Here is a 230,686-nt window from a genome sequence, read left to right on the forward strand (position 1 = left end):
AATGATTTAGTGTTACCAGTTAGCGATATACCTAATTTAATACCAACAAATCAATTATTAAATTTGGTTAAAGTAGCTCTTGAAAATTGTCGAGATCCCCAAGGAGATCCTCAAGTCATAGCTGAAGCTCGTCGGATTGCTCGAAATGATTTTGGTTCTCCAGGAGGCTCGTCAAGTGGTACTGTAGTGATACCAACACCATTTATCGCTCCAACACCAAACCCAACACCTAATCCAACCCCGACCCCGACTACCACTCCCGATACGGATCCAACACCAAACCCAACACCTAATCCAACCCCGACCCCGACTACCACTCCCGATACGGATCCAACACCAAACCCAACACCTAATCCAACCCCGACCCCGACTACCACTCCCGATACGGATCCAACACCAAACCCAACACCTAATCCAACCCCGACCCCGACTACCACTCCCGATACGGATCCAACACCAAACCCAACACCTAATCCAACCCCGACCCCGACTACCACTCCCGATACGGATCCAACACCAAACCCAACACCAAACCCAACACCAAACCCAACACCATCACCAATACCTAATACCGGGAACATTCATTTCGCTATACAAAAAAATAATAATAACTTGGTAGTCAATGCGAACTGGAACAATGGAAACGTGCCTGGGAATGAACCAGGAACATTAAACAATAGTTATACGGTTAATTTGAATGGAAATAATGAAACATTTATAGCTTACATTGATAATTCAGGAAATGTTGTAGTTGATCCCGTAAGCACGATAACAACACTTCAAGTGAGCGTAAGCAACAATAATAATAAGGATAATTTACAACTCTGGTTCCAAGATATTCCAGGTGGAACCTATACTTATAATGTTGAAGTAAGTGATAATTCTAATGATAGCGGTAATGTAGTCGGGAATTCACCATGAATATAAAAGTGGTGATTATAAGTTAATAATAACTTACCACAAAAAGCCTTGAGATCATGATCTCAAGGCTTTTTGTGGTAAGGTTAAAATAATTAGAAATATTGTGATTACTCTTTAAAACATTCAATTTTTTAATGATAAATCCAGAATAATCAAAAGATTCTCTAATGAATAAGCAATAAATAAAATTTTAACGGGAAGAAGAATGAGTTATTAATGGTTAAAATAGTCAATACTAAAATGGCTATTTATTCAAAACTAGGAGGGCATATCATGGACGAAGACAAAAAATTTCCAGACTTTCTACTTAAAGGTTTTGTTTCAAGTTCTCAAACTGAAGAGACCTTTTCTTTAAGCAGTTTCCAAGGAAAATGGGTAATATTTTACTTTTATCCTCGAGATGCAACCCCAGGATGCACAAAGGAAGCAATTGCTTTTACTGAAAAGTTAGAAGAAATTCGTTCAAAAGGAGTAGAAGTAGTTGGTGTGAGCACTCAATCAGTGGAGAGTCATCAAAAATTTGCAAAAAAATATAATTTGAAGCATATCCTTTTAAGTGATGATGGGAGCTTATCAAAAAACCTTGGTATTCTTGGGGTAACTGGTACAGCAGCGCGGACGACCTTTTTAGTTGATCCTCAAGGATTTATTGTTAAAGATTGGAAAAAAGTAAAAGTTGCCCAACATGTTGAAGAGGTTCTGGAAGCGATCGATGAACAATGCAATTGTTAAATCACCTTTGATTCATAAGCCTCTTATTGATTTTCAAAATTGGTTTTATGTTTTTATTGAAAAAAGAATAAATAGGTTCGTAGTCCAGGTTGACTTTGGTGACGGAAAATCTCGGCAGGTTGCTACCAATAATCCCGGAAGGTTATTGGAATTGATGGTTCCGGGACGAAAGGCGGTTTGTATTTCCAATCCTCATGGAAAAACCCCGGGGAAGCTTATTGCAATACAAGATGATTTTGGATGGGCTTTTATCGATACCTATTTTCAAATGAGAGCATTTGAAATGGCAGTACAAAAAAAATATATCCCCTGGTTAGAGGGATATTCTCTTCTCAAGAGAAATCCCCGCTTGGGTGAAAGCGTTCTTGATTATTGGTTTCGGGACTCAGGTGGTGAAACTGTGTTGTTGGAATTAAAAAGTGCCGTCTATCGACAAGGTCGATTTGCCACCTATCCTGATTGTCCTTCGACGCGAGGGCAAAGACATATCAAAGAATTAACCAAATATGCTAAGAATGGGGGGAAAGGATTAATACTATTTATTGCATCATTAGCTGAAGTTGATGCTTTTCGCCCTGCTGAAGATGGTGACCCGGAAGTGGGGCGATTGCTCCGTTTAGCGGTTGATACTTCGCCATTAGAAATTCGAGCATTGTCATTACTGTATAACCCTGAAAGCGGATTAAAAATGGGGAATCATGATTTGCCGGTAATCATCCAATAATTTAGATGGTTTTAACGGCAATCAGAATAAAACGATGATAAAATTTTGCTGGAACCAGTAAGACTATTTTCCGACGCTTTGCTTCTTCCCTTCAAGATAGGCAATATTGATTACTCAATTCATAATTCGTTATTCAGAATCTAAATATGTAGTTCAAAATATTAATAGGATAGACTCTCATGCTGCTTTTGCGACACCAGATGAGGAAGGAAATGATGCCCCCTCACCCTGACCCTCTCCCACGAACGGGCGAGGGAATATTGGCGAAAGACACCGAGGAGGGAGGGAGCGAGGGGGCGCAAGATTTTGGTTCCTTCTCCCTTGATGGGAGAAGGTGAGGATGAGGGTGAAAAGCCTCTCTAAATCCGTCATTGCGAGGAGGTCAACCGTTTTTTGGTTGGACGACGTGGCAATCTCTGCCACTCACTCTGTCATTCTGAGGAGTCCGGAATTTTTACCGGACGAGGTGAGAATCTCATTCACTCACTCTGTCATTCTGAGGAGCGTATTGTGCGACGTGAGAATCCCATCATTTTCAGTTCCACAGTTCCACAAATAATAAAAAATGACTCATGAGATTACCACGTCACTTCGTTCCTCGCAATGACGGATTGGGGTGATGAGACCCTCACGGCTTCAAAAAACGAATCCTCAGGATGACGAATGAAAAGCACCCTCCCCGCCGTAAACGGCACCCCTCCAAGGAGAGGAATTGTTGAATATATTCCCCCATTGAGGGGGGATTTAAGGGGGGTGTGCCTTTTTCTTTTTTTGTTTATTCTTTTTTCACCAATATTGGTATTTTCAGGATAGTTCATAGGAATCTCAATCATATTAGATTTGATTTCCAAAAAAGAATAGAATCAGAATGAATATGATATGCTAAAATCATTTAGGTTGAGCCTCGGTATTTAATAAACAATCGCTGGAAGAAGGCCAGGTAATGGATCTATCAACAGTTATTTTTTATATTATTGTATTGATTCTTCTTGGGATTTCTTTTTTTAAAGATAGAAAAAAGACAATTGAAGCTCTCCTCAAAGCCTGGAAAAGCTTCATTGTTTTATTACCACCTTTTTTAACCATAATTTTTCTCTTAGGGTTTATGGTAGTTTTCATCCCCGAAAAAACCATCGCTTTATACATTGGTGAAAAAAGTGGATTTCTTGGATTTCTAATTTCATCAATCGTGGGGGCAATTACTTTAATACCAGGGTTTGTTGCCTTTCCTATGGCAAAAATGCTTCTTGAAAATGGAGCAGGGATTGCCCAGATGGCGGTATTCATTTCAACCTTAATGATGGTAGGCATTATAACTGCACCCTTGGAAGCCAGTTTTTTTGGGTGGAAAGCAACGATGGGAAGAAATCTTATGGCCTATTTTTTCTCCTTTGTTGTTGGATATGTGGTATGGATGGTGGTGAGGATTTGAAAAAATTATCTTGGAAAAGCTTTCGAGGACTATATATTATTGGAATTATCAGCGTATTGGTTTATTTTTGGCTTCCTCAAGAGGGATTACGGATTTATCGGGTGGTATTTGACAATATCCTGTTTATGCTTGGTATTATTCCGCCGGTGTTCATTTTAGTGGGTTTATTTGATGTTTGGATCCCTCGCGAAAAAGTGACTCGCCATCTGGGTGATCGTTCCGGGTTGAAAGGAACGGGCATATCGATAGCCTTAGGAGCATTGGCGGCCGGACCACTCTATGCAGCTTTCCCAATTGCAGAAGTTATGCTTCGAAAGGGAACCAGCCTAAGGAACATATTCATATTTATAGGTGCCTGGTCGACGATGAAAATTCCTATGCTCCTCTTTGAAATTCAAAGTTTAGGACCTCGCTTTGCTATAAGCCGTTATGCCATGTCATTTTTAGGAGTATTTTTGATTGCTTTCTTTCTTGATAAACTTTTGGTTGATGACGAGAAAAAAAATATTATTGAAAAATTTCAATAGAATTTAGGGGAAAATCACAAAACAATGAAAATAGACCCAGTTGTTTTTACCATTGGCCCATTGGAAGTTCGTTGGTATGGCATAGCGATGGCTGGCGCTTTACTATTTGGGATTTGGTATTTGGTTACCAGGGGAAAATCCAAAGGATTAAACCAGGATCATCTGGTGGTGATGAGCTTATTAGTGATGATATTTGGAATATTAGGAGCTCGTCTCATGTATATAGCGGCCAATCATCCTAACTGGTTTTGGGAAGAACCCGTTCGAATACTAAAAACCTATGAAGGTGGACTGGCTTGGCATGGTGGTTTGATTGGCGGTGTCTTGTCCGCCTATTTATATTTAAGGTATCGGGCAAAAATAAGCTTTAACCAAGTTGCCGATTTATGTGTCCCAGCGATTGCTTTAGGATACTTTTTGATTCGGTTGGCGAACATACCTAACGTAGAAAATATTGGAAGGATGACCAGTTTTTATTTTGGCCGCTGGCCTGCTCAGTTAATCGCTGCCGGCATTAATCTGGCCTTGCTCCTTCGTCACTTTGTAATCAGTAAAAAGAATTTGCCCGATGGGCATCTATTCTGGTCTTTTTTGTTTTATCATCAGGTATTACGTGCCGGAGTAGAAGAAACCATTCGGGAAATGCCCTTGGTTTATCAACTCTATGTTAATAATTCCCTCGGTATTGGCTTTTTAACCTTAGTCCAGGTTACGACGCTTCCCGTTCTCCTTTTTATCGGTTGGATTTTGTGGTATTACATCAGGAAAGAGAACCCAAATAAATAAGCCATGGAGGCAAAATTGTCATGAAAAGTAAAATGAAAGCTTTCATCTGTCGGGGACCAAAACAATTTTCTTTAGAAGACGTAGAGTTAGGCGAGCCAGAAATTGGGGAAGTCAAGCTAAGAGTTTTATATGCAGGGATTTGTGGTTCGGATTTATCCATTGTTCATGGTCGAAATCCTTTTGCCAGTTATCCACTCATTCCTGGTCATGAGTTTGTTGGAGAGGTTGTTGAATCAAAAGATGATTCTTTTCAAGCTGGTCAAATCGCTGCTGTCATGCCGGTGGTAGGATGTGGAGAGTGCGAATCCTGTCGATTGGGGAATGTCAATCGTTGTCGAAAAGTTAAATTATATGGTGTTCATATGAATGGAGGATTTGCCGAATACGTCTTGGTCAAAGCCAAAAATTTAATTCCTTTTGAAAAGCCGATCCAACCAAATCAAGCGGTATTTTCTGAGCCATTAGCAGTTGGGGTTCATGCCAATCGAATCAATGGAACAAGCCAAAAAGATTCTATTGCTATTATCGGTGGAGGAATAATCGGATCGGTCATTTTAAAAGTGGCCAAGGTTTTGGGAGCCAAATCAATAACTGTTATTGATGTGATTGCTGAAAGATTAGAACGGTCGCTACTCTTGGGTGCTCAAGATGTAATCAACAGCTCTCAAAATGATTTAAGAGAACTGAGTAAAAATCAGCACTACGCTGGGAGTTTTGATAGTGTTTTTGATATTGTAGGAAATGATGAGACTCTCGATATTGCTTTGGATTTATTAAAACCAGCCGGAAAATTGGTATTGGTGGCGGTTCCTTCAGGAGAGAAGCGAAATATTGATGTATTAAAGATTTTTTCTCAAGAAAAAGTACTCACTGCATCACGTACCTATTCCCGAGAAGATTTTATACGAGCGCTGGAACTGATCACAACCCATCAAGTGTATCCCTCCGACTTTATTACTCGTGAATATCCTTTTAGTTCAATTGATTTTGCTTTAGACCGGGCTGAAAACTCAAAAAATGAAGAGTTAAAAGTCATAGTGAAAATGTGATAAATGTTTAAAATGAGGAGGTTTAAACCTTGATCCAAATTGCTTCTGATCTGGTAAAAAAGATTGCTGAAGAGAGAAATGAAATTTTACAAATTATTCCTTTGGTTTGGGAATATCAACCTTATAATGCAAAATTGATACCGGTGATGGGTCCTGAAGAGAAGTACTTAGGTGTGTGGAGCGAGGAAAAGACTCCAATATTCAAGGATCCTTGGTTCGAAAGTCAAAAATTCTATAATAATTTCTCCTTTACCATTTATCCTTATAGCTTCGAGAATTATCAACTTTTGTCGCAAGAAATCCTTTCTCTTAAACCGGAAACATGCGGGGTTAAGCCTTCTTTTGGTACCGGAGACCGTTTGGGATTAGTATCCGCAGCTCATTTAAATGTTTTAAAAAAATACGAAGTCTTTCCAATTATTGCTCAGCAGTCTCCAAGGGAATTGAAAAAAACCGGCCGAACCTTTCAATCGGTGTTACTCGATGCTGCCTGGGGAGCTTTTGCCAGTGGATATCAGGGGAGGTTTGGTGCCGATGCCGACCATATCAAAGAAGAATTTTATTTACAACAGGCAATTCATAGTGGATATAGTTTTTATACCCTGGATGTGAGCGACTATATTGAAAAAGAGTTCTTATCCCAATCGGAAAGGGATTTAAATCAAGCCTATCAAAAGATGAATCCCGATCAATTGGTTTTACTAAAAAGATATCTGGATCGAAGTTATTCTTTGGGTGACGGTTTTCGACTCAGTTTCAATGAAGAAAATATACTCCGAATCGTTCTTTCCTTATATCCAGTTCTTGGTTTTATTGATCAAATGAATAGCATTCTTGATGAGCGATTAGCCAATTATGACCTCGAAATATCTTTAGATGAAGGCGAATTTCTTACTTCGAACCAAACACATTTTTTCTTGTCAGAAGAGCTTCATCGAAGAGGCATTGATTTTCAAAGTTTGGCTTTAAAGTTCCCTGGATCTTTTGAAAAAGGCATTGATTATCGAGGAGATCTAAGTCAATTTCAGGAAAATCTCCGGGGACAGGTTTTGATTGCTGAAAATATTGGTGGTTACCGTTTGAGCCTTCATTCAGGAAGCGACAAGATGACGATTTATCCCACCTTTTTTCAAGAAACTCATGGGCTCTTTCATATTAAAACTTCCGGAACATCTTGGCTTAAGGCTTTGGAAGTGGTTTCTGTTTTTAATCCGGAATTATTTCGAAAAATTTACACTTTGAGTTGGGAGAGTTATTCTGAAAATAGCCGAGACTATCAGGTTTCTTTCAAAATTGATGAGATTCCTGCTGAGATAGAATATCTACCGGATAAAAAGCTCCAGAATTTTTTGAAGAATGATTCGGTCCGACAGCTCCTTCATATTTCCTATGGTTCAATTCTAAAAGAATATCGAAAAGAACTTTATCAATTCCTTTTTGATTATCGAGAAGACCATTATCAAAGAGTAGAGAAGAATATAGAAAATCATCTTAAGGTGTTGACGGGTAAAAGCAAAAACTCAAAATCGTTTTCTTAAACTTCCAAACATTGATAAATATTATGGCTTTTGAAAGCCTATTTCATAATGCTACCTGATGCCATTTGGTGAAGTTCAGTAAATTGATGGACTCGGCCAAGAGCGATTATAACATCATGGGCTTCGATTTCGGTTTCAATACTTGGATTAAAAGAAAAAATTGGACTGCCATGGGGTTTTATAGCGACGACAATAAGACCTATTTTCTTAGGCAAGTCAAGTTCTTTTAGCTTTTTATTCACCATAGGAGAATTTGATTGTACTTCTACTTCATCGAGAGTTAAATTTAGTGTCTCACTTTTTAGAATAACATCTAAAAGGGAGGTTACTTGGGGGCGGAGAGCAGCAGAAGCCATCCGTAAGGCGCCAATTTTTTGAGGGCAGAGAACATAGTTGGCACCAGCACGTTTCATGATTTCGATGGCATCTGAAGCAATAGCTCGAGCAACGATACGGAGATGGGGGTTGATGTAACGAGCAGTTAGAATGATATAGACATTTTCTTCGTCGCTCTCAGCAACAGCCAACAAGGCTTTTGCTTTCTCGATTCCTGCTTCTCGAAGAATTTCTTCTCGAGTGGCATTCCCTTTAATAAAAAGAATATTTGGAAAAATCCGTAAAATTTCGTCTAAGACACTTTGGTCTTCTTCAATGAGTACAATTTTTTCATGAATTTTGTCGAATTCGGCTAAAACTTCTTCACCGATAACGCCGCAGCCACAAATAATATAATGATTTTCAACTTTTTTTAACTCCAATTTTATTTCTCTCCTTTTAAGATATTGACCAAGTTGCCCTTCAGCAAGGAGGGTAACAATATAACTAATGGTTAAAGTCACAATAAATACACCGGTAATAATAAGTGCGATAGTGAAGATTCGGCCATTAGAAGACAAGGGATACACTTCTTGAAAGCCAACAGTAGTAATGGTAATAATGGTCATATAGAGGCTATCAAGAAATCTCCATCCTTCAATAATGTGGTATCCGATAACACCGCCGAAAATCATTCCGATGGTTAAAAGTAGTATTGCAATTAGTCGTAGCTCCATGAAATAATTAAATCAAAATTGTGAAGAAAAAAAAAGAATAACCTGTTTTAATTTAAATCATGGTTCAGCCAGGATTTAAATCCTATTTAATAAATGAGGTATTTTAAGGGAGTTTGGTATGTTTATTGATGAGTTTGAACTATTTTTGTTTGATGCGGATGGAGTAATTTATGTTGGAGACCAACCTTGCTTGGGTTCAGCTGAAGTCATAAGTTGGTTACAAAAACGAGGGAAAGGTGTAAGAATTCTAACCAACGATTCACGTTTTTCTCGGGAAGAAATCCAAGAAAAATTATCAAGAATGACTATTTTTTTAGATAAGGAAGATATCATTACCGCTTCTTGGTGCGCAGCCTACTATTTACAGAAAATGAAAGCATCTAAAGTGTTGGTTGTGGGAACCGATGCCTTAAGAAGAGAAATCACTGAAATGGGAGTTACCCTTGTTGATGATTCTCCTGAAGCAATTGTCATAGGATTTAATGAAGACTTAAAATTAAAAGAGATCCAACAAGCCATTCACTATGTTGAACGGGGAGTTGCTTTTATTGCAACCAATGGTGATATCTCATATCCAACTCCAAAAGGAAGACAACCAGCAACTGGTTCAATAGTAAGATTAATCGAAAACGTTACTGGACAGAAAGCTTTTATTGTTGGGAAACCGTCATCGTTCATTTTTCAGATTGCCCAAAATGGTTATTCCTCTGAAACAAGAACGATTATGATTGGTGATAGCCCGGAAATTGATATTTTAGGAGCACACCAGGTGAATATACCAGCAGTTTTAGTTTCAGCTCAATCGATTCAGTATCCCAGCTTACGAGATTACCGTGTTCCTGACGGACAAGTCAATAATCTTTTTCAGCTTCTTGAGGAATCATTCCAGCTGGATTCCTGGAAGAAGCCGGATTTCCCTTGGCCAGAAAAGATCGAAGTAGCCGTTGCAGCATTAATTTTTAATAAGAATAAACAGGTATTATTGATTGAAAGAAAGGATAATTCTTACTGGGCGCTGCCGACCGGCAGAATGGAACGAGGCGAAACCCTTGAAGAAGCGGTTGTTCGTGAAATAATGGAAGAGCTAAATCTTAAAATTAGAGTAAAGAATTTGGTGGGTCTCTATTCTCACCCTTCGGACCAGGTATTAAGTTATAGTTCCGGAGAAACCATTCAGTTTGTTGCCGCTTGTTTTTTTTGTGAGATAGAGGAGGGGGATTTGAGAAACAATCAATTCGAAATTTTAAAATCCGGTTTCTATTCGGTTTCACAGTTACCTCATCCAATGGTAGAATCTCACCGGCGATGGATCGAAGATGGGTTAAGAAATGATGGATTGACTGTATTTCGTTAGAAGAATCTTAAAAACTGAAGAAGTGGCATAGCTAAAGGGGGAATGGCGATGAAATTGAAGATTTTTTTACTCGTGCTCTTATTGTTATGTTCTATAAATCTCGCTTTTAAAGGAAATCAATATATAGAGGCACAGGAAAAACCAATTCAAATAGTAGCTTCAATTTCTCCTTTAGCTGACTTGGTGACTCAGGTGGGGGGTGAGAGGGTCAATGTTCACCTCCTGGTGCCGAATGGCATGAGCCCACACACCTTTGATCCAAAACCATCAGATATAAAAAAACTTGAGCAAGCTGATTTATTTTTTATTATTGGTTTGGGTCTTGAAATGTTTGCCTATGATATGGCTCAAGCGATAGGAAATAGCCTTCAACTCATCGAAGCAGGGAAAGTGGTTGAAACCACAGACGACCACGAGGAAAATGGCCATGAACATCAATTTGGGAATCCCCATGTTTGGGTATCATTGCGGAACCTTTCGATTTTAGCAGAATCGATAGCCGAAGCACTAATAAAGATAGATCCCGAAAACAAAGCAATTTATTCAGAAAATGCTCAATCATATATAGACCAATGCCTGCAATTGGATCGGTGGTTTAGTGAAAAAATAAAAAATTCAAAAACCCGTCATTTCATTGCAGCCCACTCTGCTTGGGATTATTTATCGAGGGATTATAGCCTCGTCCAAATTGGTGTTATTGAGGAAAAACCCGGAGAAGAACCATCTCCTAAGAAAATCAAATACCTCATTGATAACTTAAAAATTACAGAGAATCCAGTAATTTTTGCCGAACCCCAATTAAGTCAAAAAGCAGCACAGGTTTTAGTACAAGAAACCGGAGTCAAGGTTATTATCCTTGATCCCCTTGGTTTCTATCCTGATGTCCCTTTTCTGGAAACCATGAAGGATAATTTAGAAAAAATTGTGGAAGCGATGAGATAGGTTTCAGATTGTATAAATATTCAGTTCGTTACCTTCTTTTCTCATCTGGTGTAACATCATAATTGACTCACTCCTTAGCATGTATTTCCCTTCGATCTTTTCATCCTATCAGAGGGATTATAGATTTAAGGGGTGGGTCATTTTTATTCCGGTTTTCCTGGGTAAATTATATACCTGCTGTGACATAAGGAGATCATTTTGCAAGTTTAAATATCATACCCCTCGCCGTCCGAGTGGAGACGGGGAAGAACTCGCTTTCTGAGAGTTCTTCAAGCGATGGAGATCATTTCTTTTCAACTATCCCTACATGTGTCCGGATCCACTCCAAGTAGCTCTATAGAGATCGCTGGGTTTTGATTAACTCCAATCGATTCGGAGGCGAATTGTCAAGGTACGCATTCCTGGTTTAAAGTGAATCAAATCAGGAACATATTATTTTATTACGTTTTATTGATACCAAGGTTATATCTATTGAACCGAGGTTGAATTTACACATAAAAAAGGAATTGATCGGTTAACAGGATTACGTTAAATGGATATTTTAAAATTAAATTAAATTTTTTGGTTATTGTAAATATTCCATATTTGTGTTATATAAATTTATAATATGGAATATTCCATTTTTATAATCATTAAATTCAATATTTGAAAAATAATTTATTCATTATTTTATTAAAATTTTCTAAAAGTAAATAATAAAAAAATAGGCAATATAGGAGAGGTAAGGGGGATGGGTATTAGTACTCGAACTTACAAAGTCCCAATATTATCAAAAAATATTCTACATTACTAAAAGTGAAAATGCGTTTACATTAACAACGGAAAGATATAAAAGAAAAAAAACACACTTCGAAAATTTTTAACAATCTAAACCTTCTAAATTTTGTAAGGATAAAATTAGATACGGAATACTTTTCTTAAAAGATGATAAATATTTCGCAAAAAAATCTTTATGTAAATATATAAATTTAATTATATGATAATGGTTGAAATATCTTTTTATAAAAGAACTTAGGCAAAGGAGGTCTTAGAAATTTATGGATTACATTAAGGAAACAGAGAAAAAAACTCCAGTAATTATGGAAACTGATGTAGTAATTGTTGGGGGAGGACCAGCTGGTGTTGGTGCTGCCATAAGAGCCGCAAGAAGTGGTTTTGAAACTGTAATTATCGAGAGGTTTGGAAGTATGGGCGGGACCATAACAAATGGTTACATGTTCATTGGTTATGGCCAAAACCATTTACCAGAGGAAATTTATTCAAAACTTAAGAACGGAGGTTATATTGTTAATTTATTAGAAAAGTATCCTGATTTAATATCAGACCCATTTATACATTATTCACCAGCGATGGATAAAGAAAATACTCAGGAAATACTTGCGTTTGACCCAGATATGTGTTCATGCATTATTAATGAAATGCTTGAAGAAGCAAGAGTAAAAATTATACTTGATACTTTATTTGTAGATACAATTGTTGAGAACGATGAAATCAAAGCTGTAATCATAGAAAATGCATCGGGAAGGCAAGCAATAAAGGGACGAGTTTATATTGATACAACAGGACGTGCTGATGTTGTTGCGCGAGCAGGAGTACCGTATATTCACCCAAAAAATGAGTTAGGAAAACCTATTCCAATGGGTTTAATGTGGAAGATGAGCAACGTAGATTATACAAAACTTTTACAATACCAAAAAGAAGATCCAAAATTAAAGAGACTCATTAAAAAGGCTATGGATAAAGGTGAATTACCTTATTATCGACCAAAATTGACTGAAAAAGATATGAAACACTATGATGCAATCTATACTGGGCATCCCCATCCTGAGATTAGCCCTTCTGTTTATGACGGGGATACGCTTATGTGGGAACCTGCTATATATGATTGGGGTCTTAATGGAGCAGAAAAAAATGAAGACTTAACTCGCGCAGAGTTGCATATTAGGAAGCAAATTGTATCAGAAATCGCTTTCCTTAAAAAGTACGTTCCTGGCTTTGAAAATGCTCGTTTAGCAGGGATAGCACCGCTTATGGGAATACGTGAAGGAAGACATCCAGTGGGAGAATACACGTTAAAATTTGATGATATTAAAAACTCAAGTAAATTTGAAGATACAGTAATTAAAGTGAAAATCAATGATTTTATTGATATGACCGATAAAAAAACGCACTCTTCTTATTTTGAAGTTCCATATCGATCGATATTGCCAAAAAAAATTAATAATTTATTGCTTGCTGGTGATGATATTGCCGTAGATCATGGAGCGTTTTTACATATTAGGGGCTTTGGGAAGGCAATGAATTTGGGAGAAGTTGCTGGAGTAGCAGCAGCTGTTTCCTTAAATAATAAGAAAAAAATTAAGGAAATTGAATATTTATCATTAAGAAAGGAGTTGGTAGCCAAGGAAGTCTTAACTTAGCATTTTAAATCATGAGGATGTTTATTTTGAAAAATTTTAGCATGATTTTTATACTAAGGAAGGTTTAGCTATCTTAAATTTTAAGAAATAGCGATGAGGAGGTAAATTATGAATAGAAAATATCAATTATGTATATTATCGGTATTAGTAATAAGTCTCATTTTTATTTTTACTGGAATGAATTTTGCTCAAGAGAAATCTTATGAGGGAGTTACAATCAGAGGAACATTTGGAAAATTCAATGAAACATATGCATTATTAGATCTTTGTGAAGAAGCAGCTAAACAACTAGGTATGAATGTTGAATTTGTATGGTATGAAAGAGATGATGTACATAAGAAATATATTCTAGATAGAAGGATGAATAATCCAGTATGGGATATTGTTATGGTAGACTCCTTTTGGATTGGGGAGTGGATTGCAGCAGATGTAGTTACTCCAATAAATGCCTTTGTTGAAGAAAGCCCAGAGTTAGTAGATGAAGATGTCCTTGATTTGGATGATTACTATGCACCACAAATTGAATCGTTTACATATAAAGGGGATTTAACTGGATTACCTTTATATGCTTTAGGCGTATGTATGTTTTATAGGACAGATTTATTTGAAAATCCAATAGAGAAAGAAAATTTCAAAGAACGATATGGGTACGACTTAAAGGTTCCAGAGACTTACAAAGAATTTTATGATGTTGTGGAATTTTTTACAAGAAAAAAAGGTGAAAAATTAATGGGAGAGGTTCTTGAACACGATTTTTATGGAACCGTTTTTTCAAACAAAGAGGGAGATTTCTTGTGGAATGACATCGACACAATTTTCATGGCTTTCGGAGCGGATAATATATTTGATGAAAAAACTTTATTACCAACATTTAATTCTCCACAGATGATTGAGGCTATAAAGTATTATGTTTCTTTAAATCCATTTCAGCCTTCTGGCCACATTAATATGACCAGTGGGGAAGCGACAAGTCTCACTGCCCAAGGATATGTCGCATTACAAATAGAGTATTTCATAAGAGGTATAGAAATATTATTAGGTCCTGATTCAAGTGTCGCTGATAAAATTAGTTTTACTGTAAATCCAAGCAAAGAGGGAGTAGTAGGGCGTGAACATGCTGCACACATGGGTGGAGTCGCAGTTGGGATATCTTCTATTTCAAAGAATAAAGAAGCGGCATATAAGCTTCTCGAGTTAGCTATGTCAAAGGAAATTATGAGGAAAGTTTTTTTAGAAAAAGGCTTATCATGGCATCCTGCTCGTAAATCGCTTCTATTTGATGAAGAAATAAGGGAAAAATATCCATTCCTCAAAGAGGCTGATAAATTACTTAGTGAAGATATTTATTATTTCCAACATCCAGCTTATTTGATTCCTATGTACCAAGAATGTGTTTACATATGTACAAAGGAGATGTCTAAAGCACTGATTGGAGAAAAGACACCTGAACAAGCATGCAATGATGCTCAAGCAAATTTATTAGAAGTTTTTAAGCGAGAAGGTTATATTTCGGAATGAAGTACTAAAAGAAGTTTTTAATCTGGAGGAGGATTCAATTAAATCAAAAAAAATAGTAAATGGTTGAATCCTCCTTTAGCTTAAAAATACTTTGTTGAAATTTTCAGCAGTAATATAACATTTGTCAAATAAAAATTGGAAATTATTAAAAAAACATACATAACATGGAGTTGTAATAAACATGTATGCAATAAAAAATAGAAAGTATTATATATATTACCTAATTTTTATGTTGCCACCTTTGATTTATTTATGTATATGGAAATTTGGCCCCTTTTTTTATACATTAGGGCTCAGCTTTTCTTCTTTCAATTTAGTATACGATAAATATCCTACATTTGTAGGGCTGAGAAATTATTTAGAGGTTATTAAAGACATTAATTTTGTCCAAGTTCTGATTAGAACCTTTCTTTTTATGATCGTAGCTGTTTTGTTGCAGTTAATATTGGGGCTAGGTTTAGCTATCTTTTTTGATGGCAAATTATTAATTAAAGAAAAACTAAAAACCTTGATTATCCTACCAATGATTACTGCTCCTGTTGTAGTAGGTTTAATTTGGTATATTCTTTATAGCGATAACATTGGACCTATAAATTATTTATTAAGTACTATTGGTTTACCAAGGATATCTTGGTTAAGCAATCCGTCAACAGCTCTTTACTCAATTATAATAGCTGATGTTTGGCAATGGACTCCTTTTACTTTTCTTCTTCTATTAACTGGTTTACAAAATATACCTCCAGAAGTAATCGAAGCAGCTAAAATTGACGGGTGCTCAAGTTTAAAAATGTTCAGATATATAACTCTACCAATGATTAGAATAACAATATTAACCACTGTTATTTTAAGGTCTTTGGATGCTTTTGTAGAACTTCCTAAAATTTATGTGATGACCGGAGGAGGACCGGGCGGTAATACAGAGATTATTAGTTTATTAGTTTACAAAACGGTTTTTAGATCTTATAGACTAGGATACGGAGCAACTATGGTAATTATAGCTTTAGCTATAACTTCTGGTTTATATGGTATTTACCTTTGGGTTAACAACCATTATGGGAGAACCGAATGAACAAAATAAATAAAATTATCACATATATATTACTTATTGTTATTTCTATCTGGACATTATTTCCGCTATATTATTTATTTTTAACATCAATAAAACCAAGAAATTTACTATTTGAAGCTAATCCAGCATTCTTTTTTACACCAAATTTAGAATCTTATAAAAATATATTTGTTGCAAGTACATATGGAAAATTTTATATAAACAGTATATTAGTGACAATACCAGTTACAATTCTTACTGTTTTACTCGGGTCTTTTGGATCATTCGCTTTTTCTAACTTTAAATTTAAAAAAAAGGAAATCTTATTCTTTTTAATTTTGTTTGTGAGAATGTTCCCTCCTGTGACAACTTTAATCCCGGTATACTTAATTATTGGTTCATTAAAACTACTAGATTCAAGACTAGCTTTAATATTAGTTTTAACTAGTTTTCAAATTCCACTAGTTATGTTAATTTTAAGGGGTTTTTTTGAAGGGATTCCTAGCAGTATCATGGAAAGTGCAGAATTAGATGGTTGTACACCGTGGAGGGTTTTTATTAGCATTGTACTACCACTTGCAAAGCCATCGCTTTTTGCTAGTGGAATATTAGTTTTTGTTATGAACTGGAATGAATTTTTATTCCCTTTAGTACTTACATCTGTAGACGCAGTTACTTTACCAGTAGCAGTTGCATCTTTTTTAGAATCAGAAGGTATGATTCAATGGGGAGCTGTTTCTGCTTTAGCAAGTACTGCAATCATACCCATTATAGTATTTGGTATTTTTATGAACAAATTTCTTGTAAAAGGATTAATGGCTGGTAGTTTTAAGTAAAAATAAATTTATTAATTAGAAATATAAACTTAGTAAATTAATATGAGGTGAAAATTATGTATGGTATTTATGAGGAAAAAGATGTTGTAGTTGTAGGTGGTGGAGTTGCTGGTTTATCGGCGGCTATTAGCGCAGCGAGAAATGGTGCAAAAACACTTTTAATTGAACGAAATGGAATCTTGGGCGGAACAGCGACTATGGGATTAATGGCAGTTTTTATGGGATTTGATCGACATACTATTGGTGGAGTAGCAGTAGAATTTTTAGAAAATATGAAAAAATTAGAAGGCGCAATAGAAGGTGAATATTATGCGGTTTTTGATCCTGAAGTATTTAAAGAAGTTGCATTTGAGATGGTAGACAGTGCTGGTGTTGATTTACATTTACATACAATAATGGATGATGTTATTGTTAAGAATGACAGAATTGAAGGTTTAATAACTAAAAGTAGGTTAAAACATCAAGTGGTTCTCGCAAATTCTATTATTGATACAACAGGAGATGCTGATATAGCTTTTAGTGCAGGGGTAGCTTTTGAAAAAGGAGAAGGAGCTGAAAAAATAACTCAACCTGTAACTTTGATATTTAAAATGGGAAATGTTCAAATAAAAGAACTTTTTCAATATATCCAAAATAATCCAGATGAATTTACTAAGGGAAAGTATCAAACTATCGCATCAATAGTAAAAGAAAAACCATTTTTTATTGCACCTGGTTTGTTTAGTTTAATTAAAGAAGCACGACAAAGGGGTGATTTACAACTTGATCACAATCTTATAGTACTATGTAGCACTCCAAGGCCCAATGAAGTTCTTATAAATGCAACTCGGTCACTGAAAGTGGATGGAACAAATCAAAATGATTTAACAAGAGCCGAAATTGAAACAAGAAAACAAATGACATCAGTAATAAAATTTTTAAAAAAGTATGTCGTTGGATTCAGTAATTCTTATTTGATAGAGAGCGCATGTTCAATTGGGGTTAGAGAGACAAGACGCATCATTGGAGAGTATATTTTAAATGAAAGTGATATTTTAAATGATAAATCTTTTAGTGATGCTATTGCGAGGAATTTTTTCCCAATGGATGTTCATGGACCTTCTTCAGATCCAGAAGGTCATTTTTGGGAATCTCCCAGCGAAACCTACCAAATTCCTTTTAGATGTTTAATTCCGAGAGAATTTAGTAATTTATTAATTGCCGGAAGATGCATCTCTACAACCCATTTTGCGCAGGGTTCAACAAGGTCGATGCCTTGTTGTATGGCTACTGGCCAAGCAGCAGGAACAGCTGCAGCATTAATAGTTAAAAAAAATATAAAAACAAAAGAGCTAGATATTAAATTATTACAAAAAACCTTGATAGATCAAGGAGTAATTATTTAGTCTACTTAAACATGATTTTATAAGTATAATTTTAAAATTTAACAAACTTTAAAAAATAAGGATGATTAGTATATATGATGTTTGATCAAAAGATCCAAAAACATTCAATTAAATCTTTAGAAAAAAGTTTTCTTGTTTTAGAAGAAATTGCTAGAGAACATGGAGAAGCGTCATTAACCACTTTGGCAAAGAACCTCCAGCTACCTCCAAGTACGATCCACCGTATTCTATCAAGTTTAATTCAGTTAGGTTATGTTGTACAGAACGTAAAAAATGGAAATTATTATTTAGGATTAAAAATATTGCATCTATCAAGAAGTGTCCTTGAGAATCTAAACATAAGAGATATAGCGAAAGAAATTTTAAAAGAACTCATGGAAAAAACAGGTGAAACAGCAAATCTGGTTGTCTTAGATGGTAACGAAGCTGTCTACATTGAGAAAGCTGAAAGCCATTCATCAGTGAGGTATTTTTCATTAATTGGTCAAAGAGCTCCACTGAGTGTAACAGGTGTCGGTAAAGTTCTTTTATCTGAAATGGCGAGACACGATGTAATTAAGATACTTAAGGAAAAAGGTATGCCAAAACTTACCCCAAATTCCATAACTGATTTAAACACATTTCTTGATGAGTTAGATCGAGTAAAAAAACAAGGCTATGCTTTCGACAAAGAAGAGTGCGAGTTGGGTGCAAGATGTGTTGCTGCACCAGTCCGTGATCATACGGGAAGAATTGTTGCAGCGATTAGTGTTTCTGGTCCAGCTAATAGAATTACTTTGGAAAAACTAAATGAATTAACAAATACTATAAAAAATTATGCTTTAAAGATTTCTTATGAGCTTGGTTATCTCGAGGAAAATTTCAATTAGTCTTCATATTTAATTAAAAGCAGGTATTAATTCAAAAAGTTTATATTAATGAAATTAAAGCACAAAACAGAAAAACATCTTAATAAAAAGGCAAACCGGAGGCATATAAAATGGAAACATCAAAAGTTAAATTTTTAGAACGGACTCTAATGGGACCAGGGCCTAGTAACATTGATCCTCGAGTGAACGCAGCAATGACGAGGCCAATTATGGGACACCTTGATCCAGAATTTCTAAAGTTAATGGATGAAAATATGATCCTTTTAAGAAAAGTATTTAAAACAGAAAACCCGCTTACCTTCCCAATTTCAGCAACAGGGAGTGGTGGTATGGAAGCAGCCTTAGCTAATATTATTGAACCCGGTGACCGAGTAGTAATTTTAGTGAATGGTGTTTTTGGTGAGCGGATGGCTGATATTGCCAAGAGATATGGTGCAGAAGTAAAGGTTTTAGAAATTGAATGGGGGAAAGTTTTCAGTCCTGATGAAGTAAAAAACTTCATTTCCAAACATGCGCCAATAAAAATGGTAGGAATTGTCCATGCGGAAACTTCTACTGGAGCCTTGCAACCATTAGAAGAAATCAGTTATATCGTTCATAATTATAACTCTCTCTTTTTAGTTGACACAGTAACTTCCTTAGGAGGGACTGAAGTCAATCTCGATCAATGGGGAATCGATATAACTTATAGTGGTACTCAAAAGTGTTTGAGTTGTCCACCAGGATTAGCACCTGTCTCCTTTAATGAAAAAGCAGTTGAAGCGGTAAATAATAGAAAAAATCCTATTATTAGCTGGTATTTTGATGTAAGTATGTTGAGAAAATACTGGGAAACCGGAGAACGTTTCTATCACCATACAGCACCAATTACGATGAACTATGCTTTGTGGGAAGCTTTGAAAATTGTTGAGGAAGAAGGATTAGAAGCCCGATTCGAGAGACACTCAAAGCTTAGCAATCTCCTTCAAAACGCTCTGGAAGCCCTTGGTTTGAAGTTGCTTGTTGAGAAAAATTATCGTGCTCCAATGCTTACTTCAGTTTTAATCCCAGAAGATATTTCTGATTTGGATATTCGTGGGAAATTGTTAACACAATACTCAATTGAAATAGGTGGGGGTCTTAGGAATCTTAAAGGTAAAATATGGCGAATTGGTTTAATGGGATACACTTGTCAAAAGAAGAACATTGCTTTATTAATAAGTGCTCTTGGTCAGTGTCTTAATGATTCTGGTTTTAAAGCTGATATTAACGCGGCATTATCAGTATTAAATGGAGAGTAGACTAATTTGAAATCGTGGAAAAGAGTTATTTCTAAATTAAACCCCAATGCAGAACTTATTTATTAGCCAATAAAGACTCAGTGGTTAGTTATGAACGCTATGAAAATATATAGAATAGGTAGCACGACTTTTTTGTGATTACTGCAATTCCATAAGTTTCTTGGAGAAGATTCAATCTATTAACTCCTCCTTTAAATCGTATATTGATTTAAAAATTTATAGATAAAATTCTACATAATGTAGTATTGGTTAAGGATGGAGGAATTATAATTGACAAAGCATACACCTTTGTATAATAACCATTTGGCACTAGGAGCCAAGATGGTTCCTTTTGCTGGATGGGAGATGCCTTTATTTTACAAAACAATCACCTATGAACATGAGGCAGTTCGTACTAAAGCTGGTATTTTTGACTTAACCCATATGGGGGAGCTACGGATTTTTGGGAAGAATTGTGAGTTAGAATTAGCTCAATTAACAACCAATGACCCAGCAAGATTATTGCCAGGTCGAATTCAATATTCACTGCTTTGCCGACCTAATGGCGGGATAATAGACGACATATTGGCATATAGATTAGAAGATGAATTTTTCTTAGTTGTAAATGCAGCCAATACAACGAAGGATTATGAATGGATAAAATCCCACCTAAAGGGAACTGCTCAAGTTGAAAATCTAACTGATTCAAAAGCTTTAATAGCCATTCAGGGTCCAGAATCAGAAAAAATTGTAGCGAAATTAGAACCAGCTGTTTTAAAGTTGAAATATTATAGCTTTTTGGAAACCAATGCTTTTGGTCCAGGGACCATTATTTCACGTACTGGATACACAGGAGAAGATGGTTTTGAACTATACATTCCCTGGGAACAGGCGATAAAAACCTGGAACTCTTTGGAGGAAACTGCCAGAGTAAAACAAGTTAAACTTATTCCAATTGGACTAGGAGCAAGAGATACCCTAAGGTTGGAAATGAGGTACCCGCTGTACGGGAATGATATAGATGACGAAACGACCCCTTTGGAGGCAAATTTAGAATGGGTTGTAAAATTTAATCACCAATTCATTGGGAAAGAATCGCTACTTGAACAAAAAAGAACCGGGATAAAGAAATGTCTCGTTGGTTTTATTGTCATCGATCGGGGAATTCCTCGCCAGGGATATCCAATTGTTTACCATGAAGAAAGTGTTGGTATGGTGACCAGTGGTACCTTTTCTCCGAGTTTAAAGAAGAATATTGGGATGGGTTATGTAAGTCCATCCTTAGCAAAACCAGGAACAATTGTTGAATTGTTGATTCGTGAAAAAAAAGTGAGAGCTGAAATTATCGAGGGACCTTTTGTTTCTCCAAAAATTAAAAAATAGAAAGAACACTTATGGAGGAAAAATGATGTATCCTGAAGACCGCTATTATACAAAAAGTCATGAATGGATTAAGGTGGAAGGAAATCATGCTATGGTGGGCGTGACATATTATGCTCAGGAGCAGCTGGTCGAAGTCGTTTTTGTTGAACTCCCTGAACCGGGAATGGAAGTTAAAGCTGGTGATGGAATTGCTGTTTTAGAGTCAGTGAAAGCGGTATCAGATATCTATGCACCAGTATCAGGAACAATATTAGAAGTGAATAAAAAACTTGAAGATCAGCCAGAATTGATCAATAAAGACCCGTATGGAGAAGGATGGATTTTTTCCCTCGAGATCATCCAAAAAGAGGAGATTGATAAGTTGATAAGGGCAACCGAATACCAATCCCTCATCGAAAATGAACCAAAATAATTTTATTTTAAGCAGGTGGTAGAGATTGCGATATATCCCAACAACCGAACAAGATCGGAAAGATATGTTAAAAAGGATAGGGTTACAATCCATAGAGGAACTTTTTGATGATATTCCAGCCAGAGTCCGCCTTCAAGGAGAATTAAACTTACCATTCGCTCAAACCGAATATGAGCTGTTCAAATCTCTTAAAAGTTTAGCTGAAAAGAATAATAATCTTGAACAGTATCCTTCTTTTTTGGGTGCCGGTGCTTATAACCATATAATTCCCAGTGCTGTCCAGCACATTCTCAGTCGTTCAGAATTTTATACTGCTTATACACCCTACCAACCGGAGATCAGCCAAGGGATTTTGCAAGCTATATATGAATATCAAAGTCTGATTTGTGGTTTAACTGGAATGGATGTAGCGAATGCCTCTCTGTATGATGGAGCCACAGCTCTGGCTGAAGCTGCTGTTTTGGCTTGTGAAGCTACCAAGCGGAAGAAAACACTCCTGTCAACGACAATTCATCCGGAATATCGAATGGTGACCCAGCTCTATCTTGAGAACCGTGGTATGGAAGCCATCCAAATCCCTCATGATAAAGGACAAACAGATTTAAATTATTTAAAGGACAATATAAACGAAGAAACTGCCTGTGTTTTAATACAGCAACCCAATTTTTTTGGTTTTTTGGAAGAAGTAAAAGAGGTAGCTTATTTAACCCAGAAAATTGGAGCCTTATTTATTGTTTGTGTAAATCCAATCTCTTTGGGTATCTTAGAAGCACCAGGTTATTATGGTGCGGATATAACTGTTGGAGAGGGTCAAGGGCTTGGAAACCCAGTGGCTTTTGGAGGTCCGTTTTTAGGTTTTTTCGCGTCACGGGAACGATTTATTCGTCAAATACCAGGACGGATTGTAGGAGCAACCAAGGATATTGAAGGAAAAAGAGGATTTGTTCTTACGTTACAAACCAGAGAACAGCACATCCGTCGCCAGCGAGCCAGTTCTAACATCTGTTCAAATCAAGCGCTTAATGCCTTGGCAACAACGGTTTTCCTTTGTTTGGTGGGGAAGAAGGGCTTGCAAGAAGTTGCCAATTTATGTTTACAAAAAGCGCATTATGCTTATCGAAAAATTACAAGTATTAAAGGGTATTCCCCTTTGTTTACCCAACCATTTTTTCATGAATTTCCAATTCAAACTCCAGATTCACCTGAAGAAATAAATAAAGTGCTTTTAGAGAAAGGCATTATTGGCGGATTAGATCTCAAAAGGCATTATCCAGAACTCGGTCCCAGTATGTTATTGTGTGTAACCGAAGCGCGTACAAAAAAAGAAATTGATACTTTGGTTCAAACATTGGAGAATTACCATGAATAATGTCAATGAAGTACCTTTGATATTTGAAATGAGCTCACCAAATCGTCGAGCTTATGAATATCCTCAGTGCGATGTTCCTTTAGAAAAAATTAATGAGCTTATTCCAGATCGATTTCTTCGGAAAAAACCGGCTGATCTTCCTGAGTTGACTGAGAATGAAGTCATTCGACATTTTACCCAGTTGTCACGACTTAATTATGGTGTAGATGTTGGCTTTTATCCTTTGGGTTCTTGTACCATGAAGTACAATCCTAAGATTAATGAAGATGTGGCGAAATTTTCTGGTTTTACCAGTATTCATCCTTACCAGATGGAAGAATCCGTCCAGGGCGCTTTACAGCTTATGTATGAATTGGAAAGGTATTTATGTGAAATTGCCGGTCTCTATCGTGCGACATTACAACCAGCCGCTGGAGCTCATGGAGAATTTACTGGAATGTTGATTATAAAGAATTTTCATACCGATCGAGGAGAAAATCAGGAAAGGCGAGAAATTATTATACCTGATTCATCTCATGGAACGAATCCAGCAAGCGCATCAATGTGCGGGTATAAAGTAGTAGAGGTAAAATCTAATTCAAGAGGTATGGTTGATATTGAGAGCTTACGGAAAGTTACAGGATCACAAACTGCCGGTTTGATATTAACCAACCCTAATACACTCGGACTTTTTGAGGGGGACATTTTAAAAATTGCCGAGATAGTCCATAATGTTGGTGGCTTATTGTACTATGATGGTGCCAACATGAACGCCAATCTTGGAATTACCCGTCCAGGTGATATGGGATTTGACATTGTTCATTTTAACCTTCACAAAACCTTTTCAACTCCTCACGGGGGTGGAGGACCTGGATCAGGTCCAATTGCAGTAACTAAAGAGCTAGCAGATTTTTTGCCTATACCCCTGGTTGACGTGAAAAACAATAATTATTACTTAAACTATGATTATCCCAAAAGCATTGGGAAAGTCAAATCGTTGTATGGAAATTTTTTGGTATTGGTGAAAGCCTATGCTTATATCAGATCCCTTGGAGCTCAGGGTCTTCGTGAAGTAAGCGAAACAGCGGTACTCAATGCAAATTACCTGATGCGTTTACTCGAAAAAAACTACCATCTCCCCTTTAACAAGACTTGTAAACACGAATTTGTCATATCTGGAAAAAGACAAAAATCGCACGGAGTAAGAGCCTTAGATATAGCTAAGAGATTATTAGATTATGGATATCACCCTCCAACAATTTATTTTCCTCTTATTGTTGAAGAGGCGATGATGATTGAACCAACCGAAACGGAGAACAAGGAAACACTTGATCAATTTGCTAAAGTGATGAATGAAATAGCAATAGAGGCTGTGAAAAATCCAGATATGCTAAAAAATGCTCCGTTTAATACTCCAATAAGGCGTTTGGATGAGGCGAGGGCGGTTAAGGAATTGGATGTTAATTGGTATAAGAATAAAGTGAAAAAGAATAGATAATATTATTAATTATTCAGTATCAAAAAAATCATATAGTCATTTTAAAAAGAATTTATAAATGGCAATTCCTTAGAATAATTTAAGGAAGTAAATTTTCTATTGACTTTTCAACTGCGTGTGCTATATTATCGGCAAAAGTAAATAGAGAAAATGGCAATGAAGGGGAGCAGTAAAGGGAAGGAGAAACATCAGAAAACCGGTGGTTGATGCAAACCGGTGTTTTTGTTCCTTGAATCCACCCTGGAGCCGTGGGAAGAATAGAAATTCTCACCGCAAAATGCGTTAAGGTATTGAGGGTGGTATTCCACTGAAAAGGGTGGCACCGCGAGTAGGCTCTCGCCCCTATGGGTGAGGGCTTTTTTTGTTTTTATTTATTGTCATATTACCTAATTCGAGCTGAATAAGGAGGTAAGATTATGAAATCGTCTTTTTTAATGACTCCAGGACCAACCCAAGTTCCATCACAAGTCTCTTTGGCAATGGCACAGGAGATCATTCACCACCGAGTTCCAGCTTTTGGAGCTCTTTTGAAGGATATTACCGAAAAACTGCAGTACGTATTCCAAACCCAGAATGACGTTTTAGTCTTCCCCGGAGCAGGAACCGGAGCCATGGAAGGAGCTATAGTAAATTTCTTTTCTCCTGGCGATAAAGTTGCTTTTGGGATTATTGGAGAATTTGGAAGTCGATGGGCAAAAATTGCTGAAATATTTGGATTGCAACCCATTCGCTTAGGAGGTGAGTGGGGGAAAGCAGTGACGGCTCAGGACATCGATCTCCTCCTTAGTAGTGAAGCCGGGAAGGGTGTAAAAGGTGTTTTTATTACCCACAACGAAACATCCACCGGAGTATACTCAGATCTAAAGTCAATTGGTGAAGTTTGTAAAAAACATAACGTTCTGTATTTAGTAGATGCGGTGAGTTCATTAGTGGCGATTGATTGTAAAACTGATTTATGGGGAATTGACGTCGTTATTACCGCATCACAAAAGGCTTTGATGACACCTCCTGGCTTATGTTTCTTTAGTGTTAGTAAAAAAGGATGGGAATACAATCAGGAAGCAAAGTGTCCAAGATACTACTGGGATTTAGCCAATGCATTAAAATCGCTTAAAAAGGCGAGCCCAGAAAATCCTTATACCCCGGCAGTAACTTTGCTATTTGGTTTGAATGAAGCTTTGAACATGATTAAGCAAGAAGGCTTGGAAAACGTTTTTAAGCGTCATCTGCAATTATCCAAAATGTTTCGTACCGGCGTAGAAGCGCTTGGTTTAGAGTTAATGGTTAAAGATGAGAAAATTGCTTCGCCAGCAGTCACTTCGATAATGCTACCCGAGGGAATAGAAGCAGGAAAAATTTCCGGATTTTTCCGTAACAATGGAATAGTCATTGCTGGTGGCCAAGGCCAGTTGAAAGGGAAAATCATTCGGGTTGGCCATTTAGGATACGTCGATGCCTTTGATATTTCAAATACCCTGATCACTTTGGGGCGAGCATTTAAGTCCCAAGGGAAAGCATTAAATACCGAAGCAGCTCTTAAAAAAGCGTGGGAGGTTTATGAGCATGAGTGAAGAAATTCGAGTTTTGTGTGCTGCTGGAGTACCGGAGGATATGGCAAAAAGGCTAAGTGAGGCGATCGGGCCAGTTACAATTCTAAAATCAGATGATGAAAATGAGATCATTCAAGAAATTCAAGATAAACAGGTTTTTGTGGTTCGTTCAAAGCCAAAAGTAACCGCAAATATTATTCATAACGCACCAGCCTTAAAAGTTGTTGCTCGACCTGGGGTTGGTACCGACAATATCGACAAGGAAGCCTGTAAAAATAAAGGAGTGAAAGTAATCAACACTCCTGAAGCTTCTGCTGCCAGTGTTTCCGAACTGACGATAGGTTTAGCAATTAGCTTGTTGAGGTATGCTTTTACCACCTGTAGTCTTTTGAAATCCGGAGACTGGGCAAAAAGTAAATATACCGGTCGGACTGTGGAAGGAAAGGTCTGGGGAATTATTGGATTTGGAGGCATAGGTCGGAGAGTTGCTGCTATAGTGAAAGCTATGAATGCCCAGGTTGTTGCTTATGATCCCTATATTCCTGAAGAACAATTTGCAAATTCTGAAGTAAAGCGGGCGGTTCGCCTTGAAGATTTACTATCGGTGAGTGATATTGTTTCGCTCCACGTTATCATGAGCGATGAAACTAAGGGAATGATATCAGCAGAAGCCATTCAAATAATGAAGAAAGGATCCTATTTGATTAACACTTCTCGAGGGAAAGTAATTGATCACAAGGCTCTGATGCAGGCATTGGCAAATGGTCATCTGGCCGGAGCAGCCTTGGACGTTTTTGAAACCGAGCCTCCAAGCGATAAAGAACTAATATGTCTGGATAATTTAATCTGTACCCCTCATATAGGAGGATCGACTGAAGAAGCTTTTATCAATGCGACTGATATCATGATTCGGAAACTTCGGCAAATGTTTAAACCAGAAGAAGGGGGTCCAATTGGTATTTAAATACCAGCCTATCCTGTAAGTATAGGAACAAATTATTGATAATTTGATGTCATCCTTAACGGTGCTTTTTCGTGTGAGAATCTCATCCGACGCCGGCGGCGTCACCCTGAGGCTTCGTTTTTCGAAGCCGTGAGGATCTCATCTGACACCGATGGTGTCATCCTGAGCCCTCGCTTTGTGAGGGCGTGAGGATCTCAAATACTTTAAAGGATGAGATTGCCACGTCGTCTAACCAAAAAACGGTAAGACTCCTCGCAATGACGGAGCGGGTTGATGAGATTGCCACGTCGCTAAGCTCCTCGCAATGACGGAGCGGGTTGATGAGATTGCCACGTCGCTAAGCTCCTCGCAATGACGGATTTAGATAACTATTATCATCCTTAACTGGTACTGCAAAGTGACATGAGGGTCTATATTGAAAATCCACGGGCTTGATGAATCTAGCCTCGATAATCAAATTTTTAATGTAGCGACATGCCATGGCATGTCGAATCAGGATTTTCATAATCATAGGATGCTACACAGTGGCATGGGAATCTATTATCAGTAGAATATCTACTGATTCAGAAATTTGAATTGTTTTACTTCTGAAAAAAAGGTTTTTAAAAGTAAAAAAGTCAAAGACGCAAGTCTAGTTTGATTAACAAATCTTAGTGTTAAGGTGTATATTTTTTTGAAAGTATAAAAAATTCGTGGGAAAGGGGTTTATTTTTCTTTAATGAAATCCTACGAGGTACTTAATCATACCGCTGATATTGGTATTGTTGCTTGGGGTAAAAGTCTGGAGGAAGTCTTTGCTCACTCTGCCCAGGGATTGTTTTATCTTATTGCAGAGAATCCATGTTATAAACTCACCTTTGAAACAACAGTATCGGTTGATGGAAATGATTATGAGGATTTGTTGGTTACTTGGCTCAACGAGCTCCTTTATTTATTTGATGTTGAACAGGTATTCTTATGTGAATTTCAGATAACAGAAATTGGACAATATTTTGTAAAAGCCAAGGTTAAGGGTGAAACGTATAATTCGGCAAAGTACCCTTTAAAGCATTCAGTAAAAGCCTGTACTTATTATGAAGCTAGAGTGGAAGAACAAAAACCAGATTTATGGCGGGCACAATTTTATCTTGATATTTAGCACATTTTTCCGAAATTTACCGTTTTATTAAAAAGTTGGACTATTTTATGCTTGCCAACCTGCAGAATCTTTCGCTATATCAGATAAGACGAACGACAGAGTAAGAATTCTAATAATTTGCTGCATTTTTACTAGGATAAAAATAGAATATTTAAGGTTAAGGGTATTACTATGTCAAATATTTGGAATGGTCCTTTAAAAAAGATAGATGATTGGCGCTGGTTGATCCCTCGAGAGTACAAAAAGGGGATGCTGACTGATGGTTTGATTTTTGCCAATGAACGAATGATTGGTGAAATTAGAAAAGATCAGGCTCCGGAGCAAGTAGCGAATGTGGCTTGCCTTCCCGGAATTGTGGGACATTCATTAGCCATGCCAGATATCCATTGGGGATATGGTTTTCCAATTGGTGGTGTCGGGGCGACTCACGTCGATGAAGGAGTGATTTCTCCCGGTGGCGTAGGATTTGATATTAATTGTGGTGTGAGAGTGATCAAGACTACGCTAAGTTCTGATGAATGTATCCCTAAAAAAAGGGATTTATTAAGCACCCTGTTTCATTCTGTTCCTTCAGGGGTAGGATCGGAAGGAAAAATTAAATTTACTCAGCCTGAACTTAAAAAAATACTTGGTGACGGAGCCAAAGCAATTATTCAAAGAGGTTTTGGTTGGGATGAAGACAAATTGATGATTGAAGAACAGGGAGCCATGTCGGGAGCTGATACGACAGCTGTCAGTGAAAAAGCCTTCGAACGTGGCAAGAGTCAATTAGGTACCCTGGGTTCCGGAAACCACTTCCTTGAAATAGAAACGGTAAAACAAATTTTTGATCCTCAGATAGCCAAGGTTTTTGGGTTATATCCCGATCAAATTTTAATTATGATTCATACTGGATCGCGAGGATTTGGCCATCAGGTTTGTACCGATCATTTACGGGTAATGCAAAATGCTATGAGAAAATATAACATTTATCTTCCTGACCGCCAATTAGCCTGTGCTCCTTTTCAATCAATCGAAGGACAACAATATTTTTCCGCTATGGCATGCGCTGCTAATTTTGCCTGGGCAAATCGTCAACTGATTACTCATTGGGTTCGAGAATCCTTTGAGAAAGTATTTCATCGATCTGCCCAAGATTTGGGAATGGGAGTGCTGTATGACGTTGCGCATAATATTGCAAAAATTGAACAACATCGGGTTAACGGGAAGACTCTGAAACTTTGTGTTCACCGGAAAGGGGCAACTCGTTCATTTGGACCAGGGCAGAGAGATCTTCCGGAAAAATACTGCTCAGTGGGTCAACCAGTTCTCATCCCTGGAGACATGGGAACCGGGTCTTTTATTTTGTGTGGAACGGCGCGGGCAATGGAGGAATCTTTTGGTACAGCTTGCCACGGTGCTGGACGGATAATGAGCCGGTCAGAAGCTGATAAATCAGCAAGGGGAAGAAATATAGCTAATGAATTAGAAGAAAAAGGAGTACTGGTGATGGCTGAGAGCAACGCCACCCTTCGTGAAGAAATCCCAGCAGCTTATAAAGATGTTGGAGAAGTGGTTGATGTGGTGGAAAAAGCGGGTTTAGCACATCGTGTTGTTTACGCTCAGCCAATCGCTGTCATGAAGGGATAGATAATTATCAATAAAGGAGCGACAATTATGTTAGATTGGAAATGGATACGAGATAATCGTGAAATAATACTAACTGCCCTAAAAAATCGAAACGCCGAGTTTGATTTGGATGAACTTTTTTATTTAGATAACCAACGTCGATCATTACAACAGGAAGCTGATCTTTTAAAACAGAAAAGAAATGAGGAATCCAAGAAAATCGGTTTTCTGAAAAAAGAAGGGAAAGATACCGATGATTTAATGAAAAATGTTCAAAATATTGCTGAACAAATCAAAATTATTGATGACAAACTGAAAGCGGCTGAAGAAGAATGGAGAGAAAAACAGTTATGGATACCGAATATACCTCATGAAACAGTTCCAATCGGGCAGGATGAAAGTAGTAACCAAGTAGTTAAAAACTGGGGTAATCCCCGAGAATTCGATTTTGAGCCACGTCCTCATTGGGATATTGGAGAAGGATTGGACATCCTTGATTTCGAAAGAGGATCTAAGATTGCCGCTTCACGTTTTACGGTTCTCAAGGGCTTAGGAGCCCGTTTAGAAAGAGCAATTATGAATTTTATGCTTGACCTCCATACCCAGCGGCATGGATATCAAGAGATTTTCCCTCCTTTTCTGGTGAACCCGAAATCCATGACCGGAACCGGTCAACTTCCCAAATTTGCTGATGAACTCTATAAATGCCAGGATGATCTTTATTTGATACCAACTGCCGAAGTACCTGTGACCAATTATCATGCTGAAGAAATTCTGCCCGATGAAATTCTTCCCCTTTACTATACTGCTTATACGGCTTGTTTTAGAAGGGAAGCCGGTTCTTATGGAAAAGATGTTCGTGGTCTCATTCGACAACATCAATTCAATAAAGTTGAGTTAGTTAAATTTGTTGCTCCTGAGACATCATACGATGAACTGGAAAAGCTATTGTCTGATGCGGAAGGAGTACTTCAAATTCTCCAACTTCCTTATCGAGTAGTCACTCTTTGTAGTGGTGATTTGGGTTTTTCCTCAGCGAAAACCTATGATATCGAAGTATGGATTCCATCACAAAAAACTTACCGCGAAATATCTTCCTGCAGTAATTTCGAAGACTTCCAGGCTCGACGGGCAAATATTCGTTATCGAACTAAAACCGGAAAAATCGGTTTTGTCCATACCTTAAACGGTTCTGGGTTGGCGATTGGCCGCACTGCAGTTGCCATTCTTGAAAATTATCAGCAGGAAAATGGCACGGTTGTTATCCCTGACGCGCTTCGTCCCTATATGCAAGGATTAGATCTGATTACTCCTCAGTATCGGGTGATTTGAAATGAGAAAAGTTGGAATTGGAATTGCTGGTTTTGGATTTATTGGAAATGTACACGCCTTAGCTTTTCAATCCCTTCCTTATTATTACACCGATCTTCCTTATATTCCTGAGATTCGTGGTATTTGTACTTCTCGACCAGATACTGCCATTAAAGCACAACAAGAAACCGGAGTTCCCTTTGTAACCAGTTCAATTGATGAACTCTGTGAGCGGAAGGAGATCGACATCATTGTCATAGCTCTTCCCAATGCCTACCATTTAAAAGCGGTTCAAAGTGCAGCTCAAGCCGGGAAGGCAATATATTGCGATAAGCCCCTGGCTGTGAAGCTTGATGAAGCGTTAGAAATGAAACAGGCAATTCTTAAGAACCAAGTGGTATTTGGAATATCATTTCAAAATCGTTTTGTTGCAGCGATTCTTAGAGCTAAGCAACTCATTGATAATGGTTTGATTGGTGAAATCTATCGAGTACGTGGTGCTTATCTCCACTCTGGATATGGCGATCCGACCCGACCTATGAGCTGGAGATTGAAAAAAGAAATCGCTGGCGGTGGAGCTCTCGCCGATTTGGGGTCACATCTTTCCGACCTTATCCACTACCTTATTGGGAACACAACAATTGTAAGCGCTAAAGGAAGGACTTTTATCACCGAGCGTCCAAGTTCAATGAAAGCTCAAGAATTAGAAAAGGTAGGTGTTGATGACTGGTCTCAAGTCGATTTTGTGCTTGAGAACCAATCCCCGGGAACCATAGAAGTGAGTCGATTCGCCACCGGAAGTTGTGATGAAATGCGTCTGGAAATTGAAGGTCATCTGGGAGCTGTTCGATTTAATTCAATGCAGCCTAATTTTTTAGAAGTTTTTGATGCCCAAAAAATGTCAGGCGCTTATGGGGGTGAACGGGGTTTCCAGAAAATTGAATCTGTTCAGCAATATCCTTATCCAAACCGTATTCCAGGAAAATTTGCCGTTGGATGGGTTCGTTCCCATATTGCTTGTGCCCATGATTTTCTCCAAAAATTTGCTGGAAGACCATCGATGGGTGCTACCATTGATGATGGGATTCAAGTGCAGGAGTTTTTAGATACCTCTTATCAATTGATGGGCTATGAATAATTCCTGTTGTAGGATAATTATAAAACCGGTATAATATCATCTGCGGTTTGAGCGGAGGGATGTCCGAATTGGCAAGGGGCCGGTCTTGAAAACCGGTATGCCGCAAGGCTGTGTGGGTTCGAGTCCCACTCCCTCCGCCATTTTTGTTTACGCCTTCTATAAACTTCAATGCTTCCACAAAAAAGAAAACCATCGAAAATACTATTTAAATAGAGATTTCTATCCTGAAAACCCACGGGCATGATAATTCAAGCCCCAATAATTTATTTTTAATGTAGCGACATGCCATGGCATGTCGAATCCTGGGTTTTTATGCTCATTCAGTACAACAAAAATAGTAGGATGCTTGAACTTGTGAAAACCGGAACCCATGATCTAGCAGATAGAAAAATCGTTTTCCCCAAAATTTATATTACTTTTTAAAAATGAAAATGAGTAAAGCTGGAAAATCTACTTATACCACAAAGAAATAGTTGTTAATAAAACCAATAGAATAAATGACCTGAAAGATTAAAAAGAACAGAATAATTAGATAATCGACCCATGAGTACCTGGCTCCCAGAATACCCATGCCTAAAAAAAGCGGGAAAACCACACTTTGGTAGCGAAGAAAGCTGGTAAAACTTGTATTCATGCTGCAAAGGGATATTAGGGTGAGCAGAAGACCATATAAAATGAGTTCCGGACGCTTTTTTAAGGAGAAAAAGCAATGAACAACCATGAATAGAAAAAAATTGGCAAAAAAGAAGCTAACCGGAGTAAGGTCCCAACCACCAAGGGCGATAAAATGTTTGGTTTTAAAGAAATTTAAATAAGCTTGCCAGGGGTAAGAAAGAGTTCGCTGCCAGTTCAAAGCGTTTTCGTGAAAAGGAGCAAGGAAGTCACCCGTCAAGCGATACATGAAAAAAAGAAAAGATAAAAAGGGAAGGAGAGATAATAAAGCACTTGCCCAATATCGAAAAGGGATTTTTATTGGTCGGAAGTTGGATTCTTTTAAAAGAACAAAAAATACGAGTCCTACGAGAACGATACCCGGGACTCGAGTGATGGCACTTAGGGTGGCACAAAGGAAGGACCAATGGTATTGTTTTCGAAGAAGAAATAAAAATACCAAAGAAAACAGAAAAAGAAAAAGGCTTTCGGTATAGACCAAAGAGAAAAAAATTGATGTTGGAAAGAGGAGAAGATATAGAATAGTTTTTTCTGCAACTTTTTTTTCTCCGGTTACTTCTCCGGTTATGAGAAAAATAACGTATAAAGCACCGAGAAAAAAGATATTAGAAAGCAGGAAACCAATAAGCGGAAGATTCAAATTAAACACCTTATGGATACCTCTCATTATAAGAGGATAAAGCGGGAAAAAAGGCCAGTCGGCTGGAGGATGTTCCTCATCCATGCGGTACTGGTCATAACCTCTTTCTGCAATACGAAGATAAAAAGGGCTATCGAATTTTATATAGTCATTCAAAACTGGTTTATAAGAGTCTTTGATAAAAATCGGAAGAACCATTTTTGAATCCCCGTGTTCTGAGAAAAACTGGGGAGAGGTATCATAATGAGAAAAGAGATTATATCCAAAATAGGTAGTGATATATATCCCTCCTCGACTGATAAGAAACAAAAACAGGATAAAGAGGAAGGAGTTGAGAGAGGCTTTTTTTATTAACATAACATACCTGACTCCAAAACTTATTTAATTAACTGACATTGATAACGACCTATACTACCACATCTATGCAAATTTGGTGAACATTGGAAAATGAAAGAAATGATCATTTTAGAGACTTCTCCTAAGTTCAAATTATAATGGATAATGGTATAATATAGCGTTTCGTTTTGCTTTTATAGCACTAATATGAAAATAAAATCTAAAGTCAGCCAATACCTAAAACAGGAAGTGACTTTTAAAAATGACCAATATTGAATGTATTATTTTTGATTTAGACGATACATTGATCGAATCGGAACCAATTTGGGCAGTTGCGTATGCTAAGCTTTATAAAGTTCTTGGCCAAGATTTTTATCGAAAAGATTTGTTGAAATATCTTGGCATGACGATTTTAGATGTATCTCGAGATGCTCATTCTTTATTAGGAGTAACCCAGTTTACTGTTGAAGAGTGCGCTGCCATGTTACGTAAGTTTCTCCTTGAAGGATATGATGGAAATATAAAAACCATGCCGGGTGTAACTAAGTTTCTCCAAAAAGTGAACGGTCGTTATAAAATGTCAATTGCCTCAGGATCTCCAAGAGAAGCGATAGTAACAACCATAAAAGCCAAAGGATGGGAAAAGATTTTTACTCAATATGTTTCTTCAGAGGAAGTGGAAAATGGTAAGCCTGAACCGGATGTATTTTTAGAAGCCGCTCGCCGATTAGGATGTAAGCCTGAACATACTCTGGTTATCGAAGATGGTGTAAAAGGTATCATTGCGGCGAAAAAGGCAGGTATGGTTGCTTTCTATGTAAAAAATCCTCCAGATCCTGAAGCTGTATCTCGGGCTGACCGCTATTTCCTTTCAATGAAAGAAATTCAATTCTCCGACCTTCAAATAGTTGAAAATAATTATAAATAATTATAAATAATTATAAATGACCTACTTGACTCTCTCCCTACCGAAAGGCTTATTTTATTTGTGTAAGCTTACATTGTTAGTTGTTGTCTTGGAAGATCTTCTTAGAAGAGAGCGATGTATCGGTACTACCCAAAAGCTCAAGTTATGGTATGGTTGAAATACTCAGGTTGTTTCCAAAGAAAGAACGCAATAGAAGAGGAGGTTTACTATGATCACAAAAGCAATATCAGATCAATTTTCTATTCGGTTTGCTACTCCAAACGATATTCCAATTATCCTCCAGTTGATTAAAGAGCTTGCCGAATATGAAAATCTACTTCATATGGTGGTTGCCGATGAGAAATTACTCGATGAATGGTTGTTTCAAAAGAAGGTTGCCGAAGTGATTATTGGTGAAATGAATAACACCGTGGTTGGTTTTTCGCTATTCTTTTATAATTTTTCAACCTTTTTGGGAAAACCGGGTATCTACATTGAGGATGTTTATGTCAAAAAGGAATACCGACACCAAGGGTATGGAAAAAGTTTTTTTCGTTTTATCGCTCAATTGGCTCGGGAACGGGGTTGTGGAAGAATGGAGTGGAGCGTTCTTGATTGGAATGAGCCAGCAATTCAATTTTATCAATCCTTAGGTGCCAACCCTCTCAACGAGTGGACGGTTTATCGATTAACCGGCGAGGGGATTCAAAGTTTGGCCGAAGTTAAGTGAATTACCTCATTAGATACTTTTTCATCCGAATAAATTGAAATTGACTTTTCCCTAATTGAAGAGAGGGACTGGTACGAACCATGACATATCCATATTTCTGGTAAAGTTTAATGGCTCCTTGATTTTCAGCTTCAACATCCAAAACTATATTTACGCACTTATTTTTTAAAGCTTCTGACTCGGCAAATTTAAGGAGGGAGGCTCCAATACCGCGGTTCTGGTATTCAGGAAATACAGCTAAATTGCTAATATAGAAATCATTTTTTTCTACTTTTGGGAAAAAATTCTGTGATTTCAAAAGAAAAATAATCTTTTGGAAAAACCCGTATTTTATAAAGTACTTGAAAAACAATAAGCCGGTTGGTAATCCTTGGTTCCTTTTTACATCTCCGGTATAACCGAGAAGCATCCCAGTGGTTTTACCCTGAATCTCTACAAACCAGGCATGTTCGTGGCTGAATATATTACTAGATTTTTGATATGCGTTTTCCATAAAATTATCACGATGGGGCCCCAATAAAACCGGGAAAAAAAGCGGTGCTGAAATGACGATCAACTGGGCAAAAGCCCGGGCATTGCCACTGTTTCCCCTTCTAATGGTTAACTGTTGATCATTTGTTTTATCATTCATGTTTATATTTACATTATTCATATAGTTTTAGTTGGGTTCATTCTATCCTGAAAATACCATCTTATAAATTCCCCCATTGAGGGGGGATAAAGGGGGGTGTGCCTTTAATCGGTCATCCTGAGCCCTCGCTTTTTGAGGGCGTGAGGATCTCATCTTTTAAGTTTTTTCTTCATAAATACTTTAAATGATGAGATTCTTACGTCGTCCGGCAAAAACACCGGACTCCTCAGAATGACTAAGTGGATGGTAGAGATTGCCACGTCGCTGCGCTCCTCGCAATGACGGAGCAGGAAAAAAACTCAAATCCCCCTAACCCCCTTTGCTAAAAGGGGAAATTCATTTCTAAATAGGTATTTTCATTGTCATCTGGTGCTGCATAAGCAGCATGAGGGTCTATCCTGAAAATACCTTCAAATGAATTTCCCCCCAATGGGGGAAGATCAATTCCTCTCCTTGGAGGGGTGCCGTTTTTTGGCGGGGAGGGTGCTTTTCATTCGTCATTCTGGACTTCCACCCTCATCCTCACCTTCTCCCATCAAGGGAGAAGGAACTCTGACTCGTCATTGCGAGACCTCGTTTCTTGAGGTCGTGGCAATCTCTTGAGTCATCTTTTATTATTTGTGGAATTGTGGTATTGAAAATGATGAGATCCTCCCGTCGTCCGGCAGCAAACTCCGGACTCCTCAGAATAACAAATTAGGTGGAAGAGATTGCCACGTCACTTCGTTCCTCGCAATGACAGAATAAGAATGGGCATGATAAATCATGCCTAATAATTTAATTTTAATGTAGCGACATGCCATGGCATGTCGAATCTTGAGTTTTCATCCTCATCTGATGCTGTTATACAGCATGAAGGTCTATCCTAATAATATTCATAAGCTCCAATATCTATTCCGGTTCCTTGCGGACGAGGGTTCTCATCAAAATCAACTCTTGGTGCTCCTTGGTTTGTTCCGCTATCAATAGCCAAACTATGACCATCAAGATGGAAGTCATTATTTATTGCATCTACAAAAAGTTGAGAGAGTGAATCGATGACCAACGAGTGTTGGTCTTGACCACTATAAGATGTCCAAGCCCCGGATTGTGTTTGATCCATAGAAAATTCATCTTCATACCCAACAGCAATAACCCGATCAGGATTTGAATTGTGAAATATATTATAATCACCCTGATAATTGGTTGCATTTCTATCTTCAAATGCTAATCCAATGTTTTTACCATCAGCCAGAATGGTATTATACATTTGCAGTGAATCGGAACCATTGTTTATCCAGATATTAAAGGTATCGGTTCCGACCAAGGTACAGTTTTGGAGAGTAACGGTTTTTGGTTTATCATTCCAGTCTAATTCGACATTGGCGCTTTGATTTCGGTAACTCAAACAATTAACCAGCTTGACTTGGTCTTCCCATATTTTATATCCACTATTCCAGCAGTGGTGAGCTTCGCAACCGTGAAGGGTAGTATTATGAGCACTGATATCAAAACCGTCAAACACTTCATAAACTAAACAGTGATTCAATTCAAAATCATGCTGTGTTCCATGACCCAAGGCAAAACCATCGACATTCTGATCGGAATCTTGCCCGGAATGGGCGATACAGTTGTTAAATGTACCATGATGACAATCATTTCCTCCCGCCGGAGAAGCATCAAATCCATACAGGATAAATTCATAAGCTTCGACTCCATTTAGTACAAAATGATGGGTACCATCGACCAATCCAATTCCGCAGGTGACTTGAGAAATGATACATTCAGAAATCTCAATATAACTAGCACTTTCAATCCAAATACCATGATCATTCCAATTTTTGATTTCAAGTCCGCTAATATTAATAAAAGATTGGTTAATAGTAAACCCGGTATTAGCATCGTTTACTCCATCTCCGTCAATCACTGGTTTTTCCCCAGGATAATGAGTAAAAGTAATTGGCCCCTGAGTTTCATTCCCACTGTGAATAGTTGTAACCGACTCGTGATATAGACCTTGACGAATATAAACAGTTTGACCGGGTTGAAGATTGTCGGCAGCATGTTGTATGGTTTTCCATGGTTTTTCTTCGGTTCCTGGATTACCATTATTTCCCTGTGGTGAAACATAAAAAGATCCAGGAGAAGCTATAGAAATCATCAAGTAGGAAAAACTAAAATAAAATATCAACGAAAACAATACTATTCCAAAAAAAGTGAATGAAATTTTCATAATTCCCCTCCTTGTAATGATGCTATAATTTCATTCCTTAATTTAAAAATCCCCGCTATTCCCTTTTCTGAATCTTGGCCCAGGTATCTTTAAGAGAAACAATCCTATTGAAAAGCGGTTTTTCTGGAGTATGATCAATGTCAGCGCAGAAATAACCTTGGCGCAAGAATTGAAAACGATCTAAAGGTTTCGCTTGAGTAATTGAAGGCTCAACCAAGCAATGATCAAGTGTGATGAGAGAATCAGGATTTAAATAATCGGAATAGGTTTTCCCTTCTTCCATATCCGAGAGGTTTTTGAGCGTAAAGAGGTGATCGTAAAGACGAACCGTTGCTCTTATTGCTACCTCTTCAGCTACCCAATGAAGGGTTCCTTTTACTTTGCGACCGGAAAGATCAGATCCACTGCGAGAATTTGGATCATAGGTGCAATGAACTTCGACAATATTACCCGAAGAATCTTTAACTATTTCTTGACAGGTAATAATATAAGCATGTTTCAGTCGAACCTCTCGACCTGGTGCTAATCGGAAGAACTTTTTGGGAGGATTTTCCATAAAATCTTCTTGCTCGATAAATATATTACGGGAAAATTGAATAATTCGAGTCCCGTAGTCAGGGTCTTCAGGATTATTATCGGCAACCAGTTCTTCAATTTTTCCTTCTGGATAGTTATCGATAACGACCTTAAGAGGCCGCAGAACTGCCATGACCCGAGTTGCGGTTTGGTTTAGCTCTTCACGAATCACATGATGAAGAAATTCAATATCAACAATACTTTCTACCCGAGAGACCCCAATTTCGTCGCAAAAGCGCCGAATCGATGAAGGAGTATACCCTCGCCGCCTCAGTCCGCTGATGGTGGGCATTCGTGGGTCATCCCATCCTGAAACGATACCTCGATTCACCAATCCAAGGAGGAAACGTTTACTCATAACTGTATAGCTCAGATTGAGCCGAGCAAATTCATATTGATGAGGTCGAGAAGGTATTGAAACATTATCTAAGAACCAATCATAGAGCGGTCGATGGTTTTCAAACTCAAGAGTGCAAATTGAATGAGTGATTCCTTCGATGGCATCTTCATACCCGTGGGCAAAATCATAAAGAGGATAAATGCACCAATTATCGCCAGCATGATAGTGAGGTTTCTTGAGAATCCGATATATAACCGGATCCCTCATATTGAGGTTGGGATGAGCCATATCAATTTTGGCCCGTAAGACACATTCACCCTCATCAAAACCACCATTTTTCATTTTTTCAAAGAGATATAGGTTTTCTTCTACTGTACGATTTCGATAAGGGGATTCGATGCCTGGTTGGGTGAGAGTACCGCGATTTTCTCGGATTTCGTCAGCAGTTTGATGGTCAACATACGCTTTTCCTTGGGAGATAAGCTCTATAGCCCATTCATAGAACTGCTGAAAATAATCTGATGCATAACAGAGACGTTGCCATTTGAAACCTAACCACTCTACATCACGAATGATCGCATTTTCATACTCCGGTTCTTCTTTTTCTGGATTGGTATCGTCAAATCGGAGATTACAGGTTCCATTAAATTTTTCAGCTAAACCGAAATTAAGACAGATTGACTTGGCGTGACCGATATGAAGGTATCCATTTGGTTCCGGTGGGAAACGGGTTGCAACGGTTTTTACTTTTCCACTTTTTAAATCATCGATTATGATTTGTTCTAAAAAATTGGCCCCTTTTTCAGGAAGTTCCATATTCATGCAGTCATTCGCCTCCAATAATCAGTAACTTTCAGGAAATTCCTTAAGTATAAAGTTCGAATATGACATAATTTTTATCTCTCAAGGGTCATTATATCAAAAGGGATAGAGAATGTGGGACTTTTACCCTCATCCTACCTTCTCCCATCAAGGGAGAAGGAATTATAAAATCGCCCTTTCAGTCTTTTTTTCATCCGCAACTAGTATCGTTTAATAACCTAAGGATCTATCCTTTTCATTACTATTATATTGGTGGTTATGAAAATAGTAGCTATAATAGAGATGATAACCTTACTTTTCCAATGCAACTGTATATTAAATTAACAAAAATAATTAGGAATACTAAAATTGTTTTTATTAAAAGAGTAAAAAAGTGTTCTTAATAAAATCACATATAAATGGATTGATCAAACTCAAATGAATTGAAATAAAAAGGGAAAAATGCTTTTTCGTATTTTAAGGGATTAAAAATATTTAAGATAGGAGGGGGTTGAATTATGCTTTTTAAAATTGATGTTATTGATCAAAAAGCTCAACCGGTTTTGTATGTCCGAACCAGAACCATTATGGGAGATTTGCCGAAAATTATTGGAGAATCGTATCATAAAATTTTTGAATATCTTAAAGAAATGAATGAGAATCCGGTTGATGCACCCTATACAGCCTATTATAGCCTTGACATGAATGATTTAGACGTAGAAATGGGTTTTCCAATAAGTCATCCCTTACCGGAAAAAAATGAAATAAAATCAGGTGAAATACCTCGAGGTAGGTATGTGACATGTTTGTATAAAGGTCCGTATAGCCAGATGGAACAACCATACAACGAAATATTCCGGTGGATTGAAGAAAATGGTTATGAAAAAACCGGAGTTTATTATGAATATTATTTTAATTCTCCAACCGAAGTCCCCGAAAGCGAACTCATAACTCGGATTGCCATTCCAGTTAAATAGTTAAAAATTATTTCGGAAAATTAAAATAATTATTGCGGATATTATTCCATTTATGATAAAATGGACTTGTTTTATAGGATTGAGTGGAGGAAATCATAGAGAAAACAAAAAAGTGAGGTGAAATACGGGCTAGAATCCAAGGAAAAATTTGAAAAAATAAATTACCATAAATGAAACATAGGATTACCACCATGTAAGTTTTTTAATAATCAATGAAAATATGATTAAATCAAAAGAATTAAAATTGCTCAATAAGTTTCTATTCTAGTTAATAACTTATCAAGATAGAGTACTACTTCATAATTCCTCGCAACAAACATGCAAAACTCACTCAACATTCCCATTAATTGATTGGTTTGTCCTTCTCATACAAAATGATTCTCTTTTTATATGATTTTTTAAGATAGATATGCGTTCTATTAGGCGGTCTCAGATTGTAATGGAAGTAATTTTCTTAATTTATTGTAGAAAAGAGTATAACTGTTTTTATGTTGAAAAACGTTGCTGCCTCAAGCTCTAAAACAAAAACATAAAAGATGAGATACTCATGCTCTTGAAGAACTAGAAATTAGCATGAAGCATTTTAAACCATCATTGATTACCTATCATTGTTAAACACCACTTATCATCACTCAATTATTGAAAGACTACTATATGCACCAACAGAAAATATCATTTTACAGTAGCGATCTCATAAAGCATGAAGTGATTTCAAAAGAATATAGAAGGGGGGGGTGAAAAACTTATCAACATATTTATTCTAATGAAGGCTATTTAAAAATAGCGATTTAAATTGAAATGGATTTAAAAAGGAGGGTAAAAAAATGAAGAAATATTTACTCCTAATTGTTATTGGATTAATTCTATTAGCAAGTTCACTCGCTTTGTCTCAAGAAGATCCTTTAGCTTACTATAAGCAAGCAAAAATCAATTGGAGAGCTTTTGAAGGGACACAACTTACCATTGGGCTCAATAAGCATCCTTTTACCGAATCATTGCGACCCTTACTTCCTCACTTTGAAGAGCTAACCGGCATTAAAGTTGCTTACGTCATTTTACCAGAAGAAGAATTCTTTGAGAAATTATTAATTGACCTCAGCAGTGGAGGTGGAATATTCGATGTGTATATGACTTCACCAATGTTTGAATGGAGGTATCAATATGCCGGATGGATCGAGGATCTTAACCAATTTTGGAACAATCCTGAGTTAACTGACCAAGAATGGTATGATCGTGATGACTTCTATGAAAAACCACTCCGAGCGAATATGTGGGATGGAACCATTGGTGGTGGTCTTGGACAGGGAAGATGGAATGCAATACCGGTTATGGCTGAATTTTTCTGCCAGGTTTATCGAGAAGACCTTAGAGAAAAATGGGGTTTAACGGTTCCGACTAATTATCCTGATCTTCTTACAACCTTGACCAAAGCAGCAGAAATGGGAAAAAAGGAAACACCCCAAGTTTATGGAGTGGCTAACCGTGGAATCAAAAGCTGGTCAACAGTACATTCAGGATATTTCACAGCCTTCAGCACCTATGGTCAAAAAGATATTAATCCCGACCTAACCGCAGCAATTAATACCCCGGAAGCAAAAGGAATCACTCAAATCTGGGTAGATATTTTACAGAAAGCTGGACCTCCTGGCTGGCCGAATTATACCTGGTATGATGCTAAACAAAACTATGCAGCCGGTCGATTCTATGAGATTACCGACTGCGATTTCTTTGCTGCAACTTATGAAAATCCTGCCCAATCAGTAGTAGCTGGGAAAAATGGATATGCCCTTCCAGCAGCAGCTCCAGATGGCAATATTACCTCCAATATGTGGACCTGGGCACTGGGTATGAGCTCTTTTTCCAAATATAAAGAAGCAGCATGGTTATTCCTACTCTGGGCTACTGCACCACAAACTATGCTCGATGGTACATTAATTCATGATAATTTCAATCCAACACGTAAGTCAGTGTGGGAAAATCCCGCAGTTATAGAAAAAACCATGAAGTGGGGAACCGAACCCGGACAGTACCGAAAAATTGTTGATGATATGTATGCTATGTATGGAGACATCCGTTGGACTCCTAATCCCGATGTTACCACTGTAGGTGATATCTGGGCTGAAGCACTCCATGAAGCTTATGAAGGGAAGAAACCTGTTGAACAAGCTTTAGAAGATGCGGCAGCAAAAATAAACGAATGGATGACTAAATGGAAAAAGTAAATAGAGGTGAATCGGGTGGGATTGAATCCCACCCGATTTTAAGGGAGGCTGAGGTAATTTGATTAATCCTTTTGGAATAAAAGAAAGTTTTTGGAGCAGAAGAAAAGCCTTTCTCCTTTTTTTACCGGCTTTTATTATCACGGTCGGAATTTTGGTCCCTTTTGGATATTCGGTAGTAATGTCTTTTACCGATTTTAATTTAACTTCAGGTACCAGCAATTTTATTGGTTTTGGTAATTATCTAAAAATGACCAAAGATTCAGAATTTTGGAATTCACTGAAAGTCACACTTTTATTCACTTTAGGAGCAGTTATATTCGAGGTGGGAATTGGTTTTGTTGCGGCATATTTGTTAAATTTGGGATTGTTGGGGCAAAAGTTATGGCGTACTTTGTTTTTATTACCGGTTATGCTACCACCTACTGTTGCGGCTATTATGTGGAAATTAATGATGGCACCCATCCAAGGAGTTTTTAATTATCTCCTCCAATTAGTTGGGCTTCCGGTTTCGGAATGGTTAGGATCATCTTCTACAGCATTGATTTCGGTAATTTTGATTGATGCTTATGTATTCATTCCCTTTGTTGGAATGATTTTTTTGGCAGGAATTCAAAACCTCCCCAAAGAACCCTATGAAGCAGCTGCTGTTGATGGAGTATCAAGTTGGTTTACCTTTAGAAAATTAACAATACCACTTTTGAAGCCAGTTATACTAATTGTTTTGTTATTTCGCATTATGGATTGTCTAAAGCATTTTGACATCATTTACGCAGCGACTAAAGGGGGACCAGCCAGTGCCACCATGACCCTTTCAGTTCAATCGTACTATCAGAGTTTTAGATGGACTAACATGGGGTATTCCTTTGCACATCTTGTGGTGTTATGGGCAATTGTTTATGTTTTGAGTTATTTATTAGTGGAAAAATGGAAAAAGGCAGTTCGCGAAGTACACGGAGGTTAAGTAAAAAAATGTTTTGGAGGTCTTACCAATGGGAAACGAAAAATTAACTTTGGGAAAAGTTTTATCCGCCATTGGATTGGTTCTCATTATGTCCTGGACCATTTTTCCTCTTTATTGGGTTTTTAATATGTCAATCCAAACACCAATCGATGTTATTTCCTATCCACCAAAATTTTACTATGATGCTACTCTCGAAAACTATTCGGTGGTTTTAATAGGGAAAGCCTGGTTGGGAAAATATGAAACAGTTCAAACTGATTTTCCTAGGTATTACTTGAACAGTTTGATCGTTTGTTCAGGCGCAGTGGCAATTAGTATGTTGTTAGGCGTCCCTGCTGCCTATTCTCTGGCCCGATTTGCTTTTAAAGGGAAGGAAAATTTTGCTTTTACTCTTCTAAGTTTCCGTTTTGCCCCTGGTTTGATTGTCATTATTCCTCTTTTTGTTATTTTTAGAAGACTAGGACTATACGGAACTTATTATGGGATGATGTTGGCCTATCAACTTATTACTCTTCCTTTTTCGGTTTGGCTGATGAGAGGTTTTTTTGAAGATATTCCTATCGAATTAGAGCATGCTGCTCGAATTGATGGATATAGCTGGTGGGGAGTATTTCGAAAAGTAAATCTTCCGTTAGTAGCCCCTGGAATAGCTGCTACCGCTATTCTTTCATTCATTTTTGCTTGGAACGAGTTTTTATTCGGATATGTTTTATCGTCAGATATTACCCGACCGGTTACTCCCTCATTAATGGGTTTTATTTCTTACGAACAGGTATTATGGGGACAAATGGCAGCTGCTGCGATTATTACTCTTTTGCCATCGGTTATTTTAGCTATTTTTATTCAAAAGTATTTGGTGCGGGGATTAACTTTTGGTGCAGTAAAGGGATAACGGATGAAGGGGGGGGTAAATGTGGCTGAGATAGAATTGCGGAAGGTGGTCAAGAAATACGGAGAATTAACTGCTGTAAATGATTTAACCTTTAAGGAAAAAGATGGTGAATTATTGGTTTTATTAGGAAGCCCAGGCGCCGGAAAAAGTTCCACATTAAAAATGATTGCTGGAGTAGAAAGCGTTTCTTCGGGAGAGATAATTATGAATGGGCAAGTAATAAATCGATTTGATCCTTCTGAAAGAGACATGGCAATGGCTTTTGAAACCTATGCTCTTTATCCCCATTTATCGGTTTTTGAAAATATAGCTTTCCCTCTTCGTTCTCCAAAGAGAGCTCAAAAGTATTCAGAAGATGATGTTAAAAAGATGGTTCAGGAAGTCGCCGAGTTTTTGGAAATAGAAATGTTGTTAGAAAGAAAACCGAAAGAATTAAGTGGTGGTCAACGGCAAAGAGTTAGTCTTGCAAGGTGTTTAATTCGAACTCCTCAACTTTATTTATTTGATGAACCTATTGCTCATCTTGATGCCAAGCTCCGACATCGGTTACGAAGAGAACTTAAAAAATGGCAACAGACAAGAAAAATTACGACTCTTTATACGACAACTGATTATTTAGAGGCATTTTCCATGGGTGATCGAATTGTCATACTAAACCGTGGGATTTTATTACAAATCGGGAAATGGGAAGAGATTTATAATAGACCAGCTCATTTGATTATTGGAACAATTATTAGTGATCCTCATATGAACACTTTTTTAGGAGAAATTGTTTCTGCGGAAGACAAAATATCTATCCAGGTGAAAGATATTAGATTTGATATTCCTTCTGAAATACAAAATCAAATTATAGGATCCAATGTAAAAGAAGTGATAATGGGGATTTTTCCCAGTAAGATTCAACCTGTGGATCGAGTGGAAAATAAAAGTTTAAAATCGAACAATTATGTGGAAGGGCTTGTTGAGTTTATTGAATCTCGGGGATCAAGGAGAATAATTTTTTTAAAAACACCACACAGCCTTACTTTTACTTTACAAATCCCCTTAGAACGACCAATCAGAATCGGGGAGAACATTATGTGTTTATTTGGTAAAGAGAATATTCAAATTTTTGATAAAGATACTAAAAAGAACATTATGCGCTTATAGGAGAAGAGGGGTGGGGTGATTGGCAGAGGTTCGAGTTGAAAATGTATGGAAATATTATAGAGAAGAAGCTGGGCTTGAAAAAAGAGTAGAAGCGGTAAGAAATGCAAGTTTTACATGTAATGACCAAGAATTTTTATGTCTATTAGGTCCTTCTGGCTGTGGAAAAACCAGTACTTTGAGAATGATTGCTGGTTTAGAAAAAATTTCTAAGGGTGATATTATCATAGGAAACCAGAGGGTGAACAATTTACCACCAAAAGATCGAAAGATTGCCATGTCTTTTGAATCTTATGCTCTTTATCCACCATTAACAGTTTATGATAATATTGCTTTTCCCCTTCAAGCGAGAAAATATCCAGAAAGTAAAATAAAAGAGAAAATTAAAATAGTCACTGATTTATTGGACATTGGCGATATTCTCTCTTTTCGACCTGCTAAATTAAGCGGGGGCGAACAACAACGAGTTTCCTTAGCTCGGGCTTTAGTTAGAGAAGATGCATTAATAACTCTTATGGATGAACCGATATCTCATCTTGATGCTCAGTTGAAGGCAAAAATGAGAATCGACCTAAAGCGATTTCAAAGAGAGATGGAGCTTACAGTCATTTATGTGACTCATGACCAATTGGAAGCTCTAAGTATGGCTGACAAGGTTGTGGTAATGAATCTTGGCGAAATTCAACAGATTGGGACACCTGATGAACTTTATCAACAACCAGCCAATCTATTTGTAGCTGGATTTATCGGAGAACCACCAATGAACTTTCTTCCTTGTACTTATATTGAGGAAAGTGGTTCATTTTTTTTAAAATTTCTTCAATCTAAATTTGAAGTTGATACTGATTTAGCTCATCTTCTCCAAGCTGAAAATGGAGTTAACCAAAAATGGTTGTTTGGTGTTCGTCCGGGAGATATTGTTATTGGTAGGGAAATAGAAAAAAGCTACTGTCTCGAAGGTCGAATATATAGTATTGAACCATTGGGAGAGACTTCAATTGTCATAGTGGAGGTCGAAAATCAAAAGATTTTTGTTGAAGTTCCTGGATTACCATTAGAAAGAGAAGGAGAAGTAGTAAAAGTTTATTTTAGTAAAGCTAAATCTCATATTTTTAATCAGACAAATGGGAAAGCATTAAGAATATGATGGAGGTGAATTATGCCATATGATGAAAGAATAGATAGCCTACCAACAAAAATGAAAGCGGTTGTTGCTTATAAACCCGGAGATTATCGGATAGAAGAGATTCCTCTTCCTGAGGTCGGCGATGAAGAAGTTCTTTTAAAAGTTGGTGGGTGTGGAATATGCGCCGGTGACGTTAAAGGCTATCATGGAGCTCCTTCTTTCTGGGGTGGTGAGGGTCAACCAGCTTGGATACAAGCTCCTTTTATCCCTGGCCACGAGTTTTATGGTCAGGTAGTAGCTTTAGGGAAAGGCGCTAAAGAAAAATATGGTTTATCCCTGGGTGATTGGGCAGTATCTGAACAAATTGTTCCTTGTGGGAAATGTCGGTTTTGTCTGGATGGTAAGTATTGGATGTGTGAAGTCCATAATATTTATGGATTCCAGGGAAAAGTTGCAGACGGAGCTTATACGGAATATATTAGACTTCCTCGAACTGCTCGAAATCATAAACTTCCGAATGATTTTCAATTTCGTTTAGCACCATATATTGAACCATTAGGTTGTGCTATCCATGCGGTGGAAAGAGGGGATATCCAGTTTAATGATGTGGTAGTGATTGCTGGTTTAGGAGCGCTGGGTTTAGGAATGGTACAAGCGGCTCGCTTAAAAAATCCCAAATTACTTATTGCAATAGATATAAAAGAAAACCGAAATAAACTCGCCTTGGAATACGGAGCTGATTACGTGTTCAATCCGAAAGAAGAGGATGTGGCATCCAAGGTAAAAACTTTAACGAATGGGTATGGATGTGACGTATATATTCAGGCGAGTGGACATCCGGCAGGAGTTATCCAAGGTCTTCAAATGGTACGAAAATTAGGGAGATATGTCGAGTTTAGTGTTTATAATGATCCAACTACAGTTGATTGGAGTATTATTGGCGATCGGAAAGAGCTCGATTTACGGGGCGCCCATTTAAGTCCCAATACCTACGAATCGGCAATTCGATTTATTCATAAAGGACAAATTAAGCCGGAAAAAGTAATCACTCACGAGATACCTTTAGAAGAATTTAAAAAGGGATTCGAGATGGTAGAAAAGGGGGAAGAATCAATAAAAGTTGTTCTAATCCCGTAGCCTTTCATTTGTTTTTAAATTAAGAAGCACTGGGATGTTTCCTTCCAGTGCTTCTTAATTTTTATTATTAATTGCTATAAAATCATCTCTTTTTTTTAAAAAAAAGAGAAGGAAAATTATAAGTTATCGCAAATCAATCGAATATATCCAACACCATTACTCTATAACCCCATCATTAATCTTCGATTTATACCTTATAATTTTTTAATAGACCTCTATGCTGTTATGCAGCATCAGATGACAATGTAAAAGTTGGCCTCTAACTACGCCTCTCCCACCATGGAAGAGGAAAGCAAGAGAAATGAGAGAAGTTTGGAATGAGGGTGAAATTTTTACTATTTACAATTGACAACTCACTTATCAATGCATTTACAAGGTAGACTTTCATGCTGCTTTGCAGCACCAGATGAGGATGAAAATGATGCCCCCTCATCCTCACCTTCTCTGTACGAAGGGGCGAGGGAAAAAAGCTTCCCCCTTTAGCAAAGGGGGTTAGGGGTCGTGCCCGGCATGGGCATATTTTATAGGGTGGAAATCCCGAACGGCGAAGGGAATCGTAGCCGTTAGCTTAAGGCAAGGGTGTCCACCGTGAGGTGGAATCTGAAGGAAGCCAGCGGCAAATCTCCGGCCTGAGGAACACGAACCTCAAGCGAGGCTCTTGACAAGTGGATGAGCTTGCCCCTCAAAGCGAAATCCTGATTCCCAAAGGTGTCAGGAGTACATGAGGCAGGTAGATGGAGAGACAGAATAGGCTCTTACCCGGGGAGGCCTGCTGGCCGGCCGGGTCATCCGGTAAGGGACACCATATTCAAAAGTGTCCGTGAACCAGCAGGAGTCAGCTGAGGCCATAGTACTTAAAAAAAAAGGAAGGGCCGAACGAAAGGAATGGGAGTCACGTCATGAGTTCAGACCAGGAACATCGACAGCCGAATATCTCGAACGAGAGCTTCCTCAAAGGGGAAGCGGTGAATCCGTCTTCCTTCCGAGAAGTGCCGAGTTCCCGTCGGGCACCTCGACGCCAGCCTCCCAACGAAGCCACCCGGTTCCTCATGGAACAGGTTATCCAGAAAACCAATGTCCAGAAGGCTCTCAAACGGGTCATCGCTAACCGAGGAGCCGCGGGAGTGGATAAGATGGAGGTCACTGACCTTCCTGCTTTTCTCACCCGCTCCTGGCCCCGTATTCAAACTGAGCTTCTGACCGGTACCTATCACCCTCAGCCGGTCAAACGAGTGGAAATTCCCAAAGCGGGTGGGGGAACTCGCCTACTGGGGATTCCGACTGCCGTTGACCGGTTCATTCAACAAGCCATCCTCCAGGTTCTTTCCCCGCTCATTGACCCCACCTTCTCCGAGGCAAGCTTCGGATTTCGTCCGGGACGGAATGCCCATCAGGCCATCGAGCGGGCCAGACAGTATATCAAGGAAGGCTATGAAGTCGTGGTGGATATTGACCTGGAGAAGTTCTTTGACCGAGTCAACCATGACATCCTCATGCATCGCCTCTCCTGTCGGATTGCGGATAAGCGCCTCTTGAAACTCATTCGGGCCTATCTCTCCGCCGGGGTGATGGTGGAAGGGGTGCGGATGGACGTTGAAGAGGGAACTCCCCAGGGAGGTCCCTTGAGCCCACTCTTAGCAAACATCCTGCTCGATGACCTCGACCAGGAACTCACTCGCCGCGGTCACCGATTCGTTCGGTACGCCGATGACTGTAACATCTATGTCAAAACCGAACGGGCTGGGCAACGGGTCATGGATAGTGTCAAGGAATTTCTCTCAAAGAAGCTCAAACTCACCGTGAATAAAGAGAAAAGTGCAGTAGACCATGTCAAGAAACGGAAGTTCCTCGGATTCTCTTTTCTCATCCGAAAAGGAGAAGTGTTGCTCACCTTACCCCGTCAGTCCAAAGAGCGGTTCAAGACGTCCATTCGGCGATTGACCGCCGGTCATACCGGGTGTCCACTTGCGGAGCGTATCCGTCGGCTCAATTCGTATCTTACCGGCTGGGTGGCGTACTACCACCATGCTGATACCTCCACGTTCTTTCGGGACATGGATTCCTGGATACGTCATCGGTTGCGGATGTGTCTTTTGAAGCAATGGAAGAAGCCGGCAACGGTGAAGCGACACCTTTTGGCACGGGGAATCGCACCGATTGAAGCCGCTCAACTGAGCAGTTCACGTCTGGGATATTGGCGATTATCACTCTCACCGCAAATGCATCGGGCATTTGATAATATCTTCTGGAAATTAAACGGGTTGGTTAGTCTGTTAGACAAATACCAGAAGCTTCGGGTATCCTTTTGAACCGCCGTATACCGAACGGTACGTACGGTGGTGTGGGGGGGACGGGGGTTAGCCACCCCCTCCTACCCGGTGATTTGAAAGAACTAGACAAAAAATCGAATCCTTTTCAAACTCCCTTTATTTAAAGAGAGAGGAATAAAAAAGATTAAAGTCAAGAGATTGCCACGTCACTTCGTTCCTCGCAATGACGAGTCAGAGTTCCTTCTCCCTTGATGGGAGAAGGTAAGGATGAGGGTGAGGCATGGATTCGACATGCCATGTCATGTCGCTACATTAATCGGGCACGATAAAGGCTGAGGGGGCGAATGAAAAAAAATGAAAGGATAAAAGAAAAAATTACAAGATGAGATCCTCACGCCCTCGAAAAGCGAGGGCTCAGGATGACAGATTAAAGAATTCATTTGATGGTATTTTCAGGATAGACCCTCATGCTGCTTTGCAGCACCAGATGAAGATGAAATATAGCTATCCAGAAATCAACTTCCCCCTTTAGCAAAGGGGGTTAGGGGGATTTGAAAGAACTAGATAAAAAATCGAATCCTTTTCAAACTCCCTTTATTTAAAGAGAGAGGAATAAAAAAGATTGAACTCATGAGATTGCCACGTCACTTCGTTCCTCGCAATGACGAGTCAGAGTTTCTTCTCCCTTGATGGGAGAAGGTAAGGATGAGGGTGAGGCATGGATTCGACATGCCATGGCATGTCGCTACATTAATCGGGCACGATAAAGGCTGAGGGGGCGAATGAAAAAAAATGAAAGGATAAAAGAAAAAATTACAAGATGAGATCCTCACGCCCTCGAAAAGCGAGGGCTCAGGATGACCGATTAAAGAATTCATTTGATGGTATTTTCAGGATAGACTATTATAGTATTGATGTGAAAAGAATATTTTTTATCATTAATGAGGACGGGAAAAAATGAGCGTGAAATTAAGTTTTTTCACCGGAGGAGGAGTTGATGGGATCGGAGGAAATAAGATCCTTCTCGAGAGCCATGGAACAGCTTTGTTCCTTGATTTTGGAAAAAGTTTTAGTGAAGAGAACAAATACTTCGATGAGTTTCTTAAACCCCGAGGGCTTAATGGTTTAGGAGATCTCTTGGCTTTCGACCTCATTCCACCGCTACCAGGTATCTACCGAGAAGACTTGGTCATTCCAACCCAAAACTGGTGGGAAAAAGTATCCAGTCATCCTGCTTTTAGAGACCTTACCATTCAGGGGGTTCTTTTAAGCCATGCCCACCTGGATCACTCCGGGTATATTTCTCTTTTGTCTCCTGACATACCGGTTTATACCAGCCTTCTCAGCGCATTGATTTCCAAAGCTATTCAGGACTGTGGAATATCCGACTTTCTTTCAGAAATCGTTTATTCTAAACCCAAAGAAATATTGGAAGACGGCTTGATCTGTTCCGATAAGAATTACTCCAATCCATCTCAGCAAAGACCATACTATGTTTTTACCCATCAACCACTTTCAGAATCAGTTAGAGGTTTTTGGAATCAAGCTCCTGGAAAACGCCCTCTTTCTCCAGTTTCACTCTTACCAATTTTGGAAGAAAAGGTGACTGTTGGGAATCTTCCCGTTCGATTTTGGTCGGTGGATCATTCTATCCCTGGTGCCGGAGCTTTTGGTATTCATACGCCCGAAGGGTGGATTCTCTATTCCGGCGACCTCCGGATGAGTGGGAAACAAACCAAAAAGACCCAAAGATTTACCCAAGAAGCTGGTGCTCTTCAACCACTCCTTTTGATCATCGAGGGGACTCGAGCCAACCTGAGTACAAGTCATGGATCAAAACACTTTACCGAGCAAGATGTTGCCGACCGGATCAGCCAGATCATTAAAAAAGCCAAGGGTCTGGTCATTGCTGATTTTGGTCCACGAAATTTGGAGCGTTTAATTTCGGTTCTTAAAGCCACCGAAGATGTGAATCGACAATTGGTCATTACTACTCGGGATGCTTATCTTCTCGAAGCTTTAAATCAATGTGGTGAAGTCGACCTTCCCAATCCCTTGGGCCACCCCAATATCCGGATTTATGCTGAAAAGAGGGTTCGCACCTCCGAATGGGAAAGCACTCTTTTAGAAGGTTGCCGAGCTCAATGTTTAACTGCCGAGGATGTCGCATCTCATCCCAATGAATTTGTCTTTTGTTTCTCCTATTATGATTTCAGTGAACTCATTGACATCAATCCCTCAGGAGGAGCCTATATCTATTCAGCAACTGAAGCTTTCAACGAGGAGATGCAGTTGGATGCAGTCAAATTAAAAAACTGGATTGATCACTTTCATTTCCAGCTCTTTGGGAATCCCTTTGTTCAAAAAAATACTGATAGTCATGATCCACTGCATGTCGGAGGTCATGCACGACCGGATGAGCTTCTCAATATTATTGAAACCATTCATCCCAGTTATCTTCTTCCGGTTCATACCGAATGTTTTGAATTCTTCGAAAACCACTTTGGAACCAGAAAAGACATCAAGCTTATTCGTCCTCAAGCGGGGGAAGCAGTAGCTCTGTAACGCATTGGAATGAATCAAGAATCCAATTATCCAATTAAATACTCAACTTTCGCAGTTCAATAATAGCACTTTTTCTCTCAACCATGCTGGAAGACTATTTACAAAATAGATGAGTAGCTCTTTGACTTTTTCTTCTGAAAGGACAAGAATCTGTTTGATGGTCGTCTTCAGGAGCTCAAGAAGAAGAGTGAGTGCTTCCATAAGAGTGATATCCTGAATTTCATCATAGCAGGCATAGAAAAGCTCGCCAAAGGTTCGGGGATCGGTGTTTCTCCGGGCAATAACCGCGAGCATGATATAGCGGATAAAGACGATACTGGTATGGGATACCAGAGCATCATAGGATCGAACCTGAAATTCCCGAGTGAGTTTCAAGACCGATTTCACCATCTTGAAGAAAACCTCGATATCCCAGCGTTTCCCATAGAGGGTGACGATCTCGTCTTCAGAAAGAGACAGATCAGTTGAAAGCAGTGCCAACCATTGAGATTTTTGTTTTTCACTTCGGACAAAGACAATCCGAGCTAAAAGTGGTTTCCCAGTGAGATTGAGATTCACGACACCCGATCCAATGATATTGCCGTGTGGTCTTTTCTGAATTCTGGTGAAAAGAGAGGAAAGAGAAAGAACTTTTCCACCAAAAGAATAGTAAATTTTTGGGGTGTTTTTGAGCATGCACACCACTGATAATCCGCGAAGAGCACATTTGCGGATGAGGGCTGGAAAACTGAACCAACTATCAAAAAGAATAGTTGAGACCAAAGGACAGTGTTTTAAGGCTCCATCCAGTAGGTTGAAGAAGACTTCTGGAGTTTTTTCTTGGGATTCTTTCCGAAGACGAGCTCTTTTGCTCCGTCCATCAACGGAGGCATCCATGGGACAGAGCTGGTTTTCTTTTTGGTGAGAACTTAACAATGAAAAAGCAAAGGGAATGAATGTAGCACCATCGGTGAGTCCTAAAGTGAGCATTCTGAAACCCCGACTGAACCGTCCTTGGGCGTGATCATAGAATCGAGAGAGCCCTTCAACTTTCAAGCTCCGAGGCCGTTCATAGGGGGAATCATCCACCACCCAGGTGTAGCGTTTCAAACTGGTAAAAGGAAGGAGCGCTTCAGAGACTACTTTGGTACTCAAAAGAAAGAGCAATTTTCGCCAGCTCCCACTGGTCTTGTGGAGGAAACGGTAAAGAGTGTCTTTCTTTCCTTGGAAAAGGGGATGTCGAGATTGGAGAAGACCAGCAACGTTTTTCTGAGTAAAGACTAGGAGAAAGATCATCTGAAAGACGTCTTTGACTGGGAACCCTTTCTTTTTGTTCATATGGCATTTTCGAAACAGTTGGTTCACTTTAAACTCCTTCATAAAGGAGGAAAACATGGGTAACAAGGTCCTTTCATTTTTCAAATTTTCTGGTAGGATAGTCATGAAGACACCTCTCTCTTTGTGGTGATTGGTTTTTTTCCTTAAGTCAATTCTACCAGAAAGGAGGGGTGTTTTCATTAAAAAACCCTTTAAAATCAAGGTTTTTCAGCATTTATTTTAGTGCGAAAGTTGAGTTAAATATCAATAAATTTAAATTATTACTAAAAACATTATGATTGAATACCTGTCTTTGGATTTATATATTGACTTAATAATACTTAAGAATACAATCGTTTTTTTAACACAATGATTTTAAATTTTAGCTTTAATGCTGTTAATAAAGAAGCTAATTAAAATGAAGGAGAATTGGGTATGCCGAATATTGATCCCTTTGAGAAATTCAGCGATAGATATGATAAATGGTTTAAAAGAAACCTGAATTTATATCAAGATGAATTAGAAGCTATCCGGCAGGCTATTCCTTGTTCCAAAGCAAAAGGTTTAGAAATTGGTGTTGGAACTGGAAAATTCGCGCAACCCTTGGGTATAAAAGTTGGCGTTGAACCTTCAAGAAAGATGGCTGAAAAAGCAGAACAACTGGGAATTAAAGTTTATCCCAATCCAGCAGAAAACCTCCCTTTCTCTGATGGTGAATTTGACTATGCTTTGATGGTAACGACTATATGCTTTGTTGATGATATTATAAAATCTTTTAGTGAGGCTTATAGAGTACTGAAATCAGGAGGATATCTTATTATTGGATTTGTGGATAGAGAAAGTGAATTGGGGAAACGCTACTTTGAAAAACGCAATTCTAATGAATTTTATAAAGATGCCACCTTTTATAGTTCGGAAGAAGTATTGGATTTACTTAAAAGAGTTGGTTTCCAAATCACGATGATTAAACAGACCCTTATTCCTGACACACCATCAGGCACTATACTTGATGGTTTTGGGAAAGGTGCTTTTATTGTCATCCAAAGTAAAAAAGTTATATGACTCAAAACCGATAATCTTTAATATAAAGGTATTCACTCTTATCCTCACCTTCTCCTATTAAGGGAGAAAGAGCCCTGAATCGTCATTGCGAGGAACGCATTGACGTGGCAATCTCATGAGTTCAATCTTTTTTATTCCTCTCTTTATATAAATGAAGTTTGAGAAGGATTCGATTTTTTTCAGTTCTTTCAAATCCCCCATACCCCCTTTTCTAAAGGGGGAAGTTGATTTCTGGATGAGAAATCTTATCCTCATTTGGTACTACAAAGCAGCATGAATGTTTATCCTGAAAATATCATCAAATGAATTCTTTAATCGGTCATCCTGAGCCCTCGCTTTTCGAGGGCGTGAGGATCTCATCTTGTAATTTTTTCTTTTATCCTTTCATTTTTTTTCATTCGCCCCCTCAGCCTTTATCGTGCCCGATTCATGTAGCGACATGCCATGGCATGTCGAATCCATGCCTCACCCTCATCCTTACCTTCTCCCATCAAGGGAGAAGAAACTCTGACTCGTCATTGCGAGGAACGAAGTGACGTGGCAATCTCTTGACTTTAATCTTTTTTATTCCTCTCTCTTTAAATAAAGGGAGAAGGTTCGGGATTCGATTTTTTATCTAGTTCTTTCAAATCCCCCATACCCCCTTTTCTAAAGGGGGAAACTTTTTTCATGAGTTTTTCGCCACCAAAGTTCATCAATTCTTAATTTTTTTATTCGACTCACGACTCACTGTTTTTAGGAATGAGATTGCCATGTCGTTTAACCAAAAAACGGTTGACCTCCTTGCAATGACGGAACTGTAAAAATTCAAACCCACTTGAATCATCCCTTAATGGGGGAATAAATTCAACAATCCCCCTCCTCGAAGGCTCGGTGGTTGCGATTGCTTATTAAAAAATTATCCTTTATCATGGCGGCAATGAACATGATTTGGTATGAAATACATTATAATAATAAGAAATGAAGTTATTAATTCTAAATAATTATAGTATTTTCTCCTTTCATTAATTTGAATAATGTAAATTTAGCCTTATTAATGTCAGGCATGGTAGATTGAGTGTATTCAATTTTCGAGATTTTTATACTCTTGATTTTTTTATCTTAAATAGTGGTTCCAGTTGATGGGGGTTTCATGCTTATTCAGGAGTCTAAGATGATCAATTCTCAGGAATTAATACTCACCATTGATATAGGGACTTCTTCCTGCAAGGTTTGTCTTTTTGATTTATCTGGTGCTATTCGGGCTACCGCAAAAAGCGAGTATCCGACTTTATCTCCGCAGCCTTCCTTTGCTGAGCAAGACGTATCAGCTATTTATTCAGGCATTGTTCAGTCGGTGAAAGCAGTATTGTCCAAGCGTTCTCCTTCTCGAGTCATCGCCCTGGCTTGTGATACCATGCTTCATAGTACTTTGCTTCTCGATGAAGAAGGGGAACCTCTCTACCCTCTTTTAAACTGGATGGATACTCGCTGTCAAGAAGAGTTGAAATTTCTCAATCAAGAATACCAAGAAAAGCGGTTCTACTTTCGCAACGGTGTTCCTCTTCATACCATTTACACCCTTCCCCGTCTTATCTGGTTTCGAAAACACTATCCATCTTTACTACAGTCGGCTTGGAAAATAACTACTATTAAAGATTGGTTTTTAGGGAAAATCACCGGGGAGTGGTTTTGTGATTATTCTACTGCTTCGGGAACCGGCCTTCTCAATCTTACCGGTAAATGTTGGGATAAGGAGATTCTCTCCAGCGCTCAGGTTTCTTTAAACCAATTCCTACCCCTTTGCGAACCGGATCATCGCCTTCCATTGCAGGTCAGTCCTTTTACCCATGATACCGGTCTTCTCCCGGGTATTCCAGTCATTTGGGGAGGAGGAGATGGTCCTTTTGCCAACTTAGGAGAGGGGATGTTTCATCAGCGAGAGATGGTGATTACGGTTGGTTCTTCAGGAGCAGTCCGAATGTGTGACCATCAACCGGTTTTTGATCCCAACCAACGAAGCTGGTGCTATTATCTTGCTGATGATATCTGGGTAGGGGGAGGAGCAATTAATAATGGCGGGATTGTCTATTCATGGATGAATGATCTTTTAAACGATGATGCTCAATGGGAGATTGATCCCCAGCGTCCTCGACCTTTATTTCTTCCCTTTTTAACTGGCGAACGAAGCCCGAACTGGAACGCCCAAGCCCGTGGGATCCTTTTTGGCCTTTCATATTTCCATACTAAAGAGGCTTTAATGCAATCAGCTTATGAGGGAATTGCTTTCCGTATTCGTTCGATTTACGAGCTTTTAAAAGATATCATTGGAGATCCCTGGCAAGTTGTTGTCAATGGTGGCTTTGGTATATCTCCGAAGGGAAGTCGTATTCTCTCCCATGTTTTAGGAATTCCTTTACAACTGAGCGAATTTCCTTCAGCACCTTGCCGGGGAGCATTTTTTTTGGCAATAAAAGCTTTAGGGCAGATTAAGCGTTTAGATGAAGTTTCTCAAAACCATTTGAACCAGCTAAATATTCTTCAACCGAACCCTGACTATAATGTTTTATATGATCAACTCTACCGATTTTATGAGAAAGTGTACCAAGCCAATCGGGGACTCTTTCAAGAATTTAGTGAATTTCATTTGGCATGATTAAAAAAAAGAGATAAGTACTTTCCTTGAAAGGAGAGGAAAAATGAATGCCTGAAAAAAATGACCTGGCTTTGATCGGATTAGCAGTGATGGGTCAAAACCTAGCTCTTAATATTGCTAGACACGGATATGCTTTAGCTGTTTATAACCGAACCTCGTCAAAAACTCATGATTTATTGGCCAGAAAATCTCCCAATGATAAGATCTTTCCTGCTTTTGATCTTACCGAGCTGGTCGGTTCTTTAATAAAACCCCGTAAAATCCTGTTGATGGTGAAAGCCGGTCAACCGGTTGATGAGTTTCTCCTCCAACTTTATCCTCTTCTCGAAGCAGGAGATGTGATCATCGATGGAGGAAATTCGCACTTCCTGGATACCGAACGTCGGGAGCAGGAAGCCGAAAATCGTGGATTCTATTACTTAGGAACTGGAATTAGCGGAGGAGAAGAGGGTGCCTTGCAGGGCCCTTCGATTATGCCCGGGGGTCATCAGGCTGGATATGAACTGATTCAGGAAATCTTGCTGAAAGCAGCAGCTCAAACCGAAGATGGGCCTTGTTGTGTTTACTTGGGTCCGGGTGGAGCTGGCCACTTTGTAAAAATGGTTCACAATGGCATTGAATATGCCCTCATGGAGCTCATCGCTGAAGCTTACGATATCATGCGCACACTTTTCAAAATGGACCCTCCAGCTATAGCTGAAGTCTTCAAACAATGGAACCAACGAGAGAACTTGAATTCTTTTCTGCTTGAAATTTCAATAAAAGTCTTACATTATCGAGATCCGGAAACTGGTTTTTATCTCATCGATTTGATCGATGATCGAGCTGAACAAAAAGGAACCGGGAAATGGACTTCTCAAATCGCCCTGGATTTTGGTGTTCCTATTCCAACTATCAATCAAGCGGTGGTCGCTCGGGTTCTCTCAGCTCGAAAAGCGAACCGTCTCAAACTATCGGCAAAAATTCGCTCGAAAGCTTCTCTTTCCTTTTCTCATCAAGAAACCCAGCAGTCCCTTATTGCTTTAGCCGATGGATTATATCTGGCCAATCTCATGGCATTTAATGAGGGGATGCACATGCTTTTCGTTGCCTCTCAGGAAAAAGGTTGGAACCTTCCGCTGGCTGATATTGCCCGAATCTGGAAAGGAGGCTGTATTCTTCGGACCCGACTTTTAAACAGAATTCAGCTGGCTTTTCAAGACCCTAACTTAGAAATGCTTATTGAATCTCCAGAGTTTATTCCTGATCTCCAGAAAAAGCTTTCTTCGCTTTGTCAAGTTGCTAAAATTGGTGTGGAAAACCACCTTCCTCTTCCTTCTTTCCAAGGAGCATTGGCTTCACTCGAGGCCTGGTCTTCGTCATCGCTTCCAACCAACCTCATTCAAGCCCAACGAGATTTCTTTGGCGCTCATACCTATCGACGAATTGACCGGGAAGGGATCTTTCATACCCAATGGGAGGATAAATAATTATGATGAATGAGTTAGATGGCCCAGCCATCGGTCTTTCTGATTCAGAATTAAAGCAATTAATTTTTCGAGAGCTGGAAAAATATTCTTTTGAGGGAAAAAGGATTTTAGTTATTGTTCCCGATAACACTCGAACTATTCCTCTTCAGTTATTTTTCTCCTCTTTTCAAAATGCGCTTTTAAAACGGGTAAAAAAATTAGACTTTCTGATTGCTTTGGGAACTCACCCAGCCATGACGTCAGAACAAATACGTGGACATTTTGGAGTTACTCCATCCCAAGCAAAAGCATCTGGAATCAATATTTTTAATCATCAATGGGATGAACCCAGTCAGTTGAAACTTATTGGAACATTAGCTGAAGAGCAGGTGAAAAAAATAACCGGGGGTCTTCTATCGGAATCGATTCCTGTTGCGATCAACAAGAAAATTTTCGAGTATGATGAATTAATCATCCTGGGTCCAGTTTTTCCTCATGAAGTTGTTGGTTTTTCAGGGAGTTATAAGTATTTATTTCCAGGCATTTCAGGACCAGAAATTATCCATGCTTTTCATTGGTTGTCGGCTCTTATTACCAACCCAAAGACCATCGGTCATCGAGATACTCCACCTCGACAGGTTATCAACCAAGCAGCTCAATTGGTAGCCATACCAATGACAGCTTTTTGTGTTGTTATGAAAGGGAAAGTTCCTTTTGGCCTCTTTACTGGAGATCCTGTTGAATCCTGGCAGCAGGCGGTTGGTTTATCAGCTCAGGTGAATGTAGTTTACAAGCCAAAGCCCTTCCCAAAGGTGATTTCGATTGCTCCGGCTATGTATTCCGAGCTTTGGGTGGGTGGAAAATGTATGTATAAACTGGAACCGGTAGTTGATGATGGCGGCGAAATTATCATTTATGCTCCCCATCTTAAGGATGTTTCGATAACTCATGGGAAATACCTAATGGAAATTGGTTATCATACTCGAGATTATTTTCTTGCCAATTGGGAGAAATGTCAGCATGTTCCCAAAGGTATTGTAGCTCATTCAACCCAGGTGAAGGGAATTGGTACTTACAAGAATGGCAAAGAGTATCCACGAATTCAAGTAACCTTGGCTACTGGTCTTCCCCGCGAACTTTGTGAGTCAATCAATCTTGGCTATCTTGATTATCGTTCACTTAATCCCGATGACTACCTGGGGAAAGAAGAGGAAGGAATATTGGTGGTTCCCAATGCAGGAGAAACGCTTTATCGCCTTCAAGACGGAACTACTCCTGATATTGACCGCTTGCAAAGAGGTGAAAGGTCTTTTGGGAAATAAGCTAAAATTCAATAGCAGAGGCAAATAACACCTTTCTCTTTATAGGTGGAAAATGTTTTAAGATAGAGATCCATAGCTCTTGGCAATTCCAAATGAGGATGAAGATGAGTTGCCCCCTCACCCTGACCCTCTCCCACGAAGGGGCGAGGGAAAAAAGAGCAAAAGAATTCATATATCCTTCTCCCTTGATGGGAGAAGGCGAGGATGAGGGCGAAAGCCCAGAATGAGATCCTGGTAAGTTGCTTTAAAAGAATTACCTTAAAAAATGTTCTGTTATTTTCAGGATCGACCCTCATGCTGCTTTTGCAGCACCAGTTGATGGTGAAAATACTTACCCAGGAATCGTTTCCCCCTTTAGCAAAGGGGGTGAGGGGGATTTGAGTTTTTTCCTGCTCGGTCATTGCGAGGAGCGTTTTATGCGACGTGGCAATCTCATCTTTTAAAGTATTTGAGATCCTCACGCCCTCACAAAGCGAGGGCTCAGGATGACCGATTAAAGGCACACCCCCCTTTATCCCCCCTCAATGGGGGAATTTATAAGATGGTATTTTCAGGATAGATGCTAAAAAGAAAAAAACACCGATTTATAATATTTAATTTTTAATTGAAAATAGAAAAGATGATGAAAAATGATAAAATTTATCATATAGATTGTTTAGTGAACGGAGTTGATTCCTATTAAGTAGGTATATATTGATAATTGATAATAATTACAAACAAAGAGAAGGATATATCCATGGAAATCATTATTTCGGTAGCGATGAATCCGGCGGTAGACAAGAGTTCAAGCGTAGAACACGTCATTCCTGAACACAAACTCTATTGTAAGGCTCCCCATTTTGAACCAGGAGGAGGGGGAGTCAATGTATCCCGTGCAATAAAAAAATTGGGGGGAGAATCACTGCTCTTTTATCCCTCAGGAGGACTGACGGGAAAGATGTTGGAAAACCTTTTACTGCAAGAGAACATAAACCACTATCCAATTCCCATCGAAGGTGTGATGAGAGAAAACCTCATCGTGTTGGAAGAAAGTACCGGGCAACAATTCCGATTTGGAATGCCAGGACCGTTTATGAGTAAGCAGGAATGGGAGAGATGTCTCAATGAGCTGTTTGATTTCAAACCAAAACCGAACTATCTCGTGATCAGTGGAAGCCTTCCACCAGGTGTTCCATCAGACTTTTATGCACGAGTTGCCAAGAAGGGGAAAGAGAGCGGAATAAAAGTGATCATTGATGCCTCTGGGGAAGCTCTGAAGCTTGCCCTCCAAGTAGGTGTTTATCTGGTTAAGCCTAACATCCGTGAATTTAAAGAGCTCTTGGGTTCGGATGTTCAGGAAGAGTCACAAATTGAGTTTGAAGCGACGAAGATGATCGAAAGCGGTTGGTGTGAAGTCTTGGTTATTTCCTTAGGTGCAGCAGGGGCTTTGATGGTATCAAGAAATACCGTTGAGTATATTAGACCACCAACGGTTCAAGTCGTCAGTAAGGTTGGAGCTGGAGATAGTATGGTTGCCGGTATCGTTCTCAGTTTATTCCGTGGAAATACCTTGCGAAATTCAATTCTTTTTGGAATAGCAGCGGGGTCTGCAGCGGTAATGACTCCGGGTACGGAGCTTTGCCGAAGAGAAGATACTGAACGATTGTATGAAAAACTACTTTCTTCTACCAAGTAATGTTTAGATAGACCCTCATGCTGCTTTCGCAGCACCAGATGAGGATGAAAATAAGTTGCCCCCTCACCCTGACCCTCTCCCACGAAGGGGCGAGGGAAAAAAGAGCAAAAGAATTCATATATCCTTCTCCCTTGATGGGAGAAGGTGAGAATGAGGGTGAAAGCCCAGAATGAAATTTTGGTTAGTTGCTCTAAAAGAATTACCTTAAAAAACGTTTCGGTATTTTCAGGATAGACCCTCATGCTGCTTTCGCAGCACCAGATGAGGATGAAAATACTTACCCAGGAATCGCTTCCCCCTTTAGCAAAGGGGGTTAGGGGGATTTGAGTTTTTTCCTGTTCCGTCATTGCGAGGAGCGCAGCGACGTGGCAATCTCTGCCATCCACTTAGTCATTATGAGGAGTCCGGTGTTTTTGCCGGACGACGTGAGAATCTCATCCTTTAAAGTATTTATGAAGAAAAAACTTAAAAGATGAGATCCTCACGCCCTCAAAAAGCGAGGGCTCAGGATGACCGATTAAAGGCACACCCCCCTTTATCCCCCCTCAATGGGGGAATTTATAAGATGGTATTTTCAGGATAGACCTTCATGCTGCTTTCGCAGCACCAGATGAATATGAAAATAAGTTGCCCCCTCACCCTGGCCCTCTCCCACCGAGGGGCGAGGGAAAAAAGAACAAAAGAATTCAGAGTTCCTTCTTCCTTGATGGGAGAAGGTGAGGATGAGGGTGAAAACCAAGAATGAGATTAAGGTTGGTTGCTTTGAAAGAATTACCTAAAAACGTTTCGATATTTTCAGGATAGAAAATAATAAAGATTGAGCATGAGAGATTGCCACGTCACTTCGTTCCTCGCAATGACGATTTAGAGTTCCTTCTCCCTTGATGGGAGAAGGTGAGGATGAGGGTGAAAGTTCAGAATGAAATTTTGGTTAGTTGCTCTAAAAGAATTACCTTAAAAAACGTTTCTGTATTTTCAGATTATAATAAAAAAAATTGGAATAAGGGGAGTTTTATGAAACAGAAAATACATGCCCGTCATTTATCAGAAGAGAGTTGGCATGCACTCAGTGAACAAGATATTTATGAAGAACTGCTCACCAGACCGGAGGGTCTTGAGAAAGAAGAAGTTACAAACCGATTAAACCTTTATGGACAAAATACCTTGCCAGCTAAAGAGCCTCCAACCATATGGGCTATTTTACTTAACCAAGTCCTTAGTCCAATTATTTACATATTGATTGTAGCAGCAGTTTTATCGTTGATAATTGGCGAAGGTACTGATGCTATATTTATCTTCCTCATGATTGGTTTAAATAGTGGATTGGGAGCTTATCAAGAGTATGGTGCCGAAAAAAGTGCAGCCGGATTGCAAAATTTATTGAAAATAAAAGCCAAAGTGAGACGGGGTAATCAAGAATTTGAGATCCCTTCGGAACAAGTTGTACCCGGTGATATTTTGCTATTTGAATCAGGAAATAAAGTCCCAGCTGATCTTCGGCTTATTCAGGCGCAGAACCTTACCGTAGATGAAAGTTTTTTAACTGGAGAGTCAATTTCTGTCGAGAAAAACACTGAGCTGCAATCTGAGGATGTTCGAGTAAGTGATCGTAAAAACATGCTTTACGCCGGTTCTACTATTACCAAAGGAAGGGGAGCTGGGATTGTTGTTGCAACTGGAAACTCAACCCAGGTAGGAATTATTGCAAAGAGTGTTTCAGAGTCGGAAGGTGGCAAACCTCCTTTGGTATTAAGAATGGAGAAATTTGTTAAGCAAATTAGCATTTTAGTATTGTTAGTGAGTGTTGGTTTGGGTTTTTTATTGAGATATCAAGGATACGATTTATTAGCAATTTTTTTCTTTGTTGTGGCTCTTGCTGTTTCAGCTATTCCAGAAGGATTGCCGGTGGCACTGACCGTTGCTCTTTCCATTGCGACCAAACGCATGTCAAAACGTAATGTTATTGTGAGAAAACTCACTGCCGTTGAAAGTCTAGGTAGTTGTACCATAATTGCTAGCGACAAAACTGGTACCCTTACTGTTAATCAACAAACAGCTCGTAAGATTATACTGCCTGGTGGCCGGGAGTTCTCGTTAACCGGAGAAGGATACAACGGTGAAGGTAAAGTATTAGTAGATGATCAAAAGGATTTTGATAAAAACACGAAAAAGCAACTGGAAGACTTAGCTAAATTAACAGTTTTTGCCAATGAAGCAAGGCTTTATAGCAAAGAAAATGGGTGGGATTATAACGGAGATGCCATGGATGTAGCTTTCCTTGCAATGGCCTATAAGATGGGATTAAATCCTGAAGATATAAGAAATGAAACCCAATTCATAATTGAAATACCCTACGAATCAGAGCAAAAATTTTCAGCAGCGTTTTATAAAGAAGAAAACATCGATTATGTTGCGGTTAAGGGAGCAGTGGAAACCGTTCTTGATTTTTGTAACATCATGAAGAGCGCAGATAATATTCAAACTTCTCTGAATCGGCAATTAATTGAAAAACAAGCAGTTGAAATGGCCGAACAAGGATTGCGGGTGTTAGCCGTAGCCGGGGGTGAGGTTTCCCAATTAAAAGAAGGAGACGACTATGGAGTCAAAGATTTAAAAGATTTATTTTTTTATGGTTTGGTTGGGTTTATTGACCCACTCCGCCCTGAAGCCGCTGAATCGGTGAGGAAATGTAAAAGAGCGGGAATAAAAGTCTTAATGATTACCGGAGATCATCCATCTACAGCAGGTGCGATTGCAAGAGAATTGGGTCTAATGGACTTGGATGAGGAGGTTGTGACTGGTCAACAGTTAAAAGAAGTTGGTACTCTAGATAGCCCGGCATTTGAAAAGCTGGTTCTGTCAACGCATGTTTTTGCTCGAGTAACTCCTACCCAAAAGCTTGAGATTGTTGAAGCTCTGATTCATCATGGTGAGTTTGTAGCGGTGACTGGTGATGGAGTAAATGATGCACCCGCACTGAGAAGAGCAAACATAGGTGTTGCAATGGGTTCAGGCACTGATGTAGCAAAAGAAGTTGGGATGATGATTGTTACCGATGATAATTTTGCTTCGATTGTTTCAGGTGTTGAAGAAGGTCGGTTTGCTTATGACAATGTGAGAAAAGTTATTTATCTACTGATATCAACTGGTGCAGCTGAAGTAATTATGCTAATTTTTGCAATTTTGACAGGATTGCCCATTCCTTTGTTAGCTGTTCAATTATTATGGCTCAACCTTGTAACCAATGGAATACAGGATGTTGCTTTGGCCTTTGAGGCTGGAGAGCCAGGTGCAATGAGAAGGAAACCGAGAAAGCCAAATGAGAAAATTTTTGATTCGCAAATGATGAGTCAGACGTTGGTTTCAGGCTTTGCTATTGGTGCTTTGGCTTTCGCATCATGGTATTGGCATATTAGAAATCAAATGATGGATGAAGCTTCAGCTCGAAATACTATAATGCTTTTAATGGTATTGTTACAGAATGTTCATGTGTTTAACTGTCGATCAGAATCGGTATCAGCTCTAAAGATTCCAATTAGTCGAAATTATACTTTAATATTGGGTGTTGTAATGGCACAAGGAATTCATATTTTAAGTATGCATTTACCTTTTATGCAACGCATATTGAGCATCGAACCAGTTAACTTCATAGAATGGTTTATTGCATTGTTATTGGCTTTAATTCTTCTTTTCGTTATGGAAGTATTTAAACTAGGAAGGAGGCGAAATGATAAGATTGCTGCCTACTCAAAAGGCGAGGACTTAGAATGAAGTCTTTTTCTACCCATCATTGTTTCCATGATGGGTAATTTTAGGGAAAAAAATTGTAAGAATGATTGAAGTCTCGGCTCGAATTTCAAGATGATAACACCTGAAACAAGCAAGGAGGTTTAATGAAATAACTCTGAATCTGCAGTTTGAGTTTTTACTCTTTTGTTTTTTAGAGCAGGAAGCAAATAACGGAAAATCATAGCGAGGATAATAATACTCCCACCGATTAGTGCCCATTGACTGGGTTTTTCTCCAAGAGCAAGAAAAACCCAAATTGGATTGAGAATTGGCTCGATAATTGGAATGAGACTTCCTTCTAAGGCAGTGACATATTTAATAGCAATGGAATACAAAATATAAGCTAAACCAATTTGAAATAAACCCAGCAGAATAAGACCAAGCCAGCTTCCTTCCCCGGGAGCCGATGTCAACATAAAAGGAATAGCAATGAGGGCAGTAAGAATATTGCCCATCAAAACTGATTCAAGGGGCGACGCATCCTTTTGACTGCGAAGGTAGATGGTGAGAAGTGCGAAGGTTACTCCACTCATAATGGCTACAATATTTCCCAGTACGTTGCCGATTTGAAATTGATCAAAAAAGAAGAGCATCATTCCTCCAATAACAGTAAAAATTATTATCCAATCAAGTCGGCTGGTTTTCTCTCCAAGAATTCTATGGCCAAGAAGGGCCACATAGATTGGCGCACTATACTGAAGGAGTATCGCATTAGCAGCAGTTGTTTTCTTGGTAGCATAAACAAATAGGATAACCGTTGCAGAATAGAAAAGAGCTCCTAAAATCTGATTTTTCGTCCAGTTTAGACGAGGACGGCGAAGGTAAATAAGAATAAAAATACTCGCTATGGCGCTGCGCATTCCTGCAATTGCAATTGGATTCCAGGTTACTATTTTTATCAGTAACCCTCCAAAGCTCCAGAGGACAGCTGTAAGGATGAGGAAAAATATCGCTTGGGTTCTGCTTAACTTTGCGAACATAATTCTCCATTATACTCGAAAAGTGAGTTATTTGAACATGAAAAGAGTAATTCATGCTTCACATTTTAATTCAACTCAATTATTCCTTCATCATCTAAAAATCTCATGATTTTACTTATGAATATGATATGATGAAAATAGCAGGAAAAAGGAAGGAGCGATGAGATGATTATAGGGAAAGGATTTCGGTTAAGGTTTGTTGGATGCCTATTCATGATATTGATTTTTTTCTTCAGCGCCTTTGGGTTCGCTCAAGATAATTATGAAATCGAGAACATTCTTAGTAAAATGTCACTCGAGGAAAAAGTTGGACAGGTTATCTTTGGATTTTTTCGAGGTCCGGTTTTGACTCCAGAATTGGAAGAAATGATTCGAGATTATCATTTAGGGGGGATTATTCTCTATTCCAGTGCAGGGAACACAGAAAGTCCAATTCAAGTCGCCTCTTTGATAAATGCCGTTCAATATTGTGCGGAAAAACATAGACAAATACCTCCCTTGGTTTCAATAGACCAAGAAGGAGGATTGGTTGCTCGACTAACTGAAGGAGTAACAGTATTTCCGGGGAATATGGCTTTAGGAGCGACTAGGAATACTGAACTTGCCAAGAAAGCAGCAGAGATTTGCGCTCGAGAACTACGTATCCTCGGAATTACTTTGAATTTTGCACCAGTCGTTGACGTAAACAGTAATCCGGCAAATCCAATAATCGGTATTCGCTCCTTTGGTTCTGACCCGGAAATTGTTTCAACCCTTGGAGCAACAATGATAGAACCCTACAAAAAAGAGCGAGTCCTCTGCACGGCGAAACATTTTCCCGGTCATGGGGATGCCGGAATCGATTCTCACACCGGTTTACCTTTTATCAATCGAAGCCGAGAAGATTTGGAAAAAGTTGAATTGGTTCCCTTTCTACAAATGGTACAGAATGGTGTACCAGCAGTTATGTCAGCTCACATCGTTGTGCCGGATTTGAGTGAGGGAGACGATTTCCCTGCGACTCTATCGAAAGAAATTTTATCAATTCTCCGTGATGATTGGGGCTTTAATGGTCTTATTATTACAGACTCGATGGGAATGGGAGCGATAGACCAGCGATGGGGCATGGAAGAAGCATCGATACTCGCTTTTCAGGCGGGAGCTGATGTGCTTTTATTTGGAGCGGATAAGAATCATGAACCAGCTGAACAGAAAGCAGTATACCAAGCTCTTTTGGGAGCAGTGCAAACTGGGCGTATTCGTGAAAGCCGATTGGACGAATCGGTAAAAAGAATCTTATACGCTAAAACCGATGCCGCAGTTTTTTCCAATTCATATCCGGATTTTGCGAATATAGATGAATTGGCTTCACCGGAAAGCTATAAAATAGCACGAGAAATTGCCATGCAAAGTATTACATTAATAAAAAACTCAGAACACCTTCTTCCAATTGATAAGCAGGTATCTATCCCAATAATATGGCCAAAAGATTATGAAAAGTCTTTACAGCTCTTATTAAAAAACTGCCCTAATTTGAAACCATTCCTTCTCTCGATTGAACCTTCCGATGAAGAAAGGAAAGCTCTTCGAGAAAAAATTCAAAAGAATGATATGAAGATAATTGCTTGTTATGATCTTCATCGAAATACTCAATGGAAAGAATTGGTTGATTCTTTATCCAACGAGAAAACTATTCTCATTGCTATGCGTTCTCCTTATGATTTTCTTAAAGTGACTGATTATGGGGCGGCTATTGCAACTTATGGAGATCGGCCGGTTAGTATTGAAGCTTTGGGCTGTATTCTTAAGGGCGAAATACAGCCGAATGGTCAACTTCCAGTTGAGCTCCCAGGTCAGTACCAGTTAGGATGGGGTTTGAAAGAATTTTAAAAAAACAAAAATGAGAAAGCGATTAACGCTATGAAAGTATTGGTTGCAGGTATCCATTTTGAATCGATTATCTATTTTTTAAGAAAAAACTTACCCGAATACGAGTCCTGTCAAATACCCGCTTCGAGAGTAGTTGAGGAAGCAATAGATGCGTCGGTTATAATACCAACCATGACTCGAATTAATCGTCACATAATCAATAGCGCCCCTCATCTCATACTCATTCAACAATGGGGTTCTGGTTTGGAAGGGGTTGAAGTCTCAGCTGCTACAGAAAACGGCGTGGCAGTTGCCAATGTTCCAACCCACGGTACTGGAAATGCTGAGTCGGTTGCGGAATGGTGTGTCATGTCAGCAATTGCTTTAAGCCGTTCATTCCCATCAATTCAAGAATCGGTTTGGAAGGGTTTTCCATGGGGAGTCCCTTGTGGGAATAGCCTTATGGGAAAAACTGCCGGAATTGTAGGAGTTGGAGGAATAGGAGTGGAATTAGCTAAAAGACTGATCCCCTTTCGAATGAAATTGATTGGTGTGAAAAAAAACCCTCATCACCTTCCTCCAGGTTTGAGTTTTGAATGGGTAAAGGGGATGAACTCCTTTCCCGAGCTATTAAGCCTAGCTGATTATATTTTTTTGTGCTTGCCACAAAACGAAAATACTCGTTGCCTTTTTAATCGCAAAGCATTTCAGGCAATTAAGAATGGTGCTTATCTCATTAACCCAGCTCGGGGCGGATTGATTGATCGAGAAGCCCTTTCCGATGCACTGAAGGATGAACGATTAGCGGGAGTAGCAATGGACGTATTTTGGCAGGAACCTACCAATCCTTACGATCCTCTCCTACAGCATCCCAAGTTGTTGGTGACTCCTCATATAGCAGGGGCAACCGATACTTCCTATCAGGGTATTGCCGAGGGGGTTGTAAAAAATATTCGATTAGCACTTTCGGGTAAAATACCAAATAATTGTGTTAACCCAGAAGTCTTATCTCATTCAAAGTGGAAAAAATAAATAATATCCCCGTTACCTTTTGCATAAAGATCACAACGGGGATATTATTAAAAATAAAAATTTTTGATAAATTAGCTTTTCGATAATTCTGAGGTGCAATTAGGGCAACGAACGGCTTTAATAGGTATTGCGGTAAAGCAGAAAGGACAGTCTTTGGTGGTTGGGGCAGCGGGTGGTGCTTCTTTTTTCCGTTGCATATTGTTGATGACTTTTACAATCATGAATACTGCCAATGCAATAATAAGAAAAGTTATTATACTGTTAATAAACAAACCGTAGTTCAGGGTGACCGCTCCTGCTTCCTTGGCAGCTGCAACGGTATTATAGGGTGGAGGTGTATCTCCTTCCTTTAACACTGCAAAAAGGTTGGCAAAATCAACCTTACCCAAAGCTAAGCCGATTGGAGGCATGATGACGTCATCGACGAGCGATTTAACAATTGCCCCAAAAGCGGTACCAATGATGAAACCAACAGCAAGATCAACCACATTTCCACGGCCTATAAACTCTTTAAACTCATCGGTTATTTTTGACACTTAAGAATCCCTCCCCTAAGAAAGCAATATGACTCTTTCGATTAAAGAGAGAAATACACCCTTTTAAATTTCCTTTAAAATCGGGTGGATTTGTTTGAAAAAACTAGTCAAATGGAATTTGGATACTTCCCTCCCAAATGCTCTGGCCATTTTGGAAAATTTCTACATCGTAAATAGGTTCCAGCACAATGGGATAGCCTACTTCAATGGTCCAGGTTCCTTCTGCATCAATGTAGGTAAATAGATAAGTGGTATATCCAACCAGTCCTTCTGGAGTAATGTTTACAACTGACCAAACAGCATCCATTGGGACTCTAACACCCTCCAAGTTAGCCTGGGTAATACCCCAATCCTTGGCTTCAAATACTTCACTGACTATTTCAGGTGTTGGGGAAGGAGTTGGAGAGGGAGGGTTCGTACAACCAACTATAAAGAAAAGACTTATTAAAGAGATAATAAATATAATATTTACTTTTTTTCTCATCTGATACCTCCAATCATATAAAATAATGCTTATTATATCATTAGTATTATAGATTAGCCTAAAGTTAATGTAAAATGGAGAAATTATTGTATATAATTTAGTGTTTAAAAAGAAGAAATAGAATTATTCATTAATTTATTCCTATCTTATTTTTTGTGTAAAGGAGAAAACCATGGGCTATAAAAAATTATTATTAACATCCATCCTTTTTCTATCGATATTTTTATTTGTTGGGGTATTATGGGCTGAATCAGCTTCTAGCCAAATCGATGAAAATACGTTGAACCAGCTGAAAAGAGTATTTGCTGGAGCAGATACTTTTGAAAGATTTCCTGGAGTGTTACCAGAGTCTAGCGATGGTATTGTTATTCAAGAGATCTACCAAGCATTTGTTCAAGGGACAGAAAATGGTTTAATTTTTAAAATATCAAGTCCCGGATATCGTGACAATATCGTTGTTTTAATTGCTTTCTCTTCTTTGAATAATCAGGTAGTTGGCATTCAAATCTTAGAACAAAACGAAACCCCTTCATTAGGGGATCTTATTACCCAACCAAATTTCTTAGTTCAATTTTTAAAAAAATCAATTAATGCTCAATTTGAATTAGGAGACGACATCGAAGCCATTAGCGGTGCAACGGTTTCTTCGGCTGCGGTTGCAAAAGCATGCCAAGAAGCTGCAAGTTTTTTATTGAACAAAAAAGATGAAACGGATAATAATTAGAGAATATCAATTAATTTATTCAGGAATTTTTATTGTTAGACAAACGAAATTTAGACACATTTATTAATCCATAGGGGAAAATAGGAAGGGGTTAATACAATGAAAAATGAAGAAATTAAAGAGGTTCTTTGTTTTGGTGATTCTTTAACTTGGGGTTGGAATCCGGTTGATAGGGGAAGATATCCTTTTGAGAAAAGATGGACCGGAGTTTTACAAAAAGAACTGGGTAAAGATTATCGAATAATCGAAGAAGGACTAAATGGAAGAACCACCATATGGGATGATCCGATTGAAGGGGAAAAGAACGGTAAAAAATACCTCATTCCCTGCCTGGAATCACACATGCCTTTAGATCTTGTTATTATCATGTTGGGGACCAATGACCTCAAACTGAGATTTAACAAATCAGCTTTTGATATTGCCGCAGCCGCAGATTCATTAATACAATTAGTTCAAAAAAGCCAAGCCGGTCGTGATTCTCAATCTCCTAAATCTTTGCTGGTTTCTCCGCCACCATTAGGAAAATTGACCGATTGGGAAGAAATGATGGAGGGTGGATATGAAAAATCAAAAAAGTTAGCCGGTTATTATGAGATGTTTGCAAGAGATCACCAATACTTTTTTTTCAATGCAGGAGAAGTTGTAAAAACCAGTGATTTGGACGGTCTCCATTGGGAAGAAGGAGAAAATTTAAAATTTGGGAAAGCCGTGGCCAAAAAAGTCAAAGAAATATTTGTTTGAGTATATAAAAAAATGTTAGGTTGTGGCAAAGGGTTAAAGCTATTTAACCTTAGAATGTTTTTCAATAAACCAATCGATTAACCACCGGGAGATGCTCATTTTACTTGGTATCGGTGGAAGGTTTTCAATTGTAAACCAATCGGCGTCTTCGATTTCTCGATGATCAATGGTGATTTGACCACTTAGATACTCGGCTGTAAAAGCTATCATAAGAGACTGAGGGAATGGCCAATGCTGACTTCCAAAATAATGGATATTATGAACTTCGATCCCGACTTCTTCGCGTATCTCTCTTGATACTGCTTGCTCTAAAGTTTCTCCAGGTTCGACAAACCCAGCAATAACGCTATACATGCCTGTTTTAAAACGGGGAGATCGAGCTAATAAAATCTCATCACCCTTTTCAATTAAAATAATAACGGCAGGAGCCAGTTGGGGGTAATTAATTAAGCCGCATTGAGGACATTCTTTGGCCCGTTCATCAGTTTTAAGTATGGTAGCATGACCACAACGCCCACAAAACTGTGTAGTTGAATCCCAATAAAGTAAGTGAATTGCACGCCCAGCAAGGGCTAATAAGTCATCACTGATCAAACCAAAAAGTTGACGCAGTCCTAAAGATTGATACCCGGATGGAATAGATGTTTTAGGATTCAGCTCTGCTCCAAAGCAATGGATCGAATCATACTGACCCAAGTACAACTGATTTGTCAAAGGGAGTTTTTCTTGTTCTACAATATTGAGAAGTGGTATATGATAAGAACCTTGTTTTTCTTGAATTAAAAGCTGGTTCTTGTAAAAAATAAACCACATGCTGAAACTACCAGTATCTTGGGGAGGAGAATAAAAGGGGGTAAAATTATCTAATAAAGAACTTTTCTGCTTTAGCTTCGCATCTGTAGTCATTTTTATCTCGCTTATTTTTTTTATAAAATAGTGAAATCAAATTTATAAAGGTTATAATATTTTACCGTATTATTATACTACCAGGAGGATTTATTGCTCATGAAAGTATCAAGAAATAGCCATAATCAAAAAAAAGGCAAACACTATTTTTTAATTAATTTTTCCATAGTTTTTCTTTTACTATTTTTATCTGGCTGCTTTATCCTGGTTGATATTACTGATAGTCCTTATGGTTATGCTGGTCGATGGCAAGGCTTGCCGCTTTTCGAGCCAGGTGAGGATTATGGGAAAGACAAACCAAGTCAAATATTCTTTGTTCATATAAATCAAATAGGAGAGAAGATATTTGGAGTCCTTTCTCGAGTTGATTCGTATGGTTTTTCGGAAGGTCCAATTTCAGGTGAACAAAAGGATAAAAATATCACCTTTACCGCGAAATTCCATAGTGAAAAACTGACTTTTGAAGGTTTATGGGTTGATGATCAAAGAGCTTGGGTGGGGAAATGGTCAAACGACCTCGGACAAAAGGGGCAAGTACTATTTGAAGTTCATAAATCCAACGCTGACCAATCAAAAGGATTTTGGACCATGAAAAATCATTTAACTATGAAGGGAGGAGTTGGGAAACCAGTTGTTTTTATCCATGGGATGAACAGCGATGGAAGCCGGTGGAATAAATTATTAAATGAATTGGAAAAAAGAGGTTTTTATGATAATCATCAAGTTTGGGTATTCCAATATAATTGGACAGAATTAATTGCAGTGAACGGCCTTGATCTTTATAAAAAAATGAATGAAAATGGAATTGAAAATCCGATTATTATTGCCCATTCCATGGGGGGGTTAGTAGCTCGGTCTTATATTGCTCAAGGTGGTACGGTTGATAAACTGATCACATTTGGCACGCCGCATCTCGGAACCCCCTTAGCAGACCTTGGTGCCAAATTGCTCGGATCAGATAATTTTAGCACTTGGATTCAAGAGTCTCTCATGCCAGGGGTTGCCGACATGAAAGAGACTTCGTCTTTTATTACCGATCTTTCTTCCAATCAAAATGATATCGAAAACCGAAAAAAATATATTGTATTTGCTAGTATTATAGATAGCCAACCAATTCATACCACAATTTGTCAAAATGATAATTGTCAGTCAAAAGTGGTTTGGAAGTGGCAACGAAATGACTATTTCGACAATCTGACACTTATTTGTTATAGAATGATCCCTGGTGAGAATGACGGATATGTTCCTAAGGATTCAGCGCTTTTTAAAGGAAATACAGTTTTATCAAAAAATCAATATTTCTTGAACGGTTTCCTTGATCATTCACAACTCGTAGATCCCGAAAAATCAACCGAGATTGTTTCGTTTCTTATGAACTTAGGGCAATAATTCATTTTCTGTTTAAAAGTTTAATTCAATTAATTGGAGGTTATTTTTTATGCCTGGTGTAAGTGGTCATGTTGCTTTAATTACCGGGGGAAGTCGCGGTATTGGAAGGGGAATTTCTCTTCGTCTTGCTCATGGAGGAGCAAAAATTGCTATTAATTACTATCAAAATGAAAATACTGCTCAGGAAACGCTTGACCAAATACGTTCCTTAGGTGGTGAAGGAATAGCTTTTCGTGCTGATGTATCAAAAAAGGACCAAGTAAAGAGGATGTTTGAATATATTCAGGAGAATTTCGGTTTGGTTGATATCTTGGTCAATAATGCCGGAGAGGGTCAATTACGGAGTAAGTCAACAACGATTGTAGATGAGGAAATGTGGGATCGACTTTATCAGGTCAATATCAAAGGTGTTTTCTTATGCTGTGCTCATGCCCTACCAATGATGATAGAAAAACAGTGGGGAAGAATTATCAATATTTCTTCAACAGCGGCTATTACAGGTGGGTCTTCAGGATCACATTATGCCGCAACCAAGGGGGCAATCATTCCTTACAGTAAGGCTTTGGCTCGAGATTATGCTTCACAGGGAATTACTGTTAATGTTGTTGCACCTGGAAAGATTGAAACCGATCTTTTCCACTCCACCATAACACCCGAGGCTATTCCTCAACTTATTAAAAAAATACCAGTTGGTAGGTTAGGACAACCTGCAGATATTGCAGAAAGTGTATTCTTTTTTGCGTCTGAAGAGGCCGGGTTTGTAACAGGACAAGTTATGGTTGTTGCTGGTGGATATGCTTAAGAGCGGATAACGGGAAATAATTATTGAAAATTTTTGCAATTCATGACTGATAAAGGCTAAATTTTATGATTACCCAGTGAATTGACTTTCATTGTTTGATATGGTATAAAAAAAATGAAATCGATTTCATAATAAAAAATTCTATTCCGAGATAATAAATCCATACTAAAATAATTAATGGTAAAACCAAAATGCCTGAATTATTAGTAATGGAAGGAATTAACAAAGCATTTTTTGGTGTTAAAGTCTTAAAAGACATTCAATTTCGTCTTCACGAGGGCGAAGTGCATGTTATTTTGGGTGAAAATGGAGCGGGAAAATCTACACTTATAAAAATTTTAAGTGGTGCCTATACCCTTGATTCGGGGAAGGTATTTTTAGAGGGGAAAGAAGTTGACATGGCTTCTTACAGCCCTGAGGTTGCATCTCGCCTGGGAATTGCAACTATATATCAAAATTTTCATCTAGTTCCTCACTTATCCATAGCAGAAAATATCTCTTTATCTAATTTTCCAGTGAAAAAAGGAGGGATCGATTGGAAATCAGTTCAAAAAAGAGCAAGAGATGTTTTAGAAAATATTCATTTTTCTGTAGACCCCAATACTTTGGTAAAAAAATTAAGCGTATCCCAGCAACAAATGTTGGAAATAGCTATTGCCTTGTCAAAAAATGCCAAAATCATCATTATGGATGAACCAACCGCAGCAATTAGCAAAAAAGAAGTTGAAACCCTTTTCCAACTTATTGCTGATATTAAAAAGAAAAAGGTCGGCATTATCTATATTTCTCATAAATTGGAAGAAATTAAAGTAATAGGTGATACGATTACTGTTTTACGAGATGGAAAAAACGTTGGAACAATGGGAGCCAAAGAAGCAGAATTAAATGAGATCGTTAGCTTAATGATTGGGAAGGAAATGAAAACCCTTGAAAAGAAAAAACAACATCTTTCGTCTGAAGTGATGATCGAATTAAAATCTCTCCGTCGTAAGGGGATCTTTGAAGATATAAGCTTTCAAATAGGGAAGGGTGAAATTGTTGGATTAACCGGTCTTATTGGGGCTGGAAAGACAGAATTGGCTCGGGCAATATTTGGTGTTGATAGATTAGACGCAGGCAAATGTTTTTTCCAGGAGAAAGAAATCAACATAAAGAATCCAAAGGAAGCCGTCCAACACGGTATAGGATATTTACCTGAGGATAGAGACGTGTCTGGTTTATGTTTGAATATGCCAGTTAAAGATAACGTGACTTTAGTTTATTTAGCCAAATTGAAAGAAAGACTATTTGGTATTCCTGCTGAAAAAGCTTTAGCTCAAAAATATATCAATCAATTAAAAATTAAAACGACCGGTGTTTATCAACAGGTTAAATATTTAAGTGGTGGCAACAAACAAAAAGTAATTTTTGCCAAGTGGTTAGCTGCCCATTGCCAATTTTTGATATTAGATGAACCTACTATCGGGATAGATGTGGGAGCACGGGAAGAGATATATAATCTTATATTTGATTTTGTGGAATCTGGAGAAAAGGCGGTACTTTTTCTTTCCAGTGATATTTCAGAAATCCTATCGGTTAGTGATCGAATTTTAGTTATGTCTCAAGGACGGCTTATAGCTGAACTCGACCCAAGCACGACTACCAAGCAGGAAATAATGGCTCGATGTTTAAATCTTAATTAAAAGGATTGGAAATATGAACCAAAATCTTCCGGATGAGCATCGAAAAAATTGGGATGTTTTAAGTGTTTTCCAGTATTTGTATCAGCAGCAATCCATATCTATGTTGTTTATTTTAATTATAATGTGGGTCATTCTTTCTTTACTTTCTCCCTATTTTTTTACGGTTAATAATCTTTTTGAAATTACCCTCCAATCAGCAGTAATTGCTTTAATAGCAGCAGGTGAGTCTTTTGTTATCTTTTCCGGGGGAATCGATTTATCGGTGGGTTCGGTTTTTGCCTTTTCGGCGATTGTTGGCGGGTTGGCTTTGCAATTTAGTGGAAGCGTAATCGTATCTTTAATGGCATCAATCGGAGCTGGACTTTTTGCCGGGTTTTGTAATGGTCTAGCTATCATTAAATTAAAAATTCCGCCATTTGTTGCAACTCTTGGAATGATGGGGATTGCTCGAGGACTGGCTTTAATTTTGTGTAATGGAGTTCCAATTTATGGCTTACCGAGGGAATATTTATGGATTGGCCAAGGGAGAATAGCAGGGATTGTGCCAGTACCTACAATCATTGTTATCATTTTGTTTACGATTATGTATTTTATTTTAAGAAACACTCGTTTTGGAAGGTTTACTTACTCCATTGGAAGTAACCCCGAAGCAACCCGTTTATCAGGCATTAAGGTTTCCTCGGTCACCTTGGGAATTTTTATGATTTGTGGCATGTTCGCAGCGATTGCAGCAGTCATTGAATCGGCTCGATTAGGGACCATGCAACCTGCCTCGGGGAATGGATACGAGCTTTTAGCGATCGGTTCGGTTTTTATTGGAGGAGCTAGTATTTATGGGGGTGAAGGCAATATTTTTGCGTCTTTAATAGGAGCTTTATTGGTAACCACTATCCGAAATGGTTTGAATATTTTAGGTGTATCAGCTTTTTATCAATATGTGGTAAATGGTTTAATTATTATTTTCGCAGTTGCAGCTGATCAAATTCGTCGAAAACATTAATTGAAAAAAAATGACTTTTAAGTCATTTTTTTATAAAAAAAGGAGGTCGGATGAAAATGAAAAAATGGTATTCTGTTATATCGTTAATGTTAGCTGCTTTACTCATTCTTGGTTGCTTAACCGTTGCTTTTGCTCAAGATGAAGGAAAATCGAAAACAATCGTATTTATCCCCAAATCAACCGATGTAACCTACTGGCTATTTCTCCGTAAAGGCGCAACTGATAAAGCGAGTGAATTAGGATATACAGTAGATTACCAAGGTGTTGCTACCGAAGCCGATGTAGCTGGGCAGGTGAATTTAGTGAATAATATTGTTGCAACCAAACCAGCCGGAATTCTTATGGCAGCGACTGATGCAAAAGCATTACAACCAGCAGTAGAAAATGGTATAAAAGCCGGTATTCCGATCATCATGGTCGATTCTGGCATTGAAGATAAGACAATTCCACTTGCTAATATTACCACTGATAATTTTGACGGAGCTTACCAGGCTGGGCTTTTACTGGCTGAAATGATTGGTGGGAAGGGCAAAGTAGCGAATATTGGGATTACAGCCGGTTCACAAACTGGAAGGGAACGAAGTGACGGTTTTATTGAAGCCATGAAAAAGTTCCCTGATATTCAAGTTCTTCCGGTTCAATGGACAGATGCCATAGCTGCAACTGCCATGAATATAGCCACTGACCTACTCAATGCCAACCCTGATTTAGTAGGATTTTACTCAGCCGCAGCTCCAATGGGAGTAGGAATTGCTCAAGCTCTTAAAGCCAAGGGTTTGGATCAAAAAGTGAAGCTGATTACTTTCGATCCTAGCCCGGAAACCTTGCCGTTATTTGAAGAAGGAACCATCAATGCAATTATCGCTCAAGATCCTTACCAAATGGGATATCGTGGCGTCGAAATGCTGGATAAAGTTATCAAAGGCGGTAAAATTGAAGAGGGTGAAAGGGATATTCAAATTCCAGTTGCGATCATAACACCTGAAAATTACGACACACCCGAGAGCCAGAAACTTTTACAAACACCAGATAAATTTTAATTCATTTTTATTCTGGTAAAAAAACAAAAGAGTGCCGAAAAGCACTCTTTTGTTTTTTTAAGATTATTCATCTCTCGCAGGATGGACAATCACTTTTTCCGCTGCTTGTTGAGGCTGTTATGTCTTCTTTGATAAGCCATAAACCCTTTTTTTCTGAACATGCTTTATCTTGTTCACCGAGTAGATAATTAATCATGTTTCTTCCGGCAGTATCTTCATCTACTTCCGCTAACCCTTCTGCTATAAGTTCTGCATTAATTATGGCAATTTCATCATCCTCGCTCTCACAGTGACAGAGGTAGGATAGATAGCCAACCCATACTTTTTCTTCACTATTATGACCCAAAGCAAAGTCGAAACTCACACCTGGCATGTGAATAAACTTTCGAAGTTTTTCTTTTAAAAGGTCGGCTATTCCAGCATAAGCTATAGGTGGCTTCACTCCAGCCAATTTAATTCGAACCTTAATTTTTTCCCTGCCACAGCAATATTCAGCGGTTACTATATTTGGTTGAGAAACTCGAATAATAGTTACTGGAATAATATTCTCCTGAGCTCTTACAAATTCTGCTAAACCACAAACAAAAAATATTGTTAAAATAATAAAGATAGCTTTTTTAGCCATCCAATGAACACCCCCTTATCTTTTCCAATGATTCCCTCATGAGTAATCAGGACAAAGCACTTTGCCAGAGCAAAATACTTAAAACAATAAATAATGATCCCAAAGCTAATTTTGAAAAAAGAATATTTTTCCTTCCAAAATTAGTCAAAGCTTTAGATTGACTTCCGTAGTAGACTCCAAAAAAGACCACTAAAAGCGGAATGATAAAAAAGGCATTGTAAAGGATAAGATACAGAAAAGCCCGCATTGATGTGCTTTGTCGGGCAATATACATTATAGTGGGTAGATAAATTTGCCCAGTGCACCCGGCTTCGAGAAGGGAAATAACAAAACCACTCAGGATGGCGGCAAATATTAATTTTTTTTCGGAAAAGCTTTTTTTGAGGTATTGATTTATTTTTACTCGAAATCCCTTGGGTAAACCTAAGGAGAACTCAGTTTCTTTCTTATCTTTTTTGTATTGAATAGCATCTTTTATACTAAGAATGGCGAAAACTAAAAGAACTGAAGCCATAATTCCATAGACAACTCGAGAAAAAACGTGGTAAGCGGCTAAAGTCTGCCAGACGTGAAACAGACCTAATCCCAAAAGAAGATAAGTAATAAAGACGGTTATACTATAAGTTACTCCAATTTCGAGAATTCTCCTCCGGTCATGGCCAAGCACCATGAGGAGGTTAACCATAAAAATGATAGTTGCAAAAGCGCAGGGGTTAAGACCGTCCAAAACCCCTGCGCCAGCTACTACCCAAGGTGTAAAACCCTTAAAGCGTTGAAATACGATATCTTCGATAGCACCAGTATCACTGGTTACTATTTTTTTATCGGTTTCAGAAAGTGAAATAGTTTTTTGTATGAGCTCTTCAATTTTTGAGTTCACATTTTCATTCTCTTCCGCGGTGACATATCCGGCTTCGGAGAACAACTCAACAGAAGTTGTGTTTTCTACTTGCCATTGCTCTTCCAAAAAAACCAGCTTTTCATAGTTTTCAGAAAAAATATAATCGAGATAGACAACTTTGATTTGATCTTGATATTTTTCAAAAATCGGCGGTGTTGTTTCATTTTTGAGTTTTCGACAGGAAGGACATCTTGATGAATAAAAGAAAAGAATAACTGGATTTTCTGGAATATTCGCAACTTGTGAATAATTTGCTGTTAATTTTTCTCTTTCTATAACCTCTACTGGAATCGATTCAAAAATTGCCAGCTTTTCTTGAATGATGGGTGAATTTTTTTCAGTTCCAATCACAAAGATTTTTTCTGGAGCTAACTTTTGAATAGCTTGAATAGACTCTTCGTCAAGGAAAATGCTTCCATCTCCAACAAAATTGAGAAAAACCACTGAATGATAGTTTTCAGTGAAAACTGAATAAGGCGGGAAAACTGGATATTGAGAGCCATCCAGAAGGTCGGAAACTGCCACCAATTTTCCATTTTCTTCCATTTTTCTGAGAATATCCTGATGGTTTTGAATATCCTCGTTGGATGGAAGGATAATAACTGTTGATGACTCTGGTTGCCATTTTTCCCAATCTTCCGCACCAGCCTGAGTTTGGCCGAGATCTATGTAGGCTTTAATATTCGCTTCATCTTCAGGGGTTGGGAGTACTCCATTTCCAATAAACTGAATATCATAAGCCAGTAGCGAAGAAGAAAAAACCAAAGTTAAAGCAAGAACGTATAAAACGGATAGAAATATTTTTTTCAACCAATAACACCCCCTTCAGTGTTTATTATACAATAAATATCCTTTTTGATTATGATATTCATTTTCATTTTACGAAAGAAATCCATATTAGGAGACAAGAGCAATCATTATTTCTATATTTTTATTTAATTTTAAGTTCAAAACCAGGTTTTTAATATTTTTATATTTTATCTTTTTCAGCTAAGATTTTAACATTTTAAAAACCCAAAACTTATTGCCGATAAAATTGATCAAAACCGAAAAAAAGGTTGCTCCAACCTTGCTCCAAAGTACTTCTATTTGATATTTTTCATGAAAGAGAGTTAAGAAGAAGAGTGATACTCCCAGGGAAATGAGGTTAATAGTTAGAAATTTTATCATTTCGATTAGATTAAAACGGTGGCCAGCCTGGAAAGTCCAGGACTTATTAAGATAATAACTGTTAAAAACTGCACAAGAATAGGAAATTATTTGTGATATTCGATAATATTGCTCTCCGAAAAGATAATTGAGAAGAGTAAAAATACCAAAATCAACTGCAGTATTAAGAACTCCAACCAGGCTGAACTTTATAAATTGGAAAAAGTTTTTGGTGAGAAAAAAATTATTCATTTTTAGAGGATTTTTCGTCAAAACCTTGAGCTTTATGAATGACATACAAAGGGCGGTTCTTGGTTTCATCATAGATTCTTCCAATGTATTCTCCCAATAGCCCAAGCATAATGAGTACTACTCCATTAAAAAAGAGACTAATAGCCATCAGAGAGGCCCAGCCAGGTACGGTTTTTTGGGTAAATACCTTTTCAAAAATGACTATCAAGAGGTAAATGAAGCTAATTCCTGAGAGGGTAAATCCTAAATAGGTAGCAATTTTTAAAGGTTTGTAAGAAAAAGCAGTAATGGCATCCCATGCTAAACGAAGGAGTTTTTTAACGTTATATTTGGTTTCCCCAGCCCAACGCTCTTCTCGAACAAATTCAATAGCAGTTTGTCGAAACCCCACCCAACTTATAATACCTCTCATATAACGATTTTTTTCTCGGATATTTTTTAAAGCATCGGCAACCTTCCGATCGATGAGCCGAAAATCACCCACATCAGCAGGCATATTGATTTCGGTCATGCGTTGCAGAAAACGGTAAAAAAGAGCAGAGGTCGTTTTTTTGAAGGCCGATTCGCCCTTTCGTTGTTTCCTTTTTCCATAAACAACTTCAAAACCCTGCTTCCATTTTTCAATCATGGCTGGTATCAATTCCGGCGGATCTTGCAGATCGGCATCGATGATGACTATGCCCTGCCCAGAAGCATGGTCTAATCCGGCAGTTGTTGCGGCTTCATGACCAAAATTTCTGGAAAAGTGAATTACTTTAAGATTGGGATCGTTGCGGTGAATATCATCAAGAATTTCACCAGTTCGGTCAGAACTCCCATCGTTAATAAAAATAAGCTCATAAGGCTCTCCAATTTCATCCATTACTTTTTTTAAACGATTGTGGGTTTCCGAAATTACCGGTTCCTCATTAAAAGCTGGTACAACCACTGAATATTGAATAGTCTTCATTTTGTTAATCCTCAATTTCAAAATATTTTATATATAAAAGATCCAACTTGGCACCCAGCGTAAAAATCTTGCGGCATAGGATCGATCTACTATCGTGCCGGAAATTACTGGATAAAACATCACAAAAAGGACCACAACTATGATTAGGTAGATGAGGACGAAATACTTAGAGCCATGATATTTTTCTAAAAATTCTCGAATAAGATAAACAATTGAAAAAATAACAAAAGGAACGCTAGCGAAATAATGATAAATGAATGTTAGACGAGGAATAATTGCCCAGGGAAGATATTGGGAAAAGAAACCGGCAAGAATAAAAAAGAGAGTAGTGTCTCTTCTTTTTAGCCAAACAATAAAGCAGGCAATCAGGGCAAGAGTTCCCGGCCACCAGATAGCCGGATTTCCCATTGACGAGATACTGGCAATTTTTCCTTCAGGAAGACCCTGGCCTTGATACATCCATATAGGGCGAATAAGCAAAGGCCATTGCCACCATGGTGAAGAATAACCATGGGTTGCTTTTAGATTTCGATGGTAATTATACATATTAATTTGGTATTGAACCAGGTCATGAAAACTATGCCCACGATTGGGAACCAAAAGAAGGGGTATAAATGAGAGAGCATAAACGGTTAGAGGGATTGCAATAAAAAATAACAAACACCAAAGAATAATTCTTTTGGTATAAAGGGGGAAAACCATAATAGAATTCGAAGAGCTCGGAGTAGAATCTTGATTATTATAATTTTGTTGTTCTCTTTTAATTTTTAAATGAACCCGATAATTACGCAAAATAGTGGTAAAAAAAATAAAAGCCAAGCCGCCACCTGAATAGATACCATTGAGTTTGCTGGCTGAAGCACACCCGTAAAAAAGTCCTGATAAAAAAAGCGGGATGAGGAGTTTTTTTAAGGGATATTCATAAAAACTTCTTTGGTAAAAGAGAAGCATGCAAAAATAAGAACAGAGAATGAAAAATACCATATAGACTTCGATGGTAGCGATTCGAGAATGAGAAAAATGCATAAAATCAAAAGTAAGAAGAAAAGCTCCAATGAAGGCATAAGAGGGTTTTTTGAAAAGTTGTAGTCCAAAATAATAAATGAGTGGAATCATGGCTATACCAAAAAGGGTTCCGACTATCCTCCATCCAAAAGGATTCATCCCAAAAATTGCTATTCCAATAGATAGAAGAATTTTTGCGAAAAAAGGCTGAACCGAATCATAAGGTTCCATACGATGGAGGTGCTCATAGGCAGTGCGAGCAAAATAGATTTCATCGAAATACATACCATTTAAGAAGCTTGGTAATTCAGGTATGGTATGTGATTCATCAGCAATTCTATGTACACTGCTTTCTAAAATGGCCGGGGTAGTATTTTGAATAACATTCTGGACTGGAATGATTTCTTTCCCGTCAAGGCCAAGGAAACCAATTTCGTACATTCTTCCTCCTGGTTGCAATACGGATATCCGAACAAAGCGACCTTCACCATCAAGAAGGGCATCTTTCCATACATAGATGTCAAAAACACCGTGAAAATTCAGTTTGAGCTTTTCTTGCCAGGATTGGTTATCGGTGGATAGTTCAAAGAGATATTGACCATCACCAATGCCTCCAAAATAACGAATTGAATGAAATTTTTTTATTTCTCCAAAATCGAATGTTACCGTTTCACCAGCAAGCAAAGGACGCCAAAAAGTTTCGGGAGCAACCCGAGAACCTAATTGATAAAGAGCAACTACTGAATACCCAATAGTTATGATGATCATTAGAATAGTGAATAATTTATATGAATTCCGAGATTCCATGGTTTTCCCTTCACCTCTTTGAAAATATCCTTCGATATTATAGCTATTTCATACTAGCCATTCCATGAAGATGTTTCAGACAAGGATTATTAAAAATATCAGGCTATTTCTTATTTTTTGAATAATGCTGAAAATCAAATCAATCTTATCAACAGAGCTTGGAACACCCCCTAAAAAATGGGAATAGGGGATGTTCCCTTTCGTTTTGAGAAATGATGTTAATCAAAATAATAGATATATTCTAATCGGGGTATTTCCGGTGGGTACTGAGAAGAGAAAAATCCCTGGGTCCAATTTGGCGGCGGTGGGTTCGTTCCTGCTTTCAGCATGGCTTGCCATTTTTCATCAGTTAATCGATCATCAGCAGGGTGTAGGAATTCAAAGTAAGAAAAAGTTGCTCCACGAGTGAGTTTAAGATAGCCATCAACTTCGGTAACCACATAAATTTCATAAACTGGACCGACTCCAACTTCGAGAGCTAAGTTTTTCTCAATTTTCTGGCCATTTTCTTCAACCTCGATTTGAGCAGTATGGATATCAGCAATGACTGCTACATTTTTATCGGTGTCGCTTTGAATCTCAAACCAGTTGCTGATACTTTCATCATCAGTCATAACCGATATAGTAAGATTTTCCAGTAAGGCACCAAAAGTATAGAGTTCTTCGTGTTCTTCTGAAGTAATAGGCTGGTTCGTGACCTCTTTTAAAGAGACCTGATAAAGAAATTCAACCAGATCAATGAATTTTTCGAATTTTTCTTGCATTGGTTTGGTTAACAAACCTCTTTGCTGTAATCCATCGCGACTATGGGTAAGAAGTTCAAGCATTCGGCTAAAAAATTCAGGATTGGCTTCAACCTGGCATTTTGGTGGATCGGGAATCCAGTCTTCCCAGCCTCCTTTTTCAGCGCCAGAGGGGCTTCCGTAAAGTATGACATCATGCCTGAGCTGAGACCAACTGGCCAGTGAAGTGATTAAGCTTTTCTTTTCCCAAGCTTGATTTCGCATATAAAAGGGATAATCATATCCATTTTTTAGTTGAAGAAGCGATTTGAGGCAATACAACCAGTTGTAGTAGAGATTGGTTTTCCAATCGTTTGCAGTGAGATGTGTAAATTCCATAATTATTTTTTCCAAATTTTCTGGATATTCTTTCCAAATGTTCCCTTCGATTTGATGTTCTTCTAAGGCAATTTTTGTAGCCAAACGAGATCCCAAAACTGCCATAACATCTAAACCCTTGGGGAAGGGACGAAGCGGGATACGAGGAACGGTATCGGTCCATTTGGTGAGACGCTGGAGGATTTCAGAATCAGGAATATACCGTTGTCCCATGAAACGAAATTGGGCTGTACTTGGGATGAGATAAAGCTCGGTTTTGATACGTTTCTTTTTGGAATATATCTCTTCCGCCATTTTTTGGGCTTCAGCAAGCTTGATTGGGTCGGCAAGGTCTTCATAAGGTGTATTCTCCCCATAAACGGTATCAAGTATTATTTTATACTCTTGTGGTCCAAGGTCATCGGAAAGTCCAACATAAAACACCGTTGGTTCGTAGATCGTTTCCCAAAGATCGATCAATTTTGAATTATTATAGGAATTATCAAAGAGCTGCTTTGTAATAATCAATGATTGAAGGAGATCAGTTTGCTGATCGGCTAGGAAATAATTCTGTCCATACCACATCAGCGCCATAAAATAACGCTTTAATTCTTCCGATCGAGTATAATGACCGCGAATAATAAACTGACTATAGTCCATATCATGTTTAATATCTGGATTAAAGTCGGGGTTAAAAATCTCAGAGTTTTCTCGACCGACCGCGCCTAAGCTTTTATCGATTTCCGATTGAATGATATCTTGGATGCCATGGGGATAGGATGCTTCTGATTTGTTTAAAAAGAGTTGAGGAACGGCAAAATAGGCAATATTTCTTAAAGCTGCGCGCTGAATGTCTTTATTTTCAGCTTTTTCAAATAAGGATTTAGAAAGTTCTAACATTTGATTGGTAAGTTCTTTAACAACCGGGAAGAGTTTTTCGGATTCTAAATTTCGTAGGGTAAAGTCAAAAAAGATATGATAGAGCTGAAGAATCGCATCAGTTGTTATAAAATTAGCTACACCATAGTAGTTGTTGTTTTCGTAAAGCCAAAAAAACTGTTCATAGGGTGCAGGTTGCCATTCTACATCCTCACTTTCAGGATCTGGATAACGGCAAGGGAAAATAGTGAAGCCGAATTGAGAAAGTCTTTCCAAATCTTCAGATGCTAATTCCCCAAATTGCCAAAGATTGATGATATTATCGGTGTTAATCTTTTTCATTCCGTTGATTTCAATAAAATTTTGTTGGAGAAGTTCCTTTTCTTTTTCAAGTAGGGCCTCGATATTTTTACGATCAATTTCGGTCAATCGATCATCGGAATAGGTTACTGTCCCATCTTCATTGACTCCAATTTGGTACCAATCTTTAGACCGGAAGTAGTTATTCAATTCGTAGGTTTTAAAAGGTCGACCTCTTTTTGCAAATATCTCATTCCGCATCATATAAATCTGTGGTAGGGTTTTCCCTTCCAACTCTTGAGGAGTAATCACCTGTTCCTCGGTAAATCCAACTGTAGACACCAGCAAAACGAGGAAAAAGATAATGAAAATAGACTTATTGGATTTCATTGAAATCCCTCCCTTCAAAACAAAATTCAGCAATACTGTTTATTAATAAATTTTTACCTAAAATTGCAATTCCCCTAAAGCCAAATCCAGTCCATTCATAGGCCATAATTCGTTTTAAACCATCTTTTTGATACTCAAGAGCAATTAATTCGGTTAAGCCGTCATGGTTGGAATCCCAAAAATTAAAATCAAGAAATGGCGAAGAAAGTCTAGAACCAAGCCACTTAGGAAAAATCATTCCCTTTTCCCACGCATAAATAAATAATCGATTGTCAAAGACGGGATGAAATTGTGCTTTTTTCCAAACCCCAACCGCTACCTCTGGCCTTCCATCACCTTCAACATCACACATAAGGATTTTCCAAGGATTCAATTGGCGATTATTATCGATCCATTTTTCCTGAAATTTTCCTCCTTCATACTTATAACATGCGAGTCTTTCTCCCCGAATTTCACCTTCCCTTCCTAAAATGACGAAAACAACTTTTTCATCTGAATACAGGCAGCCATCGACAATAATCCAAGGCTCCATTAAGTATCGATCTATAAGGACATTATTATTATCGGCCATTTCCAGGGAATCATGATAGATATTAATGAAGATTTGATCGTGATCAAATGTTTTTATTGGGATTTTTGCTTGGGAACATCCAAAAGCTATGAATAAAAAACCAAATACAGTAAAAATTATATAAATCAATTTTTTCAGCATCATATTAATCATCTTGAGAGATTCTTTCTATCTGAAATATTATTCGTAATATAAGGTACATTACACAAATTCATAGGAATTATACGCTCCTCCTTAATATACATTATTTAAGCCTCATTTTAGTTTACCAGATAAAATTTTTTTTTACTCATCTATTTTAAAATTCTATTAAGTGTTAACAATTACAGAATATTGCTTTATTAATTATATATTCCTATAATGCCGATATTATATAGAATATAATGTGTATAAAGGTATTGACAAATGATTAAATATATAATATTGTGTAAACGCTAACATGTAAGCGGTTACAAATAGTATCTCTTTAACATTGTTTGAAGGTATAATCCATAACGAGATGGTTTACCAAGAATGATGTTAAAGGTAGGTTAAAAATTATGGACAAAAATCATAACAAGAAATTAAAAAGACGTGCGACATTATTTGATGTCGCTAAGCTTTCCGGAGTATCAACCGGTACCATATCGAGAATACTCAATAATCATCATTCGGTAAGTGAAGAATCACGAAAAAAAGTTGAAGAGGCGATTAAGAAACTAAACTATGTCCCTCTCTCTGCAGCTCGAAGCTTAGCGAAGGGAGTCTCCAATACTATTATGTTATCGATTATTGAAGAAAACCCCATTCTTCCTTCTACTTGGCGCTATGAGCTTCCAGTTGTTCAGGGAATTTATGATTACTTAAAAAAGACATCCTACAACCTTCAAATTGGAATTAGTTTTGTTGAAGAAGCACAAAAATCAAAATTTTTCGAAAATCTAATTAAAGATAAATATATCGATGGGCTATTGATTCTTGGTTCTTGGCCTATAAATTACCGGTCTTTACTCTATTTAGAGGATAGGAGTATTCCTTATGTATTAATTGGATGCAAATCAACCGTTCCAACTCGAGTGGAAATTAATTTTGATAATCACGGAGCCATTGTTCAAGTTATAGATTATCTTGTACAGCTTGGCCATACCAAATTTGCTTTGATAGGAGGATTTGCGGATCAGCTGCACATGGTCGATCGGGCGAATGGTTTTCGAGATGCTTTAACAAAAAGAAACCTAAGAATTTATGAAAATTTAATAAAGTTTGGCGATTATCAGATCGAGAGTGGGTACCAGTTAATGCTCGGCTTATTTAATGAATACCCCAAACCTACTGCGATTATATGCGGTAATGACTTTATGGCAGCTGGTGTCATAAAAGCTATCCATGATAAAGGTTATAAAGTTCCAGAGGATATTTCAGTAGTTGGGTTTGACGACAATGAAGTTGCAAAAGTCATTAGCCCACCCTTAACCACCATTAGAGTTCCGGTTTTTGAAATGGGGAGCTTGGCAGTCGAAAAATTATGTACCATGGTTCAGAGCAATCGAAAACTTAAAGAAATCACCATTCTGCCCTGTGAAACCATTATTCGTTCATCAACTGGAAAAAGCAAGGAAAAATAATAAAGGGAATAGATAAGGAGGTTTCTGAGTGAGCAAAATAACAGAAATTGAATTAAATCTTCAACATGATTCGGACGATATTGATTATAGTTCATTGCCAATACTCGATGAGAAAGATTATCAGTTTAGAATAAAGTCATTACTTCAACTAGCTTCGTCTCAAGATTATACACATTTAATTATATATGGTGATCGTGAGCATTACTCCAATATCCATTTTTTAACTGGATATGATCCTCGCTTCGAAGAAGCCCTTCTCATTCTTTCCCTGGAACAAGAACCAACACTTATAGTGGGAAATGAGGGATTAGATTATTCAGCAATTATTCCCTTTAATCTTCAAAAAGTTCTATTCCAAAGTTTTAGTTTAGTAGGTCAACCCAGGGGTAAGAGTAAATCATTGAGAGAAATTTACCAGAGCGCAGGGATTCAAAAAAACAGTCGTATCGGCATTATAGGATGGAAATATTTTATTCCAATTGAATGTACCAATCCTTCTAAAATCTTTGAAATTCCTTATTATCTCGTACAAGAATTAATAAATTTGGTTAATTGTGAAAATCTTAAGAATGCTTCCGACCTCATGATTCATCCTGATTATGGGGTAAGAGTTTCTCTGGATGTTAAAGAGCTAATTTATCACGAGATTTCTGGTACCAAGGCTTCTCGAAAAGTTTTACAAACCCTTCAAAACCTCCAAGTTGGTGAAAGTGAAATTGATGCCTCTCGCCATCTTGCCATAGATGGCGATCCTATGAGTACCCATCCTAACATTAATTTCGGTTTAGAAAATGTTTTACCTGGTTTGAAAAGCCCAACCTATCATAAGAGGTTAGAACTTGGTGAAATTATAAATATTTGCATGGGATATCGTCGTGCCTTGGTTGCGAGAACCGGGCTCTATGTTAGGAAAAAAGAAGAAGTACCGCTGAAAATGAAAGGAATTCTTGAGAATTTTTACGCTCCCTATTTTCAAGCACTCTGTAACTGGTATGAAGCGCTCCATATTGGAGCCTCTGGAGATCAAGTATTCCAGGCAGTCAAAAAGTCAATCGGTGATTTTAAAGAGTTTGGCATCGGTTTAAATCCAGGCCACCTGACTCATACCGAGGAATGGACCAATAGTATTTTCTTTCAGGGATCAAACCACCAGGTGAAATCGGGAATGGCTCTTCAATGCGATATTATCGCTTTTCCCGGTGAACCCTATGGAGGTGTGCACATAGAAGATGGTTTGTTTGTTGCTGATGAAGCGACCCGGGAGATCATTCGAACCCAATATCCTGATTCATGGAAGCGAATTGAACATCGACGACAAATAATGAAAGAAATATTGGGTATTGATATTGCCGATGAGGTCATGCCAACCTCAGATATTCAAGCGATGCTATTTCCCTATATGGGAAATACGAAGATTGTATTATCAAAAATTTAATTTATTAGGGGGTGATAACTAGCTTTTTTATCCAATTGATTGATAAATATAAATTTAAAAAAGAAGGATAAATAGCCTACCTAGCGCTGTATGAAGCAAAACTAATGAAGAAGGAATGGATTTTATAATAAACTCAACTTTAGCAGTTCAATAATGGTACTTTTTCTTTCAACAATCAGGCTGTGTCACAATTATTCTGTAAATTATTTACCCCCACTTGTGCTAATATTTTACAGTAATAATGGGAATAGATAACCAAAAACTGAAGATAAATGTACTATGTCCTCCACTTTCACGCTATTCTTGGTGTAATAAAGGAATTATGACGCAGCCTGAATGCTGGAGGACTATTTACAAAATAGATGAGTAGCTCTTTAATTTTCTCTTCTGAAAGGATGAAAACCTCTCTCATGGTTGATTTGAAAAGCTCAAAAAGTAACGACAACACTTCCATGAGGGTCATATCCTGAATTTAATCAAAAATAGTATAGAAATGCTCGCCAAAGGTTCGGTGGTCGGCGTTCCTTCGGGCAACGACAGCCAGCATGATGGGGCGGATAAAGACGATACTGATATGAGAGAGCAGAGCATCAAGGAAGCGAATCTGGAATTCCAGAGTAAGTTTCAAGACCGATTTTATCATCTTGAAGAAGGCATCTATCCCAGCGCTTTCCATAGAGGGTAACAATCTTGTCTTCGACAAGAAACAGATCAGCAGCAAGCAGTGCCAACCATTGAGATTTTTCTTTTAAAACATTCAAGCTAAAATAACGGTTTTAATGTAGAATGCTCGAGTAAAACCAACCAAATGCCGGATATTTGAGTAACCAAATGCATTAATAATTCAAGAATCAAGACCTGACCCCCACATAAGCCTCAGGCGTCATCCTGAGCGGTGCTTTTCCGCGTGAGGATATCATCTTTTTGTCTTATTAATGTTTTTCCAATTACAAATATTATTATTAATACAAGAATAAAGGCCTAGCACTAAAAAATATTTTCAATAGAGATGATCTTGAACTCATATTATCCCAGCAGATATCTAGATGCAATAAAAAACCGAAGGTAGCATTTCAAGAGCTCATTTGGACCTAATCCCTTAGATTACAAACCCTATTAAGCCACTCCCCCCGCTTCAAAAAACATAACACATATTGTCTAAGAAAGCTTCGTTATCCGCTTTAAATAGTATGAAAAACTCCTAGGAATGATTTTTGTTTCCCAAGATAATTTGTCTATTTAGATAGCTTCGATGTTTTGTCATAATATCTTTTAAGGTATCATCTGCTAAACCAATTTCTCGCAATAGTAAAAATTCAATAAGTAACTTCAATTTTTCTGATGCATTAAACATTTCTTCATCGTCAAAAACTTTACTCTTAAGCGATTCATCTCGATGAACTAAGTAATTACGAGTATCAACAACACGACGTAAAAAGTTATTGTCATTATTTGTAATTAGATAAACAATAGGATCAGGTAAATTTTCCAAAATAAGTTCAAGACGTTTTTGAAGTGAATACACGTTACCATATTTTATTCTGTTTTTTAGAGCATCTAGATGTGCTGATGATAATGATTCTGGAATAGCTTTTATTAGGATTTCTCTAATTGGTTCATAATCTTCATTTGACATGTATAAGTTATTTCCCTTTATCCTATGAAAAGATTCAATTGCTTGTATTACAGCAAGGAATTTAAAATCTACAGGAAGATCCCGATTGATCGATAATCCAAAATTCAAAGCCGTTACCGTTTCAAGACTAGTGGATTTTTCAAACCAATTATTTAATATTATCTCCCAGATGTTTGACAAACTGGGATAAGTGAATGGAATCTGTGGTGGCAATAACTCTCTTTTTTCTCTTTTTGTTGTTTGATTAAAACAAAGATCCACTAAGGGAGAAAAATTTTTTTCCTGGGATCTAGATTTTATCTCATTATCTATAAAGAGAAGTAGTTGAATACGTATGATATAAATCGGTCGACCTATAAATAGGCTAAACAATTTTTGAAGGTTAAAAAGTACTTTTAAATTCCACTCAATATTTTGAGAAGAAAATGGAGTTATTCTTATTATTTCTTTGTTTGTACAAGTATAGCTATTATAGTATCTTGTATGAGTTATGACTGGATTAATTGAAATAGTTGCTTTTATAAATTCAACATCAACTGAGATCGAAGGAGGCTTACTATACATTATGATTTCTTTTGAATCTTCTTTTAATTGTTGATATGAAAATGGATCTTGATGCATCCAAGCACCTAAATCCATAAATTCTATTAATGCAGCTTTATAAAGTGTTAAATCAGGATTAACATATCCATCTCCTATATACAGCTGGTTAAAAATTACTCTGGTAATAATAATACAAGAACCATGCGAGTAATTTAGGCTGGAAAAAACTTCATAAACATCAACCAATGTACAATATTTACCATCATGTGTTTTTCCATATAATAATGGTAAATACCCATAATCGTTGTTATTTATTGAAGTCTCTGGCCAAAATGTTCCATCAAGATCTAATTCCATCAATCCTTCTGGATTATATGAAAGTGTCCCAGGGATTTTATCTTTCTCTTTTAAGGGTAACCACCAAAAACCCCGCAGTTTAAACTTTTCAGAAATTATAGTTTTATCCATCACTTATATAATCTTTCTTATAATATAATCTGTATATAATTATTAATGTCATAGCGAACCTCAAAAAATTGAAAAAGCAATTTGATCAAGAATAAGGATAGACTGAAGAGCTTTTATTTTCGTATAATCTTCAGGCTTAGCAACACCATGGGATGTAGTATGCCTTGATAAGAAACAGTCATTGGCCAATAAATTAAAATCTTTAAAAAATACATCTTTTAAGTAACGATAGAATTCGCTGGGAAATCCTAATGATTCAATAGAAACAAATTTATTTTTTGCTCTTTCTTCAACATAGTCCATTAAATCTTTCATAGAAGGATTTTTGTTTTTCTCATTTATATAGCTCTTTCTAATTATTCCCTCTATTTCCGAATATAAATTTTTTATACAGTTAATGTAACCATCTTGGTTATTTTGCAGATAGGCATTAATTCCAGCTTTTATAATAGCTTCTTTGTCTTTGATTATTTGCTTTCGCCACCAAGAATTAATAATTGACTTAATTTTATTTTCGTTAAAACTGTCAATGAATTTATTGATGGAATTTTCAAAATCAAACCTATTTTTATAAATTTCAGCTAATTTTCTAAAATCTCCCCCTAATAATCTTATAAACGGAAACCATCCATCTTTAAACATTTCTTCAAATAAAAATTTATTTTGAAGAATAGAATATTCTTTTTGGAAAAGTAAAAACTTATAATAATAACCAAATACTTTCCATAATTCTTGAAGATTCAAAGAATAATGTGGGTTCGTAGTATTGTGAAAGTCGAAATAAAGTCCAAATTTCCAGCCAACTTTAAAACAAAAAATTAACTTATAATTTTCTTTTAAGTCAACATAATCTGCAAAGCAGAGCTCAGTAATGTCGGCAATATCATTTATTGTTACTGCTTCTCGAGCCAAAATATCTCTTTTACTGATAATTTTAAGAAATATAGGTACTTCATTAATATATAAATCGGCGGTTAAATCAGGATGAATTATAATTAGAAAGTTATGAATTCTGTTTACTAAATATCGATTCAAATATATATTCGATAATTCCTCAATATATTCATAAAATATCTTTTGATCTGAGTGAAAAAATCCCTTATAGATAACCCTAACGTTTTCACCTACCAGAGCATTATTGGCAGCAAAACCGCCAATAACGTTTACTTTGTCTATTTTTATCGGCTTGACAACGGGGGGCATAATTTCCTTTCCCACATTCACCCCTCCTTTTTTCTTCAATTAGATACTAAAAAACCTATTTATTCTGCTTTCCCAGTCTCCCTCGGGTATGAGCTGGAATTCCACGCGTTTGCTGGAGAATTCTTGTCCCAAATCTTCCCAGCTTTTTGCTTCACCCAATTGATTACAGAGTTCAAAAATATTCTGCTTGTAAACTGTATCCTCACTCCCTAAAATATGCTCACCTTTAGTTTCGATTACATAAATAGTTTTGTAGTCTTCAGGATTTTGTTCATCCTTTTTTGAGGTGATGAAGTCGGGGTAAATTTTATTCTTTTTCCACCCCTGAATGGAATAATAATCCTGGCCAGTGAGGTTACGGAACCACCAGAGCAATTTTTCTTGCTTATCAAGGTAGAGAGCTACGCTTTTTTCATACTCATTAAAATATTCTTCAGGATTAAACTCGAAGAGACTTCTTTGTAATGGAGTATGATCACGATGAATTAATGCTTTCGATTCTCTTTGAATATTAATTTTAGAGGGAAGAGTATAGCGCCCTTCAGGAGAGGAAAGGAGAAAAAAGCAGATCTTCTTCTCTATGATTAAACTCTTAAAAACGATTTCGGCTAAACGATCTCGTTCACTCTCTAAATATTGCCTTGAAAGCTGAATAATGAATAAAAAGTTGTTATTGATATCTTTTTTAGAATAATGGGAAAGGAATCCTTGCAATATTTTTTTTGAAAATTCATAAGCAAGCCATGGATTTTTAATGATATCTAATAGTTGACGAGTAAAAAAGATGGGGTCTGCTTCCAAATGACCTTTTTGAGTTTGCATAATGATTGGTTTAATAAGTTCATCAGGTTGTGAAGAAAGCGTAACTACAATATTTTGATCTTTTACTTCATCTGAAGCTAAGGTTTTCTCGAATAAAGAGTTAAAGTTAACGTCATCCCAGGATAAATTTTTCTCAATGTCCATTTCATAATTAATCTCTCGCCAATGATTCTCCTCCTGAATAATAAACCTTGGAAGGTAAATTTTTCCTTCAAATTTACGCAGATGATTCTGGTATTGATAGGAAACCGTACCTGCTGCAACCTCGCTCTCGGTTTCGATCGAAACTCTTCCACTTAGATCTCCTAGGCCTTCTTCTTCAAATCCTCGCTTGATTTGTTGCAAAAGATCAGTCGCTCGGGGACGGAAACAAAATACATAACTTTCATCGAGATCTTTTATTTTCGTTTTTCTGGCTCGAGGTTGCCGAAGAATTCGTCCAACCAATTGAGTCATGCTTAATTTCGATTCAGGATTGGTAAGAACAGTAAGAATATAAGCAAAGGAACAATCCCAACCTTCTTGAAGAGCTTGTTTGGTAATGATATAACGAATGGGACATTCTTCTGCAAATAAATCAATCCCTTCAATATCATCCGTAGAACTACTTTTAATGGCAATTTGATCCTCTGGTATACCGCATTGAACCATGAGGAATTCTTTGACATCTTCAGAATGAATAAAAATTCCTTTTCTTTGATCTTTACCGGTCCTTTCCACTTGGATAAGAGAAATAGGACGAATATATTCCCCAGTATTGGCTTGATATTCTTTCGCTTTTTCCTCTAAGTAGTTTCTTTTTTCCAAAGTAAGAGAGAGGACATTTCGCCAGTCAGTGGTTGCTCTGCTGATGATATGAAGGTCTAGTTTGATCATTTCTTCTTGATTGAGTTGCTGGCCAGTGATATTCACCAGAATATTTTCTCCTTTGGGAGGAGTAGCCGAAAGGGCAACAATGATGCTTGGATTGAAGCCACGTAAAGTTTCCTGGGCAATTTGACTATAGGCTTTGTGGCCTTCGTCGAGGATAATGATCGGTTGGAGCATCTTCAGAGTATTTCCCAGTGAGGTTTTGGGGATATGGCCGAAAATTCCATTATTTTGATTAAAACAATCGAGATTGGGTATGCTTTCAAGGAGCTTCTTATTCCCTTGGAAGTTATCTTCTGAAGGGAAAAAATCAGCAAATCCTCCGTTATCTTTAAATACCTTTAAAACCTCTTGGTTGAGTCGATTAGCTGAAGGGAGCATAAGCAGAAGAACAATAAGGTTATCATTGACATCCTGGGGAGAGAGTCGATCAGTTTTTTCAAGTATCATAGTCCTTCCGCTACTAGCAATATCTAACACTTGCCGATAGGGATGGTTCCGGTCTTTCAAGTGGTTCAGTGTTTGACGATAGATCTGATTGGTAGGGACAATCCATAAAACCACACCAGTTTGTCTTTCAAGATAGATCCGGTTAATAATATCTATCACGTGGCAAGCAAGCAGGGTTTTCCCCCCTCCAGTAGGTATTTTTAAATAGAAATTTGGAAGGTCTTGAGCTATTCCATTTTTCTTCGATCGATAGAGATCTTGGCTGATCTTTTTCCAGGCTGCTTGGGGAAAATCAAAGTAATCTTCAAACACCGATTCGGTATTAGTTTTCCTTTTATCGGCTTCAATTTTGGCTTTTTTTAACCATTCGATAAATGTTTTTACTTTTGTAAGTGATTCTTTTTGGTATTCTTTTAATTCCACGGAATTGCTTTCTCCAAGCTCTAGATGGTTTTTAACCTTTTATTTTAAAAATTTCAAAGGGAAGTTGACAGAATTCTATGCGATAGGATAGAAGATGCTCGGTATCAAGGTATTTGGTGGGAGCAAAAACCAATCGTTTTTTCTCATTAATTGGACCCAAAGCCTGTGCTCGTTCCAAGGTAAGAGCTGTTGATTTTAAATATTCGATATCGGGTTTATAAAATAAATAGAGTTCATATTCTTCGTTTTCTCCAATAAAAAAACGTTTCTCTTCGACTACAGAAGGATTAAATTCTTCTCCCGTTGCAGTATAAAAAATATATCGAGCTAGTTCACGATAAGAGGGAAGCGAATCGCCCTCCAGGATACTTTCTAATTCTATTGGTTTACCCAATTCAAAATAACTAAAAGAACCGCCCAGGCCATTTCTGAGGTTTTCATCTTTAGCACTAGGCACGCCTTTAATCACACGCCTCACTCGTTCAGCAGTGATCTCATCGGCATAATCTTCACATTCTACTAATATAAAACGACGTTTCCCCCCATCTTCTTGGTTGAGAGCAAGGACAGCTTGAGCGGTAGTACCCGAACCAGCGAAGGAATCGAGGATGATAGAGTCTTTATCAGTTGCTACTTGGAGGATTCGTGAAATAAGACGTTTTGGCTTTGGGCTATCAAATTTTTTATCCTCAAGAATTATTTTTACTTCTCTAACCGCTTCTTGAGTATCACCAGCAAAATCTCTTAACCATAATGTAATTGGAACTAAACCTTCTTGAACTTCAGATAAAAACCTTTTTATTCTAGGGACATTATCCCCGTTTTTACCAAACCAGATTCGATTATCTTCGATTAATTCTTGTAACCTTTCTTTAGAAAATCTCCAACAAAAACCTTGTGGAGGGTTAACTATTCTTCCCGAAGGTGTTGTAATTGGATAATCAGTATCTGGTGTATAAGTTTTCACCGATAAGTCGCCAGAAGTCCAGACTCCTCTTGGATCATTATCGGGGTTGTTATATCTTTCATTTTGTTTTATTGTTCGTGGCAACAAGTTAGGAAACCATAAATTTTTGTTTTTTGAGTATACAACAATAAATTCAAATGTATCCGAAAACCACTTTGCATCACTTTGACGAGAGAATTTCTTTTGCCAGGCTATAGTTGCTAAAAAATTCTCCTCTCCAAATATCTCATCCATCACCATCCGCAGATGATGCACTTCGTTATCATCTATACTTATAAAAATCACACCATCTTCTCTCAGAAGTTCTCTTAATAACTTCAACCTGGGCATCATCATGCAGAGCCACTTATCGTGTCGGGTAAGGTCTTCTCGGTCTACGACTTTACCCAACCAATCTTTCATCATAGGATTTGATACGTTGTCGTTATAAACCCATTTTTCATTTCCAGTGTTATAGGGAGGATCAATATAAATACATTTCACTTTTCCAGCATAAGTTGGAAGAAGGGCTTTTAAGGCAACAAGATTGTCTCCATGGATGATAAGATTGTCATGAAGGCTTAACCTATCTGTGAGACTTTTCTCTTTTTGTGGGATTATTTCATGGTATTTCACCATGTGGTGGTAATTCTGAACAAATGTTTTTCCTTTAAATTGGAGTGTTGGCATAAAACCCCTCCAAAAACTCTCAAATATTTATTTTATTGTATACCAAATGAGCAATTTTTTCTAATTTGCACACCACCCGCCGAACTAAAACCCAACAGATGTTCTCCTTTGGCGGTATCATCGAAATCACGGTGTATATTGGGGTCAGGCCTTGATTCTTGAATTTATTAAAACCACGGGATTGTGGATTTGGGAAACTAAGAAAAGCTTAAAGATGAGATCCTCACGCCCTCAAAAAGCGAGGGCTCAGGATGACTAATTAAAGGCACACCCCCCTAACCCCCCTCAATGGGGGAATTCATTCGATGGTATATTCAGGATAGAGTATTACTTTAAAAAACCTCATGATCTATTTTTTATTAACCTTTCCTTAAAAAAGAAATGTAGCCTATTATGTCATAGCCGGCATATAATTGACCCAGGAAAGCCAGAATAAAAATGACCCACCCCTTAAAGATATAATCCCTCTGATAGGATGAAAGATCGGAGGGAAATACATGCTAAGGAGTGAGTCAATTATGATGTTACACCAGATGAGAAAAGAAGGAAAGAGTATAAGAAGAATAAGTCGAGAAACCGGACTTTCTCGGAATACGGTGAAATGTTATCTCAAGGCTCAAGGTATTCCAGAAAGGAAGGTGAGAAAAAAGAAGGGTTCAAAACTGGACCCCTTCCAGAAAGAGATTCAAGAGATGATGAAACTGGGGATATTCAACTGTGAAGTGATCTACCCTAGGCTAAAAGAGCTCGGTTACCAGGGAGGGAAAACTACGGTCAAAGATTATGTTCAACCTTATCGTCCTCCTCGAGGAATAGTGGCCACCCAAAGATATGAGACAGAACCAGGTAAACAAGTCCAAGTGGATTGGGGGATTGGTTTTTATCAAGACGAGAAAGATGGAAGGAGTCATAAAGTCTATGTTCTGGTAATGGTTTTAGGCTATTCCCGAGCAATGTATGCGGAGTTCAGCAATCACTGCGATATCCATCGTTTCCTACGGGGTCTCATCCAGGGCTTTTCCTACTTCGGAGGAGTAACCGATATCGTTCTATCCGATCAGATGAAAACCGTTATCTTGGGTTGGGATGAGAAACGAAAGCCGATTTGGCATCCTTTGTTTTTGGATGTAGCTCTCACTTTGGGTTTTATCCCCCAGGTTTGTCGAGCCAGAAGACCACAAACCAAAGGAAAGGTTGAACGAGGTGTAGGGTACGTGAAAGCCAACTTCTTACCTGGAAGGACGTTTCAAAATCGAGGAGATTTAAATCGCCAAGCCTATCAGTGGTGTGAGGAAAAAAATCAACGCCTCCATGGAACGACCGGCCAAAAACCTAAGGACCTTTTGCTTTTAGAAAACTTGAAGCCTCTTCCTTCTTTAGAAAGCTATCAAAAGTATCTCGCTGAAAAAAGAAAAGTGGGTAAAGATGGGTTTTTAAGTTACCAAGGAGTAAGGTATGGAGTTCCTTGGATTTATAGTGGTCAAGAGCTTTGGGTCAGAGAAGGAAAAGACGGGATCGAGATTGTTAAAGAGGGAAAAGTGGTCGCAACTCATCATCAATCTTATTCAGTAGGAACTTCTCTTTGGTTAAGGAACCAGTACCAGGGGTTACAAGAAAAAGAAGGGAAAATATATCCTCTTCCGCATGCCTGGAAGGTCAACCCCGAGGAAGTCGAGATACGTCCTTTAGCAGTTTATGAACGGTGGGGAGGGAAAGGAATATGATCGAATTAGAAAAAGTTCGCCTGCTCTTAGTGGAATTAGGATTATCCCAGTTCGCTGTCCAATTGGATGCTCTCTTAGAGAAAGCCCAGAAAGAAAATCAAACCTATCTCTCTTTCTTGGGAAATAGCTTAGAAAGGGAAGCAGCCATCCGGAAAGAGAAAAATATCGAAGTGAAGTTTCGAATGGCCCATCTTCCTTATCGCAAGACGATCACTGAGTTTGACTTTTCTTTTCAACCTTCTATTGATGAGAGGTTCATCCGGGAACGAGCTGGTTTGGCTTTCTTAGAGAGGAAGGAGAACCTCCTTTTCCTGGGGCCTCCAGGAGTAGGAAAAACTCATTGAGCTGTAGCCTTAGGGGTAGAGGCTCTCTTAATGGGACAATCGGTCTATTTTACGAGTCTCAGCCGTCTTTTACAGGACTTAAAACGAGCTTATGAAGAAAATCGGTTCGATAAACGTCTAAGTATCCATATTCGTCCTCGGCTCTTTATCATCGATGAGGTAGGGTATCTTCCTTTAGACCGTTTGGAAGCAACTTTGCTCTTTCAGTTAATCAGTGGTCGCTATGAGAAAGGGAGTATCATCATTACCAGTTACAAAAGTTTTGGCGAATGGGGAGAGGTGATGGGAGATCCAATTCTGGCTACTGCTCTCTTGGATAGATTGCTCCATCATGCTCAAGTCATCAATATCCGGGGAAATAGTTATCGTCTCAAAGATCGAATCAAAGCTGGAATTTATGGAGCACCGAATCTTCATTCATCAGATTAATAATTACCGGGTGGGTCAAATTTAAACCGGCTAAAGTGGGTCATTTTAAGGTCGGCCTTGACATATTAAAGCAAAAAAATAAAAATAGTGAGGGAATGCTTTAAATCACTCTTAATGAAAATTTTTTAAATCTAATTTTATTAAGTTACATTTAGTTTCCAATATTTCTTCAATTGCTCTCAAGATCCTCTTTAGTATTGACTGAAACGCTATCGAATTATCCTCTCAAACCTAATATGAATAATTAACTCAACTTTCGCAGTTCAATAATAGCACTTTTTCTCTCAACCATGCTGGAAGACTATTTACAAAATAGAAGAGTAGCTCTTTGACTTTTTCTTCTGAAAGGACTAAAACCTGTTTTATGGTAGACTTCAGGAGCTCAAGAAGGAGAGTCAGTGCTTCCATAAGAGTGATATCCTGAATTTCATCATAGCAGGCATAGAAAAGCTCTCCAATGGTGCGGGGATCGGTGTTTCTCCGGGCAATAACCGCGAGCATGATATACCGGATAAAGACGATACTGGTATGAGAGACCAGTGCATCATAGGATCGAATCTGAAATTCCCGAGTGAGTTTCAAGACTGATTTCACCATCTTGAAGAAGGCATCCATCCCAGCGTTTTCCATAGAGGGTAACGATTTCTTCTTCAGAAAGAGACAGATCAGTTGAAAGAAGCGCCAACCATTGAGATTTTTGTTTTTCACTTCGGACAAAGACAATCCGAGCTAAAAGTGGTTTCCCAGTGAGATTGAGATTCACGACACCCGATCCAATGATATTGCCGTGTGGTCTTTTCTGAATTCTGGTGAAAAGAGAGGAAAGAGCAAGAGCCTTTCCACCAAAAGAGTAGTAAATCTTTGGGGTGTTTTTGAGCATGCATACCACTGATAATCCTCGAGTAGCACATTTCCGGATGAGGGTGGGAAAGCTAAACCAGCTATCAAAGAGGATGGTTTGCACCAAGGGACAGTGCTTCAAAGCTTCATCAAGGAGCTTCAAGAGTACATCAGGAGTCTTCTCCTGGGATTCTTTCCGAAGACGAGCTCTTTTGCTTCGTCCATCAACGGAAGCATCCATCGGACAGAGCTGGTTTTCTTTTCGGTGGGAACTTAATAACGAAAAGGAAAAAGGAATGAAAGTGGCTCCATCAGTGAGCCCGAGGGTGAGCATCCGAAACCCACGGCTGAAGCGCTTGGTAGAATGGTCATAGAAACGAGAGAGACCTTCAACTTTCGAACTCCGAGATCGTTCATAGGGAGAATCATCCACTACCCAGGCGTAGCGCTTCAGATTGCTAAAAGGAAAGAGGACTTCTGAGACTACTGTGGCACTCAAGAGGAAGAGGAATTTTCGCCAGCTGCCACTCGTCTGGTGGAGGAAACGGTAAAAAGTATCTTTCTTTCCCTCGAAAATGAGATTTTTAGAGCACAAGATACCAGAGATGTTTTTTCCGGTAAAGACCAGCAGAAAGATCATCTGGAAGATGTCTTTAACAGGGATTCCTTTTTCTTTACGGATGGAACATTTTCGAAACAGTTGGTTCAATTTGAACTCCTTTACAAAGGAGGAAAACATGGGTAATAGAGTCCTTTCATTTTCCAAATTTTCTGGTAGGATAGTCATGAAGACACCTCTCTCTTTTTGGTGATTGGTTTTTTTCTCTAAGTCAATTCTACCAAAAAAGAGGGGTGTTTTCATTAAAAATCCCTTTAAAATCAAGGTTTCTCACCATTTATTTTAGTGCGAAAGTTTAGTTAATAACTATTCATGAGTCGTCGGGCTGTGGATCTGTGGTCAACCCGCAGGGTTGTCCATCTATCCACAGCCTCTTTTTTCTTTTTGTTTTCTTTTCTTTTTTTTAGGCTATCTTTAGAAGCTCTGCTTGTTGCTCGGTAATCGCCTCAGAGCTGATATACTTTTTACTCCTCATCCAAGTCTTTTCGTATACTCAATGAGATAACTGGTGACCAACCGGAGATAGGAATCGGTGGTAGGAAAGATCCCTACCACTCGGGTTCGACGACGAATCTCTTTGTGAATCCGCTCGAGTGAGTTGGTCGAAGAGATCTTTCGTTGGTCAAGGTGAGGAAAAGCCAGGAATTGTAAGGAATCTTCCAGTCCTTCCTCTAAAAGAGCAATGGCTTGAGGAAAGCGATCTCGGTATTCCTGGATGACCAACAGAGCAACCCGTTTCGCACTCTCTTGGTCAGGTTGGTACCAGATTTGTTTCAGTTTCGCGGCAAAGGATTCTTTTTCTTTATGGGGGATATGGACAAGGAGGTTGCGCATAAAGTGTACTTTACACCGTTGCCAACTTGATCCTCAGAAACATTTCTAAAATGGCATATAAGTTTTAGAAATGAGATGAAGCACAGCAATGATTAAGAAGAAGTCGAGTTTCTTCCTAATACAATAAAAGGCTTTTATCGGCTTGATAGAAAGACATGGATACAAGCACCGAAGAAGATTAGCGAATTAGTTAAGATCAACTTGCTAATAACAAAAAGCAGAAAATTGTATTATAATAAAGAAAAAAGATTTTAAGTGATTTATTGATATTTATCAATCCATGGAGGGTATCCATGTTTGCTTATAAGAAGGAAAGACTTGAAAACGCTATTTGTTTCTTTGCAAAGGAACACAAAAGGCGTAAGAAGAAGGATCCCACTCAAACCTATATATATAAATATTTAGCTCTGTTTGATTTTGAGATGCTCGTCAAAACTGGTAGGCCAGCTTTAGATCTAGAGTATAAAGCTATGGCAAAAGGACCGGTCCCGATAGAGATATATGAAAAACGGAACAGTTACGAAACCGAGCTTTTTAAGTTTGTTCCACAAGAAGAAAAGAACACGGTCATTGTTGTGAAAACCAAAGGGAAGAGACCAAATTTAGAATACTTTTCAGAATCTGAAATTACGGAAATGCAGAGAATAGTCGAGATATATATTAATACCTCTGTCGATACCAATATTCTCAGCGGTGCCTCGCACGAAGTGATTGCTCCGTGGGAAAAAGCATGGAAAAGAAGAAATAATCACAAAATTGAAATGATCGACGCTTTCCCTGGTATCTCTAACAAAAAAGATGAAGACCTCAGTCCCCAAGAAGAGAATTTTTTGACCTACTACGGATTGAAGAAAGGCATGGAAATTGAGAGTCGGAGACGTAGTCCGGTGGAGCAACTTTCCTGATCCCCGATATCCACAACCCATAGACAAGGCTCGCTGGTTTATCTGCTTAGGAAAATCTTCCTCAATTACACCACCAGTTTTCTTTTACATTCACACCACGACAACACAGATCCAGAAATTCCAACCGGGTGGTCCACGTGAAAACCATCCTCATTTGATATTCAACGCTGGTGAATTTGGTTTTGAAGAAACTTGCATCATTGATTGCACAGAAGATTTCTATTCGTACTCCGAATCAGACATCAATAGGAACGCTTCAAATATAGAAATAAAAGGAAAGTTAGACAAAAGTACGTTAATAGCTATTTATAACATGATTAATGAAAGCTCGAATATTCCAAAAGCTACAAAGAGGATCATTCGTGAAAGTTTAGGTTTAATTGGTATAACTGGACTAAAGCAACCAAAATAGCAATTAACTTTCTTCTAAAAAAATTAACTCTCAAAGATCTTCTATGATCAAGTCCTTTTTTATGTGTAAATTCAACTTCGGTTAGATGGTTTTGATAATACAAAGGATTATCTCCTGAATGAATTCCTGGTTTGACCGATTTCAAACCAGGAAAACGTACCTTGAAAAATCAACTCTCAATAATTACTTGAAATCACTAGAATTAAACCCAGCTCTACCCAAGTATGTGTCAAATAATGTTCGCAATTTACTCTTAGCAAACACCGGAGACCCTTTTTGAACAAAGAGATGACCTTACATGAATGAAAAGTGATCTCTCTTTGAGCAATTAATCGATTGATTCACCTCCTTTTTATGAATTTGGAAGGTAAAAATAAAGAGAAGAATAGGACCTTTCTATTTGGTCAATTTTTTCTGTTGTTTTAGTGAATAACTATTCATGAGTCGTCGGGCTGTGGATCTGTGGTCAACCCGCAGGGTTGTCCATCTATCCACAGCCTCTTTCTTTCTTTTTGTTTTCTTTTCTTTTTTTTAGGCTATCTTTAGAAGCTCTGCTTGTTGCTCGGTAATCGCCTCAGAACTGATATATTTTTTACTACTCATCCAATCTTCAGTATACTCAATGAGATAACTGGTGACCAGCCGGAGATAGGAATCGGTGGTAGGAAAGATCCCTACCACTCGGGTTCGACGACGGATCTCTTTGTGAATCCGCTCGAGTGAATTGGTTGAAGAGATCTTTCGTTGGTCAAGATGAGGAAAAGCCAGGAATTGTAACGAGTCTTCCAGTCCTTCCTCTAAAAGAGCAATGGCTTGAGGAAAGCGATCTCGGTATTCCTGGATGATTAAATGGGCATATTGCTTTGCACACCACTCTTGGTTCGGTTGATTCCAGGTTTGTTTTGAGTTGAGGACTGTGGATTCTTTTCCTTTATGGGGGATATGAACCACTATATTTTGCATACAGTGTACTTTGAAAGCGTTGCCAACTTGATCCTCAGAAACATTTCTAAAATGGCATTTTTAAGCCCTGTATGAGCAATGGATGCCCACAGCCAGACGGTTTCCACTTCTCGTCTTTTGAGCTGTTCAAATAAATGAGTATAAGTGTCTTCTGATTCAAGCTATCAGGGGTTCGACCGCCAGGATCTCTCGATTTCCCTCACTGGTCAGACCCTGAACGAGAGCGACCGCCATGCTGATGACGTGTCTTTCACAGCGAACTTTCTCGTAGAGGGCATCAACCAAAATGACTGGATATTCTTTTTCCAAAGGACGAGTACGGAACCATTCCACTTGATCACTCAGGTCTTTGGTGATTTCTGATACTTGACTGGCAAAAGAGGGATTTGAATTCCTAAGCTTTGGGCGAGCCGCTCCATTTTTTAAGGTGGAAACGCCATTGATAAAGGCTTCTTGAACCACCTTCCAGGAGGGCTTGCTCCGAGCGTTTCCTTTTTAGTCACAAAAAAAGGAATAGAGCTTCCTTTCCTCAGTTTTGGAACGAGAAGAAAGATGATACCTAATCGGGTATCAAATCGTCTGACTCGGGTTCCGAAAGAATGGGTAATTCGGGTTGAACAATGTTCCCCTTTGTGAGCTCAAACTTTGTTTTCAGCTTCCAGTTTCATAAGTTCATTGGTTAACCACTCGAGCCTAGCATAGAGAGGATCAGGTTTGAGTCATGAATGAAAGGAGCATTTTTAAAAGATATGGTTTATTATTTTTATGAGCCATCGGATATTCCTCCTCGATGAAGTTTTGTATTACATGCAACCTTCATTTTGGAGTCTCCGGTGGTTTTTTCAAGGTGCGAAATTGCGAACTTTAGTATACGTTATCAAAATGGATAAGAATATATAGGAGGAAAGTTTCTAAATTATTCGACAGGTTGAAACATCAAACCAATTTACTGTGTATTATTAATAATAATTATATTTAATCTTTACGTAATTTAAGAGCTTAAAGAATCTTAGAATTTTTAAAACGGAGGGAAGCTATGGAAGATAAGGAAAGGTATGAAAACGCCAAAAAACAAGTGATGGAAATAAAATCATTTTATTCTCATCTCATTGTTTATCTTATTATGTCAGTTTTTTTTATTGTTGGTAATTTGTTAACCTCACCTGGATTTTATTGGTTTTATTGGCCAATCATAGGTTGGGGTGTTGGTGTATTATTCCATGGTGTGGAAACATTTAAAAAAGGAACGTTCGGAAAAAATTGGGAAGAGAAAAAAATCCAGGAAATAATACAAAAAGATCGAAAATAAAAAGAAGAAGAAAATTTTAAGATTTCTTAATAAAGAAAATTTAATCCTTAAATGTTATTGTAAAACTGCCTTAAAGAATGAATTTCTGCGAAGGAATAGAGGAAAATCTCCTCATTTTTTAGAAGTTAAGTGCTTATATATAGTTTTTAGTTTTTTTGCTAAACATCTCGATTTGAGTTTTTTATAGAACATCAGTTTTAATTAGAGTCGGGCTTTTTTCATTCCCTTTTTAAAAGATGAAAGGGTATAATATTTAACAGATAACAATTATGTTTGGAGGAATATTAAATGAACATTGAATTGAGTCAGGAAGAATATGAATTATTAGTAGAAATGATTTTTACTGCGGATTATGTTTATAACGCTTATTTAAATGAGCAAGATCAAGAACGGGAAAAATATCATACATTACAACAAAAAATAATGTCATTTGCCAAACAATTTAAAAAAGAAAATTTAGTTGAATGGGATGATGAATGTAATCAGCTTATTCCCTCAAAAGATTATTATGAGAATTCTACCTCGGTTCATTTTATCGAAGATTTTGAAATCAATACCTTTTGGGAACAATTAATTGATCGATTAGCCATTCGAGACCTCTTTAATCAACATGGCGAGGATACTGTCAAGCAAATGGATGAAAAAGAATTTTTCCTTAAAAGAAGTCAATTTAGGGAAAAATATGAAGAAGAATTTGAAAAAAATGGACTACAAAATATATTTTTCTCGGGTATCCTCAAAAAATAAAACGTATGGTGATTTTATGGTATGGAGGTTTTTATGAAGAAATTAATGAAAAATATTCATTTACAAAATTATCAGGGTCTTATAGATAATGCCCTATTAGAAATGGAAAATGCCCAGATAATGGAGCGAATTTGGGAAAAGGATTTTACGGTATGGAAAAATAACCCAGAAGAAATTTCAAATCGTTTAGCCTGGCTTGAGATTGCTCAAGTAATAACTGATGAAACAAAAGAAATAAATAATTTTGTAAATGAATTGTTGATGGAAGGATATAAGCAGGTTCTCCTTATGGGGATGGGAGGATCAAGCTTGGCTCCAGAAGTATATCGAAAAACCTTTGGAGTAAAAGACGGATACCTTGATCTCTGGATTTTAGATAGTACCGACCCCGGGATGATTCAATCCTATACAAGACGTCTTGATCCCCAAAATACATTGTTTATTGTTTCTACCAAATCAGGAGGTACGATTGAGACTCTTTCTTTTTTTAAATATTTTTATACTTTTTTAGTTGATAAGCTTGGGGAGGCAGAAGCAGGTAAGCATTTTATTCTTATAACTGATCCAGAAAGCAGCTTGATCGAAATAGCACAAACTTATCATTTTCGTAAAACCTTCCTTAATAACCCGGATTTGGGTGGTCGTTATTCCGCTCTCTCGCACTTTGGTTTGGTTCCAGCTGCTATGATTGGAGTAGATATTTCACTGCTATTAGAAAGAGCACAAGTTATGATGAAAAAATGTCAACCAAATATTCCCTATAAAGACAATCCTGCAGCATTTTTGGGGGCATTATTAGCGGAAATGGCAAAAAACTGGAGAGATAAAGCGACCTACATACTCACTCCGGATATTCAAAGCTTTGGTGACTGGGTTGAGCAACTCATAGCCGAGAGTACTGGCAAAGAAAAAAAAGGGATCTTGCCGGTTGTCAAAGAATCTCTGGGTGATCCCATGTTTTACTTTAAAGACCGACTCTTTATTGTTATGTCTTTACCTCTTACCGAATTGTCCTGGATAGGAAAGATCAATAATTTAGTTTTATCTGGACAACCGGTGATTCATTTGGAACTCAAGGACTATTACGATATTGCTGGTCAGTTTTTTCTCTGGGAACTTGCTACTGCTGTAGCCGGTTATCGTCTTGAGATCAACCCATTTAACCAACCAAATGTCGAAATTTCCAAAAAAATAACTCGACAGATTATTAAGAAGTATTCCGAAGGATCCCCGATTGACGAACCTGAACCATTAATAAAAAAGGACGAGATGATCGTGTATGGTGATATTGAAGCTGATGATCCTTATGAAGCTCTGAGGGTTTTTTTAAGCCCGTGTCACCCTGGAGATTATATTGCTATTCAAGCTTATGTTAATCCTAATCGTGAAACAGAATGTTTATTACTCAGATTGTGTTCGGTGCTTCGTGATTCCTTCCAAGTAGCTACAACAGTTGGATATGGGCCTCGTTTTCTACACTCAACTGGACAGCTTCATAAGGGCGATGCGGGAAATGGGTATTTTATCCAGTTAACGTCAGAACCCAAAGTTGATATTCCAATACCTGATGAAGCTGGTTCTTGGCAATCACAGGTAAGTTTTGGTGCACTTATCAAATTTCAGGCATTAGGAGATTATTATGCCCTCCAAAACGGAAAGAGAACAATAATTCGCTTCCATTTTGAAAACGAAGTCAGCGTTGGAGTAGATCGGCTGATTAGATCGCTCCAGTAATACCTACCCAACCATGGATAGAAAAGCAATTTTCGCAGTTTCAATCAGTGTCCTTTTTTGGTCATCAGCTTTTGCTGGCATACGAGATGGATTGAAGTCTTATCAACCTGGGCATCTTGCATTATTAAGGTTTCTAGTTGCGTCAGGGTTTCTTCTTATTTATGCTTTAATTACTAGAAAGGTTCGCTTTCCCAAACTTAAAGACATACCAGCAGTTGCTGTCCAAGGAATTTTGGGTATTACAATTTATCACATTGCTTTAGTCTATGGGGAAAAAACGGTCACCGCGGGAACTGCCAGCCTTATTATTGCCTTGAGTTCGATATTTTCATCTCTTTTAGCTTTTCTTTTTTTAAATGAAACCCTCAAAAAAATTGGATGGTTGGGTATTCTGGTTAGTTTTTTTGGAGGTATTCTCATTGTTTTAGGTGAAAACCAAGGTTTTAATTTAAACATTGGTGTATTCCTTATTCTTATTGCAGCTTTTTCTTCCAGTGTGTATATTGTTTGCCAAAAACCGTACTTTAAAAAATATACTCCTTTAGAACTCACTTGTTATACTATTTGGGGAGGTACAATTTTTCTGCTTTATTTTGTTCCGGGTTTCGTTTCAGCCGTAAACGGGGCAGCATTTTCGCATACCCTATCAGTTATTTATTTGGGCTTATTTCCAGCAGCCATTGGTTATTTAACCTGGACCTATGCTCTTTCTAAAACTCCGGTTGCTGTGGTGTCGAGCTTTATTTACTTACAACCTGCTTTGGCAATATTCATAGCTTGGTTATGGTTAAAAGAAATCCCTTCATTCGTATCGTTAGTAGGCGGTGCAATTTCGTTGATAGGAGTTATTATGGTAACGAAATGGGGAAGATGATCGACCATAAATAGGAGGCATGCTGAATATGAATATAAAAAATATTGTTCTAACCGGGGCCAGCCGAGGAATTGGAGAATCAATTGCAATAAAATTAGCTGAAAATGGCTTTAATGTATTCGGTTTTGCGCGTAATAGTGATCGGCTAAATTCGTTAGTTAAAAAAGGGCAGGGTCGAATATTTGCCTATCAGGTTGATGTTACCAAACCGGATCAAATACGAAAAGCCTATGAGGAGATTGAAACCAATCACGGACCCATTGATGTTTTGATCAATAACGCCGGTATTTATCAAGGCATCGAATTTTATAAACAGGATATCAATCGCATTAGCAATATCATTGACACCAATTTAAAAGGAGCTCTTTTTTGTACTCGATTAATACTCCCCTATATGATCGAAAGAAAAAAAGGAAGAATTATTAACATATCCTCGGTATCTGGAACTCGGGGTATTCCTTTAGAAGTAGCCTATGGGGCATCGAAGCATGGTATGATTGGTATGGCTGATGCTTTAGCCCAAGAGGTTAAGCCCTATGGAGTTCTTATTACCACCATCTGTCCCGGAGCAGTTGATACTCCCCTTTGGCAGGGTGATTCTCCCTATCATGGAGATATCAATGAGGTTACCAAACCAGAAGAGATAGCCGAATGTGTATTTTACCTATTGAATCAGTCAGACCGAACTATATTCAAAAGAATAATTTTATTTCCACGAAATGAATGGCATTAGCTATAATAGAAATATAGAGTATTTATAGTTTCATTACTAACAAATGAATGGAGGGTCTCTCATGAGGTATGTAGAATTAGTTGATCTTAGAAAGTTTGAGCAAAAAGAAGGACCTATACCAAAAGTAGGACCGGATGAAATTAGAATTAAAGTACAAAGAGTGGGAGTGTGTGGTTCTGATATGCATGCTTTTCAGGGAACACATCCTTTTGTTCATCCTCCAATGGTTTTAGGGCATGAAGTAGCCGGTTTGGTTGATGAAATTGGGACGCAGGTGAAAAACTTGGCTATAGGTGATTTAGTGACCATTGAGCCTAACTTAGTTTGTGGTGAATGTTATAACTGCCGGATAGGAAGATACAATATTTGTGAAAAGCTTCAAGTAATAGGATGTGTTGGGTATTATGGAGGTCAGTCAGAGTATTTAGTTGTCAAAGCTGATGAAGTCTTTAAACTTCCCAAAGATTGGGATGCCGATAAGGCAGTATTAGTTGAACCTTTAGCCGTGGGAGTTCATGCCATTCGCCAAGCAAAAATGCTCACTGGAGCGAATATAATTATTATCGGTGCTGGCATGATTGGGCAAGCTACCCTGCAAGCTGCTTTTGCTGCTGGGGCAAACCAAATTCTTGTTTCAGATCCAGTTGATACCAGGTTAGAATTAGCCAAGAAATCTGGCGCAAGCGTCATTGTGAATCCGAAGAAAGAAGATATTTTTCAAGTTGCAAAGGAATTTTTTGGTTCCGATGGTCCGGATATAGTATTTGATTGTGTTGGGAATGAAATTACTTTGGATACCGCCATTAATTTAGCTCGTAAAGGGAGTAAAATTATTATGGTTGGTGTGCCCGAGGGAAAAATTCCTGTTAACATGGCCTTTGTCCAGGATAGGGAATTAGAAATTATTGGAACTATTATGTACACTGCCGTCGATTATGAGGCAACTATACAATACTTAAACGATGGTCGAATGAAAACCGATGGTTTAGTGACCCATCATTTTAGCTTAGATCAGGTTTATAATGCTTTTGAAACCGCCCTCAATCCATCTCAAGGTTCATTGAAAGTCCTAATTGATATAAGTGAGTAAATTGTTTTGAAAGGGCTGGGTTGGTAATAAGATGTTTCAGTCTTAAAACCCAGCCACCATTTCCTTCAATTCAATCATTTTTTGATATATCTCTTCTTTTTTGATCTATCGTTTATTGAATCGTTTTTAAATTAATTTAGGATATATTAGCAAAGAGCTTGACAGCAAAGTATTTATTTAATTAAAATAAAAATGTCAAAACGGTTCGACAGAGGTGAAGGATGACAACTATTCGAGATGTTGCTCGGTTAGCTGGTGTTGCTCCCTCTACAGCTTCCTTGGCGCTAAACAGTCGAAAACGAGTAAGTTCCGATACCCGTCAGAAAGTCTTAGAAGCTGCTCAAGTTTTGGGTTATATACCGAATAGTTTAGCTAAAAATTTAACTGCCCAAAGGACGGGAATTATAGGTTTGCTGATGGCGGAAATCATCAATCCCTACCATGCCTCACTTACCCACTTTATTCAAAAGGAGCTTCGAAAAAGGAGTTATCGGATGAATCTTGGGATTACTGAGGGCGAGGCACTCATTGAGGAGGAAGTTCTCAAGGACTTTATTTCTCAAAAGGTTGACGGTGTTCTTATCCACACTGCTGATATTATTAACTTCAATCTGTCAACTTTTTATGAACTCATTAAAAGGAAGATCCCTTCGGTATTGATCGGAGGAGGCATTGAAGGAGTAAATCTGCCGATAGTTGATGTTGAGTTAGAAAAGGGAAGTTACTTGCTTACACGATATTTAATCCAGAGGGGTTACAAAAGATTTCTTTTCCTTTCCGGAATGAAAGCAGCGATGACTTTTAAAAGACGAATTGATGGGTTTCAAAAAGCTATGCTCGAAAATGGCTATCCAGTTTGGGAAACTGACATCGTAGAAACTCATCCAGATATCGAAGGTGGATATACAAGTTCTTTAGAAATATTTAACAAAAATCATCCTGATTATGATGTTATTCTTTGTGTAAATGATTATATGGCTTTTGGTGTCTTAAGAGCTCTAAGAGAATTAAAGATAAAAGTTCCGGAAAATATTGGTTTAGCCGGTTTTGATGATATTAGTTTTGCTTCAGTAGCCGGCGTTCCTTTGACGACTGTTCATATACCAATTGAAGGATTAGCAATAAAAAGTGTTGACTTGCTTTATCAAAGGATTCTGTATAAAGAGAGCTCTGAAGAAAAAAGTTTATGGAAAGAAACTGTAGATACTCAAGTAGTAGTTCGACAGTCAACCATCTAAGTTAATTATATATAATAGGAGGAGGGAATAATAATATGAACCACAAAGAGAGAATGTTAGCCGCCCTCAAATGCCAACCAGTTGACCGCATCCCTCATGGAGAACAAATGCTCCACGATATTTTAATTCAAAAAATATTAAAGGTAAAAATGCCAAAAGCTGAGGAAAATGCTTTAGTAAGATGGATGACTGAGGAACTGAGTGATTTTCAGTTTGATTGTCATAAAAAAGCTCGAGAATTTTTAGGCTTTGATTTTATTCATGTTTTTCCTCGTGAACCCTGGATCAAAATTGATGAATCGAAAGAAGGCTATCCGATTTACCGTGATATTTGGGGCATGGAGGCTATCTCTACTCCATTCACCTATGAAATACTTAAAAAACCGGTTGAGAAACCAGGAGATTTAAAAACTCATCAGTTTCCAACGATTGACGAGTTTAAATATGATAATCTCCATAAATGGGTCCAAAAATCTGATTTTTTTGTAGTCGTTCAAATTGAAACCGGTTTTTTTAAAATAAACCAATTTATGGGTTTTAATAATTATATGTTTTATCTCTATGAACATCGAAAAGAACTTCTCGATTTTACAGCTCGTTTTTTTGATCACGTTTTTAACTTGGCTAAAAAGGTGATTCAGGAAGGAGCCGATTGTATCTGGCTTTCGAACGATTTTGCTTATAATACTGGTCCTTTTATGTCCCCCAAAGACCTTTGGGAAATGGACTTCTCTTTTATGAAGGATGTAGTCAGGAAAATTCATGATTTAGGAAAACCAGTCGTGCTTCATGGTTGCGGAAATCAGAATTATACTCTTGATATGCTTTTGGATTGTGAAATTGATGGTCTTCATTCTCTCCAACCTACGGCTGGTAACGATATTTGCCAAATCAAAGAAAAGTGTGGCGACCGACTTTGTCTGATCGGCAATATCGATATTAGTGAGCTTCTTCCCTTTGGGTCTCCCTATGATGTTGATCAAGCCATTCAGGATTTGGTAGAAAAAGTTGGTAAGAAAAATGGTTTGGTTATAGCAACCTGTAATTTGCTGGATATGGATATTCCAATAGAAAATGCCATAACCATGCATTTTGCCGTTGATAAATATAGCGCTAGGTATTTATAAAGTTTTTTATTTTTTTTGATAAATATTATTCCTAAAGAAAAAGGAGGTGATACTCAGTAGGAATGAGTAATTTTGTTCCATAGAGTTTTAGTGGGTTTTTATTACAGGAGGAGGAATGTTCATGAAATCAAACCGATACGTTTTATTGATTATGCTTTTTGTTATCTTATGCATGAGTGCTGTAGCTTTAGGAAAAACTCAAATCACTATCTGGTGTTTATCTTTTGACCCCCATATAAATGGTTATACTGCTGTAAACAAGGCATTTATGGAATTAAACCCTGATATTGAAGTTATTCTTGAGCCACAACCGGGCCAAGCAGAATTAGGCGCCAAGATGAGAGCAGCACTGGCAGCGGGAGGCGGAGCGGAATTATTTTCAGGTACTGGAACGCAAATCCTAGAATGGGCAGTTCCTGGATCAATTCAGCCTCTTACTCCGGATGTATTCCCATCAATGGAATGGGTAAAAGAAAATCTATCACCAGAATACTATTTACAATGTAACCTGAATGATCAAATCTGGGCGGTAGGCATACCTGATCCTCCCGGGGATACTGGTATTCTGGTTAACGTTGATCACTTAAACGAGGCTGGTTTAGCTGTTGAAAAAGCTTTTGTTGATACTGATCAGTTAATTGATTACGCTAAAAAACTGGCTCAATACGATTCTAGCGGTGACTTAATCCGTTCCGGCCTTAGCTTTCAAGAGAGTAACGATCCTACCTACTTATTAAGTTACATTGCTGATCAGGGAGGAAAATTCTGGGATAACGATAAACAAGTATTTACCTTCCAAACTCCCGAAGCTAAAAATGCTCTCCAATTTTTCTATGACCTTTTCTTTGTGCACAAAGTTGACAGCGTCAACATGCCGACCACTGGTGATGCCTTGGTACAAAATTTGGCTTCTATGGCATTCATGTGGCCGGAATATCTGCCCTTTACCGAAATAACTTATCCAGATATGAAATTTGACTTCATCATGAAACCAGCTTTTGTCAAGGGACAGAAACCATTATTCAGCCATAGTGATACCTGGGATTTACTTATGCCCACTTATGTATCTGGCGAGAAAAAGGAAGCAGCGGTTAAATATCTGCAATATTTGGCCAGTGCTGAAGGACAATTGGTTTTCCTTGAGGAAAATCCTGGACTTCCAACTCCTCGTTCTCTCTGGGATAACGAATACTTTAAAACTGGAAAAGGTGCTTATCTTGAACCAGTTATTGAGGCTATGAAGGAAGGATATTTCCGCTATTGGGGACCATTTCCAGAACAAGATACTTTGCTCTACAACATCTGGTGGCCAAGTATCGATGCAATGATTCATGGAGAATTAACAGTTGATCAAGTCTTAGAACAAATGGAAGCCAATTCTAATCAACAGGTTGCCACAATGAAAGAAAAATACCCGAACGTGCCGGCTACCTTTATTTATTGGGACGGACTTCCTGAAGATTTAGCCATTAAGTAAGATTGTATTTCTATTACTGGAAGGAAAATTTTTTATGAGTTCCTTCCAGTAATAGAAAATAAAAAAGCTTTTTATTTTAGGTTTTTATTATTTTGTTGATGGTTTTGTTTGAATGATTAAGAATCAAGCCTTTCAGTCAAAAGGAGGTTTTTGCGAATGCAACGTGGCTTCGCCACACGATATTTTCCCTGGCTGGTTTTGATTCCTGCCTTAGTCTGGTTTATTTTATTCGTGGCTTATCCTTTTGGTTATTCGATAGTGAGTAGCTTTTTTCTTTGGTTTGTTCAAAACCCAGCCTCAAGTAAATTTGTCGGTTTAAAAAATTACTTTGATATTTTTAAAGACCCCCGCTTTATTACTGCTCTCAGGAATACGATGCTATATGCCTTACTAAAAACTGGTTTAGTCGTTTTTATCGGTGTGCTCTTAGCTAAAACTTTGTTTGCTATTAAATTTGGGAGCAGAGGGTATATGTTTTCAATTTTTTTACCATCATTATGTTCTATGGTAGCCATAGGTCTTTTTTTTACCTACCTCTATCAACCTCAATTTGGATTATTTAATGTATTACTCAGTAAAATTGGTATTTCAAGGCAAGGCTTTCTGAACAGTCCTCAGCAAGCAATTTATTGTGTTATTATTACTGAAGCTTGGCAGGCTCTTGGATTCTCAACCTTAATATTTTTAACCGGATTAAATACCATACCCGATGTCTTTTACGAGGCAGCACAAATTGATGGAGCCAGCTCCTTTGTTACCTTTTGGAAAATAATCTTTCCTTTAGCAAGAAGAGTGTTTCTATTTATAACTGCAATTACAGCTATTTCTGCATTCCAAGCTTTCGATTTAGTTTTTGTGATGACCTTATCCGGTGGTGGAACCGGGGGTTCATCAGGTGGCCCTGGTTACAGCAGCTATACCATGGCTCTTCAAGTTTATAACGATGGAATACTGCGATCTCAGACTGGAATAGCTTCGGCTATTGCAATAATGCTATTTGTCATTATTGGGGTATTAACCCTTTTGCAGCTTAAAATTCTTAAACCAGAATGGGAATATTAAAGGATGGGAGGATCATAATGTCTTCAAAAAGAAAAAATGAGATAACTGAGCAAACCAAATCCCATACGATCGCTATCATTGTTTCTCTTATTATGATAATCCCTTTTTTTTGGATGATTCTGTCATCTTTTAAGCCTGGAACCGAAATTGTAAAAATGCCTCCCACTTTTTTCCCCCAAACTTTTACTTTAAAAAATTACCAAACTTTATTCGAAAGGCTTCCCTTTGGTAGGTATTTCCTGAACAGCATAATTGTATCAGGTGGGATAACCATAATATCGATGTTCTCCAGTTCGATGCTGGGGTATGTGTTTGCAAAATTTAACTTTAAATTTAAAAACTTTTTCTTTTTCCTCCTGATGAGTGGTTTTATGATTCCATTTGCAACCTTGGTTATTCCTATGTATCTGCTTACCGCCAAAATTGGATTAACTAATAATTATTTAGGACTCATTTTGCCATTTTGTCTCAGCCCCTTCGGAATGTTTCTCATGAAACAGTTTATGGAGGATATTCCCAACGATTATATAGAAGCAGCCCGCTTAGACGGTGCATCCGAGCTTTGGATTTATAGTCGCATTATTTTGCCTTTAACCAGCGCCGCCTTAGGGGGAGTTGCTATTTATAATTTCCTAATGACTTGGAATCAGCTTTGGTGGCCTTTAATGGTTACTTCGCAACCAGCGATGCGGACCTTGCCTTTAGGAGTTGCTGCTTTAGCCCAACAGCAAGGGAAAAGGTATGATTTATTAATTACCGGGGCTTCGGTTTCAGTTTTACCCATCATTGTTTTGTTTGCTATTGCTCAAAAACAAATTGTGAAAGGATTATCGGTTTCAAGTGGTTTGAAGATGTAATTGGCATTGACAAGTAGGAGGAATTTTATGAAAAAGATAATTATTCGCTTCCCTTATACTGAAATACTGAAAAGAAAAGCTCGCTGGGAAAAAGTTTGGAATTTCCAACAACCCGACCGAGTTCCGGTTTTGCATTATATTGGTTCAAGGTATTGGTTGCCTTTAATTGGGTATGAGAACCGATTCCATGATTATCTCAATGACCCGGGCGTGATGTTGGAAGCCCAGCTTTTAGGAGCCAAATGGATTTTAGAGAATATTAGGTCTGATTATCACCAAATCGTATTTTATCCAGATTTTATGTGGGTAGAAGATGTTGAACCTTTTGGAGCAGAAATTGTTTATCAAGAAGATGATTCTCCCTGGGTAGCCCGCCCTCATTTTTTGCAAAAAAACGATAATTTAGATCAACTTCGTTCAGTTGATTATATAAATAACGGACTTCATGGGAAAATGATTTCTTACTATCAGGAAATGAAAAAGAAAGCCGAGGATTATGAAATTCAATTTTCCGACGGAAAAATTATACCCGCTGTTGATTGTGTGATGATGGGTGGCGGAGGAATTATTGGTCCAACGGTTATAGCAGGAGATCTAAGAAGTGCTGATAATTTTGCAATGGATTTATACGATCGTCCTGATTGGGTGAAAGATTTGTTGTCAATTATTTCAGAGAAAGCAATCGATTGGCTCAATGTTGCCAGAGAAATTGGAGGTGGTAAGGTCGCTTTTTGTAGTTCTTATTTGGAAGGAACTACTTTTATTGGAGATGATGGTACTGCTCAACTATCACCAAAACAATTTAAAGAATTTGCTCTTCCTGCTTTAAAAAAATTAGCAGAGAATATTCATGGTCGGGGTTTGAAAGTAATAGCCCATAATTGTGGGCAAGCCGATCACCTTATTGATTTATGGACCAATGAGGTGGGAATCGATATCTATTATGGGTTTAGCTATCTTACAAATAAGAACCTTATTAAGGAAATAATGGGTGGGAAAGTTATCCTTATTGGTGGAATAGATACTGTAAAACTCCATGGCGGAAAACCAGAAGATATTCGAGAAGACGTTCGGCAAAGCCTTGAGGTTCTTAAGGATTGTCCGGGATATATAATTATGGATGGGCATAATGTAGCTCCCGGTACACCGGTTGAGAATTTGAATGCCGTTACTGATGCTGCTGAAGAATTTGGAAGGTTTTAACGGTTTAGACCGGGAAGGGATTTGGAATGTGTGCTATTTTTACCTCGCTCTCTTTCACCCCAGTCGCTCAGGAGAGCGAGTTTTTTGTTAAAATTTCTTAAGGAAAATCTGGGATTCTTGGTTCAGCGTAAATTTCTAATATTTTTCTGATAACACGCTCTCATCTTGAAGCATATAGGCTTTTCGCCACAGGAGAGGGCTTAAGCCAATGGTTTTTCGAAAAGCCTTAGAAAATTGCTGAGGTGAACTAAACCCCAAGTGGTACGCCACATCAGTAACGGAGTATTCTTTATGGAGGAGAAGACATTTACTTCTTTGTATCTTCAGGGTCGTAAGGTATTTCTTAGGACTGATTCCTACATATCGTTTAAAAAGTTCACGAAAGTGCTGAGAGGAAAAACCCACTTCGGCAGCAATTTCTCGGATTAGTAAATTATCTAGGTTACGAATGTGAATAATTTGCAAGGCTTTTTCTATGGCTTGTTGTTGTTGTGGAATCAAATAGGGAAGGTCACCACGGGATGATGTTCTAAAAAGAAGGACGATAATCTGCTGCAACAAAGCTTGGCATTGCATTTCAGAAAATGGAAGAGAACCGGCAATTTCTCTCTGCAGTCGGTAACAGAGATCGAGAAAAATGCTCATCTCAAGGTCAGTGAGCTTAAAAAAACCGATTGGTGGTAAATTTATCAATTTTTTGGTTAAGGATTCTTCTAATTTTGGGAATTGCACTACAACTATTTCAACCCCTTGTGTGGAACCGGTTGCAAAACCATGAGCTAATCTTGTTGGAAAGAAAAAAACATCACCTCTCTCGAAGTAGTGCCTTTCAGAGCCTACTTGGATTGTGCAACATTCCGATTTCACCAGACCAATTTCCAATTGAGAGTGACGATGAGGCGAAACTTGCCAATTAGCAGGGAAGGGAGGACCATTAATAATAGCGTAATCTTGTGCTCCCCGACTTTTTAGAATATCAATATTCTTTAATTCAAGAGCTATTTGAACCACTCCATATCTTCAGAACTATCTATTCATTGTATCGACCATCTTCCTTTTTGACAAGAATTTCAGCGAAAAATGGTTGTAAAAAAAATGAGAATGATTAAAAATAGATAAGGAAGAAGCGTTAGTTGAATGGAGTTATACCCTAAACTTTTAGTTGTGAAAAGTATCTGTTCAAAGAACTGAAAATTTATATTCCATCATTAAGGAGAGGGCTATGAAAATTGGGATCGATAGTTATTGTTATCATCGGTATTTTGGCGAAGTATATGATTTCCAACAAAATCCTGGAAAAAGAATAACCTTTGACCAATTTTTAAAGCGGTCGAGTGAACTTGGGGTTGATGTTGTTTCCCTTGAAACTTGTTTTTTCCCTGAAAACGAAAAAGATTTTTTGAAAAAGTTGAAAGATCAATTAATTGAGTTAAAGTTGGATCCAGTGGTGGCTTGGGGTCATCCTGATGGTTTTGAAGGTGGGAAAAAACCCGAAGCAGTCAAGGACCTTAAAAAGCATTTAAAAACTTGTCAAGAATTAAATGCACAAGTTATGAGAATTGTTGTCTCCAGCCTGGCTTTCCGACATGAACCTCATGGCCCTCAAATCGAAAAAGTATCAAAAATTCTTCAAGATGTTATGCCCCTATTTGAAGATTATGGCGTAAAATTAGGCATAGAAAACCATTTTGATTTTACTTCTGATGAATTGCTTGAGATTATTGAGAAAGTTGGTTCTTCTAAACTCGGGGTAACCTTCGATTCCGGTAATGCTCTTCGTATTGGAGAGGACCCAATTGAGGCTGCCCGTAAACTATTCGATAAAATATTTGCTACTCACATCAAAGATGTTGCTCCTCTATATGGTGGGAATCCATCCGACTGGTATTTCTTTGCCAGTGTACCGGCAGGAAGGGGCATTATCGACTTTCCCGGTTTGGTTCAGGTTTTTAAAGATAATCATTATCAAGAGAGTTTGACCTTAGAAATTGATTATTTAGATCCAAAGTATGGGGATGAAGATCAAGCTGTTACTGAGAGTATAAAATATTTACAGAAAATTACTGTGTGATAGGTGAATTCCATGGATCAAAAGGGTTTTTTCCAGGTAGATTACTCAAAATCGGACTTTATTGAAGTGAAGATTGGTATGTTGGGATATGGTTTTATGGGACAAGTTCATTCTAATGCATTTATAAAAGTTCCTTTCAGTTTTTCCGATCCGGTTGCCCGACCTGTCCTATTGGCAATATGTGGTCGTAATCAAAAAAAAGTTGAAGATACTGCGCGCAGGTTTGGTTACAAAGAGTATTGTCTTGATTGGCAACTACTGGCTAAAGATCCCCGGATTGACATTTTTGATAACTGTACACCAGACGATTGGCATTATCTTCCTTCCATAGTAGCCATGGAGAACGGAAAACATGTTATATGTGAAAAGCCTTTATCTTTAAAGCTTGAAGAAGCTTTCCAAATGGCTCAGAAAGCTCGGGAAACTAAAATTAAGACGATGTGTTGTTATAATTATCGTTTTCTTCCTGCGGTTCGATTTGCACACCAGCTTATTAAACAGGGAATATTGGGAAAAATTTACCAGTTCCGAGCCAAATACTTACAACAACAAGGACACAATCCTTTTGAGCACATTGAAAAGGTGTGGTACGCTCATGGTACCAAATCTGGAATTCTTATGGGAATCGGAAGCCATATTATTGATATGGCACACTTTTTAATTGGCGAAATAACAGCGGTCAGCGGATTAAGAAAAACATATAATCAGATGCGGAAAGATTGTTCGGGTAAGTCTAACCCAGTTTCTGCAGATGAATGTACCATTGCAATTTTGGAATTTAAAAATGGCGCAATTGGGACAATTGAATCATCAGGAGTAAGTACCGGGAGAAAGAACTATCAAGGTTGGGAAATTAATGGTTCCAAAGGGAGTATAGTTTTTGATCTTGAAGATTTAAACCACTTGCAAGTCTATTCTACCGATGCTAACCCACCTGAAATCCAAGGTTTTAGTAATGTTTTAGTAACTGATTCCGAGCATCCGTTACAAATAAATTATTTGCCTTCTGGTCATAATCAAGGTTGGGAATATGGACATGTTCATGCTCTTCATCATTTTTTAGATTGTGTAGTTAATGACAAGCCCGTGGAACCATTGGGAGCTTCCTTTCAAGATGGATATCGGGTCCAAGTAGTGATTGAAGCCATCAACCAATCTTCAGCAAGAGGCAAACGAGTTGAAATTAAAGAGTTTGGACGGGATATTTGAATTTATTTCTTAAGAGAAAAGGTTACCTGGAGGCAAGTCGAAAACATTTATTTGAAGATGGACATCCATGCTGCATAGCAGCGCCAGATGAGGATGAAAATACCTACCCAGGAATCGTTTCCCCCTTTAGAAAAGGGGGTTAGGGGGATTTGATTTTTTACTGTTCCGTCATTGCGAGAAGCGTCTTAGGCGACGTGGCAGTCTCATTTTTAAAAACAGTGAGCCGTGAGAAGTGAGCCGTGAGTCGAATAAAAGAAACAGCGATTGATGATCATAACGACTATCTGGTGATCCTTTTTAGAAAGACTTGAAGATTTTATTCTTAATCATATTTTTGAATTAAAAAAGAAAAAGATGAGATCCTCACGGCTTCTTAATACGAAGCCTCAGGATGACGGTATTTTTAAGCATTAGTGTATTTTCAGGATAAACCCTCACGCTGCATAGCAGCACTAGATGAGGATGAAAATAACTCATTTAGAAATGAATCTCCCCCTTTAGAAAAGGGGGTTAGGGGGGGATTTGATTTTTTACTGTTCCGTCATTGCGAGGAACGAAGTGACGTGGCAATCTCATTTAGCTATTTTTTTAAAAAATAATTAAAGGATGACCGATTTAAGAATTTATTTGATGATATTTTCAGGATAAACCCTCATGCCACTTTGTGGCACCAGATGAAGGTGAAAACAAGGATTCGACATGCCATGGCATGTCGCTACATTATATGAAGATCGGGCGCAATAAATTGCGCCCCTCCATTTTATATTCTTTTGTAGGGGCTTAATTTATCTCGCCCGTAGGTTTTCAAGATAGATATTTACTAATAATGGTGGTAATCGATTTGGAGTTCAATCAATCAGGAGGTTTTTCTTTTGAATGAAAATCAGCCCCTCTTAAAGATTATAGATGTTTCGAAGAGTTTTCCAGGGGTTCGAGCCTTAGATAAAGTGAATATGACTTTAATAGCTGGGGAAGTTCATGCTCTGGTTGGAGAAAATGGAGCTGGTAAATCCACTTTGGTGAAAATCATATCCGGAGCCTATACACCCGACGAAGGATCAATCGATATAGAGGACAGGTCTTTTCGCTCTTTGAATCCTTATCAAGCAAGATTAAGCGGAATCGCTACCGTTTATCAGGAACAACAATTAGTTCCCTGGTTATCAGTAGCGGAGAATATTTTTTTAGGAATGGAACCTCGCACCCGTTGGGGAAGTATTGACTTTACTGCCATGAAAGAAGAAGCTGAGGAAAGAATCCGTTCCTATGGCTTAAGTATTCAATCTACTGATATAGTTGCTGCCTTATCCGTAGCAGCTCGCCAGGAGGTTGCCATTTTAAAAGTATTAGCACGTCAAGCTAAAGTTCTTCTTCTCGATGAACCAACCGCATCTTTAACCGGATCTCAAGTGGATTTTTTGTTTCATTTAATTCATCAACTTCAACAACAAGGAATAGGCATACTCTATATATCCCACTATTTAGATGAAGTTTTAGAAATTTCCCAAAGAATAACCGTGTTAAGAAATGGACAATGCGTTGGGACTTTCCAAAAAGGAGATCTTACCAAAGAAACCTTAATTGAAAAAATGGCGGGTCATAAGCTTGATTTCTCTGCAGTTATTAAAAAACCAGTTGGGGGGAAAGTTTTAGAGCTTAAAGAAATTTCCTGCAATAATGTCCTTCAGAATGTAAATCTCTCATTACACGAAGAGGAAATACTCGGAATTCTTGGAGGAAACGATTCTGGCTGTCATGAACTTATTCGGTTACTTGCTGGACTATTGCCTTTTTCTCAGGGAAAAATGTTTTTAAAAGGAGAACCTTATTCGCCTTCTTGTATTTATGATGCCTTAGAAAAGGGATTATTTTTTATTCCGGAAAATATGCGCAAAGAAGGTTTGATTCTCCCCCTTTCTTTGGCCAAAAACATCACTCTTTCTAATCTTAAAGAAATACTCACCCAAGGTATGATCCACCTGAAAAAAGAGGGAGACCAAGCTCAAAGTTTAGTGAAAGCGCTAAAAATTGTTACTCCATCAGTGAAAACTGAAGTACAGTATTTGAGTGGGGGAAACCAGAGAAAGGTTCTTTTTGCCAAGGCGCTTTTTGCCAATGCTCAAATCTGGCTCTTGGAAGAACCTACCCAAGGTGTGGACGTAGAAGCCCGCCAGGAAATCCATCGTTTACTTTTCGATATCAAATCAAAACAAAAAAGTATTCTTCTCGTTTCTTCAGATCTTGAGGAACTTATTACCATAGCTGATCGAATTATCATTCTACGTCGTGGGCAAATAGTAGAAGAAATTGCCGATTCTTCTACTACCAGTCCCAAAGAATTACTGCAAGCTATGTTAGGAGGGTAATCATGTTTTCTTTTGCTACCATTGGAAGAAATATATTAGTATTAGTTCTTTTAGTCATTATAATTTTTACCGGAATAATCAATCCTCGTTTTTTAAGCCTACAAAATATATTAAATATTCTCCAACAAATCTCGGTTTTGGGTATTGTCAGTATTGGAGTGACCATTCTTCTCATTTCTGGTGGGCTGGACCTTTCGGTCGGAAGTCTTATTTCACTTAGTGCTTATGTCGGTGGTCTCACTATTGTTCGAACTCAGTCTTTAAGTCTTGGTATTCTTGCCCTCTTTGCCTGTGCAGTTTTTTTTGGTTTTTTAAATGGTGTTTTGGCGGCAACCGAAAGGGCTCACCCTTTTATAATCACTCTGGGAACAATGACCTTTCTTCAAGGTATTGCAGTAGTGATAAGCCGGGGAAGTCCAATTAATGGGATGGGTGGACTTTATGAATTGATTGGAATTCGAGATATTTTTGGATTACCTGCCCCAGCAATTATATTTATTGGGCTACTAATTCTTAGTCATTTCTTTCTAAGAAATATTCCTTTAGGAAGGTATGCTTTTGCCATTGGTGGCAATCAAGAAGCCTCTCGACTCTCGGGTATCAGAATAAGCCGAATGAAAATTGCTCTTTACGCCTTAAATGGATTATTTGTTGGTGTTGCAGCTTTGGTTTTAAGCTCTATACTCGATTCAGCTTTGCCAACCATGGGAACTGGATACGAATTACGCTCAGTTGCGGCAGCGGTAATTGGAGGAACTCCTCTTTTTGGTGGAAGAGGGAATGTCTTTGGTACCTTGGGAGGAGTTTTTTTATTAGGTTTAGTTTCTAACAGTATTAACCTACTCGGAATAAGCGCCAATTTTCAAGGAGTAGTTTTAGGGGCAATCATGGTTGCTGCAGTAATGTTTCAAAAATCCCAATAAAAAAGGGAGGTGAAAGTGACTTATTTTTCAATAAAAGAAAGATTAAAGAAATTAAAATAAAAGTTTTAAAGGGAGGTAAAAAATGTTTCGAAGATTATTTCTTACCCTGTTGATTTTGGTAATTATCATTGCAGGATCAGGAAGTGTTGTCTTGGCAGAAGAAAATGAGATTGAAATAGCCTTTATTCGAGCAACCGGTGAACCTTATTATCAGTTTGGTTCCCAGGCTGCTGAAGCGGCTGCAAAAAAATTAGGAGTCAAAATGGTAGTATATACTTCCAACTTTGATTCCGCGCAAGAATTGGCCAACGTGCAAGATGCCATCGCTCGAGGTTGTGATGGGATTTTAATTTATGCTGTTTCTCTATCATCAGAAAGAGCAGCGGTTGATACAGCCAGTAAGGCAAAAGTGCCAATATTTATTCAGGGTGGTTATCACAGTGACATTCTCCCCCTTTCAGCAGGATTTATGGATAACTCTTTGAAAGAATTTTCAAAACCCTTGGGGATATGGATGGCTGAAAACCTGGAAAAAGGAAAAGTGGCTGTTATCGAAGGAGCTTTGGGACGTGGCGATGCCGAGGCTTACACTGAAGGATTTAAGGAAGGCTTAAGTCAAAATCCCAATTTAGAAATAGTAACAACAATTACAGCAGAATGGAATAGACAAAAAGCCTATGAAGCAGCTACCAATATTATCACCGCTCATCCTGACATCGTAGGATTATTTGTTCAAAATGAGGATATGACAGTTGGTGTGGCAAGCGCTTTGGAACGTCTTGGCAAGCTTGAACAAGTTACAATTGTTTCCCAAAACGGAGCACCTTACGGTTTGGATCTCATAAGAGAAGGTAAACTGCAATACACCAATGCCAATCCGCCATCTATCGCCTCGGTCATGGCTTTACGCATACTCTTAGGTGTTGTAAAAGGAGAGATTGAGCCAGGTCATTTTTACTGGGCACCAACTCAACTAATAAGTAAGGAAAACTTGGATGTAACTTACCGTTGGGATGCTTCCGAGGAAGAAATTGAACAGTGGCTCGATCTACCGTTGCCCGAACCGGTTATTCCTCCACCAATACTATAAAAACCTGACTCTAAGAAGTAATTCCATTAGTAAAAAACTATCTTTTGAGTCGCAAAGCTTTAGGAAATTGGGGCGCAAAAGTGCATTGCGCCCCAATTAAACTCATAGCAATCCTTCATTGTTTTACTTCTTCGCTTTTCCCTGATTAGCGACGGCTTCCATGGCTTTTTTAACCGTTTCTTCATCCCCAATGTAATAATGTTGAAGAGGCTTTAGAGATTGGTCTAGCTCATATACCAAAGGTATTCCAGTGGGAATATTGAGGCCGACAATTTCCTCATCTGAAACATTGTCCAGATATTTGACCAAAGCTCTTAAGCTGTTTCCATGAGCGGCGATGAGTACTTTTTTACCCGATTGGATTGTAGGAGCAATAGTTTGATGCCAGTATGGGAGAAAGCGGGCAACTGTATCCTTCAGGCACTCAGTCAAGGGCAGGTCTTTATCAACGAGATCTTGGTAACGTGGGTCTTTGCCTGGGAATCGGGGATCAGATTTTTCTAAGGCTGGCGGTTGAATATCATAGCTTCTCCTCCAAATTTTTACTTGTTCTTCTCCAAATTTTACTGCGGTTTCGGCTTTATTCAAACCTTGCAAAGCGCCATAATGACGTTCGTTCAAGCGCCAGGATTTTTCTACAGGGATCCACATTAAATCCATTTTATCAAGTACAATCCAGAGAGTGCGAATTGCTCGTTTTAGAACTGAAGTAAAGGCTATATCAAAGGTAAAGCCCTGTTCTTTTAACGCTCTTCCGCCCGTGTGAGCTTCTTCTATTCCTTTATCGGACAAATCAACATCTGTCCATCCGGTAAAGCGATTTTCCTTATTCCAGGTACTTTCTCCGTGACGAACGAGCACTAACTTTATCATATTAAAAAACCTCCTTTTAGGTTTGTGGATTATTCATTGTAAGGAAATTAAAAACTTAAAATCGAAAACATTATTATACTGTATCTCTTTAATTTTATCCTGAAAATACCAATATTGGTGAAAAAAGAATAAACAAAAAAAGAAAAAGGCACACCCCCTTGAATCCCCCCTCAATGGGGGAATATATTGAACAATTCCCCTCCTTGGAGGGGTGCCGTTTACGGCGGGGAGGGCGCTTTTCATTCGTCATCCAGAGCTTTCATCCTCACCCTCACCTTCTCCCATCAAGGGAGAAGGAACTTTTAGTCGTCATTGCGAGACCTGGTTTTTTGAGGTCGTGGCAATCTCATATTCATTTTTTATTATTCTCCCATTGGATAAAGGGGGAAGTATTGGGATTCGATTGGTTTACAAAAACTCAAATCCCCCTTACCTCCTTTGCTAAAAGGGGAAATTCATTTCTAAATAGGTATTTTCATTGTCATCTGGTGCCAACGTTTGGCATGAGAGTCTATCCTAACCTTCCAGATATTCATCTTGTCAAAAAGATACCGCACTTTCAATTGTTGGTTATTTTAACCTTTTTTTAATTAAGAAATAAAGAATTTAAACAAATTGCCGATTAATTATTGTATCCAAAGGATTGAGGTAAATTGATATGGATCTTAAAGAAGCTGTCCGCCAAATATTAGAACAATTTCAAGCGATTGCTCATCAGCTCCCTCAGTTAGTGATACAAATTGATGGGAAGCAAATTGGAGCTTTCTTGGATAAAGGAAATGAGTATAAAATTGATGATGAGAAACTCCAGATCATCGTTAAGGAGATAAAAAATCGATATCATGGTCCGATTAATAGCCAAATAGTCCGGAATATTATTGAAGACTTAGAAAAGGATTATTATTTTAATCGTATGGAAATGGTTTTTCAAAAAAGTTCCTTTAGCAAGCCGGTCAATGTGTTTTTTGTTTGGAAGGGAGATCTAAATGAAGAACAGCAAAAAAGAGTATTTTTAGCGACTGACCTATGGCTTCGATTGGAATTAAAAGTTGATTTTGTGAATTTAGACGATGGTTTGTATCGTCAATTTTATGATGAGTAGTAAGAAAAGATTAAACTTCCTCTGATAAATCGCTCCAAACACTCTCATTTAACTCATAATCATAAAGAACCAGTTTCACTCTTTTTTAAAAAGATCATTTTTTAGAAATTTTGGGTAATAACTTTGGAAAAGTGAATTATTATTGGGATTTCGTATCTTTTCAATAATCGAGGAATCGAGATTGACTATAATCATGCTTTCCTTTCCTTGATAATCTTCAACAACGATTTGTCCTTCAGGATCACATACCATTAAGCCTCCGCCAAAATCCTGTCCAAGTGCGTTACAACTGGCGATGAAAATACGATTATCATATGCTCTGGCTGGAAGGAAAATATGCCAGGATTGTTGTCGATCTTTTGGAGTTCGTGCCGATGCATAAGGACAAAAGACCAGTTCGGCTCCCTGAAGAGAAAGAAAGGTTGTTATTTGGGGAAAGTGAAGTTCCCAGCAAATTTCAATACCGAAACGAACTTGAGGAATATCAAAAACCGGAAATTCATGACCAGAAGAAAAAAATGCAACTTCATGTGGAGCTAAGTGGGTTTTACGATATTTAAAAATTTTTCCATTGGCCGTGCAAATAACTTGAGCGATATAGGGATTCAGGTTATGGTTTTTTTCACAAACACCAGCCAGGATAGTGATTTGTTTATCTTGAGCCCATTGGGATAAAATCCTTGAGCTGTAACCAGGTATCGTTTCGGCATATTCAGGGCTACATTCTGGAGAATAACCGGTTACTGAGAGCTCAGGAAAACAAATGATGTCAACCTGATTTAAAACTGCATCATTGATATATTTTTTGATTTTGGATAGATTATTGTCAATGTTGCCAACTTCTGATTTCATTTGGATTAACGCTATAACTAAATTTTTCATTCTATTACCTTTCTGAAAAGACTCAAGAGAAGTGAAATTTTGTTCAATATTATTATAGTTATAAATAACCATATTTGTTAGCTTGACAGGTTAAATATTGGGTGTATAATAAGTTATAGCCACAGGTTCTGAGGAATAAAAAACCGAAGGATTGGAAGAAAGAAGTTCCCGATCGAGAGATAGGAATTTCGAAGTTTTCCCGAGAGGGAGAGTGGAAGGCCAATCCTGAAGCGCTTCGCTATATTAGAAAGTGATTTCTTTTTTCGAGGCGAGATTTAGGTTCAAGAGTTTGTCAGAGCCTGTGGTTTTTTTGTTCCTCGATTCATTATCTTCTTTTAACTGCTATATGAGTAATCATAACCCTAAAAAGGTATAATATTTTTAGGGAAAAACCATTTATCCATTTCCAATAGATTAAAAACCAAAGGAGGACTCATCCCAAACATGGAAAATCTTAAATTTTTAGAAAAGCCAGTTTTATTTTCTCCCAGATTGATCATTGGATTATCGGGGTGGATGGATGGAGGATATGTGTCAACCGGAACTATTGTTTATTTAAATAATAAGCTGAATACTGTTAAGTTTGCAGAAATAAATCCTCACCCTTTTTATATATATAATTTACCGGGATCTATGGAGGAAATCGCTCAATTTCGTCCTTATACAAAAATTACCGACGGATTAGTAAATGAAGTCCAGTTTCCAACCAATGAATTTTTTGCTGACACCAATAATAATCTCATTCTATTCTCTGGTAAAGAACCAAATATTCATTGGGATCAATACTGTCAAATTTTATTTTTTATGTGTGAAGAGTACCATATTCAAGAAATATATTTTATTGGAAGTGTCAACGGTTTAACTCCTCACACTCGAGATCCGCGAGTCTATAGTTCGGTCAGTGATGAAAAGTTAAAAAAAATTCTTGAGGAAGAAAATATTCGTTTTACCACTTATGAAGGTTCCGCCAGTTTAATTACCTATCTCACCTTTTTGGCGAAAGAGAAAGATATAAGCATAATTAACCTTATTACTGATGTACCAATGTATATCCATGCAACCAATCCAAGAGGGATTATCTCCATCGTAAAAAAAATCACAGCTTTACTTCAATTAAATCTCGATTTTTCAGATTTAATTCCACTGGTTGAGCAGTTTGATAGTAATATGGCTGTTGCCATGCGTGAGCAACCGGAGTTGGCCAAACAAGTGAAAAAACTTGAGGAAAATTATGATAATGAGATAGTTACTGATAATCAGAATTTCGAGGAATGGTTGAAAAAGCACGGCCTTGATAACCTTTAGAAAATATTGACAATCTAGAGACGAATTAAGTTATATTTATTGAGTGGGAGTTGCCTCTCGCATCAACTAAACTCTCTTTTTTTATCATTGCTTTTCTTTGAATGTGGTCATTAAATTCTTAAAAAGCATTAAGTCTTATTAATAAAATAGCATCAAGAAAGACTACAAAAAAAACTCAGAAATACGCATAAAATTCTGCTGGATATATTTTGAATGTAGTTAACTCAAAAAACTTAATGAAATAAATAATTGGAGGTAACTATGAAAGCTCTTTTTGGAAAATCTCCATTTCAACTCCAATGGCGAGATGCACTTGTTCCCCAACCTCAATTAGGACAGGTATTAGTACGGGTTGAAGCAGGAGGTATTTGTGGAACCGATCTCCATTTTCTTCGAAATAATGAAGATTGGACGCCTTTAGGTCATGAGGTGGTTGGAACCATTGAGCAGATCGGTGAGAATGTTGATGACAGTCTGATTGGAAAAAGTGTAATTGTGGAAAACCATGCAGCTTGTGGGGTTTGTAAACAATGTAAAAATGGCCGTTCATTGTACTGCGAAAACTTAACAACCTACATGACCGACCAAGCTGGTTTTTCTGAATACCTTGTGGTGAGGCAAGATATGGTGCATGTTTATGATAAGAAATTGCTTGATTCGCTTCATGCCAGTTTAGCTGAACCACTCACCGTGGCATTAGATATTACTTTACGGGCTGAGCTTGAGCTCAATGATGAGGTTGTTGTCTTTGGGCCAGGACCTATTGGATTGATGGTAGTTGGATTAGCTAAACTTCAGGGGGCTCGACGGGTTTTCCTAGTTGGTTCCAATCAATCCACTCCCCGGGCATCTTATCGTTTGAATTTGGGAAAGCAAATCGGTGCCGATGTAACTCTGAGTTATGAAGCGAACGATGTGGTAAATGAGATTATGAGTGTTGTTCCCAAGGGTGTCGATCGAGTCATTGTAACAGCGCCTCCTAAAACCATTGCCGATGCTATTCAGATATCCCGTTTTGGAGGTATTATTGCATTTAATGGAATTGAATATGGAGAAGGAAGCCAAATAACTTTTGATGCCAATGAATTTCATTTTAAAAAGTTACAGCTCAGAGCCTCTCATGCAATTCCGAACCATAATTTTCCTATAGCCATTGACCTTCTGAATCGACATAGTTTTCCTTTAGAGGCTTTGTTGTCTCATGTTTTTCCATTTAATGAGGCAGAAAAGGCTTTTCAAATAGCATCAAGCCAAAAAGAAAAGGTTGTAAAAGTCGTTTTGAAATCTTAGCAGTTTTTTCTTTATAATAACTATTAGAACCTTTAATGCATATAAATTTTTTCTTGTTCTTTTAAAAGTTTTAAACTAAATATCACTTCGGTTAAAAACTGAATAATTTTCAGTGTAAATTAATAGTTCGAGGAGGAAAAATACCATGATAAGAGAAATACCAGAAACCGAATTTCATCAAAGGATCAAACGAATTCAGAAAAAATTAGTTGAAAAAGATTTTGACGCTTATTTAGTTCATTCCAATGAAGCAGATCATGCGAGTGTTCGATACCTAAGTGATCATTGGCCAATTTTTGAAACGGCTGGAGTGATCGTTCCCAAAGAAGGAGACCCAATCTTATTGATTGGACCAGAAGCTGAGCCTTTTGCCGTTCAAAGGAGTAAGGTTAAGAAAATTCGAAAATTGCTTGCTTATCGTGAATCGGCTGAACCTGATTATCCAGATATCCAAGTATCAACTTTTAAGGACGTATTTGATGAAATATCAGGAGGGAAAGAAATTAAACGTTTGGCATTAGGAGATTACGCCATTCTTCCTATGCCAGTATTTGAAGGAGTAAAAGAGGCATTAGGGCCAAAAGGAGAGATAATACGAGCTGAATGGATCATTTCCGATATGCGAGCGGTTAAATCAGAAAATGAGGTTGCCATGATGAAAGAGGCGCACCGAATTAGTGAATTAGCTCTCGAGGACCTTTTGAAAGAAATGAAAATTGGAATGACCGAGAAAGAAGCGATGGGTATTCTTTATCATGCCATGTATAAGCATGGCGCTGAATGTGAAGCCTTTCCTAATTATATTTTTGGGGGCAAACAGACACAAAATGCTATTGCTCGGGCAACTTATAAAAAACTTGAGTCAGGTCAGATGATTCAGCTTTGTGTTGGAGCTCGATACGGTGGATATGCTTCTTCCGTTGGTCGCCCAGTTGTTTTTGGAAAAATGTCTTCAGAAATGAAAAAACAAGTGCAATTTGGACTGGATGCTCATTTAATTACCTATGAATGGATTAAAGAAGGCGTCATCGCGAAGGATGTTGCTGAGAAATATTATCAGTATTTTGAGAAACATGGCTATGCTCAGTACTATCTATATGGACCATGCCATGGTGCTGGTATTATAGAAGTTGAAAAACCCTGGATGGAAAAAACCTCAAATTATCCTTTGAAAGAGAATATGACTTTTATGGCAGATACCTTCTTCACCACCCCAGATTATGGCTTTCGTTGGGAAGATGGTTTTCGAGTAACCAAAGATGGATGTGAGGCGTTTTCTTCTGCTCGGAGCGAGATAATTGAGTTATAACCTTATGGGATGGAAGGGTATGACAAGGCTGCCATATTACAATTTAACGCCAGATGGTAATGAAAACTCAAAATTCGGCATCCCTTGGCATGTCGCTACTTTAAACGAAGGACGGGCACAATGTATTGTGCCCCAACAAATTTTTATTCTTTTATAGGGGGCTCGATTTATCATGCCCGTAGGTTTTCAGGATAGACCCTCATGCTGCTTTGCAGCACCAGATGAGGATGAAAATACCTATCTAAATCCGTCATTGCGAGGAGCGTCTTATGCGACGTGGCAATCTCTACCATCCACTTAGTCATTCTGAGGAGTCCGGTGTTTTTGCCGGACGACGTAAGAATCTCATCATTTAAAGTATTTATGAAGAAAAAACTTAAAAGATGAGATCCTCACGCCCTCAAAAAGCGAGGGCTCAGGATGACCGATTAAAGGCACACCCCCCTTTATCCCCCCTCAATGGGGGAATTTATAAGATGGTATTTTCAGGATAGACCCTCATGCCAATTGTGTGGCACCAGATGACAATGAAAATATGTATCCAGGAATCGTTCCCCTCTTTAGAAAAGGGGGTTATGGGGATTTGAGTTTTTTTCCTGCTCGGTCATTGCGAGGAGCATCCTATGCGACGTGGCAATCTCATCGCCCCGCTTTGTCATTCTGAGGAGTCCGGTGTCTTCTGCCGGACGACGTGAGAATCTCATTCTTTAAAGTATTTATGAAGAAAAAACTTAAAAGATGAGATCCTCACGCCTTCAAAAAGAGAAAATTCGTGATGATATCAAAACGATTCTTTTTCTCTTGATGGGAGAAGATTGGAGTGCGGGTGAAAACCCAGACTTAGATCAGATTTAGTAGCTCTAAACCCATTACCTATAACCAATTATATATTTTTCAGAATAAATAATTCTTTCGGGGAAGATGGTTATATAGCCTCAGAGAAATTGTTTTTTCTCATTCATTTTTTGCTTAAAATATGAACCCTTATTCCTGCCCATGTTCACTTTGTTTATTCCATTTATAGCAAAATATTTCCAATAATATATGCCAATTATTCAAAATAAGCATATTAACGGGATTGACTTATGATTGCGATAAATCTATTATTTTATTAAAGTAGTTTTATTACGGGTTATTAATACTGAGATAATAATAAAAATATATATAAGTATTTTCTCCTTCAATAAAAAATTGATGTAAATCGTTTTTGGAGGGGTTATAAAATGCCAAAGGAAATTTATGATTCTTATGAAAACATGCTTTTTAATCTCGATAGTGCAGCGAAAAAACTGGGTTTGGATTATGATGACTATCTTTCACTTCGATATCCAGAAAGGGAGTTAGTCGTTTCTATACCAGTTGTGATGGATAATAATCACGTTGAAGTATTTACTGGATATCGAGTTCAATATTCGAGTAGCCGAGGACCATGTAAGGGTGGGCTGAGATATTCAAATGATGTGGATATTAATATTGTAAAAACCTTAGCAGCTTTAATGACCTGGAAAAGCGCCGTAGTAAACATCCCATTCGGAGGCGCGAAAGGTGCTATTCGTTGTGACCCATCACATTTGTCAAGAGAAGAGTTAAAACGTATTACACGTCGTTACACAGCGATGATCCTTCCGCTTATTGGTCCAGAAAAAGATATTCCGGCTCCTGACATTAATACCAACGATGAAGTTATGGGATGGATTATGGATACCTATAGTATGTTTAAAGGGTATTCAGTCCCTGGGGTTGTTACCGGAAAACCTTTGGAAATTGGAGGTACCTTAGGAAGGCAAGGAGCGACTGGACGAGGAGTAGTTTATATAATTAATGATATAGCGCCTTTGATAGGATTTTCGCTGGTTGGTGCCAAAGTGGCCATACAAGGTTTTGGGAAAGTTGGAAGTATTTTAGCCCAGCTTCTCGCCCATCAAGGATCTAAGATTATAGCTGTATGTGATATAAGTGGTGGCATATATCGAGAATCTGGTTTGGATATTGATGACCTTATTAAATATGTAAACAACAACCCCAGTAAAACAATCAAGGGGTATAAATCTCCAGGTGTAACAGAGTTTCCCAAAGAGGAAATTTTCTACTTCCCGGTTGACCTTTTTATACCAGCTGCTAAAGAAAACCAAATCACTGCTTCTATAGCAAAAAAGTTAAATACTAAAATAATCGCTGAAGCTGCTAACGGGCCAACTTTGGTTGAAGCTGATGAAATATTAGAATCCCGAAAAATTATTGTTATTCCGGATATTCTGGTAAGCGCTGGTGGCTTGGTGGTTTCTTACTTTGAGTGGGTACAAAATATACAATCACTGATGTGGGATGAGAGCGAAGTCAACGAATTGCTAATGAGAATAATGAAAAGAGCTTTTAACGAGGTGTGGGCAGTTCACCAGCAAAGAGAGGTGAATTTGAGGATGGCAGCGTATATGTTGGCAATTGACCGCGTAGTAAAAGCTAAAAAAATTAGGGGTGTATTTCCATAGACTGGAAAAATAAAAAATGAAAAATCCTCCAAAATTAGAGTTGATTTATCGAATAATAAAAGAAAATGGGCCTCTTTCCAGGAATGATTTATCGAAAGCAACCAGTATTGGAATCCTCACCGTTGCAAAGTTTATTGAAAGGTTAATTTTAGAAGGTAAAGTGGTTGAAAGTGGCTGGGATAAGAAGACCGGTGGGAGACCGGCACGATTAATCAGTATTAATCCCGATTTTGGCAAGGCATTAGGAATCGAACTGGGAGGTTCCTATATTAACTGGGTTATTTCCAATTGTGTTGGGGATATATTTCAAAGAGGAACGATAAAAGTTCAAAAAAACGAACCAATTAAGAAAAATCTGGAAGATCAAATAAAAAAGATTCTAAATGATGACGAGAATATAAAATCAATTGGTATTGCCAGTACTGGTATAGTGGAAACCGTAACTGGCACATCACTTTGTTCTCCCCAACGGGATGATTTAAATGATTTTCCAGTAAAAAAGCATCTTGAAGAAAAATTCAATCTTCCAGTTTATTTAGATGATGTGTGTAGAACTGTTGCTTATGTTGAGCAAAATCAAGGAGTAGCAAGAAGTATTAAGAATTTTTTATATTTTTATCTTGATGTTGGAATTGGTCTATCAATAGTTTTAGATGGCAAAATATATCGAGGCCCTTTTGGCATTTCCGGAGAAATTGGACACTTTATCATAGATGAAAATGGCCCATCTTGTGGTTGTGGAAATCGCGGATGTTTAGAAGTGTTTACATCGACAGCAGCAATTGTCCGTAATGCCAGAAAATTTATTGAAAATGGTGTGCAATCGAGCTTGCATAATCAAGAAATAAACATCGAGAATATCATTAATGAAGCCAGAAGAGGAGATAAATTGAGTTATCGTTTGATAACTGAATCGGGGGAACGTATCGGAGCAGTGGCTGCGCAGGTAATCAATTTTACTGGAATCCCTTTGATTATTTTTGGAGGTCGTTTAAAACACGCCAACCAATTATTAACTGAACCAATCCAACATATAATTAAAAAGAATTCTTTGTCAGTATTAAGTCAAAAATTAGAAATGAAAATTTCTTCTTTGGACGAGTGGGCAGGGGCGCTTGGCGCCTCAATGCTATCCTTATTGGAAATTATTCAATAGAAAAATATTAATAAAAAATTATAGGAGAAGGAGGGTTTTATGAAAAGAATAAAAACTGGGATTATTGGTACTGGTTTTGTTGGAACAGTACACATTGATGCTTTAAGGCGCTTGGGTTTTGTCGATGTAGTTGCGGTTGCCGAAGCGAATGAGGAATTAGCTCAAAAAAAAGCTAGTGATTTTTTTATCCCTCGCGCCTATGGGAATTACCAGGACCTCATCAATGATCCGGATGTTCAAGTTGTTCATAACTGCACACCTAATCATCTTCATCTGGAAATCAATACTGCTATTATTCAGGCTGGAAAACACATCTTCTCCGAAAAACCTTTAGGTATGAATCGTTTTGAATCAAGTAAAATGTTGGAATTAGCTGAAAAGCGCCAACTCGTGCACGGGGTTAATTTTAACTATAGAATGTATCCTTTGGTGCAAGACATGAAACACCGGATTCAGAAGGGAGAGTTGGGAAAAGTCAATTTAATTCATGGATCTTATCTACAAGATTGGCTTTTTTATGAAACCGATTACAACTGGCGCATAGAACCAAAGTATGGTGGAGCAACTCGAGCAATTGGAGATATCGGTTCCCATTGGTGTGATCTTGCTCAAACGCTTACCGGGCTCAAAATTACCGAGGTATTTGCCAACTTATCAACTGTGATACCGGTAAGGAAAAAATCAAAAATTGTTGAGACTTTTAGCGAAAATCGTGAACCTACCGATTACGAAGAAATACCGATACATTCAGAGGATTGGGGAGCGGTTTTAATTCGGTTAGAGAACGGAGCCAGCGGGGTTTTCTATGTTTCACAAATAAGCGCAGGAAGAAAATGTTATTTGAATATCGAAATTGATGGATCAAACCAATCCTTTTATTGGAATCAGGAAGAAGGGGATCGAATGTGGATTGGGTATCGCAACCAACCGAATACCTATTTCATGAGAGATCCGAATCAGCTTGATCCAAAGTGTCGGGGTTATGTACTTGCACCAGGTGGGCATCCCGAGGGTTGGTTGGATAGCCTTAAAAACAGCTTGCTGGCTTATTATCGTGCAGTGCTTGATGCAAAAAACTCGATAAACAAAAAGCCTGATTATGCGACTTTTCAAGACGGTTATGATATTAGTTGTATCGTCGACGCAATTGTGGAAAGCCATCAAAAAGGAAAATGGGTAAAAATTGCCCGATAAAGGAGGAAGATCAATGACTGTCAAACCGACTTTTGGAGGACCGGGTTCATATGTAATCGGTGAAGAAGAGAAGAAAGAAGTGATGGATGTTCTAGAGTCGGGGTATCTTTTTCGTTATGGCTCAGAGGACGACCCCAATTTTAAAAAGAAAGTATTTACTCTAGAGCAAGAATTTTCTCAGTTGATCGGAGTCAAGCATGCAGTTGCGGTGAATAGTGGAACCAGTGCATTGCTTACCTGTTTGGCTGCTCTTGGCATTGGACCTGGTGATGAGGTTATCGTTCCCGGATATACCTTCATTGCTTCTATCTCAAGTATTATTGTATCCCGAGCTATTCCAATTCTCGCCGAAATCGACGAATCACTGACTCTTGATCCTGGTGATGTAGAAAAAAAGATTACCAACAAGACGAAAGCCATCATGCCAGTGCATATGCTGGGAAATCCTTGCCAGATGGATGCTATCATGGATATCGCCCAACGGCATGGGTTATTGGTCATTGAAGACTGTGCTCAAGCTGCCGGGGCATCCTTCCAAGGGAAGAGAGTTGGGAGCATTGGAGAAATTGCTGCTTTCTCGTTGAATGTGTTTAAAACTATCACTGCCGGTGATGGTGGTATTGTAGTGACGGATAACGATGACTATTACGAACGGGCTTTTGGTTTTCACGACCAGGGTCACAAACCCATGCGGGCTGGTGTCGAGGTTGGAAAAAGAAGCATTGTTGGTTTGGATCTTCGCATGAATGAATTGACCGGAGCATTTGCTTTAGCCCAGGTGCGAAAAGTAGATACAATTCTTAACACACTTCGTGAAAAGAAAAGTAAGCTCAAAACAGCATTAGCCAAGATTCCGAATATCAACTTTAGAACCATCAACGACCAAAATGGAGAATGTGCCACTTTGCTTACTTTACTTTTTAAAGGTAAAGCCACAGCTGACGCCTTTGGTGAAAGAGCTGGAACTAAGACAATAGCTCATTCTGGATGGCATGTTTATAACAATATGGAACAAATTTTACAAAAGAAAACTTCAACCCTCTATCCCTGTCCTTATGAATGCCCGGCTTACGGAAAAGATATTCAATATTATGCTCATATGCTTCCTCAGACCGATGATATCCTTGATCGAGCAATCAATATCAGTGTCGGTGTTGTTGATAAAGGTTTAGGTTCAGGCTTTGGAATCAACATTAATTCCAGTGACGAAGAAATTCATGCAGTAGTGGAGAAAGTTGAAAAAATTATGAAAAACATTACCTAGAATAAATAGCTTATTTACTGATAGAGAAAATTGTATTCATGGTTTTTAAAAAATGATTTAATAGAGGGTCTGAAAAGGAGGTGGTTGGTTGTATTGAGAATAAGTGTTCAATTAAGGATTAAGGTTAGGTAATTAACAAACAAATTATTTATTGCGAATGAGGAGGAGACCATGAAGCACAAACTTTCAACATTAATATTTGTTTTGGTTGTAATGAGTTTGGTTTTAAGTTTAACTTTTAGCGCAGTTTCGCAGGAGAAACAAATCGTTCTTGGAACATCAATCATTACTTATGAACACCCCTTCTACATTGATGTTGTAAACGGCATGAAGAAAGCTGCGGAAGAAGCTGGTGTCGAAATGTTGTTGGATGATCCCAAAACCAAACTCGATGCCCAAGTAAAGGCTTTGGAAACCTATATTACCCGAGGAGTAGATGCAATTGTTCTTTTTGGAGTTGACCCGGAAGGCGTAGTCCCGGTTGTTGAAGAAGCAGTTGCCAAGGGAATACCGGTTATCACTGCTGATATGGAGTTAGTGACTGATAAAGTTGTTACTTTTATAGGTTCCGATAATTATCAAATTGGGACTGAAGTAGGCGAATGGACAAAAAATTATATTGAAAAAGAAATGGACGGAAAAGCCAAGATTGGTGTGCTTTGGTGGGCAGTATCGGTTGCTCAACAACAACGTACCCAAGGTTTTCTTGATCAAGTCACTCAGTTGCCGGGTGTTGAAATCGTTGCTCAACAAAACGTTGAAGAAGGACTTCGCGAAAACGCCATGACAGTTGCAGAAAATATCATGACAGCGAATAAAGATATTGATTTTCTTTTTGGCGGAAATCAGACCTGTACTATGGGAGCCGTCTCGGCGGTGGAAGCGGCTGGTGCGAATATAAAAGTAGTTGGTGTAGACATCGATACCGAAATGGTTCAGGCAATTAGAGATGGGAAATTATTTGCTACTGTTGCCCAACAACCAATTGTTTTAGGATCGACTGCCATTGAAACAGCTTTAAATAAATTAAAAGGCGAAGAAATCCCAAAAAGAATAACAATTCCAGTTCTTTTAGTTTCTCAGGAAAATTTGGAAGAAGCTACTCAAGCATTAGAAATTCTTGACTATTAGCTTGTTTAAGGATGTTATAACGGAATAAACCATGAGGGAGAGGAGTGAGTTTTCTCTCCCTCATTTAAATTAAGGGAATAAGAATATCTCTTTCATAGCTATTTATGAAAGAGGATCAACGGAAAACGAGGGATTTAGTATGCATGAAGAACCCATTTTAAAAATGAAGAGTATTTCTAAAAAATTTGGATCAGTCCAAGCTTTATACCAGGTGGATTTTGAGCTCTATCCTAATGAAATACTTGGTTTATTGGGAGACAATGGTGCTGGTAAGTCAACCCTAATTAAAATTATTTCTGGAGTTTTTACCCAAGACGAAGGTGAAATATTTATTCATGGAAAATCAGTTACTATTTCTGACCCAGCTGGTGCAAAGGAGTTAGGTATTGAAACGGTTTATCAAGATCTAGCTCTGGCCACTAAGCTCAACATAGCTGAAAATATTTTCCTTGGTCGAGAGAAAATGAAGAAGTTTCTTAAAACGCCAATTCAGGTATTAGATAAAAAGAAAATGGAAACGGAAACGAGACCGCTATTAGAAAGATTACGAATTGCTTTGGATCCAAAGTTAAAAGTTGGAACCTTATCTGGAGGGCAACGCCAAGCGACTGCTATAGCAAAAAGTGTTTTTTGGGAAGCGAAAATTATCATCATGGATGAACCAACCGCTGCCTTAGGGGTTGCAGAAACTGCTAAGGTCCGTCAGATCATTTTAGATTTAAAAAAGCACGGTGCTTCTGTAATTCTCATAAGCCATAATCTTGAAGATGTATTTTCAGTTGCTGATCGTGCTATCGTTTTAAGAGGGGGGATGAGGGTTGGAGATCGAATCATTAAGAACACAACTCGCGATGAAATTGTTAAACTTATGGTTTCAGGTGAACAAAAGCAAGAAAATAATAATGTACAACTGAATAATGTGACGAGTTAATGATTTAATGAAAAACTATCTTTTTTGGAACATTACAATTTAAACAATTAAGTCTGGATATTTGATTTTGACTAATATCTTCTGAGGGAGAAATACACCATGAGTCAGGAAAAAAAATCAACTTTGGGCTGGTTTATGTTTCTTTTTGAAAACTATGGTTTATTGCTTGGATTTATTTTTTTATGCTTGTTTTTATCGATTGCCTCTCCTTATTTTCTTACTGTGGAAAACGTATTAAATGTTGGGAGACAGATATCTATAACTGCCATAGTAGCTTTTGGCATGACATTTGTAATAACGGCTGCTCAAATTGATTTGAGTGTAGGCTCAGTGATAGCTTTAACCGGAGTAACTGCTGCTGCTTTTCTCCGTCAAGAAAATTATCCACTAGGTTTATGGGTGATTGCCATTTTTGCTATAGGGCTAATAATTGGGCTTATGCATGGTTTTTTCGTTGCCAAGCAAAAAATACCAGCTTTTCTGCTTACTTTAGCAACAATGGGCATCCTTCGCGGAATTGGTTTTATTTATACTCAAGGAAGACCGATTTATATAAAATCTGAAGGCTTTCGTGCTTTAGGCCGAGGATTTATTGGTCCTATTCCTACGCCTATCATTTTGATGCTGGTTATTTGGATAATATGTTATTTTATTTTTACACAAACGAAATTTGGCAAATATGTATCAGTTGTTGGTGAAAACCAAGAAGTAGCCCGAATATCAGGGATTAATGTCGATAAAATATTAATCTATGTTTTTATCCTTCAGGGAATTCTCGCGGCAATAGGTGGAGCCATTATGGCTTCTCGCCTTGGTACCGGATCTCCTCAGGTTGGCCAGGGTGAAGAATTAGATGTCGTTTCGGCAGTTATCCTTGGTGGTACCAATTTATACGGTGGAGAAGGTAGGATGTTTGGAACTTTATTAGGAGCTATGATTATAGGCACACTCCTTAATGGAATGACTTTACTGAATGTATCTCCTTATGTTCAGATGGTTATCCGTGGTTTGGTTATTTTAGGAGCAGTTTGGATGAATATGTACCGTTATCGGGTAAAGCGTTAAATTTAGTCATATTTTTATTTTATTAAGTGCTGATTGAAAAAGGCTCATATTAAAAGGAGATTGAAAAATGAGGTATTACAAAAAGATACTCCATTCAATAGAAGAGTTACCAGTTTTTGACGTTCATTCTCATATTTCAATAGATCAACCGCAGTGCCGTGATTTATCCGATATCCTCTTTTATCATTTTATGAGACGGGAACTTTACTCAGCTGGGCTAACCGATGACAATTTTTTAGTTTCTGATGCTCCATTTGAAAAAAGAATCGAGGAGTTTTTTAAATATAAACCTTTGGTTGAGAACACAACTACCTACTGGTGTATTAAAAAAATATTAAATGATATGTATCAAATAAGCGATGGTGATATTCACCCTGGCAATTGGAAAGATTTACAGCAACAAATTATTCAAAAAGGCAGAGATTTTTCCTACCCCAAATCGATATTGAATCGGATGAATGTTCAATGCTCACTCATTTGTGAAAATCATTGGAGCCAAGAAGGATTAACAAGAAATCCGTTTTTAATTCCCTTATATGAAGATTTAGATCTTTTTCATTTTGATCCAACTCGAAATTTGAGTCTTCTTGATTTAATTGCGAACGAGCTTGGTGGTTTACCGGAGAATAGTGACCAAGCTCAACAGTCTATTTACGATTTCTTTAAAAAGAAATTTCAATCGGGGATTCGTTATTTTACCGCTTTTGTCAGCTCGGCATTTCATTTAATAAAACCGGTATCGAGTCAAATCAATGAAATTTATAATAAGAAAAAAACCGGGATTCAACTTAATGCCGAAGAAAACCATATCTTATTTACCTGGTTATTTTATAGTTATTTGGAAGCACACAAGAGTATTGGAACGCCAGCACAATTTGTTATAGGAGCATATTGGGCTCGGCCTGGGATGAGATACGGTGAGTCCTATGTCTGGAATAATCATCAATTAAGTCTTGACCTCGTAGAGGTATTTAAAGATTTCCCTAAGGTTTCAATGAGTTTAATGTTTGCATCGCTTTCGATGGCACAAGAATTTACCATAATTGCCAGAATGCTACCCAATGTGAGTTTGCTCGGTTTTTGGTGGCATACTCTAATACCGAATATTATTGAACAACTAATTTCTCAAAGAATAGAATCCCTTCCTTCCAACAAGTGGATTGCCATCGCTACCGATGCCTATTCGGTAGAATGGGCTTATGGAAAAGTGAGCTTGGTTCTTCATTGTTTAGCCCGAGTTTTGAGCCAAAAAGTTGAAGAAGGATATTTTACCGAAAAAACCGCAATTGAATATGCTCGTCGGATTCTCTATGAAAATCCAAAAGAAATATATAGATTGGAGATGGGATAAGGATTATTCGACTCCGAATTCTTTTTTAAGGGCTTGTTTCATAATGCTAATCGGTGCATCTTTGCCCGTCCAAAGTTTGAAACCAATGGCTCCTTGATACACAAGCATTCCTAAACCATCAAGAGTTTTTGCTCCCTGCGACTGAGCTTCTTTTAGAAATTGGGTTTGAGGAGGGTTGGGGATGACATCACAAACAATTGAGCCTTTAAGAATAGAATCATAGGAAATATCTGGTTTTTGTTCGGTATAGGGGAAAAGGCCGATTGAAGTTGTATTGACTAAGATATCAGTTTCGGGTGGGATCCGGTAGGTACCATTCCATGGTACATAGTAGGATTCCACTTTTGTTTTTGCGCGAAGAAGGTTTGCTAATTCTTCTCCTCTTGATGGGGAACGGTTTATTATTGTTATTTTGTTTGTACCAGCTAGAGCGAGCTCAACACTGATTGCTCGAGCTGCTCCACCAGCGCCCAAGATCACTACATTTTTCCCTCTGGGATCGACTTTGGCATCATGAATGAGCGAAGTTAGGAATCCCTTCCCATCAGTATTGGTTCCAATCAATCGCTTTCCTTCTCGATAAACGGTATTTACTGCACCCATCAATTGGGCGTCGGGAGTGACTTCATCTAAATATTTTAATACTTCAACTTTATGAGGTATGGTAAGGTTAATTCCCTGCATATTGAATGCTCGTAAGCCTTGGATGGCATCCTTTAAATCATCGGGATAAACTTCAATGGTAAGATATCTCCAGTTGAGATTTAAAGTACGAAACGCCGCTTCTTGCATGATGATAGTTGGATTTTCTTCAACCGGATGACCGAATACTCCCACTAATTCAGCTTTGTAATTTGGTTTTGATAAGTTCATTAACATCACCTCTTTCATTCATATTTTACTCTAAGATGATCTCAATGGAATGAAGTAAATGGTTAAATGGCGGTTTAATGAAGTATTTATACAGTTACTAATAATAACTATCCTAAGAAATAATCCAGCAAGACATTTCATAATAAATGGTTTTAGAGTTTTCGTTATAAAATTTAATTAAAAAAACTTCTGTCATAGATAAAATTATATATTGACATCTGTCAATTATATTGATAGGATTGGAAATGAAAGAAAAAAAGGATTAAAAACCAAAAAATTAAAGGAAGTGGGATTAAAATGGCCATTGTTTTACGTCCTCGCCAGCAAAATAACCAAACAATTTCAATTGGGTTCAGTGGGGCAGCGGGAGTAGGAAAAACAACATTAGTGAAAGGACTTTTTAATTATTACAAAAAACAAGGCTTGATAGTCGATGTAATCAATGAAGTTGCACGCGATATATTCTCTATTTATAGTCAAACCCATGGCGTGAGAACTCTTGAAGAAATGCGATTGATTCCAGAACTATATCTCATGTTTCAAAATGATGTTTTGGAAATTCAGATTACTCGAGAAATGAGAATTAGAGAAAAATCACCTGAGCTTATGTTATTAGATCGAACCGTTTATGATAATTATCTTTATACTCTTTTGTATTGTCGAAGAAGTGACCATTCAGAGTTGTTTGATAGAGTGACGAAAAGGGTTTATGAGTATCTCATTTCACAGCCTTATCAACATATTGTTTATCTTTTACCACATGGAACCAAGAGTTATGATGAATTTCGTGCCAGTGAAGATTTGAACAACCAAGAGGTTCAGGATATAGTTTTAAGGTTGTTAACCAGTTTTTCATTTGATTGTATTAAATGGGTTACGACGAATTCTCTTGAAGAAAGATTTGGTTATTTGGTTTTCCTTATTGATAGCTGGTTGAAAAAGAAAAATTTATTACCGGTGTAAATCCATTTATAGGGTTAACAGCAACTTTTATCTCTCATTAGAAAGAACAATGCATCGATTTATTGTTCCTGCTCATCATATGATAGAAAAGATTATGTTATACTATGAATCATGACTCAATTCTTATAAAATGATTTTTATTTGTTGAGAATATGCTTAAAAGATGAGGCAGATTATACTCAAAGCCAATTCCGAATCATTATAGGGAGGATATTAAATGGATGCATTAAAACTTGCTGGATTGTGGAAAACCAGGGATAGAAATGGGAATGTTTTTTTAAGTGGTCGATTAAACACCATGAATAAAATTCTAATATTACCGAATACTGGTAAACAGAAGGACGAGGATCCTGATTATTTTTTTTATATTGCTCCTCTTAAATCAAGGCGATCTGATGGATCTGGAAAGAAAGAAGGCAATCCTCGTGATATTCATCGAAATGTAGTTCAGGATAATAATCAAAAAGACTCTGAATCAGATAAATCTTAAATTGATGGATTATATAATTATTTCTGGGTCAAGCCTAATTAATTAAAATACGTTTCTATAATAAGATCTTTTGGATTAGTGAGGAAATGTCTGGAAATTTTGCTTTTTCCAAGAGCAAGTCATCTTGGTGAATTAAAAAAGCATATCTTCGGAGTAACGAATACCAATAAATATTTCGGGATAAATTAAAAAATTTATACAAATTTGCGTTACAATTAAGATAGAAAATAAATTTATTAGGAGGAGGGGTATTATGGCTTGGCAAATAGAAAAAAATTCAGAAAAGAAAATCTGCTTCATATGTGGTTTTGCAATACAACCTTATGTACCCTGTGTATGCCGTGAGGAAGACGAAAAAGTTGTCGAATGTGCTCACCTTTCCTGTTTCAAAAAACAACACCCAGAAGAATTTGAGAAACTTCAAAAATAATGTGGTAGTCATTAATAGAGTGAATATAATTTTAATTTTTTAATTATTTTTCTGTGAATGAGAAGGAATAGAATAAACAAATCTTTTGATTCCTGGATATTGCAACAAAAAAGAAATTACTCCGTTAAACCTGGTTAGGTGAATTGTTTTTATATGGTATTGGTTTTTTTAAGCTATTCTTTTTTAAGTCAAGGATTGGGTAATAACTGACCCCTTAACTCTCCAATTTGGTGAAGTAAAGTATCAACCTGTACAAAAACTCTTCCGTTTTCAATTTCTTGGACTAATGAAAAAAGAGGAAATCCTTTTAATCTACCCGCTAGTCGATCTTCGGTAATAATTCCTTCAGCAAGAACCCCCTCAAACAGTCCTTTATATTTTAATGGAGTTGGTGGAGGATTTTCTGGAAAAAGCCACACGATCAGAGAACCTTCTTTTCCTGGAGAACCCAAACGTAAAGTTACCATTAACACATCATAAATATTATAAACTTCAACTTGATAAGTGATCTGATCCATATCTTGGCTTATACTAAAATAAGCTTTTCCAAAAGCTCCGGTATTTTGTGGTGGTATAGCCTCATCTCCAGATAGAATTGCCATATATTGATAATTTTGGCTTATTGGAATAGGTTCAATCGCCAGGGTTGTTAATGTTCCCAAAAAAATTAGACTCAAAACCAACAAGAGGAAAGTGTAGGTTTTCATTTTTAACCACCTTTTTTCTTGTGATTATTCAAGACAATAAAATGTTTCTGGCAAATTTAAAGCAAGCTGTAAGTAAATTGCTGCGGAGAAAAATAATGTCTTTTTTAAAAAATGAATTTCTTTTTCTATTTCTTATTATACAATATCAGAAGAATTATTTAATGCAGGTAAAAATGTAGTACTTGATGTCAGTGGAGGAAATAATTTATAAGAGAGTGAGGAGTGTTGGATGCAGTATTTTTTAATTGCCTGTGATATTTTTGTAAGAGAAGTTTCTTATATCATTGCTACTTCTCCGAGTACAATTAACGTTAAGTTTTTGGAAAAAGGGCTTCACGAAAGACCTGATTATCTGAGAGAAGTTTTACAAAGCGAAATCGACCAAGCCAACCAGAGTGAATACAATTATGATGCAGTATTGCTTGCCTATGCCTTATGCGGTAATTCCTCCAAGGGAATCATTGCCAGAGACCTACCAATTGTTATCCCAAAGGCTCATGATTGCATTACTCTTTTTTTGGGTTCGAGATTGAAATATCTTGAGGAATTTAATAATCATCCTGGAACCTATTATTACACACCGAGTGCAGTAGAAAGAGGGTTTGCAGTTGGGTCGGAAACCAATGAAAATTTAGAAAGGAAATACCAAGAATACCTTGCAAAATATGGAGAGGAAAATGCTAAATATTTAATGGAAATTGAAGAAGGCTGGATGAAGCACTATAGTTATGCTGCCAGTGTTGATTACGAACTTTTTCGTTTTTTAAATTATCATGACAAAGTAAAAGAGATTGCTCAAAAGAAATCTCTTCAATACCGAGAAATTGCGGGGGACCTCAATTTAATAGAGAAACTTCTTAACGGAGATTGGAATCATCATGAATTTCTTGTTCTTCAACCCGGACAACAAGTGGAAGTAACCAACGATGATTCAGTTATTGCTGGAGTTGATATTCAGGAATAAACTTGTTTTGTTTTTAATCAATATTTTAATTTTTTAGTCATTAAACACATTTAAGAAATTTTAGAAGGAGGGTTATTCAATGCTCTATTTAAAAAATTCTCGGTATTGGTTGACTGGATTTACAACTTTACTCTTTTTTCTAATTGTTATACCAGCAAATGCGGATGATGCAACAGTAAGCTTGCCGCCATTGAACCCGTCACCTTTGATTGAGTCTGCTCCTGGTGGGCTGCCTCAAATGGAAGCCGGTGAACAACTTCCATCATTTGATCAACCCAATATAAATGTATTTAAGGACCCTCAAGGGAAATACACTATTACCTTTCCACAGGGAACAACACAACAACAAGGCCCCGATGATAATATCGTTGCTTTTTCACTTCCCGATCAGGCCAAAGCCTATATACCCATGGTAACTAATCCGGAAGCAAACCAAGAGGCATTTTTAGATATTGAGGATGATATATTAGGTCAAGGTGGTAGCAAGGTTGGTCAAAGTGTCATTCAAGTTGGGAATCGAACTGCTCAGGTTAATCTTTATGGAATGGAGGGAAGCGCCCTATCTGATATGACCGGTGAAGAGTTTTCCCAGAACCTTAAGTATGCAATTGTTATGGTGCTATATCCGAATACTAATTTAATGACCTTAATAATTCTTCCCAAGGATGCTTATAATAATGCCCAACCTTGGATTTTAGAAACGATTAAAGGTGTCATTTTTCAATAGTAAAATTAAAATTGCTTGATTTTATTTGGCGAATCGGAAGCTAACTACCTTCTCATTGCTTTTCCTTAAAGGGTAGGGGAATATTTAGCGTTTAAAATGAGTATAGTGTTCTTTCTCTTTATAGGATAAGGTATAGAGATGGAAAAAACAATTAACTTTTTTTCATTTTCTGAAAAGAAAATTTCTAAAAGGGGAGTTGGGGAAAACGTCGAGAGGACCTATTAATTTTACTCCAATTATTGCCAGTATTAGCGCCACCATTGCTGTTATCAGCTTTTTTTTAGGATTACCTAATAATTTCACACTTAGTCTCAGTTTTCAAGAAGGAACGATTTTACAGGGAGAAAAAATAACTACTGAAGTTCAAATAGATGCTACTTGGAGGAATCGGCAGCGAGTGAGTTTAAGCGCCTCAGGAGGACCCGAAGGAACGATTTATACTTTTTCTCCAGTTTCTGGTCCATCCCGACCGGGTTTCACGTCGAATCTAACCATTATGGTTGATAAAAATTCCTTACCCGGACGTTATGAAGTGATTATAACCGGCATTGGGAGCAATGGTGAAGAAAGAAATAATAAATATTTTTTAAATGTTAAACCCTCCCCAGTTCAGCAGGTAGATTCTCAATCTCAGATGGCAAGCGGGGTTGGTCAAGTGGTTTTTCCTGCCCATGTCGGAGATCTATTTTCTCTGACTGGGCGATTAGGTGATGCAGATGACATATCTCTCGATCTAAACTCAACAGAAGATCCTCGTTCGGTCCCCTCAAACCTTAAGGTGATTTATTCAACCTCTCGAACCCCTATCAAAGGATGGGCGGGTTTATACTGGCAATATCCTGATCCAGCGACGGGATATGAACCTAACGGAAAAAACCTGACTGGTTCTAATCAGCTTACTTTTTGGGCGAGAGGAGAGAAGGGAACAGAAAAGGTAAAATTCATGGTAGCTGGTGCAACAACCGGTTTTATTACACTGACCAACAAGTGGAAACAATACACTCTTGATTTATCCGGTAAGGATCTGAGTAACATTAAAGGTGGATTTTCTTTTATTGTAAATCGGACCTTAAATCCTGATGGTTGTACTTTTTTTCTTGACGATATTCGTTATGAAAGGTGAGACTGAATAAGAATCAGCCTTACCAGAAATTTATGGACTAGTAAAGTTTACCGATTGGATGAGACGGATTAACCAGGATTGAGCAAGCAAATATTCATCCTGAGGAAGAGAAATAATTATCAGAAGAGGTTTCCCAACGTAAAAAGCTGTGAGCAGGGCATAATTGCGATTATTTTCAACATATTGATAAAGCTTTATCTCAATGATTTGAGAACCAATAGATAGATTAGACTGTTTTTGGAAAAGTTTTCCCGATACAGCATTCGCCTCAGCTGGTTTCAATTGATCAATTAATTCTGGCGTTATTATTTCAATTAAACTTTGATTGGGACCATTATAGACAGTTCTAATTGAAGAAGTTTCCTTGAGAATCGTTTCCTTTGGAAGTGGTACACGAATACCAACTGGACCTGCCTGACCGACAAAGCTTAATTCAACAGAAGGTTGGCTTTGGTTTTTTTCTTCGGTTGAAACTAATTCCAAAACTTGGTTAAAATTTGTTTCTAATTGATTAAAATCGGCTATGCTGGAGTAAAAAAGAAAAGAATAAGCCATTTTATTGGAAATAACTAAAACAACCCGCGCTTTTAGCTGCAGAGTACCATTGCTAAATAAAAAATTATGTTGAATAGCAGGAAGGCCTGCCAGAGTAGTTGACACGCTTTCGAGTGGAACATAAAGTTCAAATTCAGGTGGTTTTAGCCGATTTTTTTGAATATATTCTAAGTACTCTTCTGGGGTTTTGTCACTTTCAAGAGATTCTTGGTAGACAACCAATTCAGCGATTACAATTCGTTGTTGATTAGGAAGCTGAAAATATGCAATTTGGGAGGGATCGTTGATTGGTTGTTTTACCCATCCGGGAGGATCGGTAATGAATATTTGCTGCTTCTTCGCAGGGCTTACTGCTGGAATGATTTGAGTTGTATTTTGTGAATCGGTATTTGTATCGATTGATTGGGGGGTTAGAGAAGGCTGGAGTAAAATATTTGGCGTTGCTAAATTTTCGGGAAATGAGGTGGCTGTAATGCTTGGTTTAGGGGTTAATTGAGGTGTAAAATTTGGAGCTGAATCGGTTAGGGCGTGATCGTCAGGGAGAGAAGTTGTTCCAACCGATGGTAACCCTCCAAGATTAGTTTCACATTGAAATTTATAGTTAAGAGCCTGAGTATTATTAGGATCGATCCTTAAAGCTGCTTCCAGCTCAATGTAAGCATCAAGGTAGCTTCCTTCTTGAAATAGTTGAATTGCTTTTCCCAAGATAGCATCAATTGGAGTTTGACTTTGGGCATTGGTTGATAAGGGAATAAAAAAGGTCAAAATAAGAAAAATGAAGAAAGAAATTTGTAAAGACTTTTTTAGAAAAACCAACACTAAAATTTTCCTCCTCATTCTTGAAAATAAACCATTGTTATAGTATATCTTTTAATCGCTGGTTTCGTCACTCACCTGTCCAAGAATTTGTTTTTTTCTAATAACTATCCAATTATAAAGCAGGAAAGAAGTATATTTGCTTTTGATTTGAACTAAGGTATCTTCATAACGGAATTCAAGAATATCTCGAAAATGGGTATTCATTCCCTTAATTTTCTTAATATCCATAGGTATTGTTCCAATTTGAATGGCATCATCATCAATGGTTAATCTTTGGTGTAGGGTTTTTATAAGACGAGTAGTCCGATCATTTCTAAAGGATGCCGTCACCGAAGGGAAAGATACTTTGGGTGAATCGTTAACCCATTCAGAAAAAACCTCGATTTGACGATGAAACAAGTCGAGTAAGGTTTTACCTCCAATAAAGCCAGAATCATTGATTGACCAGCGATTATGGCAGGACGAACAAATGACCTCGTCCTTTTTACCCAAAAGGGTGCGAAAACTTGAACAATAGGGACAGATCCAGAGTACTCGCTCTATCCCTTGGGCTTTTCTTTTCCCAGGGTAAGGAATACGGTGTTTTTTTTGCCATTCCCATTCTGAATGATGGATAAATTCCATTGCTAAATAATCTGAGTAGGTATTAAAATTAACAAAAATTTTAGGTTTTCTCCCGTGATCTGCCCAAACTGGGTGCGATAACCAGGCTCCCTGAATGCAGGCAGCAACAACAGGAACATCAAGAGAGAGGATAAGCTTATTCATACTTTTTGGAGAGATTAAATGATCTTGAAAATCACCGGTCCAGGTAATGGTCCCTTCAGGAAAAAGACCAACAACTCCGCCTTTATTTAAAATGTCATAAATAGAATAAAGCATGGCAGGGTCAGGTCGTGATTTAAACTTTTGGATAGCTCCTATTTTATTGAGAAAAAAACGTTCAATCGGATTTTGGAAGGAAATTTGGGCAATAACCCAGGAAATAGGTAAATCAATATAGGGTGCAATAAAGAATGGATCGAACGGGCTTACATGATTACTGATAAGGAGGAAAGGTGGCTTAGGGATTCTTCCAGAAAATTCAATATGATAAATTTTACTTACAAATGGGGAAATCCACTTTTTCCCTATCTTCCACAAAAGAGTATCAGCTGGTAAACTCATGCTATATCACCAGTTTAAACCTTTAATTTCTTGCTTGTGCTTGGTTTCGAAATGCAATGGTAATGAACAAGCTATAATTTCGTTAGATTATATCAAGTTATTGAACATAAATGATAAAAAATTGATTAAAAATTATTGAAAACTACAAAAAGGTTCGTTGATAAATGAAGAAATTAACTTGTTCCTAAAGGAATCAAAGGTATAATAATATACCAAGACTAAGAAATACAGTGAAGGAGGAACTAACCCAATGACAGAAGAAATGCCACATCCAGGCCATGATAAGCATCTTTGTCACCTTCAATACAACGGATATATGAATCAGAATTTTGATGATTTTAAAAAATTAGTCATAAATCCTCAATATATATGTCGGAAGTGTGGAAGAGCTGCCAATCAGGCAAGCAGTCTTTGTCAGCCGGAAAAACTATAGAAAAGCTGAAAGAGGGTGGGGGAAACCACCCTCAAAATTACTTTGCTTTTTGATTAACCAGTACCATGGGTTGACCACAGCAGATTAATTCACCACCACCAACTGTCTTTATTTCAACTACGTTTCCACATATTTTACACTCAAAAACCTGTCCAATTTTTTCAACTTTTGGCATAACAGTTACCTCCTTGAAAGAAAACATTATTATTCTAATTATAAGTCAATTTACTTTGCTTCTATTCCAATATAGAATGCATGTTTTAGTGGACTCTCGATTGGATGAGAATTTTAACAAATGCTTTCAATATTCAATTTTTTAATTCCCTTCTGAGAGCTTTATTTCTATGTCTCAAATCACTCTCAGCCTTTTTCCCATATTTGGAGAGCTCCTTTCTTTTTTCCTCTCCCCTGGTGGGAGAGGATTCAGATGAGGGGGCAACTCTATTTTTCAACCTCATCTGATGCCACAATGTGGCTCAATTTCATCGGGTAACAATATTATTATATTAAATATCATGCTATTCTTTTGATTAAGGATAAGACTAAAATGGGAATCATTCACTATTAAAATGGGTTTTCATAAAAATATGAGATAAAAAAAAATTATGGAACTCGGTGAACTAAAAAAAAGTCAGAAATATATATGAATGGTATAAAAAGTAAAATTGGAGGTTGAACCAAGATGTTCAAAAATAAAAAATTAAATTATGGATTTTTGTTATCAATGTTTGTGTTTTTTACCTTAAGCAGCTTTTCCTGGGCAGCTACTGTTCTGCCAGAAGTAAACGATATTATTCCTGATATCGTTGACCGGGTTAGTCATTCAGTAGTCAATGTAAATACCTCAAAAACCATGACGGTTACTTCACCTTTTGCACCCTTTGCCCCTTTCTTTGATCAAATGCCTGAGCAGTTTCAACGTGAAGTACCTCAAAGAGGTCTTGGAACTGGTTTTATTTTTCGTGAAGATGGGTATATTCTTACCAATAACCATGTAATTGAAGGTGCTGATGAAATAAAAGTAACTTTATTGGATGGAAGAGAATTTAATGGTAAAGTAATTGGTGCCGATCCTTTAACCGATATAGCTGTTGTTAAAGTTGAAGCGGAAAACCTTCCTACCCTTTCCTTTGGTGATTCTGATGCTGCCCGAGTTGGTGAATTTGTAGTAGCAATTGGGAACCCTTACGGTCTTTCTCATACGGTAACTATGGGAGTATTGAGCGCTAAAGGGCGTGCAGTACCATCGGGTGATACTGGTCAAGAATATGAGAACTTTCTGCAAACGGATGCAGCTATTAATCCAGGGAATAGCGGTGGGCCGCTCTTAAATTTGGATGGAGAGTTAATTGGTATCAATACTGCTATTATTCCTTTTGCCCAGGGAGTTGGGTTTGCGATTCCTATCAATATGGCAAAATCGATACTTGATCAATTAATCGAAAAAGGAAAAGTTGTCCGAGCTTGGTTAGGGGTCTACATTCAAAATGTTACACCAGAAATTGGAAAACAGTTTGGCTATGAAGGAACTACTGGAGCATTAGTTGCCGATGTTATTGAGAATGGACCAGCGGCGAAAGCAAGTTTTCAACGAGGTGATATTATCCTTTCAGTCAATGATCAAGAAATCACAGACACAAAACAACTTCAAAATACCATTCGATCTTTAAAACCAGGTGACTCAGCAAACATCCAAGTTTGGAGAAATGGTGAAAAGAAAACCATTGATGTACAGTTAGAAGAACTGGAAGATGAAGCAACCGTTATGCCATCTTTTGAAATAACTCCTGAAAAGGTTGAATTAGGTATGGAAATTAGTGAAATTACTGCTGACCTTCAACAGAAATATGGTTTTACTGAAAGCAAAGGAGTAGTTGTTGTTTTGGTTACACCGGGTGGTCCAGCCGAAGAAGCTGGGTTAAGAGCTGGAGACGTAATCCTTCAAATCAATCGGACTGATAGTACATCGGTCGAAGAGTTTAAAACGGTTTTAGCCAAAATTGAACCAGGAGATACAGCAATTCTTCTGATCAGCCGAGCTGGGCGGACATTGTTTGTTCCAGTTAAAGCTATTGAGAAAAAATAAGTGATAAATTAAGAGCTGCAAGGAGAGATAAAATTGAATCTCTCCTTGCAATTTTATTGGTTTCCATTAGATAAAATGTTTTTTAAACCTATTTCTTAGCGCCTAAAAAATGTTTCCGATCTTAAAGCCTGCAATTTATATACCGAAGTGGATTGATTAACTAAAATAAAATCATATCCTAAATTATTTTTTTTTATTTTTTTTGATTAATTCTATCTTTATTGAATTTTTTGTAAAAATAGCTTGTTAACCATTGTTAATAAACGCTAACTATCCTTGTGGGGATTACAAAATTAGTTGATAATCTAAATAATTACTAACTTTCCCAATTGAGGGGGAGGATCCATGGGATGCCCATTTTAATCATTACTTACTCTGAGTTTGCAACTGAGTATCGGGAGTAAATATTATTTTGATTGGTCTTTATATAATTGAGTTATAATATGGCGAGGATTTTGAGTAAACTATAAAAATTCCATTCATAAATACACAATCGACCCTAACCGATGGGGATGATTGAGAAGGAGGTAAAACTTCGTTATGGGAAAAAAGAAAGTTGCAGTTCTGGTGGGCGGTGGCCCGGCACCAGGTTTAAACGGTGTTATATCTTCGGTAACGCTTGAATCTATCCAAAGAGGTTATGAAGTAGTGGGTATATATAACGGATTTAAATGGATTTCTTCAGCTTCTTTTGATCCAAAAGTACATACAATAGCTTTAGATCGAAAAGTTGTTGATGGGATTCATTTTAAGGGTGGATCGATATTAGGTACTGCCCGAGATAGTCTAATTAAAAATGGAAAAATCGATACTGAAAAAGTAAATAATGTGAAGAAAGCAATGGAAATACTGGATATAGGTTACCTCGTAACAACTGGAGGAGATGATACTGCTTTTAGTGCCAGTATTGTATCCAAAGAAATTAAGAATTTTTATGTCGCTCATGTTCCTAAAACTATTGATAATGATTTACCCTTACCTGGTGAAATGCCAACCTTTGGTTTTCAAACAGCTCGTGAATTAGGTACTGACCTTTTAAAGAATTTATTAGAAGATGCTCGGACAACTGGCCGATGGTATTTTGTGGTTGCAATGGGGCGAAGTGCCGGACATTTGGCTTTAGGGATGGGAATAGCTGCTGGAGCGACCTTGACTATAATTCCTGAACAGTTTGGTGATGGAAAAACGACCTTAAAAAGTGTTTGTGATATCATCGAAGGTTCGATGCTTAAAAGAAAGCTTCAGGGCATGGACTGGGGAATTGCTGTAGTAGCTGAAGGAGTAGCTTATAAATTTGGTGATTTTGACCAATTAGAAAAAGTTTTGGGGAGACCCATACCGAAAGATCCTCATGGACATCCTCGATTGGCTGAAGTTCCATTGGGTGATCTTTTAAAGCGGGAAATTGAGAACCGTTATGCCGAGAGAGAACAGAAAATTACAATAGTAACCAAGGACATCGGATACGAACTAAGATGTGCTGATCCTATTCCATTTGATATTGAATATACTCGTGAGTTGGGATATGGAGCAATGGATTTTCTCCTTGGCGATGATTACAATGCTGACTTTAAAGAAGCCGGAGCTATGATCAGTTTGGTAGAAGGGAATCTTAATCCAATTCCTTTCCATCAAATTATGGATCCCGATAGCGGAAAGAAGACCATTCGTTTGGTCAATACTTACTCATACAATTATAAGGTTGCCAGAGCTTTCATGACCTTGCTCCAACCCAATGAATTAAATAATCCGGATCAGCTATCTAAACTTTCCAGTATTGCCAAGATGGATGAAATTACTATTAAAAAACACTTTGAGACTTTACCGAGAATTTAACTCCTAATCCATTTACCAGCTCACCTTTGATATTTTACCGGAGAGTTGGTAAATGGATTAAAATTATTGATAAAGATTAACTATTCTCCTACGGTGAGAATAGAATTTTCAGTACCAAATTGGTTAAAAACGTGGGGGGTATTCGGGTCAGTGAACCATTGATTATCAACTAAATAACGATATTCATATTTTCCTTGAAGAAGACTAAGGGTAACACTCCAATGTCCTTTGAGGGTTTTTTTGAGTGGGGTCGCGGTTGGATTCCAATCATTAAAAGATCCAACCAGGGAAACCTGTGAAGCATTTGGTGCCATAAATTTAAATGTTACCCGAGCTTTTTGTTTGAGCTCAAAAATATTTTCAAGAGTTCCATACAACGAATCCACAATTTTATCCCCAGCATTGTTTAAAGTTGCTTTGATTCCTGATGCAGCGTGTTTGATATATTCTCTGGTTTTCGTCTTATTTAGCCCTGGTAGGTTTCGTATGGCTGCTATTATTCCTTCAATGGCTTTTTGGTTTAATTCTTCTGCTTTTTCTCGAGTTTCTTTTGTTCCTTCAATAATTCCTTCCATCGCATTTTGGGTTAAATTTTTCATTTTTTCTTGGGTTAAGCCAAGATTTTTGATTTCGGAGTTGATAATTTCTTCGGTTAATTTTTGTATTTTATCCTGTATCTCTTCCCCTTTTTCCACTGCTTTAATGACAGTTTGCCGAAAAATTTCCTTTACCCACTTTTCACGGTTTTGGCTCATAATGACCTCCCTTGTAACAAAATAGAGTAGTCGGGTTGGGATTTACCATTTATAATAGATTTTATTTATAATGCAATATAACCATTAAAAGAAATATCTGTTCCCCTCATAGGGTTTTTTCAGTTAAACATGGTTTTTGCGCTATTTTTAAATGAATTTAAGGAGGTAGTATTCTGTGTTCTGGAATATTGTGATAATAATTTTTTTAGTTATTTTGATTTATCCTATCATTCAAATGAAAGCACTTCAGCAGCAAAGATACTTTTTTATCCGGAGTCTGGAACGAAAACGAGGATCACGGGTTATTGTCCTTATTCATCGCCAGGAAGAAATGTCCTTTTTTGGATTCCCAATTGCTCGATATATCAATATTGAAGATTCTGAAAAAATTTTGAGGGCTATTCATTTAACCAACAAAAACATTCCTATTGATCTCATTTTACATACACCAGGAGGAATAGTTCTTGCCGCAGAACAAATTGCCCGGGCTATTAAAAAGCATCCAGCAAAAGTGACGGTATTTATTCCTCACTACTCCATGTCAGGTGGGTCACTAATTGCATTGGCTGCCGATGAGGTAGTAATGGATCCAAATGCCGTAATAGGACCGGTTGATCCCCAAATTGGAACTATGCATTCTCAATATCCAGCGGCTTCAGTATTGAAAGCATTAGAAGTTCCCAATCCCAACCGAGATGATGAAACTTTGATTTTAGGAGATATAGCTCGAAAAGCTATCAATCAAGTTTATCAGGTGGTTTATGATTTAGTCAAAGATAAGGTTGAAGAAGAAAAGGCTAAAAAATTAGCGGATAAATTAAGCACCGGTATCTGGACCCATGATTTTCCGATTACTGTAGAATTAGCCCAGGAGATGGAATTGCCAGTTCGTGTTGGTATTCCGCAGGAAATCTATGACTTAATGGAACTTTACCCTCAAACTCAGCAAAATCGTCCTACTGTTGAGTTTATCCCCGGTCCCTACCGAAAACCGGATAAGAAAGGGAGTTAAGTTTTATTTTAAGGAAAATTGAATTTGATTTTATTGTAGGTAAGGAAAGCTCAAGCTAGAGTTGGGTTTGAGTCGCTGAAAATCGGTTGCATAGCAATATCCACAACGATACCAACAGGTATGGTAAGCACCAATATCCTTACTTATTGTACAGCCGCAATTCTCTCTTTGTCCGGGATCTTTTTTTCGTAATTTTTTTGGAATTTTTACCTTGGGAAGAGCAGCTTCAATATCACTAAAATGAATACATCGTCCCGGTTTAATTCCATTCCTATTCATAATTTCGGAAAATTCTCTTTTTTCACAGCATCCAAAAACCTCGATTCCATAACTACTGGCAACTTCTGTAATATTTTTAGTAAGATCTTCAATGTCTTTTATATTCGGTTCAATTATTTCAATACAATATTTTTTTTTCAGTGTTTTAAAAACTATTTGGTTTTTTCTATAAAAATCGAGAAAACTGATCACTATTTTCTTGGTAAAGGGATGCAATCTTTTTATTAGTTGGGAAAAAGCTTGTTTATGAAAGGTTAAATCAAATTTAAGATTCCCATTACAAAAGATAATTGGATCATAGCGCCAAATTATTCTTTTTTGTCCTATAGTATCAGCAAGCATGGAAAAAGTGTCCACTCTTTCTGAAAAAGGTGGAAGATAAGGTTCAAATACAGTTTGATAATAAGGATTTAAAGTAAAATGGAAAAGATAACGATTCTGAAAACCCAAATGATCTACTTCAGAAAGAATGGTAAAAAAAGGAAAAGGATTTTTACTCCAAAAGACAATTGCTTCAACATCATCAGGGCTAAGAGATTGGATACTAAAACGGTGAGCATTGAAAGGATTAGGAATAACAACAAACCCATCTCGGAGCCGCCTCATAAACCACTCGCCATAAAAAGCGGGGATATCGGTTCGGCGACTGGCACTGATAATCATTCATTCCTCCTTATATAAATAAACCAGCGATAATGATTTAATAATCTCTTAAGAAGATCATGTATTTATTATATCTCCCTTTTCTTTTTGTGAGGAACAGATTAAAATGAACCCAATTTTCAATTTTAACAAATTGATTGAGTAACTAAGTGATGATTAAAAAATGACGGTGAAAACCTTATATCGTAGGCAAGAGTATGGAGACTGAGAAACATATCCTGAAAATCCACAGGCTTGATTTATTTCCACCGATTAAGGTAGCGGTATGCCATGGCATGGGGATTCTTGGGTTTTTTTCAACATCGGGCGCCGTTTTTCGACATGATGGTTTTCCTTTATAACAGCGACAAGGGAGCACCATTAATCAATAATGTTAAGATTATTTCTTAGAATTTATTAAAAAATGAGGTGAGAAGCAATGGATGAAAAAGAACTTCGGGAAGCATTAGTTTATTGGGGTCGGAAGATCATTGAAAAAAAATTAGTTGTGGGTGCTGGTGGCAATATAAGCGCTCGATATAAAGATATCATGCTGATTTCACCCAGTGGGTTAGGATTTGATGAATTAGAACCACAAGACTATGTTGCAGTAAATCTGGAAACCGGAAAAACCGTATCCGATGGCCGACCTTCTTCTGAAGTAGTTATGCACTGGTTCTGTTATTTAGGGAGGCCGGATATTAATGCCGTTGTTCATACTCACCCTCCTCTTACCATTGGGGTTGTTGCCGGTGGGGGACAAATTGGACCAATGTTTCCAGATTTTGTAGCTTACTTGGGATCATTAGGTTATATCGACTATGTGACTCCTTGCACCGCTGAATTAGCCCGGACGGTTCAAGGCCAAGTAAAAGAAAAAAACGGAGTTCTCATGCTCAACCATGGTGCATTAACTGTCGGTCAAAATCTAAAAGAAGCCTTTCAAAGAACCGAATTAATCGAAGAATCAGCCAGGATACTGATTGCAGCAAAGCAATTTGGAGAGCCTCGAATTTTAACATCAAAAGAATGTGATGAAATTAGAAATCTCGATGCAGAAAAATATCGAATGGAACTCATAAAAAAAGCAACGAATCAATGAAGTTCTTAATAATGAGGAGGATACATTTGAATGTTTGTTTTAGTGATAAGTGGGAGCGACGTCAGTAAAATTCCTGGGGTATCAATTGCCGGCTTGAACCCGGAGGTTATCCCATATACTGCCCCAGCTGATGCAGATTTGCTTTTATGGGGAAAACCTCATGTCATCGATGCTATTCCCGTTGACCCTCAAGGACATCCAACTCCAGCAATAATTACCCATGCTGCTTGTTGTGAAGCTGGATTTCCTATTTTAATTGTTCGTTCTGGAACATATCTCCCGCCGGTGGTTCCTTATATTGAAATGAATGTGGAACCTGGACAAGATCCGCAAACCAACCAAGCGGTTTCAAAAGTAGAATTGTTAGTTGAAAAATCCAAATCTTTGGGTCAAATATTGGGGAAATCTTCAAAAAAGATTGTGATTGCTGAATCGCTACCTGGTGGAACCACAACTGCCTATTTGATTTTAAAAGCTTTGGGGTATAATGGCATGGTTTCATCGGCAAGCCCAGTCAATCCAGTTAAACTTAAGGAGCAAATTTGGGAAAATTCCGCCCAGAGAATCGGAATAAAACCCGGTGGTCTTAGTGGTGACCCAATGAAAGCCATTCGCGAATTGGGTGACCCGATGCAAGCAACCGTATTTGGCATGGTAACTGGTGTTTTAGAAGAAACTGATATCATACTTGCCGGTGGAACTCAAATGTTGGCAGTAGCCGCTTTACTTCGTCATGCTGGATATAATAAACCACTCTTGGTTGCCACCACAACTTATGTAATTCGTGATAAGTTTGCTCATTTCCTTGACCTTGCCAGACAAATCAGTGTTGAAATCTATTCTGCACCACTCGATTTTAGCCAGTCACCTTATCCTGGACTTAGTGATTATGAAAAAGGATACGTCAAAGAGGGTGTTGGTGCTGGAGGAGCAATTTGGTATGCTGAACAGCTTGGTGTAACACCAGATCGAGTAATAAGAAAAACCGAACAGCTATATCATGCGATGATTAAAAAGAATTGATTATATTTGATTAAAATAGGAGGATGTGACAAAAGTTGTTAACTTTAAACCATTACCATAATCAATGGATAGATTTAAGAAGCGATACTGTAACTCATCCAACTGAAGAAATGCTAGATGCCATGGTTAAAGCCGACGTTGGTGACGATGTTTATCAAGATGACCCTACTACTTTGCAGTTAGAAGAATTAGCCGCAAAAATGGTTGAGAAAGAAGCTGCATTATTTGTTCCTTCAGGGACTTTTGGAAATCAATTGGCTCTGATTTCCCACACCGAAAGAGGAGATGAAGTACTTATACCCGAAAGTAATCATATAGTCATGCACGAGGTTGGAGCATCAGCGGTAATCGCTGGAGTTCAATTACGGTGTATCCCTGATGTAAATGGCTGTATCACCATTAAAGATCTGCAGTACCGTTTTCGTGATGGGGATATCCATAATCCACGAACTGGTTTAATATGCCTTGAAAATGCCCATTCTTCAGGGAAGGTGATACCTCTTGCCGATATGCAAGAAATTTTTAATTATAGTAGATCATTAGGTATACCAATTCATCTCGATGGAGCTCGTATATTTAACGCAGCATTTGCCCTAAAGGTTGACGCGACTGATATAAGCCAATACTGTGATTCGGTAATGTTTTGCCTTTCCAAGGGTTTGTGTGCACCAATTGGATCAATTTTAGCGGGAAGCAAATCCTATATTGATCGGGCTCGGAAAAACCGTAAGTTGATGGGCGGGGGACTTCGTCAAAGTGGGTATTTAGCCGCTGCAGGATTAATATCATTAAAAAAAATGGTTCAAAGGCTTCCTCTTGATCATGAAAACGCTCAGTATTTAGCGAAACGACTCAGGGAAATCCCTGAGTTGGAAATTTTTGACGACCGGCTTGACATAAACATGGTTTTTTTCCGAATTAAAAAGAAAAATTTTGATTCAGATGCCCTCGTTCATTATTTGAGTAAAAAAAATATTAAAATCAATCTTCCCATGGCAGAAGAGTTTCGCTTGGTTACTCATTATTGGATCGATAAAAGGAAAATTGATTGGGTAATCATGATAATAAAAGAGTATATGCAAAAAGCACTTTGAAGGTTTTTATATATAGATGATAGAGTTTTTATGAATGAGGTGATTGCATATTTCTAGCGGAAATAAAATAAAAAAATGGGCCCTAACAAACCGTACGCATTCCTTGTCTGTTCAAATAGCCAGACATTTAGCCATAATAATTGCTCACCAACTACGGAGCTTTTTTAGAGAGACACACTCTCGTTTAAAGGCTTATTCGCATACCAGTTCCTCAGAGCCCACAATTCAATTTTAAATTGAATTCATTTAAAAGTCAATTGAACTAAATTTATTTCTCATTTAGTTCAATTAATCGATTTTAATGGTGATAGTTTTGTCGCCGAACTTATTGCAAAGAGCGTAAACTTCAATTGTGTCTCCTGACTTAGCGTCTATAAGAAGATATTGAGCATCCTGAATACCTGAGGATGTTTGAGTAAGGAAATATTGAAGGACCATGTCTTTTCCGTTGAGTTTTACTTTAATTTCTTCAATATAGTGATCACCAGTTGGATTGGGAACATTATGGAGAGCTTGAATGGTTAAGATCTTAGTATCTTGGTCAAAAGTTGCATTAATTGTTGAAGGTGGATGGGCAAAAGCAACCCCACTAAAAAGAATAAAACCAATTATGACATTGATAATCATACTTTTTTTGGTCGAAAATTTTAACATTTGTAAAACCTCCTATGGAATTGAATTAGCATAATACAAGTAAACCACTCTTCTGTGGAAATATTTCTTAACTGGAATAAAAAAATAAGGGACAAACTAAAACCTAATATTGTTTTATAGAATTTCGGAAATTATAATTATATAAAGTAATAATTTTTAAAGGGAAGAAAAATTGGATTTGGCAAAAAGGAGGGTTTATTATGTTTAAAAAAGTTGTTTTTATTTTAATGGTGATATTTATTTTTAGTTTCTCGTATAATGTTTATGGACAAAATTTTGTTCCTTATCAAAATCCACAGAAGGGTTTTTCTATTCAAGTTCCGGCTGGTTGGCAACAGAGTGCACAAAATTTTTATGGCCAAGAAGTGATATATTTTATTTCACCAATGGAGTCACAACAAGATTACTTTCAAGAGAATATATCAATAATGATTTTTCCCCTGCAAAGCCAGATGGATCTTGAAACTCTTGCCAATATGTATACTCAACAATCCCAATACCAGATTCCAAATCTTCAAGCTGTTCAGTCACAAAACATTACCATAGGAAATGTTCCAGCGAAGTATGCCCTTTATACCGGTTCAATGCAACAAATGAACATGGCGTTTTTAGTTGTCTATATTATCAATCAAAATCAAGCTTATATACTTCAATGCACTTCCGATGCTAATAAATATCAGCAGTATCAAGCTGTATTTAGTCAAGTGTTAGGTTCATTTAGTTTCATGGCAGTTCAACCAACACCCTTTCAACAGCAACAACCCTTTCAACAACAACAGCCCTTCCCACAACAGGAACCCCTTCAACAGCAACAACCTTTTCAACAGCAACAACAGCCCTTTCAACAGCAACAGCCATTAGTACCAGAACAGCAACTTCCATTTATTCCTGAACAAACACCACAAACCAACCTCCCCCAGTTTGACCAACCAAGCATTCAACAAACACCGCCAACTCAAGATGCCTTACCACAATTTGATTAAAAGAGCCGCCATTAACGAATTTTAAAAAAATGTAAAGGATTAGATAAAAAAGCTTATTACAAGACCACAGGTTTCGGGAGGGTCGATTTAGATGAAAATGAAATTGTGGTTATTACTGTTATTGGTTTTTTCCTTTACAATTTTTTCTTTTTATGCGCACGCTTCGGAAAAATGGGTTCAAATAGGAACTATCCCCCTTAACGGGAGAGTAAATTTCAAGGCTGTTGAGTTAAATGAAAAAGTTTATCTTCTTGGTGGTGCATCTTTTGAGAAGGGCATTACTAATTTAGTTGATGTATATGATCCCAAAAGCAATTCTTGGATGCTCGTGAATCCTATGAAGGAAAAGAAAACCAATTTTGCTGCTTCAGTCTATCAGGGGAAAATATATGTCATCGGAGGATACCGAGAAGATGGTCGGTTTTTTATGAACACTGTTGAAATTTATGATCCTAAAAATAATACCTGGAGCAAAGGGAAACCGCTCCCTTCCCGAAGAGGCTGGATGGAGAGTGCCGTATCCAACGATAAAATTTATGTGATTGGTGGCCGGACGGTTAATTTTCACAATACCAATGCTGTTGAAATTTATGATCCAATACAGGATGAATGGTCATTGGGCCCAACCATGAAGGAGAGTTTATACAATTTTGGAATTGCCTCATTTGAAGATAAAATTTATGTATTCGGTGGAGTTGACGAGAGTGGAAAAATTCTTGATACCCTTTACATATTGAACACCAGAATTAATTCTTGGAGTAAAGGGACTCATTTGCCCACACCAAGAGAAAATTGCCAAGCTCTTCTTGTTGGAGAAAAGATTTATTTAATTGGCGGATATAATGATGGTGTAGGTCATTTAGCTTCGGTTGACGTTTATGATATTGTGAGTGAGACTTGGGATTCACTTCCTCCAATGAATACTCCTCGCTGGGGTTTTGGAGCGGCTACGGTTGGTGGTACAATTTTTGTTTTTGGAGGTGGAAAGGATTTTGGTCAGAGATCGGCATTTGTTAAAACTTATGAAAAGTTATTGGTTGAAGAAATAATATCTTCTGAAATAGATGATTTTTCGCCAATCTCAATAGAAATTGTTGCACCCCTTTCTGGTACAGTCGTTTCTTCATCTGAAATAATTTTGGTTGCTGATCTAAAAGGGAATCTTGAAAGAGTTTATTTAAATGGGAAGAGAGTTTTAAAGCAAGACATAAGATGGCTTGCCGATGGGATTTATCAACTCCGTGTGGAATTAAGATTAAATAAAGGGAAAAACACCATATCAATCGAAGCTTATGATCCAGAAGAAAATAGCGCCCGACAAGATATTGAAATCATCCGGAAGTAACTGGAAACAGAAAAATTAGTTCATTCAGGATAGTTAAATTTGAATAAAATTTTATGCTTATTAAGTGAGGTGATTTCCAATGAAATCTTATTTTAATTGGATCGTCTCGCTTCTGGTTTGTTGATAAAAAAAGTTAATATTGAACCAGCTAAGCAAAATAAAGCAGAAACTGTATAACTGGTTTGATAAGTTCCAGTTATATCTCGAACCGCTCCACCCAATAAAGGTCCAAGAAATCCTCCTACTCCCCAGGCAGTCATGATAAATCCATAATTTACCCCTAAATTTTTTAAGCCAAAAAGCTGGGAAGTAATTACTGGAAATATGGTGAGCATTCCGCCAAAGGTAAATCCAACCAGGCCTTTCCCGATGAGGAGAGTATGCGGTGCAGTCATGGTATGAAATATTAAATAAATTATAACTTGAATTAAAAAAATGAGTAACAAAGCTTTTTTTTCTCCTATAACGTCAGAGATTGATCCCCAAGATATGCGTCCAAGAAAATTAAATACCGCATAAACCATAACTAAAATAGCTCCATTTTCGATTCCTGCTTGTTCTTGACCAATTTTTGCCATTTGTCCGATTATGAGCAATCCAGAAAAGGTTCCAAAGAAAAATAAAACCCATAGAAGATAGAACTGTGATGTTTTTAGCATTGTTGGGAAAGTAAAATCAATTTCCCTGGGATAGTTTTTCTGAGGCTTTTTTGATTTAAGCTGTATCGGAAGATATCCTGAAGGTGGATTTTGAATAATAAAAGACAAGAAAAATATTGTAAGGAAAAAGAGGATACCTAGGGTTAAAAAGGTTGTAGGTAAACCAGTTTGATGAATTAGAAATCGAGTAAGTGGAGCAATATAGAAAGGGGCTAAACCAAATCCACTGACTACGATTCCAGAAATAAAACCACGATTAATAACGTGAAACCACTTTACTGCTGCGGGAGTCGGTGCTGAATATCCAAATCCCATAGCAAGTCCAAAGATTATTCCAAAAAAGATTGTTAAACCAATAACAGTAACAGTTGTTGATGATAGGATAAAACCGAGTCCAGCAAGAATAGATGCAATGAGCAATGCTATCCGAGGACCGACTGAATCTTGTAATCTTCCCCCTGGAATCATCGAAAGTGCAAAAACAACCGAGGCTACCATATAAGGGATTTGAGTTTGAGTTGCTGTCCACTGATAGTCGTCGATTAAAGCGGCTGAAATAACTCCCCAAGAATAAAGAACACCTAAGGACAAATTAACTCCAAAGCCAGCCCAGACAGTTTTCCAGGCTTTGCTCAAATAAATCATAACTGCCTCCATACTAACCGACTTTTAATTTTATTTAACCGGGAGTTTTACAATAGCAAAGCTATTACAAAAAGTCTATACTGAGAATCCGTGCACGATCTTGATAAATCAAGCCCCTACAAAGGTGACAAGAAAATCTTTCTAAATAATATTATTTCAAACAAATTGCTTTTATATCAGTTTCTTATTTTTGATAAATGAAAAATGTGGGGATTCAATTTATTCCTTTTTTTAAATTCCCCAATCTAAATGTAGAGATTTTTTTTGAGTTAGTGTTTAAACTTCATTTGGTGTTCCAACCTGGTATGAAGGACTATTCTGTAAATATTCTGAAAAAAAGAACGAAGGACCTCATAAATTGATAGAATTTGTTATGATAATAATATAGAGAATTTTTAAGATAATTGGCAATTATTGTAAATTACAATGAACCCTATTAAAAGTAATGTAAAAAATCCGAAAAGGAGGAAAACCAGTGTCTGATCAAACTGCCTTTGGATTAACCACGCTGGCTGGTTCAATCGTAAATATTGAATTGCCAAAGAATGATCGACAAATTTTAAGAAAACTGGCAAAAAAGGTATTTGAATTAGCAAATAGGCCTATTGAAGACCAGAAAAGGGATCTATGGTACCGGATAAATTCTTTACAACCAACTCGACCAGTCGTATTTTGCGATCCTGAGAACGGGTGGAATGAGATTGTGCTTGAAGAGAGATTGCAAAGCGAGTCGGAACTTGGTCGTTGTTGGGAGATGATACTCCGGAAGGAAATATTTTGGGGAGAGGAAATGGGTGACGATCGAGTCGTGGAAGCAATTTTCTCCATTCCTTATGTTTACTTGGAAAGTGATTGGGGAATGCACGAAGTGAAAATTGGTGGTACAGATGGTGGCTCTTACCGCTGGGATGCACCTCTGAAAAATTATAAAGATTTGGATAAGCTTCATTTCCCAGAGATTGTCGTCGATCACGAGAAAACGGAAAGAATGGTTATTTTAGCCGAAGAAACCTTTGGTGATCTTTTAAAAATAAAGAAGCAAGGACTCTGGTGGTGGTCATTGGGGATGACTTGGACCTTAGTCAATTTACGAGGTTTGGAACAAATCATGATTGATATGTTTGACTACCCCAATGAGCTTCACCAGTTAATGGCATTTTTACGGGACGGTCATTTGGCAAAATTGGATTTTTTAGAAAAAAATCAGTTATTGACTCTCAATAACGATGGAACCTATGTTGGTTCTGGTGGGTTTGGTTATACTCATGAGCTTCCTCAACCCGATTTTAATGGGAAAAGAGTTCGAACCATTGACATATGGGGTTTTGCTGAAAGTCAAGAGACGTGCTATGTTTCACCAGAAATGTTTGCCGAGTTTATATTTCCTTATCAATACCCAATTCTAGAGCGTTTTGGATTGAACTGTTATGGATGTTGTGAACCGATTAATACGAGATGGGATGTAGTGAAAAAATTTCCTCGACTCCGAAGAATATCGGTTTCTCCATGGGCTGATTTGAAAATTATGGCCGATTATTTAGGAGTAGATTATATATATTCGCTTAAACCAACCCCAGCAGACATTGCTGTTCCTCATATTGATGAAGAATATATAAGAATGAAAATTCGTAATGCTTTTCAGATTACAAAAAACTGTCGAGTAGAAATCATCATGAAAGATAATCACACAATTGGAAAAAACCCGGAAAATGTGAAACGATGGTGCCGGATAGCTAAGGAAGAAGCTGAAAGTTTGTAGAAATTTACGCTTCTTTTCAGGATAGACCCTCATGCTGCTTTCGCAGCACCAGATGAGGATGAAAATAGGTATCCAGGAATCGTTTCCCCCTTTAGCAAAAGAGGTTAGGAAGATTTGGATTTTTTCTGCTCCGTCATTGCGAGGAGCGCAGCGACGTGGCAATCTCATTGAGCCATTTTTTTATTCTGAGGAGGGTGGCGTTTTTACCGGACATTATAAGAATCTCATTCATTCCAATTCCACAATTCAACAAATAATAAAAGATGACTCATGAGATTGCCACGACCTCAAAAAACCAGGTATCGCAATGACGACGAGACGTTCCTTCTCCCTTGATGGGAGAAGGCGAGGATGAGGGTGAAAGTCCAGGATGAGATCCTGGTGAGTTGCTCTAAAAAAATTCCATCAAAAAAACGTTCTGGTATTTTCAGAATAGGCTCCTTTAATGAATATAAAATACCTATTCAAATCACAATTATGAGGAATCTAATCGTGCTTTGGTTGGACAACGTGACATCTCATCCACCCACTTCGTCATTTTGAGGAGTGTATTTTACGACGGGAGAAGCTCTCATTTTTTCATTATTCTATATCCTTTCATTTGGATATTCATTAAAAATAAAAAAGAGACTCCCCAAAGTAAAGCGCTAACTCTCCCAATGAGGGAATTATTCTATTTATTCTCTCGTTGGAGGGAAGGATTGAGAAAAACGTACTTTTCTAATAGTTCTTTTTGAGTCTTATTTTCAAAAAGAACTATTTATTGTAGAATAAAAACTTGAGCGGTTTTGCTCACCCCGTATAATCACCGCATCTTTTAGTTCTTAAAATTAAATTTAATAATACCCGAGAGCATAAAATCATTGAGATATAAAATGGTATCAATCTAAAACTAATTACACATTATATCTAAAATAGAAAATATAATATGATAAAAAAATTTGTATGTTATAATAATTCGTAATAAAAAAGAAATGGGGAGATAAATTTAGGAATAATAAAACAAACACTGAAAAAATACTTAAAAAATATATTATAAGGATAATAAATTAAGATAATTAAAAGTTTTCATAATTTGAGTTGAAGATGTATTTGAGTGTATTTTCAAAACAACAAACAATTGTCAAATGTGATTAAAATTTCAAATGAGGTTGGGATTAAAGTTATAATTAAGACAGATAAGGGAGTCAAAAAACTTCATAAAAATTTTGGTTAATAATGAAAAATAACTTATTTTAAATCTCCTAGATAATCACAATTATTCAAAAACCAATGTTTTATATCTTTTTTAAATTTTTATTGAAGAACATACCAGAAGGAGGTGAAAAGTTTTCTTAAAAAAGCCACATTTTAACCCAAGAAAGGTAAAAATTTAAAAAAGGAGGAATGAATTGTGAGGAAAAAAGGAACAAAAATTTTATTAGGAGTATTGGTTTTACTCGTTGTTTCAGCCTTAATAACATTTGCTTTTGCTCAGGATATGGATCAATTGGAAAAAGATACTGCCGATGCGGCGTTTGAAGCATCTGATAAGGGACAGCCTGATCCCTCCTGGCAAGGAAAGAAATTCACAGTTGCAGTTTTAGCATCAGGCCCCCACGGAGCTATTTCTGGTCCTCTCTACTTTTGGCGTCCTTACTGGGAACAATTAACCGGTGCGACCTATGATATCGCCGAAATTCCTTTTGGTGAATTACAAGCAAAAATCTTTACTGATTTAGCAACAGAAACTGGGAATTATGATGTTATAGTTGGCCCGAGCTTTTTCTATGGTGATTATATTGCCAATGATTGGATTATACCCATAGATAAATATTTTGATGACCCCAGAATGCCCAAGTGGGATCGGGATGGAATTGCCGCACCGATTCGTAAACTTCATCAATGGGGCGGAAAATGGTATGGATTTAATAACGACCACGATGGAATGGTCATTTATTTCAGGAAAGATCTCTTCAATGATCCAAAGTGGCAAGAAGAATTTAAAAATGAATTTAATTATGATTTACCCACCCGCCCGGATAGTTGGCAGGAAATTCTTGACTTGGCAAAGTTCTTCAACGGGAAAGATTGGAATGGGGATGGAAAGGAAGACTTTGGAATCAGCATGCATCTCAAAGTTGGCGAGCAGGGTTTCTTTAACTATATTGCCTTAGCAGGTGGTTTTGTTGTCATGCCGGCACCAGGTGACGATTCAGCTAAGGTAACTCGTTATTACAATCAATTCTGGTTTGACCCTGAAACTATGAAACCTCTCATTAATACCCCTGGACATGTAAGAGCTATGGAAATGTTGGTTGAACTCTGCAAGTATGGTCCAGCTGCCATGGTTGGTTGGGGATTAGGAGAAGCCTGGGATTTATTCCTTAGAGGCGATTGCGCGATGGTCTTTACCTTTGGTGATATTGGAACATCCTCTCAGGATACTAGGATTTCAGTCATCAAGGGAAAACTTGGTGTAGTTCCTATTCCCGGTAGCAGCGAAGTTTATAATCTCGAGACCAATGAATGGGTGGAACTGGATGAACCGAATTTGGTTGCGAATGAATCAGGTGCTTCTTGGCATGGAGTTATCACTAAATATGCAGAAGAACCGGATATGATCGCTCATTTCTTATCCTGGCAAGCAACACCAGAGATTAACCACTGGAACGTTGCTTGGGGTTGGACTGGAGTCGATCCCGGAACAGTCTATGACTTCTTAGAACCTGTTGGTCAAGCCAAAATCGAAGACTACACTACTACTGGTTATAATGAAGATGACGTTCGAGAATTTCTGGATGCATACAATACCATGTGGTTTGGATACCCACATAGCATTCCTTATTTGAGAATTGCCGGAGCGGCCGATTACATCGAAAGTTTGGATATTCATATGTCTGAAGCTTTAACCGGTCAGGCGACACCTCAAGGAGCTCTTGATCGTACCGCCCAAGATTGGGAAAATATTACCGAAGAATTAGGCAGAGAAGAACAGAAAGCCTTATATTGGGATGCAATAGGTTATTCTGGAGAATAATTTTTCGGTGTTGATTAGCAGAAGTTAATGGATCTGGAGGGGCTGGTTGACATGGGAACCAAGCCCCTCTATTTTGAAGGAGGAGGTTGCATTGGGTGTGAAAAAAAAGAAGACACCTCTTAAAGAGCAGGGAAAGAAATGGTTTATTGCCCCCGCCATAACCTGGCTCATGCTGTTTACTTTAGCTCCCCTCATCTATACTGTTTATTTAAGTTTTCACGGATCCCGTTTTTTACAGGTTACCCGTTTTGTTGGATTAAAGAATTTTATTAATGTACTTACTGATTATCGGTTTTGGGGGGCATTTCGGGTCACTATCATCTTTGTTTTAGGTGGTTTGGTGCTTAGCGTGGGATTGGGTCTTTTATTTGCATTATTGTTTAACCGTCAAATAAGAGGGGTTCAAGTATTTAGAACATTGTCAACAATGCCTTTGTTCACTGCACCTGTTGCTTTGGGTTATATTTTTATGATCATATTTTATGAAAATGGAGGCCCAATTAACAATTTTCTTACTATGGTTATTTCAAAACAAGTGCCGTGGTTATCCAATCCTAGTTGGGCGGTATTTTCGGTACTTATTGCCGATACCTGGCAGTGGACACCTTTTGCCTTTTTGGTTTTATTAGCTAGTCTTCAAGCAGTTCCAAAAGACCTTTATGAAGCAGCCAGTCTTGATTCTGCTTCAAGCTGGGATATTTTTAAGCATATCACCTTTCCTCTTATTTCCCCCGTTTTAGGGACCGTTATAATTCTCCGCATTGTCGAAGCCTTTAAAGTATTTGACCTTCCCTTCGCACTGACTAATGGAGGTCCAGGTTTGGCAACCAGAACCTTGACTTTTAACGTTTATACCAATGGGTTGAGAGACCAGAATTTGGGAACTGCCAGTGCTACGGCTATCGTACTCTTGGTAATTGTTTTATTGGTGAGTGTATTGTTCTTTAAACGCTATGGGTCTAACTATGAATAAGGCCATGAGGTGTTAAAAATGAGAAAACGTAGAGGCAAAATCATAGTAAACATAATTCTTTGGATTATTGTGGCCATTGTCGCTGTTTGGATGCTTTTCCCTTTTTATTGGGCAGTGATAACTTCAATAAAAAAGCCCGCTGATGTATTTCGGTTATCTTTCATCCCGGGTGTTCAATTCGATCCCACTTTAGACAACTGGAAGTCGGAGTTCCAATTGCGAGGTAAAGAAATTACTCGTGCTATGGGGAATTCACTGGCAATCGGCATTGGTGCTGCTTTTATTGCTTTGGGGGTTGGTACCTTAGCCGGATATGGATTAGCCCGTTTCCGTTATCGTGGCTGGTCGAATAAAAGCATTTCAATGTGGATATTATCACAGCGTTTTCTTCCTCCAGCTGCAACTGTTATTCCCTTCTTCTTGATTTTTAAAAATTTAGGTTTGATAGATAATGTAGTTGCTTTGATTCTTGTAAATGCAACCTTCACTATTCCTTTTGCCGTTCTTATCTTACGTGATGCTTTTAAAGAACTCCCAGAAGAAATTGAAGAATCAGCTTTGGTTGATGGTTGTTCTCGGTTTCAAGCCTTTTTTCGAATGGCATTACCATTGGCCGCACCTGCTTTGGTATCAGCTGGTATAATTTGTTTTTCTTTTGCTTGGAACGAGTTTTTATTCGCTTTCATAATGACTTATGCAAAGGCTTCCCCGATGACGGTTATTATCGCTGGCACTCAAGATACTCAAGGGATTCAGTTTTGGTATGTAGCTACTCGAATGCTGTTAGCAATTGTTCCTCCAGCAGTTCTTGCTTTGACAGTTCAGAAATATATTGTTAGAGGTTTGACCTTTGGTGCAGTTAAAGGTTAAATAGATCGTTTTCTTTAAGCTATGAGTTGAATACGAAAACTATTTTATTTATAATAAAATAAATTTGGAGCAGGCGATTGATCTGGATTGATCAGGTTAATGGGGCTGGGCAAAAAGCAACAGGTAAAAACCTGTGGGACCATTATTGGTCTTACAGGTTTTTTTGTTTAATTTTGGAGGGTTGTTGATGACTGAACGAACCCGTTATTTTACAATTCGAAATGTATTGCTGGGAATTTTACTCCTGAATTGGGGAGTAGCCTTGACGAAGTTATTATACGGGAGGTTTATTGGTTCAGCGAGTATGGTTGCCGATGGATTTCATTCTCTTTCCGATGGAGCTTCGAATATTATTGGATTGATAGCGATTTCTATCTCAGTTCGACCTGCCGATGTTAACCATCCTTATGGGCATAAAAAGTTTGAGAGCTTTGCTTCAATTGCCATTGCCCTGCTCCTTTTTATTGTGAGTATCGATATTTTACGAGGAGCAATTGACCGTTTAAGTAAACCGGTTATTCCAGAAGTAGCTCCTACAAGCTTTATTGTTATGGCAATTGTTTTATTTGTTAATATAGTCGTGGTGAGTTTTGAAACTCGAATAGGTCGGCGTCTTCATAGCGATATTCTTACCAGTGATGCCCTTCATACTCTGAGCGACATTTTTGTTTCTATTTCGGTTGTTGTCACATTGATTGCAGTTCGATTGGGAGTAACCTGGTTAGATGTGGTCGCGGCTATGGTTATTGCTGGTTTAATTTTAAAGTCTGGGATTGAGATTCTTTTAAGAAGCTCTGATGTTTTATGCGACCGTGTCATTGTTGATCCTGCAGTAATTACCGATATTGTTCTTTCTATTTCTGAGGTCAAAGGTTGCCATAAAATAAGAACTCGAGGCCGAAAAGATGATATCCATATCGATCTTCATCTATTGGTTGCTGACCATATGGATGTTCAAAATGCCCATGAAATTGCGAATCAAGTCGAAGATGCTTTAAAAAAGAATATACCCGGGGTTACGGATGTTGTAGTTCACATAGAACCGGTTACCGAAGTTTAAAAAAATGAAATTTAAAACTTCGCTTTGGGCTTATGAGTAAATCCAAAGCGAAGTGAGTCTTTACTTCAATATAGTAATATGAGTCAGAGGCCAGTAGATGAGAAATGCCCGCCCCAAGACATTCTTTCGAGGGACGTACCCCCAAAAACGACTATCATCGCTATTTATGCTGTTATCACCGAGAACGAAGTAAGAGTCTTCTGGAACGGTTTTTTCTCCTTCTCCATAAAATCCATAGTCATAATAAGTACGACCATACTTATCTCCCTGAAGAGGTTCACCATTTACGTAGATCATCCCATTCGAAATTTTGATCTTTTCACCGGGAAGTCCAATGACTCTTTTTATTAAATTTTTTCGGTCATCTATTGGATATCGAAAAACAATAATGTCTCCCCTCTGTGGGTCAGTGACTCGGTAGTAAAACTTAGCTACCAGTACCCGTTCTCCTGGGACTAAGGTGGGCTCCATTGAGCTTGAAGGAATATAAAAACTTTGAACAACGAAATGAATGATTAATAAAGCAATTACCAAAGACCAAACAATGGTTTCGATGGCTTCCCGTAGGGGACTTTTCTTTTTTGTTTCTTTTGGTGGATGAGTGTTATTATCAACCTTTGAAGGAGATTTTTCTTTTTTCATTCTGCACCTCTTCATTTGTGGAAGTAATCAAATCTCTTATTTCCTTAAGGATTCTATTCACTCCTTATCAAGTTACCATATAAAATGTTCCAGATAAAATGGCCTATAGGAAAGAACAAAAAGGGAATAAATGTCAATTTCTCTAGGTATCATTATCCCTTATTTTCTCAATGGTATCAATGATAACCAACATGCATAATAACTTTTCCAACGATGCGTGCAGGTTTATCAATCAGGATTATGGGGTCATATTTGGGGTTTGCGGACTTCAGGATGACTGCCTGATCTTGAAAAATAACTTCTTTGATACATAAACCGAGGTCTTCAAGCTCAATGATAGCAATATCTCCAGAAATAGTTTGAAGGTCGGGAGAGAAAATCACCAAATCGTTTTCGGTAATTCCTTTGCCGGTCATTGAATCTCCTTTGGCGCGGACAATGAATAAACGAATCTTATCCTGGTATGAATTTCCGGTTTTCATTTGGATAAGTGATTTTTTAAAGACCTCATAGCCAACAGTATAGGCATCAAAATCGTTTTCGGCAATTCCACAAGGAATTTTTGAGGAAAGGATAGGGATAGCAATATCATCATCATCTAAAGAAAAAACGTCACGATTGACAATGCCTGTAATAAGGAGTAACTCCCAATCAGGAATTTTCAGTGTTTTCCCGATTTTTTGCAAAGTAGTGATATCTGGTTCTCTTTCGCCTTTGAGCCATCGACAAATGGCTGCTTGGGAAACGCCGGAAGCGTGAGCCAGTTGGACTTGATTCCAATTTTTTTCTTTCATTTTTTCTTGAAGCCAATCTTTGAATGCCATAGCGTCATTATATGACAGTAGTAAAATATTATCAAGCTATTATTCCACAAGAAAATTGATAAGCATTACGATGATGATTAGATAATTAGTACAATCAATAATCTTGATTATTCATCGTTGCCATTGGATTTCTTTTCATTGTTGTTTTTTAAACGAGATAAGACTTCTTGTTCAACATCGGGGAGAGCATAAAGAAATCGGTGAACGATCTCGAAAAGATTTTCCTTTTGATTGGCTTCAAAACGAAGAGTAAACATCGGTTCGGTTACTGATTTTCTAACCAATCCCCATCCTTCTAACCAATCTATCCGAATACCATCAATCGTAGTAACATTTTTTTCCTTGGAATGAGATTTTTCGAGTATACTCATTAAATTGGGATGGGAACGGGTTTGTATGCGAATATCAGGAGTAACGTGTGGAGAAGGATAGGTTTCGATGATTTTAGAAAGTGGTAAATTTTGTGATGAAAGATAACCAAGAAAAACCATAGCAGCAAAAAGCCCATCATCACGGTGAATTTCGCGAAAAAAGTAATGTCCACTAATTTCGCCAGCCATAATTGCATCTTCTCGGATCAGACGGGTTTTTATGTAGGTATGTCCGGACCTTTCGACCAAGGGAATGCCACCTAAACGCTGAACCTCATCAGCAACAATTCGAGAGCTCTTTATATCATAAACAAATTTTTGACCAGGAGAATTATGGGAAAAGAGATGGCGAATGAAAAAAATCATTCCATGTTCAGGGAGAATGACTTGACCTCTTTCATCGGCAAAGATCACTCGATCACCATCTCCATCAAATGCAATCCCAACATCAGCCTGATGTTGAAGAATTATTTGGCAGAGATCACTTAAATTTTCGGGTTGCGAAGGATTTGGTGAGCGGTTGGGAAAAGTGCCGTCTGGTTCGCAATAAAGAGGAATAACACGGTATCCCAGCGAGGTTAAAAAACCAGGGGCAATACCAGCATAGCTTCCATTTCCACAATCAACCGCGATAGTTAATTTTCTTTTAGGCTGGTTCAAAAAATTTTTTAAAAACCAGAGGTATTCATCTTGGTAATTCTTGATTTGGTCAACTTGTCCATTTTGAGATCGGAAGATTTTTCCCCCAACCCTTTTTTTTACCTCCTTTATATCTTGTGGCGTTATTGGCATTTCATCTAAAAGGATTTTAAAACCATTATAGGCGGCTGGATTGTGAGAAGCGGTTACCATAATACCTCCTCGAAAGTGGAGGTAATCGATAGCAAAATAAAGGAGAGGGGTGGGAACGATTCCTATATCAGTCACCCGGATTCCACTATCTACTAAACCGCGTATTAAGCTTTTTTTTAAGGAGGGAGTACTGATTCTTACATCTCCGCCAACCGCAAAACAACTTCCGGTGGGGACCATTGAACCCGCAGCTCTTCCAATTAAATAAGCAATTTCTTCGTTTATTTCATCAGGATAAATGCCTCGTATATCACAATCTTTGTAAATGCTCATTGGTTTTACCCCAGGATAATTTTTTTTGAAGAATTAAATCATTTAAGGCTTCTCGAACTGCATCTTCAGGGCTATAGCGGGGTGAAAAATTGAGCATTTCCATTGATTTACTCATTGAGACGCAACATCCCTGACGAACGTGATCGGCAGCCATGGTTGGATAACCAAAGTTTTCAGCGTATTCTTCTATGGAAATGTTTCTGTAATGGAATTCAACATCCATGAGCTGGGCAAGATAATGGCCTAATCCATAAAAAGTCATGGCGTGGGTTCCTCCACAATTAAAACATTCGCCAATGGTATAATCCTTTTCTTCGATACATCTTAAAAAGAGAAAAGCAATATCAGCAGGATGAACATGCTGCAAAGTGCTGAAGCCTCCATCAAGGAGATAAACTTCCTTTCCATTCATCATATCTTGTAAGGTTTTAAGATTATTATCCCCAAAGGGAGTAATGAAGGGCTTGCCTGGTCCGGTAATATGAGTTGGATGAATAAGAGTTGCCTGGATATTACCATCGCGGGTATAAGAAAGAAGAATTTTCTCGATATCCACCTTTTTTTGTGCATAGTCATTTTGAGGATTACGAGGTGCTGTTTCAGGGGTTGGTATTATACAAGTTTTTCCGTATATCCAAGTAGTGCCACAGGTTAGAAGATGGACGTCTACTTGGTCAATGGTTTCCGCCATTATTTCTGCACTATTTGGATCAAAACAAATGAGATCGACAATTATTTCAGGTTCAAGGTCCTTGATTCGTTCTTGCCAGTTCCCATTTTTTTCTTCTCGTTCTCGATCAATTTTTATCTGATCTATATTTCTCCAAATTATTGATCCCGGATAGGGTCTAGTTGAACCTCGAGAAAATACCGTAACCTCATAGTTTCTACTGACCAGGAGCGGGACCAAGTAACTTCCAATATGTCCAGTCCCACCAATAACCAGGACTTTTTTAGCCTTCATGTTTCATCCTCCATACATCATTTTTAAATAGATTTAAATTTTCAAAAGCATCTTTCATTATATATCAACCATGGTGACAGGTCGATTTATCCTTTGATTCATTGTCAGAAAAATTATAATTTGTTGAATTGTACAGGAATTGGAATGAAAAAGAAGGGTGAAACTCTTCGGTTTTATTAAGTGCTGTTTTTTTGTGAATCCTTTCCTACTCATTCCCACTTACAGTTTTTATACTCCTCTCAGTGTTTCCATGATAGAATGTTACAATATTAGTTGGTTTAATATCTCATTTTTATAGATTTACAAAAGAACAAGAAAGTCCAAGATTGAAAGGAGCTAAATGAATATTATGGAAAATTGGAAAAAAGTAATGGAAAAAGCTACTCTTAAAAAAGTAATGGAAGCAGCGAGTAATCAGCATCTTGTTATACCGGCTTTTAATATTCCCTATCTTCCCATGATGGAAGCGGTTATTGAAGCTTTAAAAGAAATTGAGTGCTTTGCACTCATTGAGGTAGCCCGACCTGACATCACTCGCTTTGAAGCACGCAGTTTTGCGGCAATAAAAAAGGAATTTGATCGGTGTAAAGATACGTCGGTCGCTCGACTTCATCAAGATCATGTTCCAGTTATTGACGAAGAAGGAAAAGAAGTCGATTGGAAGCTCTTGGTAACCGAAGCAGTCGACCTTGGTTATGATTCGGTGATGATTGATGGATCACGACTGTCTTTGGAAGAAAATATATCAATTTCCAAAGAAGTTGTTGGTATTGCTCATCCTTCAGGAGTGCTAGTCGAAGCTGAGTTGGGAGCAGTTATGGGTCATGAAAGTGGGCCGATGCCTCCCTATGATGAAATATTTGCTTCGGGAAAAGGATTTACTTCACCGGAAGATGCCGCCTATATGGTTCAAAGTACTGGTATTGATTGGTTATCTGTTGCTATTGGGAATATCCATGGAGCGATTACCGGTGTGGCGAAAGACCAAAAAAAGGTTCAAGCCCGATTAAATATTGAACATTTAAAGAAACTGGTTCAGAAAACTGGAATCCCGTTGGTTCTTCATGGTGGATCAGGAGTCCAAAAAGAATATGTTTTACAAGCTATTCAAAACGGAATAACCAAGATTAACGTTGGTACCGAGATTCGTCAAACTTATGAGAAAGCTATGAAAGAAAGTGGTAATAATGTTAATGTTGCACAAAAAGCCTTAAAAGAAAAAACCAAAGAAATCATGAATCAATATTATGAAATGACGCAAACAGCTCGCAAAATTGGAGAAGCTTTATTCTAAAACGGTAAAAGTAGGTAATATTATCCTAATTTTGATCTAATAATCCGGTTTGGGAATTTCACTCAATAATAAATAGAAAAAAGCGCCTTGGTTTTTTTGGAGGCGCTTTTTTCTATTGTTGGTTTTTTACTGTAAATCCAATGAACGATCTTCTCGAATCTTGTAGGTGGCAAGGATTTGAGGATTGGCTTGTTTAACTTTTTCACGATTTAAGACAATCTGTTGATTGGAATTATTTTCCAATATGACAAATGAATTCCCTTCATCGTTTTCAATAGCTTGTTGCAGTTCTTCCATATTAAGAATTTCTTTGCTATTTACTTTTTTTACAATCCATGGAGCATAGTTTTGATACCCGTCATTAACCGATGCTGGTAAAACCCGTAAAAGAATAATGACTTGTTCTTCTTCGACTGTTGGGATGTTATTGGCGAGCAATGCGACCAATTCTTTAGGAGCATTATTAAACCAGTTAGAACCCCATATATTAAACAAGTTAACACTTAAAGGAGAAAAAACTAAGCCACCATAAATGTAATAGGTCGGTAGGGTTTCATATTGCTCATAGGGGATCAACCAATTTTTTTCATAAGAGCTGCTAAGATTTACCGATAGGCTTTGAATTTCGCCGTTGCGTAAAATTTTAAGATTTAAATCATCGCCAATTTGATGTTTTTGAACAATATAGGCTAAATTGGTTCTTTCTTTTGCACGAAATTCCACTGTTCCATCGTTAGCAATAAGTGAATCGTCTATCGAGAGGATAACGTCCTCGGGCTGGATGATACCATCAGCGGACGAACCAGGGATAACTTGATTTACCAAAATCCCGGTTATATTTGCTGGCATGGTGTATTTTTCTCGAATATCAGGGTTTTCCATGTATTGCATATAAACTCCGAGGTTGGGAAAACCATCCAATTTTCCATCTGAAAGGTCTTCAAAAAAATGTTTTATGATCGGTGCTGGAACCATGTATCCAATATTTTGGGAACTGGGAATCCCTTGCATAACTACACCGACAATTTTACCGTCAACAATTACCGGACCACCGCTGTTTCCTGGATTGATAGCTGCATCTATTTGGCCGGCTAAAAGTGCAATAGAGCTATGTACATAAGGTTGGTGTTCAATGCGCGATACAACTCCTTTAGTGATGCTCAGCGTATCGCCCCCCATGGGGAAACCATAAACCAATACTTCTTGGTTGGTAGCCGGAAGGTCCCCAATGGGCAAAGGATCGATATTTTGAAAAAAACTAGGGTCATCAACGGTAATCAAAGCAAGATCACATTGATGGGATATTGCCAATAATCGAGCTGGATATCGTTGCGTGTCGCCATACCGGCGAACCTGGAGAAAGGTAAGATCACTTACAACGTGGGCATTAGTAAGGATACGATTCCCTTCGATAATAGCCCCTGAACCAGTGACCGAAGAAGGTCCCATCATGTTCCAAGGATTTAAGTAATCAGGAGGATCAGATACAGCGTATACTTTTACAATGGTGTCGGATATGTCGGACGCCATTACTGGTAAGGAAAAAAGTAATAACATAAAGACAATTATTAAATTGAACGAATAAATTTTTTTTCTAATCATCGATTTCCATCTCCTTGACAGCTGATTGGTATCATACTAATAGTTAAAATGTATTCATATCATACCTGATATTGTTTATCGTGACCATCAGAAAGAGTTCATTTCAAAAGATCTTTCCTTTAAAATTTAAATTTGATTAGTAAAAGCCTCTTAAAACATGGTCTTTTTTCTCAATCAAAAAATTAAAAATACGTTAAAATTGAAAGAGGTGGGATATTTATTTCTTTTTGTTTTTTCCATTACAAAAAAATGGCCGGAATAAGAAGTAATTTTTAATAAACAAAGGAGGATAAAATGGTTGATCCAGCTGAAAAAATTGGGAGCATATTAGGAGAAATTGAACGAACCAAGGGAATAGTGAAATCTCCTGATAGGAGGTCTGCCTATTTGACTCCGCTTTATACTCAGTTAGCTCAAGAAATTATTAACGAAGTGAAGAAGCAGGTAAAAGAAGATATCATGAAAGAGCTACGAGATGAAATAAGAGGGACCTCATTCCTTGAATAAATTTTTTAAATATTAAATTTTATTCAACCAATACGATGATAAGAAATATTTATGGAAATTCGCCGTAGTCCATTACAAGAATTGCTCTGATAGCAATAAACTATTTGATAAGCGTATAGACCTTCATACCAAGTTGTGGCAGCAGATGAGGATAAAAATCCAAATTCGACATGCCATGGCATGTCGCTACATTAAAATTCTTTTTTAGGGGCTTGATTTATCATGCTCTCATATAGGTTTCCAGGATAGACCGTCATGCTGCTTTGCAGCACCAGATGAAGATGAAAATACCTACCCAGAAATCGTTGCCCCCTTTAGCAAAGGGGGTAAGGGGGATTTGAGTTTTTGTAAACCAATCGAATCCCAATACTTCCCCCTTTAACCAATGGGAGAATAATAAAAAATGAATCATGAGATTGCCACGACCTCAAAAAACCAGGTCTCACAATGACGACTCAAAGTTCCTTCTCCCTTGATGGGAGGGTATGATCCGGACACATAGGTAACAGAAAGTTCCTGACACATAGGTAACACTTTGTATACTACTGGCATAAGGAGGAATGCCTTATGCCATGGACGGAGGTACACAAAGTGGATCTCAGACAAGAATTGATTTATCGTTATCTCAACAAGGAAAAGGTGACAGATTTGTGTCGAGAATATGGAATCTCTCGAAAAACCGCCTATAAGTTTATTCATCGTTTTCAAGCCTTTGGTTTGGATGGACTTAAAGATCAATCCCGACGTCCTCATCACCTGGCGGGTCAAACTGATGCCCTGACCGAGCAAATGATTCTGGATACCAAATTCAAGCATCCCAGTTGGGGAGCTAAAAAGCTCAAGCCCGCCTTGGAAAGACAGTATCCCGATATTGTCTTTCCAGCAATCAGTACCATCAGTGCCATCTTATCTCGCCATGGACTGGTGAGATCACACCCTCGTCGATTGAGAAGAAGTGTGCCAACCAGTCAACTTCGAACCAGCCATGAACCCAATGAGATCTGGTGTGTCGACTTTAAAGGACAATTTCGAACCCAAGATCGGAAATACTGTTATCCTTTAACCATCACCGATCACTATAGCCGGTATCTCCTTGCCTGTGAAGCTCTTTCCTCTCCCAGCATTCAAGAATCCCTTCCGGTCTTCAAAGAGTGCTTTTCCACATATGGTCTTCCCCAGGTGATCCGCAGTGATAACGGGAGTCCCTTTGCTTCTCTTCACTCTCCCTTTGGACTCACTCAACTCTCGGTGTGGTTAGTGAAACTCGGCATCATCTTAGAGCGCATTGATCCGGGACATCCAGAACAAAATAGCCGTCATGAACGGATGCACCGCACCTTAAAAGAAGAGGCCTGTCAAAAACCAGCCACCAATCTTTTCACCCAACAAGACCGCTTTGAAACCTTTAAAACCATCTATAACACCGTACGACCCCATGAAGCAATCAACCAAGAAACCCCAGCTTCCTGGTACCACAAAAGTGACCGGCCCTATCCAAAAACCTTAAGTGATTGTGAATATCCTCATCATACGCTCACTCGTAAAGTCGATTCCTCAGGACGGATTTCTCTTTATGGCAACCGTCTGATCAGAATCAGTAAAGTCTTTGCTGGTGAACTTCTCGGATTCAAAGACTATACTCATTCCTGGTTAGTTAGTTTCTCTACCTATGATATTGGTATAATTGATAAAAAGACCCTTACTTTTGAATCAACGGAGATTCAAGATGATTAAAAAGTGTTACCTATGTCCTTAGACTAAAGTGTAACCTATGTCCCCGTTCGTACAGAGAAGGTGAGGGTGAGGATGAAAGCTCTGGATGACGAATGAAAAGCACCCTCCCCGCCGCGAAAGCGGCACCCCTCCAAGGAGGGGAATTGCTGAATTCATTCCCCCATTGAGGGGGGATTAAGGGGGGGTGTGCCTTTTTCTTTTTTTGTTTATTCTTTTTTCACCAATATTGGTATTTTCAGGATAGACCCTCATGCTGCTTTTGCGGCACCAGATGACAATGAAAATATGTAAATACCAATCGATTTCCCCCTTTAGAAAAGGGGGTGAGGGGGATTTGAGTTTTTTACTGTTCCGTCATTGCGAGGAGCATCCTATGCGACGTGGCAATCTCTGCCACCTAATTTGTCATTCTGAGGAGTCCGGTGTCTTCTCCCGGACGACGTGAGAATCTCATCCTTTTAAATCTTTTCCAAAATTAAAATATAAAAAGATGAGATCCTCACGGCTTCTGAATGCGAAGCCTCAGGATGACGGATTAAAGAATTCATCTGATGGTATTTTCAGGATAGAAACCAAAACCATAATCCGATTAATAAATAGACCAAAAATTTAAAACCCATTAAAAAGTTATGAAGAGAAGGGGTTTGGGGATGGGGAATTATGTCTGGAAATAATCATCAGAATGATAAGACTTCAGAGGCATCCAACGAAAAAAAACCGAGCCAGAGAAGGGTGAAATCTAAAAAAATGGAATACCTTGGAGCAATCATTGGGAACTTCGTTCTCTTGTATATCGTCAATCATCTAATGCAATGGCACATTCCTTTCATCACTGAAAATTTTTATAAAGTTCTCCCTTATATGAATTGGTCAATTGGTGCTTCTATTGTGGTAAATATTCTCTATATTTTTTTTGATCAAAAGTTTATACGTTTGGGAACTGTGCCGGTATTAAATATTCTTAGTTTATTATCAGTATTTATCTCAACTTTCGCACATAAATAAATGCTAAAAATCCTTGATTATAAAGGGTTTTTTAATGAAAACACCCCTCCTTTCTGGTAGAATTGACTTAGGAAAAAAAACCAATCACCACAAAGAGAGAGGTGTCTTCATGACTATCCTACCAGAAAATTTGGAAAATGAAAGGACTCTATTCCCAATGTTTTCCTCCTTTATGAAGGAGTTCAAATTGAACCAGCTTTTCCGGAAATGTTCCATCCGGAAAGAGAAAGGGTTCCCAGTCAAAGACGTCTTTCAGATGATCTTTCTCCTTGTCTTTACCGGAAAAAACGTCTCTGGGATATTTTGCTCCAAGAATCCCATTTTTCAAGGAAAGAAAGACACTCTTTACCGTTTCCTCCACAAGACTGGTGGGAACTGGCGTAAATTCCTTTTCCTCTTGAGCACCAAAGTGGTCTCTGAAGCGCTCCTTCCTTTTACCAGTTTGAAACGCTACACCTGGGTGGTGGATGATTCCCCCTATGAACGGCCTCGGAGCTTGAAAGTTGAAGGGCTCTCTCGATTCTATGATCACGCCCAAGGACGGTTCAGTCGGGGTTTCAGAATGCTCACTTTAGGACTCACCGATGGTGCTACATTCATTCCCTTTGCTTTTTCATTGTTAAGTTCTCACCAAAAAGAAAACCAGCTCTGTCCCATGGATGCCTCCATTGATGGGCGGAGCAAAAGAGCTCACCTTCGGAAAGAATCCCAAGAAAAAACTCCAGAAGTCTTCTTCAACCTCCTGGATGGAGCCTTAAAACACTGTCCTTTGGTCTCAACTATTCTCTTTGATAGTTGGTTCAGTTTTCCAGCCCTCATCCGCAAATGTGCTCTTCGCGGATTATCAGTGGTGTGCATGCTCAAAAACACCCCAAAAATTTACTATTCTTTTGGTGGAAAAGTTCTTTCTCTTTCCTCTCTTTTCAACCGGATTCAGAAAAGACCACAGGGTCCGATCCTTGGATCTTGTGTGATTAATCTCAATTTGACTGATAACCCCCTGTATGCCCGCATCGTCTTGGTCCGAAGTGAAAAACAAAAAAACCAGTGGCTGGCACTTCTTTCAACCGATCTGTCTCTTTCTGAAGACGAGATCGTCACCCTCTATGGGAAACGCTGGGATATCGAGGTTTTCTTCAAGATGGTGAAATCCTTCTTGAAACTCACTCGAGAATTTCAGGTTCGATCCTATGATGCTCTGGTATCCCATACCAGTATCGTCTTTATCCGCTATATCATGCTCGCGGTTATTGCCCGGAGAAACACCGATCCCCGAACCTTTGGCGAGCTTTTCTATGCCTGCTATGATGAAATTCAGGATATCACTCTTATGGAAGCACTCACTCTTCTTCTTGAGCTCCTGAAGACGACCATCAAACAGATTTTCGTTCTTTCAGAAGAAAGAGTCAAAGAGCTAGTTGCTTATTTTGTGAATAGTCTTCCAGCGTGGTTGAAAGGAAAAGTACTATTATTGAACTGCGAAAGTTGAGTATTTATGTTATTTAAAATTTTTCCTTTTGATTTCAAATCAGTGGGAATGGGAGTCTTGAATCAAGTCGGTAAAATATTGTTAGGATTGGTAGTGGTGGGAGTCGTCATTAGTATCGTAGTGGATTGGTACAAATTAATCCGAGATTATTAAATTTTTTACCTGGTTTTTTCGCTTTGTTTTGAGATTTTATAGGAGGAACGGAAATCGAAGAAGTTCTTTTAATGTTTATGAGTGCCCTGATCTATGCCGGAATATTTTTAATTATCACCCTTCCTTTCAGGATTTTCGGTGCTTTTCGAAAGGGACAGAAAGAGATTGCCATCCGAAATATTTTTATTTGGGGCACCATGGTTTTAACGTTAATTCTTCTTGAAATATCTAAGCTGATAGATATTGAAGAATATCTGTTTTTCTGGTAATTAAATTACTGAGAATAATAAGTGTGATTTTACTATGTTTATAGGACCACTTCATTTTTTTTAATGAAAAGTTGACAGGGAATGAGGCGGTCTCTATTATGAATAATACAAAAAGTTAATGTAAGCGAATATTGAACTATAGGAGGAAAGAAATGAAAGGAAAAGTATTTTTTATCGTTGTTATTGCTCTATTGGTTTCAATGGTTTTGGGTAGTACCGTGTTAGCAAATGAGGAAAAGACATATATCGTTGGGATTGATGGTGATTATTACCCCTTTTCATTTATTGATAAAGATGGAAATCCAGCTGGATTCGACGTTGAGTCCATTCAGTGGATAGCGAATGAAATGGGTTTTAAAGTGCAAGTCGTTCCAATGGCATGGGATGGGATAATCCCGAGCCTTTTGGCCAAAAAGATTGACCTCATTTACTCGGGAATGACAATTACTGAGGAAAGAAAGCAGCAAGTTGATTTTTCTGATGTTTATTGGGTTGTCAATCAAGCAGTAGCAGCTCGTGAAGGTGAAAATTTGGATATTGAGAGTTTTAAAGCAGGAAAATACACTGTTGGAACCCAAAGAAGTTGTACCGCGGCTATGTGGATTGAAGATAATTTAGTAAAAACTGGAATTCTTCCTAAAGATAACCTCAAACTTTATGATAACTTCCCCTTGGCGGTAAATGATTTGATTAATGGTCGAGTTCAGGTGGCTATGATGGATGAACCAGTCGTATCTAAAGCAATTGATGGAAAACCTCTGATTAAAATTGGAGTAATTAGTACTGGAGAAGAATACGGAATCGCTATTCGTAAAGAAGATACCGCTTTAAAAGATAAATTGAATGAAGGGCTAAAAAAGTTGATGGCTTCGCCCTTTTGGGAAGAACTCATGGTCAAATACGAAATGAAGTAATATAATTTTCGAGATCAATAGAGTTTTATTAGGGAGCAGGAATAAAGTATCTTGCTCCCTAATTTTTTTCATCTCACAAAGAATATTCAGTTTACCATTCACTCTATTTGAATTATCAAGTATAATCACTTTCAGTTATTTATAACACTGAGTAATTTTAGTTGAGGTGGCACCATTGCAGGCAGTTATTGAGTCGTTTCCCTATATCATTTCTGGTATGGGTGTGACACTTGGATTGGTTGGATTGGCATTGGCATTGGGATTGATGGTAGGTATCCCGATGGCAGTTGGACAGGTTTATGGAGGAAAATGGACCGGGAAATTCATTGCTTTTTATGTCTGGATCTTTCGAGGGCTTCCCAACTTGGTTTTATTGTTTCTATTTTATTTTGGTATATTCCCGCTTATGGGTTTGAATGTTTCGGCTTTTTTTATTGGTGCACTGGCTTTGGGCTTAAGAAGTGCTGCTTATCAAACTGAAATATTTCGAGGAGCCATTTTGTCTCTCGGCGAAGGGCAGATGTTAGCTGCCCGATCATTGGGTATGAGTAAAAATCAAGCCATATTAAACATAATGCTTCCTCAGGCACTCCGAATTGCTTTACCGGGGTGGTCAAATGAATACCCAATTTTACTCACCGATTCATCAGTTTGCTACGCTATAGGTGTCATGGAAATTATGACCCGGGGAAATCAAATGGTGACTCGAACCTATCAACCAATGCCGATTTATTTTGCTTGTGCCTTAATATTTATTTTAATGAATTATGGTGGTTTAAGTCTTTTTCGTGCAGTTGAAAAACGGGTTCATGTTCCCGGTTTTGGAAGTAGTGATCAATCATGACTGATTCAAAATATGTCCTTGTCGTTGAAGATATCCATAAATCTTTTGGAGAAACTGAAGTATTGCGGGGTGTCTCTTTCCAGGTAGCCAAAGGAGAGACCCTGGTTTTTATTGGACCCTCGGGTACCGGGAAAAGTACTCTGTTGCGCTGTGTTAATCAATTGACTGTTCCTGACCGTGGGAAAGTATGGCTCAATGGTGAAGAGGTAGTCCATTCCCATGGAAAAATAAACCTTTATCGTCAAAAAATGGGGATGGTTTTTCAAAATTTTTACCTGTTTGATCATCTTACTGCCTTGGGAAATGTTGAAATATCCTTGCTAAAAGTTAAAAAAATGAACAAAAAAGAAGCCAAAGAAAAAGCCATGCATGAGTTGGAACGGGTTGGCATGGTGCAAAAAGCTAATTTTTATCCAGCTGAGCTATCCGGAGGACAGGCTCAGAGGGTATCTATAGCTCGCGCTTTGGCAATGGATCCGGAAGTCATGCTATTTGATGAACCGACCTCGGCTTTAGATCCGGAGTTAACCGGAGAAGTCTTGGATGTTATGAAAAATCTTGCTCAAGCCGGAATGACCATGTTGGTCGTTACTCACGAAATGGGATTTGCTTCCTCGGTAGCCAATCAAATTCTGTTTTTGGAAGATGGAATTATTTTGGAAAGAGGATCACCGGAGAAAATTTTTTATCGACCTGAGTTTGAGCGAACTCAAAGGTTTCTCAGCAAAATGACCGAACTATACGGTGATCTGGGTCAAAAAAATGGATAGTTACGTATTTATTCAGGAACAACTCCTTCCGGCTCTTTTAGAAGGAACAGTGGTTACTGTCAAGCTTATTCTGCTTTCGGTACCTTTTGGTTTGTTGACCGGGATTTTTATTGCTGTCGGGCGAGTCTATGGAAGTAAATCAATTTCAATGTTTTGTCGGCTCTACGTTTTGTTTTTTAAGGGCTGCCCCTTATTACTGCTTTTATTTATGATATATTTTGGTTTGCCTCCCTTAGGAATATCGTTCTCGCCAATAGTAGCATCAGTCTTGGGATTTGTGCTTTGTAACGGGGCGTACTCCTCGGAGTATATCCGAGGTGCGATTCAATCGGTAAAAATTGGTCAAATCACTGCTGCAGAAGCCTTAGGAATGACTCGTTTACAGGGTGTTTTGTATATAATTCTTCCCCAAGCTTTTCGTCGAGCACTTCCCGGAGTGGGGAACGAGATTATCTATTTAATTAAATATTCTTCTTTAGCTTATATGATTACCTGCATCGAGCTGACTGGTGCTGGGAAAATTGTTGCTGCTCGCTTTTTTCGTTTTACTGAAACATTTATTGTGATTGGAATCATTTATTTGATATTGGTAACCATAGCAACAAAGTTACTCAATTTCGCTGAAAGAAAGCTCTATTACCCTGGCATGGGTCCTACTAGCTTTAAGGGTTAAGTTGTCATACCTCATCAAAACACCAAATGAGTATGAACATACCTTTATTCAAATTATTACCCTTCTTTATCTCCCTTAATCAAAGAGATAAAGAAGGGTAATTTACTCATGAGATTACCGCGTCGTCTAACCAAAGAACGGTTGGTCTCCTCACAATAACGGATTTAGGTTCCTTCTCCCTTGATGGGAGAAGGTGAAGATGAGGGTGAAAGTCATAATAAAAAACTAAGCTTGGTGTTTTAAAATAAAGCTTGAGAGAAATGTCTGGGTTTCCCCCTTGCCTTGATTCTCTCCCACCAGGTGAGAGGAAAAAAAGAAAAATGGGGGAGTAAAGATTCGTTATTTATAAATAAGATATTTCTCTCTGACTCTTTTAAATATCTCTAAGGACTCTTGATAATCTTTTTTTATATCTTGACAGGAAACATCATTTTCTATTAATTGACCAATTAAACCTGTCCCCATAATTTTATCGAACATGGTTAATTCATTTACACTTTTTGGCACAGGATAAGAAATCAATTTATGGGAACAGGATAGAATGCACAAACCGGTAGAGACCGGCTGAAAGGTTCTCATATCGGTGATAGAAAGACGTACTCCACCGAACTCTCCTTTGGTTTCAGGAACAAAGTGAACCCCTGGAAGACCAATTTGCTTCAATTCTTGGGCAAAAATTCGGGAATCAATGCCTTTTCCTCCAACCCATTTAAAATAATCACCTTGTCGAATTCCCGTCCCTTCACCCAAACCAGTAGCCATATATAATAAAGCCGAAAGGAAATCAGGAATCATTGGTGAAGTGGGAATCCAATAAAGACCAGTATCGGGAAACATCATATCACGAAAATACCCATCCATGGGCACGACGATTAATTTCACTCCAATTAGACGGTTAAAATAGCGTGCTATTTCACCAATGGTCATACCATGTGCCATTGGAAGGATATCAACACCGACGAAGGTGAGGAAATCCTCTTCAGAAATTGGTCCATCAACGATGAGCCCACCCAGGGGGTTAGGACGATCTAAAACCACGACAGTTTTTCCATTTTCCTTGGCAGCCCACATACAATAGTTGAGAGTAGATATATACGTATAAGTACGAGCTCCAATATCCTGGATATCAAAAAGAAGGAGGTCAACATTCTCTAACATTTTAGGAGTTGGTTTTCTCGTTGGTCCGTATAAACTGTAAACGGGAATTTTAAATTGATCGTGAAGATAGGATTCAACGTATTCACCGGCCTTAGTCTTGCCATCCAACCCATGTTCGGGTGCGAATAAGGCTACCAGGTTGGTTTGATTATTATTAGCTAAAAGATCAACAGTTGATTCAAATCGACTATTTAATCCGGTTTGATTGGTAATTAATCCTATTCGCTTTCCTTTAATAAGGTCGAAATGTTTTTCAAAAAGGACCTCGTTTCCTAATTTGATTTTAATGTTCTCATCATAGATATGAGAAGATAAGATATTCAGAAGGATGATGAATATACCAATAAAAGAAATAAATTTTATAATTTTCTTCATATTTTTATCTTATATTTTTTCAGTAAGATAAACAATACTCAGCTATTTTTAATGCTTTGTCACACCGACTTTTTTCACACAAAAAAAATTTTTCCAATCCCTTTTTTTCATCTCGACTTTTCGTTATAATTCTCGCAATTATATATAAATAGGAACTGGAATCACGCACGATACGAGGCAGAAAATGTGTTTGAAATATTGGTAATTGCTTTTGGACTTGGTCTTGATGCATTTTCTTTAGCGGTAGCTTTTGGAATGTGTCAGAAAGTATGTACCCTCAATACTAGATTTCGTTTATCTCTGTCTTTTGGTCTCTTCCAGTTTTTTATGCCTCTGGCTGGTTTTTATGCGGGGCTTAAAGTTGCCCGATTTACTGAATCTATTGACCATTGGATTGTTTTTGCGATATTGAGCTTTGTTGGAGGAAAAATGATTTATGAAGCTCTGAGTAAGGACGATAATGAAACTATGGTTGATATTAGCCGGGGAATTCCCTTGCTGATAGCTTCGGTTGCTACCAGTATCGATGCCTTAGCCGTCGGATTTTCTTTTGCACTGCTAAAGGATGGGATTCTTTTTCCTGCAATTATTATCGGTATAGTTGCTTCAATTATGACTTTTGTGGGAGTAACTTTTGGTTATCGGGTGGGAAGAAAATATATTTCGAAACCGGAAGTTGTAGGCGGAATAGCAATTGTATTAATTGGGTTTAAAGCTCTTTTGGAACACTTTATTAGTTGAGGAAACCAATCTTTAAAAATTCGCTGACAAGGACGATGAGAAGAATGAAAGAAAAATGCATTTTTGGTCCGGTTCAATCAAGACGCTTAGGCATGTCACTTGGTATAAATTTAACTCCCTATAAAACTTGTAGTCTCGATTGTGCTTATTGTGAGTGTGGAAAGACTACCGATTTAACTATAATTCGAAAGGATTATATACCTATTGAGCAGGTTCAGAAAACCTTAAAAAGGTATTCGAAAAGTTCATTATTTCGATCGAAACCTCCAAGCTGCGTGACTTTCGCCGGATTTGGGGAGCCGACCCTTCATTCTGGTTTTGGATCAATTGCTCAATTTGTTAAAAAAACCTTTCCTGATCAACATTTAGTACTCATTACTAATGGAACGCTTTTCCCAACTCACCCCGAGCTATTCCAAGAAGTTCAACCGATAGACATCATTCTTCCTTCGCTGGATGCTGGTAGTGAAGAAATTTTTAAAAAGATTGACCGACCTCATCCCTCAATAACTTTAGCTTCTTTAGTCGATGGATTAATCCAATTGCGGGAAAACTATCACGGACAAATATGGTTGGAGGTATTCATTGTTGAAGGAATCAATGATAGCGAATCCGAGCTTTACCTAATAAGAGATGCTATAAGCCGCATTTCACCTGACCGGGTTCAATTGAATTCCTTGGACCGAAACCCTGCCGAAGATTGGGTCAATTCAACCTCTCCCCAGCGATTAATTGCCATCGCTGAGTTCTTAGGAGCAGAACTCCTCTCGAAAAATTCCATTAACATTCAAGTCGACGCCTTGGTGTAGGAACTGAATTTTTTGGGATGGAAACGAGTCTGCTTCACCAACAAATATCTTTACCCTTGGTGAACTGGTTTGATACTCATCAAAGGAAACTTCCCTGGCGTGAGGAATATTCTCCCTATTCAGTATGGATTTCTGAAATCATGCTCCAACAAACCCAAGTCGACCGGGTGATTCCCTACTATCTCCGCTGGATGCAACGATTCCCTACCCTTGAATCGGTATCAATAGCTTCTTATGAGGAGTTATTAAGGCTATGGGAAGGGATGGGGTACTATTCCAGAGTAAAATTTATTCATAAAACGTCGAAAATTATTTTAAATCAGTTTGGTGGCCAATTTCCCGAGAACCTTGATGAGCTTCTTAAGCTTCCTGGTATAGGACCCTACACAGCGGGTGCCATCATGAGTATTGCCTTTAATCAAAATTATCCTCTGGTTGATGGGAATGTAATACGGATTCTTGCTCGAATTTTTAATATTGAAAATTCAGTTGAACATAGAGAAACCAAAAATTTTATTTGGAAAAAAGCTGAGGAACTCATTCTCCCTGGGCGGGCTCGATGGCTTAATCAGGCATTGATGGAATTAGGTGCGCTTATTTGTACACCCAAATCTCCGGTTTGTCAGGGGTGTCCGGTTCAAAAACCTTGTTTGAGTTTTCATCTTGGATGTACTGAACAAAGGCCAGTAGTTCAACCTTCAAAAAAGGCCATTCCAATAAAAGTGGTTGTGGGGGTTCTTCAAAAAGATGGTTTGTTCTTTATTCAACAAAGACCTGCAAATGGTTTGATGGCAGATTTATGGGAATTTCCTGGTGGAAAAATAAACCAGGGAGAAAGACCCGAGGATGCTTTGGTTCGGGAATTTCAAGAAGAACTTCAATTTAATGTTCAAGTCGGGGAAAAAATTATAACTTTGAAGCATGGATATACTAACTTTTCGGTGACTCTTCATGCCTATTTTTGTAAATTAGTTCCAGAAAATCAATCACCGATCCTCCATTTTGCCTCCGACTATCGCTGGATTAAATCCGAAGATTTCAGAGCTTACGCTTTTCCTGCTGCTAATCGCCGATTAATAAATTTATTAAATAAACTATAGAATAATTAGGGTGAATACTTCAATCGAGGTAATTAAAAAATTTTGAATTGAAAAGACCAAAAACTACCCTTTTTTTGTGTCAAATAATATTGAGAGTTTCCTTTTTGTATTTCTTTAACCTGAATTCTTGTATTAAAAAGTTTAAAGATTTTATTATTGGTCCTTTTTTATATTCTCATTTTCAAAATTGCATGAAGTAAGCAAAAGGCAAGTCTTTTCTGAATGGTATAAATTGAATTAGACAGGTATCATATGAAATATTTTAAGGTGAATCTTTTAGAAAGATAATTCGTAAAAAATTCTAATAGATATAAATATTTATTGATTAATATGAATAGTGTCTTATGGTTAAAGGATTTTTTTAAAGGAGGGAAATGAATGTATAAAACACTTCTTATGGTTTATTCTTGGCTTTTGTTAATTATGGGTATTTTAGGAGCCATTCCTGGTATTGGAATAGGAACTGAACCAATATGGCATGCAGTTTTAAAAATTATTTTAGGATTGATTGGTATTTTGGTAACTTTTAGGAAAGAAAAATAGTAAGATTCGAGATTTACTGAGTAATTATCATAAAGCCGGTCTGAGTTCAGACCGGCTTTATGATTTATGGACGACTTCGGCAATCGCTTGAATATGTTTTTCGGTAGTCCCACAACATCCCCCAACCAGGTTTATATTCAAATCGAGGAGCTCTTTAGCGCCCTGAGCGAAATCTTCAGGCGTTTCGCTATAAAAGACCTGGCCGCCTTGAACTTTCGGAATACCAGCATTAGGTTTACACAAAAGATAACCAGGATAATGTGATCGATAAACACCAGCTATTTTAACCATTTGCTTCATACCTGTACCGCAATTGGCACCTAAAACAGCGATCGGATAGGATTGAAAAACTTGGGTGATTTTTTCCGGTGTTTCACCCATCAAAGTGGTAAACCGTCCATCTTCTCGTGGTTCAAAAGTAAAGCTGGATATAACCTCGCCGCCAAGCTCTAAAATAGTTTCGGTAGCAGCTATTGACTCGGCTGATGATATAAAAGTTTCTAAATTAAAAATTTTGATTCCTTCGGAAAGAAGTATATCTACCTGTTCTTTGAAAACATCTTGGACGTCTTTTTTGGTAAGGTCACCATAAGGTTCAATAAAATCTCCTACTGGTCCTAATGATCCACAGAGGAGCGTGGAAGAACCAAGGGTTTCGCGAGCAATTTTCACGGCTTGACGATTGATTTCACGGATTTTTCTTTCTAATCCGTATTTTTTAAGAATTAAGCGATTTGATCCAAAAGTATTAGTTTGTACAATATCTGAACCTGCTTCAACATAACTGCGAATAATATCGTAGACAATGTCGGGGTGAGAAATATTCCACTCATCAGGAAGATGGCCAGCCGGTAATCCTGCTTTTTGTAAACGTGTTCCCATGGCTCCATCGAGAACCAATTTTTTCTTTGATAGTAAGTCAGTAAGCATAGTTTTGCTCCTGCTGAATAAAACCTTTAATCAAGGTATATACAATTAACAGTCTGGGGATATTATTCAATATTTATTGAAAGAAATCAATAAAAAGTTAATGTTTTTCTAATAAAAACTCAATTATAATATTAAGGATCATGTTTTGACTTAAAGTTTTTGGTACAATAAACTTTAGGAGTAATAAAAGAGAGCAAGTGAATAAAAAAATAAATTACCATTGAGTTTTTAATTTTTTTAAGAATAAGCCAATAAAGAATCAAATATTTGATAGATTAACGGGGGTGTTGAAATGTATTTATTAGGAACTGATATAGGAACACAAGGAACAAAGTCTGTTCTGGTTAATGAGAAGGGTGAATTGATAAGCGAAGGCTTTAAAGAATATGGAGTTATAACCCCCAGACCTTCCTGGGCGGAACAATGGCCGGATATTTGGTTGGATGCGGTGGTAGAAACCTTAGCGGAATGTGTGAAAAAGTCAGGGATCAAACCATCTGAAATCGCAGGAGTTGCCATCAGTGGTCTCTATGGTGGTTCAGGAGTGCCGGTGGATAAAGATATGAATCCGCTAAGACCATGTTTAATTTGGATGGATCGACGAGCTCGTGCTGAGACCCAGTGGGTGAAAGATAATGTTCCCAAAGAAACCATATTTGGAATTACCGGAAATTATGTAGATTCATATTTTGGATTTACCAAGATGATGTGGATTCGCAATAACGAACCGGAAATTTGGAATAAAATTTATCAGTTTGTTACACCCAAGGATTATGTTGTATATAAGCTGACCAATCAATTGGCTATTGATTATTCTTCGGCTGGTAACATCGGAGGTGTATTTGATATAAAAAAGCGAACTTGGTCGGATGAAATGTGTCAGATATTAAATATCCCTCGAAGAATGTTATGTGAACGCATCGTGAAATCCTCTGATATTGTTGGACCATTAAATCGAGAGTTCTCTAATCGGACCGGACTTCTGGAAGGAACTCCAATCGTTGCAGGTGGTATCGATGCGCCAGTTGCACAGCTTTGTGCTGGAGTATTGAGCGAAGGTGAACACGTAGCCATGGCAGGTACCTCAATGTGTTGGGGTAGTGTTCACGGGGGACAATATCTCACTCCAGGTTTGGTGAGCATGCCTTATGTAGTATATGATGATCAAAAAATATATACATTTGGTGGAAGTGCTACCTCAGGAGCCTTAGCTCGTTGGTTTCGGGACGAATTTGGTCAGTATGAGAAAGAAGTCAGTAAAAATACTGGCATATCAGCTTATACTTTACTTGAATTAGAAACCAACGGAATTGGGCCTGGGAGTGAGGGAGTCATTGTTCTTCCTTATTTTATGGGCGATCGTTCTCCGATTTGGGATCCTGATGCTCGTGGAACGATTATGGGTTTGTCTCTCTATCATACTCGAGCTCACGTTTACCGAGCTATGTTAGAAGCGGCAGCTTATTCATTAAGACATAACATGGAAGAAGCAATTAAGGTTGGAATGAAGCTCGATCCCGACTGTTGGATTGTAGGCGGTGTCGCCAAATCAAATTTTTGGGTTCAAATATTTGCTGATATCACTGGATTTAATATGAAAAGACTTTCAAAAGATGTCGAAGCACCCTTTGGCGATGCATTTCTGGTTGGTTTGGGAACCGGGGTTTTCGATAAACCCGAACGTATCAAGGAATGGGGCGATTTTCGACCAGTTATTACTGTTAACCAAGAAAACCATGCTCTTTATAACAAATACTATAAAGTTTTCCGTGATCTCTATGAAAATACCAAAAACATCATGAAAGAGCTGGTTGAGATATAATATATAATTGTTAAAAAATATTTATTGTTTGATTGTGGAATAGAAAAAGATAAATTCCACAATCAATTTATCAAAAAAAAATTGAATGTCGAATTCATTGTGAGAAAATAATGGTAATATTAAACAAGAATAGGTTAAAATAGAGCCTTGGAGAGGAAAGAAATGAATAGTCGAGAACGAATCAGGAAAACAATAAATCATCAAGAACCCGATCGAGTCCCTCTGGATTTGGGAGGGATCGTAAGTGGTATTACTCGAGTGGCTTATCGCAACCTCAAAAATGAACTTAATTTTCCAATTTCTTCAAGTGAATGTGTGATTGATCGAATTCAGCAGCTGGTAAAACCTGATGAAAAGATTCTTGATCGGTTTCAAATCGATACCAGGTATGCTTATCAAGAAGTTCCTCAGGAAATATGGAGCAAGGATACCCCGGATTCTATTTGGGTGGATGAATGGGGTATAAAGCGGCGTTTTACTGGACTCTATTTTGATATGATAGGGCATCCGCTTTCTCAAGTGGAATCCCTAGCAGATCTTAAAAAATTATCATGGCCTGATCCACATCAAGATCAAACCTCCTATGATTTACTTCAAAACCAAGTTGAAAAATTATATCAAAGCGAGAAAGCGATTATTGTCAATATCATTGGCTCCTGTTTTGAATTTGGTTGGTATCTACGTGGGTTTGAAAAAATTATGATGGATTTGGCACTCAACCCTGATTTAGCCTGTGGTATTTTAGATATTATGCTTGAGTTTCAAATAGGACAATTTGATGAGTTGCTTAGTCGAACTGGAAACCTTGTAGATGTGATTCTATGTGGGGACGACTTAGCCACTCAGAATAGTCCGTTTGTTTCTCTTGATTTTTATCGCCGGTATATTAAACCTCGCCAGAAAAAGCTCTACGATTTTATCAAAACCAAAACCAATGCGCCCATTTTTTATCATTCCTGCGGTGCAGTATCTTCTTTCATACCAGAATTAATTGAAATTGGCGTTCAAATCCTTAATCCGGTTCAAGTAAAAGCACGGGGTATGGATTTATGCAAACTAAAAAAAGAGTTTGGGAAGCAAATAGTTTTCTGGGGTGGGATTGATACCCAATACATTCTTCCTTTTGGAAAACCATCGGAGGTTCGAGACGAGGTACGGCGCCGGATTGACGAATTAGCTCCAGGAGGTGGTTATATATTGGCGGCAGTCCATAATATTCAGGCCGATGTACCGCCCCAAAATATTATCGCTATGTTTGAAGAAGCTATTCAATATGGGAGGTATTAAAACCTGGAATTCCTGATAGGAGGTGGTGCGATTAAATAGGTTATTAAGAATTAAATTCTAAATGAAAACTGAGAAAAATATTAGGAGGGCAGAAAATGAAAAAAAATTGGTTAATTTTATTAATTATTACGGTGTTAATGATAAGTATGTCTTCTCTCGCTTTTGGTCAGGAGAAACCTGGCGAGGGTATGTACTTTCGTTTAGTAACCCATGGTGGCGATGACCCCTTCTGGGCGGTTGTCCAGCAAGGTATGTTGGAGGCGGCCAAAGAATTAGGTTGCCAGGTTGATATTGATTTAGCTGGTTCGGATTTAGCTCTGCAGCAAAAAAGATTGGCTGAAGCCGTCGCTCAAAAACCGAATGGGATCGCTTTAGTTGTTAATGATGATACCGCTTGGGATAAACCGGTTGAGGAGGCTTTGGCTGCTGGTATACCAGTTATTGGAATAAATAACGACGATTCTCAAGGCCCTGCTGGGAATAAGCGACTTTGCTATATCGGCCAAAGTGAAGAAAGAGCTGGATACATGATTGGATTACGCTTGTTCCAGGAAGCAAAAGAGAAGGGAATTGATCTCACCAAAGCTCACGTAGCCATGCCGGTTGAAGTTCCGGGAGCTAATTACGGTGTTGTTCGTTCTAATGGTATTAAAAGAGCGGGCGAAGAATTTGGAATCACTTCGTTTGAGATTATTGATGGTGGCGGTCTGGAAATGACCACCATGGAACAAAGAGAAACTTCCTATCTCTTAGCTCATCCAGAAACCACTTTTATGATCGGTTTAGGTGGAATCGCTACTGACCGCTTGACCGATTCTCTTAAGGCTGCTGGTAAAGAACCGGGTGAGGTTATTGCTGGAGGATTTGATACCACTGCTGCAACTCTTAACGGATTACGGGAAGGGTATGTAACGGCAACTATCGATCAGCAGCAATTCTTGCAGGGTTATTATGCAGTATATGTACTTTATCTCTACAATAAATATGGATTTACTCCAAATATAGATACCGGTGGGTACTTGGTTGATAGTATTGAAAAGATTGACTTGATTGAGAAGCTTTCTCCATTACATGTCAGATAAATTTAGATTCCGGCTGGTCGCTAAAGTAACCAGCCGGAATTTTCTGATGTTATACCATACCATATGATAAAAGAGGTCGGAAGATGAACTCCTTACGAAAAATATTGACCTTCCGCTCATCAAACACTTTATGGGTTTTTATCGCTTTAGTAGTTGTTTTTTCCCTTTTTACTCCCAATCGGATTTTTATTAATGTACGGAATATTTCTGCCATTGGAAAACTTTTTCCTGATCTGGGGATCATTACCCTCGGAGTCGGGATGTTGATGGTATGTGGAGAATTTGATCTGTCGGTAGCAGCAGTACTCCCTTTTTGTTCGTACGTATTTGCACGTCTTCTTTTTATTGGAACCAGTCCATTAATCAGTTTTATCGTTGCTGTTTTAGTAGGCATGGTTTTAGGCTATTTAAATGGATTTATTACGGTGAAAACCCGGATGCCTTCGTTTATTACTACCTTGGGAACTCTGTGGTTTTGGAGAGGAATTCTCTATGTTTGGTCCAAAATGATGCCCATGAGTATTCGTACTTATGTTCCCAATAACACTCCTTTTCAGTTGGCCATGGCCGGTAATTTGACCCCCTATTTTCCTGTCCAGGTACTGTGGTTTCTCATTTTTGCTGTGATACTGGGAATTATTCTCCATTATCATCGCTTTGGAAACTGGGTGTTTGCTACTGGAGATAATCGAGATGCTGCTCGAGCAATGGGAATCAAAACCGATTTGGTAAAAATTATCTGTTATGTCATCGTCGGTGCTTTATGTGGTTTCTGTGCCTGCATGCAAGCGGTTCGGCTTGGTTCTTTTGCTGCAACGCAAGGAGTTAATTTTGAGTTTAAAGCAGTTGCAGCCTGCGTGGTCGGAGGGACTTCTCTCCGTGGAGGAATCGGAAGCATGCTAGGAATTGTTTTAGGGGCGCTTATCATTCCAATCATTGATAATGGTCTCATACTCATGAGAGTTCCGGTGTTTGCGATTAGTGCTTTTATTGGTTTAGCAACCGTTCTATTTGTATTGCTTAATACATATATTGAAAGGAAAATGAGATAATTCACTTCTAACAAAGTGAGGTTTAGCCGATGACAACAGAAACCAATCAGAATAATGATATGGTGAAAATGGTCGATATCCATAAATGGTTTGGCCGGGTATATGCCCTGAGAGGGGTTGATTTTAACCTCAAACGAGGTGAAACTTTAGGTTTATTGGGAGATAATGGTGCCGGCAAATCGACCTTGATTAAGATTCTTTCAGGGTATCATGTTGCCGATAAAGGAGAAATTTTTTTTGATGGAAAAAAAGCCACGATTCGCTCTCCCCGAGACGCTCGGAAGCTTGGGATTGAAACAGTTTACCAAGAACAAGCTTTAGCTCCCAATTTAAGCATTTCAAGAAATATCTTTATGGGTCGAGAGCCATTGAAAGGATTAGGACTACTGGATAAAAAAATAATGGACGAGGAAAGCATGCAAGCGCTCAAACACTTGGGGTTGCGATTGCGTTCACCTGACGTTCCGGTGATTACCCTTTCAGGAGGGGAGCGTCAAGGTGTTGCAATTGCTCGAGCTATCCATTTCAAAGCCAAGTGTGTTATTCTCGATGAGCCAACCGTTGCCCTTTCGGTGAAAGAAGTAAATGAAGTTTTAGAATTCATTCAGCAGATTAAACGTGAGGGGATATCATCTATTTTTATTACCCACAACCTTTATCATGTATACGATATTGCCGAACGGTTTGTGATTATGGCTCGAGGAAGAAAAATGGCCGATGTAAAAAAAGAAGAAGTAACGCGTGATAACCTTTCGGACTTGGTGATAAAAAGTGCTATGGTTGAATAAAATGGAATTTCTGGGAGAAAGGAGCAATGGGAAAACCGGTGAAACAGCAAAATAGTTATTTAAAAAAATTATTAACTACCCGGTCGTTTAGTATCCTGGTGGTTTTGATAGCGCTTCTCATCATATTTACCGTTTTTTCTCCCGGTGGTAACTTTTTAAATACTGCAAATTTAAAAGTACTTCTGGCTTATGGTTCGGAATTTAGTATTATTGCATTAGGAGTCGGTGTACTGATGATTGCCGGAGAATTTGATTTGTCAATTGGCTCCATCCTGGTTTTTTGCTCATATCTTTTTCTGATATTTTATAAACTCAACTTAAATTATTTCTTAGTATTAGCATTGACCATCTTAGGGGGTATTGCCCTTGGCTATATCAATGCAATAGTCACAACCAAAGGCCATATTCCTTCCTTTATAACTACCTTGGGAACCATGATGTTATGGAGGGGATTAACCCTCTGGTTTTCAGGAGGCCTGCAACAAGCTTGTGATGTTTCTTCGTCTCCAGCTTTTCTTTCTTTTTTAAACGGCACAATAGGAGGCGTGTTTCCGGTTCAAGCTTTATGGTTTATTATATTTGGAATTGTTTTAGGATTGTTGCTTCATTACACCCGCTTTGGAAACTGGATCTATGCGACTGGTGACAATGCTGACGCAGCGCGGGCTATGGGGATTCGAACCCATATGGTAAAAATGATGGCATTTATCATTGTTGGAATTTTGTGTGCATTTGTGGCTGGAATACAGATCGCACGGGTAAGTTGTTTTACCTCCCGAACCGGTGAAGGTTGGGAGCTAAAAGCAATTGCCGCCTGTGTAGTGGGAGGGACATCCCTACGGGGTGGCATTGGTGATATGGCTGGAATTTTTTTAGGTGCTTTTGCCATTTCGGTGATTGAAAATGGTTTGGTGGTTCTGAGAATTCCCTATTTTTGGACCTACACAGTATTTGGTTTAGTTATTGTATTTTCAGTTTTATCCAGTATGTATTTAGAAAAGCAAAAATGGGCTCAAAAATAAAAATATTTTAGAAAAGTTATAAAAAGAGCACTTATTTTAGACAAATTTTTGATAAAATAGTACAATCCTTAATAGGTATTAATTTTTTGGTTGGGTTCTTTCATAATACAGTTGGGAGAAGACCTTAAGGGTCTTCTTTTTTTTTGGATTATTTATCTTAGGCCTTGTTGGAGCAAAATTCGGGGAAAAGTGATATGGAATTAATTGTTTTGAGGGAAATATTTTAATATATTTATTGTTTTTGTATGCTATTGGCGTAAAAGCACGGAGGTGTTATGGTGCACTGGTTCTGGGACGAGGTTTGGATAAGACCGGGAGTTGCGTTTTTTATCGTTTATCTTTTTATTTACTGGGTTTATCAAATTTTAATAGCTGTACGTGGTGCATGGAGTCCACCACCACTTCCTCGTGCGAAAAACTTACGTCGATTTGCCGTTTTAATTCCAGCCCACAATGAGGAAAGAGTGATTGGAAATTTATTAGAGAGTTTATTAAAACAAACATATCCCAAAAATTACTTTGATATATATGTTTCCTGTGATAATTGTCAAGATAAGACTGCCAAAATTGCCAAAAGTTATAATGTAAAGGTATTAGAAAAACACGATAATGCCCACCTAGGTAAAACCGGTAATGTTCAATGGGCTTTAAGAGAAATTCCTTTGGAAAAGTATGATGCTGTGGCGATGTTTGATGCTGATAACCTAGCTGAAAAAAATTTCTTAACCAAAATGAACGATTACATGGAAAGTCATTCTAAAGCCCAAGCCATCCAGGGATATCTCGATACCAAAAATCCCGATGATACTTGGATCAGCCGATCATATGCATTAAGCTATTGGTATACCAATCGATTTTGGCAGTTGGCTCGTTCCAACTGGGGACTTTCGGCTGCTTTAGGTGGAACTGGACTGGTTGTTACCGTTAGTTGTTTAAAGACCATAGGATGGGAATTAAAAAGTCTCACCGAAGACCTTGAGTTTTCTACGCGGATTATTTTGAGCGGGAGTCGGGTTCACTGGAATAACGAAGCCATAATATTTGATGAAAAACCGCTGACTTTTTGGGCATCCCGTCGGCAACGAACTCGTTGGATGCAAGGGCATTACTGGGTACTCATGAAATATGGTCCCCGTTTGTTATTACAATGGTTTAAAACTTGGAAAATACAATATCTTGATTGGTTATTTTACCTTCTTTCAGCAGTAACAACGGTGATAGGATTCACTGTACTCGCTGTTCGAATAGCAATTGGTTCATCCTGGAATTTTGGAATTTCTATTTGGCCCCTCTGGCTGGCTTCGGGTTTAATCCAATGTGCCTTTAATGTGATTATGGGTCCTTCCTTTTATTGGGGGAAATTTACTTTGCGCTACGTTCCTGATATATTGAGTTATTTTCTTTATGGATTAACCTGGCCACCGATTATGTTTTATGCGGCTTTTTTAAGTCGGAATCAAAACCAATGGGTGAAAACGGTTCATACCAGGGATATTGGCGTTTCTGATGTTCGTGCTAAAGAGAAAACATTAGATATTATTTAATATCTTATAAAAAGACTGTTCTCTACCGTGATTAGGAGAGGGATTTTTCACGAGCTATGTAAGCAGCTCCGAGAGCAGCAGTAATAAGTGGATTGGGAGGAACAAGCGGGGCGAAAGAAAGTTCTCTTTTTAAAATTGTTATGATTCCCCGATTTTTGGCTACACCTCCAGTGAAGACCAGGGGGCGAGTGATGCTGATTTTCCCGGCAAGAGTTAAAACTCTTTTGACCACCGAATGGCAGACTGCACGAGCAAGGTCTTCTTTCTTTTTCCCCTGGGCAATTAAGCTCACTAACTCTGATTCTGCAAAAATTGCACAGGTGTTGGACAATTCAATCAGTTCCCTTGATTGGGTAACTAAGGGTCCGTAATCTTCAAGTTGGATGCTTAAAACTTGAGTCATTAATTCTAAAAAACGACCAGTCCCTGCTGCACACTTGTCGTTCATCATAAAATCGATCACTCGGCCGTTTTTACCGAGAAGGATTATTTTAATATCCTGTCCACCAATATCAAGAACCATCCTCGCTTCAGGAATGAGTTCTTGAACCCCCCGAGCTTGGCACGTAATCTCGCTAACCTGTTCATCGGCTTCTGCCTGATAACGGCCATAACCGGTAGCTATTAAAAATTGGACATCTGATCGAGATAGATTGGCTTTTTCCAAAACCAGATGAAGGGTTTCTTCTCCAATTTGCTTCGGGTTTACACCGCTTGGCATAAGAGCGTGAGCAACAATTTCCTTGTCATTAATAATGATTGCACAGGTGGATTGAGAACCGATATCTAGCCCAGCAAATACCATAATAATTATCCCTCCAGCATTTCATGAAATGCTTCTATCCGTGTACGAAGTTGCTCTTCTGAATAGAATTTCTTATCAATATGATCTCCATCCAATAATAACACGGGATAGCCTTTTTGCTGAAGGGTATTTTTGAGTAGAAAATTCATTCCTTGGCTTTGACGACACCCCCATTGATTAAATTGGATAACCCCATCAGCTTGAAATTGATCACACCAATGAAGGACTCTATCTATTCTTTTTTCTGGAACAGTTAAATTTTGGCTGGAGATGATTTTATTAGTTAGAGATTCAAAGGGTTTCTCCGGTTCCAATGGTTTCCAAAATACCGAAGCAAACTCGTCATATACTACATCAAAATGGTACTCATTGAGGAGAGCGGTTAATTGATTGGGATAAAAGGGTTTGAGATGTAGCCATACCAACCGATGAAATTTGGTGGGTGATTTTTCTAACTTTTGGAGGTGGAACAAAAACTTTTCAAAAAATAATTTTGACACTGGTGATCCGAGAAATTGAAAGTAATAGGGGAGATAGTCTAAATTTTTAGTTGGCGGTTGAATAGCAAAATTTTTTTGTTTTCTTAATGCTTCGATTTGTTGAATGGTTTTAACGGTTGAATTTGATAATGAAAATGCGTCTTCCCAACGAAATTGGCAATTGAGTTGGGAAGAAATGTGTGAAGTAATTGAGGAGAGCTGGTTTTTGACATAATTATTTGCTTCTGGGGTCGTTTGATAGGGAACATCAATTAGAAAGCAAGGTATTTTCCAAATGTCGGCTAATGACCGGAAAAACCCAGCGGTACCTCGACAAATACTGGTTGTTGCCACTAAGCAATCGGGACGAGGAAAGAGTTTCAAAAGGCTCATCCCCACTCCTGCTCGATGATAACTACAGAGGTCCTGAGAATACCAATTTTTTTCGGCGGATTCTAATGGAATATTCGAGAAACCAAGAGCGGCAACTAATCCAATGGTTATTTCGGGGTAAAAAGGAATGGCACCAATAGCATGGATAAATTCACAGGGGAAAAAAAGGCTGGACCAAATCACAGGTCGAGAATGACTATAAAGTTCACGAACAGTTTTAATGGTTAATTGGTAGGATGTTTGAGGTAAGGTTGGTTCTGAAAATTTTCTCTTTAACCACCATTCATAAAATTTTAGTAAATGGAAAAGACTTTTCCTATTTGCGAAAAACCGGGCCAGTGAAAGAGCTGTTGAGGTTTTTAGGTTCATTGGTTTGATAATATTTCCCGAAAAGCATCGATGCGAGTTTCCCACTGTCCTAAAGAGGAATAGGATATATCGTGCTCAAGGGGAAGTATAGGTATTTTTATATGCTTTTTTAAAAATGATAGATCGTAAAGCGATTGATCACAAAATTTTGGATAAAAATAGACAATGCCTCGCAAACCGATTCGATTGATAAATATTTGTAATATTTCCAAGCGTTTCTGTGGATTATAACCGGGACAAGGGACTTTGTTTACCAAATACCATTGAGCTAAGGTATCTAAGGCATGATGTTCAGGAGTGTATTCGATATCGGGGAAAATACAACGTCTCATCCCCATGGCCGATCCATCATAGACTTGAAATTCCTTTTCTTCCAATAGTTGAATGATGTCTTGAACAAAAAGATGGGAAGCAAGCAGAAGAATTGAAGCTTTTTGAGGGTTCTCAATAGGTAAGTTGTTATGAAGGCATTTTTTCCCCTGTAACAAAGAGTCACCAGAAAGTTTTCCAGCCAAGAATGCTTCAGTTTGGGTTTCTTTTACTGTGTAAGATTTATTAAGGGCTATTGCAAGGTTTTCGTTAAATTTATGTTGCGATATTCCTTGGAAGGAAAGGAGTTCGTTTACTAAAACATAGAGAGAGTGATGATAAAATTTTAAAGATGCTTCATTATTGATCAAAGGAATATGAAAGTAATGACAGGGAATTTTTGGTTGAAGCGAAATAAAAATATCATAAAGTTTTTTCCCTGCATCACAACCTCCCCCAAAGATTAAAAAATCAAGGTCCTGGCTTTTCTCAGCAAGGAGAGTATTGAGAAGAATTTTGGCAAATGAACAAAAGGGAGTAGGAAGATAAGGTGTAGCTTGAGTTATAGTAAGTGAATCGGGCGTTAAAAACACCGGTACTGCACTACAGGCTTGGATTGCTTCTTCAGGTATATAGGTACAAAAATATCCTACATTCATTGCTTCTCCACCTAAAATGAAATAAATAAGGCTTGGTCGTCTAACCAAGCCTTATGGACAGTTCTAGAAAATCAATCGAAGGACCCAAACCACAACCCCAATTAGAAGTAATAAGATAAGTATGGGTGCAGCAATAATAGCAACACCGGTTAAAAGGAGAATCAATAGTATAGCACCAATTACCACCAAAACACCCGCAGTAATAATCGGTAAAAAGCGAAAAGCTAAAATAACGAGAAAAATTACTCCAAGAATAGATAAAATCGTTCTCATTGCTTTACCCTCCTTTAATAACCATTATTCAGTCGAATTTTTTCTAATTAAATCTTTTATCATTTGTATTAGGCGCAAAGATGTAGGGTTTGATGAAATCTTTGACATAAGAATTTCTTCTGGATCGACTCTTTCTTTATAGAGTTGTCGATTTGCTTGACTATTTTGCTTGATTTGTGCCCCTTGGACCGATAGACCGATATATAAACCTCGAGATTGTGAATAGGAATAGATTGAAGAATCTAAGTTCAAATCGACTTCGGCAGAGAAACTTCTTCCAATTGGCCCCGCAGCAATACTTGCGTTTCCTCCCAAAGTTAAGCCATCATTATAAAAAATTTCCATCCCTTCCTGGTTCATAATTAAAAGAATTAGGCTGGTAGATTGAATTCCGGCTTGAGGTCCAAAGCTTACACCATATATTTTATAAAAAGCTGGACCATACCAATCATTTTTATTAAATTCTTTTCGATATACTAAACCATCACCATATTGAGCACCTAATCCGAGTCCTAATCGGACTACCTTGGGAAAAATAGCAATTGCTTCGGCGTTTTCCAAAAGGTAGAAGAATACATCTCGCTCAGGTATTTTCGAAAGGTCGTAAAGAGCTTCGATGGATTGATCGATTATTTCATCGTTTGCATCGGCGATAGGATTTAATGAGAACAAAACGGTTAGAATTAAACTTAGCAAGAGAAACCTTTTGGTTTTATTCATTGCCTTACCACCTTTTTCCATCTTAACGGAAATTTATAACACTATTATATTCTAATTTATTTAACTATAGATTTTTATTCACGAAACGATGAGGGAAAATCTTTTACAAATTCAGGAATCAACTCCCTTCCCTAAGAGGGAGGTGAAAAACCAGGATTAAGTCTAAGAGGTTGCCACGTCACTGAATTCATCACAGTGATGTTTTATTTTAAATCCCTTCTCTCGTTAAAGAGAAGGGAAGGATAAAAGCGAAATTTTAATCGTTCACTTCAATTTCATTACCAGAAGAGGAAATCATAAATTTCATAACTTTACCGGTAACGGTTTGAGGAAGCTCGGCAACGATTTCCACGATACGAGGAACCTTGTGAGATGCTAATTCTTTTCGGCAAAACCTTACTATTTCGGTTGGATCAAGAGTTGTGTTTTCATTGGGCACGACATAGGCTTTAATCATTTCACCACGAGATGCTCTTTGAACTCCTACTACTGCAGTGCGGGCGACTCCTGGGAATGACATGATTATTTCTTCAATTTCTTGAGGAAAAACGTTAAAACCAGAAACGATAATCAATTCTTTTTTTCTGCCTTCGATATAAAGAAGACCGTTTTCATCTATTTTTCCCAAATCTCCAGTGTAAAACCACTGATTACGGAATGAGATTTGGTTTTCTTCAGGGTTATTATAATAACCAGGTGAAATGGGATCTCCAGAAAGAATTATTTCTCCAATTTCACCAGTTGGCAGTTCATTGCCATTGTCATCAACAATTCGAAGATTGATGGCTTCAATTACCGGACCTGCTGATCCTGGTACTCGGGTAAGAGGAGAGGGATTGATGGAAACCACCGGGGATGCTTCAGTTATCCCGTATCCTTCCATGATGTTTAATCCGAAACCTTTTTCGAAAGCTTCTCGAACTCTTTGAGGAAGAGCATCTCCACCACAAATAGGGAGACGGAGAGGACTTAAGTCAAAGGGGACTTTAGCACGGGCACCAGCTAATATTGAAAAGACAGCTGGAACACCCAAAAAAACTGTAGATTGATATTTTTTGAGTGATTCAATCAGGTTGTTTGCAGGATAAAGTGAAGGGACAATAGTTAGGGTCATCCCTTTGGCTAAAGGAAGCATGTAGGCAATTGAAAAACCAAAAACATGGAACATGGGAAGCACACCTAACATGCGATCTTCAGGATAGATATCGACTAAATCGAAACAACTATCGATGTCCGAAAGGATGTTTTTATGAGTAAGCATAACCAATTTGGGAATTCCAGTTGTTCCTGAAGTTGAAAAGAAAGCGGCAATAGGTGAGTCAAAAGAGGGCAAATCGTTAACCGCTGCATCTATTTTATCAGGGAATCCGATTTCTCCATTTTCTCCAATAGCAGCGAAAGGGAGTCGGTCGGCAAGCTCTTGATGTGATGATTGGGCAACCAACAAGCTGGCTTTGGCGTTTTGGAAAATCTTTTCAACTGATTTTGGAGGGTATTTCGGCGATAAGAGCAGAGGAATTGCTCCAATTTGAAAACAACCGAGGATAAGTCGTAAAGTATGCCAATGATTGGGAAGTACAATGACAACCCGCATTCTTTCTTTTACGCCAGCCTTTTTCAATTTTAAAGCTTCTTTATCAATCTCAGTAACCAGTTCATTATAGTTTATAAACCAGTCTCCCATTGAAACGGCAATTTTTTTCCCATATTCCTGACTCATTTCTCGAATTCTTTCGGTTATAGTTGTTATCATACTTTCCTCCTCAAAGCTTATATAGGTCAACCTTTTAATGTGTAAATACCGTATAAAACAATTTTCTTTATGTATTTTATTCTATATTTCTTATTTCTGCCACCATCTGGCTATTCTTTGTTGGTTAAATAAGAAAAAACAGTCAGAAAAAAAATAGAAAACCTTAAGGATTAGTAATAAACCTTTGATGAGTAGATAAAAATGATCAAGATGGACACCCATGCCACTTTGTGGTACCAGATAAGAATGAAAATCCCTATCTAAATCAGTCATTGCGAGGAGGTCAACCGTTTTTTGGTTGAACGACGTGGCAATCTCATTTAGTATTTTTTTTAAAATAATTAAAAGATGAGATCCTCACGCGGGAAAGCACCGCTCAGGATGACACCCGTAGCGTCAGATGAGATCCTCACGCCCGCAAAGAAGCGCAGGCTCAGGAAAATAACCCTCCTCAATGGGGGAATTCATTTGATGATATTTTCGGATAAAATAATAGAATAACATATCACAACCAACCAGAAATTTGAGTTCAAATCGCAGGTTAAGATAATTCATGTAAATATTTCTTCCGATGTAATAAACAGAACCGAGGAAAGTCTGATCAATTGCTATTCAAATAAAAAAAAATAAAGGAAGAGTATGAAATTTTCAAAAAATATTAAGTCCTTTATCATTTCTAAAATGAAGCTATGAAGGACGAAAGGTTTTGGGGTACAATATCATTATAAGAGCCAAAAATCCAAATCCATATAAAAAAGCAATTAATTGAATTTAAAACCAATGAAGGGAGGCTGAGGTAATGAAGTTTTTCATTGATACAGCCAGCGTGAAGGAAATCAAAGATGCCTTGCAATTAGGAGTTTTAGATGGTGTTACCACCAATCCGACTTTGGTAGCAAAAACCGGGAGAGGGTTTAAAGAAGTCATCATGGAAATATGTAATATTGTGAATGGCCCAGTTTCTGCTGAGGTGGTGAGTCTCGAAGCTGAAGGTATGATTCGTGAAGGACGCTTACTTGCCGGATGGGCTCCAAACATCGTGGTAAAAATACCCATCCTTCCTGAAGGATTGAAAGCTATCAAAACCTTGTCTCAAGATAATATTAAAATCAACACCACCCTTATTTTTAATCCATTGCAGGCTCTTATGGCGGCAAAAGCTGGAGCTACTTATGTAAGCCCATTTTTGGGTCGCTTAGACGATGTTTCCTCGGATGGGATGAATTTGGTTCGAGATATCAAAATCATACTTGATAATTATGGGTTTAATACCCAAATTATTGCTTCATCGATTCGTCATCCGATGCATGTTGTTGAAGCGGCGAAAATAGGAGCCCATGTTGCTACGATACCTTATTCGGTCATCAAGAGCTTAGTCAAACATCCTCTTACCGATATTGGTATAAAGAATTTTCTTACCGATTGGGAAAAGGTTCCAGAAAAACCTTTTTAAATAGATTTAGATGAACTCCATACACCCCTCACAAAGCGAGGGATGAGGATCGCCGATGAAAGGCACACCCTCCTAACCCCCCCCTCAGCGGAGGAATTTTAGTGATACTGACTTATGATGACAGAATTTTTTAAAATCTTTTTTAGGGATTTGGATTATCCTGTCCGTAGATTTAAAAGAGAATAAATAATAAAGATTAACCTCAAGAGATTGCCACGACCTCAAAAAACCAGGTCTCGCAATGACGACTAAAAGTTCCTTCTCCCTTGATGGGAGAAGGTGAGGATGAGGGTGAAACGTAGGATTTTGATTCAAAGTGAGGTATTTTATAATAGAACTTATGGAAGGCATTTCGATACTGTCTTTATAATAGGAGGCTATGATGGTAAATATTGCTGAAGATGTCGCCAGATTACCTCGCTCAGGAATTCGAGAGCTCATGGGATTGGCTCTGACTATTCCTGATGCGATACACTTGGAGATAGGAGAACCTCATTTTCCCACCCCAAGTTTTATTTTAGATGGTTTAAAAGAGTTTTATTCCAAAGGAGATATTAAATATACACCCACTGTTGGTATTCATTCCCTAAGGGATAAGATAGCTAAAAAGTTGTTAAAAGATAAAAATTGGAGAGTTGAAGCTGATGATGTAGTTATTCTCCCTGGTTCACTTTTTGGAACCGTGGTTGCTTTTAGAACCATTTTAGACCCAGGAGATGAAGCTTTGATTCCTGATCCGGGTTTTACCAATCATTTCTCACAGGTCGAACTAAGCGGAGGACGGATAAAAAGATATTTTCTTTTACCAGAGAATAATTACTTACCTGATTTTGAATCGATTCGTAAGTCTATAACATCCAGAACGAAAATGATTTTAGTCAATACTCCTTCTAATCCATTAGGTGTAGTCTTTCCTGAAGAAGTTATGAAGTCGATTTCCGATTTGGCCGAAGAATACAATCTGGTAGTTGTATCCGACGAAGCTTATGAAAAATATATCTATCAAGGTGAGCATTTTGGGATGTACCGTTATGTTCGACCGGAAAGATTAATCAGTATTTTTTCCTTTTCTAAAACCTACGCCTTAACTGGCTGGCGAGTGGGATATATGGTGGTCCCAAAGGATCTCCTGATTCATTTAATGAAGGTTTCCGAATATCTCATTGCCTGTACTTCCCACCTATCGCAAAAGGCTGCTGAAATTGCTTTGGACATGCCTGAAGAAGAGATTCAAAGGATGGTTGATTCTTATCGGCAAAACTGTGAATTGTGCTGTTCAGGTTTGGAAGATGCTGGTTTTAAAGTGTATCGTCCCGGCGGTGGATACTATGTTTGGGTGGATATCAGAGAATTTGGTATGAAATCACTTGAATTTTGTAAAAAATTACTTCAAAAAAGCCATGTCGCTGTTGCACCAGGTGACACTTTTGGGCAAAGTTCGGATGGATTTATCCGTATCTCAATCTGCAGGAAAAAAGGAGAAATCGAGGAGGGCATAAAAAGAATCATTGCTGCTCGGAGTGAGCTATGAATCCAAGATTGCCAATTATTGCTATTACCCTGGGGGATCCCAGTGGTATTGGACCAGAAATTATTATACAAACTTTACAAAAATGGAGTTTCCCTGCTATCCCTCTGGTTATTGGTAATCGAAAGGTATTAAACCAGGCCGAGGAGGTCACTAAAACTTCAATCAGTTGGCAAAAATTTTCAGAATCGATTTCAAATCCAGGACCTTACCTTCTTGATTGCAGCAATGTTGATTTATCTTCCTTTCGATGGGGAGAGGTTTCTTCTCGGTCGGGGCAAAGTAGCTTTGATTATATTCAGACCGCTATCCAGTTAGCTTTAAAAGGAAAAGTCGATGCAGTGGTGACTGCACCCATCAGCAAAGAAGCACTGCATCTTGCTGCTGTTCCGTTTATCGGACATACTGAGATTTTTAAAGAATTAACTAAAAGTTCCGTTGCATTGACCATGTTTCAACTTGATCAACTCCGAGTTTTTTTTCTTACTCGTCACCTCTCGCTTTTAGAAGCGGTCAAGGAAGTAAAAAAAGAGAAGATATATAAGTTTTTACTCGAAATGGATCAATATTTAAATTCAATGGGGCTATTTTCAGCAAGAATTGCTGTTGCGGCTCTTAATCCTCACGGAGGAGAAAATGGTTTGTTGGGTCAAGAAGAAATCAAAGAAATAAACCCGGCTATTGAAGAATCACGAAAATTGGGAATTGATGTAAAGGGTATCTATCCTGCTGATTCGGTTTTTTGGTTTGCCCGACAGGGAAGATTTGATGCGGTGCTTTCTCTTTATCATGACCAGGGACACATTGCTACTAAATGTATGGATTTTTATGGAACGGTAAGCGTTACTCTGGGTCTTCCTTTTATTCGAACTTCACCTGACCATGGCACCGCTTTTGATATTGCTGGACAGGGCAAAGCCAATCATCGTAGCATGGTTGAATCCTGTCGCTGGGCGGTTGAATATGCTTTTGCCTATCGAGATTTTATCAAAAGAACTTCGGGAAAAAAGGAAAGTAATTCAGACTAGGAACTCATGGGATCAATCTATCATGATTCTATGCTTTGCCTGATAAGGACTGATCCCTAGGCATCTTTTGTTGCTCAAAGAAAGCAAAAAATACCTTTCTAAAACCGTCGCTGCGAGGAGCGCAGCGACGTGGCAATCTCACCCGCCCACTCCGTCATTGCGAGGAGCGCAGCGACGTGGCAATCTCATTTAAAAAAATGTTTTTTATGAGAAAACAAAAAGGCGAGAAATCCACGCCATTGAAAAACAATGGTTCTGATGATGTCATTTTTCAATTTATTCCTATTTTTAGGAAATCGGTTTTAAAACCACACAACCTAGTGGGGGGAGATTTAAATCCACCGAATAAGGTTTTCCATGGCTGGGAATATTCTGAGCATAAACCTGCCCAAGGTTTCCAATATTACTTCCCCCATAATTTTCAGAATCACTGTTCAATACCTCGTGGTAAATACCTTTTTTAGGAACACCAAGTCGATATCCCAAGCGTGGGACGGGAGTAAAGTTACAGGCAAAAATTAAAAATTCATCAGAGTTTCTGCTTTTTCGAACAAAGGAAAGAGTTGAGTTTTCTGAATCATCACAATCGATCCATTCAAAACCATTCCAAGAATTGTCAATTTCCCAGAGTGATTTTTCTTGCTTATATAAATAATTGAGATCCCTTACAAATAATTGAAGCTTTCGATGGGTATCATAATCGAGTAGATTCCAATTCAAACCAGCATCATGATCCCATTCGCTCCATTGGCCAATTTCGTTTCCCATAAAGAGAAGTTTTTTTCCCGGAAATCCAAACATGGTTGCATAGCTTAGGCGAAGATTGGCAAATTTTTGCCACCAATCACCAGGCATTTTATTAATCATGCTGCGTTTTTCATGGACAACCTCGTCATGTGACAAGGGCAAAATGAAATTTTCTGAAAATGCATACATAAGAGGAAAAGTGAGATTTTGGTGGTGGTATTTACGATAAATTGGATCTTTACTCATGTAGGCGAGAAAATCATTCATCCACCCCATATTCCATTTGAACAAGAACCCCAAGCCTCCAGTATATGGAGGAAGGGTGACTCCTGGCCAAGCTGTGGACTCTTCAGCTATAGTCATAATTCCAGGGAATCGATGATAGATGCTTTCATTGAAGTAGCGAATAAGATCAATGGCTTCAATGTTTTCCTTCCCACCGTATTGGTTAGGAAGCCACTCACCTTGATTTCGGCCATAATCAAGATAAAGCATAGAAGCTACAGCATCAACCCGCAGGCCATCAATGTGGTATTCTTTCAACCAATACATAGCGTTGGAGACTAAGAAGCAGCGCACCTCTTTTCGACCATAATTAAAAATATAACTTCCCCAATGGGGATGTTCTCCCCTTCGGGGATCAACGTGTTCATAGAGAGCGGTACCATCAAAGCGTCCCAGTCCATGACCATCTTTGGGAAAATGAGCAATAACCCAATCTAGAATCACGCCAATTCCATTTTGATGGCAATAGTCGACAAAATACATAAAATCCTTTGGTTCTCCAAAACGGCTGGTGGGAGCGAAATAACCAGTGGTCTGGTATCCCCATGATCCATTGAAGGGGTGTTCGCAAATCGGAAGAAGTTCAATATGGGTGAAACCCATTTCCCGAACGTAATCGACCAGTTGATGTGCTAAATCACGATAACTGAGAAATGAAGAATTTTCTCCTTTTTTCCATGATCCAAGATGGACTTCGTAAATGCTCATTGGGGTGGTGAGAAGGCTTAATGATTTCCGTTTTTCGATCCAATCTTGATCCTGCCAACTATAACCGCTTAGGTCGTAAGTGAGTGAAGCAGTGAGTGGAGTCTTTTCGGCATAAAAAGCTATAGGATCAGATTTCAAAAGGAGATTCCCTTCTCGGGTTTTAATTTCAAACTTATATCGTGTTTCTGCCCATACATTTGGGATAAACATTTCCCATATTCCAGATGTCCCTATCATTCTCATTTGGTGGATTCGACCATCCCATCTATTGAAATCTCCCACAACGCTCACCCGTTGAGCGTTGGGAGCCCAAACACAAAAAAGCATTCCTGGTGCGTCGTCTATTGTTTTAGAGTGTGCCCCTAGGAATTCATAAATAGCTAAATGAGTTCCCTCGTTGAAAAGATAAATATCAAGGTCGGATAGAAGAGGAAGAAAGGAATAAGGGTCTCGGGTTAAAATAATTTCACCATTTTTTTTGGTCAATTTCAGAAGATACCGAAAAAAACTCCGATTGGGTATGAATACTTCATAAAATCCCTCCGAATGAATACGATCCATTGTCCATGGTTTACCGGGTTTTTCCGGATCAACAACCTCAGCAGAGAGAAGATCAGGGTAAAATAATCGAACAAAAACCCCTTGACCACTGTCCGGAGAATGCATTCCTAAGATTTGAAATGGATCACTTCTATCGGCGTTAAGAATGGATTGTATCTCCTCTTGGGATAAGGATTCTACCAAATTAAGCCCTCCCTTTCTTTAAAAAATCGCAATTTTTCATAGCGAATTTCTTTGATTACCTCCGGGTAAATCCGGGAAGAGATTTGAATTTTTTTTCGAGGTTCCTCAAGAACCAGATAGGGGAAAGAGAGCCCGCTCACTCTATAGTTATAATAATACACCATGAGTTTTTCAAGATTGACAGTATCTTCGACGTTATAAGCAATCAAAGTTTCTAAAGCTTCAGTACAACCTTCTAAATATTTCTGCCAGAGAAGAACTGCCATATACCCGTCGATACCTTTCAACTTGCCCCGATCTATTCCCAAAGATTTCTCACATACTTTTAATCCACCGGAAAGGCCCATGCTTTTCAACATGAATCTTAAATCGAAATGAATATGTGGGAGTTTAATATCAAAATACCTTTCAATAAAAGGGAGATCGAAGCATTTTCCATTAAAAGTAATGATGATTTGATAGTGGAAAATATCATCAATGAAATCTTTCATGTTGATACCATGTATATAGGTTTTAATTTTCTTTCCGTCGAAAAGAGTGATAACGGTAATATAATCATTAGGTGGATTCAATCCGCTGGTTTCAATATCCAGGAATACTGCTTCAGAACGAAAATGAGAAAAAATTCTCCAACGGTTAAAACTGTGAAGTTTTTCGTTAAAAAAACGGATATCTTTGTTTTCGATCTTTTCATAGGAACGAGCCACCATCGAATATGCCCGATCTGAGATATTCCCAGGAAGAATTTTTCGAAATAATGGATCAGTGAGAGCATCGTCCCAATTGAAAATTCCTTCCTGCCAAATTTTTCTTTCCGTCTTCTCGCCTATTGAGGGGACATGACAAAATGTATGGAATAACATAGAATATCCTTCTTTCTGGGGCATGGTGGTTTCATATTTCTTTTTATATTGTAAAATATTCAGGATAGAATTCCAATGCCAGGAGGATTGATATGATAAACTTATTTGCTAGCAAAGATCTTAAGCTGGTTGATCTTTCCCAGAAAATAGTTCCTCCAGGGACACCTACTCGTCCTTTTCGGGTCGAACGAAGTTATTTGCACGATCAAACTTGGAAGCACGAAATTTTTACTCATTCTCATGTTGGAACCCACATTGAAAGCCCGGCTCATTTTTTTGAGAACGGGAAAGATTTGGAGCAGTTTTCACTCGAAGCCTTTTGTGGTCGAGCTTGGTTCTGTGATTTTTTTGATGTCAGTGAAGCTCATAATGAAGTGACTGCTGATTACCTTGAGGCCCAATTGGGCGAAAAAATTGAGAAGGGCGATATTGTTCTTGGGCGAAATTGTGATCAAGAGAATCTCCAAAAGGTCAAACAAACTGGTAAAAGAGAATTGCTCCCTTCTTTTTCTCCGGAAGCAGGAATTTGGCTTCGCGACCATGGAGTAAAAATGGTGGGAATTGACGCTCATTTTCATCTGGGAAAGAACGTTGAAAAAACCCGTGAGTTTCATCAAATCCTCATGGCTCAAGATATTTTGCTAATCGAAGGCTTGGATAACTTAGACCAAATTACCATTGCCCCTTTCGTGTTTTTAGCTTTTCCTTATCGAGTAGAAGGGATTGACAGTAGTTTTGCACGAGCGGTTGCAATTTTAGAGAGGTGAAATATATGCCTATTCATCGAGTTGGAGTACTCAGCGCCGGTGGCGATTGTCCAGGGATTAATGCTGTGATTCATGCTGTAGTAAAAAAAGCTATATTAGATTACCAGATGGAAGTTTATGGGATATTTGATGGTTTTGCCGGATTAGTAGAGGGGAGATGGAGAACTCTTCAATATAATGATGTATCAGGAATTATGCCCTTGGGAGGAACGATTTTGGGAACCTCTAACAAAGCCAATCCTTTCAAATACCCTTGCACTGAATATGGAAAACTTTGCTTTAAGGACCTTTCTCAAGAAGTAATAGATAATTATCACTCTATGGGATTACAAGCACTAATTGCAATTGGTGGAGATGGGACTTTTCATATTTCTAATTGTTTTATTAAAAAAGGATTAAGCATAGTGGGTGTACCAAAAACCATTGATAATGATTTGTCAGAAACCGATTTTACTTTTGGTTTTGATTCTGCGGTATGGGTTGCTACCGATGCAATTGACCGACTTCATACCACCGCTCAAGCCCATCATCGGGTTATGGTCGTTGAGGTGATGGGCCGTTATGCCGGTTGGATTGCTCTTCATTCGGGAATAGCCGGTGGTGGTGATGTGATTCTCATCCCAGAAATTCATTACAATATCGACAATGTGTGTACTTTTATTCGTAAACGAATTGCCGCCGGAAAAAAGTTTAGCATAGTGGTTGTTGCCGAGGGATCGAAACCCCAAGGCGGAGATTATACCATTTTACGAAAAATTGAAGAGAGTCATGACCAAATTCGTTTAGGTGGTATTGGTCACGTTATTGGTGAGCAGATTGAAGAAAAGACCGGTATTGAAACGCGAGTAGTAATTCTTGGCCATTTATTAAGAGGTGGTTCTCCTACTCCCTACGATCGCGTGCTCGCCAGCCGTTTTGGAGCGGCGGCAGTGGATTTGGTTGCCCAAGAACAATTTGGGTTGTTTCCGGCTTTGAGAGGGAATGAAATAATGCCGACTCCCATTAAAAAAGCCATTGAAAAGCTTAAAATTATACCTTTGAACCATTCTTTGCTGCAGGTTGCTCGATCTACCGGAACCTGTTTAGGGGAGTAGGAATGCAATTTTATTTAGAAAGATAAACAAGGACGAGAACTAGGAATGAAATCTTCACGGCTTCAGAATAAATAGCCTTAAAATGACGAATGAAAAGCACCCTCCCCGCCGTAAATGGCACCCCTCCAAGGAGAGGAATTGTTGAATATATTCCCCCATTGAGGGGGGATTTAAGGGGGGTGTGCCTTTTTCTTTTTTTGTTTATTCTTTTTTCACCAATATTGGTATTTTCAGTATAGAAACGGAGAAATAAATATGTTTAAGGATCGCCTTAGTAAAGCATTAGAAATCGTCAAAGTTGCTGGGAAAATTGCCCAAGAACGACAGCAGTCCATAGGCCTTATTGAGGACAAAACCGGTCCCATGGATGTTGTTACCGATATCGACCGCGGAACTCAAGATTTGATATTAAAAACCCTTGAGAAAGATTTTCCAGAAGATATCACCTGGGGTGAGGAAAGTGGTTATCCTTTAAGTGACTTTTCCTCGACCTGGGTCCTTGATCCCATAGATGGAACAACCAACTATATTCATGGCTTACCACTCTATAGTATTTCACTAGCATACTATTACCAAGGAGTTCCAGTTATCGGTGTCATCGATTCACCTTCTTTTGGAGAAACCTTTTATTCGGAGCGGGGAAGCGGAGCCTATCTGAACGAAAATCCCATTCACTTATCGGAAGTTAAAGATTTACGCCGAAGTCTTCTCTCGACCGGTTTTCCTCATGAACAAAACCGTTGTGATATTATTATTCCTGTATACCACCATTTGTTATGCCGTTCTCAAGCTTTGCGCGCCATTGGTTCGGCTGCCCTAGGAATAGCCTATGTCGCTTGTGGACGATTCGAAGCCTACTTTCAATTGGGGGTTTCTTTTTATGATGTAGCGGCAGGTGTCTGCATGTTGGAGGAGGTCGGTGGCAAGGTGCAACAAATCAATGAGAAGCCCTGGGGAACATCGAGTCGGTCAATTGTTGCCCTTAACCCTCTTATAGGGCAGCAACTCTTTGATGAGCTAAACCGATTCCAGATCCCTGAACCGGTCTATAGCTAAGGAAAAGAATTTTCAGCAGTGAATGATGAACAACGAATCGAGATGAGATTAAACTTTGTCGTTCTTAAGAGCCAACCTCGTTGGCGAGAGAAATCATCACGAAATAGAGTGAATAAAGAAAGCATTAAATTAAAGGATATCAAACAATTAATAATTTTTAGGAGGTATTAAAATGGAATTTCAGTATGGCTTGTCTGATTTTATTCCTTTTAAAGATGCTAAAGAATGTGAACGGGTTAGGAAAATTAAAAAGGAAGATATTGTCAAGCATCACAACCCAGATTTTAAAATTAAAGTTATTGAGGATCCCAACCAATTTTATATTGAATTTGCATTGGATTTAGTAAGCCGAATCAAGAAATCAGCCGAAAGTAATGAAAAGTTAGTTTTAATTCTTCCGGTCGGTCCTGTTCCCCAGTTCGAAATTGCCGCTCGTTTAATCAATGAGCTCAACCTTTCGATGAAAAATGTTCATACTTTTAATATGGACGAATATGCCGATGAAAACGGCAATACTGCCCCAATTGATTGGCCAGGTTCTTTTCAAAAAGCCATGTGGGAAAATTTTTTTAACAAGATCAAACCGGAATTACGACCAGATAATAAAAATATCCATTTTCCCACCAAAGATGCCCTTCCTAATTATGGAAAAATGATTGAAGACCTAGGTAGCGCCGATTGCTGTTATGGTGGCGTAGGTTGGTGTGGTCATATCGCTTTTTGGGAAGCACACTTAGGATTTGAATTTGGAAATGACTTAGAAGCTTATAAAAAACAGGGACCTCGTTGTGTTGAACTCCATCCCATGACGATTATGCAGAATGCCCTTCATTCTTTTAGCGGAGACTGGTCTTGGGTTCCTCCCAAAGCTAACACAATTGGTCCTGCCCAAATTGTTGGTGCAAAAGATCGGAGTTTCTGGTTAGATGGATATATTGGAGGGGGGGTCAGCTGGCAGCGATTCATTGCCCGTTTAGCAGCTCATGGTCCGGTTAATACTTTAGTCCCAGCCTCTCTTTTGCAAACCGTTCCAGGGACTTATACTATACTGGGTGGTGTCGCTGATAATGTTGAAATCCATATGGCTTGAAAAATAAGTTGCCAGATTGTAGTTAAAAAAGGAGTGTAATTTTATTATGCTCCTTTTTTAATATCTTTTAGTATTTGCATTATTTAACCAAATGAGAGGTCAAAAAAACTCATTTCCTTTAAATAGCTGGTTAAGAACCAATGATGCCGCCCCACGGGCTGCTGGCCGATCTTTAATTTCAGCAACTTTAAAGGCAAGATTACGGGTGGTTAATTCTAAGGATTGACGGCGTACTGTTCCCTTTACTGGGTTAAGAATCAGGTCGCCGAGATCGGCAAGTTCTCCACCGATGAGTATAGCTTCGGGATTGAGAAAATTCACTACGTTCGCAATTACTTCTCCTAACGTTCGGCCCATTTCTTCAACCAAACTGATACAGAATTTATCATTTTTATTAGCTGCCTGAATGAAGGATTGAATTGATAAAAATTTAGAATTTTCACGGATTTGGTCCAAGAAGGGAGAAATGACACCGTGTTGAACAGCATTTTTAATTGATCGCATTACTGCCGAAGAAGAAACATACGTTTCCAAACAGCCGTAGCTCCCACAACTGCAGATCGGGCCACTTTTATCATACTGAACATGCCCTAATTCCCCTGCTAACCCCTGAGCACCATAGTAAAAGGAACCATGAGTCATTAAACTGGCACCAATCCCATAGGAAAGGTCAATATAAATCTGATTTTGAAAGTTCCTGCCAGCGCCAAAAAGGCTTTCGGATAATAGCTTACAATTGGTGTTGCCCTCAACATAGATTGGGAGTTGAAATTCCTTTTCCATAATCTGACGCAGAGGAACATTCCTCCAATCGGCAATTTGTGAACAGAACAATGAAACACCTCGTTCTCGATCAACTAAACCGGGGTCGGCAATGCCGATTCCCAATAATGGTGGTAAATGAGTTGAACCGGTATGATTGAGTTGGTGTATAGTTTTTTTTAATAACGCAACGATTTGGTTGCCTGCAGTTCCTTCTGGGAGAGTATAATTCTTCTGGCCGATAATTTTATTTTCAAAGTCTATTAGTAAACCATGAATAAATTGGGGATCAAACTCAATCCCGATAACTTTTCCTCCATTGGGATTTAAAGTTAAAAGGCGCTGTTTTTTCCCTTTTTCATTCTTTCCTAATCCTTTTTCAATTAAAATATTTTCTTCCATTAATTCTCTGGTGAGCTGAGTTATCGATGCCGGCCGAATACACATCTTTTTTTGAATCTCAGTACGGGATAGGGAGCCGTTTTCGTAAATTAACCTTTTAATTGCCGCTTTATGGTGGCTTTTGGCAAAGGATTTACGTCTTTTCATTTTTTTTGTCCCTAATTTTTATTTTATTTACTTATAAGAAATAAATAAATGAGAAACGAACGATTTAGCGTTTCCATTTTATCAAAATAAAAATTAAATAAATAGCTATGATGAATAGGTATATATATTATTTAAATATTGTTCATTTCTAATGGAAATATGAAATTTTACTGAAATATAAAAATTCGGTTTGTAGTAAAAATATAAGAAAAGACCAGAAAAACGATAATTGACGAAGACAAATAAAAAAGGATATACTTACTTATAAGAAAAAAACAATTCCTTTCTGAAGGAGGAGATTTTATGTCTGAGCGATTGGCAAAGTTGGGAGGAGAACCAATTTTTAAAGAAAAATTTCCCATGTGGCCTAACTTCTCAGAAAAAACCAAACGAGAAGCCTTGGTTCCTCTTGAAACTGGATTGGTGAATTATTGGACGGGAAGCAAAGGAGTTGAGTTCGAAGAAAAATGGGCTCAATATTGTAACTGTAAATATGGAATATCGACCTCAAACGGCACTTCGGCTCTTCATACCGCTTTAGCTGCCTGCGGGATTGGACCGGGGGACGAAGTTATTGTTACTTCATATTCATTTATTGCATCATCCTTTTGTGTTGTTCAAGCCGGAGCTATACCAGTATTTGCTGATGTTCGAAAAGAGACCCATACCATCGATCCGGCATCAATTGAGAAAAATATTACCACAAGAACCAAAGCTATCATTCCTGTTCATCTTTACGGAATTCCCTGTGATATGGACGAAATCATGGCCATTGCTCAGAAACATAATCTTTTCGTCATAGAAGATTGTGCCCAAGCTCATGGAAGTGAATACCGAGGAAAAAAAGTGGGGAGCATTGGTCATGCTGGTTGTTTCAGCTTTTGCCAGTCTAAACATTTCACTACTGGAGGCGAGGGAGGAGCGATAGTAACCAACGATGAGAACCTTGCCTGGGCAGCTCGTTCTTTCCGAGACCATGGTTATGATGTTCGAGAAAGGCTGCGGTTATTGGAATTAGAAAAGAAATTATTCTATATTCATCAACGAGTTGGTTTTAACTACCGGCTAACAGAAATCCAATCGATAATAGGTCTCTGTGAGTTAGAGCGTTTTGACGAGTGGAATAAAAAACGCCGGATTCAAATTGGTGATAAATTATTGAAGGCTTTACAGGGCCATGAAGCGGTTCAATACCTTCCTCCTCATGGGAAAGAGAAGAAATTAATTTCTTATTGGCTTTTTCCAATAGTAATTAATTTAGATCGCATAACCTGTACGATTAAAGAATTTTGGGAAGCCATAGAAGCCGAAGGAATTCCGGTGGCTCCAGTGCTCTGGCCTCAAATGTACAGAGAAAAAGCTTTTATTGAACACAATGGATTTGGCACGGTGAAGTTCCCCTTTGATTCCAAAGAATATACCGAAGTCCGGTCGGTTGATTATCGAAGTGTTACTTGTGAAAATGCCGCCTGGATTGAAGAAAGAACCTTTTGCTTTCCAACTCATCCGGTTTATGAAGATCGACACGTTGATGCCATGGTAGCTGCTTTTGAGAAAGTTTATAAACATTATAAAAAATAGGCGTTGTATACCCGATAGTATCAGATAAAAATTATTGATGTGGGCGCAATTTATTGCGCCCACATCAATTTTTAAATTTATTCAGGGGTTTGATTTATCCCTTCCCATTTTAAAACCGTGTTGGTTGCTATCCTTCCAGCGACCTCTTTTAAAGAGCAACTGTATAAAACATCCAAATACCCTCAAACTTATAACATTTCCAACTAAAAAATTAAAAATGGTTAAAAAATACTTAATAATTTTTATAAAAGAACAAAAATGAAAATAATTAGCCAAAATATTACCAAAAATATCTGTAAATATGTCGTAATTGAATTATAAACTCATTAAATCGATGAAAAATTTAGTTTGACAAATAAAATTTATAAAAGATAGTATAATAAAATCAATATTAATCCATAAAAAAGAACTAAGGGGGAGTGAATAAAAACCGAGCTTTCCCCAAAAGTTGAGAAGGAGGAAACGAATGCCTAAAAAACCTTCAGATTTTCGCTACAATACTGGGCCATCTCAAGTGCCCTGGGCAGCAGTTGGAGAAAATTATAATGCATCTGATATTATGGCTTTGATTAAATTTTTGATCATGAAAAATGACGATGAATATGATAATGCCTTGAAAGAAGTGGAAACAGCAATTCAGAAATTGTCCAAACATGGAAAAGCGCCGGGTAAACTGTCCTTAGGTGATAATGTTTCACTTTTAGAAGAAAAAATCAATCATTATTTAGGAACCAATAATGCCACCTTTATAACCAATGCGACAGCGGGATTTGAAATCGCTTACAAATATGCCAACTTGGGTCCTGGAGACGAAGTGATAGCTCCAGCTATTACTTTTATGGCGACCATATCTTATCCCCTCTCGGTAGGAGCCAAAGTTGTCTTTGCTGATGTCGACCCTCGAACTATAAACATGGACCCAGCCGATGTGGCGAAAAAGATTACTAAAAAGACGAAGGTCATTGTCCCTGTTCATATCGGCGGTTGGCCAGCCAACATGGATCCGATTATGGAATTATCCAAAGAACACGATATTGTTGTTTTAGAGGATGCTGCACATGCTTTTGGGTCTATCTATAAAGGGAAGAAGGCTGGAACCATCGGGCATTTTGGAGCCTATAGTTTTCACGAAGTGAAGAATGTAACCTCTTTTGGTGAAGGTGGTGTTCTTGTTTCAACTCTTCCCTTCGGTGAAGACTTAAAGAAATGCCGCTTTTTGGGATTAGATCTCAGCAGAAAAATCAAAAATTGGTTGTATGATGTGGTTGCCGTTGAGGGCAAATATGGACCATTTGCTGCCGGCAACTGTTCATCAACCGAAGTCCAAGCGCTGGGTTTGATTCAACAAATGGGTCGAATTGATGATATTATCGCGGTGAGAAGAAGAAATGCCCAATATTTAACCAAACGATTTGAAGAAAATGAAGCTATTATACCTCAATTATTGGATACCGAAGAGATTCGATCAACTTATCACCTTTACCTTCTCCAAGTTGATCCGAAGAAGTTAAAAGGGGATATTCAAAATTTGAAACAAAAATTGGACGAACGAGGAATTACCAACATCCCTCACTTTGCACCTCTCTATAAGTTTAATGTTTTGAAGAGATTAGGGTATAATCAAGAAGAGTGGGAGAAAGCTTGTCCTAATGCCGAAAATGCGTTTAATCATTGCTTTACACATCTCCCCTTGTATGGTTTAACTCAAGAACAACTTGAATACATGGCCGAAAATGTCTTACAATCGGTAAAAGAGCTCCAGTAAATAAACCCTCCTGTTGATTTGCAGTACTAGGTAACAATGAAAAATTTATATGCTGATCAAATTCCCCCCTTTAGAAAAGGGGGTGAGGGGGATTTGAATTATTTCCTGTTCCGTCATTGCGAGGAGGTCAACCGATTTTTGGTTGAACGACGTGGCAATCTCTGCCATCTAATTTGCCATTCTGAGGAGTCTGGTGTTTTCTACCGGACGACGTGAGAATCTCATCTTTTTATTCTTTTTTCTAGGTGATTTTCTCAATATATCAAGGAAAATCCGAAAGGCACCCTCCCCGCCGTAAAACGGCACCCCTCCAAGGAGGGGAATTGTTGAATTCATTCCCCCATTGAGGGGGGGGGAATCCAGGGGGGTGTGCCTTGTCTTTTTTTGTTTATTCTTTTTTCATCAATATCGGCATTTTCAGGATAGGTTACAATAGTTTTTGAGAATGAGGAGGTGAAGATTCCAATTTTAAAAAATAAGCGTCACAATTGAATAAGATTTATATAACCATTGAGATTGTCCTTTTTATGCCTGAGAAGTTGTAGTGGGTTAAAGGAATATGGTAATAGGGAAAAAGATTTTAAAAAATGGAGGGAAAAAACCGTGAAAAAAGGTATATTTTTAGTAATGATGGTGATTTTTCTGCTTTCTATAACTATGATAGCCAACGCTCAAGAGCTTACTATTGCTGTTATCCCGTTATCTCTTGGTCACCCCTGGTGGGTACGTTGTGAAGAAGGTGCCAAGATGGCTGGAGAGGAACTCGGTATCAACATTATTTATACTGCACCGGAAAAAGAAGATGCCGCCAAACAACTGGATTATTTTAATGACCAAGTCAATAAGGGTGTTGATGCTATTATTTTGGCAGCAGTTGATGCCGAAACTATGAAAAAGCCGATTGCTGATGCAATAGCCAAGGGAATACCGGTATTTGGTTTTGATATTGGTGCACCAGGCACTGAAATTATCTGGACCGCTTCAGGATGGGAGCCAGCTCAAAGTGGTACAAACATTGGTGAGGGCTTAGCAAAAGAGATTGGTGGCAAAGGAAAAGTTGCTTTAATCACCGCTGGCCTTGGGCAACCCTATCTTGAAAAAAGACAAAAAGCTATTGAAGCGGTATTGGCTCAATATCCGGATATTTCAATTGTGGGCTTGTATGCCAACGATAATGACTATGAGAAAGCCTTAAGCCAGTGTGAATCAGTATTACTCGCTCATCCTGATTTAGCTGGTTTTGCCAGCACGACCACCACTGGAATCCCAGCAGCAGCTCAAGCAATTATTAATGCTGGTTTGGAAGGAAAAGTAGCGGTTTGGGGAGTTTCAATGCCGAAACAAAACGCTGATTATGTCAAGAATGGAATTGTAAAAGGCGGATTGGCATTGGATTCAGCTCAGATGACTTACTTAGGAGTACGAATTGCTTACGATTATCTCACCAAAGATAAAGTTCTTCCCGTTCCAGGGAACGAATATGGCTGGGCTGAAGTACCAGTCACCGATATTGAAGAAAAGTTTTCCTATGTTCCCGATACACTATTAACTCCAGAAAACGTTGATACCTTCGGATTCTAAAAGCAGTTGCTATATACTGGAAGGTTATAAAAAGTGTTTTTATGACCTTCCGTTTCTGTTTTTTTATGCTGCAATAAAGATAAATCCAATATGATATAGCAACAAGGAATGAAGGTGGAACCCGATGATTCGCATTGATCATGTTTCCAAATCATTTCCAGGAGTCGTCGCGCTCAATGATATATCTTTCCAGATTGATTCTGGCACAGTACATGGTTTAGTTGGAGAAAATGGTGCCGGGAAAAGTACCTTGATTAAAATAATTTCTGGAATTTACACCGATTATGAAGGAGATATATTTATTGATGATCAACAACTTCAGATAAACTCTGTTCATGAGTCACAAAAAAAGGGAATTGCTACTATTTTTCAAGAACTGACTGTTGTTCGGGAACTTACTGTAGCTGAGAATATTTTTTTAGGAAGAGAACCAGTTGGTTTTGCTGGGGCTTTAGATCGAGCGGAGATGGAAAGAAAGAGCCAGCAAGTTTTAAATGAATTGAATGTTTCTTTTTCTCCCCGCGATAAGGTTGGAGACCTCTCAGTTGCCAATCAACAGATTGTTGAAATTAGCAAAGCCTTGGTTTTGAACACCCAGATTTTAATTATGGATGAACCCACTTCATCTCTTACCGAAAAAGAAGTTCAAAATCTATTTTCGGTCATTCATACTCTGAAAAGCAAAGGAATCACCATTCTTTATGTTTCCCATAAATTAGAAGAAATCTTCGAAATATGCGACGCTATTACCGTTCTGCGAGATGGAAAACACATTCATACCAGTGCCAAATTTGAAACAAACCCTCCTGATGTTATTCGAATGATGGTTGGTCGGTCACTGAACATGTTGTTTCCACCCCGGACTACCAAAAAAGGTGATTTGCTCCTATCGGTAAAGGATCTAACCAGAGAAGGCGAATTTAAAGATATCAATTTTGAAGTTCATGCTGGAGAAATAGTTGGTTTTGCAGGTTTAATTGGTTCGGGAAGAACTGAGCTCGCCAAAGCATTATTTGGAGCAACTTGTCCTG

At 38.1% G+C, this 230,686-nt stretch carries 198 protein-coding genes, 1 tRNA gene, 2 pseudogenes, 1 riboswitch and 1 other annotated feature (2 of these 203 running past the window's edge); of the genes and pseudogenes, 144 read left to right on the forward strand and 57 right to left on the reverse strand.

Annotation, left to right across the window (positions count from 1 at the left end; translation table 11 throughout):
* The 3 genes from RT761_RS05620 to sfsA form a co-directional block, all read left to right on the forward strand.
* Window positions 1-921, forward strand: partial view of a hypothetical protein gene (locus tag RT761_RS05620; protein ID WP_218113091.1) — the 3' portion only. 522 nt of this gene lie to the left of the window's left edge; the window shows 921 of its 1,443 coding nt (coding positions 523-1,443); the start codon falls outside the window, past its left edge; its stop codon occupies window positions 919-921.
* A gap of 273 nt (window positions 922-1,194) precedes the next feature.
* On the forward strand, window positions 1,195-1,653 hold the full coding sequence (locus RT761_RS05625; protein ID WP_218113092.1) for a peroxiredoxin: 459 nt from the start codon (window positions 1,195-1,197) through the stop codon (window positions 1,651-1,653).
* Window positions 1,634-2,377, forward strand: a complete 744-nt coding sequence (gene sfsA / locus RT761_RS05630) for a DNA/RNA nuclease SfsA (RefSeq protein WP_218113093.1) — start codon at window positions 1,634-1,636, stop codon at window positions 2,375-2,377. The genes RT761_RS05625 and sfsA overlap by 20 nt, the downstream gene beginning before the upstream one ends.
* 578 nt (window positions 2,378-2,955) lie before the next feature.
* Here sfsA and RT761_RS05635 read toward each other — a convergent pair.
* A complete protein-coding gene (locus RT761_RS05635; protein WP_218113094.1) occupies window positions 2,956-3,195 on the reverse strand; it encodes a hypothetical protein in 240 nt (79 codons plus the stop codon).
* Between the two features lie 125 nt (window positions 3,196-3,320).
* Between RT761_RS05635 and RT761_RS05640 the strand changes: the two genes are divergently transcribed.
* Genes RT761_RS05640 through RT761_RS05660 form a run of 5 tightly spaced genes read left to right on the forward strand, consistent with a single transcriptional unit; the run spans window position 3,321 to window position 7,709 of the window.
* Window positions 3,321-3,809 (forward strand): permease, encoded by a 489-nt coding sequence (locus tag RT761_RS05640; RefSeq protein WP_218113095.1) that lies wholly within the window; start codon window positions 3,321-3,323, stop codon window positions 3,807-3,809.
* The gene (locus tag RT761_RS05645) at window positions 3,806-4,336 is read left to right on the forward strand and encodes a permease (RefSeq protein ID WP_218113096.1); all 531 of its coding nucleotides are present in this window, start codon (window positions 3,806-3,808) and stop codon (window positions 4,334-4,336) included. Before RT761_RS05640 ends, RT761_RS05645 begins: the two co-directional genes overlap by 4 nt.
* 24 nt (window positions 4,337-4,360) lie before the next feature.
* Window positions 4,361-5,122, forward strand: a complete 762-nt coding sequence (locus RT761_RS05650; RefSeq protein ID WP_218113097.1) for a prolipoprotein diacylglyceryl transferase — start codon at window positions 4,361-4,363, stop codon at window positions 5,120-5,122.
* A gap of 20 nt (window positions 5,123-5,142) precedes the next feature.
* Window positions 5,143-6,171 (forward strand): zinc-dependent alcohol dehydrogenase, encoded by a 1,029-nt coding sequence (locus RT761_RS05655; protein WP_218113098.1) that lies wholly within the window; start codon window positions 5,143-5,145, stop codon window positions 6,169-6,171.
* 29 nt (window positions 6,172-6,200) lie between these two features.
* Window positions 6,201-7,709, forward strand: a complete 1,509-nt coding sequence (locus RT761_RS05660) for a tagaturonate epimerase family protein (protein WP_218113099.1) — start codon at window positions 6,201-6,203, stop codon at window positions 7,707-7,709.
* A gap of 38 nt (window positions 7,710-7,747) precedes the next feature.
* Here RT761_RS05660 and RT761_RS05665 read toward each other — a convergent pair whose 3' ends face one another.
* Window positions 7,748-8,761: a potassium channel family protein gene (locus tag RT761_RS05665; protein WP_218113100.1), complete on the reverse strand. Its 1,014-nt coding sequence runs from the start codon at window positions 8,759-8,761 to the stop codon at window positions 7,748-7,750.
* 118 nt (window positions 8,762-8,879) lie between these two features.
* Between RT761_RS05665 and RT761_RS05670 the strand changes: the two genes are divergently transcribed.
* The 20 genes from RT761_RS05670 (at window position 8,880) to RT761_RS05765 (ending at window position 32,882) form a co-directional block, all read left to right on the forward strand.
* The gene (locus RT761_RS05670) at window positions 8,880-10,115 is read left to right on the forward strand and encodes an HAD-IIA family hydrolase (RefSeq protein ID WP_218113101.1); all 1,236 of its coding nucleotides are present in this window, start codon (window positions 8,880-8,882) and stop codon (window positions 10,113-10,115) included.
* 48 nt (window positions 10,116-10,163) lie between these two features.
* Entirely contained in the window at window positions 10,164-11,057 is an 894-nt protein-coding gene (locus RT761_RS05675; RefSeq protein WP_218113102.1) for a metal ABC transporter substrate-binding protein, read from the forward strand.
* Window positions 11,058-12,094: 1,037 nt separating this feature from the next.
* Window positions 12,095-13,477 (forward strand): FAD-dependent oxidoreductase, encoded by a 1,383-nt coding sequence (locus tag RT761_RS05680; protein WP_218113103.1) that lies wholly within the window; start codon window positions 12,095-12,097, stop codon window positions 13,475-13,477.
* 108 nt (window positions 13,478-13,585) lie between these two features.
* Window positions 13,586-14,995 carry an extracellular solute-binding protein gene (locus RT761_RS05685; RefSeq protein WP_218113104.1) on the forward strand — a complete coding sequence of 470 codons (1,410 nt, stop codon included), beginning with the start codon at window positions 13,586-13,588 and terminating at the stop codon, window positions 14,993-14,995.
* A gap of 181 nt (window positions 14,996-15,176) precedes the next feature.
* Window positions 15,177-16,064 carry a carbohydrate ABC transporter permease gene (locus tag RT761_RS05690; RefSeq protein WP_218113105.1) on the forward strand — a complete coding sequence of 296 codons (888 nt, stop codon included), beginning with the start codon at window positions 15,177-15,179 and terminating at the stop codon, window positions 16,062-16,064.
* On the forward strand, window positions 16,061-16,879 hold the full coding sequence (locus tag RT761_RS05695; protein WP_218113106.1) for a carbohydrate ABC transporter permease: 819 nt from the start codon (window positions 16,061-16,063) through the stop codon (window positions 16,877-16,879). The genes RT761_RS05690 and RT761_RS05695 overlap by 4 nt, the downstream gene beginning before the upstream one ends.
* Before the next feature lie 56 nt (window positions 16,880-16,935).
* Entirely contained in the window at window positions 16,936-18,264 is a 1,329-nt protein-coding gene (locus RT761_RS05700) for an FAD-dependent oxidoreductase (RefSeq protein ID WP_218113107.1), read from the forward strand.
* A 74-nt stretch (window positions 18,265-18,338) separates the two neighbouring features.
* Window positions 18,339-19,133 (forward strand): IclR family transcriptional regulator, encoded by a 795-nt coding sequence (locus RT761_RS05705; protein ID WP_218113108.1) that lies wholly within the window; start codon window positions 18,339-18,341, stop codon window positions 19,131-19,133.
* 110 nt (window positions 19,134-19,243) lie between these two features.
* Window positions 19,244-20,413: a pyridoxal-phosphate-dependent aminotransferase family protein gene (locus RT761_RS05710; protein ID WP_218113109.1), complete on the forward strand. Its 1,170-nt coding sequence runs from the start codon at window positions 19,244-19,246 to the stop codon at window positions 20,411-20,413.
* 270 nt (window positions 20,414-20,683) lie between these two features.
* Window positions 20,684-21,775: a glycine cleavage system aminomethyltransferase GcvT gene (gene gcvT, locus RT761_RS05715; protein WP_218113110.1), complete on the forward strand. Its 1,092-nt coding sequence runs from the start codon at window positions 20,684-20,686 to the stop codon at window positions 21,773-21,775.
* A 22-nt stretch (window positions 21,776-21,797) separates the two neighbouring features.
* On the forward strand, window positions 21,798-22,187 hold the full coding sequence (gcvH, locus tag RT761_RS05720) for a glycine cleavage system protein GcvH (protein WP_218113111.1): 390 nt from the start codon (window positions 21,798-21,800) through the stop codon (window positions 22,185-22,187).
* A 25-nt stretch (window positions 22,188-22,212) separates the two neighbouring features.
* A complete protein-coding gene (gcvPA, locus tag RT761_RS05725) occupies window positions 22,213-23,556 on the forward strand; it encodes an aminomethyl-transferring glycine dehydrogenase subunit GcvPA (protein ID WP_246465246.1) in 1,344 nt (447 codons plus the stop codon).
* Window positions 23,549-25,033, forward strand: a complete 1,485-nt coding sequence (gene gcvPB / locus RT761_RS05730) for an aminomethyl-transferring glycine dehydrogenase subunit GcvPB (RefSeq protein WP_218113112.1) — start codon at window positions 23,549-23,551, stop codon at window positions 25,031-25,033. Before gcvPA ends, gcvPB begins: the two co-directional genes overlap by 8 nt.
* Window positions 25,034-25,180: 147 nt before the next feature.
* Window positions 25,181-25,380 (forward strand) — a binding site (T-box leader).
* Window positions 25,381-25,449: 69 nt separating this feature from the next.
* Window positions 25,450-26,604: a pyridoxal-phosphate-dependent aminotransferase family protein gene (locus RT761_RS05735; protein ID WP_218113113.1), complete on the forward strand. Its 1,155-nt coding sequence runs from the start codon at window positions 25,450-25,452 to the stop codon at window positions 26,602-26,604.
* Complete coding sequence (locus RT761_RS05740; RefSeq protein WP_218113114.1) at window positions 26,597-27,547, forward strand: NAD(P)-dependent oxidoreductase; 951 nt, start codon at window positions 26,597-26,599, stop codon at window positions 27,545-27,547. The genes RT761_RS05735 and RT761_RS05740 overlap by 8 nt, the downstream gene beginning before the upstream one ends.
* A gap of 718 nt (window positions 27,548-28,265) precedes the next feature.
* Window positions 28,266-28,685: an archease gene (locus RT761_RS05745; RefSeq protein ID WP_218113115.1), complete on the forward strand. Its 420-nt coding sequence runs from the start codon at window positions 28,266-28,268 to the stop codon at window positions 28,683-28,685.
* Between the two features lie 171 nt (window positions 28,686-28,856).
* A complete protein-coding gene (locus tag RT761_RS05750) occupies window positions 28,857-30,314 on the forward strand; it encodes an RtcB family protein (RefSeq protein WP_218113116.1) in 1,458 nt (485 codons plus the stop codon).
* A 27-nt stretch (window positions 30,315-30,341) separates the two neighbouring features.
* Window positions 30,342-31,625 carry a serine--tRNA ligase gene (gene serS, locus RT761_RS05755; RefSeq protein WP_218113117.1) on the forward strand — a complete coding sequence of 428 codons (1,284 nt, stop codon included), beginning with the start codon at window positions 30,342-30,344 and terminating at the stop codon, window positions 31,623-31,625.
* 1 nt (window position 31,626) lies between these two features.
* Window positions 31,627-32,742, forward strand: a complete 1,116-nt coding sequence (locus RT761_RS05760; protein WP_218113118.1) for a Gfo/Idh/MocA family protein — start codon at window positions 31,627-31,629, stop codon at window positions 32,740-32,742.
* A 53-nt stretch (window positions 32,743-32,795) separates the two neighbouring features.
* Window positions 32,796-32,882 (forward strand) — tRNA-Ser (locus RT761_RS05765).
* A gap of 314 nt (window positions 32,883-33,196) precedes the next feature.
* On the opposite strand, the gene RT761_RS05770 is transcribed toward RT761_RS05765, so the two are convergent.
* Window positions 33,197-34,411 (reverse strand): mannosyltransferase family protein, encoded by a 1,215-nt coding sequence (locus RT761_RS05770; RefSeq protein WP_218113119.1) that lies wholly within the window; start codon window positions 34,409-34,411, stop codon window positions 33,197-33,199.
* Between the two features lie 241 nt (window positions 34,412-34,652).
* Between RT761_RS05770 and RT761_RS05775 the strand changes: the two genes are divergently transcribed.
* Window positions 34,653-35,318 carry an HAD family hydrolase gene (locus RT761_RS05775; RefSeq protein WP_218113120.1) on the forward strand — a complete coding sequence of 222 codons (666 nt, stop codon included), beginning with the start codon at window positions 34,653-34,655 and terminating at the stop codon, window positions 35,316-35,318.
* A 208-nt stretch (window positions 35,319-35,526) separates the two neighbouring features.
* Window positions 35,527-36,027 carry a GNAT family N-acetyltransferase gene (locus tag RT761_RS05780; protein WP_218113121.1) on the forward strand — a complete coding sequence of 167 codons (501 nt, stop codon included), beginning with the start codon at window positions 35,527-35,529 and terminating at the stop codon, window positions 36,025-36,027.
* 1 nt (window position 36,028) lies between these two features.
* Here RT761_RS05780 and RT761_RS05785 read toward each other — a convergent pair whose 3' ends face one another.
* The 4 genes from RT761_RS05785 to RT761_RS05795 all read right to left on the reverse strand — a co-directional run bounded on the left by RT761_RS05785 (window position 36,029) and on the right by RT761_RS05795 (window position 40,608).
* Window positions 36,029-36,658 carry a GNAT family N-acetyltransferase gene (locus tag RT761_RS05785; protein WP_218113122.1) on the reverse strand — a complete coding sequence of 210 codons (630 nt, stop codon included), beginning with the start codon at window positions 36,656-36,658 and terminating at the stop codon, window positions 36,029-36,031.
* A 180-nt stretch (window positions 36,659-36,838) separates the two neighbouring features.
* Window positions 36,839-36,961 (reverse strand): hypothetical protein, encoded by a 123-nt coding sequence (locus tag RT761_RS14170; protein WP_281388045.1) that lies wholly within the window; start codon window positions 36,959-36,961, stop codon window positions 36,839-36,841.
* A 562-nt stretch (window positions 36,962-37,523) separates the two neighbouring features.
* On the reverse strand, window positions 37,524-38,870 hold the full coding sequence (locus RT761_RS05790; RefSeq protein ID WP_218113123.1) for a right-handed parallel beta-helix repeat-containing protein: 1,347 nt from the start codon (window positions 38,868-38,870) through the stop codon (window positions 37,524-37,526).
* A gap of 55 nt (window positions 38,871-38,925) precedes the next feature.
* Complete coding sequence (locus RT761_RS05795) at window positions 38,926-40,608, reverse strand: glutamine--tRNA ligase/YqeY domain fusion protein (RefSeq protein WP_218113124.1); 1,683 nt, start codon at window positions 40,606-40,608, stop codon at window positions 38,926-38,928.
* Between the two features lie 497 nt (window positions 40,609-41,105).
* Between RT761_RS05795 and RT761_RS05800 the strand changes: the two genes are divergently transcribed.
* The 10 genes from RT761_RS05800 to RT761_RS05840 all read left to right on the forward strand — a co-directional run bounded on the left by RT761_RS05800 (window position 41,106) and on the right by RT761_RS05840 (window position 53,883).
* Window positions 41,106-41,564 carry a GyrI-like domain-containing protein gene (locus RT761_RS05800; RefSeq protein WP_218113125.1) on the forward strand — a complete coding sequence of 153 codons (459 nt, stop codon included), beginning with the start codon at window positions 41,106-41,108 and terminating at the stop codon, window positions 41,562-41,564.
* Between the two features lie 824 nt (window positions 41,565-42,388).
* Window positions 42,389-43,786, forward strand: coding sequence for an ABC transporter substrate-binding protein (locus RT761_RS05805; RefSeq protein WP_218113126.1), 1,398 nt, complete (start codon window positions 42,389-42,391; stop codon window positions 43,784-43,786).
* A 58-nt stretch (window positions 43,787-43,844) separates the two neighbouring features.
* Complete coding sequence (locus tag RT761_RS05810; protein ID WP_218113127.1) at window positions 43,845-44,747, forward strand: carbohydrate ABC transporter permease; 903 nt, start codon at window positions 43,845-43,847, stop codon at window positions 44,745-44,747.
* Window positions 44,748-44,775: 28 nt separating this feature from the next.
* Window positions 44,776-45,639, forward strand: coding sequence for a carbohydrate ABC transporter permease (locus tag RT761_RS05815; protein ID WP_218113128.1), 864 nt, complete (start codon window positions 44,776-44,778; stop codon window positions 45,637-45,639).
* Window positions 45,640-45,660: 21 nt separating this feature from the next.
* Window positions 45,661-46,788, forward strand: a complete 1,128-nt coding sequence (locus tag RT761_RS05820) for an ABC transporter ATP-binding protein (protein ID WP_218113129.1) — start codon at window positions 45,661-45,663, stop codon at window positions 46,786-46,788.
* 19 nt (window positions 46,789-46,807) lie between these two features.
* Entirely contained in the window at window positions 46,808-47,932 is a 1,125-nt protein-coding gene (locus RT761_RS05825; RefSeq protein ID WP_218113130.1) for an ABC transporter ATP-binding protein, read from the forward strand.
* 12 nt (window positions 47,933-47,944) lie between these two features.
* Window positions 47,945-49,048 carry a zinc-binding dehydrogenase gene (locus RT761_RS05830; protein ID WP_218113131.1) on the forward strand — a complete coding sequence of 368 codons (1,104 nt, stop codon included), beginning with the start codon at window positions 47,945-47,947 and terminating at the stop codon, window positions 49,046-49,048.
* Window positions 49,049-49,862: 814 nt separating this feature from the next.
* Entirely contained in the window at window positions 49,863-50,156 is a 294-nt protein-coding gene (locus tag RT761_RS14110; RefSeq protein WP_246465380.1) for a hypothetical protein, read from the forward strand.
* Window positions 50,098-51,357, forward strand: a complete 1,260-nt coding sequence (ltrA, locus tag RT761_RS05835; RefSeq protein ID WP_246465320.1) for a group II intron reverse transcriptase/maturase — start codon at window positions 50,098-50,100, stop codon at window positions 51,355-51,357. The genes RT761_RS14110 and ltrA overlap by 59 nt, the downstream gene beginning before the upstream one ends.
* Before the next feature lie 918 nt (window positions 51,358-52,275).
* Window positions 52,276-53,883, forward strand: a complete 1,608-nt coding sequence (locus RT761_RS05840) for an MBL fold metallo-hydrolase (protein WP_218113133.1) — start codon at window positions 52,276-52,278, stop codon at window positions 53,881-53,883.
* A gap of 42 nt (window positions 53,884-53,925) precedes the next feature.
* On the opposite strand, the gene RT761_RS05845 is transcribed toward RT761_RS05840, so the two are convergent.
* Window positions 53,926-55,380, reverse strand: coding sequence for an IS4 family transposase (locus RT761_RS05845; protein ID WP_218113134.1), 1,455 nt, complete (start codon window positions 55,378-55,380; stop codon window positions 53,926-53,928).
* 234 nt (window positions 55,381-55,614) lie between these two features.
* On the opposite strand from RT761_RS05845, the gene RT761_RS05850 reads away from it, so the two are divergent.
* The 6 genes from RT761_RS05850 to RT761_RS05875 all read left to right on the forward strand — a co-directional run bounded on the left by RT761_RS05850 (window position 55,615) and on the right by RT761_RS05875 (window position 67,092).
* The gene (locus RT761_RS05850) at window positions 55,615-56,241 is read left to right on the forward strand and encodes a class I SAM-dependent methyltransferase (RefSeq protein ID WP_218113135.1); all 627 of its coding nucleotides are present in this window, start codon (window positions 55,615-55,617) and stop codon (window positions 56,239-56,241) included.
* Window positions 56,242-57,394: 1,153 nt separating this feature from the next.
* A complete protein-coding gene (locus tag RT761_RS05855; protein ID WP_218113136.1) occupies window positions 57,395-58,876 on the forward strand; it encodes a gluconokinase in 1,482 nt (493 codons plus the stop codon).
* Window positions 58,877-58,923: 47 nt separating this feature from the next.
* A complete protein-coding gene (gene gndA / locus RT761_RS05860; RefSeq protein ID WP_218113137.1) occupies window positions 58,924-60,345 on the forward strand; it encodes an NADP-dependent phosphogluconate dehydrogenase in 1,422 nt (473 codons plus the stop codon).
* Window positions 60,346-60,347: 2 nt separating this feature from the next.
* Entirely contained in the window at window positions 60,348-61,646 is a 1,299-nt protein-coding gene (locus RT761_RS05865; protein WP_218113138.1) for a lactate racemase domain-containing protein, read from the forward strand.
* 736 nt (window positions 61,647-62,382) lie between these two features.
* On the forward strand, window positions 62,383-63,321 hold the full coding sequence (locus RT761_RS05870) for a 1-phosphofructokinase family hexose kinase (RefSeq protein WP_218113139.1): 939 nt from the start codon (window positions 62,383-62,385) through the stop codon (window positions 63,319-63,321).
* Window positions 63,322-64,335: 1,014 nt separating this feature from the next.
* The gene (locus RT761_RS05875) at window positions 64,336-67,092 is read left to right on the forward strand and encodes a cation-translocating P-type ATPase (protein WP_218113140.1); all 2,757 of its coding nucleotides are present in this window, start codon (window positions 64,336-64,338) and stop codon (window positions 67,090-67,092) included.
* Window positions 67,093-67,211: 119 nt separating this feature from the next.
* Here RT761_RS05875 and RT761_RS05880 read toward each other — a convergent pair whose 3' ends face one another.
* Window positions 67,212-68,090: a DMT family transporter gene (locus tag RT761_RS05880; RefSeq protein WP_218113141.1), complete on the reverse strand. Its 879-nt coding sequence runs from the start codon at window positions 68,088-68,090 to the stop codon at window positions 67,212-67,214.
* Window positions 68,091-68,255: 165 nt separating this feature from the next.
* Between RT761_RS05880 and RT761_RS05885 the strand changes: the two genes are divergently transcribed.
* Both RT761_RS05885 and RT761_RS05890 read left to right on the forward strand, forming a co-directional pair.
* Entirely contained in the window at window positions 68,256-69,959 is a 1,704-nt protein-coding gene (locus RT761_RS05885) for a glycoside hydrolase family 3 protein (protein WP_218113142.1), read from the forward strand.
* 30 nt (window positions 69,960-69,989) lie between these two features.
* Window positions 69,990-70,970: an NAD(P)-dependent oxidoreductase gene (locus RT761_RS05890; RefSeq protein ID WP_218113143.1), complete on the forward strand. Its 981-nt coding sequence runs from the start codon at window positions 69,990-69,992 to the stop codon at window positions 70,968-70,970.
* Between the two features lie 71 nt (window positions 70,971-71,041).
* On the opposite strand, the gene mscL is transcribed toward RT761_RS05890, so the two are convergent.
* Both mscL and RT761_RS05900 read right to left on the reverse strand, forming a co-directional pair.
* Window positions 71,042-71,497, reverse strand: a complete 456-nt coding sequence (gene mscL / locus RT761_RS05895) for a large-conductance mechanosensitive channel protein MscL (RefSeq protein ID WP_218113404.1) — start codon at window positions 71,495-71,497, stop codon at window positions 71,042-71,044.
* A 112-nt stretch (window positions 71,498-71,609) separates the two neighbouring features.
* Window positions 71,610-71,990, reverse strand: coding sequence for a hypothetical protein (locus tag RT761_RS05900; protein ID WP_218113144.1), 381 nt, complete (start codon window positions 71,988-71,990; stop codon window positions 71,610-71,612).
* 172 nt (window positions 71,991-72,162) lie between these two features.
* Between RT761_RS05900 and RT761_RS05905 the strand changes: the two genes are divergently transcribed.
* Together RT761_RS05905 and RT761_RS05910 are read left to right on the forward strand one after the other, a co-directional pair.
* Complete coding sequence (locus RT761_RS05905; RefSeq protein WP_218113145.1) at window positions 72,163-72,714, forward strand: RnfABCDGE type electron transport complex subunit G; 552 nt, start codon at window positions 72,163-72,165, stop codon at window positions 72,712-72,714.
* A 99-nt stretch (window positions 72,715-72,813) separates the two neighbouring features.
* Window positions 72,814-73,455, forward strand: coding sequence for an SGNH/GDSL hydrolase family protein (locus RT761_RS05910; protein WP_218113146.1), 642 nt, complete (start codon window positions 72,814-72,816; stop codon window positions 73,453-73,455).
* 39 nt (window positions 73,456-73,494) lie between these two features.
* Here the strand turns inward: RT761_RS05910 and nudC are convergent, their stop codons facing one another.
* Window positions 73,495-74,361 carry an NAD(+) diphosphatase gene (nudC, locus tag RT761_RS05915; RefSeq protein WP_218113147.1) on the reverse strand — a complete coding sequence of 289 codons (867 nt, stop codon included), beginning with the start codon at window positions 74,359-74,361 and terminating at the stop codon, window positions 73,495-73,497.
* A gap of 99 nt (window positions 74,362-74,460) precedes the next feature.
* On the opposite strand from nudC, the gene RT761_RS05920 reads away from it, so the two are divergent.
* The 5 genes from RT761_RS05920 (at window position 74,461) to RT761_RS05940 (ending at window position 80,274) form a co-directional block, all read left to right on the forward strand.
* Window positions 74,461-75,750 carry an alpha/beta fold hydrolase gene (locus RT761_RS05920; RefSeq protein WP_218113148.1) on the forward strand — a complete coding sequence of 430 codons (1,290 nt, stop codon included), beginning with the start codon at window positions 74,461-74,463 and terminating at the stop codon, window positions 75,748-75,750.
* Between the two features lie 49 nt (window positions 75,751-75,799).
* On the forward strand, window positions 75,800-76,552 hold the full coding sequence (locus RT761_RS05925; RefSeq protein WP_218113149.1) for an SDR family NAD(P)-dependent oxidoreductase: 753 nt from the start codon (window positions 75,800-75,802) through the stop codon (window positions 76,550-76,552).
* A gap of 191 nt (window positions 76,553-76,743) precedes the next feature.
* Entirely contained in the window at window positions 76,744-78,234 is a 1,491-nt protein-coding gene (locus RT761_RS05930) for a sugar ABC transporter ATP-binding protein (protein ID WP_218113150.1), read from the forward strand.
* A 13-nt stretch (window positions 78,235-78,247) separates the two neighbouring features.
* The gene (locus tag RT761_RS05935; RefSeq protein ID WP_218113151.1) at window positions 78,248-79,234 is read left to right on the forward strand and encodes an ABC transporter permease; all 987 of its coding nucleotides are present in this window, start codon (window positions 78,248-78,250) and stop codon (window positions 79,232-79,234) included.
* A gap of 56 nt (window positions 79,235-79,290) precedes the next feature.
* Complete coding sequence (locus RT761_RS05940) at window positions 79,291-80,274, forward strand: ABC transporter substrate-binding protein (RefSeq protein WP_218113152.1); 984 nt, start codon at window positions 79,291-79,293, stop codon at window positions 80,272-80,274.
* Window positions 80,275-80,341: 67 nt separating this feature from the next.
* Here the strand turns inward: RT761_RS05940 and RT761_RS05945 are convergent, their stop codons facing one another.
* From RT761_RS05945 to RT761_RS05975, 7 genes are all read right to left on the reverse strand, one after another.
* Window positions 80,342-80,899 carry a thermonuclease family protein gene (locus RT761_RS05945; RefSeq protein ID WP_218113153.1) on the reverse strand — a complete coding sequence of 186 codons (558 nt, stop codon included), beginning with the start codon at window positions 80,897-80,899 and terminating at the stop codon, window positions 80,342-80,344.
* A gap of 46 nt (window positions 80,900-80,945) precedes the next feature.
* Window positions 80,946-82,610, reverse strand: a complete 1,665-nt coding sequence (locus tag RT761_RS05950; RefSeq protein ID WP_218113154.1) for a thioredoxin domain-containing protein — start codon at window positions 82,608-82,610, stop codon at window positions 80,946-80,948.
* A gap of 180 nt (window positions 82,611-82,790) precedes the next feature.
* Window positions 82,791-83,201, reverse strand: coding sequence for a GtrA family protein (locus RT761_RS05955; protein WP_218113155.1), 411 nt, complete (start codon window positions 83,199-83,201; stop codon window positions 82,791-82,793).
* A complete protein-coding gene (locus tag RT761_RS05960) occupies window positions 83,194-84,150 on the reverse strand; it encodes a glycosyltransferase family 2 protein (protein WP_218113156.1) in 957 nt (318 codons plus the stop codon). Before RT761_RS05960 ends, RT761_RS05955 begins: the two co-directional genes overlap by 8 nt.
* Window positions 84,151-84,177: 27 nt before the next feature.
* The gene (locus tag RT761_RS05965; protein ID WP_218113157.1) at window positions 84,178-85,962 is read right to left on the reverse strand and encodes a phospholipid carrier-dependent glycosyltransferase; all 1,785 of its coding nucleotides are present in this window, start codon (window positions 85,960-85,962) and stop codon (window positions 84,178-84,180) included.
* Between the two features lie 218 nt (window positions 85,963-86,180).
* Entirely contained in the window at window positions 86,181-88,631 is a 2,451-nt protein-coding gene (locus RT761_RS05970; RefSeq protein WP_218113158.1) for a DUF3160 domain-containing protein, read from the reverse strand.
* Window positions 88,618-89,346, reverse strand: a complete 729-nt coding sequence (locus RT761_RS05975) for a hypothetical protein (RefSeq protein ID WP_218113159.1) — start codon at window positions 89,344-89,346, stop codon at window positions 88,618-88,620. Before RT761_RS05975 ends, RT761_RS05970 begins: the two co-directional genes overlap by 14 nt.
* Before the next feature lie 395 nt (window positions 89,347-89,741).
* On the opposite strand from RT761_RS05975, the gene RT761_RS05980 reads away from it, so the two are divergent.
* Window positions 89,742-90,806, forward strand: coding sequence for a LacI family DNA-binding transcriptional regulator (locus RT761_RS05980; RefSeq protein WP_218113160.1), 1,065 nt, complete (start codon window positions 89,742-89,744; stop codon window positions 90,804-90,806).
* Window positions 90,807-90,834: 28 nt separating this feature from the next.
* Window positions 90,835-92,241: a hypothetical protein gene (locus RT761_RS05985; RefSeq protein WP_218113161.1), complete on the forward strand. Its 1,407-nt coding sequence runs from the start codon at window positions 90,835-90,837 to the stop codon at window positions 92,239-92,241.
* A gap of 472 nt (window positions 92,242-92,713) precedes the next feature.
* Here RT761_RS05985 and RT761_RS05990 read toward each other — a convergent pair whose 3' ends face one another.
* From RT761_RS05990 to RT761_RS06010, 5 genes are all read right to left on the reverse strand, one after another.
* Entirely contained in the window at window positions 92,714-92,944 is a 231-nt protein-coding gene (locus RT761_RS05990) for a hypothetical protein (RefSeq protein ID WP_218113162.1), read from the reverse strand.
* A 498-nt stretch (window positions 92,945-93,442) separates the two neighbouring features.
* Entirely contained in the window at window positions 93,443-94,888 is a 1,446-nt protein-coding gene (locus RT761_RS05995) for an ApeA N-terminal domain 1-containing protein (protein ID WP_218113163.1), read from the reverse strand.
* A 60-nt stretch (window positions 94,889-94,948) separates the two neighbouring features.
* Entirely contained in the window at window positions 94,949-96,106 is a 1,158-nt protein-coding gene (locus tag RT761_RS06000; protein ID WP_218113164.1) for a hypothetical protein, read from the reverse strand.
* A gap of 24 nt (window positions 96,107-96,130) precedes the next feature.
* Complete coding sequence (locus tag RT761_RS06005) at window positions 96,131-98,656, reverse strand: DEAD/DEAH box helicase (protein ID WP_218113165.1); 2,526 nt, start codon at window positions 98,654-98,656, stop codon at window positions 96,131-96,133.
* A 31-nt stretch (window positions 98,657-98,687) separates the two neighbouring features.
* Window positions 98,688-100,292, reverse strand: coding sequence for a site-specific DNA-methyltransferase (locus RT761_RS06010; RefSeq protein ID WP_218113166.1), 1,605 nt, complete (start codon window positions 100,290-100,292; stop codon window positions 98,688-98,690).
* 497 nt (window positions 100,293-100,789) lie between these two features.
* Between RT761_RS06010 and istA the strand changes: the two genes are divergently transcribed.
* Window positions 100,790-102,016, forward strand: a complete 1,227-nt coding sequence (gene istA, locus RT761_RS06015) for an IS21 family transposase (protein ID WP_218113167.1) — start codon at window positions 100,790-100,792, stop codon at window positions 102,014-102,016.
* A pseudogene (istB, locus tag RT761_RS06020) lies at window positions 102,013-102,789 on the forward strand (IS21-like element helper ATPase IstB). The gene istA and the pseudogene istB overlap by 4 nt, the downstream one beginning before the upstream one ends.
* Window positions 102,790-103,038: 249 nt before the next feature.
* On the opposite strand, the gene RT761_RS06025 reads toward istB, so the two are convergent.
* The 3 genes and pseudogenes from RT761_RS06025 to RT761_RS06035 form a co-directional block, all read right to left on the reverse strand.
* Entirely contained in the window at window positions 103,039-103,371 is a 333-nt protein-coding gene (locus RT761_RS06025; protein WP_218113168.1) for a hypothetical protein, read from the reverse strand.
* The gene (locus tag RT761_RS06030; RefSeq protein ID WP_218113169.1) at window positions 103,334-104,491 is read right to left on the reverse strand and encodes an IS4 family transposase; all 1,158 of its coding nucleotides are present in this window, start codon (window positions 104,489-104,491) and stop codon (window positions 103,334-103,336) included. Before RT761_RS06030 ends, RT761_RS06025 begins: the two co-directional genes overlap by 38 nt.
* A 160-nt stretch (window positions 104,492-104,651) precedes the next feature.
* Window positions 104,652-105,115, reverse strand: a pseudogene (locus tag RT761_RS06035) (transposase); the annotation flags it as partial.
* 260 nt (window positions 105,116-105,375) lie between these two features.
* On the opposite strand from RT761_RS06035, the gene RT761_RS06040 reads away from it, so the two are divergent.
* Together RT761_RS06040 and RT761_RS06045 are read left to right on the forward strand one after the other, a co-directional pair.
* Entirely contained in the window at window positions 105,376-105,987 is a 612-nt protein-coding gene (locus tag RT761_RS06040; RefSeq protein ID WP_218113171.1) for a type II toxin-antitoxin system antitoxin SocA domain-containing protein, read from the forward strand.
* Window positions 105,947-106,399 (forward strand): hypothetical protein, encoded by a 453-nt coding sequence (locus RT761_RS06045; protein WP_218113172.1) that lies wholly within the window; start codon window positions 105,947-105,949, stop codon window positions 106,397-106,399. The genes RT761_RS06040 and RT761_RS06045 overlap by 41 nt, the downstream gene beginning before the upstream one ends.
* Window positions 106,400-106,930: 531 nt before the next feature.
* Here the strand turns inward: RT761_RS06045 and RT761_RS14350 are convergent.
* Both RT761_RS14350 and RT761_RS14355 read right to left on the reverse strand, forming a co-directional pair.
* The gene (locus RT761_RS14350) at window positions 106,931-107,362 is read right to left on the reverse strand and encodes a transposase (protein WP_425491265.1); all 432 of its coding nucleotides are present in this window, start codon (window positions 107,360-107,362) and stop codon (window positions 106,931-106,933) included.
* 156 nt (window positions 107,363-107,518) lie between these two features.
* Window positions 107,519-107,824: a transposase gene (locus tag RT761_RS14355; protein ID WP_425491266.1), complete on the reverse strand. Its 306-nt coding sequence runs from the start codon at window positions 107,822-107,824 to the stop codon at window positions 107,519-107,521.
* 574 nt (window positions 107,825-108,398) lie between these two features.
* On the opposite strand from RT761_RS14355, the gene RT761_RS06055 reads away from it, so the two are divergent.
* The 12 genes from RT761_RS06055 to RT761_RS06110 all read left to right on the forward strand — a co-directional run bounded on the left by RT761_RS06055 (window position 108,399) and on the right by RT761_RS06110 (window position 120,813).
* The gene (locus tag RT761_RS06055; protein ID WP_218113173.1) at window positions 108,399-108,671 is read left to right on the forward strand and encodes a 2TM domain-containing protein; all 273 of its coding nucleotides are present in this window, start codon (window positions 108,399-108,401) and stop codon (window positions 108,669-108,671) included.
* Window positions 108,672-108,959: 288 nt separating this feature from the next.
* Window positions 108,960-109,418: a hypothetical protein gene (locus tag RT761_RS06060; RefSeq protein WP_218113174.1), complete on the forward strand. Its 459-nt coding sequence runs from the start codon at window positions 108,960-108,962 to the stop codon at window positions 109,416-109,418.
* 33 nt (window positions 109,419-109,451) lie between these two features.
* Window positions 109,452-111,152, forward strand: a complete 1,701-nt coding sequence (locus RT761_RS06065; protein WP_218113175.1) for a hypothetical protein — start codon at window positions 109,452-109,454, stop codon at window positions 111,150-111,152.
* A gap of 13 nt (window positions 111,153-111,165) precedes the next feature.
* Entirely contained in the window at window positions 111,166-112,026 is an 861-nt protein-coding gene (locus tag RT761_RS06070) for a DMT family transporter (protein ID WP_218113176.1), read from the forward strand.
* 28 nt (window positions 112,027-112,054) lie between these two features.
* The gene (locus RT761_RS06075) at window positions 112,055-112,759 is read left to right on the forward strand and encodes an SDR family oxidoreductase (protein ID WP_218113177.1); all 705 of its coding nucleotides are present in this window, start codon (window positions 112,055-112,057) and stop codon (window positions 112,757-112,759) included.
* Between the two features lie 61 nt (window positions 112,760-112,820).
* Window positions 112,821-113,849 (forward strand): zinc-dependent alcohol dehydrogenase, encoded by a 1,029-nt coding sequence (locus tag RT761_RS06080; RefSeq protein WP_218113178.1) that lies wholly within the window; start codon window positions 112,821-112,823, stop codon window positions 113,847-113,849.
* A gap of 221 nt (window positions 113,850-114,070) precedes the next feature.
* A complete protein-coding gene (locus RT761_RS06085) occupies window positions 114,071-115,087 on the forward strand; it encodes a LacI family DNA-binding transcriptional regulator (protein WP_218113179.1) in 1,017 nt (338 codons plus the stop codon).
* Between the two features lie 35 nt (window positions 115,088-115,122).
* Window positions 115,123-116,214 (forward strand): uroporphyrinogen decarboxylase family protein, encoded by a 1,092-nt coding sequence (locus RT761_RS06090; protein WP_218113180.1) that lies wholly within the window; start codon window positions 115,123-115,125, stop codon window positions 116,212-116,214.
* A gap of 121 nt (window positions 116,215-116,335) precedes the next feature.
* Window positions 116,336-117,691, forward strand: coding sequence for an extracellular solute-binding protein (locus RT761_RS06095; RefSeq protein WP_218113181.1), 1,356 nt, complete (start codon window positions 116,336-116,338; stop codon window positions 117,689-117,691).
* Window positions 117,692-117,847: 156 nt separating this feature from the next.
* Window positions 117,848-118,753 carry a carbohydrate ABC transporter permease gene (locus tag RT761_RS06100; protein ID WP_218113182.1) on the forward strand — a complete coding sequence of 302 codons (906 nt, stop codon included), beginning with the start codon at window positions 117,848-117,850 and terminating at the stop codon, window positions 118,751-118,753.
* A gap of 17 nt (window positions 118,754-118,770) precedes the next feature.
* The gene (locus tag RT761_RS06105) at window positions 118,771-119,610 is read left to right on the forward strand and encodes a carbohydrate ABC transporter permease (protein ID WP_218113183.1); all 840 of its coding nucleotides are present in this window, start codon (window positions 118,771-118,773) and stop codon (window positions 119,608-119,610) included.
* 27 nt (window positions 119,611-119,637) lie between these two features.
* Complete coding sequence (locus tag RT761_RS06110; RefSeq protein ID WP_218113184.1) at window positions 119,638-120,813, forward strand: uroporphyrinogen decarboxylase family protein; 1,176 nt, start codon at window positions 119,638-119,640, stop codon at window positions 120,811-120,813.
* 135 nt (window positions 120,814-120,948) lie between these two features.
* Here RT761_RS06110 and RT761_RS06115 read toward each other — a convergent pair whose 3' ends face one another.
* Window positions 120,949-121,824 carry a helix-turn-helix transcriptional regulator gene (locus RT761_RS06115; RefSeq protein WP_218113185.1) on the reverse strand — a complete coding sequence of 292 codons (876 nt, stop codon included), beginning with the start codon at window positions 121,822-121,824 and terminating at the stop codon, window positions 120,949-120,951.
* A 211-nt stretch (window positions 121,825-122,035) separates the two neighbouring features.
* Here RT761_RS06115 and RT761_RS06120 point away from each other — a divergent pair, with 211 nt between their 5' ends.
* From RT761_RS06120 to RT761_RS06140, 5 genes are all read left to right on the forward strand, one after another.
* Window positions 122,036-122,884, forward strand: coding sequence for a sugar phosphate isomerase/epimerase family protein (locus RT761_RS06120; protein ID WP_218113186.1), 849 nt, complete (start codon window positions 122,036-122,038; stop codon window positions 122,882-122,884).
* Window positions 122,885-122,896: 12 nt separating this feature from the next.
* The gene (locus RT761_RS06125; protein ID WP_218113187.1) at window positions 122,897-124,093 is read left to right on the forward strand and encodes a Gfo/Idh/MocA family protein; all 1,197 of its coding nucleotides are present in this window, start codon (window positions 122,897-122,899) and stop codon (window positions 124,091-124,093) included.
* A gap of 872 nt (window positions 124,094-124,965) precedes the next feature.
* Window positions 124,966-126,459 (forward strand): sugar ABC transporter ATP-binding protein, encoded by a 1,494-nt coding sequence (locus tag RT761_RS06130; protein ID WP_218113188.1) that lies wholly within the window; start codon window positions 124,966-124,968, stop codon window positions 126,457-126,459.
* A gap of 2 nt (window positions 126,460-126,461) precedes the next feature.
* Entirely contained in the window at window positions 126,462-127,382 is a 921-nt protein-coding gene (locus RT761_RS06135) for an ABC transporter permease (protein WP_218113189.1), read from the forward strand.
* An 82-nt stretch (window positions 127,383-127,464) separates the two neighbouring features.
* Window positions 127,465-128,472: a sugar ABC transporter substrate-binding protein gene (locus tag RT761_RS06140; protein WP_218113190.1), complete on the forward strand. Its 1,008-nt coding sequence runs from the start codon at window positions 127,465-127,467 to the stop codon at window positions 128,470-128,472.
* A gap of 123 nt (window positions 128,473-128,595) precedes the next feature.
* Here the strand turns inward: RT761_RS06140 and gpmA are convergent, their stop codons facing one another.
* Window positions 128,596-129,345 (reverse strand): 2,3-diphosphoglycerate-dependent phosphoglycerate mutase, encoded by a 750-nt coding sequence (gene gpmA / locus RT761_RS06145; RefSeq protein ID WP_218113191.1) that lies wholly within the window; start codon window positions 129,343-129,345, stop codon window positions 128,596-128,598.
* 658 nt (window positions 129,346-130,003) lie between these two features.
* Between gpmA and RT761_RS06150 the strand changes: the two genes are divergently transcribed.
* On the forward strand, window positions 130,004-130,447 hold the full coding sequence (locus RT761_RS06150) for a hypothetical protein (RefSeq protein WP_218113192.1): 444 nt from the start codon (window positions 130,004-130,006) through the stop codon (window positions 130,445-130,447).
* 75 nt (window positions 130,448-130,522) lie between these two features.
* Here the strand turns inward: RT761_RS06150 and RT761_RS06155 are convergent, their stop codons facing one another.
* Window positions 130,523-131,329, reverse strand: a complete 807-nt coding sequence (locus RT761_RS06155; RefSeq protein ID WP_218113193.1) for a nitrilase-related carbon-nitrogen hydrolase — start codon at window positions 131,327-131,329, stop codon at window positions 130,523-130,525.
* Between the two features lie 444 nt (window positions 131,330-131,773).
* On the opposite strand from RT761_RS06155, the gene RT761_RS06160 reads away from it, so the two are divergent.
* From RT761_RS06160 to RT761_RS06215, 12 genes are all read left to right on the forward strand, one after another.
* Window positions 131,774-132,634, forward strand: coding sequence for a PAC2 family protein (locus RT761_RS06160; protein ID WP_218113194.1), 861 nt, complete (start codon window positions 131,774-131,776; stop codon window positions 132,632-132,634).
* A gap of 261 nt (window positions 132,635-132,895) precedes the next feature.
* On the forward strand, window positions 132,896-133,924 hold the full coding sequence (locus RT761_RS06165; protein WP_218113195.1) for a zinc-dependent alcohol dehydrogenase: 1,029 nt from the start codon (window positions 132,896-132,898) through the stop codon (window positions 133,922-133,924).
* Window positions 133,925-134,069: 145 nt separating this feature from the next.
* Window positions 134,070-135,233: a M24 family metallopeptidase gene (locus RT761_RS06170; RefSeq protein ID WP_218113196.1), complete on the forward strand. Its 1,164-nt coding sequence runs from the start codon at window positions 134,070-134,072 to the stop codon at window positions 135,231-135,233.
* A 19-nt stretch (window positions 135,234-135,252) separates the two neighbouring features.
* The gene (locus RT761_RS06175) at window positions 135,253-135,390 is read left to right on the forward strand and encodes a hypothetical protein (RefSeq protein ID WP_218113197.1); all 138 of its coding nucleotides are present in this window, start codon (window positions 135,253-135,255) and stop codon (window positions 135,388-135,390) included.
* 1,066 nt (window positions 135,391-136,456) lie between these two features.
* Window positions 136,457-137,722 (forward strand): Glu/Leu/Phe/Val family dehydrogenase, encoded by a 1,266-nt coding sequence (locus tag RT761_RS06180; RefSeq protein WP_218113198.1) that lies wholly within the window; start codon window positions 136,457-136,459, stop codon window positions 137,720-137,722.
* Between the two features lie 16 nt (window positions 137,723-137,738).
* Window positions 137,739-138,878, forward strand: coding sequence for an ROK family transcriptional regulator (locus tag RT761_RS06185; RefSeq protein ID WP_218113199.1), 1,140 nt, complete (start codon window positions 137,739-137,741; stop codon window positions 138,876-138,878).
* Window positions 138,879-138,917: 39 nt separating this feature from the next.
* Window positions 138,918-140,072, forward strand: coding sequence for a Gfo/Idh/MocA family protein (locus RT761_RS06190; protein ID WP_218113200.1), 1,155 nt, complete (start codon window positions 138,918-138,920; stop codon window positions 140,070-140,072).
* Between the two features lie 13 nt (window positions 140,073-140,085).
* A complete protein-coding gene (locus RT761_RS06195) occupies window positions 140,086-141,336 on the forward strand; it encodes a DegT/DnrJ/EryC1/StrS family aminotransferase (RefSeq protein WP_218113201.1) in 1,251 nt (416 codons plus the stop codon).
* A gap of 171 nt (window positions 141,337-141,507) precedes the next feature.
* Window positions 141,508-142,467 carry a sugar ABC transporter substrate-binding protein gene (locus RT761_RS06200; RefSeq protein ID WP_218113202.1) on the forward strand — a complete coding sequence of 320 codons (960 nt, stop codon included), beginning with the start codon at window positions 141,508-141,510 and terminating at the stop codon, window positions 142,465-142,467.
* 139 nt (window positions 142,468-142,606) lie between these two features.
* Entirely contained in the window at window positions 142,607-143,398 is a 792-nt protein-coding gene (locus RT761_RS06205; RefSeq protein ID WP_218113203.1) for an ATP-binding cassette domain-containing protein, read from the forward strand.
* A gap of 99 nt (window positions 143,399-143,497) precedes the next feature.
* On the forward strand, window positions 143,498-144,463 hold the full coding sequence (locus RT761_RS06210) for an ABC transporter permease (protein ID WP_218113204.1): 966 nt from the start codon (window positions 143,498-143,500) through the stop codon (window positions 144,461-144,463).
* A 67-nt stretch (window positions 144,464-144,530) separates the two neighbouring features.
* Window positions 144,531-145,814 (forward strand): hypothetical protein, encoded by a 1,284-nt coding sequence (locus RT761_RS06215; protein WP_218113205.1) that lies wholly within the window; start codon window positions 144,531-144,533, stop codon window positions 145,812-145,814.
* A 3-nt stretch (window positions 145,815-145,817) separates the two neighbouring features.
* Here RT761_RS06215 and aroE read toward each other — a convergent pair whose 3' ends face one another.
* Window positions 145,818-146,687, reverse strand: a complete 870-nt coding sequence (aroE, locus tag RT761_RS06220; RefSeq protein WP_218113206.1) for a shikimate dehydrogenase — start codon at window positions 146,685-146,687, stop codon at window positions 145,818-145,820.
* Between the two features lie 297 nt (window positions 146,688-146,984).
* Between aroE and RT761_RS06225 the strand changes: the two genes are divergently transcribed.
* The 3 genes from RT761_RS06225 (at window position 146,985) to RT761_RS06235 (ending at window position 148,570) form a co-directional block, all read left to right on the forward strand.
* Entirely contained in the window at window positions 146,985-147,650 is a 666-nt protein-coding gene (locus RT761_RS06225) for an AAA family ATPase (RefSeq protein WP_218113207.1), read from the forward strand.
* 217 nt (window positions 147,651-147,867) lie between these two features.
* Window positions 147,868-148,140: a hypothetical protein gene (locus tag RT761_RS06230; RefSeq protein WP_218113208.1), complete on the forward strand. Its 273-nt coding sequence runs from the start codon at window positions 147,868-147,870 to the stop codon at window positions 148,138-148,140.
* Between the two features lie 253 nt (window positions 148,141-148,393).
* The gene (locus tag RT761_RS06235) at window positions 148,394-148,570 is read left to right on the forward strand and encodes a hypothetical protein (RefSeq protein ID WP_218113209.1); all 177 of its coding nucleotides are present in this window, start codon (window positions 148,394-148,396) and stop codon (window positions 148,568-148,570) included.
* Window positions 148,571-148,758: 188 nt separating this feature from the next.
* On the opposite strand, the gene RT761_RS06240 is transcribed toward RT761_RS06235, so the two are convergent.
* A complete protein-coding gene (locus RT761_RS06240; RefSeq protein ID WP_218113210.1) occupies window positions 148,759-149,277 on the reverse strand; it encodes a CHRD domain-containing protein in 519 nt (172 codons plus the stop codon).
* 229 nt (window positions 149,278-149,506) lie between these two features.
* Between RT761_RS06240 and RT761_RS06245 the strand changes: the two genes are divergently transcribed.
* The 3 genes from RT761_RS06245 (at window position 149,507) to RT761_RS06255 (ending at window position 152,091) form a co-directional block, all read left to right on the forward strand.
* Complete coding sequence (locus RT761_RS06245) at window positions 149,507-150,241, forward strand: DUF1638 domain-containing protein (protein ID WP_218113211.1); 735 nt, start codon at window positions 149,507-149,509, stop codon at window positions 150,239-150,241.
* A 79-nt stretch (window positions 150,242-150,320) separates the two neighbouring features.
* Complete coding sequence (locus RT761_RS06250; RefSeq protein ID WP_218113212.1) at window positions 150,321-150,968, forward strand: hypothetical protein; 648 nt, start codon at window positions 150,321-150,323, stop codon at window positions 150,966-150,968.
* A 196-nt stretch (window positions 150,969-151,164) separates the two neighbouring features.
* The gene (locus tag RT761_RS06255) at window positions 151,165-152,091 is read left to right on the forward strand and encodes a hypothetical protein (RefSeq protein ID WP_218113213.1); all 927 of its coding nucleotides are present in this window, start codon (window positions 151,165-151,167) and stop codon (window positions 152,089-152,091) included.
* A gap of 30 nt (window positions 152,092-152,121) precedes the next feature.
* Here RT761_RS06255 and RT761_RS06260 read toward each other — a convergent pair whose 3' ends face one another.
* Together RT761_RS06260 and RT761_RS06265 are read right to left on the reverse strand one after the other, a co-directional pair.
* Window positions 152,122-153,465, reverse strand: a complete 1,344-nt coding sequence (locus RT761_RS06260; RefSeq protein ID WP_218113214.1) for a DUF1795 domain-containing protein — start codon at window positions 153,463-153,465, stop codon at window positions 152,122-152,124.
* A 51-nt stretch (window positions 153,466-153,516) separates the two neighbouring features.
* On the reverse strand, window positions 153,517-154,632 hold the full coding sequence (locus RT761_RS06265) for a lysophospholipid acyltransferase family protein (RefSeq protein WP_218113215.1): 1,116 nt from the start codon (window positions 154,630-154,632) through the stop codon (window positions 153,517-153,519).
* Between the two features lie 250 nt (window positions 154,633-154,882).
* Here RT761_RS06265 and RT761_RS06270 point away from each other — a divergent pair, with 250 nt between their 5' ends.
* Entirely contained in the window at window positions 154,883-155,065 is a 183-nt protein-coding gene (locus tag RT761_RS06270; protein ID WP_218113216.1) for a hypothetical protein, read from the forward strand.
* Window positions 155,066-155,102: 37 nt separating this feature from the next.
* On the opposite strand, the gene RT761_RS06275 is transcribed toward RT761_RS06270, so the two are convergent.
* On the reverse strand, window positions 155,103-155,240 hold the full coding sequence (locus RT761_RS06275; protein ID WP_218113217.1) for a desulfoferrodoxin FeS4 iron-binding domain-containing protein: 138 nt from the start codon (window positions 155,238-155,240) through the stop codon (window positions 155,103-155,105).
* Between the two features lie 507 nt (window positions 155,241-155,747).
* Between RT761_RS06275 and RT761_RS06280 the strand changes: the two genes are divergently transcribed.
* Both RT761_RS06280 and RT761_RS06285 read left to right on the forward strand, forming a co-directional pair.
* The gene (locus tag RT761_RS06280) at window positions 155,748-157,151 is read left to right on the forward strand and encodes a DegQ family serine endoprotease (RefSeq protein WP_218113218.1); all 1,404 of its coding nucleotides are present in this window, start codon (window positions 155,748-155,750) and stop codon (window positions 157,149-157,151) included.
* Window positions 157,152-157,691: 540 nt separating this feature from the next.
* Window positions 157,692-158,987 carry a 6-phosphofructokinase gene (locus RT761_RS06285; RefSeq protein WP_218113219.1) on the forward strand — a complete coding sequence of 432 codons (1,296 nt, stop codon included), beginning with the start codon at window positions 157,692-157,694 and terminating at the stop codon, window positions 158,985-158,987.
* 80 nt (window positions 158,988-159,067) lie between these two features.
* On the opposite strand, the gene RT761_RS06290 is transcribed toward RT761_RS06285, so the two are convergent.
* A complete protein-coding gene (locus RT761_RS06290) occupies window positions 159,068-159,742 on the reverse strand; it encodes an isoamylase early set domain-containing protein (RefSeq protein ID WP_218113220.1) in 675 nt (224 codons plus the stop codon).
* A 175-nt stretch (window positions 159,743-159,917) separates the two neighbouring features.
* Here RT761_RS06290 and RT761_RS06295 point away from each other — a divergent pair, with 175 nt between their 5' ends.
* Complete coding sequence (locus RT761_RS06295; RefSeq protein WP_218113221.1) at window positions 159,918-160,754, forward strand: SDH family Clp fold serine proteinase; 837 nt, start codon at window positions 159,918-159,920, stop codon at window positions 160,752-160,754.
* 30 nt (window positions 160,755-160,784) lie between these two features.
* On the opposite strand, the gene RT761_RS06300 is transcribed toward RT761_RS06295, so the two are convergent.
* Complete coding sequence (locus tag RT761_RS06300) at window positions 160,785-161,696, reverse strand: DUF1848 domain-containing protein (RefSeq protein WP_218113222.1); 912 nt, start codon at window positions 161,694-161,696, stop codon at window positions 160,785-160,787.
* Between the two features lie 418 nt (window positions 161,697-162,114).
* Between RT761_RS06300 and RT761_RS06305 the strand changes: the two genes are divergently transcribed.
* Genes RT761_RS06305 through ltaE form a run of 3 tightly spaced genes read left to right on the forward strand, consistent with a single transcriptional unit; the run spans window position 162,115 to window position 164,894 of the window.
* The gene (locus RT761_RS06305) at window positions 162,115-162,777 is read left to right on the forward strand and encodes a class II aldolase/adducin family protein (RefSeq protein ID WP_218113223.1); all 663 of its coding nucleotides are present in this window, start codon (window positions 162,115-162,117) and stop codon (window positions 162,775-162,777) included.
* A gap of 30 nt (window positions 162,778-162,807) precedes the next feature.
* Entirely contained in the window at window positions 162,808-163,800 is a 993-nt protein-coding gene (gene cobT, locus RT761_RS06310) for a nicotinate mononucleotide-dependent phosphoribosyltransferase CobT (RefSeq protein WP_218113224.1), read from the forward strand.
* Between the two features lie 35 nt (window positions 163,801-163,835).
* Window positions 163,836-164,894 (forward strand): low-specificity L-threonine aldolase, encoded by a 1,059-nt coding sequence (gene ltaE, locus RT761_RS06315; protein WP_218113225.1) that lies wholly within the window; start codon window positions 163,836-163,838, stop codon window positions 164,892-164,894.
* A gap of 288 nt (window positions 164,895-165,182) precedes the next feature.
* Here the strand turns inward: ltaE and RT761_RS06320 are convergent, their stop codons facing one another.
* Window positions 165,183-165,548 (reverse strand): hypothetical protein, encoded by a 366-nt coding sequence (locus RT761_RS06320; RefSeq protein WP_218113226.1) that lies wholly within the window; start codon window positions 165,546-165,548, stop codon window positions 165,183-165,185.
* Window positions 165,549-165,748: 200 nt separating this feature from the next.
* On the opposite strand from RT761_RS06320, the gene RT761_RS06325 reads away from it, so the two are divergent.
* Together RT761_RS06325 and RT761_RS06330 are read left to right on the forward strand one after the other, a co-directional pair.
* On the forward strand, window positions 165,749-166,531 hold the full coding sequence (locus RT761_RS06325) for a PsbP-related protein (RefSeq protein ID WP_218113227.1): 783 nt from the start codon (window positions 165,749-165,751) through the stop codon (window positions 166,529-166,531).
* Window positions 166,532-166,622: 91 nt separating this feature from the next.
* Window positions 166,623-167,876 carry a Kelch repeat-containing protein gene (locus RT761_RS06330; protein WP_218113228.1) on the forward strand — a complete coding sequence of 418 codons (1,254 nt, stop codon included), beginning with the start codon at window positions 166,623-166,625 and terminating at the stop codon, window positions 167,874-167,876.
* A 92-nt stretch (window positions 167,877-167,968) separates the two neighbouring features.
* On the opposite strand, the gene RT761_RS06335 is transcribed toward RT761_RS06330, so the two are convergent.
* Window positions 167,969-169,180, reverse strand: coding sequence for an L-lactate MFS transporter (locus RT761_RS06335; RefSeq protein WP_218113229.1), 1,212 nt, complete (start codon window positions 169,178-169,180; stop codon window positions 167,969-167,971).
* Window positions 169,181-169,655: 475 nt separating this feature from the next.
* Here RT761_RS06335 and RT761_RS06340 point away from each other — a divergent pair, with 475 nt between their 5' ends.
* From RT761_RS06340 to RT761_RS06360, 5 genes are all read left to right on the forward strand, one after another.
* Complete coding sequence (locus RT761_RS06340; protein WP_218113230.1) at window positions 169,656-170,939, forward strand: hypothetical protein; 1,284 nt, start codon at window positions 169,656-169,658, stop codon at window positions 170,937-170,939.
* Between the two features lie 1,393 nt (window positions 170,940-172,332).
* Window positions 172,333-173,958: an ABC transporter substrate-binding protein gene (locus RT761_RS06345; protein WP_218113231.1), complete on the forward strand. Its 1,626-nt coding sequence runs from the start codon at window positions 172,333-172,335 to the stop codon at window positions 173,956-173,958.
* A 97-nt stretch (window positions 173,959-174,055) separates the two neighbouring features.
* The gene (locus tag RT761_RS06350; RefSeq protein ID WP_218113232.1) at window positions 174,056-174,931 is read left to right on the forward strand and encodes a carbohydrate ABC transporter permease; all 876 of its coding nucleotides are present in this window, start codon (window positions 174,056-174,058) and stop codon (window positions 174,929-174,931) included.
* Between the two features lie 18 nt (window positions 174,932-174,949).
* On the forward strand, window positions 174,950-175,801 hold the full coding sequence (locus tag RT761_RS06355; protein WP_218113233.1) for a carbohydrate ABC transporter permease: 852 nt from the start codon (window positions 174,950-174,952) through the stop codon (window positions 175,799-175,801).
* A 55-nt stretch (window positions 175,802-175,856) separates the two neighbouring features.
* Window positions 175,857-175,945, forward strand: a riboswitch (NiCo riboswitch).
* Window positions 175,946-175,988: 43 nt separating this feature from the next.
* On the forward strand, window positions 175,989-176,861 hold the full coding sequence (locus RT761_RS06360; RefSeq protein WP_218113234.1) for a cation diffusion facilitator family transporter: 873 nt from the start codon (window positions 175,989-175,991) through the stop codon (window positions 176,859-176,861).
* 60 nt (window positions 176,862-176,921) lie between these two features.
* Here RT761_RS06360 and lepB read toward each other — a convergent pair whose 3' ends face one another.
* The 4 genes from lepB to RT761_RS06380 all read right to left on the reverse strand — a co-directional run bounded on the left by lepB (window position 176,922) and on the right by RT761_RS06380 (window position 180,787).
* On the reverse strand, window positions 176,922-177,503 hold the full coding sequence (gene lepB, locus RT761_RS06365; protein ID WP_218113235.1) for a signal peptidase I: 582 nt from the start codon (window positions 177,501-177,503) through the stop codon (window positions 176,922-176,924).
* 176 nt (window positions 177,504-177,679) lie between these two features.
* On the reverse strand, window positions 177,680-178,327 hold the full coding sequence (locus tag RT761_RS06370) for a LexA family protein (protein ID WP_218113236.1): 648 nt from the start codon (window positions 178,325-178,327) through the stop codon (window positions 177,680-177,682).
* A 107-nt stretch (window positions 178,328-178,434) separates the two neighbouring features.
* Window positions 178,435-179,823, reverse strand: a complete 1,389-nt coding sequence (locus RT761_RS06375) for a phosphomannomutase/phosphoglucomutase (protein WP_218113237.1) — start codon at window positions 179,821-179,823, stop codon at window positions 178,435-178,437.
* A complete protein-coding gene (locus tag RT761_RS06380; protein WP_218113238.1) occupies window positions 179,801-180,787 on the reverse strand; it encodes an NAD-dependent epimerase/dehydratase family protein in 987 nt (328 codons plus the stop codon). The genes RT761_RS06375 and RT761_RS06380 overlap by 23 nt, the downstream gene beginning before the upstream one ends.
* A 349-nt stretch (window positions 180,788-181,136) precedes the next feature.
* On the opposite strand from RT761_RS06380, the gene RT761_RS06385 reads away from it, so the two are divergent.
* Window positions 181,137-182,081 carry a class II fructose-bisphosphate aldolase gene (locus tag RT761_RS06385; RefSeq protein WP_218113239.1) on the forward strand — a complete coding sequence of 315 codons (945 nt, stop codon included), beginning with the start codon at window positions 181,137-181,139 and terminating at the stop codon, window positions 182,079-182,081.
* Window positions 182,082-182,207: 126 nt separating this feature from the next.
* On the opposite strand, the gene RT761_RS06390 is transcribed toward RT761_RS06385, so the two are convergent.
* Window positions 182,208-183,683: a S1C family serine protease gene (locus tag RT761_RS06390; RefSeq protein WP_218113240.1), complete on the reverse strand. Its 1,476-nt coding sequence runs from the start codon at window positions 183,681-183,683 to the stop codon at window positions 182,208-182,210.
* Window positions 183,684-183,977: 294 nt separating this feature from the next.
* On the opposite strand from RT761_RS06390, the gene RT761_RS06395 reads away from it, so the two are divergent.
* From RT761_RS06395 to RT761_RS06440, 10 genes are all read left to right on the forward strand, one after another.
* A complete protein-coding gene (locus tag RT761_RS06395) occupies window positions 183,978-184,190 on the forward strand; it encodes a hypothetical protein (protein ID WP_218113241.1) in 213 nt (70 codons plus the stop codon).
* A gap of 567 nt (window positions 184,191-184,757) precedes the next feature.
* Window positions 184,758-185,924: an IS481 family transposase gene (locus RT761_RS06400; protein WP_218110800.1), complete on the forward strand. Its 1,167-nt coding sequence runs from the start codon at window positions 184,758-184,760 to the stop codon at window positions 185,922-185,924.
* A 660-nt stretch (window positions 185,925-186,584) separates the two neighbouring features.
* Entirely contained in the window at window positions 186,585-186,929 is a 345-nt protein-coding gene (locus RT761_RS06405; protein ID WP_218113242.1) for a hypothetical protein, read from the forward strand.
* 34 nt (window positions 186,930-186,963) lie between these two features.
* Window positions 186,964-188,418 (forward strand): IS4 family transposase, encoded by a 1,455-nt coding sequence (locus RT761_RS06410; RefSeq protein WP_218113243.1) that lies wholly within the window; start codon window positions 186,964-186,966, stop codon window positions 188,416-188,418.
* Window positions 188,419-188,424: 6 nt separating this feature from the next.
* Window positions 188,425-188,571, forward strand: coding sequence for a hypothetical protein (locus tag RT761_RS06415; protein WP_218113244.1), 147 nt, complete (start codon window positions 188,425-188,427; stop codon window positions 188,569-188,571).
* 71 nt (window positions 188,572-188,642) lie between these two features.
* On the forward strand, window positions 188,643-188,840 hold the full coding sequence (locus RT761_RS06420; protein ID WP_218113245.1) for a hypothetical protein: 198 nt from the start codon (window positions 188,643-188,645) through the stop codon (window positions 188,838-188,840).
* Between the two features lie 152 nt (window positions 188,841-188,992).
* Window positions 188,993-189,754 (forward strand): transporter substrate-binding domain-containing protein, encoded by a 762-nt coding sequence (locus RT761_RS06425; protein ID WP_218113246.1) that lies wholly within the window; start codon window positions 188,993-188,995, stop codon window positions 189,752-189,754.
* Window positions 189,755-189,920: 166 nt separating this feature from the next.
* Window positions 189,921-190,598 (forward strand): amino acid ABC transporter permease, encoded by a 678-nt coding sequence (locus RT761_RS06430; RefSeq protein WP_343073758.1) that lies wholly within the window; start codon window positions 189,921-189,923, stop codon window positions 190,596-190,598.
* Complete coding sequence (locus RT761_RS06435; protein ID WP_218113248.1) at window positions 190,595-191,368, forward strand: amino acid ABC transporter ATP-binding protein; 774 nt, start codon at window positions 190,595-190,597, stop codon at window positions 191,366-191,368. Before RT761_RS06430 ends, RT761_RS06435 begins: the two co-directional genes overlap by 4 nt.
* Window positions 191,361-192,041, forward strand: a complete 681-nt coding sequence (locus tag RT761_RS06440; protein ID WP_218113249.1) for an amino acid ABC transporter permease — start codon at window positions 191,361-191,363, stop codon at window positions 192,039-192,041. Before RT761_RS06435 ends, RT761_RS06440 begins: the two co-directional genes overlap by 8 nt.
* Window positions 192,042-192,380: 339 nt before the next feature.
* Here the strand turns inward: RT761_RS06440 and RT761_RS06445 are convergent, their stop codons facing one another.
* Entirely contained in the window at window positions 192,381-193,574 is a 1,194-nt protein-coding gene (locus RT761_RS06445; RefSeq protein ID WP_218113250.1) for a DUF1343 domain-containing protein, read from the reverse strand.
* A 186-nt stretch (window positions 193,575-193,760) separates the two neighbouring features.
* Between RT761_RS06445 and RT761_RS06450 the strand changes: the two genes are divergently transcribed.
* From RT761_RS06450 to RT761_RS06465, 4 genes are all read left to right on the forward strand, one after another.
* Window positions 193,761-194,315, forward strand: a complete 555-nt coding sequence (locus tag RT761_RS06450; RefSeq protein WP_218113251.1) for a manganese efflux pump MntP — start codon at window positions 193,761-193,763, stop codon at window positions 194,313-194,315.
* A 44-nt stretch (window positions 194,316-194,359) separates the two neighbouring features.
* A complete protein-coding gene (locus tag RT761_RS06455) occupies window positions 194,360-195,124 on the forward strand; it encodes a radical SAM protein (RefSeq protein WP_218113252.1) in 765 nt (254 codons plus the stop codon).
* A 17-nt stretch (window positions 195,125-195,141) separates the two neighbouring features.
* Window positions 195,142-196,224: an A/G-specific adenine glycosylase gene (gene mutY, locus RT761_RS06460; protein ID WP_218113253.1), complete on the forward strand. Its 1,083-nt coding sequence runs from the start codon at window positions 195,142-195,144 to the stop codon at window positions 196,222-196,224.
* A 378-nt stretch (window positions 196,225-196,602) separates the two neighbouring features.
* Window positions 196,603-196,767: a hypothetical protein gene (locus RT761_RS06465; RefSeq protein ID WP_218113254.1), complete on the forward strand. Its 165-nt coding sequence runs from the start codon at window positions 196,603-196,605 to the stop codon at window positions 196,765-196,767.
* Window positions 196,768-196,824: 57 nt separating this feature from the next.
* On the opposite strand, the gene RT761_RS06470 is transcribed toward RT761_RS06465, so the two are convergent.
* Window positions 196,825-197,697: a homocysteine S-methyltransferase family protein gene (locus RT761_RS06470; RefSeq protein WP_218113255.1), complete on the reverse strand. Its 873-nt coding sequence runs from the start codon at window positions 197,695-197,697 to the stop codon at window positions 196,825-196,827.
* Window positions 197,698-197,989: 292 nt separating this feature from the next.
* On the opposite strand from RT761_RS06470, the gene RT761_RS06475 reads away from it, so the two are divergent.
* The 7 genes from RT761_RS06475 to RT761_RS06505 all read left to right on the forward strand — a co-directional run bounded on the left by RT761_RS06475 (window position 197,990) and on the right by RT761_RS06505 (window position 206,294).
* Window positions 197,990-199,519 carry an FGGY-family carbohydrate kinase gene (locus tag RT761_RS06475; RefSeq protein ID WP_218113256.1) on the forward strand — a complete coding sequence of 510 codons (1,530 nt, stop codon included), beginning with the start codon at window positions 197,990-197,992 and terminating at the stop codon, window positions 199,517-199,519.
* Window positions 199,520-199,681: 162 nt separating this feature from the next.
* Entirely contained in the window at window positions 199,682-200,806 is a 1,125-nt protein-coding gene (locus tag RT761_RS06480) for a uroporphyrinogen decarboxylase family protein (RefSeq protein WP_218113257.1), read from the forward strand.
* Window positions 200,807-200,901: 95 nt separating this feature from the next.
* On the forward strand, window positions 200,902-201,888 hold the full coding sequence (locus tag RT761_RS06485) for a substrate-binding domain-containing protein (RefSeq protein WP_218113258.1): 987 nt from the start codon (window positions 200,902-200,904) through the stop codon (window positions 201,886-201,888).
* A gap of 83 nt (window positions 201,889-201,971) precedes the next feature.
* A complete protein-coding gene (locus RT761_RS06490) occupies window positions 201,972-202,940 on the forward strand; it encodes an ABC transporter permease (protein WP_218113259.1) in 969 nt (322 codons plus the stop codon).
* A 29-nt stretch (window positions 202,941-202,969) separates the two neighbouring features.
* Entirely contained in the window at window positions 202,970-203,728 is a 759-nt protein-coding gene (locus RT761_RS06495; RefSeq protein WP_218113260.1) for an ATP-binding cassette domain-containing protein, read from the forward strand.
* Between the two features lie 26 nt (window positions 203,729-203,754).
* Entirely contained in the window at window positions 203,755-204,750 is a 996-nt protein-coding gene (locus tag RT761_RS06500) for an ABC transporter permease (RefSeq protein ID WP_218113261.1), read from the forward strand.
* A 275-nt stretch (window positions 204,751-205,025) separates the two neighbouring features.
* Window positions 205,026-206,294: a glycosyltransferase family 2 protein gene (locus tag RT761_RS06505; protein ID WP_218113262.1), complete on the forward strand. Its 1,269-nt coding sequence runs from the start codon at window positions 205,026-205,028 to the stop codon at window positions 206,292-206,294.
* 31 nt (window positions 206,295-206,325) lie between these two features.
* On the opposite strand, the gene RT761_RS06510 is transcribed toward RT761_RS06505, so the two are convergent.
* The 6 genes from RT761_RS06510 to RT761_RS06535 all read right to left on the reverse strand — a co-directional run bounded on the left by RT761_RS06510 (window position 206,326) and on the right by RT761_RS06535 (window position 212,054).
* Window positions 206,326-207,099: an acyl-CoA dehydratase activase gene (locus RT761_RS06510; protein WP_218113263.1), complete on the reverse strand. Its 774-nt coding sequence runs from the start codon at window positions 207,097-207,099 to the stop codon at window positions 206,326-206,328.
* A 5-nt stretch (window positions 207,100-207,104) separates the two neighbouring features.
* The gene (locus RT761_RS06515; protein ID WP_218113264.1) at window positions 207,105-208,340 is read right to left on the reverse strand and encodes a 2-hydroxyacyl-CoA dehydratase subunit D; all 1,236 of its coding nucleotides are present in this window, start codon (window positions 208,338-208,340) and stop codon (window positions 207,105-207,107) included.
* Window positions 208,337-209,308, reverse strand: a complete 972-nt coding sequence (locus tag RT761_RS06520) for a 2-hydroxyacyl-CoA dehydratase family protein (RefSeq protein ID WP_218113265.1) — start codon at window positions 209,306-209,308, stop codon at window positions 208,337-208,339. Before RT761_RS06520 ends, RT761_RS06515 begins: the two co-directional genes overlap by 4 nt.
* Before the next feature lie 63 nt (window positions 209,309-209,371).
* Window positions 209,372-209,581, reverse strand: coding sequence for a hypothetical protein (locus tag RT761_RS06525; RefSeq protein ID WP_218113266.1), 210 nt, complete (start codon window positions 209,579-209,581; stop codon window positions 209,372-209,374).
* A gap of 24 nt (window positions 209,582-209,605) precedes the next feature.
* Entirely contained in the window at window positions 209,606-210,301 is a 696-nt protein-coding gene (locus RT761_RS06530) for a lipid-binding SYLF domain-containing protein (RefSeq protein WP_218113267.1), read from the reverse strand.
* A gap of 256 nt (window positions 210,302-210,557) precedes the next feature.
* Window positions 210,558-212,054: an AMP-binding protein gene (locus RT761_RS06535; protein WP_218113268.1), complete on the reverse strand. Its 1,497-nt coding sequence runs from the start codon at window positions 212,052-212,054 to the stop codon at window positions 210,558-210,560.
* Window positions 212,055-212,853: 799 nt separating this feature from the next.
* Here RT761_RS06535 and fsa point away from each other — a divergent pair.
* From fsa to pdxA, 3 genes are all read left to right on the forward strand, one after another.
* The gene (gene fsa, locus RT761_RS06540; RefSeq protein WP_218113269.1) at window positions 212,854-213,507 is read left to right on the forward strand and encodes a fructose-6-phosphate aldolase; all 654 of its coding nucleotides are present in this window, start codon (window positions 212,854-212,856) and stop codon (window positions 213,505-213,507) included.
* A gap of 379 nt (window positions 213,508-213,886) precedes the next feature.
* Entirely contained in the window at window positions 213,887-215,038 is a 1,152-nt protein-coding gene (locus tag RT761_RS06545) for a pyridoxal phosphate-dependent aminotransferase (protein WP_218113270.1), read from the forward strand.
* Window positions 215,035-216,063 (forward strand): 4-hydroxythreonine-4-phosphate dehydrogenase PdxA, encoded by a 1,029-nt coding sequence (gene pdxA, locus RT761_RS06550; RefSeq protein WP_218113271.1) that lies wholly within the window; start codon window positions 215,035-215,037, stop codon window positions 216,061-216,063. The genes RT761_RS06545 and pdxA overlap by 4 nt, the downstream gene beginning before the upstream one ends.
* A gap of 288 nt (window positions 216,064-216,351) precedes the next feature.
* Here the strand turns inward: pdxA and glgB are convergent, their stop codons facing one another.
* The gene (gene glgB / locus RT761_RS06555) at window positions 216,352-218,547 is read right to left on the reverse strand and encodes a 1,4-alpha-glucan branching protein GlgB (protein ID WP_218113272.1); all 2,196 of its coding nucleotides are present in this window, start codon (window positions 218,545-218,547) and stop codon (window positions 216,352-216,354) included.
* Window positions 218,541-219,410, reverse strand: coding sequence for a ribonuclease H-like domain-containing protein (locus RT761_RS06560; RefSeq protein ID WP_218113273.1), 870 nt, complete (start codon window positions 219,408-219,410; stop codon window positions 218,541-218,543). The genes glgB and RT761_RS06560 overlap by 7 nt, the downstream gene beginning before the upstream one ends.
* A gap of 92 nt (window positions 219,411-219,502) precedes the next feature.
* Here RT761_RS06560 and RT761_RS06565 point away from each other — a divergent pair, with 92 nt between their 5' ends.
* The 4 genes from RT761_RS06565 to RT761_RS06580 all read left to right on the forward strand — a co-directional run bounded on the left by RT761_RS06565 (window position 219,503) and on the right by RT761_RS06580 (window position 223,417).
* Complete coding sequence (locus tag RT761_RS06565; RefSeq protein ID WP_218113274.1) at window positions 219,503-220,177, forward strand: cyclase family protein; 675 nt, start codon at window positions 219,503-219,505, stop codon at window positions 220,175-220,177.
* Window positions 220,178-220,182: 5 nt separating this feature from the next.
* The gene (locus RT761_RS06570) at window positions 220,183-221,271 is read left to right on the forward strand and encodes a 6-phosphofructokinase (protein ID WP_218113275.1); all 1,089 of its coding nucleotides are present in this window, start codon (window positions 220,183-220,185) and stop codon (window positions 221,269-221,271) included.
* A 255-nt stretch (window positions 221,272-221,526) separates the two neighbouring features.
* Window positions 221,527-222,327, forward strand: a complete 801-nt coding sequence (locus tag RT761_RS06575) for an inositol monophosphatase family protein (protein WP_218113276.1) — start codon at window positions 221,527-221,529, stop codon at window positions 222,325-222,327.
* A 172-nt stretch (window positions 222,328-222,499) separates the two neighbouring features.
* Complete coding sequence (locus RT761_RS06580; RefSeq protein WP_218113277.1) at window positions 222,500-223,417, forward strand: sugar phosphate isomerase family; 918 nt, start codon at window positions 222,500-222,502, stop codon at window positions 223,415-223,417.
* 99 nt (window positions 223,418-223,516) lie between these two features.
* Here RT761_RS06580 and RT761_RS06585 read toward each other — a convergent pair whose 3' ends face one another.
* Window positions 223,517-224,728, reverse strand: a complete 1,212-nt coding sequence (locus RT761_RS06585; RefSeq protein WP_218113278.1) for an ROK family transcriptional regulator — start codon at window positions 224,726-224,728, stop codon at window positions 223,517-223,519.
* Between the two features lie 303 nt (window positions 224,729-225,031).
* Between RT761_RS06585 and RT761_RS06590 the strand changes: the two genes are divergently transcribed.
* The 4 genes from RT761_RS06590 to RT761_RS06605 form a co-directional block, all read left to right on the forward strand.
* Window positions 225,032-226,309 (forward strand): DegT/DnrJ/EryC1/StrS family aminotransferase, encoded by a 1,278-nt coding sequence (locus tag RT761_RS06590; RefSeq protein ID WP_218113279.1) that lies wholly within the window; start codon window positions 225,032-225,034, stop codon window positions 226,307-226,309.
* 466 nt (window positions 226,310-226,775) lie between these two features.
* Complete coding sequence (locus tag RT761_RS06595; protein ID WP_218113280.1) at window positions 226,776-228,074, forward strand: DegT/DnrJ/EryC1/StrS family aminotransferase; 1,299 nt, start codon at window positions 226,776-226,778, stop codon at window positions 228,072-228,074.
* Between the two features lie 603 nt (window positions 228,075-228,677).
* Window positions 228,678-229,655, forward strand: coding sequence for an autoinducer 2 ABC transporter substrate-binding protein (locus RT761_RS06600; RefSeq protein WP_218113281.1), 978 nt, complete (start codon window positions 228,678-228,680; stop codon window positions 229,653-229,655).
* 124 nt (window positions 229,656-229,779) lie between these two features.
* Window positions 229,780-230,686, forward strand: partial view of a sugar ABC transporter ATP-binding protein gene (locus RT761_RS06605; protein ID WP_218113282.1) — the 5' portion only. It continues 581 nt past the right edge of the window; only the first 907 of its 1,488 coding nucleotides appear in the window; it begins with the start codon at window positions 229,780-229,782; its stop codon lies off the right edge, out of view.

It is taken from the genome of Atribacter laminatus, from assembly GCF_015775515.1.
Classification (GTDB): Bacteria; Atribacterota; Atribacteria; order Atribacterales; family Atribacteraceae; genus Atribacter; species Atribacter laminatus.

What these genes read in the sequence shown, in the direction of transcription:
- RT761_RS05735 (WP_218113113.1), top strand. Translation starts at nt 25,450, where the DNA reads ATGAAATCGTCTTTTTTAATGACTCCAGGACCAACCCAAGTTCCATCA.
- RT761_RS05795 (WP_218113124.1), bottom strand. Translation starts at nt 40,608, where the DNA reads ATGAATATGGAACTTCCTGAAAAAGGGGCCAATTTTTTAGAACAAATC.
- RT761_RS05775 (WP_218113120.1), top strand. Translation starts at nt 34,653, where the DNA reads ATGACCAATATTGAATGTATTATTTTTGATTTAGACGATACATTGATC.
- RT761_RS05975 (WP_218113159.1), bottom strand. Translation starts at nt 89,346, where the DNA reads ATGATGCTGAAAAAATTGATTTATATAATTTTTACTGTATTTGGTTTT.
- cobT (WP_218113224.1), top strand. Translation starts at nt 162,808, where the DNA reads ATGTTTGTTTTAGTGATAAGTGGGAGCGACGTCAGTAAAATTCCTGGG.
- RT761_RS05880 (WP_218113141.1), bottom strand. Translation starts at nt 68,090, where the DNA reads ATGTTCGCAAAGTTAAGCAGAACCCAAGCGATATTTTTCCTCATCCTT.
- RT761_RS05640 (WP_218113095.1), top strand. Translation starts at nt 3,321, where the DNA reads ATGGATCTATCAACAGTTATTTTTTATATTATTGTATTGATTCTTCTT.
- RT761_RS06070 (WP_218113176.1), top strand. Translation starts at nt 111,166, where the DNA reads ATGGATAGAAAAGCAATTTTCGCAGTTTCAATCAGTGTCCTTTTTTGG.
- RT761_RS06280 (WP_218113218.1), top strand. Translation starts at nt 155,748, where the DNA reads ATGTTCAAAAATAAAAAATTAAATTATGGATTTTTGTTATCAATGTTT.
- RT761_RS06100 (WP_218113182.1), top strand. Translation starts at nt 117,848, where the DNA reads ATGCAACGTGGCTTCGCCACACGATATTTTCCCTGGCTGGTTTTGATT.
- RT761_RS05690 (WP_218113105.1), top strand. Translation starts at nt 15,177, where the DNA reads ATGTATGCAATAAAAAATAGAAAGTATTATATATATTACCTAATTTTT.
- RT761_RS05780 (WP_218113121.1), top strand. Translation starts at nt 35,527, where the DNA reads ATGATCACAAAAGCAATATCAGATCAATTTTCTATTCGGTTTGCTACT.
- RT761_RS06515 (WP_218113264.1), bottom strand. Translation starts at nt 208,340, where the DNA reads ATGAACCTAAAAACCTCAACAGCTCTTTCACTGGCCCGGTTTTTCGCA.
- RT761_RS05930 (WP_218113150.1), top strand. Translation starts at nt 76,744, where the DNA reads ATGCCTGAATTATTAGTAATGGAAGGAATTAACAAAGCATTTTTTGGT.
- RT761_RS06305 (WP_218113223.1), top strand. Translation starts at nt 162,115, where the DNA reads ATGGATGAAAAAGAACTTCGGGAAGCATTAGTTTATTGGGGTCGGAAG.
- serS (WP_218113117.1), top strand. Translation starts at nt 30,342, where the DNA reads ATGTTAGATTGGAAATGGATACGAGATAATCGTGAAATAATACTAACT.
- RT761_RS06235 (WP_218113209.1), top strand. Translation starts at nt 148,394, where the DNA reads ATGGCTTGGCAAATAGAAAAAAATTCAGAAAAGAAAATCTGCTTCATA.
- RT761_RS06165 (WP_218113195.1), top strand. Translation starts at nt 132,896, where the DNA reads ATGAAAGCTCTTTTTGGAAAATCTCCATTTCAACTCCAATGGCGAGAT.
- RT761_RS06525 (WP_218113266.1), bottom strand. Translation starts at nt 209,581, where the DNA reads ATGAGAACGATTTTATCTATTCTTGGAGTAATTTTTCTCGTTATTTTA.
- RT761_RS06075 (WP_218113177.1), top strand. Translation starts at nt 112,055, where the DNA reads ATGAATATAAAAAATATTGTTCTAACCGGGGCCAGCCGAGGAATTGGA.
- RT761_RS06210 (WP_218113204.1), top strand. Translation starts at nt 143,498, where the DNA reads ATGAGTCAGGAAAAAAAATCAACTTTGGGCTGGTTTATGTTTCTTTTT.
- RT761_RS06580 (WP_218113277.1), top strand. Translation starts at nt 222,500, where the DNA reads ATGGAATTTCAGTATGGCTTGTCTGATTTTATTCCTTTTAAAGATGCT.
- RT761_RS06170 (WP_218113196.1), top strand. Translation starts at nt 134,070, where the DNA reads ATGATAAGAGAAATACCAGAAACCGAATTTCATCAAAGGATCAAACGA.
- RT761_RS06060 (WP_218113174.1), top strand. Translation starts at nt 108,960, where the DNA reads ATGAACATTGAATTGAGTCAGGAAGAATATGAATTATTAGTAGAAATG.
- RT761_RS06240 (WP_218113210.1), bottom strand. Translation starts at nt 149,277, where the DNA reads ATGAAAACCTACACTTTCCTCTTGTTGGTTTTGAGTCTAATTTTTTTG.
- RT761_RS05945 (WP_218113153.1), bottom strand. Translation starts at nt 80,899, where the DNA reads ATGGCTAAAAAAGCTATCTTTATTATTTTAACAATATTTTTTGTTTGT.
- istA (WP_218113167.1), top strand. Translation starts at nt 100,790, where the DNA reads ATGCTAAGGAGTGAGTCAATTATGATGTTACACCAGATGAGAAAAGAA.
- RT761_RS06080 (WP_218113178.1), top strand. Translation starts at nt 112,821, where the DNA reads ATGAGGTATGTAGAATTAGTTGATCTTAGAAAGTTTGAGCAAAAAGAA.
- RT761_RS06405 (WP_218113242.1), top strand. Translation starts at nt 186,585, where the DNA reads ATGTCTGGAAATAATCATCAGAATGATAAGACTTCAGAGGCATCCAAC.
- RT761_RS06330 (WP_218113228.1), top strand. Translation starts at nt 166,623, where the DNA reads ATGAAAATGAAATTGTGGTTATTACTGTTATTGGTTTTTTCCTTTACA.
- RT761_RS05700 (WP_218113107.1), top strand. Translation starts at nt 16,936, where the DNA reads ATGTATGGTATTTATGAGGAAAAAGATGTTGTAGTTGTAGGTGGTGGA.
- RT761_RS06095 (WP_218113181.1), top strand. Translation starts at nt 116,336, where the DNA reads ATGAAATCAAACCGATACGTTTTATTGATTATGCTTTTTGTTATCTTA.
- RT761_RS05740 (WP_218113114.1), top strand. Translation starts at nt 26,597, where the DNA reads ATGAGTGAAGAAATTCGAGTTTTGTGTGCTGCTGGAGTACCGGAGGAT.
- RT761_RS06135 (WP_218113189.1), top strand. Translation starts at nt 126,462, where the DNA reads ATGTTTTCTTTTGCTACCATTGGAAGAAATATATTAGTATTAGTTCTT.
- RT761_RS06435 (WP_218113248.1), top strand. Translation starts at nt 190,595, where the DNA reads ATGACTGATTCAAAATATGTCCTTGTCGTTGAAGATATCCATAAATCT.
- RT761_RS05850 (WP_218113135.1), top strand. Translation starts at nt 55,615, where the DNA reads ATGCCGAATATTGATCCCTTTGAGAAATTCAGCGATAGATATGATAAA.
- RT761_RS05650 (WP_218113097.1), top strand. Translation starts at nt 4,361, where the DNA reads ATGAAAATAGACCCAGTTGTTTTTACCATTGGCCCATTGGAAGTTCGT.
- RT761_RS05770 (WP_218113119.1), bottom strand. Translation starts at nt 34,411, where the DNA reads ATGTTAATAAAAAAAGCCTCTCTCAACTCCTTCCTCTTTATCCTGTTT.
- RT761_RS05655 (WP_218113098.1), top strand. Translation starts at nt 5,143, where the DNA reads ATGAAAAGTAAAATGAAAGCTTTCATCTGTCGGGGACCAAAACAATTT.
- RT761_RS14350 (WP_425491265.1), bottom strand. Translation starts at nt 107,362, where the DNA reads ATGCAAAATATAGTGGTTCATATCCCCCATAAAGGAAAAGAATCCACA.
- RT761_RS05625 (WP_218113092.1), top strand. Translation starts at nt 1,195, where the DNA reads ATGGACGAAGACAAAAAATTTCCAGACTTTCTACTTAAAGGTTTTGTT.
- RT761_RS06065 (WP_218113175.1), top strand. Translation starts at nt 109,452, where the DNA reads ATGAAGAAATTAATGAAAAATATTCATTTACAAAATTATCAGGGTCTT.
- RT761_RS06375 (WP_218113237.1), bottom strand. Translation starts at nt 179,823, where the DNA reads ATGAGCATTTACAAAGATTGTGATATACGAGGCATTTATCCTGATGAA.
- mutY (WP_218113253.1), top strand. Translation starts at nt 195,142, where the DNA reads ATGGAAACGAGTCTGCTTCACCAACAAATATCTTTACCCTTGGTGAAC.
- RT761_RS06200 (WP_218113202.1), top strand. Translation starts at nt 141,508, where the DNA reads ATGAAGCACAAACTTTCAACATTAATATTTGTTTTGGTTGTAATGAGT.
- RT761_RS06275 (WP_218113217.1), bottom strand. Translation starts at nt 155,240, where the DNA reads ATGCCAAAAGTTGAAAAAATTGGACAGGTTTTTGAGTGTAAAATATGT.
- RT761_RS06480 (WP_218113257.1), top strand. Translation starts at nt 199,682, where the DNA reads ATGAATAGTCGAGAACGAATCAGGAAAACAATAAATCATCAAGAACCC.
- RT761_RS05800 (WP_218113125.1), top strand. Translation starts at nt 41,106, where the DNA reads ATGCTTTTTAAAATTGATGTTATTGATCAAAAAGCTCAACCGGTTTTG.
- RT761_RS06335 (WP_218113229.1), bottom strand. Translation starts at nt 169,180, where the DNA reads ATGATTTATTTGAGCAAAGCCTGGAAAACTGTCTGGGCTGGCTTTGGA.
- RT761_RS06040 (WP_218113171.1), top strand. Translation starts at nt 105,376, where the DNA reads ATGTTTGCTTATAAGAAGGAAAGACTTGAAAACGCTATTTGTTTCTTT.
- gcvH (WP_218113111.1), top strand. Translation starts at nt 21,798, where the DNA reads ATGATGTATCCTGAAGACCGCTATTATACAAAAAGTCATGAATGGATT.
- RT761_RS06265 (WP_218113215.1), bottom strand. Translation starts at nt 154,632, where the DNA reads ATGAGTTTACCAGCTGATACTCTTTTGTGGAAGATAGGGAAAAAGTGG.
- RT761_RS06470 (WP_218113255.1), bottom strand. Translation starts at nt 197,697, where the DNA reads ATGCTTACTGACTTACTATCAAAGAAAAAATTGGTTCTCGATGGAGCC.
- RT761_RS05855 (WP_218113136.1), top strand. Translation starts at nt 57,395, where the DNA reads ATGATCAATTCTCAGGAATTAATACTCACCATTGATATAGGGACTTCT.
- gcvPB (WP_218113112.1), top strand. Translation starts at nt 23,549, where the DNA reads ATGAATAATGTCAATGAAGTACCTTTGATATTTGAAATGAGCTCACCA.
- RT761_RS06195 (WP_218113201.1), top strand. Translation starts at nt 140,086, where the DNA reads ATGACTGTCAAACCGACTTTTGGAGGACCGGGTTCATATGTAATCGGT.
- RT761_RS05845 (WP_218113134.1), bottom strand. Translation starts at nt 55,380, where the DNA reads ATGAAAACACCCCTCCTTTCTGGTAGAATTGACTTAAGGAAAAAAACC.
- RT761_RS05705 (WP_218113108.1), top strand. Translation starts at nt 18,339, where the DNA reads ATGATGTTTGATCAAAAGATCCAAAAACATTCAATTAAATCTTTAGAA.
- pdxA (WP_218113271.1), top strand. Translation starts at nt 215,035, where the DNA reads ATGAATCCAAGATTGCCAATTATTGCTATTACCCTGGGGGATCCCAGT.
- RT761_RS05875 (WP_218113140.1), top strand. Translation starts at nt 64,336, where the DNA reads ATGAAACAGAAAATACATGCCCGTCATTTATCAGAAGAGAGTTGGCAT.
- RT761_RS05980 (WP_218113160.1), top strand. Translation starts at nt 89,742, where the DNA reads ATGGACAAAAATCATAACAAGAAATTAAAAAGACGTGCGACATTATTT.
- RT761_RS06355 (WP_218113233.1), top strand. Translation starts at nt 174,950, where the DNA reads ATGAGAAAACGTAGAGGCAAAATCATAGTAAACATAATTCTTTGGATT.
- RT761_RS06085 (WP_218113179.1), top strand. Translation starts at nt 114,071, where the DNA reads ATGACAACTATTCGAGATGTTGCTCGGTTAGCTGGTGTTGCTCCCTCT.
- RT761_RS06500 (WP_218113261.1), top strand. Translation starts at nt 203,755, where the DNA reads ATGGGAAAACCGGTGAAACAGCAAAATAGTTATTTAAAAAAATTATTA.
- RT761_RS06205 (WP_218113203.1), top strand. Translation starts at nt 142,607, where the DNA reads ATGCATGAAGAACCCATTTTAAAAATGAAGAGTATTTCTAAAAAATTT.
- RT761_RS06190 (WP_218113200.1), top strand. Translation starts at nt 138,918, where the DNA reads ATGAAAAGAATAAAAACTGGGATTATTGGTACTGGTTTTGTTGGAACA.
- aroE (WP_218113206.1), bottom strand. Translation starts at nt 146,687, where the DNA reads ATGAACTTATCAAAACCAAATTACAAAGCTGAATTAGTGGGAGTATTC.
- RT761_RS05760 (WP_218113118.1), top strand. Translation starts at nt 31,627, where the DNA reads ATGAGAAAAGTTGGAATTGGAATTGCTGGTTTTGGATTTATTGGAAAT.
- RT761_RS06495 (WP_218113260.1), top strand. Translation starts at nt 202,970, where the DNA reads ATGACAACAGAAACCAATCAGAATAATGATATGGTGAAAATGGTCGAT.
- RT761_RS06565 (WP_218113274.1), top strand. Translation starts at nt 219,503, where the DNA reads ATGATAAACTTATTTGCTAGCAAAGATCTTAAGCTGGTTGATCTTTCC.
- RT761_RS05885 (WP_218113142.1), top strand. Translation starts at nt 68,256, where the DNA reads ATGATTATAGGGAAAGGATTTCGGTTAAGGTTTGTTGGATGCCTATTC.
- RT761_RS05830 (WP_218113131.1), top strand. Translation starts at nt 47,945, where the DNA reads ATGCCATATGATGAAAGAATAGATAGCCTACCAACAAAAATGAAAGCG.
- RT761_RS06465 (WP_218113254.1), top strand. Translation starts at nt 196,603, where the DNA reads ATGTATAAAACACTTCTTATGGTTTATTCTTGGCTTTTGTTAATTATG.
- gpmA (WP_218113191.1), bottom strand. Translation starts at nt 129,345, where the DNA reads ATGATAAAGTTAGTGCTCGTTCGTCACGGAGAAAGTACCTGGAATAAG.
- RT761_RS06510 (WP_218113263.1), bottom strand. Translation starts at nt 207,099, where the DNA reads ATGGTATTTGCTGGGCTAGATATCGGTTCTCAATCCACCTGTGCAATC.
- RT761_RS05970 (WP_218113158.1), bottom strand. Translation starts at nt 88,631, where the DNA reads ATGAAATCCAATAAGTCTATTTTCATTATCTTTTTCCTCGTTTTGCTG.
- RT761_RS06155 (WP_218113193.1), bottom strand. Translation starts at nt 131,329, where the DNA reads ATGAAAAATTTAGTTATAGCGTTAATCCAAATGAAATCAGAAGTTGGC.
- RT761_RS06285 (WP_218113219.1), top strand. Translation starts at nt 157,692, where the DNA reads ATGGGAAAAAAGAAAGTTGCAGTTCTGGTGGGCGGTGGCCCGGCACCA.
- RT761_RS06370 (WP_218113236.1), bottom strand. Translation starts at nt 178,327, where the DNA reads ATGGCATTCAAAGATTGGCTTCAAGAAAAAATGAAAGAAAAAAATTGG.
- RT761_RS06090 (WP_218113180.1), top strand. Translation starts at nt 115,123, where the DNA reads ATGAACCACAAAGAGAGAATGTTAGCCGCCCTCAAATGCCAACCAGTT.
- RT761_RS06490 (WP_218113259.1), top strand. Translation starts at nt 201,972, where the DNA reads ATGAACTCCTTACGAAAAATATTGACCTTCCGCTCATCAAACACTTTA.
- RT761_RS05665 (WP_218113100.1), bottom strand. Translation starts at nt 8,761, where the DNA reads ATGGAGCTACGACTAATTGCAATACTACTTTTAACCATCGGAATGATT.
- RT761_RS05935 (WP_218113151.1), top strand. Translation starts at nt 78,248, where the DNA reads ATGAACCAAAATCTTCCGGATGAGCATCGAAAAAATTGGGATGTTTTA.
- RT761_RS06360 (WP_218113234.1), top strand. Translation starts at nt 175,989, where the DNA reads ATGACTGAACGAACCCGTTATTTTACAATTCGAAATGTATTGCTGGGA.
- RT761_RS06385 (WP_218113239.1), top strand. Translation starts at nt 181,137, where the DNA reads ATGGAAAATTGGAAAAAAGTAATGGAAAAAGCTACTCTTAAAAAAGTA.
- RT761_RS06125 (WP_218113187.1), top strand. Translation starts at nt 122,897, where the DNA reads ATGGATCAAAAGGGTTTTTTCCAGGTAGATTACTCAAAATCGGACTTT.
- RT761_RS06215 (WP_218113205.1), top strand. Translation starts at nt 144,531, where the DNA reads ATGAGGTATTACAAAAAGATACTCCATTCAATAGAAGAGTTACCAGTT.
- RT761_RS06395 (WP_218113241.1), top strand. Translation starts at nt 183,978, where the DNA reads ATGGTTGATCCAGCTGAAAAAATTGGGAGCATATTAGGAGAAATTGAA.
- RT761_RS06410 (WP_218113243.1), top strand. Translation starts at nt 186,964, where the DNA reads ATGAAAACACCCCTCCTTTCTGGTAGAATTGACTTAGGAAAAAAAACC.
- RT761_RS06400 (WP_218110800.1), top strand. Translation starts at nt 184,758, where the DNA reads ATGCCATGGACGGAGGTACACAAAGTGGATCTCAGACAAGAATTGATT.
- RT761_RS06140 (WP_218113190.1), top strand. Translation starts at nt 127,465, where the DNA reads ATGTTTCGAAGATTATTTCTTACCCTGTTGATTTTGGTAATTATCATT.
- RT761_RS06250 (WP_218113212.1), top strand. Translation starts at nt 150,321, where the DNA reads ATGCTCTATTTAAAAAATTCTCGGTATTGGTTGACTGGATTTACAACT.
- RT761_RS06585 (WP_218113278.1), bottom strand. Translation starts at nt 224,728, where the DNA reads ATGAAAAGACGTAAATCCTTTGCCAAAAGCCACCATAAAGCGGCAATT.
- RT761_RS06440 (WP_218113249.1), top strand. Translation starts at nt 191,361, where the DNA reads ATGGATAGTTACGTATTTATTCAGGAACAACTCCTTCCGGCTCTTTTA.
- RT761_RS05865 (WP_218113138.1), top strand. Translation starts at nt 60,348, where the DNA reads ATGATGAATGAGTTAGATGGCCCAGCCATCGGTCTTTCTGATTCAGAA.
- sfsA (WP_218113093.1), top strand. Translation starts at nt 1,634, where the DNA reads ATGAACAATGCAATTGTTAAATCACCTTTGATTCATAAGCCTCTTATT.
- RT761_RS06560 (WP_218113273.1), bottom strand. Translation starts at nt 219,410, where the DNA reads ATGTTATTCCATACATTTTGTCATGTCCCCTCAATAGGCGAGAAGACG.
- RT761_RS06520 (WP_218113265.1), bottom strand. Translation starts at nt 209,308, where the DNA reads ATGAATGTAGGATATTTTTGTACCTATATACCTGAAGAAGCAATCCAA.
- RT761_RS05910 (WP_218113146.1), top strand. Translation starts at nt 72,814, where the DNA reads ATGAAAAATGAAGAAATTAAAGAGGTTCTTTGTTTTGGTGATTCTTTA.
- RT761_RS05685 (WP_218113104.1), top strand. Translation starts at nt 13,586, where the DNA reads ATGAATAGAAAATATCAATTATGTATATTATCGGTATTAGTAATAAGT.
- RT761_RS06185 (WP_218113199.1), top strand. Translation starts at nt 137,739, where the DNA reads ATGAAAAATCCTCCAAAATTAGAGTTGATTTATCGAATAATAAAAGAA.
- RT761_RS06390 (WP_218113240.1), bottom strand. Translation starts at nt 183,683, where the DNA reads ATGATTAGAAAAAAAATTTATTCGTTCAATTTAATAATTGTCTTTATG.
- RT761_RS05680 (WP_218113103.1), top strand. Translation starts at nt 12,095, where the DNA reads ATGGATTACATTAAGGAAACAGAGAAAAAAACTCCAGTAATTATGGAA.
- RT761_RS05785 (WP_218113122.1), bottom strand. Translation starts at nt 36,658, where the DNA reads ATGAATGATAAAACAAATGATCAACAGTTAACCATTAGAAGGGGAAAC.
- RT761_RS05840 (WP_218113133.1), top strand. Translation starts at nt 52,276, where the DNA reads ATGAGCGTGAAATTAAGTTTTTTCACCGGAGGAGGAGTTGATGGGATC.
- RT761_RS06175 (WP_218113197.1), top strand. Translation starts at nt 135,253, where the DNA reads ATGACAAGGCTGCCATATTACAATTTAACGCCAGATGGTAATGAAAAC.
- RT761_RS05745 (WP_218113115.1), top strand. Translation starts at nt 28,266, where the DNA reads ATGAAATCCTACGAGGTACTTAATCATACCGCTGATATTGGTATTGTT.
- RT761_RS06530 (WP_218113267.1), bottom strand. Translation starts at nt 210,301, where the DNA reads ATGAATAAAACCAAAAGGTTTCTCTTGCTAAGTTTAATTCTAACCGTT.
- RT761_RS05920 (WP_218113148.1), top strand. Translation starts at nt 74,461, where the DNA reads ATGAAAGTATCAAGAAATAGCCATAATCAAAAAAAAGGCAAACACTAT.
- RT761_RS05965 (WP_218113157.1), bottom strand. Translation starts at nt 85,962, where the DNA reads ATGGAATCTCGGAATTCATATAAATTATTCACTATTCTAATGATCATC.
- RT761_RS06030 (WP_218113169.1), bottom strand. Translation starts at nt 104,491, where the DNA reads ATGAAAACACCCCTCTTTTTTGGTAGAATTGACTTAGAGAAAAAAACC.
- RT761_RS05960 (WP_218113156.1), bottom strand. Translation starts at nt 84,150, where the DNA reads ATGAAGACTATTCAATATTCAGTGGTTGTACCAGCTTTTAATGAGGAA.
- ltrA (WP_246465320.1), top strand. Translation starts at nt 50,098, where the DNA reads ATGGAACAGGTTATCCAGAAAACCAATGTCCAGAAGGCTCTCAAACGG.
- RT761_RS05815 (WP_218113128.1), top strand. Translation starts at nt 44,776, where the DNA reads ATGGGAAACGAAAAATTAACTTTGGGAAAAGTTTTATCCGCCATTGGA.
- RT761_RS05670 (WP_218113101.1), top strand. Translation starts at nt 8,880, where the DNA reads ATGTTTATTGATGAGTTTGAACTATTTTTGTTTGATGCGGATGGAGTA.
- RT761_RS06105 (WP_218113183.1), top strand. Translation starts at nt 118,771, where the DNA reads ATGTCTTCAAAAAGAAAAAATGAGATAACTGAGCAAACCAAATCCCAT.
- RT761_RS06270 (WP_218113216.1), top strand. Translation starts at nt 154,883, where the DNA reads ATGACAGAAGAAATGCCACATCCAGGCCATGATAAGCATCTTTGTCAC.
- RT761_RS06455 (WP_218113252.1), top strand. Translation starts at nt 194,360, where the DNA reads ATGAAAGAAAAATGCATTTTTGGTCCGGTTCAATCAAGACGCTTAGGC.
- RT761_RS06415 (WP_218113244.1), top strand. Translation starts at nt 188,425, where the DNA reads ATGTTATTTAAAATTTTTCCTTTTGATTTCAAATCAGTGGGAATGGGA.
- RT761_RS06325 (WP_218113227.1), top strand. Translation starts at nt 165,749, where the DNA reads ATGTTTAAAAAAGTTGTTTTTATTTTAATGGTGATATTTATTTTTAGT.
- RT761_RS05870 (WP_218113139.1), top strand. Translation starts at nt 62,383, where the DNA reads ATGGAAATCATTATTTCGGTAGCGATGAATCCGGCGGTAGACAAGAGT.
- RT761_RS06445 (WP_218113250.1), bottom strand. Translation starts at nt 193,574, where the DNA reads ATGAAGAAAATTATAAAATTTATTTCTTTTATTGGTATATTCATCATC.
- fsa (WP_218113269.1), top strand. Translation starts at nt 212,854, where the DNA reads ATGAAGTTTTTCATTGATACAGCCAGCGTGAAGGAAATCAAAGATGCC.
- RT761_RS06055 (WP_218113173.1), top strand. Translation starts at nt 108,399, where the DNA reads ATGGAAGATAAGGAAAGGTATGAAAACGCCAAAAAACAAGTGATGGAA.
- RT761_RS06425 (WP_218113246.1), top strand. Translation starts at nt 188,993, where the DNA reads ATGAAAGGAAAAGTATTTTTTATCGTTGTTATTGCTCTATTGGTTTCA.
- RT761_RS05995 (WP_218113163.1), bottom strand. Translation starts at nt 94,888, where the DNA reads ATGGATAAAACTATAATTTCTGAAAAGTTTAAACTGCGGGGTTTTTGG.
- RT761_RS05675 (WP_218113102.1), top strand. Translation starts at nt 10,164, where the DNA reads ATGAAATTGAAGATTTTTTTACTCGTGCTCTTATTGTTATGTTCTATA.
- RT761_RS06485 (WP_218113258.1), top strand. Translation starts at nt 200,902, where the DNA reads ATGAAAAAAAATTGGTTAATTTTATTAATTATTACGGTGTTAATGATA.
- RT761_RS06535 (WP_218113268.1), bottom strand. Translation starts at nt 212,054, where the DNA reads ATGATAACAACTATAACCGAAAGAATTCGAGAAATGAGTCAGGAATAT.
- RT761_RS06010 (WP_218113166.1), bottom strand. Translation starts at nt 100,292, where the DNA reads ATGCCAACACTCCAATTTAAAGGAAAAACATTTGTTCAGAATTACCAC.
- RT761_RS06150 (WP_218113192.1), top strand. Translation starts at nt 130,004, where the DNA reads ATGGATCTTAAAGAAGCTGTCCGCCAAATATTAGAACAATTTCAAGCG.
- RT761_RS06300 (WP_218113222.1), bottom strand. Translation starts at nt 161,696, where the DNA reads ATGATTATCAGTGCCAGTCGCCGAACCGATATCCCCGCTTTTTATGGC.
- nudC (WP_218113147.1), bottom strand. Translation starts at nt 74,361, where the DNA reads ATGACTACAGATGCGAAGCTAAAGCAGAAAAGTTCTTTATTAGATAAT.
- RT761_RS05955 (WP_218113155.1), bottom strand. Translation starts at nt 83,201, where the DNA reads ATGAATAATTTTTTTCTCACCAAAAACTTTTTCCAATTTATAAAGTTC.
- RT761_RS06110 (WP_218113184.1), top strand. Translation starts at nt 119,638, where the DNA reads ATGAAAAAGATAATTATTCGCTTCCCTTATACTGAAATACTGAAAAGA.
- RT761_RS05940 (WP_218113152.1), top strand. Translation starts at nt 79,291, where the DNA reads ATGAAAAAATGGTATTCTGTTATATCGTTAATGTTAGCTGCTTTACTC.
- RT761_RS05790 (WP_218113123.1), bottom strand. Translation starts at nt 38,870, where the DNA reads ATGAAAATTTCATTCACTTTTTTTGGAATAGTATTGTTTTCGTTGATA.
- RT761_RS06595 (WP_218113280.1), top strand. Translation starts at nt 226,776, where the DNA reads ATGCCTAAAAAACCTTCAGATTTTCGCTACAATACTGGGCCATCTCAA.
- RT761_RS05890 (WP_218113143.1), top strand. Translation starts at nt 69,990, where the DNA reads ATGAAAGTATTGGTTGCAGGTATCCATTTTGAATCGATTATCTATTTT.
- RT761_RS06575 (WP_218113276.1), top strand. Translation starts at nt 221,527, where the DNA reads ATGTTTAAGGATCGCCTTAGTAAAGCATTAGAAATCGTCAAAGTTGCT.
- RT761_RS06180 (WP_218113198.1), top strand. Translation starts at nt 136,457, where the DNA reads ATGCCAAAGGAAATTTATGATTCTTATGAAAACATGCTTTTTAATCTC.
- RT761_RS06380 (WP_218113238.1), bottom strand. Translation starts at nt 180,787, where the DNA reads ATGAAGGCTAAAAAAGTCCTGGTTATTGGTGGGACTGGACATATTGGA.
- RT761_RS06590 (WP_218113279.1), top strand. Translation starts at nt 225,032, where the DNA reads ATGTCTGAGCGATTGGCAAAGTTGGGAGGAGAACCAATTTTTAAAGAA.
- RT761_RS06505 (WP_218113262.1), top strand. Translation starts at nt 205,026, where the DNA reads ATGGTGCACTGGTTCTGGGACGAGGTTTGGATAAGACCGGGAGTTGCG.
- RT761_RS06475 (WP_218113256.1), top strand. Translation starts at nt 197,990, where the DNA reads ATGTATTTATTAGGAACTGATATAGGAACACAAGGAACAAAGTCTGTT.
- RT761_RS06570 (WP_218113275.1), top strand. Translation starts at nt 220,183, where the DNA reads ATGCCTATTCATCGAGTTGGAGTACTCAGCGCCGGTGGCGATTGTCCA.
- RT761_RS06320 (WP_218113226.1), bottom strand. Translation starts at nt 165,548, where the DNA reads ATGTTAAAATTTTCGACCAAAAAAAGTATGATTATCAATGTCATAATT.
- RT761_RS05635 (WP_218113094.1), bottom strand. Translation starts at nt 3,195, where the DNA reads ATGAACTATCCTGAAAATACCAATATTGGTGAAAAAAGAATAAACAAA.
- RT761_RS06230 (WP_218113208.1), top strand. Translation starts at nt 147,868, where the DNA reads ATGGATGCATTAAAACTTGCTGGATTGTGGAAAACCAGGGATAGAAAT.
- RT761_RS05710 (WP_218113109.1), top strand. Translation starts at nt 19,244, where the DNA reads ATGGAAACATCAAAAGTTAAATTTTTAGAACGGACTCTAATGGGACCA.
- RT761_RS06225 (WP_218113207.1), top strand. Translation starts at nt 146,985, where the DNA reads ATGGCCATTGTTTTACGTCCTCGCCAGCAAAATAACCAAACAATTTCA.
- RT761_RS06545 (WP_218113270.1), top strand. Translation starts at nt 213,887, where the DNA reads ATGATGGTAAATATTGCTGAAGATGTCGCCAGATTACCTCGCTCAGGA.
- RT761_RS06245 (WP_218113211.1), top strand. Translation starts at nt 149,507, where the DNA reads ATGCAGTATTTTTTAATTGCCTGTGATATTTTTGTAAGAGAAGTTTCT.
- RT761_RS05695 (WP_218113106.1), top strand. Translation starts at nt 16,061, where the DNA reads ATGAACAAAATAAATAAAATTATCACATATATATTACTTATTGTTATT.
- RT761_RS06120 (WP_218113186.1), top strand. Translation starts at nt 122,036, where the DNA reads ATGAAAATTGGGATCGATAGTTATTGTTATCATCGGTATTTTGGCGAA.
- RT761_RS05805 (WP_218113126.1), top strand. Translation starts at nt 42,389, where the DNA reads ATGAAGAAATATTTACTCCTAATTGTTATTGGATTAATTCTATTAGCA.
- lepB (WP_218113235.1), bottom strand. Translation starts at nt 177,503, where the DNA reads ATGAAAAAAGAAAAATCTCCTTCAAAGGTTGATAATAACACTCATCCA.
- RT761_RS05750 (WP_218113116.1), top strand. Translation starts at nt 28,857, where the DNA reads ATGTCAAATATTTGGAATGGTCCTTTAAAAAAGATAGATGATTGGCGC.
- gndA (WP_218113137.1), top strand. Translation starts at nt 58,924, where the DNA reads ATGCCTGAAAAAAATGACCTGGCTTTGATCGGATTAGCAGTGATGGGT.
- RT761_RS06420 (WP_218113245.1), top strand. Translation starts at nt 188,643, where the DNA reads ATGTTTATGAGTGCCCTGATCTATGCCGGAATATTTTTAATTATCACC.
- RT761_RS05900 (WP_218113144.1), bottom strand. Translation starts at nt 71,990, where the DNA reads ATGAGAAAAAAAGTAAATATTATATTTATTATCTCTTTAATAAGTCTT.
- RT761_RS06290 (WP_218113220.1), bottom strand. Translation starts at nt 159,742, where the DNA reads ATGAGCCAAAACCGTGAAAAGTGGGTAAAGGAAATTTTTCGGCAAACT.
- RT761_RS06160 (WP_218113194.1), top strand. Translation starts at nt 131,774, where the DNA reads ATGGAAAATCTTAAATTTTTAGAAAAGCCAGTTTTATTTTCTCCCAGA.
- RT761_RS05905 (WP_218113145.1), top strand. Translation starts at nt 72,163, where the DNA reads ATGGGCTATAAAAAATTATTATTAACATCCATCCTTTTTCTATCGATA.
- RT761_RS05925 (WP_218113149.1), top strand. Translation starts at nt 75,800, where the DNA reads ATGCCTGGTGTAAGTGGTCATGTTGCTTTAATTACCGGGGGAAGTCGC.